Below are 225,530 nucleotides of genomic sequence, written 5' to 3'. Positions count from 1 at the left end.
AACGGCGGCCGTAACTATAACGGTCCTAAGGTAGCGAAATTCCTTGTCGGGTAAGTTCCGACCTGCACGAATGGCGTAATGATGGCCACGCTGTCTCCACCCGAGACTCAGTGAAATTGAAATCGCTGTGAAGATGCAGTGTACCCGCGGCTAGACGGAAAGACCCCGTGAACCTTTACTACAGCTTGGCACTGAACATTGAGCCTACATGTGTAGGATAGGTGGGAGGCTTTGAAGCAGGTACGCCAGTATCTGTGGAGCCGACCTTGAAATACCACCCTTGTATGTTTGATGTTCTAACTTAGCCCCGTTATCCGGGGTGAGGACAGTGCCTGGTGGGTAGTTTGACTGGGGCGGTCTCCTCCCAAAGAGTAACGGAGGAGCACGAAGGTGGGCTAATCACGGTTGGACATCGTGAGGTTAGTGCAATGGCATAAGCCCGCTTGACTGCGAGAATGACAATTCGAGCAGGTGCGAAAGCAGGTCATAGTGATCCGGTGGTTCTGAATGGAAGGGCCATCGCTCAACGGATAAAAGGTACTCCGGGGATAACAGGCTGATACCGCCCAAGAGTTCATATCGACGGCGGTGTTTGGCACCTCGATGTCGGCTCATCACATCCTGGGGCTGAAGTCGGTCCCAAGGGTATGGCTGTTCGCCATTTAAAGTGGTACGCGAGCTGGGTTTAGAACGTCGTGAGACAGTTCGGTCCCTATCTGCCGTGGGCGTTGGAAGATTGAAGGGGGCTGCTCCTAGTACGAGAGGACCGGAGTGGACGAACCTCTGGTGTTCGGGTTGTGATGCCAATCGCATTGCCCGGTAGCTAAGTTCGGAATCGATAACCGCTGAAAGCATCTAAGCGGGAAGCGAGCCCTGAGATGAGTCTTCCCTGGCACTTTAAGTGCCCTTAAGGGTTGTTCGAGACTAGAACGTTGATAGGCAGGGTGTGTAAGCGCTGTGAGGCGTTGAGCTAACCTGTACTAATTGCCCGTGAGGCTTAACCATACAACACCCAAAGGGTTTTGATGGACTCAATGAAAGAACATTGAATGTGTAAAAGAGACGAGTGACTAGTTCCTAGTCGCTAGAAACGATAAACGCAGCTTTCCGAATTATTAAGTTCTAGGAACTAGGGTCTAGGCACTAGGAACTAGCTTCTAGGAACTTAAACAAAATTTGCTTGGCGACCATAGCGATTTGGACCCACCTGATTCCATGCCGAACTCAGAAGTGAAACGAATTAGCGCCGATGGTAGTGTGGGGCTTCCCCATGTGAGAGTAGGACATCGCCAGGCTTTGAACATTATCTATTTGAAGCTCGATTGAGATAAGACTTTAAATAGACCACTGCGGAGTGGTAGTTCAGTTGGTTAGAATACCGGCCTGTCACGCCGGGGGTCGCGGGTTCGAGTCCCGTCCACTCCGCCACTTATTAGAAAGCCTAGTCGAAAGACTGGGCTTTTTTACGTTTAATGCTCCTGAAAGTGTTGTGCATTTTCTCGCGGGCCGGAATGCCAGACCACGGAATGCCGGACCATCTACTCTCCCCTGCTCAGCCAGCAACTCGTATCCAGCTGTACTACTACAGGTAGAAAAGTAGGCTTCTTCGCATCAAAGCAATACAAATTGCCATCAACTCAGCGTTTTCAGCAGAGTCGAAGTCTCTAGTTTGTATGGGTCAGCTCCCGCTTTCTGAATGTCACCTTTGTACAGACAGTATAGATGTGAGAAGCCCTGCTATAGGCAGGGCTTCTCAACAAATGGTTGCGGTCACTGGGCAACAACCACTTGGTTTCGTCCACCATTTTTGGCTTCATAGAGGGCAACATCGGCATTGGAGAGTAGGTCATCCATCGAGTCACTGCGCTTGAGTTCTGCGACGCCAAAGCTCATGGTGCAATCAAGATGAACGCTACTTACGATAGGGTTCAGCGCCACCTTTTGCCTCAATAGTTCTGCTTGTTGAATCGCTTCTTCCGCTGTGTGCTTGGGTAACAGCAGCATAAACTCATCACCGCCAAAACGTATTGCCAATACCGAATCTGGTAGGGTACGCTGCATAAGCTTGGCGACTTTCTCAATGGTTTTGTCTCCCACCAGATGCCCTAGCTCATCGTTAATCCGTTTGAAGTTATCGATGTCAGTCATGATCACGCTAAGGGGCAGATGCTCCTCTTTCGATTGATGAACTAGAGAAGGCAGTAACGAGTCCATCGCTCGTCGGTTATAGAGTCCTGTCAGTGGATCCTTTTGTGACAACTGATGGATGGAGTCGAGCAATCTTGCATTGATGAGCCATAGCATGCTCAGGCTAATGGCAACCATTAATATGATGCAGAATAGGTAGGTCAGGGCATGAATCAGTCCAGAGCTCATATAACTGCTAATCGTAGGCCCGAGCGCGGTATAGACGAGGCGAAACACCATAAAACTGCCATAGCTGACAAATGGGATCACCATCATGAGAAGTGGAAACTTGGCATCGTCCTTCTCGCCCTTAAGCAGTGCCCAAGCTGCGAAAAAACAGGAGGCGCTGAGGTAGGCGCTTAAGATAAGAATACGGGCATTGATGGATGGCGTTACATAGGTAAAGAAAACAAACAGTAGACCTGCTAGCAGCAATGCTCCCTCTAACCATCGCACTCCTTTACTGTGATAGGCGCGAATCGCGCAGATGCCTTTTACGGTAAAAAGAAAACCCAGCATGATGAGAGTATTGGCGAGCACTATGGTCAGCCACTCTGGCGCGGTTCCTCGAAAACCTAAAAACAGCGGCCCTAAGCCAATCATAAAGATGCCAGCGGCCAGTCGGTTTAGGCCTTGAACTTGTTTCTGCGAGGCTTGATAAAAGAACAAGCCTGAAGAATAGATAAAGGAGAAGACGATAACCGTGAAGTTAAGTGTGCGAATGTCTAAAGAGAGGTTTTCCATAACGTAGCCAAAGATGGGGGCGCCTATCGAAGAGTTATAGTAGACATTTTGCTTGGCGATAGCTGCAATCGGATGTCATTTATCCGATACAGGTAGAAAAATGCCAGCGTATTTTGCTGGCATCTATGCACATTGCTGCGGGCACTAGGCCTGTTTCTCTGCCCTTTTGGCTTTCTCTACCATTGGGGTAATGGTAGAGCCTTGCACTAAGATGGAAAACACCACCACAGAGTAAGTCATAACAAGGATGATCTCTTTAACATCAATCAGCTTATCTTGAATGACCCAAATGCCAGAGGGAATGGAGAGTGCCATGGCCAGCGCTAATCCACCTCTTAGGCCACCCCAGGTAAGGATTTTGACTGACCAAGGGTTGTAGGTTCGATAGCGCTTAAACCCTACGTAAGAGAAAAACACGCTCAGATAACGCGAAAGCAAGACCAAAGGAACGGCGACCGCCATCATGATCCAGTCTTCTTGATGGAATTCAAACAGCAACATCGACATACCGATCAAAAGGAACAAGACGCCGTTAAGGAATTCATCGATCAGCTCCCAGAAATGGTCGAGGTGATCTTCACTCTCTTTTGAAAAGCCGATAAAGCGCGTCCAGTTACCGATCATGATTCCTGAGACCACCATTGCTAACGGGCCCGACACATGCAAAACCTCGGCAAAGGCGTAACCTGCGGTGGGAATGCCGATGGTCAGCAGTAGTTCCATAGAGTGATCGTCGGTCGCGCTGATCAGGTAGTGGAACAACAGCCCTAGGGCAAAGCCATACACAATGCCACCCATCGCTTCTTGTGCGAACAGCAAGGTGACGCTGCCTAGTGTCGGCGTGTCGTGACCAAAAGCGATGGTGTAAAGAGTGACGAAAATGACCAAGCCAAAGCCGTCGTTAAAAAGGGACTCTCCCTCAATTTGGGTTGAGATACGTTTGGGGGCTTTGAGCTTTTTGACGATCGCTAACACGGCAATCGGGTCCGTCGGAGAGATCAGTGCCCCGAAGAGTAAGCAGTACACCAGATCAAACGGAATGTTCAGCCATTGGCAAAAAGCATAAAGACCAAATCCGATGAAGAACGTCGAAAACAGCGTGGCGCCCAAGGCTAAGACAGTGATCTCCCATTTTTGATCTTTAAGGTTGGGCAGTTTGATGCCCAATCCGCCAGCGAAGAGGAGAAAGCCGAGAATCCCCTTCAACAAAAAATCTTCGAAGTTGATGCTGGCGACCGTCTTTGACGCAATTTCTGTCAGTTGGAACCAATCGTTTTGGCCTGCAACCAAAATGAGTAACGACAGCACCATTGAGCCCGCAGTGATGGCGATGGTGGTCTGCATTTTACCTATCTTGCTGTTTACAAAGGCAATCAGCATTGCCGCAGCCGATAAAAAGCAGAGTGTGTAGTAGACTGACATGAGCGTTCCAGTATGTAACAAATTATGAACAAGAATTTTGTTACTGACTTGTTCAAATAGCAAATGATTTTTACCCGTGGTGTGAGACGTATTTTTACCGTTTAGACGTCTAGACTCCTTTTTGATCTGTGATAGGATGGGGAAATAACGAAAGGAATGAGGCAGTACTGTGGGAAGTAATGTAAGGCAGCAAATCGAAGCGCAATTGCAACAACGGATACTTTTGATCGATGGTGGCATGGGCACCATGATCCAAGGTTACAAGCTCGAAGAGCAAGACTATCGTGGTACGCGTTTCGCCGATTGGCATTGTGATTTAAAAGGGAACAACGATCTGTTGGTGTTGACTCAGCCTGCATTGATCAAAGAGATCCACAGCGCCTATTTAGAAGCCGGTGCGGATATTCTCGAAACCAATACCTTTAATGCCACCACGATTGCGATGGCCGACTACGACATGCAGAGTTTAAGCGAAGAGATTAACTTCGCAGCGGCCCAACTTGCACGTGAGGCGGCCGATGAATGGACGGCAAAAACGCCGGACAAACCTCGCTATGTCGCGGGCGTGTTGGGCCCAACCAACCGCACCTGTTCCATCTCTCCTGATGTGAACGACCCAGGTTATCGCAATGTCAGCTTTGATCAGTTGGTCGAGGCGTACTCTGAGTCAACGCGCGCCCTAATCAAAGGCGGCAGCGATCTGATTCTTATCGAAACCATTTTTGACACCCTCAACGCCAAAGCGTGTGCGTTTGCCGTTGACAGCGTATTTGAAGAGCTCGGCATTAGCCTGCCTGTGATGATCTCAGGGACGATTACCGATGCCTCTGGACGTACGCTCTCTGGCCAGACTACCGAAGCTTTTTACAACTCACTGCGTCACGTTAGACCGTTGTCGTTTGGCTTGAACTGTGCACTTGGCCCTGATGAATTGCGTCCCTACGTCGATGAACTCTCGCGTATTTCAGAGTCTTTTGTCTCGGCGCACCCAAACGCCGGTTTGCCGAATGCGTTTGGTGAGTATGACTTGTCGCCACAAGAGATGGCGCAACATGTTGAGGAGTGGGCGAAAAGCGGCTTTCTTAACTTAATTGGTGGCTGTTGTGGTACCACACCAGAGCATATTCGTGAAATGGCTCGTGTGGTCGATGGTGTAACACCGCGCGCGCTGCCAGAGCTCCCCGTCGCGTGCCGTTTGTCAGGGTTAGAGCCGCTCACTATTGAGAAAGAGACGCTATTTATTAACGTCGGCGAGCGAACTAACGTCACGGGCTCGGCACGATTCAAGCGTCTTATTAAAGAAGAGCAGTATGATGAAGCGCTAGAAGTGGCACGTCAGCAAGTGGAAAACGGCGCGCAAATCATCGATATCAATATGGACGAGGGCATGCTTGATGCGCAGGCTTGCATGGTGCGCTTCCTTAACTTGTGCGCCTCTGAGCCTGAAATCTCCCGCGTGCCGATTATGGTTGACTCGTCGAAGTGGGAGGTGATTGAAGCGGGTCTGAAATGCATCCAAGGCAAAGGCATCGTTAACTCGATCTCGCTCAAAGAAGGCAAAGAGAAATTCATTGAGCAGGCCAAGCTGATCCGACGCTACGGCGCCGCTGTGATTGTGATGGCGTTTGATGAAGTGGGTCAGGCGGAGACGCGTGAACGCAAACTCCAAATCTGTACGAACGCGTATCGTATTTTGGTTGACGAAGTGGGCTTCCCGCCGGAAGACATCATTTTTGACCCGAATATCTTCGCGGTGGCCACCGGTATTGAAGAGCACAACAACTACGCTGTTGATTTCATTGAAGCCGTGGCAGACATCAAACGCGATCTGCCGTATGCGATGATTTCAGGTGGCGTGTCCAACGTATCGTTCTCGTTTCGCGGTAATAACTATGTACGCGAAGCGATTCATGCGGTGTTCCTCTACCACTGTTTCAAGAACGGCATGGACATGGGCATCGTCAACGCCGGGCAGTTAGAAATCTACGACAACGTCCCAGACAAGCTGCGTGAAGCGGTAGAGGATGTGGTGCTTAACCGCCGCTCTGATGCCACCGAGCGCTTATTGGATATTGCCGGCGAATACGCCGAAAAAGGGGTCGGCAAAGAAGAGGATGCCTCAGCACTGGAATGGCGCACATGGCCTGTTGAAAAGCGTTTAGAACATGCGCTAGTGAAAGGCATCACCGAGTTTATTGTCGATGATACGGAAGAGGCGCGAGTCAATGCGAGCAAGCCTCTTGAGGTCATCGAAGGGCCACTGATGGATGGCATGAACGTGGTTGGAGACCTGTTTGGTGAAGGGAAAATGTTCCTTCCTCAAGTGGTGAAATCCGCGCGTGTGATGAAGCAAGCTGTGGCTCACCTAGAGCCGTACATTAATGCAGAGAAACAAGCCGGCTCGACCAACGGTAAGATTCTGCTGGCGACCGTAAAAGGCGATGTTCACGACATAGGTAAAAACATCGTTGGTGTGGTGCTGCAGTGTAATAACTACGAAATTATCGACTTAGGTGTGATGGTGCCGTGCGAGCAAATCCTAAAAGTCGCAAAAGAAGAGAAGGTAGACATCATTGGTTTGTCTGGCCTGATCACCCCATCGTTGGACGAAATGGTGCATGTCGCCAAAGAAATGGAGCGCCTCAACTTCGATTTGCCACTCTTGATTGGCGGCGCGACCACATCGAAAGCGCATACCGCAGTGAAAATTGAGCAAAATTACTCACAACCTGTGGTGTATGTGAATAATGCCTCACGAGCGGTCGGGGTCTGTTCCTCGCTGTTGTCTGAGACGTTAAAGCCAGCGTTTGTTGAAAAGCTGCAAGCGGACTATGACGTGGTGCGCGATCAACATAACCGTAAGAAACCCCGCACTAAGCCGGTAAGCTTAGAGCAAGCGCAAAGCAATAAAGTGGCAATTGATTGGCAAAGCTATACGCCCCCGGTTCCTGCGAAACCCGGCGTGCATGTGTTTGATGATTTTGATATTGCAACGCTGCGCCAATACATCGATTGGACGCCATTCTTTATGACGTGGTCCTTGGTCGGTAAATACCCGGCAATCTTCGACCATGAAGAGGTCGGTGAAGAGGCGAAACGCTTGTTCGAAGATGCCAACGCTCTGTTGGATCGCGTTGAAAAAGAGGGCTTGATGCAAGCCCGCGGCATGTGTGCTTTGTTCCCTGCGGCCAGCGTTGGCGATGACATTGAAGTGTACACCGATGAGTCGCGTACCGAGGTGGCTAAAGTGTTGCACAACTTACGTCAACAGACGGAAAAACCTAAAGGTTACAACTACTGTTTGTCGGATTACATCGCACCGAAATCATCCGGTAAGGCCGATTGGATTGGCGCGTTTGCGGTGACAGGTGGCATCAATGAGCGTGAGTTGGCTGATGAATACAAAGCGCAAGGGGATGATTACAACGCCATTATGATTCAGGCGGTGGCAGACCGTTTGGCCGAAGCCTTCGCAGAATACTTGCATGAGCGGGTACGCAAAGAGATTTGGGGCTACGCGGCCGATGAGAACTTATCCAACGAGGAGTTGATTCGCGAGAAATACCAAGGCATTCGTCCTGCACCGGGCTATCCTGCGTGTCCTGAGCACACAGAGAAGGGCGCAATTTGGGAGCTGATGGACGTTGAAAACACCATAGGCATGACGCTGACGTCGAGCTATGCGATGTTCCCTGGCGCTTCTGTCTCAGGTTGGTACTTCTCTCACCCTGACTCGCGCTACTTTGCCGTTGCTCAAATCCAGCAAGATCAGGTGGAGAGCTATGCACAGCGCAAAGGTTGGGACATGTTGGAAGCGGAGAAGTGGCTTGGTCCCAATATCAATGGGTAGTCTACTCTCTTAGCGCTTGCGCTGAGTGTCACTAACAAAAAGCGCGGCCCTTGGGTCGCGCTTTGTCTTTTTGAAATATCTGTTGAATATCTGGTGGCGGCTGAGTTAAACAAACAGCGTCGCTAAGCCTAAAAAGACCGACAGACCGATGACGTCGGTGACAGTAGTGAGCGCCATGCCGCCTGCCAATGCAGGGTCGATGTTCATTTTTTTCAGCAGCACAGGAATCATCACGCCAGCAACACCGGCAACAAACAGGTTGGTGAGCATGGCGGCAGAGATAATGCCTCCAAGCATCCAGTCGCCTTTCCAAGCAATTACGATCCCGCCGATGATCAATGCCCACAAAATGCCGTTAAGCAGACCGATGGCGGCTTCTTTCATTAATAGTTCTCGTTTGTTGGCATCACCGATATGGCCCAATGCCAAGCCACGGATGACGAGCGCGACCGTCTGGTTGCCTGCTACGCCGCCCATCGAAGGCACTATGGTCATCAAGACGGCAATCGCGGCCATCTGCTCGAGTGTGGCTTCAAACATGTTCGAGACCGAGGCCGCTGCGAGCGCCGCCAACACATTGGCCCCAAGCCAAATGCTGCGTTTTCGGGCTGATTTGACCACGGGCGCAAAGGTATCTTCGTCGTCATCCATACCGGCCATACTCATCATGGAGTGCTCGGCATCTTCTCGGATGACATCGACCACATCATCGATGGTAATACGCCCAACCAGATGTTTGTTCTCATCGATAACCGGCGCTGAGACCCAATTACGGCGCTCAAACAAGCTGGCGACGTCGGAGTCACTCATGGTCACTTCGATAGCCTCATCCGCATCTTCCATCACTTCGGCAACTTTGATGTCGGGCTGAGTCGTAATGAGCGTGGTAATGGGCAGTTCACCAATAAGGTGGTTCTCTTCATCAATGACATACAAGGCATCGGTCGCTTCAGGCAGCTCGCCTTTCATGCGCAGATAACGCAGCACGACATCCACATCGACATCACCACGAATGGTGATGACGTCGGTATTCATTAGACCACCGGCTGAGTCCTCTGGGTAAGAGAGCGCGGTTTCAATGCGCAGACGCTCTGTCGAATCCATTTGTGACAGAACTTCTCTAGAGAGATCATCCGGTAGGCTTCGCAGTACGTAAGCGACATCGTCGGTGTCCATCCCTTCGGTGGCTTCGGCGAGCTTTTCTGGTGCCATTTTGGACACCAAGTCGTCTTTGACGTCTTCGTTGAGCTCGTCGAGGATTTCACCGTAATCTTCTGGATCGGTGAGTTGCCAAAGGACTTCACGGCTTTTACGAGGTGAGGCTTCTAGGAGATGGGCGATATCTTCGGGTTCCATGTCCTGCAATTGGCGACGGACATGGACGAAGCGGCCGTTTTCGAGCGCTTCAGATACTTCTTGCAGGGCTTGGTGAGCTTGATCGAATTCAATTTGCTCGGCCATGGATTCCCCCTGACTCTAATGGTTCACAATGGATTGAATAGTAACTTAAATCTTACGTTAAGTAACCTCATGATACGACTTTGCCGAGGAGAAAAGTGCGCCCATGTGATGAATGGAAGGCGAGTGGCGTTCTGAGGGGGAAACTAAAAGGTGGCGTGTGCCAGTGAGGGCCGAATCGGCGCTATTCCTCTTCGTCGAACTTGTCTTCAATCAGCGAGCAGACCGCTTCTAAGGCGGGTGAGGCATCGCTGCCTTCTGCGCTGATCGTCACGTGTTCACCTTGAGCGGACTCAAGCATCAGTAGACCCATCACACTGTCTGCGGTGGCTTCTTTGCCTTCAGGATTTTGGATGGTGAGCACGGCATCAAAGGATTGAGCAAGCTCGACCAATTTGACAGCAGCACGAGCATGAAGGCCAAGTCGATTTTGAATGAGGACGGTTCTGCTCTCTTGCTGCATACGGCTATTCCTTATGATGTTTCTCTAAAGAGGTATGACGAATTTGGACCTGATGGCCCAACTGGGCAAAGTACTCGCCAATCTGCTGAGTGAGGTAGACCGAGCGATGTTTCCCGCCGGTGCAACCTATGGCTACGGTGAGGTAGCTGCGATTATTTTTTTCAAGCAGTGGCAACCACTGCTCAATAAATCCTTGGATTTGTCGTTTTAACTCCAGCACCTCTTGATGCTGCTCTAAAAACGATTTGATTGGCGTATCGAGGCCAGTCAACGGCCGCAGCGACGGATCCCAATGTGGGTTAGGTAAAAAGCGCACATCGAATACGTAGTCGGCATCAGAAGGCAGGCCATATTTAAAACCAAACGACTGAAACACCATCACCAAATCTTTGCGTTCACGGCCTTCCACGCGCATGCGCACGGTTTCGCTCAGCTCATGCAATGACTGGCTGCTGCTGTCGATGATCAAGTCGGCTTGCTCTTTGAGCGGGGCGAGGAGGCATTTCTCTTTTTCGATCGCTTGCTCAAGGGAGGTGTTGTGCTGGGTTAATGTCAGCGGGTGAATGCGGCGCGTTTCACTGTAGCGTTTGAGTAACGTTTCTTTGTTGGCATCGAGAAACAACACGCTGGCATCCGACGATTGCTTAAGTTTGGTCAGGATGTCTTCCAGTAGTGTCGGCTCTGAGGGTAGGTTGCGGATATCAATACTGACCGCCACGCTCTGTTTGCTGGTTTGCACGGTCTGGATAAACACATCCAACAGATCCACCGGTAGATTGTCGACGCAATAGTATCCGAGGTCTTCTAAGACACGCAGTGCCACGCTTTTCCCGGCACCCGATTGACCGCTGACCACAATTAAGCGCATTACTGATTTACCATGATGTCGTAAAGTTCTTGATCAGACTGAGCTTTGCGCAGCTGTTTGAGGACCTGTTTGTCGTTGAGGCGTTCTGCCATACTCGAGAGGGTTTTCAAGTGCTCTTTGCACTGCTCGTCAGGGACCAGAAGCGCAAACATCAGATCGACAGGGCGATTGTCGATGGAATCAAATTCGACCGGCGATTCGCATTGCAGTAGAACGGCAATCGCTTTGTCGCTCGATTGCATACGAGCATGGGGAATGGCAATTCCATTTCCTATGCCAGTACTGCCCATTTTTTCGCGGCTGAGCATACATTCGAATAATTCAGTGGAACTTTGGCCTGTTTTATCAGCCACAATTTCACTGATCATTTCTAGGGCTCGTTTTTTGCTGGTGCACTGAACTGCACTTTTCGTGCAGTCCAGTGTAAGGATTTCGCGTAGTTGCATGGTTATGGACTTAGTGGGTATTTAGCTTTTCTTTGTGCTTGTTCAATTGACGCACGAGTTTATCGACCAACGAATCGATCGCCGCGTACATGTTTTCTTCGTCTGAAGAGGCGTGAATGTCGCCTTGGTTTACGTGAAGGGTAGCTTCAGCGATCTGACGCACTTTTTCAACTCGAAGTACCACATGGACGTTGTTGATGTGATCGAAGAACCGCTCTAGCTTTTGAAACTTTTCGTTTACGTAGTCTTGCATTGCATCGGTGAGCTCGACGTGATGACCGGTAATATTAATTTGCATAGACTTTCCTTCTCGGTTGTTGGCCTTATAGCAGGCGTTTACGCTGACTCGACGGGGCGATCCCTAGAGATTCACGGTACTTAGCTATTGTCCGCCTTGCGACCTGAATTCCTTGGTCAGCGAGTAGTGCTGCAATCTTACTGTCACTAAGAGGTTTAGCGCTGTTTTCGGCAGCGACCAGCTTCTTAATAAGTGCTCGGATTGCAGTGGATGAGCACTCTCCGCCATTGTCGGTACTGACATGGCTAGAGAAGAAATATTTCAACTCAAAAATGCCACGAGGGGTGTGCATATACTTTTGTGTCGTAACCCGTGAGATGGTGGACTCGTGCATATCAACCGCTAATGCGACGTCGTTCAATACCATCGGCTTCATGGCTTCTTCGCCATACTCAAAGAAATCGTGTTGATGTTCAACAATACATTTTGCAACTTTGAGTAGCGTCTCATTTCTACTTTCTAAGCTTTTGATCAGCCATTTCGCCTCTTGCAAATTGGTGCGAATGTACTGGCTATCGGCACTATTGCCTTTACCGAGCGCCGCGTACTGTTGGTTGACTTTCAAGCGTGGCACAGAGTCGGGGTTGATGGTCACCACCCATTTGCCATGATCTTTGTACACCGACACATCCGGGATAACGTACTCGGCGTGATCTTCAGCGATCCGGCTGCCAGGGCGAGGATCCAACTGTTGAATCAGTGTTAAGGTCTCTTTGAGCTCGGCTTCTTTGAGCTTAGTCTCTTTAATGATCAGTTTGTAGTCGCGGTTACCTAATTGATCAATATGATCGGTCAGCACCTTTTTCGCTTCCGCAAGCCAGGGGGTCTCTTCAGGGAAGGTCGCCAGTTGCAGCAGCAAGCAATCTTGCAAGTTCACAGAGCCGACGCCGAGTGGGTCAAATTGCTGGATGCGTTTACGCACCGCTTCAATCTCTTCGATTTCGATCTCTTCATTGTCGAAGCTGTCGAGAATATCTTGCGGTGAAACGGTAAGGTAGCCGTAGTCATCAATGGCATCAATGAGCGCGAGTGCTATGGTGCGATCAGTGTCGCTAAACGGGGTCAGATCCAGTTGCCACACCAAGTAATCTTGGAGAGATTGGGTGGTTTCACCCTGATAAACCGGCATGTCATCATCAACGGCTAACCCGGTGCTGCCGGTGTTGGCGCTGTAGACATCATCCCATGTAGTATCGATTTCAAGCTCATTACTGATCTCCGACTTTTCAATCATTTCGGAGCTGTCTTGGGTCTCGATCTCGGAAAATTCAGGTTCTGCAGAATCCGAGTCTGACGCCTCATTGCGACTCTCTTTTTCCTCAGTACGGTTTTTTTCTTCAACGTTTACCTCGTCATTGGTCTCTTCCACTTCGAGTAGTGGGTTGGAGTCCAATGCTTCCTGAATTTCTTGTTGAAGATCCAAGGTCGACAACTGCAATAAGCGAATCGCTTGTTGCAATTGTGGCGTCATGGCTAACTGCTGTCCTAGCTTGAGTTGTAATGAGGGTTTCATTCAGTAATGCTTGCCTTAATGCTGGAGAACTTTCTTGTTCATCCTATTATTATCTCTGTTACTTACTGTAATCATAGACGGAATTGTTCACCAAGATAAACTTGTTTCACCTGCTCGTTGTTCAACACTTCGCTCGGTGTGCCCTCTGCAATCAGATGGCCTTGGCTAACGATGTAAGCCTTTTCACACACATCCAATGTTTCACGAACGTTGTGGTCAGTGATCAAGACACCGAGACCTCTATCCCTGAGGTGTTCAATGATTTTCTTGATGTCGATAACGGAAATGGGGTCGACCCCAGCAAAGGGTTCATCCAACAAAATGAACTGTGGATTGGCCGCTAATGCTCGCGCGATTTCAACTCGGCGACGTTCTCCCCCTGATAATGCCATACCCGCACTGTGTCGAATGTGCTGAATGTGGAATTCTTCAAGTAAATCTTCTAGGCGGTCTTGGCGCTGCTCACGGGTCAACTCTTCACGTGTTTCGAGTACCGCCATGATGTTGTCCTCGACCGACAACTTACGAAAAATCGACGCTTCTTGAGGCAAGTAACCAATGCCCATGCGAGAGCGGCTGTGCATCGGCAAAATACTGATGTCGTTGCCATCAATGCTGATGGAGCCTTCGTCACGAGCCACTAACCCCACGATCATGTAGAAGGAGGTGGTTTTACCCGCGCCGTTCGGGCCGAGCAACCCGACGATTTGGCCCGATTCGACTTGCAGGCTGACGTCTGTCACGACGGTTCGATTGCCGTAGGTTTTCGCTAAGTTTTGCGCTTTTAATATCGCCATAATTTTTTGTGTCGCTATGGTTTCGTATCGCTGTAGTTACGTACCGACATAGTTACGTATCGATATAGCTACGTTTCGCTTTAGTGATGTTTTCGCGAGTGATCGCGACGTTTTAGCTCGTTACTCTTGTACCGCTTGTGGCTGTAGAACCGTCGACACGCGATCGCCTTTCTCTTTGCCGTCTGCAATCAACTTCTGTGAAGAAATTTTATAGCGAATTTGGTTGCCGCGAATCACGCTGTCGTCTTGAGATAGCATCGCTTGGTCAATCATCGTCAGCTGATCATCGACCATCTTGTAATAGAGTTCTTTCGCTTCACCGTAAAGGGTTTTGCCATCGTCGGTCAACTGGGAAAAGGTCGCCAAATTCCCATACCCTTCAATTTCTTGAATGGAACCATCAGCAGGATCTCGAGTCACTACCACTTTATCGGCGTTGATATTGATGCTGCCTTGCTTGAGCTTCACATCGCCGAGGAAAGTGACTTGGTTACTCTGCATGTCCAGCTGTTGGCTGTCAGAGTCAATGTATACGGGCTGATCTCGGTCGGTTGAGAGGGCCATGGCGTTGCTTGTCAGTAACAAGCAGGAAATCAGACTAAGGTGTGAGAGTTTCATATCTACCTTGTACGTGTTTGTAGAGGGTTGCGTTGTTATCTGCAAAGTTGCCTTTCATGGCTTGCCCTACTGTTTCAAACTGTGGGCCGACTAAAGTGACTTGGTTGTCAGCCCAAAAATCTCGGTTGTCCAATTGAATACTCATGGTGTCAGTGGACAGAGTGTCAAAGCCAGAATCTGGCAATAAGTTGGTGGTCAGAACGTCTTCATACAGAGTCAAAACATGATCTTTGGTGAGGACACCACGTTTTGCGGTGATTTCCCACTCTTGCACTGTGCCGTCTCGATAGACTTTTAGCACAGGGCTTTGAAAAACGGTATCGCCGCTTTGCGCGAAGTGATCCAAATGAGCAGACGTGATCACATAGCTGCGAATCCCTTGTTCATTGTATGAGGTATTTTCTAAGCCTTGACCACTGAACATGGGCAGTTCTGTGTCCGGATCAACTTGAATATCATAACTTTGCTGCTTGTTGATCAGAGTGTAAGCACTGATGGCGACAACAAGTAGCAAGAGTAGATAGCCAATACGGGTTAGTGTCATATACTCAAACCTTTGTGAGTATCCAGTTCATCTCGTGCTTGAAGGATCAGGTCGCACACCTCACGCACGGCGCCATGTCCGCCACGAATAGCCGTGACATAATTGGCGCGCTGAGCCAACAATGGGTGACCATCCGCCACGCACACTTTGAGCGCGACTTTATCCATAACTGGCCAATCAATCAAATCATCACCAATGTAGCCAGTATGCTCAGGTGCAATGTTGAGCTTGTCGCAAATGTCTTGGTATGCCTTAAGTTTGTCATCTTGGCCCTGATAGATTAGCGTAATTCCCAGCGCTTTCATGCGATTTTCGACAATCGCAGAGCGGCGCCCAGTAATAATGGCAATCTCAATGCCTGCATTCATCAAGGACTTGACGCCATAGCCATCGCGAGTGTGAAAGGTTTTGAGTTCTTCGCCCTGATTACCCATGTAAATCAGGCCGTCAGAAAACACCCCATCGACATCGCAAATAAGCAGTTTAATCTGTTTGGCAATCGCAAACAGATTCGGTTCCACGGGTTGGTAAAGAGTGTCAATCATCGCAGACATTACATCACTCCCGCTTTCAATAAATCGTGCATATTCAGTGCGCCCACGACGCGTTGTTCTTGACATAAAATCAGGCCATTGATGCTTTTGTTTTGCATCAAAGCCAGACCTTCTGCGGCCAGAATGTCCGGGCTGGCCGTCGTTGGGTGCGTCGTCATGACATCACCGATTAACGCGGTGTGGATATCAATACGTTTATCGAGAATACGACGTAAATCACCATCGGTGAAAATACCGACCAGTTTTTGCGCTTCATCGACCACGGCCGTCATGCCCAGCCCTTTCTCGCTGATGACCAAGAGTGCATCGCGAATCACTGTAGTTGGCGTCACCAAAGGCAGTTGTTCACCGGTGTGCATGATGTCTGACAGCTTCAGCAGTAGCTTACGGCCTAAAGCGCCGCCTGGGTGGGAGAGCGCAAAATCTTCGGCGGTAAAGCCGCGTGCTTGGAGCATGGCAACCGCCAGTGCATCACCCATCACCAGCGTTGCCGTGGTGCTTGAGGTAGGCGCCAGGCCTAGTGGGCAGGCTTCTTTTGGCACCGTGATTTGCAAATGCAAATCAGACAGCTTAGCCATGTTGGATTCTGGCTTGCCGGTCATGCTGATGATTTTGATATTTAGGCGCTTAAGCACAGGGAAAAGGCCCAAGATTTCTGAAGATTCGCCGGAATTTGAAATAGCCAGCACGATATCATTGGGATCAATCATGCCGAGATCGCCATGCGCGGCTTCGCCTGGGTGGACGAAAAACGCCGATGTGCCTGTGCTCGCCAGCGTGGCGGCAATTTTATTGCCAATATGGCCAGATTTGCCAATCCCCATTACGACCACTTTGCCATCACGGTTGTTCAAAATGAGATCGCACGCCTTGGCAAAATCGTCATTGAAGTATTGGTCGAGTTGCTTGAGTGCATCAATTTCAGTGTTCAGCACCTCGAGCGCGGCGCTGCGGTAGTCGTACATACAAAACTCCAAAAGGTTAAGCGGCCATGTTCATCACGAGATAGGTTTGGTAGGCGATAAAGCAGAAAAACAGCACGCCACCTTCCAATCGATTGATGCTGCGTGATTTACCCAGCGCCATCGCGACCAATAAGAGTGATACGCCGAGCATGACCCAAAAATCACGTCCCATCGCATACTCGCTGAGCATGGATGGGTTAAGAATGCCAGGGATGCCCATGACAGCAAGAATATTGAATACGTTTGAGCCGATGATGTTACCGACCGCCATGTCATCTTCCCCTTTCATGACGCCAGCCAGTGAGGCGGCGAGCTCAGGAAGACTGGTGCCGACAGCAATGATGGTCAGGCCGATGACCAGATCGCTCATGCCAAAGTATTGGGCGATGACCACCGCGTTATCGACCAAAGTGTCGGCCGCGATAGGCAGCAAAATTAAACCGACCACGACCCAAATGCCTGCTTTGAGGTTATTCACCCCTTCAGGCACTTCAGACTCTTGTTCTTCTAGTAGTGCGTCGCCTTTTTGCTTTTCGCTGCGGCTTATTTGCAACATCGCCACAATAAAGGCAGCAAACAGCACAAACAGTAGCGCGCCTTCATAAAAGCCTAAGTGGTTATCCCAGAGTAGGACACCCGCTAGGACGGTAACGCCCACCATCAGTGGTAACTCACGTCGAATGACGGCTGAGCTGATGGAGAGAGGTTTAATGAGCGCTGTGATGCCGAGAATCAGTGCGATGTTGGCGATATTCGAGCCTAGTACGTTGCCCACCGCGGTATCGGTTTTACCTTCAAGGGCGGCGGTTGCCGAGACCATCATTTCCGGTGCTGAGGAGCCCATCGCCAAGATTGTCATACCGATAACCAACGGAGAAATACCGAAGTTTCGAGCCAGCGCGGCGGAGCCAAACACCAGTTTGTCCGCACTCCAAACAAGCAACACTAACCCGACGATGAGAAACGCAATCGCTTCAAGCATGATAATCCCTAAACAGTAGACAACGTGAGAATTTAACCGTCAATTTTGACGCTTTGCCGTTTAAAAGGGAAGCGGTAAAAGGAGAATTTTCATGTTCATTTTGTTGTGAAATTCGTAATTTAATTATTTTTGTCGTTAAATTAATAAAGAAAGAGTCACTCACAATTCACGCTGTGTGGCTTTAAATTCGTCATTAATCTGCTTATGATTGCGCATCAATAGGGATATCAACGGGTTCGTTATGCCAGAAGAAGATTTGGTTACTATCCAGAAGCTTACCTTCTCTCGAGGGACGCGCAAGATCTTCGACAATGTCGATCTCAGCGTGCCGAAAGGCAAGGTCACAGCCATTATGGGCCCATCAGGGATTGGTAAAACGACCTTACTCAGGTTGATCGGCGGTCAACTCTACCCAGACAGCGGTGAGGTCTGGTTTGACGGTCACAATATTCCTACCCTCAGTCGCAACAAGCTCTATCGAGAGCGTAAAAAAATGAGCATGCTGTTTCAATCGGGCGCACTGTTCACCGACTTAACCGTGTTTGACAACGTGGCATTTCCGCTGCGTGAACATACCGAACTCGACGAAGCCATGATTCGCACTTTGGTGCTGCTTAAGCTAGAGGCCGTTGGTCTGCGCGGGGCCGCCGAGTTAATGCCAAGCGAGCTCTCCGGTGGGATGGCACGCCGCGCTGCGTTGGCTCGCGCTATTGCGCTAGACCCAGAGCTCATCATGTTCGATGAGCCTTTCGTTGGCCAAGATCCGATCACCATGGGCGTGCTGGTGGAGCTGATTCGCAGTCTTAACCACGCACTTGGGATCACCGCTATTGTGGTCTCACACGATGTCCCTGAGGTGATGAGCATTGCTGATAAGGTGTACTTAATGGCCAATGGGCAAGTGATTGCGTCAGGCTCGCCGCAGCAACTGCGTGATAATCCGGATCCACAAGTGCAGCAGTTTCTGCTTGGTCAGGCCGATGGCCCTGTGCCGTTTCGTTATCCCTCTCAACCCATCGCAAAGGAGCTCTTCTCCTAATGTCGGATTTGGTCAATGTCATCGCTCATATCGGGCAACGCAGCTTAGCTATCGCGAGTGCCTTTGGTCGCTCGAGTTTGATGTTGGCGGGCGCGATCATCGCTCGCCCTCAGCCCGTCAAACACTTGCCGTTATTGGTTAAGCAGCTTTATAGCGTCGGTGTGCAATCGCTGATCATTATTGTCTTGTCGGGGCTATTTATCGGTATGGTACTGAGTTTGCAAGGCTACGTTATCTTGGTGGATTTTGGCGCGGAGGGCGCACTCGGCCAGATGGTGGCGTTGTCGCTACTGCGAGAGCTTGGCCCCGTGGTGACGGCGCTGCTGTTTGCTGGGCGAGCAGGCTCAGCATTGACCGCAGAGATTGGTTTGATGAAAGCCACCGAGCAATTATCGAGCATGGAAATGATGGCGGTCGATCCGCTGAAACGAGTGATTGCGCCACGCTTTTGGGCTGGGGTGATCTCTATGCCGCTGCTGACGATGATATTTATGGCGGTCGGCATCTGGGGCGGGCAACTGGTCGGCGTTGATTGGAAAGGAATTGATCACGGCAGCTTTTGGTCAGCGATGCAGGCGTCGGTTGAGTTAGGTCAAGACATAGGTAACAGCTTCATTAAAAGTTTTGTATTCGCTATCACAGTGACCTGGATAGCGCTGTTTAATGGCTATGATGCCGTGCCGACTTCGGCCGGGATCAGCCAGGCGACGACACGCACCGTCGTGCACTCTTCACTCGCGGTACTGGGGCTAGACTTCGTACTCACCGCCTTGATGTTTGGGAATTAATCATGCAACAAACACGAAAGACAGAATTATGGGTCGGCAGCTTTGTCCTTGCCGGAATTTGCGCAATCTTAGTGATGATTTTTCAAGTCGCTGACGTTAAAGGACTCGGTTCTGGTGACACTTACACGCTCAAAGCCGAGTTTGACAACATCGGCAGCTTGAAGGTGCGTTCGCCGGTGAAAGTGGGCGGGGTAGTGATTGGACGCGTGGCGAAAATTGAGCTTAACCCTGAGTCACTGCTGCCGGTGGTCACCTTGTCGATTAGCCGCCAATTCGACCAGTTTCCGGAGACATCGAGCCTTAAAATTCTCACCTCAGGTTTGATTGGCGAACAGTATATTGGTTTGACGCCTGGATTTGTCTTTGATGATGAGCAGATGCTGGTGGACGGCGACTATATTGAAGACACCAAGTCAGCCTTGGTATTGGAAGATTTGATTGGCCAAGTGCTATATAGCTTTGGCAGTGACTCTGACAAACAGGCAGAGTAAGGAGAAAAGGATGTTTAGAAAGTTAGTGCTTACTCTCGCATTGGTTATTTCCAGTGTTTCGGTTGGAGCAAAAGAGGTCAACAGGCAAGACCCGTATCAAATGATGGTTCAGGTGTCGGATCAAACCTTTGCGCGTCTCAAAGCGGAGCAGGCGCAAATTCAGCAAGAGCCAGAAAGATTGAAGCTCATCGTCGAACAAGAGTTGATGCCGTATGTGGATGAAAAATACGCGGCGCTCAAGCTACTCGGGCCAAATTTAAAAGGGGCGAAGCGTGAGGACGTGTTGGTGTTTATCGACGCTTTTCGCGCTTATATTGTCGCCTCTTACGCGCAAGTGCTGACCCAATACACCGACCAGACGATTGAATTTGAACCTGAAGGTCGTGTGGATGACAACCGCACCATTACTGGCGTGAAGCTCGACATCATTGATTCGCCAAGACCGAACATCAAGCTTGAGTTCAAATTGCGTAAAGACAAATCGAGTGGCGAGTGGAGTGCCTTTGACATGATTGCAGAAGGCATCAGCATGCTGTCGAGCAAGCAATCGGAGTGGAGTGGCAAGCTGCGCCAAGAAGGGATTCTTGCGGTCGCACAGGAGCTGCAAACACTGGCGAAAACGCCGATTCGCTACGAGAACAAGTCGTAATGAGCGGGGCGACATGGCAGTCGTTGTCCGCCGAATGCTGTGAACTGTCTGGCCATTTGGATAGAGACAGCGTACCTGCACTTTGGCGCACATTGCAGCAGTGGCAACCTCAAGCGCAGAACGTAGAATGGTCATTAAAAGCGGTTAATCGTATCGATTCTGCCGGAATGGTGATGTTAATTCACCTAATTGAGCATGCAAAAAAACAAAACTGTCATATAATGCTCAGCTTCGTACCAGTGGAACTCAATACCCTTTTTCAATTGAGTAATATCCGCAAGGAGCTGGCTGGACACATTAAAAATTAATACCGGGGTGGATCGTGGATAGCGCACAAGTACAACAGATTTTAAATAACGCACTAAACCTGGAAGAAATACACGTCAAAGGAGAGGGCAGTCACTATGAAGTGGTGGCCGTTGATGCGTGTTTTGATGGCATGAGCCGCGTTAAAAAACAGCAGCTAATTTATGCTCCTCTCATGGAATACATCCAAAGAAATGACATTCACGCTGTTTCTATCAAAGCCTTTACGCCGCAAGAGTGGGCTCGTGATAAGAAGTTGATGTCACTATAAGGTTTAGTCATGGAAAAGTTTCGAGTAACGGGGTCTAAGCAACCTCTCGTTGGTGAAGTCACCATTTCAGGCGCCAAAAACGCGGCTTTGCCGATTTTGTTTGCCTCTATTTTGGCCGAGGAGCCTGTTGAAGTATCGAATGTTCCCAAGTTACGTGACATCGATACTACTATGGAGCTGCTTAAGCGCCTTGGCGCTAAGGTTGAGCGCAATGGCAGTGTCCATGTCGACCCAAGCTGCATCACAGAGTACTGCGCGCCGTATGACTTGGTGAAAACCATGCGCGCATCGATTTGGGCGCTTGGCCCGCTGGTGGCACGTTTTGGTCAAGGCCAAGTTTCGCTGCCTGGTGGCTGTGCAATTGGTGCTCGTCCTGTGGATTTGCATATCCACGGTTTAGAACAACTAGGCGCAACGATCACTCTAGAAGACGGTTACGTGAAAGCGCACGTCGATGGTCGCCTTAAAGGCGCGCATATCGTGATGGATAAAGTGAGCGTAGGCGCAACCATCACCATCATGTGTGCTGCGACCTTGGCGGATGGCAAAACCGTATTGGATAATGCCGCGCGTGAACCAGAGATTGTTGATACGGCTGAGTTTTTGAATAAGCTGGGCGCAAAAATTTCTGGTGCAGGTACGGACACCATTACGATTGAAGGGGTTGAGCGCTTAGGTGGCGGTCAACACTCTGTGGTGGCCGATCGCATTGAAACGGGGACCTTCCTTGTGGCTGCCGCCGTATCGGGCGGTAAAGTGGTGTGTCGCAACACCAATGCGCACCTGCTTGAAGCGGTACTGGCGAAACTGGAAGAGGCAGGGGCTTTGGTTGAAACGGGAGACGATTGGATTTCCGTGGATATGACTGGGCGCGAGCTTAAAGCCGTGTCGATTCGCACTGCACCACATCCAGGATTCCCAACCGACATGCAGGCGCAGTTCACTTTGCTGAACATGATGGCGAAGGGTGGTGGTGTGATCACGGAAACCATCTTTGAAAATCGCTTTATGCATGTGCCTGAATTGATGCGTATGGGCGCGAAAGCCGAAATCGAAGGCAATACCGTTATTTGCGGTGATGTGACCTCGCTGAGCGGCGCTCAAGTGATGGCGACGGATCTGCGTGCTTCTGCCAGTCTGGTGATCGCCGGCTGCATTGCCCAAGGCGAAACCATCGTTGACCGTATTTACCACATCGATCGTGGTTACGACAAAATCGAAGACAAGTTGACAGAGCTAGGCGCCAAGATTGAGCGCTTTCGCGATTAACGTCTTGTCATAGTCTCTTGCCGACAATAAGCCGAAACGGGAGTTTCGGCTTTTTTATAAGGGTGAGATCAGTTAGAGTCGAGCTAGTTTTTAGTTCATAGTGTTCTTGGAGAACCACAATGATTGCACTACTTCGTGTATTGGCTGTTGCGCTTTTTGCAATTGTTATGTTTATTTTTGGTTGCGGCTATTGCTTGTTAAGCCCTCGCAACCCTAAACATGTTTTCACCTTCGGTCGCCTGTTTGGCAAAATGTCGAGTGTGTTTGGTATCAAGCTAGAACTGCGCATTCCAGACGATGCCTACCAACGCGGTCAACATATCTACATTGCCAACCACCAGAACAACTGGGATTTGTTCACTGTCTCTTCGGCGGTGACACCAAAAGTGGTCACTGTGGGTAAGAAGAGCCTCGCGTGGATGCCACTGTTTGGTCAGCTGTACTGGTTGACCGGTAATATCCTGATTGACCGTGCGAACCGCTCGAAAGCGAAAGGTACCATTGATCAAGTGGTCGATAGCATGAACAGCAGCGATGTCTCTGTATGGATGTTCCCTGAAGGAACGCGCTCACGTGGCCGTGGCTTACTGCCATTTAAAACTGGTGCCTTTCACGCCGCTGTGGGAGCGAAATTACCGATCATTCCTATTGTGTGCAGCTCAACCAGTGGCTTGAAGCTCAATCGTTGGAACAACGGTCATGTCATTGTAGAAATGCTGCCACCGGTGTCTACCGAAGGGTATGGCAAAGAGAATGTGCGTGAATTGGCAACGCTATGCCGCGAGCAGATGGCGAAAAAGCTAGAAGAGCTCGATAATGAAGTGGCGATGCTGAATCAGCAAGAGGGCGTGAAAGCCTAATTCAACCCACGACCGCGAAATCGAATATGAGCAGTGACCTAGAGTCGCTGCTTTTTTGTCAATTGATAGAGACACAAAAAAAGCCAAGTCTTTCGACTTGGCTTTAAAAGTGGCTCCTCCTGCTGGGCTCGAACCAGCGACCTGCGGATTAACAGTCCGTCGCTCTACCAACTGAGCTAAGGAGGAATTATCTTTTTACGTTTCTTTATGAACAGAGCTCTAATAAAGAAATGGTGCCGACTACCGGAATCGAACTGGTGACCTACTGATTACAAGTCAGTTGCTCTACCTACTGAGCTAAGTCGGCGCCGGATTAACAAGCTGCGCTCGTTAATGATATTGGCTCCTCCTGCTGGGCTCGAACCAGCGACCTGCGGATTAACAGTCCGTCGCTCTACCAACTGAGCTAAGGAGGAATTATCTCGTTTGCAATAAAGAATAAATGGTGCCGACTACCGGAATCGAACTGGTGACCTACTGATTACAAGTCAGTTGCTCTACCTACTGAGCTAAGTCGGCACACTGTATTCTTTGCGCTTTGCTGATGTTTAATTGTCTTAGACACCAACAATCAAATTGTGGTGCCCGGAGGCGGAATCGAACCACCGACACGAGGATTTTCAATCCTCTGCTCTACCGACTGAGCTATCCGGGCGACGGGGTGTATTAAAAGACTTTTCGTGTTTGAGGTCAACATCAAATTGCAAAAAAAATATCGTTTGTTGCTTTTCTATACTTAGTGGGCTGTTTTTGCCCATTTTGCTGATTTGAACCATAACGCTTGGCGTATAAAGCCAGGTGGAAAAGAACAAAGAGTGATAACAGAGAGGAAAAAGCACGCGTTAAAGCGTGCTTTTTGTTACTTATCGTATGGATTAGTGTTTAACGTTAAACTTGCTTACCCAAGTTTCAAGCTCATTGGCCAGTTTACTTAGGCTTTGCGTACTGTTGTGGCTTTGTGTGACGACATCCGCCAATTGGTTGCCGCTGTGTTCGATCATATTAATGCGCTTGGAAATATCGTCGCTGACTTGAGTTTGCTCCGCCGCCGCTGTCGCGATTTGGTGGCTCATCTGAGTAATCGACTCCAACGCCACAACAATTTGCTCGAGCGCCTGAGAGGCATTTTGCGACTCAACCACCGTACTTTCACTCGTCGCGGCGCAGACATCCATAGTTTGAATCGCGTTGCGTGACCCTTGCTGCAAGTTGCTGATCATGTGTTGAATTTCTTTGGTGCTCGCTTGCGTGCGTCCGGCAAGGTTGCGTACTTCATCCGCAACGACCGCAAATCCACGGCCCTGTTCGCCCGCTCGTGCCGCTTCAATCGCGGCATTGAGCGCCAGTAAGTTAGTCTGCTCGGCGATATCACCAATCACATCCAACACTTTTACGATGTTGTTGACATCATTATCCAGATCGGCGACCGCTTGGCTGGCAGTGGCAAGTTGATTGGCCAGTCCTTGGATGTTATCCACGGTATTGTGAATGAGCTGCTGGGTGTGCTGGCTTTGCTGATCCGCTTGATGGGTGTTTTCTGCGGTGTCACTGGCGGAATCGGCCACATTGTTCGCGGAGGAGGCCATTTCGGTCATTGCGGTCGCGATCATTGCGGTGGATTGCTGCTGCGTATCGGTCAATTGAGCGATGCTGGCTGAGCGCTCTTCGACTTGCGCCAGTTCACCACGGAGCGCTAGCATGGACTGCTCCATATTGGCGACCATCTTCGCTAACGACAAGCTCATATGTTGTACTGCGTGGTAGATGCTGCCTTGTGGCGCTGGATTGGCAAATGAGGTTTGAATCTCGCCATTGGCGACCGCTTGTACCGCTCGTTTCACTTCTTGCGGCTCACCACCGAGCAGCGACAGCATAGCGCGAATTGCCCAGAGTAAAGTCGCTGCAATCAGCGCTGCGATGATAAGACAGAGCGCCAGTTGCCATTGAGCGGTTGACCAAAAACGGTCGTTCACTTCATCAAAGCCGATCCCGGTACCAACAACCCAACCCCAACGCGGCGTTTTTTGCGCGATGGAGAGTTTATTTTCGATGGTGCCATCTACTGAGGTTCCACTCCATTCGTACTCGGCGATACCACGAGGATTTTGCGCGATCGCTCGAAGTAAGATATCGCCAACACTCTTGCCGTGACCATCTTTAAAGTCATGGAAACTGGTGCCGTGCAGTTGAGGATCGAGCGGTGTCGCGACAAACATCATCTTCTCGTCTGCCACATAGACATACTCATTGTCTTTGTAGATGTTATTGCGCAGTAGCCGAGTGGCGAGGGCTTTGGCTTGCTCTTCTTCAAGCGTGCCGTCGGCCGCCATCTTTTCCACTTGGGTTAATATGCTGTAGGCACTGCGAAACAGTTCGGTGACTCGAGCTTTATTGTCGAGATTGCTGGCGACTCTTAGTGTCCAAAGTCCGGTGGCACTTAGCGCCAGTAGGGCAATGAGGATAATTCCCGATAATAAATAAGCTTGTGTTTTTAATTTCATAGAAGGGTGTTCTCAACAGTGTTGCGCTGGATTGTCGTCAGTCGACGGCTGGGGTTGTCACATTAGTGTCATATTAATCGAGGGTAAAGAGACAAGATATTGTCGGATTTTCAAACTGAGAGGAGGATTAAATTTTCGATTAAAAATAAGTGGGCGGGTAACAAAAAAGCCCCAGTCTTTCGACTGAGGCTCTGATGTGGCTCCTCCTGCTGGGCTCGAACCAGCGACCTGCGGATTAACAGTCCGTCGCTCTACCAACTGAGCTAAGGAGGAATTATTCGTGTATCGCGTATAAACATGACACCAAATAATGGTGCCTCGAGGCGGAATCGAACCACCGACACGAGGATTTTCAATCCTCTGCTCTACCGACTGAGCTATCGAGGCAAAAGAATGGTGCCGACTACCGGAATCGAACTGGTGACCTACTGATTACAAGTCAGTTGCTCTACCTACTGAGCTAAGTCGGCACACTGTATTCTTTGTGCTTTGCTTGTGTATTAATATTTTATTAAGACACCAACAATCAAATTGTGGTGCCCGGAGATGGAATCGAACGCGGACGGCTAGTTCACCGACACATAATTGCAGAGCAATTATCTTTGCATTCGTCTTACTTCAAACACCTTAAATATGGTGCCCGGAGGCGGAATCGAACCACCGACACGAGGATTTTCAATCCTCTGCTCTACCGACTGAGCTATCCGGGCGACGGAGCGCTATTAAACGGATTTTCCGTCTTCGCGTCAACTTGTTTTTGGAAAAAAAAACAAAAAAGTGGTTAAGTGCCGACAATTTAGCCGTTTTGGCACATTAGGTTCTCCCCGAGTTAAAGGCTTTTTTGAAATTTGTTACTTTCTCTAGGTAACGACGCGCTTCTGCGTTGGGATGCTTTTTCGTCAGCGCCCAGTAGACTTGATTTGGCTGTAGGGCATTGAGGTCACGCATCGCCCGTTTCCTGTCGTTGCGATCAAAAGTGTTGAGTACGCCCCCGGTGCCACCGTTGTAGGCAGAAATCATGCTGTATTCGAGCGATGTCGGATGGCGAACGTCTTTCAAGTAGCGATTTTTGAGAATGTAGAAGTAGGCGGTACCCGTATCTATGTTGTTCTCAGGATTAAACAGATACTCCGGCGTCGGTTGGCCGGATTTCTTTTTCACCAGTTGAAACACATCGCGCCCTGCAGTTTTCGGCACGACCTGCATCAGGCCATACGCGTTGGCCCAACTCACCGCATAAGGATTAAAGCTACTTTCGGTTTTAATGATGGCGTAGATAAGATCTTCTGGAATGTCATATTTTTTCGATGCGCGTCGGACAATATCGGCGTACTGATAGCTGCGGATCTCGATTTGCTCTTCCACCATTGGAATTTCAACGTAGTAAGCTTTTTTGAAGTCGACATCTTTCACTTTTAGGTGATTGGCAATGAGGTAATCGGCGAAGCGATTCGCGCGCCATGACCACTGAATAGCTTTGTTGTCTTGGTCGACCACTTGGCGATATAGAAACGGCTGACCTTCGAGTTTGATCCCTTTAGAGGAGAAGAGATCGACGTTCGCGGGGTCATCGGGCGTGAGCAGTGTGGTGACGATGGCGTTTTTTAAGTGTCCTTTAGGATCGGTTGGAGAGACGGTTTCAACCGTGATCAGTCCTTTATCGAAGTTCACTTCTGAACGACTTAGATAGTTGTCGATGTATTTGACGTAGTTACTTTTACCGGCGAATTTGACTTCCGCGCGGCCCCAGCGTTTTTCGATGTTGCCAGAGAAACTGGATATGAGCGACTCCAGTGCGGCGGTGTCTTTCTCAAATTGACCAGGCAACTCAGCCAGATTTTTGGCGAAACGGTTGGTGGGCTCGTAGTTGACGTCATAAAGGCTTTCAACAAATTCGCGGCTACAACCCGTTAAGATTACGGCTAGGCTCAAGGATATAACTGGGCCAAAGTAAGCTAACTTCTTCATATCTCTCTCAAAAAAAAGACACCCGCTCTTAATGGGGTGTCTTTAAAGGCTGCGGTTATTCGCTCGGTGGCGTGTATCCCTCGATATGGACCTCTTTGCCTTCAAACAGGAAGTTGACCATCTCGGTTTCGATCAATTTACGGTGCTCAGGATCCATCATGTTGAGCTTCTTTTCATTGATCAGCATGGTTTGTTTGTGTTGCCACTGCGCCCATGCCTCTTTTGAGATGTTGTCAAAAATACGTTTACCTAGTTCGCCTGGGTAGAGCTGGAAATCCAGTCCATCGGCTTCTTTTTGTAGTCGAGCACAAAATACCGTGCGGCTCATAACGACTCCTTTGATCGAATGCTGCGTAGTTCTGACGGTAAGCTCTCCAGCAATTGCTTCACGGGAGCAGCCAAACCGACTTCTACAGGTTGGGATAAGTTATACCAAAGACCTTTGTTGCCTTCCATTATCCTATCGGGTTGCTTTGATACGTCTACCAAAATTGGCGTGATATCGAGGTGATAGTGACTGAAGGTGTGGCGAAACGCGATCAGTGGTTGTTGGTCGACAATGCTGCTTGGCAGCACGCCTCGGGTGTCGAGTGATGGTTCGATAGCAGCGTTGTGGTGTTCAGGAAAACAGTACAAACCGCCCCAAATGCCCGACTGTGGGCGCTGCTCGAGCCACACCTGTTGGTTGTGATGCAAGATCACAAACCAGGTCTCTTTGACCGGTTTCTCTTTCTTCGGCTTTTTGCCCGGGTAATCCAGCGGATTGCCCTGTTTGTAGGCCGCGCAGAAGGTGGAGACAGGGCAGAGTGAACATTTTGGCTTGCTGCGCGTGCAGACCATCGCGCCCATGTCCATCATGGCTTGGTTGTACTTGTCGACGTCGCGGCTTGGTGTGTGTTCACAGGCAAAGGACCAGAGCTGATTTTCGACCCGTTTTTGTCCCGGCCAACCTTCTACGGCAAAACAGCGTGCGAGGGTGCGTTTGACGTTGCCATCTAAGATCGCATGTGGCTGTTTGTACACAGAGGACAAAATCGCCGCCGCAGTGGAGCGGCCAATGCCGGGTAGGGCGTTGAGTTGTTCAATCTGTTGTGGAAACTCGCCTTGGTACTGGTCACGAACGATTTGAGCGGCTTTGTGCAAATTGCGCGCTCTGGCGTAATAGCCGAGCCCGGTCCATAGATGCAGTACTTCGTCTTGCGGCGCATCAGCAAGCGCGGTCACCGTCGGAAAGCGAGCTAAAAAACGCTGGTAATAAGGGATAACCGTAGCGACTTGGGTCTGCTGGAGCATGATCTCCGACAGCCAAACACTGTAGGCGGTTTTATTCTGTTGCCATGGAAGGTTTTTGCGACCATAGGCGTCATACCACTCTAAGATGGCGGTTGCATAAGGCGTCACGACTTGCTCTGTGTTCTATGATTTATGGAGCAAAATTGCACCACAGAACACGCCTTGAGTGCAACCGACAATCTGTAGGGATATGTTGAGTTCATGGTTGAGCTTAGAGTTGTGTTGAGGCGCTTGAGCAATTGTCGCTTTGTGCGCGTAAAACACTTGCACCAGTGGCGATTCTTTGGATAATCACAATCCCTTTGAGGCGAGACCAATTTTTAGACAGGCAGAATCATGAGTGAAGTGACCACCAACGAGTACAACGAAGACGGTAAACTGATACGCAAAGTAAGAAGCTTTGTTCGTCGCGAAGGTCGTTTGACCAAAGGTCAAGAGAATGCGATGAAAGAGTGCTGGCCGACCATGGGCATCGATTACAAAGCGGAGCGACTCAATTGGCGTGAGGTGTTCGGCAATGATAACCCTGTCGTGCTAGAAATTGGTTTTGGCATGGGCGCCTCTTTGGTCGAAATGGCCAAGAATGCCCCTGAAAAGAACTTTATCGGTATTGAAGTACACAGCCCAGGTGTGGGTGCGTGTCTATCGGATGCGCGTGACGCAGGCATCAGCAACCTTCGCGTCATGTGTCATGATGCGGTTGAAGTGTTTGAGCACATGATCCCAGACAGCAGTCTGGCGACGTTGCAACTCTTTTTCCCAGACCCATGGCATAAGAAGCGTCACCATAAGCGCCGTATCGTTCAGCTTGAGTTTGCTGAGATGGTGCGCAAAAAGCTAATTGAAGGCGAAGGCATCTTCCATATGGCGACAGATTGGGAAAACTACGCGCAGCACATGATTGAGGTGATGAATCAAGCGCCGGGCTATGAGAATATCGCCACAGAGGGCGATTTTGTTCCTCGTCCTGACGAGCGTCCCCTCACCAAATTTGAAGCCCGAGGCCATCGTTTAGGCCACGGCGTTTGGGACATCAAATATAAGCGCGTTGGCTAATCTAAGCGCCACGTAGAGTCACAAAAGCCGACATGATTCATGTTGGCTTTTTTCGTTGAACTGATTGAGGTTTTGCAATGACACCGACCAATGACATGCTAGCGAGCATTCTCGATGAGGTGCGCCCACTGATTGGCAAGGGCAAGGTCGCTAACTACATTCCCGCGCTGGCGAGAGTGCCTGCAGACAAACTGGGCATGGCCGTTTTCACTAACCAAGGTGAGGTGTTTAAAGCGGGGGATGTCGATGAGCCCTTTTCGATTCAATCGATTTCGAAAGCGCTCAGCTTAACGTTAGCCATGTGTCTCTATCAGCCAGAAGAGATCTGGCGCCGTGTGGGGAAAGAGCCGTCTGGTCAGGCATTCAACTCTTTGATTCAGCTTGAAATGGAGCAGGGCATTCCACGTAACCCGTTTATTAACGCTGGCGCTATTGTGGTGGCGGATCTGCTCAGTTCGCGCCTTTCAGCGCCTAGGCAGAGGCTGCTGGAGTTTGTGCGTCAGTTATCCGGTGATACTCATATTTGCTATGACAAAGTGGTGGCCGCATCAGAGATGATGCACAGTGACCGCAATGCGGCGATCGCATATTTGATGCGCTCATTTGGCAACTTTGAAAACGAGGTCATCCCGGTGCTGAACAACTATTTTCACGCTTGTGCGTTGAAAATGAGTTGCGTCGACTTGGCGAAAACCTTCAGTTACCTCGCCAACAAAGGCACCTCGGTGCAAACACAAAAGCCGGTTATCACGCCGACACAAACCAAGCAGCTCAATGCGCTACTGGCGACGTGTGGTTTATATGATGGTGCGGGCGAGTTTGCCTATAGAGTGGGGATGCCGGGTAAATCGGGGGTCGGCGGTGGCATTGTCGCGGTGATTCCTGGTGAGATGACCATCGCAGTGTGGTCACCAGAACTGGACGCCTCTGGCAACTCATTAGCGGGCACTCGCGCCCTTGAGCTGTTTTCTCAGCGTATCGGGCGCTCTATTTTTTAGTGCTTGCTTTCTCTGGTGCTTATTAGGGCGCAGGTTGGCCTGTCGCGCGCCCTTATTCACTCTCATCCATAAACGCTGCGAGCAGGTCATTGAGAAACAATTTGCCTTTCTCGGTGACTTGCCAACTTGTTACGCTCTCATCGATATAGCCTTTTTCAACCGCCCAGTTCATGCTTGGCGCGATCACGTCCAGCGCTAAGCCAGTGGTGTCGATGAAGTCTTGCTTCGGACACGCTTCAAGCAAGCGAAAACGGTTCATAAAGAACTCAAAAGGGCGCTCTTTATGCTCGACTTGATGCTCATCAGATAGGTAGGGCTTGGTGAGGTTCTGATACGCCGCCAAGTACCCTTTGGGGTGTTTGATTTTCGTGGTCCGCACAATACGACCATCGGCAAAGCTTATCTTCCCGGCGCTGCCACAACCAATGCCTAGGTAATCGCCAAAGCGCCAGTAGTTGAGGTTGTGCTGACACTGATAGCCCGGCTTACTGTAGCCAGAGATTTCATACTGCACGTAGCCTGCTTGAGTGAGCTTTTGATGGCCCAGCTCGAAAATATCCCACAGCGCATCGTCATCCGGTAGTACGGGTGGTTTGGAGTAGAATAGGGTGTTGGGCTCAATCGTCAGCTGATACCAAGAGAGGTGCGGAGGATTGAGTTCGATGGCTTGTTCAAGATCGGACAACGCCTCTTGAACTGACTGATCCGGCAAGCCGTGCATCAAATCGAGATTAAAGCTGTTTAAACCTATGGTATGCGCAAGTTTCGCTGCGTTGACGGCTTCTTGCTCGCCGTGAATGCGGCCCAATCGCTGGAGTTTCTCTGCCGCAAAACTTTGCACGCCAATCGAGATGCGGGTCACTCCTGCAACTTGGTATCCGCCAAAGCGCTCAGCCTCTATCGTGCCAGGGTTGGCTTCCATGGTGATTTCAATGTCATCTTTAAACGCAATGCGCGTACGAATACCAGAGAGCAGGCGCTCAATGCCCTGAGGCGAAATCAAGCTTGGCGTGCCGCCACCGATGAAAATCGAGTGCAGGGGCCGCGGATTGGCATTGAGCTGGTAGCGCTCAATATCGCTGTCGAGATCCTCAAGCAGGGCATCAATGTATTGCGCTTCAGGAATCGTATCCTTGAGTGCATGGGAGTTAAAATCGCAGTACGGGCACTTTTGTACACACCAAGGGATGTGGACATAGAGACTGAGATTCGGAGGCGTCAGCTTGGTGATGAACGTGGACATGAGCGGTTACAGCGGCTGTTGTGATAGCTGAGCAAAGAGCTGCTTGAGCGCTTTACCTCGGTGCGATAGCTGCTTTTTGCGTGCGGGTTCAAGCTGTGCGCTGGCGCACTGATCTTCTGGAACAAAGAAAATCGGATCGTAGCCAAAGCCATGTTCACCTTGAGGCTCAGTCAAAATGCGCCCTTCCCACACGCCATGACAGACGATCGGAGTAGGATCTTGGTGATGACGCATCAAGACCAAAACACAATGAAAGCGCGCCGTGCGCTGCGCTTCTGGGACATTCTCCATCGCCGCGAGCAGCTTTTCTAAGTTCTGCTGATCGCTGGCACCTTCTCCGGCATAACGCGCAGAATAAATGCCCGGCGCGCCTTGTAGGTAATCGACTTCAAGGCCAGAGTCATCGGCAATGGCGGCCAGCCCCGTCTCTTTCGCGGCGTGGCGCGCCTTGATGATGGCGTTTTCGATAAAGGTGGTGCCTGTCTCGGCCACTTCTGATACCGCATAGTCACTTTGTGCGACCACATCAAAGCCAAATTCAGACAACAGATCCGCCATTTCGCGGACTTTACCTTGATTGCCCGTGGCTAATACGATTTTCTTCATACTTCTCTCGCTCTCTCTATCGTCTTACTCTTCGACATAAAATTTTTGGCTGAACTTTACTGGTCCTGTGCCTTTAATGCCAGCATTAACATCAATCGTGAACGACAAGGTTTCTTCATTGCTGATTGGAAACTCGGCGATATAGTAAATCGCTTCGCCTTCTACTATTTCGCGGAACGCCAATGTTTTGCTTTGGCCAATCAGGTTTTTGGCCTGACCGCTGACCACTGCCTTGATAGCAGGTTTGCCGGCAGCTGAGTTGTCGAGCGCACTGATATTGAGGATAGCCGAGTAGCCGTTGCGTTTGAGCTGGTAGCTGCGTGCTACCGCTGGGGTCAAAAAGGTCGAATTGAAGGCGGAGTAGTGCACTTCGATGTCTTTGATGGTTTTGAACTGCTCGGCGGCGCTAGGGAGTGACAGCAGAGCGAGTAGAAATAGGCAAAAGCGAGCTTTCATGAGCATTCCTTTCAATGATTGTTTTTCATGCCTGGTAGACATAATCTCCTTACATGACTAGACAGCATGAGGCTTGAGCGTAAAAGTAAGCCACCCTAGAGGATGGCTTGGATAACTGGCGGTATCTGCTTGGCATCGGCGATGCGCACTTGTTTGTGGCGGCCCAATTCGCCTTTTTCTATCGCCACCATGCCCTTGGCCACTTTGCATTGCTTGGCAAGATATTTGGTGAGATGCGCATTGGCTTTACCGTCTACAGGAGGGGCGGTAATGGCGACTTTTAATTCATCACCATGCAGCCCAACGAGACTATCGCGGCTCGCTTTAGGTTGGATATAGAGGCGCAACACCAGATCGCTGCCCTCTAGCCAAGCCGCGAGTGCCATTAGAGCTGATACCAAATGGGGCCAATGATGTCGCCCATCAGAAAGTTAGCAAACTGCAACACGATAAACAGCACCAGTACGCTCAAATCAAAGCCGCCCATGGCTGGAAGAATGCGGCGAATCGGCGCCAACATAGGTTCAGTCAACTGATGGAACACGTACTCAATTGGGCTGCGGCCTTGGCTGACCCAGCTCAAAATCGCGCGGATCAGGAGAACCCAGAACAGTAAGCTGCCCGCGGCTTTGAGCAAAGAGAGCAAGCCAAGGAACAGGAAGTCGGCACTGAAGGTGACTGAGCCGCCTGAGGCAATCAAAATCAAGGCGACAAACTTCAAGACGCACAACACGTAAGCAAATAGCACGGTGGCGAGATCAATGCTGCCTACCGATGGGATCACGCGGCGCAGCGGCGCAACGACCGGTTGTGTCGCTTTAACGATAAATTGCGAGAAGGGGTTATAGAAATCGGCGCGCGCCGCTTGTAACCAGATCCGCAAAATGACGACCATAATGTAGAGGTCGAACAGTGTGGAAATCAAAAAACTCATTGAATTCATAGGGTAACCTTACTTCGTCGACCCAAGGGTCGGGCTGTTAAAACAGAACTTTAAAACAGTGTTTCCATCTCTTGCGCACGGCTGACCGCAGCTTGCATTGCTTTGGCTACTATAGCGGAAAGTTGGTGTTCGTTGAATGTACGCAGCGCTTCTGCGGTAGTACCCCCTTTGGAGGTCACCTGCTCGCGCAGTGTCGACAGTTCAATATCTGGGTTGGCGACCACCATCTCAGCCGCGCCCAATGCCGATTGCTGGACGAGCAATCTGGCGGTCTCTTTGTCAAATCCTTGAGCCATCGCCTCTTGCTGCATCGCTTCCATAAATAGGAAGAAGTATGCCGGCGCGCTGCCTGCGGCGGCAATGATGTTGTTGATGCCGGACTCTTGCTCTACCCAGCAGCAGCGGCCCACTGCGCTCATCAGCTGCTCAGCAAAGGCTTTGTCGCTATCACTGACGCTCTCTGGCGCGTAGAGACCGCTCATCCCTTTGCCGAGTTGCGATGGTGTGTTTGGCATAACACGCACCAGTGGCGCCTTTGTGGCGAGCATCTCTTGTAGGCGTTGGCAATGAATGCCTGCGGCAATAGAAATGACCAGTTTGTTGGAAAAGTTGATGCCCTGCAGTGGCTGGCAGACCGCTTCCATCATTTGTGGCTTGACTGAAAGAACCACCACATCCGCATCGTTCGCTGCTTGAATATTGTCGCTGGTGGTGTGAATGCCATAGGCCTCTTCCAGTGGCAAGCGGCGCGTGGTTGACGGCGCCGTCGCGGTAATCAGTGAGGCTGGGTAACCATCGGCGACAAGACCAGCAACGATAGCGCGAACCATATTTCCTGCGCCAATAAAGGCAATCTTCTTCTGTTCCATGGCGGAGTGAATCCTTATCTGTGTTATTTGGCCCAAGTGTCGGCCCGTAATAGTTGGGGATGGCGCTTAACTACGGGCGCCAAAAATCGCGCTACCGATACGCACCATAGTGCTGCCTGCTTCAATTGCGGCGTCCATATCCCCGCTCATGCCCATCGATAATGTATCTAAGGTGACGTCGGGCAAACGTTGCGCCAACGACCTCTGCAACTCAGCCAGTTTAGTGAAAGCACCTAGCTGAGCCGCGTAATCGGGTGTACTGGCCGGAATGGACATCAATCCTCTTAAAGTGAGGTTGGGCAGCGTAGAAATCAACTCTGCGAGTGCGAAGATTTCTTCGCGACTGGCGCCGGATTTTGAGGCTTCGCCACTGGTGTTGACTTGAATGAGCACTTGCAGCGGCGCTAGGCCTGCTGGTCGCTGGTCATTAAGGCGCTGCGCTATTTTGGCGCGGTCAACAGTATGTACCCAGGCGAAATTCTCCGCCACGATACGGGTTTTGTTCGATTGAATCGGGCCGATGAAGTGCCACTCCAACGCTAACTCTGGGTGATTTTGGCGAAAGTAATCGACTTTATCCGCCCCTTCTTGGACGTAATTTTCGCCAAACGCACGTTGCCCAACCTGCGCTGCTGCAAAAATATCGGCAACAGGTTTGGTTTTACTTACCGCGAGAAGTTGCACTGAGTCTCGAGGGCGTCCACACTTTTGTAAGGACGCATCAATCTGTGAGGTGATCTGTTCGATGTTTTGTTGAATACTACTCATAGCTAACTTTATTAAGGAATTGAAATGGATATCGCTGAGTTACTGGATTTTAGTGTAAAGCATAATGCCTCAGATCTACATCTTTCTGCTGGGGTTTCTCCAATGATTCGTATTGATGGTGATGTCAGAAAGCTGGGCGTTCCTGCTTTGTCGCACTCTGAGGTGCATCGCTTAGTGTTCGACATCATGAATGATGCTCAGCGCAGCGAATTTGAAGAGCGCCTTGAGGTCGATTTCTCCTTTGAACTCTCCGATGTTGGCCGTTTTAGGGTCAACGCCTTCAATCAAAGCCGTGGCTGTGCGGCGGTCTTTCGTACTATCCCGACTGAGATCCCAAGCCTAGAACAGTTAGAGGCGCCAAAGATTTTCTCCGACATTGCCAATATGGAAAAAGGCTTAGTGCTAGTGACTGGGCCCACTGGCTCGGGTAAATCCACCACATTAGCTGCCATGGTGGATCACATTAATCGCCATCACAATAAGCATATCCTCACCATTGAAGATCCGATTGAATTTGTGCACAGCAACAATAAGTGTTTGATTAACCAACGTGAAGTGCACCGTGATACCCACAGCTTCAACAACGCGTTGCGCAGTGCGTTACGTGAAGACCCGGATGTGATTTTGGTTGGTGAGCTGCGTGACCAAGAGACAATCAGCCTTGCTCTCACCGCTGCAGAAACCGGTCACCTGGTGTTTGGTACGCTGCACACCAGTAGCGCCGCGAAAACCATTGACCGGATTATTGATGTGTTTCCGGGAAGCGACAAAGACATGGTGCGATCTATGCTGTCTGAATCCTTGCGCAGCGTTATCGCCCAAAAACTGCTCAAGCGCCTTGGCGGGGGACGGGTGGCGTGTCATGAAATCATGATGGCGACGCCGGCGGTTCGTAACCTTATCCGCGAAGATAAAGTGGCGCAGATGTACTCAGTTATTCAAACGGGCGCGGCGCACGGCATGCAAACCATGGAACAAAATGCCAAGCAGTTGATCATGCAAGGCTTGGTGGATGCCGACGAAGTGGCGAAGAAAATTGAAGTGCAAAGCACGCCATTTTAAGAGGTGACGGATGGACATTACAGCCTGTTTAGAAGAGATGGTGGCGCGAAAAGCGTCGGATCTCTATATCACGGTAGGCGCGCCGTTGTTGTATCGCGTCGATGGTCAGCTTAAAGCGCACGGTGAAACGCTGACTCAACCTGATGTGGATGCGCTCTTGGTCGGCATGATGGATGAAAAACGCCAAGCGGAGTTTGCCGAGACGCACGAAGCCAATTTCGCCATTGTGCGAGAGGTGGGGCGCTTTCGTGTCTCGGCGTTTCACCAGCGCGAGTTACCCGGCGCGGTCATTCGTCGCATTGAAACCAAAATCCCAACGTTTGAGCAGTTAAAGCTGCCCGAGGTGCTGCAAGACCTGGCGATTGCGAAACGGGGCTTGGTGCTGGTGGTGGGCGCGACGGGCTCGGGTAAATCGACCACGATGGCCGCGATGACGGGTTATCGCAACCAGCATCGCAGCGGGCACATTTTGACGGTCGAAGACCCGATAGAGTTTGTTCATGAACACCAGCGCTGCATCGTGACTCAGCGCGAAGTGGGGCTAGATACCGAGAGCTACGAGGTGGCGCTGAAAAACTCATTGCGCCAAGCACCGGATATGATTTTGATTGGTGAGATCCGCAGTCGTGAGACGATGGAGTACGCCATGACCTTCGCTGAAACGGGCCATTTGTGTATGGCCACACTGCACGCCAACAACGCCAACCAAGCGTTAGAGCGGATCTTACATCTGGTGCCGAAAGAGCAAAAAGAGCAGTTCTTGTTTGACCTGTCGATGAACCTGCGCGGCGTGATCGCTCAGCAGTTGATTCGCGATAAAAACGGCCAAGGACGTCACGGCGTGTTTGAAATTCTACTCAACAGCCCACGTGTCTCGGATCTGATTCGTCGCGGCGATTTGCATGAGCTGAAAAGTACCATGGCCAAATCCAACCAAGTGGGTATGCAGACCTTTGACCAAGCACTGTATCAACTGGTGGTGGAAGACAAGATCAACGAAGAGGATGCCTTGCACAGTGCTGATTCTGCCAATGATTTGCGTATCATGCTGAAAACCAATCGCCAACAAGGCTTTGGCGGTGGGGCGTTGGATAACGTTAAGATTGATATGGATTAGAGTGGCGAGTTCCTAGTTCCTAGAAGGAGGGAATTTGATAGAACTCGCTTTAGGAATTAGGGTTATTGGTATTGGGCTTCAAACCAGCTTTCTAGAATGATCACGGCGGATTGGCAATCAACGTTGCCTTTGGTGAGCGCTTTGTAGCCGCCCATCGAGAACAGCTCGGAACGGGCTTCGGTGGTCGAGAGGCGTTCATCGTGCAGCTCTACCGGTAGGCCAAATCGGCCATGTAGGCGGTTGGCGAATTTTTTGGCTCGCGGCGTGATGCTTTCGAGATCTTTGCCGTGCAGGTCTGTGGGTAGTCCTACCACCAACAGATTCGGTTGCCACTCAGCAATCTGCTTTTCTATCTCATCCCAATTGGGAATGCCGTCTTTGGCTTTAAACGCTTTGAGCGGTGAGGCGGTGCCAGTAATTTCTTGGCCAATGGCGCTGCCAATGCTTTTGGTGCCGTAGTCGAAGGCCATGATGGTTTTAGACATAAGGGTTCTGCTTAGTGAAATTAGATTCGTGAAATTAGAGTGAATCAGCGGCGAGGGGTTATCGCCGCTTATCGTTTTAGCGCAACACGGAATGGTCAGGCATGGCCAACGTCGTTGGACAGCTGTGCGACGTCAATGCCGAGCATCTGCACCGCTTTTTGCCAGCGATCGGCAATCGGGGTATCAAAGATGACCGACGGGTCGGCTTCAATGGTGAGCCATGAATTCTCTGAGAGCTCCGACTCCAGCTGACCCGCCTCCCAACCGGAATACCCCAGTGCGACCAAGTAGCGATTGGGCTCTGCTTCGGTGCCGAGCACACTCAAAATGTCTTTTGAGGTGGTGACACTGATTTCACTGGTCATCTGAATGCTGGATTCATACGTGTCTTTAGGGCGATGGAGAATAAAACCTCGGTCTTCAGACACTGGCCCGCCATTAAGGACCGGCTTTTCCAGACTGTCTGTGTTGAGCTGCGGATGAACGGGCTGCACATCGACGCGTTCGAGCATTTTTCCAATGGTGATATCAATAGGCGCATTGATCATGAGACCCATAGCGCCCTCTTCGTTGTGTTCACACACATAGATGACACTGCGCTTAAAGTAGGGATCTTTCATCCCCGGCATGGCAACGAGAAAATGGTTGGTTAAATTCATCATGACTCCACCTTAAATTGAGCGGCACCCACAGCGCGAATGCCGATCAAGAGCTGGGTTATCCCATCACCGATAGATTATTTCTGCTCAATGCGACGTTCAATCGCATCCATCAGCTTGCCGGTAATGGAGATATCAAATGCGGCTTCGATTTCACGAATACACGTTGGGCTGGTAACGTTAATCTCAGTCAGTTTGTCGCCGATGACGTCAAGGCCAACAAAAATGAGCCCCTTTTCTTTAAGTGTAGGCGCTACAGCGAGAGCGATCTGTTTATCTGTCTCACTCAGTGGCCTTGCTTCGCCACGTCCGCCTGCAGCTAGGTTACCGCGAGTCTCTCCTTTGGCTGGAATACGCGCTAAGCAGTAGGGCATCGGTTCGCCATCCACCACCAAAATACGCTTGTCACCATTGCTGATATCTGGGACGAAAGTTTGCGCCATCGCGTAGTGTTGACCATGGTTGGTCAAGGTTTCGATGATCACGGAAACGTTAGGATCGTTCTCTTTTACACGGAAGATCGACGCGCCGCCCATGCCATCCAATGGTTTTAAAATCACGTCGCCATGTTGCTCACGGAAGGCTTTGATCTTGTCTGCGCTGCGAGTCACTAAAGTGGTTGGCGTTAGCTCTGGGAACCACGCGGTAAACAGTTTTTCATTGCAGTCGCGCAAGCTTTGCGGCTTGTTGACGATCAAGGTGCCTTTTTCTTCGGCGCGCTCAAGGATGTATGTCGCGTAGATGTATTCGGTATCAAATGGGGGATCTTTACGCATCAATACCGCATCAAGCTCTGACAGCTCAATGGTCTGCTCAGACTTAAACTGATACCAGCCGCTTGGATCTTCTTTTAGCTCCACCACTTTGGTGTCCGCAATCGCGACGCCCTGTTCTAGGTGAAGATCCTTCATCTCCATGTAGTGAATTTCGTAGCCGCGGCGCTGCGCTTCCAGCATCATGGCAAAGCTAGAGTCTTTTTTGATGTTGATGGACGAGATCGGGTCCATCACGATGCCGAGTTTGATCATGGATAGTGTTCTCCGTTTAGCCAAGATCGCCAAAGCGAACTTGTAGGGCGGTAATAGCGGTAAGGGCTGCGGTTTCGGTACGTAGCACGCGAGGACCGAGCAGCGTCTCTTCAAATTGGTATTGCTGCGTCATATCGATTTCATCGCTAGAAAGGCCGCCTTCAGGGCCAATCAACAAACGCACTTTTTCTACCGGAGTCGGTAGCGTGTTGATTGAGTATTTGGCGCGCGGATGCAAATTGAGCTTCAAGCCATCGAATTGCTCTTGGCACCACGCTTCGAGCGACATAATCGGGCGAATGGTAGGAACGGTATTCCGGCCGCACTGTTCACAGGCGCTGATAGCAATTTTTTGCCATTGAGCGAGCTTTTTCTCAAAACGTTTGGGGTCGAGTTTGACGCCACAGCGCTCAGAGATAAGGGGCGTAATGGTATTGACGCCAAGCTCCACGGATTTTTGAATCGTGAACTCCATTTTATCTCCGCGTGAGATCACTTGACCTAAGTGCAGATCCAGCGGTGACTCGCAGCTTTGCTCAACGCGCTCTAATACCTCGACGTCGACGTTTTTCTTTCCTACAGCGGTAATGGTGGCAGGGAATTGTGCGCCGCTGCCATCAAACAACAGCACCTGTTGACCCTCTTTCATGCGCAGCACTCGGCCGACGTGGCCGGCGGCATCGTCACTGAGGGCGAGAGGCCCAAGCTGGTGGATGGTCTCTGGGTGATAGAGTCGTGGCATGCGCATTGCGTTGGTTTCCTGCAAATCCAAAAGTTATCCCACTAACATGGATGCCTTTGAGCGAAAAAACAAGGGGCTAGCGTGAGATAAAGCGTGCTGAGAAGTCGAGTGCCTAGTTCTTAGTTTCTAGTTCCCAGAGCTAGGTGGTTATGGGGTTGCTTGGCATGCCTCAACCACAAACGGGTTGTGATTGCCTTGCACTTTAGCGATGCGTTTGTCACGTTCACACTCCCAGGCGTCGGCGGGGTAGGTTTTATTCCATGCATTCATTAGCTTGGTTTGCTTGTTTGAGAGTTTAAATCCGTACTCTTTACTCATGTAGAGATAGGTGCGAGCAATGGAGCCACGGGCTCGATCGGGTGGCATCACTTCACGCTGTTTGAAGTTGACCTGCATCTCACAGCGCCCATAGCTCACCCCTTGAACCCCATTCCACTGGCTAAAGTTGTAATTTGAACGATCGCCGTTGACCTCACCAATCGCTGGGGTCAGGTTATGCAAATCGGCTTCCATTGAGCGAAATTGCTGATCGTTTTTCGTGCAGTATTTACGCCCACCTTGTTGCCAGCATTGGCGCTGATGACCAAATTGCCAAGCAGGCACCACATGCTCCCACTCAATGCGAGAGGCTCGGCGCTCTTGCTTACGCACCTGATAGCCGCATGAGTTAAGATCCGGCGTGCCTTTGCGCCCTTGCCACTCAATATTACAGCCACAGTAAAAGCTGGTGGGGTGATCGGCGTAGATCTTGACCGCTTCCTTCTTTGCTTTGGAAAAAGAGGACGGCGGCGCTGCGTGCGCGAAAGAGAAAGCAGAAGAGAGCGTCAGCGAACTCATCACAGTAAACCAAAAGGGCAGTCGAGACATAATGAAACCTGAGTGAGCGTTAAAGCATGAAAAGAGTATTATTTTTCACAGTCTAGCACGCAAAAAGGTAGTATTTTAGTGATGATGTTATTTGTTACGCTGAACGAGATCGCGCCATAGGGTGTGTTTTAGTGGTGATAGATAGCTGGCAGGGATGGAGTGCGGGTGATTACGACAACTGTTTGCCAGAAAATACCAGTGTCTGCTGACACTGTTGGCAGCGATAGCTTGCTTGGTTGCGCTGCACTTTATTGTGGCGTCGAATAGAGAGCGGGTAGTCACGACACGCACAGTGGTATTCAAAGGTTTTACCTTGAACAGAGTTGACAGCAAAGCTGTGGGTGGTGTTGGCTTTGACACCGAACACTGATTCCATGACCCCTTGCCACTCTTTGCCGTGCGGGCGAACGCGACCATAGACTTGATAGGTGACAAGGTGGGCCACTTCATGGGGGATCACTTCTTGGAGAAACGCCGCTTGATTCTCCGCAAACAGCACCGGATTGAGGCGGATTTCATTGAGTTGCAGGTACGCTTTTCCTGCCGCTTTGCCGCGCAGCTTAAACGAGAGCGTTGGCATAGGAAACGGCCGGCCGAACGCTTGGCGGGCTTGCTCGATGCATTGCGCGATCACTCGCTGAGTTGAATAGGTGAGGGTCAGATCCACAGGTGACTCATCTTCGCTGGCAGAGATACAGGATAAAAAACGCCCCGAGAGAGCTCGGGGCGTTCACTATACCTCAAATCGGCCACATGTTAAGGGTGATGGCGTTTCTTAATCACCTCATGATACGCGTGCCAAGTGGCGTAGCCGAGTATCGGCATCGTAAAGAGCATCCCGATACCATAAGTGGCAAAGCCAATTAAGATCCCGCCACAAATGATCGCAGCCCAGACGATCATGGCACCAATATTGGATTTGACGGCGTTAAAGCTACTGAATACGCCGGTCATCATATCCACGCGTCGCTCCATCATCAGCGGAATGGCGAACGCTGAGATACTGAACACAACACACGCCAGCACTAAGCCCACTAAGGAGCCGATGATCAAGAAGGGGAGAAAGTCGCTCAACGGCGCCCCTTGTACCGACGGGTAGAGTGCGTGCAGCAGCGCCGCGATACGCATCCAAAAAATCATACACACCGCAAGCAGCACGGCAAACGCCCATTGTGAAGTGGAGTTACGTCCGATGGCTTTCATCGAGTGAAGCAAACTCGGTTTATGACCGCGCTCTCGCTCCCAGCTTGCGTCATATAAACCGAGCGCTAAAAAAGGCCCAATGAGCATATAGACGACCAGACTGGGCATCACCACAAGGTGGGTACCTTGCCACTGGACGAGGAGAACAATGCCGATGGCCGCCGCCATAAAGCACAAGCCGTAGAAAGCGCTAATCAGCGGCATGCGAACAAAGTCGTGCAAGCCGAGCGCGAGCCAATGAAATGGGGCAGAGATACTGACCTGATTACACGGTATGGTGCGCGCGTATTCGTGGTCGCTGACTTCCTTATGTTTTTGCTCTTTGAAGTCATGTGGGTTAACCGTACGAGGCATAACTCCTCCTTGATCAATCTCGATTCTCATCCTCTTCTTTGCCTTTTGAGTGGTGGCCGAGAAAAGGGGTTGTTACGTATTTGTAAACAAAAGACGTTTTTAAACGCAAGCCGTTCGCAAACACGAGAGAGTGCTGACCCGATTCGCTGATGTGCTCCTAGACGCTGACGTTAAAGGGTGTGAACTCTCAGTTTCATGTTGATGCCGTGATCTGAACACCAGCTTTGCGCGTGTTACTCGGCGCAGAGGGGATGGCAGTCACGTCTGGTTTTATACGTAAAGACGTCATCCTTGGATGCGTTCATTTAACATATTGTTAACTATTGACCTCAATGGCGTAAATTACAACCTGGGAGGTTAAATTTTGTTCAATGATGGGTGGGGATGCGAGGTCGGGGTGAGCAAAGCGAGCGAGGAGGCTAGATGGCAGGCAAAAGAAAGGGCTTTTGGCGAACCAAAAGCCCTGAAATAGTGTGGCTCAGTGATTACTTGAGACCAGCGAAGTCACGCAGTTCTGCGGCTTTATCCGTCGCTTCCCAAGGGAACTCTTCACGACCAAAGTGGCCGTAAGCGGCGGTCTTCTTGTAGATTGGCTGAAGTAGGTTCAGCATCTCTTGCAGGCCGTATGGGCGTAGATCGAAGAACTGACGTACCGCCTCAATGATGATGTCGTGCGAGACTTTTTCAGTACCGAACGTTTCCACCATGATAGACGTTGGATCCGCAACACCGATTGCGTAAGACAATTGGATTTCACAGCGATCAGCCATACCCGCCGCGACGATGTTTTTCGCCACGTAACGTGCTGCGTAAGCGGCACTACGGTCTACTTTCGATGGATCTTTACCAGAGAATGCACCACCACCGTGACGCGCTGCGCCGCCGTAGGTATCAACGATGATCTTACGACCTGTCAAACCACAGTCGCCCATTGGGCCACCGATAACAAAACGACCGGTTGGGTTGATGAAGAAGTTAGTGTCTTTGTTGAGCCACTCAGCCGGTAGAACAGGCTTGATGATCTCTTCCATTACCGCTTCGCGCAGATCCGGCGTTGAGATAGAGTCACAGTGCTGAGTTGACAGTACGACCGCATCGATACCAACGATCTTACCCTCGTTGTACTGGAACGTAACCTGAGATTTTGCATCTGGACGCAACCATGGCAGCGTGCCGTTCTTACGCACTTCCGCTTGCTTTTGCACTAGGCGGTGTGAGTAAGTGATAGGCGCAGGCATGAGGACTTCAGTTTCGTTACACGCGTAACCAAACATGATGCCTTGGTCACCGGCACCTTGCTCTTTTGGATCCGCTTTGTCGACACCTTGGTTGATGTCTGGAGACTGTTTACCGATGGTGTTTAGCACTGCACACGAATCCGCGTCAAAGCCCATGTCAGAGTGAACGTAGCCAATTTCACGTACGGTTTGGCGTGTTAACTCTTCGATGTCTACCCATGCAGAAGTGGTGATTTCACCGCCGACCATGACCATACCGGTCTTGACGTAGGTTTCACACGCTACGCGAGCTTTTGGATCTTGCTCGAGGATCGCATCGAGAACCGCATCTGAGATTTGGTCTGCAATTTTATCTGGATGGCCTTCTGATACGGATTCAGAAGTAAACAGGTGCTTAGCCATGAGAGCTCCATTTAATCTGTTGGATGGGCGTCATTGCTCGCCCAGCACAAAAATAATGTTAAATTATGTAGGTGTATCTACATCTAGACGTCTATTCTAGTTTTGCGTGCTCGAATTACAAGTTATTTTTGTGATTTAAGTAGAGTAAAAACGCGTATTTTTCTCAATCCGCCGCGTGAGGTAAAGAGCAATCGTTTGCATCAAACAGTAACGAAAACCGGCGGTCTTCGAGAAATTTGCAATAAATATCGTAGATCTGGCGTTGATTAGACAGTAATCGATTGCACCCGCGCAGATGCTCTGCGAGAATTATCGCCCACCTTAGTTATCAATTCGCTTAATGCATTCAGGAGCAGACATGTCTTCTCGTAAACACTTGGCCAATGCAATTCGTGCACTTAGCATGGATGGTGTTCAACAAGCTAATTCCGGTCACCCAGGCGCACCGATGGGGATGGCGGATATCGCCGAAGTTCTTTGGCGTTCACACTTAAACCACAACCCAGCGAACCCAGAATGGGCAAACCGCGACCGTTTTGTGCTATCAAACGGCCACGGCTCAATGCTGATTTACTCTTTGCTGCACCTAAGTGGTTACGAGCTGTCTATTGACGATCTGAAAAACTTCCGTCAGCTTCATTCAAAAACGCCGGGCCACCCAGAATATGGTTATGCACCGGGCGTAGAAACCACCACAGGTCCTCTTGGTCAAGGTATCACTAACGCAGTGGGCATGGCGCTGGCAGAGAAAGCATTAGCGGCGCAGTTCAATAAAGAAGGCCATGACATCATCGACCACTTCACCTACGTATTCATGGGTGATGGCTGTTTGATGGAAGGGATCTCTCACGAAGCATGTTCACTAGCGGGCACTCTGGGCCTTGGCAAGCTGATCGCTTTTTGGGATGACAATGGCATCTCGATTGATGGTGAAGTGGAAGGTTGGTTCTCTGACGATACACCAAAACGCTTTGAAGCTTACGGTTGGCACGTTATTCCAGCTGTCGATGGTCATGATGCTGAGGCGATCAACGCCGCCATCACTGCCGCGAAAGCGGACCCTCGCCCTACTCTAATTTGTACTAAGACCATCATTGGTTTTGGTTCACCAAACAAAGCGGGCTCTCACGATTGTCACGGCGCGCCACTAGGTGCAGACGAAATCAAAGCTGCGCGTGAGTTCCTAGGTTGGGAGCACCCAGCGTTTGAGATTCCAGCTGATGTATACGAGCAGTGGGATGCGAAAACCGCAGGCGCAGCATCTGAAGCGGCGTGGAACGCTCAGTTTGAGGCTTACGCAGCAGCGTACCCATCTGAAGCGGCAGAGCTAAAACGTCGTCTCAACGGTGAGCTTCCTGCGCAATGGGAAGAGAAAGCGAATCAAATCATTGCTGATCTGCAAGCCAACCCAGCGAACATTGCCTCGCGCAAAGCGTCTCAAAATGCGCTTGAAGCGTTCGGTAAAATGCTGCCTGAGTTTATGGGCGGTTCGGCGGACCTTGCGCCATCCAACTTGACCATGTGGTCGGGCTCAAAATCACTGGAAGCAGACGATTTCTCAGGTAACTATATTCACTACGGTGTGCGTGAGTTCGGTATGACGGCCATCATGAATGGTATTGCGCTGCATGGCGGTTTTGTCCCTTACGGTGCGACCTTCTTGATGTTTATGGAGTACGCTCGTAACGCGATGCGTATGGCCGCGCTGATGAAAATTCAGAACATCCAAGTGTACACGCATGACTCGATTGGTCTGGGTGAAGATGGCCCAACGCACCAACCCGTTGAGCAAATGGCGTCACTTCGCCTAACGCCAAACATGAGCACATGGCGTCCATGTGACCAAGTGGAATCTGCGGTCGCTTGGAAATTGGCGATTGAGCGTAAAGATGGCCCAACGTCTCTGATTTTCTCTCGTCAAAACCTCGCGCAGCAAGCGCGTGACGCTGAGCAAGTGGCTAACATCGCTAAGGGTGGTTACATCCTAAAAGATTGCGCGGGCAAGCCAGAGCTTATCCTTATCGCCACCGGTTCTGAAGTGGAACTGGCTGTTGAAGCGGCGGCGCAGCTAACCGCTGAAGGCAAGCAAGTACGCGTGGTGTCTATGCCATCGACGGATGCGTTCGATAAGCAAGACGCAGCGTACCGTGAATCCGTACTGCCAGCAGACGTAACAGCTCGTATCGCTATCGAAGCGGGTATTGCGGACTTCTGGTACAAGTATGTCGGCTTTGGCGGCAAGATCATCGGTATGACGACCTTCGGTGAATCAGCGCCTGCTGGAGAGCTGTTCAAGCTGTTTGGCTTCACGACAGAAAACGTTGTGAACACAGCGAAGGAACTGCTTGCTTAATCGTGGCGATGTAGTTTGAAGGAAACCGAGTCGTGAGTGGCTCGGTTTTTTTTATTTAGTTCCTAGTGCCTAGAAATATGCGGTTTTGGGGATTGGAACTCGCATCTGGGCACGGGCTCAGTTACTATCTGTGACACGAAAATCAGGTGGGGTGAAGAAAGGATGCTTAAAATTGCGATCAATGGATTTGGACGTATCGGTCGTAATGTGTTGCGCGCGGTTTACGAGAGCGGCAAACATCAGCAGATCAAAGTGGTCGCGGTCAACGAGTTGGCACAGCCTGATGCGATGGCGCACTTACTGCAATACGATACGAGCCACGGTCGTTTTGGCAAAAAAATCACGCATGACCAAGAGCATATCTATATTCATCACGGCGTCGTGGAGAGTGGCGACTTTGATTCGATTCGGATTTTGCACCTAAACGACATAGAGTTACTGCCTTGGCGCGATCTTGAGGTCGATATGGTGCTCGACTGCACCGGTGTCTATGGCTCGCAAGCCGATGGCCAAGCGCACATCAAGGCCGGCGCTAAAAAAGTGCTGTTCTCCCACCCAGGCGCCAATGATCTCGACCACACCATCATCTATGGCGTGAACCATGAAACATTAACCGCAGAGCATCGCGTCGTTTCTAACGGTTCGTGTACGACTAACTGCATTGTCCCTATCATCAAAGCGTTGGATGATGCTTTTGGTATCGATTCTGGCACGATCACCACCATTCACTCCTCAATGAATGATCAGCAGGTGATTGATGCGTATCACAGCGATTTGCGTCGTACTCGAGCAGCCAGCCAATCCATCATTCCAGTTGATACGAAATTGCACAAAGGGATTGAAAGAATCTTCCCGAAATTTTCCAACAAATTTGAAGCCATATCCGTGCGCGTTCCCACGGTAAACGTCACTGCGATGGATTTAAGTGTCACAATTAATACGAATGTGAAAGTTAATGACGTAAATCAAACCATTGTTAACGCATCTCAGTGTACATTACACGGCATTGTTGACTATACTGAAGCGCCGCTCGTATCGATTGACTTTAATCACGATCCCCACAGTGCCATTGTTGATGGTTCCCAGACTCGCGTGAGTAATGGGCACCTGGTCAAAATGTTGGTTTGGTGTGATAACGAATGGGGCTTTGCGAACCGCATGCTGGATACTGCGCTCGCAATGCAGGCCGCTTCAGAACAAGCTGGGTAGTGCCGTTTAGCGGTCATTTTCACCCAGATTGGAAGCGCCGAAAGGCGGTGGAGTAATATTTATTTTTACCCTTGAAATAAATATTGATAATCTCCATATCAAAACCAGTTTGAAGAATTAATAGGCTTGGCAGGGTTGCCGAGTGACTGAAAACTTTATTTTTTGAATAGTTGAGAGGACAAACCATGTCTGTAATCAAGATGACTGACCTGGATCTAGCAGGTAAACGTGTATTCATCCGTGCTGACCTAAACGTGCCAGTAAAAGATGGCAAAGTAACTTCTGATGCGCGTATCCTCGCGTCTCTACCAACAATCAAGCACTGCCTAGAAGCAGGCGCGAAAGTGATGGTTACTTCTCACCTAGGTCGCCCAACTGAGGGTGAATACGCGGAAGAGTTCTCTCTACAACCTGTCGTAAACTACCTAAACGATGCACTTGACTGCGAAGTGAAGCTAGCGAAAGACTACCTAAACGGTCTAGAGCTGAACGCGGGCGAGCTTGTTGTTCTAGAAAACGTTCGTTTCAACGCTGGTGAGAAGAAAAACGACGAAGCACTGTCTAAGCAGTACGCTGCACTCTGTGACATCTTCGTAATGGACGCATTCGGTACGGCTCACCGTGCACAAGCATCAACTCACGGTGTGGGTATGCACGCTGACGTTGCGTGTGCCGGTCCTCTACTAGCGAACGAGCTAGAAGCGCTAGGTAAAGCAATGGACAAGCCTGCGCGTCCAATGGTTGCTATCGTTGGTGGTTCAAAAGTGTCGACTAAGCTGACTGTGCTTGAGTCTCTATCTAAAATCGCTGACCAACTGGTTGTCGGTGGCGGTATTGCTAACACCTTCATCGCAGCGGCTGGCCACAACGTAGGTAAATCGCTATACGAAGCAGACCTAGTCGACACAGCGAAAAAGCTAATGGAAGAGTGCGCGATTCCAGTGGCGACTGACGTTGCTTGTGCGAAAGCATTTGATGAGAACGCAGAAGCGGAAATCAAAGACGTATCTGAAGTTCAAGACGACGACATGATTTTCGACCTAGGTCCAAACTCTACTGCGCAATTGGCTGAGATTCTGAAGAACGCGAAAACCATCCTTTGGAACGGCCCTGTGGGCGTATTCGAATTCAAGAACTTCGAAGCGGGCACAAAAGGTATCTCTGAAGCGATCGCAGCGTCTGAAGGTTTCTCTGTTGCAGGCGGTGGTGACACGCTAGCGGCGATCGACAAGTTCGGTATCAAAGCGGATGTGTCTTACATCTCAACGGGCGGCGGTGCGTTCCTTGAGTTTGTAGAAGGCAAGGTCCTTCCAGCGGTTGAAATGCTAGAAGCACGCGCTAAGTAATTGATAGAAAGCGGGGGAGTCTCTCTCCCGCTTTCTTGTTTGCGGCACATCACATTTTTGCTAGAATAGCGCAAGTTGTGAGCAAACGTTTGCAAGAATTTAAACTGAAAAGTTTTATTTTTATAACGACCATTTTTAAAAATGACAGCTAATAGGATTAAATCCATGTCTAAGATCTTCGATTTCGTAAAACCAGGTGTTATCTCTGGCGATGACGTTCAGAAAGTGTTTGAAGTTGCAAAGGAAAACAACTTCGCTCTACCAGCAGTGAACGTAGTAAACACAGACTCAATCAACGGCGTTCTAGAAGCAGCAGCAAAAGTAAAAGCGCCTGTTGTGGTTCAGTTCTCTAACGGCGGTGCCGGTTTCTTTGCGGGTAAAGGTCTAGAACTTGAAGGTCAAGACGCACAAGTGCTTGGCGCAGTTGCTGGCGCGAAATACGTTCACGCTGTTGCAGAATCTTACGGTGTGCCTGTTATTCTTCACACTGACCACGCAGCGAAAAAACTGCTTCCTTGGATCGACGGTCTACTAGATGCGGGTGAAGAGTTCTTCGCTCAAACTGGCAAGCCACTTTTCTCTTCTCACATGATTGACCTTTCTGAAGAGTCTCTAGAAGAGAACATCGAGATCTCTGCAAAATACCTAGCTCGCATGGCGAAAATGGGTATGACGCTAGAAATCGAACTAGGCTGTACTGGTGGTGAAGAAGACGGCGTTGATAACTCACACATGGACGCATCTGAGCTGTACACTTCTCCAGAAGACGTGGCTTACGCTTACGAGAAATTGGTGGCAATCAGCCCTCGTTTCACTATCGCAGCGTCTTTCGGTAACGTACACGGCGTTTACAAGCCAGGTAACGTTGTACTGACTCCAACTATCCTACGTGACTCTCAAGCGTACTGTGCTGAGAAGTTTGGTATTGCACCTAACGCACTAAACTTCGTATTCCACGGTGGTTCTGGTTCAACTGAAGCAGAAATCCAAGAGTCAATCAGCTACGGTGTCATCAAAATGAACATCGATACTGATACTCAGTGGGCAACATGGGACGGTATTCGTAAGTACGAAGCGGAAAACCACGATTACCTACAAGGTCAAATCGGTAACCCAACTGGCGAAGATGCGCCAAACAAGAAGTACTACGATCCACGCGTATGGCTACGTGCTGGTCAAGCTTCAATGGTTGCTCGTCTAGAGAAAGCATTTGCTGACCTAAACGCGGTTGATGTATTGTAATTCAGCCCGTCACTTTGATTGATAAGAAGCCGCTCATCGAGCGGCTTTTTTTGTGTCCGCTTTTTAATACAAATGAATATAAATTGTTATAAACTCTGGCGAAATACCATGGCTTTGCGTAATCTGTAAGCTACAACTATTCAACTAAGTCACTTTAATAGAGGAAAGAGAGTATGGCAGAAGAATCAACAGGGATTGAAACGCCAATCATCGACAGCTTGTCTCACGCCGAATCTTGGCTAAATAACAATTCAGATTTACTGATTCAGTATGGTGTGAACATCATTTCTGCGGTCGCTATACTGTTTATTGGTAACATCATTGTTAAAAGCATTGCTAACAGCATATCTAAAGTTCTAGAGAAGAAGCAGATGGATAAAGCGGTCGTCGACTTTATTCACGGTCTGGTTCGCTACCTACTCTTTGTGATTGTGTTGATTGCCGCGCTCGGCCGAATTGGTGTTCAAACGGCGTCTGTGGTTGCGGTTATCGGTGCGGCCGGTCTTGCGGTTGGTTTAGCGTTGCAAGGCTCGCTGTCTAACTTCGCAGCGGGTGTGTTGATTGTCGCGTTTCGTCCTTTCAAATCCGGTGATTATGTTGAGATTGCCGGTGTGGCAGGCAGCGTTGATTCCATCCAAATTTTCCAAACGGTGCTGAAAACGCCTGACAACAAAATGGTCGTGGTGCCAAACGCGGGCGTTATCGGCGGTGCGATCACTAACTACTCTCGTCATGAAACGCGACGTGTTGATCTGGTGATTGGCGTTTCGTACAAATCCGATCTTAAGCAGACCAAGCAAGTGATCCGTGAAACGTTGGAAAAAGATCCGCGTATCTTGAAAAATCCAGATATCACGATTGGCGTTCTCGCTCTGGCGGACTCCTCGGTGAACTTTGTGGTTCGTCCTTGGGTGAAAACGGCGGATTACTGGGGGGTTTACTTCGACTCGATGCAAAACATTAAAGAAGCGTTGGATGCGGCGGGTATTGAGATTCCATTCCCACAAATGGACGTGCATCTCAACAAAGTCGACTAATACGATTGAACGATTTAATGCGAAAAGCGAGGCCCTTGAGCCTCGCTTTGTTTTATCCACTCATCCCCAGCCTTGCAGCAAGTGCTTGGCGAGCATGCCAGCGATGACCCACATCATGGTACCGACCAGCAAATCAATCACTTGTTTTACTCTAGGTTTGGATAAGGTGGGCGCCAATTTAGCGGCGCCAATCGAGAGACCGTAAAACCACACAAAAGACGCCAAGATAGTACCGATGGCGAAAGAGAGTCGCTCCTGACCTTCGAATTGGCCGCCGATGGAGCCCAAAATAACCACGGTATCGAGATAAAGGTGCGGATTGAATACGGTGACGGCGAGCGCGCCTAAAATGACCGCTTTACGACCGCGCGATAGCTCACTACTTTGCAGCCCTTCGCTGTGGGAGGCCAGCGCACTTTTCAGAGAAAGGAATCCATAGTAGCCGAGAAACAGAATGCCGCCGATGGTCACTAAGGTCAGCAAGGTTTCATTTTGTGACAGAATCGCCCCGCCGCCAAAAATACCGACAGAGATAAACAGCATGTCGAGAAAGCTGCAAATCGTCGCCGTAGTCAGATGGTGTTGACGTTTGATGCCTTGATTCAGTACGTAAGCATTTTGCGCGCCAATGGGGATAATCATACTGGCTCCTAAGCCAAACCCTTGCAGCATTAACCAGAAACTCACGATAACCTCTCTTTTTGTTCATGATAGGCGCCCACAATAATCAGAATTAAGATATAAATACAATTAATGATTCTAATTGATTATTAGTAATACTTATGAGGATGGTGCAATGAAAGGGCTGGATTATCGTTGGATTGAAGCGCTTGATAGTGTGGTCAAAACCGGTGGCTTTGATAAAGCGGCCAATACGCTGTATGTCACCCAGTCTGCGGTGTCACAGCGCATCAAACAACTTGAGCGATTCGTGGCGCAGCCCGTCTTGGTTCGTGACCAGCCACCAAGGCCTACTCCCCTTGGTCAAAAGCTGCTCGGCTTCTATCAGCGTATTCAATTGCTGGAACAAGAGTTGATTCCGGAAATTAGCAATCAGCAGCCTTTGCAAATCCGTCAGATCTCGATTGCGACCAACGCCGATAGTTTGGCCACCTGGCTACTACCGGCGTTGAGCTCGGTACTGAAAAAGCACCCGCTCGAGATGAGGTTTGAAGTCGATAGAGAGGGCCGTACACTTAATAAACTCAAGCAAGGTGAGGTGGTGGGGGCGATCAGTATGGCAAGCCAAGCCCTCAGTGGTTGCGTGGCCCGCTATTTAGGGCGGATGGATTACATTTGCGTGGCCACGCCCCAGTTTCGCGAGCGTTTTTTTCCAAAAGGATTGACCAAAGAGGCGCTATCGATAGCCCCTGCGGTCTCGTTTGATCAACACGATCCATTGCATCGAGATTTTCTCAAACAGCATGACATTGATATTGATCGAGGGATCAACCACTGGGTCTCGAGCTCTGAGGCGTTCGTCAATATGGCGCTTAACCATTGCGCTTACTGTTTGATTCCCACCATACAGATCGAAAAGGAGCTTGAGCAGGGCACTTTGGTCGATTTGCTTCCTGGGTTTTGTCTCTCCTTTGAGATGTATTGGCACCACTGGCAACTCGAAACAGGCCTGCTGAAAGAAGTCAGCGAAGCGATTCTCAGTTATGCGCAGCAGCATCTGATCCAACCGAGTCGTTAATTCTTTGTCAGTTTTCTCTTGTCTCACTTGGTGAAGAAATCAACGTTTTCTATTATGTATGAAATACCTAACATACGGATCGCTTTATGACCAACCCAACTCGAATGTCTGCTGTGCGTGTTCAATGTAGCTGGCTCGCTTTGCTGGCCTGTGTGACCAGCGCGCCGAGCTTTGCCGAGATAGACTTTCCCCACCTTAGCACCACAGGCTATGGTGAGGTCACCGCTGAGCCTGATATGGCGAAATTTACCGTGACCGTGGTCGAATCTATGCTCACCGCAGAGCAGGCTAAACAAGCCGTCGACCAAGTGGTGAGTGACTTTCTCAAAGCGTTAGGGCGGGAAGAAGTCCCGAGCGAGCAGATTCAAAGCTCTAATCTCTATCTCTCACCTCAATATCAGTATCCTAAGAATGGGTCTCCTGAGTTGGTCGGCTATCGTGCGACTCGTACCATTCAAGTCACGGTCAATGAACTGGAAAAGCTCAATGATTATCTTGATCTGGCGCTGAGTGTGGGCATCAACCAAGTGAGCAATATTGAGTTGAAAGTAAAAGACGCCGCACGTTATCAAGATCAAGCCCGTCAAGCGGCGATCCGTGATGCCAATCAGAAAGCGCAGGCGTTGTCTGAAGGGTTTGGTAAAACGATCGAAGGCGTGTGGCGGATCGATTATCGTAGTCAGCAAAACCAACCGGTATTGATGCGTACCATGAGCATGGACGCGAAAATCGAGTCATCTGGCTACCAAGACTCATCGATCATCATTCGTGATAGCGTGGATGTCATTTATCAGATTGATTAATTTCTTACTAAAAGCCTTTATTTTTTAAAGGGAAAAATAGCGAGTTGTCGAATGTGTCATCGCTCGCTCTTTAATCGACTTTCGTATTAATGCTATACTTCCTCCTCATTTTTTTGAGAGCATAGCTAGTGATGAAAAGCCGCAGTAACTTTTGGTATCTAATGCTAGTTATGTTAGTGCTCATTACGATAGTGACGACTTACTATCATAGCCGATACCAAGAAGTAAAAACGGCAGCAATGAACACCATCATCACTCAAGCTTCACATCAATTGACCTACAGCGAACGCGAGTATCTGAATGTTCGCAATCAGTTTGTTTCTGTCGTCAATTTGTTATCGCACAGTCGTAATCTTTATGACTATATTGCCGAGCCAACGGACGAGCATAAAACCATTGTCGAGCAGTCTTGGGTCTCGGTGACCGACAGCCAGTTGTGGTATACCCAAGTCCGCTATCTGGATCGTCAAGGCAAAGAGCAGATCCGCGTGAACTTCCGCGATGGCAAAAGTGTGGTCGTGAGTGAGGAGAACCTGCAAAATAAATCGCAGCGCGACTACTTTGATTACGCTCAAACTCTGGCAAAAAATGAGATAGGGACTTGGGGCGTCGATTTGGAAATCGAGCGTGGTGAGGTGGTTTATCCCTATCGTCCTAGCCTGCGTTTGTTGACCCCGATATACATCGATGAGGTGAAGACGGGTTACCTTATTCTTAATGTCGATGTGGAAGCGTTGGCATCGAGACTCAACTATGCCCCCGATGGCCTACTGCGGCCAAAACTCGCTAATGACGGCGGTTATTTCTTAGTGAGCGACAATCAACAAGAGCGTTTTGGCCATGTGATTGAAGAGCGTAAGCACTTCAGTTTGCCTCAACTCTTTCCTCAAGCTTGGGCCAAGATGCAGGTCAAAGAGTCCGGCTCAGTGATGGAGAACGGTGAACTACTCGTGTTTGAGAAGTTGTTCCTTTCCCCTCGCCATGAGATGTACTTGGTGATCCATTTAAGTCAGCCTCAACTCAATGATCTCACGGGTCGAGAATTGTTGGATCTACTCCAAGAGGCGCTGCTCGCGACGCTACTGGTGATCGCAGTGATCGTGCCTGGTGGCGTATTGATCTTCTATTATCGTAAACGCAGTATTGAGAGCCAACTGGCGAGAGCGGCGCTCAGTGGGATGTCGGCGGTGATCATCACCGACCGCTGGTATCGAGCAATTTTAGTCAATGATGAGTTCAATAAGCTTACGGGACTAAGCCAAAAAGAGGTGGTGAATCGGAATGTGTTCAAGATCTTGCTGGGGGAAAAGCAGATCGAAGCCTCAATGCACATTTTTGAACAACTGTCTAAGCATCAGTTTTGGGAAGGAGAGGTGAGACTCAACAGTTCGCCGCTCGATTATGACGTCACTTTGATTGCACGTGTTCAGAGCGTATTATCGAAAACAGGCAGCGTCAGTTATTACATCACCTCTCTCGTGGATATTTCTGATCGTGTTGCCCTTGAAGAGCGCCTCAGGGTGCTGAGCGAAATTGATGAGCTAACCCAGCTTTGGAATCGACGTAAGTTTGATGCAGAGCTAAGAAAGAGCGCCAAGCTAGTGGAGCGCTACGGAGAGAGTAACACCACCTGCCTTGCCTTGATCGATATTGATTACTTTAAGCGAATCAATGATGAGCAAGGGCATGACCAGGGGGATCGCGTGATTCAGCGAGTAGGAAATCTGATCAAAGAGCGCTTACGCGATACCGATTTTGTGGCGCGAATTGGCGGCGAGGAGTTTGCAGTGATCATGCCTCACACGCCGCTTGAAGAAGCAGAACGTGCGCTCGATAGGTTGCGGGTAGCAACGGCGAATCAGCTGGATATTCCGGTCACGATCAGTGTTGGCGTCACGGATATGACGAACGATTACACTCGCTGTTATAAATGCGCGGATATCGCGCTGTATGAATCAAAAACCTTAGGGCGCAACCGCGTCTCTACTTGTCGCAGTAGCGACGACATCGCATAACGAACTCTTTTGTCTTTAAGCATGCCTCGTCTTCAAGTACGTCTTGTCTTCATTGAGCACGTCAGTGCCTAAGTTAGTCCCCGCAATCTTCTTGCTAATCTCACTCTCTTTGTTAACTGCTCTATGCGTATCCGTGATTGCAGGCAAAAGAAAAGGGAGCCGAAGCTCCCTTGATTCATGTTACTGAGTTCAACGATTATAGAACGTGAACTGACGCTGTGTTGGTTGTGCCAGAAGCAACAAGTGCACCTGATACCATTACAACGATGTCGCCTTTGTTACCAAGGCCAGACTCAAGTGCCAACTCTTTACCTTTGATGTAGAAAGAGTCAGTGCTGTCGATTGAGTCAACCAATACTGGGCGAACGCCTTTAGTCAGAACAAGTTGAGCAGCTGTCTTCTTGTTAGTCGTTAGCGCTAGGATGTTTGCTGTTGGGAAGTACTTACGTACTGAACGAGCAGACTTACCGCCTTCTGTTGCAACAACGATAAGAGGAGCCGCTAGCTTCTCAGCAGTGTCTACCGCGCCTTTACATACCGCTTCAGTGATGCGTAGACGTGGGCTGTCTAGACGTGAACCTAGTTCCGCTTTTAGTGCAGAATCCGTGCGGTTAGCGATTTGAGCCATGATAGTTACCGCTTCTACAGGGTACTTACCTTTCGCTGTTTCGCCAGAAAGCATCACTGCATCTGTACCGTCCATGATAGCGTTCGCTACGTCACCCGCTTCTGCGCGTGTTGGACGAGGGTTCTTGATCATAGAATCCAGCATTTGAGTCGCTGTGATAACCACTTTACGTGCACGGTTACATTTCTCGATCATCATCTTCTGAGCGAAGATCACTTCTTCTGCTGGGATTTCAACACCTAGGTCACCACGAGCAACCATGATACCGTCAGAAAGCTCTAGGATCTCGTCGAAGTTATCCACACCTTCTTGGTTTTCGATCTTAGAGATGATGTGGATGTTTTCGCCGCCGTTGGCGTCTAGAAGTTCACGGATTTCTTTCACGTCTGCTGCTTTACGAATGAAAGAAGCGGCAACGAAATCAACGCCTTGCTCACAACCAAATTTAAGGTCGTTTTTGTCTTTTTCAGATAGAGCTGGAAGTTGAACAGAAACACCAGGAAGGTTAACACCTTTGTTTTCACCCAGTGCGCCGTTGTTTAGAACTTTACACTTCACTTCAGTTTCTGTTGTTGCGATCACTTCCATCTCGATAAGACCATCATCGACTAGGATAGTGTTGCCAACGTTTAGGTCAGCAGCGAAACCTGCGTAAGTGACCGCAACAGTGTTTTTGTTACCAACAACAGAAGTGTCTGTTGTGAACGTGAATTCTTGACCCGCTTCTAGATCAACGTCATCGCCGTTTTCTAGTTTGATCGTACGGATTTCAGGACCTTTAGTATCCAGAAGAATCGCAAGCTGTTTACCAGTGTTTGCCATGACTTCACGGAAGTTCGTGATACGAGTGCCGTGTTCTGCGTAGTCACCGTGAGAGAAGTTAAGACGCATTACGTTCATGCCTGCGTTTACAAGCTCAGTCAGTTTCTCTACAGATTCAGTTTTAGGGCCAATCGTACATACGATTTTGGTCTTTTTCATGGAAGATACTCTCCGGTCAATAATAGTTACAATTTGAAAGTCATGGATCATGTCGAAGTCGAGCGTTTTCTCGGGCTAAATGAGACGTTGCTCATAGAGATAAACGTACTTTCAAGGTCAACTTCGCTACTGAAAGTCTTTCATCAAATTTAGTCATTTTATGACTAAATTGATGGGGAAATTCGCCGCAAATTTGTGACTAACCTAGGATATCAGCGGTTAGTTGCAAAAAAATAACGGTCAATTCTGTAATTTTTTTTCTTTTCGGTGGCGAATTCTACCACTGATTGACTCAAGGATCACTGTTTAAGAATTGTCTTAGGACAAGGTTTTGCCGCAATTTTTTTATTTTTTGGTTCAAAATAAATGGACGTAAATGTTTCGTTTTGATTATAATTTGTTTTGATTTGAAACTTTGATTTTTGGTAATCATGTCGAAACGAAACACTCAATTAAGAAGACACTCTATTTCCCATCTCGTTAACGAGAAAGGAGAGGTCAGTGTTGAAGAGCTTTCTCAGCGCTTTGAGACCTCTGAAGTCACGATTAGAAAGGATCTGGCTTCTTTAGAGAAAAATGGTCAGTTGCTTCGCCGTTACGGTGGGGCGATCGCGCTACCGAAAGAAGTGGTCAGCGATGAATTGAGTGAAAATGTTTCGGTTCGCAAGAATGAGCTAGCGAAAGCTGCCGCCACCTTAATCCGTGAACACAACCGCATTGTCATCGACAGTGGCAGCACGACGGGCGCATTGATTCGTCAACTGGATGGCATGCGTGGTTTGGTGGTGATGACAAACTCGCTCAATGTCGCCAATGCGCTTAACGAATTAGAGAGTGAACCCACTTTACTAATGACGGGCGGCACTTGGGATGCACATTCCGAGTCGTTTCAAGGACAGGTGGCAGAGTCGGTACTGCGTTCCTACGACTTTGACCAGCTTTTTATCGGTGCTGACGGCGTCGATTTGGCGCGTGGCACTACCACGTTCAATGAGCTTGTGGGCCTTAGCAAGGTGATGGCGGAGGTCTCACGCGAAGTGATTGTGATGGTCGAGTCCGAGAAAATTGGCCGTAAAATCCCAAACTTAGAGCTCGCTTGGGACTGTATTGACGTATTGATTACCAACAGCGATTTACCGCCGGAGTACCAACAACAGATTGAGTCTCACGGCGTCACCGTAATTTGTGCCTAAACTTAAGTGTGAGTCTAGGCATCTCGTTTTAACCATATTATCGGCGCACGAACCGAATTGGCCACTTGGCGATATACGCCAGTGTTTTTTGCTTGCTGCTTATTCGGCTGACGCCTAAATCAAACAACCCTAGCAAAAGGGAAGGGAGTAGAACCTATGTGTGGAATCGTTGGTGCAGTGGCACAGCGTGATGTAGCGGAAATTTTAGTGGAAGGTCTCCGTCGTCTTGAATACCGCGGCTATGACTCAGCCGGTGTGGCGGTGGTCGACAGTGACAATAACCTCACTCGCGTACGTCGCCTTGGTAAAGTGCAAGAATTGGCCGACGCCGTCGAGCAAGCGAACGTGCTTGGTGGCACTGGCATCGCACACACACGCTGGGCAACGCACGGTGAGCCGTCAGAAGTGAACGCGCACCCACACATGTCTGGCGATATCGCCGTCGTCCACAACGGGATCATCGAAAACCACGAAGCGTTGCGCGAGCTGCTTCAATCTCGTGGTTACGTGTTTGAATCACAAACTGACACCGAAGTGATTGCCCACTTGGTTGAGTGGGAACGTCGCACCTCAGACACATTACTTGAAGCGCTGCAAAAAACCGCCAAGCAACTGGAAGGCGCTTACGGCACGGTAGCCGTGGATCGCAAAGATCCCTCTCGCATTGTGGTTGCCCGTTCGGGTAGCCCAATTGTGATTGGTTTTGGCGTCGGTGAAAACTTCCTTGCGTCTGACCAACTTGCGCTGCTGAGCGTGACGCGCCGCTTTATGTACCTAGAAGAGGGCGATGTTGCTGAGGTGACTCGTCGCTCAGTAACTGTCTTTGATGCCAACGGCGAAGCGGTTGAGCGTGAAGTGATTGAGTCCAACGCTGAGCACGATGCTGGCGATAAAGGCAAGTACCGTCACTTTATGCAAAAAGAGATTTTTGAGCAGCCGACGGCGCTGATCAACACAATGGAAGGTCGTATTTCCGACAAGGCTGTCATCACCAATGCGATTGGCGTGAATGCCGAAGAGATCCTTAGCAAAGTCGAGCACGTGCAGATTATCGCGTGTGGTACCTCTTACAACTCAGGCATGGCGGCACGTTATTGGTTTGAATCCATTGCTGGCGTTAGCTGTGATGTGGAAATCGCGTCTGAGTTCCGTTACCGCGATTTCGTGGTTCGTCCAAACAGTTTGTTGGTGACGTTATCTCAATCTGGTGAAACGGCGGATACCCTAGCCGCGCTGCGTTTGGCTAAAGAGAAAGGCTACATGGCGGCGATGACCATCTGTAACGTCGCAGGCTCCTCACTGGTGCGTGAGTCTGACTTTGCCTTTATGACGCGCGCAGGCACAGAGATCGGTGTGGCCTCGACCAAAGCGTTTACGACCCAGCTTGCTGCGATGCTGATGATGGTGGTGTCTATTGGTCGCTTGCAAGGCCGCGTTAATGAAACGCGCGAAGCGGAGATTGTAAAAGCGCTCCATGAGCTACCAAGTGCGATTGAAAAAGCACTCGCCTTTGACAAAGAGATCGAAGCGTTGGCTCCAGATTTTGCCGATAAGCACCACACCTTGTTCCTTGGCCGCGGCGAGTACTACCCAATCGCGATGGAAGCGTCGCTCAAGCTCAAAGAGATCTCTTACATTCACGCAGAAGCCTACGCCGCGGGTGAACTGAAACATGGCCCTCTAGCATTGATTGATGCGGACATGCCTGTTGTCGTGATCGCGCCGAGCAACGATCTGCTTGAGAAGCTGAAGTCTAACGTTGAAGAAGTGCGCGCTCGTGGCGGCCTGCTGTACGTCTTCGCCGATGCTGACGCTGGGTTTGAAGGCGATGAGAACATGAAGATCATCAAGATGCCGCACGTCAACGAAGTGACTGCACCTATCTTCTACACCGTTCCAATGCAGCTGCTGTCTTACCACGTTGCGCTGATCAAAGGCACCGACGTCGACCAACCTCGCAACCTAGCGAAAGCGGTAACGGTGGAATAACAGCCAAAAAAAGGCCTAGCATCTCGCTAGGCCTTTTAGTATCTGCTTGATTACCAGCGGTAATTGGCGTTTAGCACCACTGAACGTGATTGGCCGTAGTAGCACCAGTAATCACAACCAGACACATACTCTTTGTCTAGGATATTGTTGACGTTGAGTTGAGCTTGCCATTGCGACGTGATGTCGTAGGAGATAGACGCATCCCACAAGGTTACAGATGGGACTGTCAGATCTGACCATTTCGGGTTGTCTTTTGATTCACCGACGTAACGGACACCAGAACCAATATTTAGCCCAGGGATCCATGCTTGAGCGCGGTAGTCCAACCAAGCAGAGGCTTGATGCTCAGGAATCAGTGCGGCTCTCTTGGTTCCTTGTCCGCTTGTTTCCTCTGTTTTTGCATTGGTATAGGTGTAGTTTGCCGAGAGTTTGAGATCATCCGTTAGCTGAGCAACGGTTTCAATTTCGATACCGTTTGATGTCGCTTCACCCGTTTGTGTAACTTGATAGGTATCAGGGTTGGTGACCAAAGCGTTTTTCTCACTGATGTCAAACCAAGCGACATTGATGTACCCATCCAAGAATTCTGGCTGGTACTTTACACCGACTTCCACTTGCTCACCTTCGAGAGGCTTATACAGCTCTCCTGTACCACTATCAATCGTGCTCAAGACTTCAAAGGATTGTGAGTAACTCGCGTAGGGTGACAATCCAATGTCCGACAAATACATGATACCTGCATTTAACGATAACTGGCCATCATCTCGTGATTTCTTGTCTGAGCTGCTAGCCGTTTGGCCAACGTTCTCAGTGTTAACCCAGTCGTAGCGAGCGCCCACGCTGCCGACCCATCCTTGGTTAAGTTTTATTTGATACTGAGAGTAAACACTGGCTTGTGACTTGGTGATTTCACGATGTGTATTGTTCGCCATGTCGAGCGGGGTGTAATTACCGTACACAGGATTCCAAGGGTTGATGGTACCAAATGCGTAGCTGTCCTGCTCTTCACCTTCAGTTTCATGACGTTGAAGATCAAAACCGACAAGCACAGATTGCTCTGCGTTTGAGGTATACCAAGTACCCACAGCGTTGTTATCGAAAGTGAAGCTCTGGTTTTTCCCATCTCGATAAACCACCCCTTGTCCTAGCTCTTCAACACTCGAGTCATTGTTGAAAAAGGCATAGGAACTTCTAAGGTACAGCTCATTAGATGCGTAATTGAGATTTTGGGACCAAGTCCAACTGTCATTGATATCGTGTTGAAGTAGGTAGCCTAGAGAAAACTGTGTTCTTTCATACTTGTCGTAATCAGGTTGGCCTAGATTCGTACTTGGATCGATACTACCGAAATTGGAACCGATCAAAGTGCCCGCTGCCGGGAAGAATGGGTTGGTTGGTACACCGTCGTCTTCAAGGTAGGTAGCCAGAAGAGTCAGAGTTGTGCGATCTGAAATGTCGATCTCAAGGCTAGGAGCTAAGTAGAATCGATCATTCTCAGTCTCGTTTAGCTCTCCTTCACTGCTTTTCATCGCTCCAACCAGTCGATATCTCACAGTGCCATCTTCATTGGCAAGATCGGAAACGTCGAATGCGATCGATTGATGATTGTTCGTACCTACCTCCACTTTTAATTCACCTTGTGGCGTGAAGGTTGGTTTTTTCTGAACAGCGTTGACCACACCGCCAGGTGATGACTCACCAAATAAAATGGCGGATGGGCCTTTGATGACTTCGATACTTTCCAGTCCGTAAGGTTCGACTAGCCAAGTGTAGTAGCCATCACGAAATAGACGGTTGCCGTCTAGGTAGGTTGTCGCATTGAACCCGCGAACTTTAAACCAATCCGTATCATTATCCGCACCATAAGGCTGAGCCGTTACACCTGACGTATAACGCAGCGCTTCATCAAGCTTTTGTGGGGCGCGAGTGCGTAGGTCATCTTCGGTGACAATCGACACACTGCGAGGCGTTTCTTGGGCAGGGGTGTCGACTTTAAGTGCTTGGGCTGTGACTGTGATGGTTTCCAGTTCCGTGGTGCTCTCTTGTGCAAAGACAGCGCTTGAACATACCACTGCAGCAGGCGCCAATCCCAACCAGATCGCTTTACGAACTGCGACTGAAAGAGGAGTTTGGTTATGCATGTCCTTTTCCTATAAATGAAAGTTAAATTAGTAATGATATTTATTATTATTCGTATTGGTTTTTTATTTTACTGACTTTTTCATCAAAAGATAGTAAAACGTGCCCGACCCGAAACCCGAAACCCGAAACCCGAAACCCGAAACCCGAAACCCGAAACCCGAAACCCGAAAGTAGGAAGCATGTTCAATTGGTTTGAAAAATTAACGCAAGCGTTTCCCGAGCAAGAGCCGCAAATGCCGCCGAAGCATTTACTCGGCTTTTGTCGTCACTACACCCGAGGCTTTGAAGTGCCATTACTCTTGATGGCGATACTCAGTGCGTTGATTGCCTGGACGGAAGTGACGCTGCTCAGTTACATGGGAGAACTGGTCGATATTCTCAGCACCCAAGATCGCGCGACGTTTTGGCAAGACCAAGGCGATCGGATGTGGACTATGGTGCTGCTGGTTGTGGTGGTGATGCCCGCGCTGGGGATTACCCACTCGATGATCATGCATCAAACCTTGCTAGGTAATTATCCGATGTCGATTCGTTGGCTGATTCACCGCTATTTGCTCAAGCAAGCGGTCGGCTTTTTCCAGCGAGATTTTGCTGGCCGAGTGGCAACCAAGGTGATGCAAAGCGCCCTGGCTGTACGTGAAACCGTGATGAAGCTGGTTGATGTACTGGTGTACATCTCGGTCTATTTCGTGGCGATGATCTGGATGATGGGCGAATCGGATCTGCTATTGATGCTGCCGATTGCGATTTGGTTGGTGATGTACATTCTTATCCAGCTGTTTTTTATCCCACGTTTGAAAAAGGTGGCGACTGACCAAGCCGATGCACGCTCAGTGATGACGGGCCGAATTGTCGATACCTACACCAATATTTCAACCGTTAAGCTTTTCTCCCACTCCAAGCGTGAATTGGAGTATGCCAAAGGCAGCATGAAGCAGTTTTTGCTGACGGTGTACCGCCAAATGCGCATGGTCACTTGCCTGCTATTGAGTGTTGATGCGATTAACTATCTGCTGCTCATCTCTATTGCCGCTTTGTCGGTCATGTTATGGCTAGAGGCGAGTGTCACCATCGGTGTAATTGCGGTGGCGATCAGCATTGCGCTGCGCGTACAAGGCATGTCGAAATGGATCATGTGGGAAGTGAGCGCGCTGTTTGAAAATATTGGTACCGTGGTCGATGGCATGAACACCATCTCCAATGATGTTGAAGTGCAAGATAAACCTAATGCACCCGCGTTGACGGTGACAAAAGGCGCAATCGAGTTCGACGCGGTAGACTTTGACTACACCGATGAGAAACCGGTGTTTGAGCAGCTTAACCTAGCCATTAAACCGGGTGAAAAAGTCGGGATTGTTGGCCGCTCCGGTGCCGGTAAGTCGAGCTTGGTTAACTTGCTGCTGCGTTTTTACGATTTGAAAGGCGGCGATATTCGCATTGATGGTCAAAACATCGCAGACGTAAGCCAAGAGTCTCTGCGCCAGCAGATCGGTATGATCACGCAAGACACCTCACTGCTGCATCGTTCGATCAAAGAGAACATCCTCTACGGTGACCCAGATGCCGATGACGCGGCTCTGATTGAGGCGGCGAAAAAAGCCCATGCGCACGACTTTATCTGTGGCCTCAAAGATGAGCAGGGGCATAGCGGCTATGATGTCGAAGTGGGCGAGCGCGGGGTGAAATTATCCGGTGGGCAACGTCAACGTATTGCCATAGCGCGTGTGTTACTTAAAAATGCGCCGATCTTGATTATGGATGAAGCGACGTCCGCGCTCGATTCCGAAGTGGAGTCGGCCATTCAAGAAAACTTGCAAGTGCTGATGGAAGGGAAAACCGTGATCGCGATTGCGCACCGTTTATCGACTATTGCTGCTATGGATCGCTTGATCGTGATGGATCAAGGCCGTGTGGTTGAGCAAGGCAGTCACCAAGAGCTCCTCGTTCAAGAAGGCATCTACGCCCAACTTTGGAAGCACCAAACCGGCGGCTTCTTAGGTTAATCTTTCCAACCTCCATCACTCAAAAAGGTTCAACGATAGCGCGCTATGGTTGAACCTTTTTTTAATTACTCATATTATAAGGAAATAAAATTGATAATTGTTATCATTTTGTTTTCTTCGCTTTAAGAAAGAGTAATGCTAGACCCCCATCAACACAGTGCACGTCTCGCGGCTTCGTCCCTGGTCGTCGGTTACGATACACCGATCGTCAACAACATCAGTCTTGAGATTCAACCCGGTAAACTGACGATTTTGGTCGGTTCGAATGGGTGTGGAAAATCGACGCTGCTTAAATGCTTAGCACGAGTGCTGCCACCGATGTCTGGTCAGGTGTTGCTCAATGATGAGCCCATTCATCAATTGGGGGCGAAAGCGGTAGCAAAAACCTTAGCGCTTTTGCCACAAGGCCCGATTGCACCGGAAGGTCTCACTGTACGTGAGCTCGTCGCTCAGGGGCGCTATCCGCATCAAACCTTTTTCCAGCAGTGGAGTGAGCATGACGAGCAAATGGTGGATGAGGCAATGGCGATGGCCAACGTCACAGAGCTCGCCGATCGCGCGGTGACCGACCTGTCGGGTGGTCAGCGTCAACGTTGTTGGATTGCCATGGTGCTGGCGCAAGAAACCGACATTATTTTGCTGGATGAGCCGACCACCTATTTAGATCTCAAAGTTCAGGTCGATTTGCTGAGCTTATTGAGCCAATTGGCGCATCAACACCATCGCACCCTTGTTGTGGTGCTACATGAACTGAATCTTGCCGCTGCGTATGCCGATGAGCTCATCATGATGAAATCGGGCACCATCTACGCCGCGGGTCACCCCGAGCAGGTCTTTACCGCCGACAACCTCAAGCAGGTGTTTGGTTTAAATGCCAATGTGATTCGCGATCCGCACACACAAACCTTGCAATGCGTACCCACAGAGACCGGCAGTGTTGCCCATGGGCAGACAAAGTCGGTGATGTCGGCGGTGATATGAGACGCTGTGCTTGGTTAAGTGGCGCAGGTCTTGGCGTGATGGCGATGATACTGCTGGTTTTTTTACTTTGGCATTTATCGCTAGGGGCGCAGCCTGTCGCGCTGACGGAGGTATGGTCCGCGTTGGTGGCGTACGATGACAATCAGTTCTCCCATTTGGTGGTGCGAGAGTTGCGCTTACCACGCGCCATCGTTGCCGCGTCAGTGGGTGCGAGTCTGGCTGTGGCGGGCGCCTTAATGCAAGGTGTAACGAGAAATCCGCTCGCCGACCCGAGCTTACTCGGCATGATGACGGGCGGCGCGTTGGCGGTGGTCTATTGGATGAGTTTTGCGCCTGTCGAGGGCATCGTATGGTTGCCATTGGTGGCGGCCGTGGGCTCGCTGATTGCCGCTGCGGTAGTCTGGACGATTGCCGCGCGAACGCCGAGCGGAGTGACGCCGCTGACGTTGACGCTGACCGGCTCGGCGTTTAGCGCGTTTACCGCCGCGCTCTTGTCGATTCATCATTTGATCGACCAGAAAACGTTTGAAACCTTGCGCGGCTGGCTGGTGGGCTCTCTACTGGGGAGTCAATTGGAGACATACTGGTGGTGCCTGCCTTGGATTTTGTTTGGCTTAGTGGCTGCGATACTGCTGGCCCCTGCGGTGACGGCGATGTCGATGGGCGATCAGGTCGCGACAGGCCTTGGCATTGATATTCAAAAGCGCAAATGGCAGTTGCTGCTGTGCGTGGTGTCCTTGACGGCGGCCTCGGTCGCCCTGGCAGGTCCGTTGGGTTTTGTCGGTTTGGTGATTCCGCATGTGGTCAAGCTGCTGGTGGGCAGTGATTATCGCTGGGTCGTGCCGTATTCGCTGCTGCTTGGCGGCGCCTACTTGCTGTTTGTTGACAGTTTGGCGCGCTGGTTGATTGCCCCGCAAGAGGTGGCGACTGGCCTGATGACGATTTTGCTCGGCGCACCGCTGTTTGTGTGGCTGGTCAAAACGAGGATTCGTTAACATGGTGGCGCTAAGGTGGCTCGGCGGTCGAGTCTCATTTCGGGTTCGGCCCAAAACGCTCGGCGTCATGGTGTTGATGGCTCTTTTGATGGCGTTGCTGTGGTTGCTCAGTATTGGCATCGGCAGTTATGCGCTCTCGATGCAGGCGCTATTGGATGAGGTGATGAGTGCGCTCGGCATGCAAGGCCCCATCGCCGATAGCCAGGCGGCGTTGGTGATGTGGGAGCTACGCTTGCCGCGCAGTCTAGCGGCGTTGCTGGCGGGGGGCTTGTTTGCGCTTTCAGGAGCGCTGCTGCAAAACCTGACCCGCAACCCTCTCGCCGATCCCAGTTTGGTCGGCATCAGTCAAGGCGCGGCGTTTGCCGTGGTGTGTTTGACGATGCTGTTTCCGGAGGCGATCGACGCTTGGCGTGAAGTGAGCGCGTTTACCGGGGCGATGGTGGTCGCCGCGGGCGTGCAGAGCTTGAGTGGCTCTGGGCATCCGCTGAAATTTATCTTAATGGGTATCGGGGTGGCGGCGTTTTTCAGTGCCTTGACCTCAAGCTTGCTCACTTACGGTGATATTGATGCTGCGATCTCTGCACTGGCGTGGCTATCGGGCAGCGTGCATGCGGTGACTTGGTCTGAAGTCGGATTGCTCTCCATCGCGCTGCTGACCACCTTGGGGTTGGCGATCGGCCAAGCACGTAACATGGCGGCATTGTCGTTTGGTGTTGATATGGCAGTCGGTCTGGGCGTGAACAGTGTTTGGGCGAGCCGTGTTCAGTTGATGCTGAGTGTGTGCGCGGCGGCGCTGGCGACCGCCATTGTTGGGCCGATCGGTTTTGTCGGTTTGCTTGCACCGCACATGGCGCGAAAGATGACCATCGCAGGTCCTAATAGCCACTTAATATTGACTACATTGGTCGGCGCAAGCTTAGTGCTGTTCGCCGATACCTTAGGGCGCACCCTGTTTGCGCCGACGCAATTGGCCGCAGGCTTAGTGACCGCGCTTATCGGCGCGCCTTTGTTTGCGCTGCTCTTAATGCGAAAACAACAAGGCTAGAAAAAGAGAAGGGATACATCATGATAAGAGAAGTCACTCGGCTAGGCGCGCTGCTATTGGCCAGTGTCGTGAGTGTGTTGGCGCAGGCCTATCCGCTGACGATTGAACACAAATACGGTCAGATTGAGCTTAGCGAACAGCCGCAGCGCGTGGTCTCTGTCGGCGTCACGGATCATGATGATATTCTGGCGCTCGGCGTTATCCCACTAGCCGTACGCGATTGGTATGGTGACCAACCTTACGGCGTGTGGCCATGGGCGCAAGATGAATTGGGTGATGCCAAGCCGGTATTACTTAAAGGGCAAACGGTCGATTTTGAGGCCATCGCGCAGTTGAAACCGGATCTGATCATCGGCGTATCTTCCGGGATGGATAAGAAAACCTACGACAAGCTCAGCACGATTGCGCCCACGCTCGCACAATCTGGTGCTTATACCGATTGGGCGATGCCGTGGGATGAGCGTCATCTTATGATAGGTAAAGCGCTGGGTTATGAAGAAAAATCGCAAGCCATAGTGCAAGATATAAAGCAGCAGATTGCTAAGCTGCGGGCAAAGCACCCTGAGTTTGAAGGCAAATCGGCGGCGGTGGCGTTTTACTACAACAAACAGCCTGGCGCCTATGCGAGCAAAGACTTACGTTCACAATTTCTGATTGCGCTGGGCTTTCATATTCCAGAGTCCATTGATGCGCTCGCCAAGGAGGCGTTTTACACCTCGTTCAGCGAGGAACGTATGGACTTGCTAGACAACGACCTGGTCATCTGGCTGACCACGGAAGAGCAGCTTGAGCAGTCTAGCAACGCTATTTTTCGTAAACGCATGCCGTTTTACAAAGAGAAACGCGAATACTTCACTGGCGATATCATCGGTGGCGCGTTCTCCTTTTTTAGCCCATTGTCGATTCAATATTTGATTGATGAAATGGTGCCAGCGATGGCGAACATTCTTGAAGAGAAATCATCCTAACCCAAGCGCAGAGATTAACGTCAAAGAGAACGGATCAAAGAGAAGAGTATGACACACAATCGTTTACCCCATTTGTTGCTGGCAGGTTGGATGCTGACCGCCTCCTCTGCTGCAATGGCAACGGGGGCAGAGTTGAAACAGTCGCAACGTCTTGAAACAGAGATCACCACCGCAAATGCCAACACGCAAAGCCGCGTGTCGGCCAGCAGCGACAAAGCGCTCGATCTTGAAGCGCAAATTGAGCAGCGCCAAGCTGAGGTGGAAGGGCTAGAAGTGTATCGAGATCACCTTCGCGGAATGCTCGACAGCCAACAGAAAGAAATCGCCAGCTTTGATGAACAGTTGTCAGAGATTGAGCGCACGCGTGAAAGCATCGTGCCGTTGATGTACAGCATGCTTGATGGGCTAGAGGCATGGGTAGAGAGCGATCGCCCACTTCGCCAAGAGGTGCGCCGCGAACGCGTTGCCAAGTTGCGTGAAATGATGACTCAGTCTGACGTCAGTGATGCTGAAAAGTACCGCCGCATTCTAGAGGCGTATCAAATCGAGTTGGATTACGGCACTAAGCTTGGTGCTTATTCTGCGCCGATCGAGGTAGATGGCAAATCACTTGTCACCGAGCAGCTCTATCTCGGCCGAATCAGTTTGGTGGCGCGCAGCGTTGATCGCGCGCACTACTGGGCGTGGAATGCGTCTAACGAACAATGGCAAGCGCTCGACAGCAAAGCCGGTTTAGAGATTGATAAAGCGTTTGATGTGGCGAATAAACAAGCCGCCCCGACGTTATTGCATTTACCGGTGTCGGTTAAGGAGAGTCAGCAATGAGAGGGATGACTTGGCTAGCGGCGAGCGTGATCGCCGTTTCACTGTCTACGGTCTCGCTGTCCGTTGTTGCTTCGGATGCTGCCTTACTGAAAGAGACGCAACAAGCGAAAGTTGAACAAGCGAAGCACAATCAAGCGCGCGAAGGGGAGTTTAAGCAGCGTGAACAGGCGTTGCAGGCCGAGCTTGATAAGCTCAACACGCAGCTTGCCTCTCTCAAGCAAGAAAACGAACAGCTGTCAGAGACCTTTCAGCAAAACGAAGCCGTACTGGCCGAAAAAGAGCAAGCCTTACATCTGGCGACGGGCAGCTTAGGTGAGCTGTTTGGCGTGGTGCGCCAAGCAGCAAAAGATCTCGACCTTGAACAAGCCGGCTCTGTCGCGACCCTAGGTCACGCTGATCACCGAGCGGTGGTAGAAGAGATTGTGGCTGCAAGACAGCTGCCAGCGAAGAGGCAGCTCTACGGCCTGTGGCAGGCGTTTACACAGCAAATCCAGGCCAGTGCTGAGGCGCAAACGCTCAACGTTGATGTCATCAACGGACAAGGTGAAACCGAGACAAAATCGGTGCTGCGTTTGGGTAGTTTTGCCTTAGCGGGTGAACAAGGTTACTTAGATTGGAGTGGTCAGCGCCAGCGCGCTACCGTGTACGCTCAGCAGCCACAGGGTGCACTGACTCTAAGCTCTGATGTCACAAGAGGGCTACCGATCGTTGCACTGGATGCCTCACGTGGCGCGCTGCTCGAACAGCTGGGAATGGCGCCGACTTTGCTCGATCGCATTGAGCACGGCGGTATCGTTGGCAAAGTGATCATCGCGCTACTGCTGGTGGGCATGGCGATTGGTCTGGTTCGCGGCGCAGCGTTACTGAGCGCGAAAGCAAAAATTGCCAAGCAGCTTAAACACACCGACTCGCCGCAAGATGACAATGCACTTGGGCGTATTTTGAATGTTTATCGTCAAGATAGCAGCCCGAATGTTGAGGCGTTGGAGCTGCGCTTGCTCGAAGCAGTGATGGACGAACAGCAGCACCTAGAACGCGGTTTATCGATGATCAAACTGCTGGCGGCGCTCGCTCCAATGCTTGGCTTGTTGGGTACGGTGACCGGGATGATTGATACTTTCCAAACCATTACTCAATTTGGCAACGCCGATCCGCGTGTCATGGCTGGCGGGATCTCAATGGCACTGATCACCACCGTATTAGGTCTGATTGCTGCGATGCCTCTGCTCCTGATTCACAATATCCTCGCCTCGAAAGCGGAAGCGATTCGCACCATTATCGAGAAGCAGGGTATTGGCTTGGTGGCTGAGCGCGCCGAGCAAGCAACCCGCCTTGTGAAGGATGCCGCGTAATGGAATGGCTGTCTCTACTCGATCTCGGGGGGAGCACGCTTGGCAGCACCATCAACGAGTTTATGTATCGTGGTGGTCCACTGCTTTGGTGGTTAGCGGGCGTGTTGGCGCTGTTTTGGTTACTGGCGATTGAGCGATTGGTGTACCTTTTTTGGCTGTTCCCCAAAGCACAACATCACTGGGTCGCCAAGTGGCAACTGCGTGACGATCGCCACTCTTGGTATGCGCTCGCTCAGCGCAGCGCTTGGTTGGCCGAAGCGAAGTTGGCGCTTGAACAACACTTGTCGTTGATGAAAGTGCTGGTGGCGCTTTTCCCTATGCTGGGGCTACTCGGCACGGTGACGGGAATGATCTCCGTGTTTGATGTGATGGCCGGGCAGGGCAGTGCGCAGCCGCGCTTGATGGCTGCGGGGATCTCGATGGCGACGTTGCCAACGATGGCGGGCATGGTCGCCGCATTAGTCGGCATGTTTGCCCACGCACGCCTCGCTAAGTGGAGCGAAACGCGTCACCTTCACCTCGAACGCTTAATGCGTATGACTAAATAGGAATGACCATGAGACTAGGTCGATACAAAAAACCGTCAGACGATGCCCAAGTGGACATGACCTCGATGCTCGACATCGTGTTTATCATGCTGATCTTCTTTATCGTCACCAGCTCGTTTGTGCGAGAGTCGGGCGTGGAAGTGAACCGCCCAACGGCGGCGAATGCCACTAGCCAAAAAGACGCGGGCATTTTTATTGCCATTACCGCCAACAACGAGGTCTACATCGATAAGCGATTGGTCGATGTAGAGCGAGTGCAAGCGACACTCGAAAATGTGCTGCTTGAACAACCGGATGCCTCCTTGGTCATTCAAGCCGATGCCTTTGCGTTCAATGGCACCGTGGTGCAAGTGATGGATGGCGCCAAAGGGGCGGGCATTGAGAAGATCGCATTGGCCACCGAGCAGAAATAGCCGGAAGAAGGAAGGGTATCCGTATGCTAGGACGTAAATCACGATGCTAAAACGATGGCTGATTGCCACCCCATTGGCCCTATTAGTGACGCTCTCTCTCTTTGCGTTTATGGCGTGGCTGGTGGACGCGGGAAAATCGCCGATGCCAGAGCCGCAGTCGGCGCTGCGCTTTGATGTCGTGCAAGTGGAAAACGAGCGTGCGGCGGCGCGCAGAGCAAGACAATTACCTGAGCCACCCAAAGCGCCGACCTTAGCCCCGCAAGTGGAGCGCTTGACGACCCAAATGGCCGCGCAGCAAATTCAGACCACGGCGCTACCCAATTTGCCTAACGTCAATCTGAGTACGTCAGTAACGGGAATGGCAATGGCAACGCCAGGGCCGATTCAACTTGCGCAAAACCAACAGCTCATGCCACTGCATCGTATTGAACCACGTTACCCCTCGCGGGCATTGAAACGAAAAATTGAAGGCTATGTAGTGATGCGATTTGCCATTGATGAAACCGGTCGGCCCGATGCGATTGAGGTGGTGGAAGGTTCGCCTCGCGGCGTATTTGATCGTGAAGCGATGCGCGCATTGCGTCAGTGGAAGTATCAACCTTTGATCGTCGCAGGCAAAGCGACCAGACAGGAAGGGCAAACCGTGAAATTAGAGTTTAGGTTGCAATAATGACAAAGGTTACAGCATGGATACGCCGTCTTTTGGCATGGTCAGTGTTGATGGGCTTGATGAGCGTCCCGCAGGCGCAGGCGCAAGAGCTATCACGCAGCGTTGCGATGCGAGTCCATCAAGCGTTTGAGTTGTCTCAGCAAGAAAAAACAGCTGAGGCGGTGACCATCTTAGAAGGTATCGACGCCGTAAAAGCATACGATCAAGCCTACGTGGCGCGTATGTTGGGTATTTTGTATTGGCAACAAGCGCAACCTCAGCGATCGCAAGTTGCGCTGGAAAATGCGTTGTCCACTGGTGCTTTGCCGATTGAACAGGCGATTGAAACCGAGCGCATGCTGGCCGATATTTTGTTATCGACTGGGGAGCCGGCAAAAGCACTCAGACACTATCAAAGTGTGCTGGATAAACAATCCGATGTGAGTCGCTCGCAAGCTGAAAAAATGTATACCACGGAATTTGTCACTCAACTGTGGCTGCGGGTCGCTCAGTCCAATTACCAGCTGCAAGATTGGCAAGCGGTACTGTCGAGTATCAAGCATTATCAAGCGCTAGATAAAAAGGCGGATGTCTCTTTGCTGAGCATGAAGCTCGGTGCTCAAGTGGCGCTGAGTCACTGGAAAGGAGCGGTGAGTACCACAGAGCAACTGCGCGCTTTGGAGTCCGATAACGAACTGTGGTGGAAGCAATTGACCAGCTTGCATCTTCGTTTGAAACACTACCCTGAGGCGTTGGCGACGCTCAAACAGAGAGAGCGAAAAGGCTTTGCTTTATCCTCCAGTGAGTATCAAACCTTAGCAGGGCTTTACGCCTCACAAGGCGCTCCAGAACTTGCTGCGAAGGTTTACGCCGAGCATCTGCTTGAACAAGAAGATGCAGAGAGCTACGCCACCTTAGCCCGCTACTGGCAAGTCGCGAAGGAGTGGCAATACGCACTAGAGGCCTGGCAACACGCCTCGCGCCTCAGTGCAGATCATCATTGGTCGTATGCGCAATTGCTGATGCAGCAGAAGCAGTATCAAGCGGCGCTGAATGTACTGGCCAGCATGCCGAGCAGTCAGCGTGTGGAATTGGCCAAGACGCAAGCCTTCTACCGATTGGATGAGCATGAAAAAGCCCTAGAAAGTGCGCAAAAGGCTCATCAACTGAAGGCCGATGAAACAACGCTGACCTGGGTACGATTCTTGACTCAGTCGCTTAACAAGGCGTCGTCGTAGGGATCAACGCGATCACCTCAGTTAAAGAATCGACCAGTGCCACTTTCTCGATAAGTGGTGGTTCTGGTGGCAGCAAATCGGGCACCATGATGACTGAACAACCGGCTGCCAAGGCCGATTTCACGCCGTTATTGGAGTCTTCTAACGCTAGACATTGTGACGGTTTGAGGTTGAGTTGCTGGCACGCCATTAAGTAGCCATCTGGCGCGGGCTTGCCTTGACTCACTTCATCAGAGGTGATCAGGCACTCAAACTGTTCGAGGACCTCGCGGCCAGCAAAATTTCTTAGCACCTCTTTTCGACCGGATGAGGTCACGATCGCTGCTCTCACACCGTTCTGTTTAAGGTGGCGCATCAGCGTCTCAAAGCCTTTTTTGTAGTCAATGCCTAGTGCGCTGCGCTCAGCAAAGTCCTGATCTCGGCAGCGTATAAATCGCTGGAGATCAAACTCAGCACCAAAATGGTGCTGCAAGCGACGCTCACACTCGCCATCTTGTACGCCGATGAACCCCTGATAAAACTCGTCACACAAATCGAAACCTTGTTCTTCTGCCGCCCGTTGCCAACTTTTCTTATAGAGCGACTCTGTATCAAAGATCAGCCCATCCATATCAAACAATACCGCTTTCATTGTCTTTTCTCCGTCACTTCTCTTCGTCATCAATTCTCTTGGCCATTGTGCGTCACCATCCTAACCAATTTTACGATGAAATTTTGATGAATCTTATTTTGTAATTTAATTACACATTCACACCTCTTATCGATATTTGATGAATAATTGAACCAAAGTCGCGCAGAGAGTGAACTAAAGTAGTGCTTAAAAATCGGGTAAATAATCAAAATGAGATCTTTGTCACTAACTATTTTGAGTGTGTGGATTGTATTTTTGTGATCTAAATCTCTAGTTATTGATAATCATTATCGAAAAAATGGCTTTGTAATTTACTGACAGTGATTAAATGTGATTTAGGTCACTACAAAAAAGATATGTTAATGCTTTGTGTGTGATTTGGGTCACTAAATTGTGGGTGGGAGTGCCTTTTGGAAATGTTGTGATACATTTTAATCGACTTTTGAATAAACATTTTGGGCCATTTGGCCAACCAATACAAACTGAGGTCTCCCTATGTTATCACCAGAAGCTAAGATCAAAGTCCAAAACTTTGGTCGTTTTCTATCCAACATGGTAATGCCAAACATCGGTGCATTTATTGCCTGGGGTTTCATTACTGCACTTTTCATTCCAACCGGTTGGTTGCCAAACGAAACATTGGCATCACTGGTTGGCCCAATGATCAAATTCCTATTGCCACTGCTGATCGGTTACACCGGCGGTAAAATGGTGGGCGGCGACCGCGGTGCGGTTGTGGGTGCCATCACGACAATGGGTGTGATTGTCGGTACTGATATTCCTATGTTCATGGGCGCGATGATTGTCGGTCCACTTGGTGGCTACGCTATCAAGAAATTCGATGAGTCGGTTCACGGTAAAGTGAAAAGCGGCTTTGAAATGCTAGTGAACAACTTCTCTGCCGGTATCATCGGTATGATCCTCGCTATCCTAGCATTCTTCATCATTGGCCCTGCGGTAAAAGTTCTGTCTAGCGCATTGGCAGCGGGCGTAAACGTGATGGTAGAAACAGGCGCATTGCCACTCGCTTCTATCTTCGTTGAGCCAGCGAAAATCCTCTTCCTTAACAACGCGATTAACCACGGTATCTTCTCGCCACTGGGTATCCAGCAGTCTGAAGAACTTGGCCGCTCAATCTTCTTCCTAATTGAAGCGAACCCAGGTCCTGGTCTAGGTCTTCTATTGGCTTACATGGCGTTTGGTAAAGGTAACGCGAAGCAGTCGGCAGCGGGTGCGTCAATCATCCACTTCCTAGGCGGTATCCACGAAATCTACTTCCCATACGTGTTGATGAACCCTCGTCTTATCCTTGCGGTTATTGCCGGTGGTATGACAGGCGTATTCACTAACGTGATGTTCGATTCTGGTCTTATTTCTCCAGCGTCTCCTGGTTCAATCTTTGCGGTACTACTGATGACGCCTAAAGGCTCATACGTGGGTGTGGTTCTATCTGTGATTGCATCCGCCGCTGTGTCGTTCCTTGTGGCTTCTATCCTAATGAAAACTTCAAAAGCGACCGACGAAGACGAGTCTCTAGAGAAAGCTTCTGCCGCTATGCACGACATGAAAGCAGCATCTAAAGGTCAAACCGCTGCAGTTTCTGTGGACCCAGCAGCAGTGAAAGCGATTTACGTTGCCTGTGATGCGGGTATGGGCTCAAGTGCGATGGGCGCCGGTCTTCTACGTAAGAAAGTGCAAGCGGCTGGTCTGGATATTGAAGTCTCGAACTTGGCTATCAACAACCTGCCGAGTGACTCGCAAATTGTGGTGACCCACAAAGATTTGACAGACCGTGCTCGTACTCACGCTACTGGCGCAATGCACATCTCTCTAAGTAACTTCTTAGATGGCACTGTGTACGACAACCTTGTTGCTCAGCTAGTTGAAGCAAGGAGTGGCGCTGTAAAAAAGCCTGAGGCGCCTGCAGCGACCGAGGAAAAGGAACAGACGTTGACGCTCACTAGCGACAGTGTATTCCTCGGATTAAAAGCCAACTCTAAGGAAGAGGCGATTAAGTTTGCAGGTGAGCAACTGGTCAAGTTAGGCAACGTTGCACCTGAATATGTTGATGGCATGTTTGCCCGCGAAGAACTCGTGTCTACCTACCTAGGTGAGTCAATTGCGGTGCCACACGGAACCATTGAAGCGAAACAGTACGTCAAGAAAACCGGCATTGTGTTCTGCCAATACCCTGAAGGCATTCAGTGGGGTGAAGATGAGGATGACATCGCCAAGATGGTCATCGGCATCGCTGCCCAAGGTGATGAGCACAACATGGTTCTCATGGCTATTACCAATTCACTTGATGACGAAGAGGCCGTTGAGCGTTTACAGAACACAACCAACCCAGAAGATGTTCTGAATATTCTCAATGCATAGCAGTACTTTGTCTAGCTCCTAAGTGAACGAGGCCAGTTCTCCCCCGCTCTGGCCTCCTTTTTAGTCTAGATAGCTGAAGGCTTAGTCGTGTGCTGTTAAGCCGTTAGCTATACAGATTCAACATTTGAAAGGTTAGTGATTATGAAAGCGTTACATTTTGGTGCAGGAAATATCGGTCGTGGTTTCATCGGTAAATTACTCTCAGACGCAGGCATGGAAGTCACATTTGCAGACGTCAACGAAACGGTCGTCTCTGAGTTGCAAAGACGCAACGAATACCCAGTGAAAGTCGTCGGTGAAGAGTGTGTCGTAGAAGTGGTGAAAAACGTCACGGCAGTCAACTCCGCCACCGATGAGGTGATTGGCTGTATCGCCAACGCCGATCTCATCACCACAGCGGTGGGCCCAACCGTACTCAAGATCATTTCTGGCTCGATTGCTAAAGGCATTGAGCAGCGTTTTGCTGCGGGCAACACGTCGCCACTGAACGTTATCGCGGCAGAAAACATGGTGCGTGGTACCACTCAGCTTAAAGAAGCTGTGTATGCGCATCTTAGTGATGAACTCAAAGCGTTCAGTGATGCGCACATTGGTTTTGTCGACTCTGCGGTTGACCGCATCGTGCCGCCAGCAGAAGAGGGCGAAACTGATCCACTGGCCGTCACGGTGGAAACCTTCAGTGAGTGGATTGTGGATCAAACTCAGTTCAACGGACCAATCCCAACCATCCCGGGAATGGAGTGCACAGACAACTTGATGGCGTTTGTCGAACGTAAGCTGTTTACGCTCAACACTGGTCACTTGATCACGGCTTACCTAGGTGTACTGGCGGGTCATGAGACCATCAAAGACTCGATTGAAGATCCCGCGATTCGCCAAGAAGTGAAAGCGGCGATGGAAGAAAGCGGGGCAGTACTGATTCAGCGCTACGGTTTTGATCCTAAAGCCCACGCAGCCTACATTGAGAAAATCTTAGGTCGTTTCGCCAACCCGTACTTGCGTGATGAAGTGGACCGCGTCGGTCGCCAGCCTATTCGTAAGCTCAGCCCGCAAGATCGTTTGATCAAGCCACTCAATGGCACCTTGGAGTATGGGTTGCCAAACGCGCATTTGATCAAAGGGATTGCTGCGGCCTTCCATTACAAGAATGACGATGACCCACAAGCGGTTGAATTGCAGAGCATGTTCGCAGAAAAAGGATTTGCCGAGACGCTAGCCCACTATTCAGAGCTGAATATTGACTCAGAAGTTGTTAAACTAGCCGAACAAGCGTATAACGCAATCAATGAATGATGGAACACCAAAGTGCCACTGATGTGGCACTTTCTCCTTTTGAAGAAGCCATGCCAATACACTCGAGTCATGAAGTTGAACTCTTAGAAGAGCTAGCAGAATCAGCCAATGCCGCTGAGTGTCTGCTATGTGCTTATGATGTATTGGAAGACATGCTCGATGCCTTGTTAAAAAGTATTTTCCACAAAGACGATTACGCAGTGAAATTCGTCGTCGACCCATTACTGACCAGTGATGGGCCATTAGGGGAAATACTGGTGCGCATCAAGTTACTGCTCGGGCTTGGGGTGATCAGTAAACAAACCTATGACGACATCGAAGTGTTTGTCACCCTAAAAGAGTGGGTTAAGGTTCAAGAGGGGAAAGTGGACTTCTGGGACCAAGATATCGTGTTTGAGCTCAACCGAGTGAACGCGATACAGAAAATCATGCCTATCGATTATTCACCTGAGTTGGTCGAGGGATTAAATGACGAAATGAAAGCCATGTTTTTAGACCGTCATTTCCAAAAAGTGCGTTCCACCATAGTGTTGGCCGTGAACGACATCCATCAGCAGCTCGCAAGAGAAAACGCGCTGACCTCCTAGTGATTTTCTTTATCAGTTCTATTGACGCTATCTTTAGATAGCGTTTTTCGTCATCTATGTTAGATAGTCATTCTAGACCATTATTTTAGGCAATTTCCTTAGCCAACTATATCAGACAATAAAAAAGCCACCGAAGTGGCTTTTTTATTTCGTGCTAGCGAAAACGTCTCACAGACCTTTGATGTTTTCCGCTTCCAGTTCAGAGAAGTATTTCACTGTCTTCACTTTAAGCTCTTGCTGCGCAGGCTCATCCGCAACGATGATTGCTTTGCGGTGCATTTGCAGTGCAGTGACTGTCCACATGTGGTTTACGCTGCCTTCAATCGCCATTTGCAGTGCCAAGGCTTTGTTGTGACCAAGCGAGAGAATCATCACTTCTTCGGCGTCCAGTAGCGTCGCGACACCAATCGTTAACGCAAATTTTGGCACTTGGTTGATGTCGTTATCAAAGAAACGAGAGTTTGCGATACGCGTGTCTTCGGTCAATGTTTTGATACGAGTACGTGATGAGAGTGATGAGCCTGGCTCGTTAAACGCGATGTGACCATCAATGCCAACGCCACCCATGAATAGGTTGATCTTGCCGTAAGAGCGGATCTTGTCTTCGTAAGCCGCGCAGTGTGCATCGATGTCGTCCGCTAGGCCATCAAGCAGGTTGATGTTCTCTTCCTGAATATCAACATGGTTGAAGAAGTTGTTGTACATGAAAGAGCGGTATGACTCTGGGTGATTTGGGTCGATGCCCACGTACTCATCCATGTTGAACGTGACGACGTGTTTAAAGCTGACTTCACCGGCTTGGTATAGCTCGATCAGTGCTTTGTATGTCGACAGTGGCGTACCGCCAGTGGGTAGACCTAAAACAAATGGGCGTTCTGCCGTCGGTTTGAAGGCGTTGATTTTCTTCGCGATATGACGTGCAGCCCATTTGCCGACTTGTTCTGCATTTTTTAGGGGAATCAGTCTCATTGGTCTTTATCCTGTTTCAAGTGCTCGATTGGATTTCTTAATTTGCATTGTAAAATAAGGCGTGAGATTTCGCCACTATTTTTGTGGAATAAATGATCTTTCGTCACGAATTAGGCCATCAATGGCTTCTATGACTCTATTCTCTACATCAATAGTGACAGTTTTTTTATAAAGCGAGAAAAGGAGTGTGAAGGAATGATGGAGTTGATCATCGAGCGACTAAAAACGCCGCCCGAAGGCGGCGATAGTGATTGAAGACGTCACTTTGAAAGCAATGCTTTTTGACAGCCATATTTTTTGACAGGAATAACCGTACAGCGCTTAAGGCGTCGTCTCAAGATAGGCTTTGGTCGAGATGTCGGTCCAAGCGCGCACTTTAGTGAGGTACTCGCGTTGTGATGTGATGATCTCTTGTGCCAATGCGTCTTTTTCTGCTTGCTCTTGCAGCAAGGCTTCTGTGGCGCTATGCAGCGCTGACAATACTTGCGGCGGGAAGTCACGTACTTTGATGTCTGGGAACTCTTGGCTCATGCTTGCCCAACTGTTGGCATTAGCGTCAATCGCTTGGGTATACATATCAAAAGCGGCCACTCTAAAGGCGGTTTCTAAGATCACTTGCAGATCCTTTGGCAAGCTGTCCCACACCTTCTTGTTGACTAAGAACTGCGTCTCGGAACCTGGCTCGTGCCACGCGGTGTAGTAATACGGCGCGATTTTTTGAAAGCCCATGCGCAAATCAAAAGCAGGGCCGACCCATTCGAGTGCGTCAATTGTGCCTCTCTCTAGTGAGGTGTAGAGTTCTCCAGGTGCGATGTTGGTTGGAGCGGCGCCGACGCGCGCCATGACTTCACCGGCAAAGCCCGGAATGCGGATTTTCAGCCCTTGCAGATCATCAATGGTGTTGATCTCTTTTTTGAACCAGCCACCCATCTGAATATCGGAGTTACCACCGGGGAAAGAGAGCAAATTGTGCGGCGCGTAGACTTTCTCCATCAACTCCATACCGCCACCGCGATAAAACCACGCGTATTGCTCGGTCGCCATCATGCCAAAAGGCATCGAGGAGAAAAATAGCGTATTGGGTACCTTGCCTTTCCAGTAGTAAGAACTGGAATGGCCTAAATCGTATTGACCGGATTTGACCATATCAAAAATACCCAAAGGCGCTTTGTGCTTATTGGCAGAGTCAATACGGATCTGCAAACGACCATTGGACATCTCTTCAGCTAGTTTGGCCATGTTCTTACTGGCATCACCTAGGATAGGGGTATTGGGCCCCCAAGTTTCGGCAAGTTTAAGTCGGTAGACTTTATCGTCAGCGTGGCTGACGCTAGCAAGCAGAGCGCATACGCTCGCGAGCAACGTGGTCGTCACGCGTTTCATGTTTTTGAGTGAGCGGGGAGTGGATGGCAGCATGTTGAGTTCACGTCCTTTTGTGTTGTTATTAGAATATTGCAATGATTTTTGTCTATTGCTTCAAATTCGCTGTTAGCTTCGAATCTGCGCTATTTTTCGTCAACCATTTTATTGGTGGCATCAAGTAATTGGGCGAGAAGATATTCGGATAGAGAATGAATAAACAGTGAGAAACGAGCTTAGCTGAGCGGCAAGAAGTCAAATTGTCCTAAAACCAGCTGAGCTTTTAGAGTAATGATGCGATCCATAGAAAATGCCATGTGAATCACATGGCATTGAGTTTTTGCTCGATAGGGATCAATCCGCTTGCGGGTGATGATGGTCAAGGTACTGGCTTGCGGCGTCTTGACCCATATAGCGGGCAAGGGTTTTGGTGCCAACGCGGGTTAAATCCACCATGATCAATCCATCCAAAGCGTTGTTGAAATCAGGATCGACATTGAATGAGACCAGCTTGCCATTGAGGTTCAAATATTGGCGCAGCAGAACAGGGACTCCCTTGCCTTCATCAATACGATCAATCACGCGAGAGAGCAGCTGTAAATCCGCCAGCGCGGTTAACATACTGGTGTTCCAGTGGGTGTCTTGTTTCGGCAGCGGGTTGGACGGTGAAACGTACTCAGCCGCTTTCGTGTCGTAGTGGTGAAGTGTCATAGTTTCTGCGAGCAGTTGTCTTGCCTGCTCGCTGTAATCACTACTGATGCTGACGGGGCCAAACAGGTGCGTATAGTGAGGATGGCGAGAAACAAACGTTGCTATGCCCTTCCAGAGCAAGAGTAAAGCGCCCATGCTTTTTTGATACGGCTTATCGATCACTGAGCGGCCCATTTCAATGGCGCAGCCCATCGTATTAATAAAGCGCTCATCATATTCAAACAAAGTACGAGAATAGAGTGCATCAACCCCTTGTTGCTCAATCAGTTTATCGACCAAACCGAGTCGGTAGGCGCCGACCAGGCGTCGTTGTTCCCTGTCCCAAATAAACAGATGTTGGTAGTGACCATCAAACTGATCGATGTCGAGGGCCAAGCCCGTCCCTTCTCCCACCGCGCGAAAGTTCTTTTCACGCAGGCGGCCGATTTCATACAACACAGAGGGAATGTAGTCAGCGCTGGTACAGTAGACGTCGAATTCACCGCTCGATAATAGATGATGTTCGCGCGGCAATTGGTTGAGATCCACTTCAAGATCGCTCGCAGGGAGAGGGCTCGCGATAGGACCGCTGAGATCAATGCCAGGCGCTTTATTGGAGCGAAGCTGAGTGTTTGCCGCTAGCAAATAGGTATTGAGACGCAGATAGTTGACAATTTGAGTATCATTGAGCGAGTGGAGCTCTTTGTACTTGATGGCCGAGCCGATGGAGAGTCGAATCGGGGTGTGTGATTTGTTGAGTAACTCTCGACCCAGCATTAATGTTCGCAGCAGTGGATGTACTTTTCCCGCAAGGTAAAAGCGTTTTGAGTTTTGGCCGTCAATAAAGACGGGCACCGTGGTGGCTTTGGATCTTCGCACTAAGCTAGCGACCGAGCGGCTCCACTCTTTATCTTCTAATTTCTGAGTTTTGCTATCGACCAGCTGTGATACTTCGCCGGCGGGAAAGATCAATAAGATCCCGCCTTGCTCTAGGTGTTGGTGAGCGAGTCTCAGCGCTTTTAAATTGGCTTTGTGCGCCTGTTTGCCTTCAAACACATCCACACCAATAAATAGACGATCCAACTCTGGGACAGTTTTGAGGTACTGATTGGCTAAGATCTGCACGTCTTGGCGGATATGCAGTAGCAACTCTGCGAGGATCACACCTTCGACGCAGCCCAGCGGATGATTAGCGACAACAACCGTCGCGCCGCTGCGCGGAATAGGATCGAGCGAGCCTTTTGCAATCTGGTAGTCGATACCTAGGATAGTTAAGGTGTAGCGAAGAAACTGTTCTGTTGTGGCGTTAGCCGGACGCTTGGCGTAAAACTTATCCAAACGACTGAGGCCCGTGGCCCATTCAGTGAGGTTCTCACCAAGGCCAAATGGCGTTTTGCGCGGCAATCGGAAAGGGCTAGATACGTCCATATCAATCTCGTCTAAACAGGAGTTGATGATGAGCGTAGGTCATTTAGATGTCACTGAAAGGACAGTTTAGTGAGAGTTCGGTGACTGAGCGATGACGGTTTGATGACGAACGATAGGATGGCCATCAGGTAGTGAGCAGGCAGTGAATGCTGCCTGACAAGGAGAGGACGATTTCGCTGTTTAAGCGCTGCGATGCACCGCCATATGAGCAAGTGTTACCAATGCTTCTTTATAAGGCGAGTCAGGCACAAGGGCAAGCTGAGCGATGGCTTTATCGGCTTCTTGATAAGCCAGTTGACGCGTGTACTCCAAAGAGCCGGTTTCATCCATCGCGGCCAGAATCTCGTTGAGCTTCTCCATTCCGTTCGCTTGTTCAATGGCTTCGCGAATCATTGCCGCTTGTTCTGGGTTGCCATTACGCATTGCATAAAGAAGAGGGAGGGTCGGTTTGCCCTCGGCCAGATCGTCACCCACGTTCTTACCCATCTCCTCGCCGTCAGAGGTGTAATCCATCACATCATCAATCAACTGGAATGCGGTGCCGAGATATTTGCCGTAGTTTTGCATCGCGAGCTCAAGTTCGGCGTCAGCGTCGGTAAGAATCGCGCCGATTTGCGTTGCCGCTTCGAATAGGCGTGCCGTCTTCGAATAGATGACCTGCATGTAGCTCTCTTCGGTGGTATCGGGATCGTTACAGTTGATCAACTGCTGCACTTCACCTTCGGAAATCACATTCACCGCGTCACTCATTAGCTCGAGGATCTTTAATGATCCGAGTGCCGTCATCATTTGGAATGAACGGGTATAGATGTAATCACCAACTAAAACGCTGGCGGCATTGCCAAACGCGGCATTCGCGGTGGCTTTACCACGGCGCATGTCAGATTCATCCACGACATCATCGTGCAACAGGGTCGCGGTATGAATAAATTCAATGAAAGCGGCGGCGGTGGTGTGATCCTGACCTTGGTAGCCCAGTGCCCGGGCAGACAACACCGCAAGCAGCGGCCGGATTCGTTTACCGCCACCACTGACGATATAAAACCCGAGTTGGTTGATTAAAGAGACGTCAGAGTTGAGTTGGGCATGAATTGTTTCATTCACTTTTGCCATGTCATCGGCAGTGAGCGCTTGGATAGCTTTAAAATCCATTATACATCCGGCTGAAGGTTAGAACTGGTAAGGTATTCTTATCTGTATTTGTTGGCCAATAATACACTAAAAAACGTTGATTAATACATGCTTAACGGGCATGATTGGCGCACTTTTCATTGGCGATTAGCTTTTCGCCAATTTTTTAAAAATATGGCTTGTCATAGGTGCGAGCTTTCTGTAGAATCTGCGCCCTATTGATGATTAGTTTAGCGCACACCCAAATTGCCCAAAGTGCATAAGGCTGTGCGGAAAAAGCGGAGTAAGATATGTACGCTGTTTTCCAATCTGGTGGTAAACAACACCGTGTAAGCGAAGGTCAAACTCTTCGTTTAGAGAAATTAGACGTTGAAACTGGTGCAACTGTTGAATTTGATAAAGTTCTTCTTGTTGCTAACGGTGAAGACATTAAAGTTGGTGCTCCTCTAGTAGAGGGCGGTAAAGTTGTAGCAGAAGTTGTACAACACGGTCGTGGCGATAAAGTTAAAATCGTTAAGTTCCGTCGTCGTAAGCACTCTCGTAAGCAACAAGGTCACCGTCAGTGGTTCACGGAAGTGAAGATCACTGGTATCAACGCTTAATCGATTAGGAGAGTTTAACAATGGCACACAAAAAAGCTGGTGGTTCTACTCGTAACGGCCGCGATTCAGAAAGCAAACGTCTAGGTGTTAAGCGTTTCGGTGGTGAATCTGTTCTTGCAGGTAACATCATCGTTCGTCAACGTGGTACTAAGTTCCACGCTGGCACCAACGTTGGTATCGGTAAAGACCACACTCTTTTCGCTCTTACTGAAGGTAAAGTGAAATTTGAAGTGAAAGGTCCTAAGAACCGTAAATTTGTAAGCATCGAAGCTGAATAATTTACCTTCTGACTGAATTCAAAAGCCCTGCCGATTCGGCGGGGTTTTTTATTTATGAACCAATACTCAGGCACTCTGTATAAGAGTCCCTCATTATTGGTTCCCCACGGGCGATGTCCTGCTCAGCTGATGAGATCAAGCTGAAGGTGGAATCTGCTAGAATTTATATCATTCAACCTGAGCGGTTGAGATGATGTTGCAACGCAGCGGCGCACTCAGCGAGGTGCGCGGTAAGAGAGCGGAGTAAGAGATGAAATTCGTTGATGAAGCGGTCGTTAAAGTTCAAGCCGGCGACGGCGGTAGTGGTGTCGTCAGTTTTTGGCGCGAAAAATTCGTAACCAAAGGTGGCCCTGATGGTGGTGATGGTGGTGACGGTGGTGATGTTTACATCCTGGCGGACGAGAACCTCAACACCCTAATTGATTACCGTTTTCAGCGCTTCTATGAAGCTGAGCGTGGCGAGAATGGTCGCGGCGGTAACTGTACGGGTAAACGCGGAAAAGACAAAGTGTTGCGCGTGCCTGTTGGTACACGTGCGGTGGATATCCACACCAATGAGATCGTGGCTGAAGTGGCCGAGCATGGCAAAAAAGTCATGGTCGCAAAAGGCGGTTGGCACGGTTTAGGTAACACGCGTTTTAAATCCTCGGTGAACCGTGCGCCACGTCAAAAGACGTTGGGTACGAAAGGTGAAATCCGTGAGCTGCGTTTAGAGCTATTGCTATTGGCCGATGTGGGTATGCTTGGTCTTCCTAACGCAGGTAAATCGACCTTTATTCGCGCCGTTTCTGCGGCGAAGCCGAAAGTGGCGGACTACCCATTCACGACCTTGATCCCAAGCTTGGGTGTGGTCAGTGTTGTCCCAGAGAAAAGCTTTGTTGTCGCCGACATCCCTGGCCTTATCGAAGGCGCGGCTGACGGTGCCGGTCTTGGTATTCGATTCTTGAAGCACCTTGAGCGTTGTCGCGTGTTGCTGCATATGATCGATATCATGCCGATTGATCAATCGGATCCAGTGCAAAATGCGCTGACGATCATTGATGAGCTTGAGCAGTACAGCGAGAAGCTTGCGGATAAGCCTCGCTGGTTGGTCTTCAATAAAGTGGATCTGATGCCAGAAGAAGAAGCCAATGAAGTGATTCAAGCCATCCTTGATGCACTGGGTTGGGAAGACGAGTACTTCAAAATCTCTGCCATCAACCGACAAGGTACTAAGGAACTGTGCTACAAGCTGGCTGACTTTATGGAATCTCTACCACGCGAAGAGGAAGAGATCTCTGAAGAAGAGAAGGTCAACTTCATGTGGGATGATTACCACAAAGATGCCATGTCAGGTAAAGACGTCATCACTGAAGATGAAGACGACTGGGATGATTGGGACGACGAAGAAGACGACGGTCACGTGGTCTACGTCCGCGATTAATTAAACCTTTATAAACAGCCGCAATCACATATTGCGGCTGTTTTTTTATCTACATCAATACGTATAGTGTGTGTGAGTTGCACAATAGGGCACTTTTTTGATCAATATTTCTTGATCAATATACGCAGCCTTTGGCTGTGACTTCTCTCTAATGGAATAGGACATCGGTAATATGGCATCGAAGCAGCGAGCGGTCTCTCGCTTGATTGCCCAAGCAGGGCAAATGCTCTTGGCCCACGGCGCGGAAAGCACGTTGGTGGGCGATTTGATGCGCCGCTTTGGGCGCGCCTCTGGAATGGATGAGGTGGAAATCTCGCTATCATCAAGTTCACTCGTCGTGACGACCTTATATCAGCAGCACTGCATCACCACCACTCGCAGTTGCCCCGACCGCGGCATTAATATGCGTGCCGTCACTCAAATCCAACGTATCTGCATTATGCTTGAGCGCGGCGTGATTGACTATGAGATGGCGCAGCGCAAGCTCAACGCCATCAGCCCCGAGCGATATAACCGTTGGTTGGTAGTCGGGATGATTGGCTTATCTTGCGCCGCCTTTAGCCGCTTAGCAGGAGGCGACTGGATGGTGTTTATGATGACGTTTCTCGCCTCATCCGGTGGCATGATCGTGCGCCAAGAGATAGGCCATCGTCACTTTAATCCGCTGATGAACTTTGCAGTAACGGCGTTTGTCACCACAGTGATTTCGGCCCAAGCCGTGATTTATGACCTGGGTAATGCGCCATCGATTGTGATGGCGTCTTCTGTACTGATGCTCGTACCGGGCTTTCCGTTGATCAATGCGGTGGCTGATATGCTCAAAGGCTACACCAACATGGGCATCGCTCGATTCGTGATGGCAAGTTTACTGACGTTGGCGACCTGTTTGGGGATTGTCGCTGCGATGAGTGTGGTTGGCGTTCGTGGATGGGTGGTGTGATGATGGATGTCGGAATGGAACTGTTGTTAGGTCTACTCAATGATATGTTGTTCGCCGCCATACCCGCGGTGGGCTTTGCTCTGGTGTTCAATGTACCGCAAAAAGCCCTGCTGTATTGTGCGCTAGGTGGCGCGATTGGTCATGGCTCGCGCTATTTGATGATGAAATTTGGCGTGCCGATTGAGTGGGCGACGTTTTTTGCGGCCATGATCGTTAGCATGGTGGGGATTGTTTGGTCACGCCGATTTTTGGCGCATCCGAAAGTGTTTACTGTCGCGGCGTTGATCCCTATGGTGCCGGGCGTGTTTGCTTTTAAAGCCATGATTGCATTAGTGGAGCTCAACCATGTGGGTTACAGCCCGGAGTTGGTGGCCATGCTGCTCGAGAACTTTCTCAAGGCGATGTTTATTATTGCCGGATTAGCGGTTGGCTTAGCGATGCCTGGGTTGCTATTCTATCGCCGCAAACCCATTGTATAGCGTTGATATTGCGCAGTCTTGATTAGGAGTAGAGTATGATCATCAGTATGATCGCGGCGATGGCCCAGGATCGTGTCATTGGAAAAGATAACCAAATGCCGTGGCATCTGCCCGCCGACTTTGCGTGGTTCAAGCGCTGTACGATGGGCAAGCCTGTGGTGATGGGGCGCAAAACGTATCAGTCGATTGGTCGTCCTTTACCGGGACGAACCAATATTGTCATCAGTCGAGACAGCAGTTTGTCTATTGAAGGAGTGACGGTGGTGGCGTCGATTGAGCAGGCGCTTGCCGCGGCTGGCGACGTCGAGGAAGTGATGATCATCGGTGGCGGCTCCATCTATCAACACTGTCTGGCGCAAGCAGATAAGTTGTACCTGACCTTTATTGATGCCAAGGTAGAGGGCGATACCCAGTTCCCAGACTGGGGCGATGCGTATCAAGAAACCTACCGCGAAGCCTACGCTGCGGATGAGAAAAATCGCTACGATATGCAGTTTGTGGTGTTAGAAAAGTAGGGCAGTACTCTGGCGCGGACCATTCCCGTTCGCGCTCTTTTTACCTAATAGCGTTACCCAATAGCGCTTGCACTCGCCCACCCTGTCCCTAAGCTCCATCACCCATCACCCATCACCCATCACCCCAAACCTCTACTATTTCTTCCCCGCTGCGACACTGTGGTAACGCTGCTTTTCCCAATGGAGTAAGGTCAGTTTTCCGCCCCACACACAGCCAGTGTCTAAGCCAATCACTTCCTTGCTCTGGTAGCCTTCTAAGGCCGCCCAATGACCAAACAGCACGGGCTTTTCCAGTGCGATGCGACTGGGCAGTTTAAACCAAGGCATCAATTCACCATCGCTCACTTGCTTTGGTGGCAGTTTGCAGGCCATGTCTAGCCGCCCATCGGCAAAACAAAATCGCATCCGCGTGAAGGCATTGATGGTGTAGCGATAGCGCTCTAATCCGCTCAGTGCGTTGTGCCATTTGTCTGGTTGGTTGGCATACATGTTTTCAATCAGCCAAGGCCAATCGTCACTTTTTAAAATCGCTTCTACTTCGGCGGCGCACGCTCTGGCCTCTGCGAGATCCCAGTCAGGTGAGATGCCCGCATGGCACATCACGAACTCGTCATGTTCAGCCAATAACGGCTGTTGTCTCAGCCAGTCAAGCAGCGCCTGTTTATCGGGCGCATCAAAAATCGGCGCCGTTTTGTCTTTGTCTTTTTTCTTATGGATACCCAGCGCAACAGCCAGCAGGTGTAAATCGTGGTTACCGAGCACCACTTTGGCGCTCTCGCCGAGGCTTTGGACAAAGCGCAGGGTTTCCAGTGATTTGGGCCCGCGTGCGACCAAATCGCCGGCGAACCAGAGGGTATCTTTTTTGGGTTTGAATTTGATGTTGCTGAGGAGTTGCTGCAATTCGTCAAAGCAGCCTTGAATATCACCGACAATATAGGTAGCCAAACCGTTGTCCTAATTTAGTTAAGAATATTGGGCAGTGCGAGGCGAAAAGGCTCAATCTCGGCATGGAACTCACGACCTTGCTCATCGTGCATTATGTATTGGCCTTGCATAACACCGACTGGTGTTTCGAGTGCGGTACCACTGCTGTACGTGTATTCATCACCGGCAGCGATAAATGGCTGCTGGCCGACGACGCCATCGCCTTCAACCGTCATCTGCTTGCCATTGGCATCGGTAATCAGCCAGCGTCGGCTGATCAATTGCACTGTTTGATTGCTGAGGTTTTTTATGGTGACCATGTAGGCGAAAATATAGCGCTTCGCGTGTGGTTGAGACTGCTCAGGGATATAGCGAGTATTGACCTGAACTTTGATGCAAGGGTCGACATCCATTTCACACCTCCAAAAAAGAAAAAGGGCGACAATGCTTGGCACTGTCCCCCTTATACTAGATGATTTTATTGATGTTTTGCATCCAGCCAGTTGGCGAGGGAGACAAATTGCTGCAAGGTGAGGTTCTCTGGTCGCATGCTTGGGTTAATACCTAGCGCTTCAAGCGATTCTGCATCAATAAGTGACTTGTAGCAGTTGCGCACGGTTTTACGGCGCTGGTTGAAGCCTTCACGGCAAACGCGATCAAGCCAATTCAAGCTGGTGGCTGGGTAAGGCAGCGTCTCGTAAGGCACCAAGCGAACCACGGCTGAGTCCACTTTCGGTGGCGGAACAAACGCAGTCGGCGGCACTTCAAGGACCGGCACCACTTTGCAGTAGTATTGTGCCATCACCGTCAAGCGGCCGTATGCCTTAGTACCAGGGCCAGCAGCGAGGCGGTTCACCACTTCTTTTTGCAACATAAAGTGCATGTCTTGTACGTCTTTATGGTACTCAAAAAGGTGGAACATCAACGGCGTTGAGATGTTGTATGGCAGGTTGCCGAAGATGCGTAGCTTATTGTTCGGCTTAACGAGTTGTGAGAAGTCGAAACGCATCGCATCGCCTTCATGAATGGTCAGCTTATCTGCCAGTTCAGGGTGATTACGTAAGCGCTCTGCCAGATCGCGGTCAAGCTCAATCACGGTGAATTTATCCACTTCACGACCGACTGGCTCAGTGATGGCGCCAAGGCCTGGGCCGATCTCAACCAAATTCTGCCCAGGTAGTGGGTTGATGGCCGAGACGATACCGTCAATGATGTATGGGTCGTTTAAAAAGTTCTGACCAAAGCGTTTACGTGCTTTGTGTCCTAAGTGGACATCGTTTCTCATAATGATCTCAAGTTAACTGGGTTTCTTTTCCACTAGCTCAATCGCATGAGCAAGTGCAGTTCTAAAGCTTCCTGTGTCCGCATCGCCTGTTCCTGCAAGATCTAATGCGGTGCCGTGATCAACGGAGGTCCTAATAAAGGGCAAGCCCAAAGTAATGTTCACTGAGCGCCCAAATCCTTTGTATTTTAGTACAGGAAGTACCTGATCGTGGTACATCCCTAATACGGCGTCCGCCTCTTCAAGGTATTTTTCGTTGAAGATGGTGTCAGCGGGTAACGGCCCGATGAGGTCGATGCCATCACGCTCGCGTAAGCGCTCTAATGTTGGCGTTATCGTCTCTATCTCTTCTCGGCCTAAGCAACCGTCCTCACCTGCGTGCGGGTTTAAGCCACACACGTAAATTTTCGGTGATGGGATCGCAAATTTCTCGACCAAATCTTGGTGAAGAATATGGATGATGGCTTCCAAGCGTTCTTTGGTGACCGCTTTGGACACATACGCTAAAGGAATGTGTGTGGTGACAAGCGCGACGCGCAAGCCTTGTGTCGCCAACATCATGACCACCAGTGGCGTATTCGACTTTTCAGCGAAAAACTCAGTATGGCCACTGAATGCCACACCGGCACGGTTGATGACCCCTTTGTGCACAGGGCCGGTGACAATAGCATCAAATTCACGATTCATACAGCCCAAAGCGGCTCTTTCGAGCGTTTTTAGTACGTAGTGACCGTTCGCTTCATTGAGTTCGCCCGCCATGCAGGGGGCATCCATCGCAATATGATCGACAATCAGCGTGCCTTGACGTTGTGGGCTCGGATCGCTGCCTTGCTCATAATCCAGCAGTTCAACCTCAATACCGAGTTGAGCTGCGCGCTTGGCGAGTAAGGATTTGTCGGCGCACACCACTATCTGATGAGTCCAACTCTCTTTGGAGAGCGCAAGAACTAAGTCTGGGCCAATACCGGCAGGTTCACCGGCGGTGACTACGATACGTCTAATTGTCATCTTGCTCATCCTCAACCATTTCGACAAAGGCGCTGGCGCGGATCTCTTGAATCCATGTGCTGGCTTCTTCATTAAATTTGCGGTTGAACAATATGCGATACGCGCGGTTTTTCAGCGCGGAGTCCGTGCGGTCCACCTCGCGGCGATCGAGGACTTCGACAATGTGCCAACCATGAACGGTTTTAAATGGCGCACTGATCTCTCCAGCCGGTAAGGTGTCCACTTGGTGTTTGAATTCAGGGACGTAAAGATCTGAGGTTTGATAGCCGAGCTCACCGTCACGTGCGGCTGAACCTGGATCTTGGCTGTATTGCTGCGCCATCTCACCAAAGGTCGCCTCGCCATTGTTGATGCGCTCAATGATGTCGTTCAGCTCTTTTTGCACCCCTTCATCACTGAGGATTACCGTCGGCTTAATCAGGATATGACGCGCGTTTACCTCGGTCACCGCCACGGTTTCTAGCCCTTTGACATCGTCGATTTTGAGGATGTGGAAACCGACACCACTGCGAAATGGACCAATGATGGTGCCTTTGTTTTGCAAGCTAATTTGGTCGGCGAAGATAGTTGGCATCTCTTCTTTACGCATCCAGCCCCAATCACCACCTTCAAGGGCTTTCGGGCCTTTTGAATAGGTGTAGGCCATGGTGCTAAAATCTTCACCTTGATTGAGGCGTTCAACGAGCGCCTTGGCCTCTTTTTCTACCGCGGCTTTGTCTTCACCGTCGTCGACACGTAACTGAATATGGCTGATTTTGTACTGCACGGTGGCGTTAGTCTCTTGCGCGAGAATATCCGCTAGGTTATCGACCTCAGCCGGCAGAATGTTGATGCGGCGACGAACCAGTGCATTGCGTGCTTCGCTCGCCGCGATTTCTTTGCGGATTTGTTCACGAAATTCAGGATAACTCAAACCTTCACTGACAATAGCGTTGCTCAGTTCTTCGATGGTCTGGTTGTTGTTTTCGGCAATCTCAGCGATGGCTTGGTTAAGACGGTTGTCATCAATACGCACACCCAATCGTTCGGCTTCTTGCTGTTGAATGGTATCAACGATAAGTTTTTCCGTGACTTGTTCACGCAGCGTCGCTTCATCGGGTAACGCTTGGTTGTTTTTACGCGCGTTGGCTTTCAATGTTTTCAGTGATGCGTTGATGTCACTGTGTAAAATCACCCCATCATTGACGATGACAGAAACGCCATCCAGCTCAACCGGCTGCGCGTGAACGATGGCAATTTGGCTCGCGGCAACGAGCGCGAGTAGGGTGTGTTTCAATGGTTTCATTAACATCCTATCCATTATTAGGCTCCTGCCGCTGCGCAGCAGGAGAGAGATTTAATTGTTTAAGAAGAATGGGCGACCGTAGCCGAGGGAGTTATCAGAACTATCCATATCCGATCCAATTTTCGTCCCGAAGCCAATAATGCCAAAGTTGATACTCAGGTTATTTTCATACTCAGGAGAAGACTGGGGATAGTCAACAAACCCATCGCCACTCCAAGAGCGTAATCTGTTGCTATAAGTCAGACCAAAGTACCAGCAATCAGACGTATATTTTAATCTTGCTAACCATTCCAACGCCTCATTCGTCGTGAGATCGTGGAAGTACTGAGCGCCTGTGCTCCAACGCCTTGAGATCTGGTAGCTCGCGAGGATGCCGGCCTGAGAAATACCATCTTCAGTAATGGTATCTAGGTCATCTTCCAGACTATCACCGAGCGTTTGCTCAATGTAGTTTCGAGTGACATAACGATAGTTAGCCTGAACGTAACCTTGGTTAAATCGATATTCAAGCGTGCTGTTGGCTAACTGGACTTCATTGGAGTCAATATCGTATTGAATGCCGCCGTGGTAAAACAAGTAGTCGTCATAATTAAAATCCATTTCGACGGCCCAAGCAGAGTAGTTAGAGAGCTTTTCCTCATCAACCTCTGAGAGCGTTTGGCCCTTAATATCTTTGTCTAAATAAAAGATTTGCCCGAAGGATATATTCAAACGCTCTTTATAACGATCGTCATAGAATCGAGTTGACGCTCCGTAACTGAACTGGTTGGCGTGAGCAATTTGGTCTACGCCACTAAACTTTCGGCTGCGGAAAAGACCGTAATAATCCGTTTGAAGTAAAGTCGTGTCGTATTTTGCAATATTGCTTTGATCCTCTTTCGGGACGTAGAGATACTGGACTTGAGGCTCAAGAGTTTGCGTGTAGTTGTCAAATACCACGGTATCACGCTCCAAAATCAACCCGGCGTGGGTTCTTAATTCTGGAATAACGCGAGTGACGCTCTCTTCATAGCTCGTTGAGGTGACACCATCGAGATCCTGTTGATAATACGTACCTAACAGTCTCGCCTCTGTTGTCCATGTTCCCCAAGTTGTGCCTAGGGGGATTTTGAGACCGGGTTCCACATGCATACGCGTGGCGCTCGGTTTGCCTTCCGCGTCGGTTTCGAAACGGGAAATATGACTCACGAGGTCAAAATCCAAGTAGCGCATCAGTTCCGGTGCATAGTAGTTGAAGCCTACCTGAGGAACGACACGATAAGGGAGGTTATCGCTGGTCGTTAAAACTTGAAAGTCACGGGTGAGAAGAGACATATCCCATGATTGATTTCGGTACGAGACTTGAGCCTCTTGAGTGAGTTGCCCGTCTTCGCGGCTACCAATACCAGAATCTATATCAGAGAAGTAGTAGATATCACTGACTTTGGAATAGTCGATATCGAACTTCCAGTTATCTTTGTACAGACCAGAGTGCGTCAGCTGCGCTGCCCATCGATCATCATATTCATCATATTTACGGTCATCGGGAAGGTACTCAGATTTGATGGTGCTGAGGCCAAAGTTGGACAAGTAACGGAATTCACTATTGAGTTGCGTTCCACGGTTTTGCATGTACTTTAGCGTGGTTTCGAGGTCGTAGTTGGGGGCCAAGTTCCAGTAAAACGGCACCTCCATTTCAAAACCATCGCTTGACCCATAAGAAACCGTTGGATAGAGAAAGCCAGTTTTCCTTGCGTCGCCCATCGGCAATGTTAAATAGGGCAAATAGAACACAGGGACATTGGCTACTTCAAAACGTGGGTTGTAAAACGTCGCCTCTTCTTCGTCTTGGTCGACCTCTATCGCGGATGCTTTTAGACGCCAAGAGTTGTCTCCCTCGGGACATGAAGTGAGCGTGCCGTCTTCCACTTCATACATCGCCTTACCCGTTTTGGCCACGTAGACCGCTTCACCGCGCCCCGGCTCACACAAGAATTGATACTGGGTGTTCTCCAATGTCATTTCTTCTGTGTTGAGGTTGTTGGTGGCTTTCTCTGATATACTTTTCAGCTCACCGTCGCTGAACATCACGTTCCCTTCCGCAACCACGATGTTTTCTTGCTGGTGGAGGGTGACGTTGTCGGCACGCATCTGCTTCTTGCCTTGAACGACCACAACGTTACCGCTGTAGGTGGCTTTATCGCCGTTGATCGCCTCTAAGCTGTCGGCTTCGACATTGATGGGATCTTGATTCGGGTTATCAGACTCAGGTTCGTTGATTAAGCATTGATCAATAGAGGGCAGTTCCTGCACACTATCGTCTACGATTGCTTCAGATAAGGCCTGAGGGACATAGAGCGCAGCGCCGATCGATGCGGCCAGTAAGGTGCGGGGGAAAAATGACATCGAGTTTTACTATCCTGTTGAACTTGATATATCCGGTGAATAGGTAACCGAATCTAAGATAAAACGGTCTTTATAATAAAGTAAATTGTGGCGTACGGCACTATCAGACCGCGTTGAGAAGAAAAAATTCAGAGGTTGAGAGCATATAATGCACATTTTCGGCAAAATCCTTGGCACTTTTTTTGGTTTTCTGTTTGGAGGACCATTTGGTGCGTTATTCGGTCTTTTTCTAGGCCATCAGTTTGATAAAGCACGCCGTTTAAGGCAGGCGGGTTTCAATAGCGGCTTTGGTGAAGGACCAAGCCAAGCGCAGCGCCAAGAAGAGTTTTTTAAAGCGGCGTTCTCGGTGATGGGGCACGTTGCGAAATCAAAAGGGCAGGTCACTCGGGAGGAGATCCAGCTTGCCTCAACCATGATGGAGCGCATGAACCTGCATGGTGAGCAGAAATTAGCAGCGCAAGAAGCCTTCAGAGAAGGGAAAAGCGCAGATTTCCCATTGGAGAGAGTCTTAGAGCGTGTCAGCATCTCAACCGGAGGCCGTTTTGATTTGCTGCAGTTTTTCCTCGAGTTACAAATCTCTGCAGCGTTTGCGGATGGCGAGATTCACCCGGCAGAGCGCAATGTGCTGCACAAAATTGCACAAGGTTTGGGGTTTTCATCAGAACAGCTTGAGCAACGCCTTCGCATGCAAGAAGCGGCGTTTCGTTTTCAACGCGGAGGTTTTGGTGGCAGCAACGGTGGGCACTCTCATCAATCTGGCGGGCAGTGGCAGCAAGCGAGTACCGCAGATCAACTTAGCGATGCCTACAAATTACTGGGGATTGATAGCAGCGCTGATGCTAAAGCTATCAAGCGCGCCTACCGTAAACTGATGAATGAGCATCATCCAGATAAGTTGATGGCGAAGGGGCTCCCCCCTGAGATGATGAATGTCGCGAAAGAAAAAGCGCAGGAAATTCAAAACGCTTACGACTTGATTAAGAAAAGCAAAGGCTTTTAATGAAATCATGTGCCCGACGCTGGTCGGGCACATACCCTTATCAATCTTTGACCAGTTGCGTCACCGTATCTGCAACGTTTCGCGCCCCTTGTCGAATCTCGTCAATTAGGGCTTGTGTCTCCTGCAACTGCTGGTTGCATTCGACGACTCTCGCTTGAATCTGCGCCATGGTTTCCTCAGATTCTGAAGTCAACTCACTGTTGCGCTTAACAATATTCCCTATCTCATCGGTTGCTTTCGTTGTATTCGCTGCGAGGTTTCGCACCTCGTCAGCAACAACCGCAAATCCGCGGCCAAACTCCCCTGCTCGTGCGGCCTCTATGGCGGCATTCAGTGCGAGTAAGTTGGTTTGATCGGCAATGTTGGAGATGGTGGTGACAATGTGGGTAATTTGTTGCGATTGCTCGGTCAGTTTCCCCATTAGAGTGGAAGCTGTACTGACTGATACGTCAATTTGATTGGCGACATCGGTCGCGGTACCCAGCGTGCGAGCGCCATCATTGGCAATGTCTAAAGTGTGAAGCGAGGTCTGCTGAGCCACTTTAGAGGCATCTCGTATAGCCTGCTGATGAAGAATTCGGTCAGTGATATCACTGGCAAATTTCACCACGCGCACCACCTTGCCATGACGATCAAAAACAGGGTTGTAGGTCGCTTCTAACCACAGTATCTCACCGTGTTTGTTACGTCTTTCAAAGAGGCCGCCTTTGAACTCGCCTTTGGCTAGTGAGGGCCAAAAATTTGGATTGTTGTGGATGAAATCTTCGCTACAAAAAATGTGGTGATGCTGACCTCTAATCTCAGAAAGCTTGTAGCCAACACAGGCGCAGAAGTTATCGTTGGCATTGATGATTTCCCCTTTGGGGGTAAATTCAATATAGGCCATGGATTTTTTAAGCGATTCAAAAATGGCTTCTTGATTGTCTAGGCGGTGCTTTTTCTCAGTGACATCGCTGGCGACTTTGATCACTTTGACTACTTTATTGTTGTCATCTTTCACGGGAACGTAGGTCGCTTCAATCCAAATCTCTTCGCCCCCCTTACGAAGACGCCTGAAGGTGCCTGTCTGAGGCTGTCCATTGGCTAGATCTCGCCAAAATTGTTGATAATCGGAAGAAGAGGTCAGGATCGAATCACAAAAAAGGCGATGATGTTTACCCTGAACGTCACTCAATTGGTAGCCGAGTGCGTCGAGAAATAAGTGATTTGCGGTGATGACATGACCGTCAGGCTGAAACTCAATGTAGGCAACGCTGGATTTGATGGCGCTGAACACTTGCGCAGAGGTACGCATTGCATTGAGTTCAAGATCAGTGTAAGCAGAGTCTTTACGGCTGCGAAAAAATAGCATAAATGGCCTCATTGGCACCAACAGGGTGCGTTAGGTCGATGAAATATAAAAAGGAGTGCTACTTTCTAATGAGTGCTTGTTATCAACCTAGCCGAAAAAGCTGACGCCCACTTATACTAACTTAGTTTATATGTGGCACAGGTTCAAAAAATGTCTCGTTTTTAAGAGTTTGAAAAATTAGTGTTTACTAATGTGTGAATCGAACGATAGGAGTTCATAAAGCTACTTTTTCTGTAGCCCTGTGCTCAGTATAGTATTTTGTGCCTCGAGGTTTACCATTAAAGAAGCTCACTCATTTCTGGCATGCTGTCGGCTTGTTCTAGCAAGTATTCACACTCTGTTTGGATGAGTGACACACATAGCTCTATATGTTCATGCTCTCCATCATCGATTCCTTGTGCGTCGGTAAGGTCAACTGCTTCCTTCAGGGCATTTTTTATAGCACCAACGGTTTCTACCATTATGGAAGCCATTTTGGTGCCTGAATAACCCAGCAGAGCGCCGAATTCAGCTAAATCATAGCTGGTGATAGGGCGTTTGAAGTTACCTTTCGGCGGATTTTGAAAGTCTTCACTTTCCCAATCTCCAATCGACATTGCAAAATATTGAGGGATACTGGCGGCACGCCCCTCATCAGCAGACAACTTACCGCTTCGTGAGTTGAGTTTTGCTCCCTCTTGAGCAATTGCTTCTATGTTTACTAAATCATAAAAAGGAGCCAGTTCCAGGCCTTTAGGGGTGACGAAGAAGCTAATATTTTTACCATGGGCATCGTAGTTTAGCGTTACTAGATTGAAGAGCATCCATTGGGTGAGCTTTAGGTTAGTGATGACCGTGTCTACGGTTTTGACGCTCAGTAGGCGTCGGAAAGAAACACCATCACGCATATATACGCCATCGCCTTCATCCCCATTCTGACGCTCGTATTTGTAACCTGGAGGTAAGTCAGTCGCCTGACAGCCATCAATCACATGTCTTCGTTGAACGACATCACGAGCTTCAATATAGGCACGATCGAACCGCTCTATGATCAGTGTCCTAGTATTCCCAATGCGAGTTAACTCAACATGAGCGACGTCCAAACCTGCTAGCTTGGCTAATGTCATGCAAAAGAACTCATTAACAGCAATACACGGTGCTCTACCGCTTTCAAACTTCAGAATGTAGTTCGAACTTAATTTGCCTTCGCCAAACCCCCACTCATCACCACGCTTAAGTAAGTTTAATTTGTTTTGCACACCTGCAACCGAAAGGCGAACCTTACCGTCCCAATATACTAATGGCGCTAGATTTCGCTCTAGTCGTTCTATTAGTTCATCATCAGGTACAGGTCTAAAACTAGTCTCTTGAGGTTCTGATTCTGGAACTCGAAAAGATAATGCGCCAGATGTTTCCGCACCAAGCTTACGAATCAGCCCGAACGTGTTGCTTTTGGAGATAGTGGTGTTTTGTATCATCTCCTCAAAGGCTTCTCCTTCAGGAAGGAGATTTCTGAGGTAGTTCTCAATACTACGTGGCGAAGCCTGATCATCGAAAGGGATGTGTGGCGAAATTGGGAAACCAGTGTGTTTCCATTCATCTTCATAGATGAATGAAAACGCTGTTTCTGTTCCGACAGGAAGAATCAAACGACCAATTTTGGTATTCGTACCGATAAACACGTCTAACTGTTGTAACTTACTCATACCAACCGTCCTCATTGCTTCTCACGCTGTTTTCAGCTTGGGAGGTTATTTGGCTATGTGGACGAACAAATAGGTTTAAATCGATAAGGCGTAACGATAGCCCTAAGATGTCCATGAGGACGAGTACATTGGCAAAGGTGACACTGGTATCGCCTTTTTCTACTTTCATGACTGTTCTACGAGATAAGTTGGCTTTTGAAGCGAGATCATCAATACGCCAGCCTCTATCTGTGCGCTTTGAGCGAATGGCGCTCCCCAGCGTTTCCATACTGAACTCGGTATTCAAATCAGGCATAGGTTGTGCCTTTACCATCTTACCTTTTTTCATAAGTGCCTTTTAATGTACTTTTGTCACTATTGGGTTCGTCTTAATATATAAGTTCACTATAAATCACTTTTGTAGTGGCTGTATAAGAAATTATCTATAAGTGTAATTTAAGTTACTTATGGTTGGTTTGCGAGTTCAATCCCTCTCTTTGTTCTCTATGAGAGAGTTTTATCAGCCTGAAGGACACATTTGGCAACAGCGTAGTATTCGGATTAGTATTGGAAGGAGACAGAGAAGAGTGCGTGATCGGGGCTTACCTGACCCAAAATCGTCAGGTACAAAAAAAGGTTAGTAAACACTACGCTTACTAACCTTCTAGAATTTGGTGGCCCCTCCCAGACTTGAACTGGGGACCAATCGATTATGAGTCGACTGCTCTAACCACTGAGCTAAGGGGCCGTAGGGCATCGATTATAGGGGAAGCCCCCGAAGCTGTCTAGCCGCAAGCATGGCTAAATGCGCTTAGTTTTTATTCACTTAAGTCTGCTAATAATAAAAAAGGTGAGCGCTTGCTCACCTTTTCATCAATCATGCGTCTTAGCGTGAATTACTCATCCAAGAAGCTGCGCAGAGTTTCTGAGCGGCTAGGGTGGCGCAATTTACGTAGCGCTTTTGCTTCGATCTGGCGAATACGCTCACGCGTTACGTCGAACTGCTTACCGACTTCTTCCAGAGTGTGGTCTGTGTTCATGTCGATACCAAAGCGCATACGCAGTACTTTTGCTTCACGAGGTGTGAGCCCGGCCAGTACGTCTTTGGTGGCCACTTTCAAGCTGGTGGCGGTGGCAGAATCGAGAGGCAACTCAAGCGTGGTGTCCTCGATAAAATCACCTAGATGTGAATCTTCATCATCACCGATCGGTGTTTCCATTGAGATTGGCTCTTTGGCGATCTTCAGCACTTTACGGATCTTATCTTCTGGCATCTGCATGCGCTCAGCCAACTCTTCCGGTAGGGGCTCACGACCCATCTCTTGCAACATTTGACGAGAGATACGGTTGAGTTTGTTGATCGTTTCGATCATGTGTACCGGAATACGGATCGTACGTGCTTGGTCTGCAATCGAGCGAGTGATTGCCTGACGAATCCACCATGTTGCGTAGGTCGAGAATTTGTAACCACGACGGTATTCAAATTTGTCGACCGCTTTCATCAAGCCGATGTTACCTTCTTGGATAAGATCCAAGAACTGTAGACCACGGTTGGTGTATTTCTTCGCAATCGAGATAACCAGACGTAAGTTCGCTTCCACCATCTCTTTCTTCGCACGGCGAGCTTTCGCTTCACCGATCGACATACGGCGGCTGATCTCTTTGATGTTTTGCACCGTCAAAGAGGTCTCTTCTTCGATCGCTTTTAGCTTCATGATCGAGCGGCGGATGTCGTCTTCGCTGCGACGAACTTTCTCTGCATACGGCTTGTCAGAAGCAAGGATCTCATCAAGCCAAGCGTCGCTAGATTCATTGCCGGTAAAGAGCGTAATGAACGATTTCTTCGGCATCTTGCCGTATTCAACGGCCGCTTTCATGATCAGACGCTCTTGAGTACGAACGCGCTCCATCGAGGTGCGAAGTTCATCGACCAAGTAGTCAAACTGCTTCGGCGTCAGACGGAACTCTTTGAATACGTCGAGAACGAGTTCATGAGCGATTTGCGCTTTTGGACTCTCTTTGCCGTACTCGTTACAGGCGAGCTGGAAGTTCTGGAAGGTATTACGTAGCGACGTGAACTTTTCTAGTGCAAGTTCAGGGTCGATGCCGGTATCTTCTTCAGAGTCATCGTCATCTGAATCGTCTTCATCATCATCGACATCTTCTTCGTCTTCATCTTTCAGATCAGACTCTGCGAGTTCAGAACCGATGTGCGTCGCCGTCGGTGCTGTGGTCTCTTCTGCATCTGGATCAACAAAGCCAGTGATGAGATCGGTAAGACGAAGCTCTTCCGCTTGTACTTTGTCGAACTGCTCAAGAATGTATGGGATAGTCCCTGGGTATTCGGCGACAGCGTGTTGAACTTGGTTAATACCGTCTTCAATACGCTTAGCGATGTCGATTTCGCCCTCTCGAGTCAGAAGTTCAACCGTACCCATTTCACGCATGTACATGCGAACTGGGTCAGTTGTGCGGCCAATTTCGTTCTCTACGCTAGAAAGCGCCGCAGCCGCAGCTTCTGCTGCGTCTTCATCGGTAATGGTGTCATCATCGTTCAGTGCAAGATCATCGGCATCAGGCGCTGTTTCGACGACTCGAATGCCCATGTCGTTGATCATCTGAATGATATCTTCAACCTGCTCGGAATCGACGATTTCTGCTGGCAGGTGGTCGTTTACTTCTGCGTAGGTCAGATAGCCTTGTTCCTTGCCTTTAATGACAAGTTGTTTCAGCTGTGACTGCGGATTTTGATCCATAGACGGTATCCAACTTAGTATCTGGTGAAGGAATTAGTATGCGAGTTGCAAACCACACATAATAACAAATTAATTGATTGCTGACTAATTAAACAGGGTTACGCTTTCAAATCTAGCATCAACGCTAGCAGCTCCCTTCTTTCTTCGGCTGATAAACCGACACTTCTTTCTTTGGCCTGCAGGTTTTCAATTTGTTTTTCGACGCACTGGGCCAGTATTCTGTCCAATGAATCTAAAAATATATCTTGCTCGTTATCTTCATCGAGCGGGATTTCCCAGCTCGCTAAACGAGACAGTAGCGCTTCATGGCTCGTATTTCGCCAGGTCTCTAACAACTGGCCTGTGTTGATATTGGGGTGCTGATGACAATATTCAAGCACCTGGGCAAATAAACTTAAACCGGGTACGGGTAACTCTCTAACGCTCGATAAATCCGGTACCATTTGAGCATAGCTCGGATTTTGGATAAGCAAAGCGATCACCTCACGCATGGGGGTGCGTTTGATCTCTTTGTGTGGCTGAGGTCGAGTTTCGCTTTGCTTTTTGCGCGGCTGTCTAAGTTGATTATCAAATCCGGTTCGCTCATCGAGCAATTTTTCTAGCAGTTCTTGAAAATACGGGTCTGGAATCTTATCGATCAGGCTACTGGCGTGCGCGCGCAGTGCCGACTTGCCCTCGTTCGAACCTAAATTGAGGTTGTGAATCTCAATCAGATTATCAAACAAGTAGCTGGAGAGCGGCGTGGCCTGCTCCATTTGTTGCTCAAACGCTTCTTTACCGTATTTACGTACGTAACTGTCTGGATCTTCTCCGTCCGGCAGGAAGAGAAACTTCAGCGTGTTGCCTGTTTTTAGGTACTGAAGGGCATTCTCTAGAGCGCGCCATGCGGCTTCTTTACCTGCTCGGTCACCGTCATAACAACAGACCACCGTATGGGTTTGTCGAAACAAAAGCTGGATATGATCACCAGTCGTTGAGGTGCCAAGTGACGCTACGGAATAATCAATACCATATTGCGCGAGAGCAACCACGTCCATATAGCCTTCAACCACGAGGATTTGCTTGGGCTCTCGATACGCCTGCATGACTTCATACAAGCCATAGAGCTCTTTACCTTTGTGGAAAATCGGCGTCTCTGGCGAGTTGAGGTACTTGGGCGTACCTTCGTCAATAATTCGGCCACCAAAGCCAATCACCCGCCCGCGTCGGTCACGAATCGGGAACATAATACGCCCGCGAAAACGGTCGTAGCGATTGCCTTTGTCGTTCTCAATCAACATGCCGCCACTGACCAGCATGTCTTGGGTCGCTTTATGCTGACCAAAGTTCTTGCGCACTAAATCCCATTCGTCGGCGACATAGCCAATGCCAAATTTCTGCACGATTTCGCCAGAGAGGCCGCGCTGCTTAAGGTATTCAATCGCAGGCTTGCTACTAGAGAGCTTAAGCTGGTCACGATAAAACTGCGCGATGGTGCCCATCAAATCGTAGAGGTTGCGCTTTTGTTCGCTGCTGGCTTGCGGTTGATTGCTTCGGTTGAAACGACCATCTTGGCGCTGCTCTCTAGGGACATCTAAACCTAGGAATGAGGCAAGCTCTTCAATGGCTTCGACAAATTCTAGGCGCTCATACTCCATCATAAAGTCGATGGCGTTGCCATGCACACCACAGCCAAAACAGTGGTAAAACTGCTTCTCTTGCGACACGCTGAATGATGGGGTTTTTTCGTTATGGAAAGGGCAGCACGCGCTGTAGTTTTTGCCTTTTTTCTTAAGTTTTACTCGTGCGTCTATGATGTCGACGATATCCAGTCGAGCAAGCAGATCATCAATAAAACTACGAGGAATGTGTCCTGCCATAAAACCTTAGAAAAATGCACTAACTAAACAATTGGGGGATAGATACAAACAAGCCGCGCATTCCGAAGGATAGCACGGCTTGTTGTAATAGGCTTGGGTGTGTTAAGCCAGTTTAGCGCGAACTAAACCGCTCACTTTACCCATGTCTGCACGCCCTTGAATCTGTGGTTTTAGAACGCCCATTACTTTACCCATGTCTTGCATGCCCCCTGCGCCTGATTCAGTAACTGCATTGTCAATCAATGCGGCAACTTCGTCGTCGGTCAGTGGTTGAGGCATAAAATCCTCAAGTACCGTAATTTCGGCTTTTTCTGCATCCGCAAGGTCTTGGCGACCCGCTGATTCATATTGAGCGACAGAATCGCGACGCTGTTTAACCATTTTCGTCAACACAGCAAGAATGTCGTCGTCGTTAAGAGTGATCTGTTCGTCGACTTCACGTTGCTTAATTGCTGACAAAGCTAAACGGATAGTGCCAAGGCGCAATTTGTCCTTGGCTTTCATCGCTAATTTTTGCTCTTCTTTGAGTTGGTCAATCAGAGCCATAACTAGAATCCTTTAGGACTTAGCTATTAGTACAGGCGAACGCGACGAGCGTTTTCGCGAGCTAGCTTCTTAGCGTGACGCTTTTGAGCTGCTGCTTTAGCGCGTTTGCGAACTGTAGTTGGTTTTTCGTAGTGCTCACGACGACGCACTTCAGAAAGGATACCTGCTTTTTCGCAAGAGCGTTTGAAACGACGTAGTGCAACGTCGAACGGTTCGTTTTCACGTACTTTAACTACTGGCATATGCCTTTCACCTCAGGGGTTAATTCGTTAATGCTGACTTCACAGTACCTGCTCAGTTGCAAGGCCTACAATCAGCTTGATCAAAAATGGTGCGGAATTTTAATCCGATCACATTAGCTTTGTAAAGCCTTTTATTGTTTATACACTGTACAAAATTTGTTTGCAGCGCGAAGGCAAGGTAAGATTGCGCCAATTTTGAAATTGAGACAGAGGCATCCAGGGTAAACCATGCGCATTATTGGTATTGAAACCTCGTGTGATGAGACAGGCATAGCCATTTACGATGATGAGAAAGGGCTGCTTTCCCATCAGCTCTACAGCCAAGTAAAGCTTCATGCTGACTACGGCGGTGTTGTGCCTGAGTTGGCCTCTCGCGATCACGTTAAAAAGACCATTCCGTTAATTAAAGCGGCGATGAAAGAAGCGGGCGTCACGCCAAAAGAGATTGATGGTATTGCTTACACCGCAGGCCCAGGACTTGTGGGTGCGCTGCTGGTAGGGGCGACCATTGGTCGCAGTCTCGCGTACGCTTGGGGTGTGCCGGCCGTGCCAGTGCATCATATGGAAGGGCACTTGCTCGCGCCGATGCTGGAAGAGAACCCGCCGCCATTTCCTTTTGTCGCGGTGTTGGTCTCAGGTGGCCACTCGATGATGGTCGAAGTAAAAGGGATTGGTGAATACAAAATCTTAGGTGAGTCGATTGATGACGCCGCGGGTGAAGCCTTTGATAAAACCGCAAAACTGATGGGGCTCGATTACCCAGGTGGTCCGCTGCTGTCGAAACTGGCCGAGAAAGGCACGCCGGGCCGATTTAAGTTTCCGCGCCCTATGACGGATCGTCCGGGCCTTGATATGAGCTTTTCTGGCTTGAAAACGTTCACAGCCAACACGATTGCCGCCAATGGCGATGATGAACAAACCCGAGCGGATATTGCCCTAGCGTTTGAAGAGGCCGTGTGCGCGACGTTAACCATCAAATGTAAGCGAGCGTTGGAACAAACTGGCTTTAAGCGTATCGTTATTGCCGGTGGCGTGAGTGCTAATAAGCGTTTGCGGGCTGATTTGGCGGCGCTGGCGAAAAAAATTGGTGGGGAAGTCTATTATCCGCGCACGGAATTTTGTACCGATAACGGTGCGATGATCGCATTTGCGGGCATGCAGCGCCTTAAAAATGGCGAAGTAGCGGATTTGGCGGTTCAAGCGACGCCGCGATGGCCCATCGATACTCTGCAACCACTGCGCGGCGCAGAATAATCGCGGCATTCTTGGTTCGGTTCAATGGAATACATCGTGTTTAAAGGCTTCTTGGTTGAAGCCTTTTTTATGCCTGCTTCTTTTCGCCCACTTTGGGCTCGGTGCCAGCAAACAGGCGTTTAATGTTTTGATGATGACGCAAGACAATCAGACAACACAGCATGGCGACTGGCAAGGTGTATTGCGGCTTGACCATCCATGTATAAAACGGGGCTAGCAGTACGGTAACAATCGCCGCTAACGAAGAGTAGCGAAAGATCAGCGCAACGCTGAGCCAAGTGGCGATGATCATGCCTGTTAAATCCAAACCGATAGGGGCTATCGCACCCAATGCGGTGGCCACGCCTTTCCCACCTTTAAAGTGAAAGAAGATAGGGTACATGTGACCCAAGCAGGCAGCAATTGCAACAACACCAAGAATGATTGGATCAATGTGCAAAAAGTACCCACCCCACACTGGAATAGTGCCCTTGAGCATGTCGCACAGTAACACTGCGATAGCGGCTTTTTTGCCCCCAATACGCAACACATTAGTGGCGCCGGGGTTGTGTGAGCCTTGCTTTCTGGGGTCGGGGAGTTTGAGGAGACGACAAATCAGCACCGCACTTGAGATTGAGCCTAATAAATAGGCGCAAATGATCAAGATGAGGGCAAGTGGTGTCATTCGAATTCACTCATAGTCAGCAAGGGTGAGGTAAACCAGTCATTGATATTCTGTTGCGTTTAACTGGTATCATATCGCGGCTTCGCGACTTAAACTACTGACACTGAGCGCCAGAGCAGTAAAATAGTACGACTTTTTATGAGAAATGGGTATCCGACCTCTCCTCGGATCAAACAGGACAGCAGTGACCATGGATAAAGTATTTATTGAGCAGTTAGAAGTCATCACTACCATTGGCGTGTACGACTGGGAACAACAAATCAAACAAAAATTGGTGTTGGACATTGAAATGGCGCACGACAACCGCCCCGCAGGTAAAAGCGATGATGTGGTGGACGCCTTAGATTACGCCAAGGTGAGTGAAGCGGTGTTGAACCACATTGAGCAAGGCCGTTTTTTATTGGTTGAGCGTGTGGCGGAAGAGGTCGCGGAGTTAGTCATGACCACCTTTAATGTACCCTGGATTCGCATTCGGCTAGCCAAACCGGGCGCGGTGGCACAGGCCAAAGCGGTGGGTGTGGTGATTGAGCGAGGTAAGGCATGATCACCGCATACATTGGCGTCGGTTCCAATGTGGAGAGAAAAAAGCACATCAAGGCGGCGATTGATGAGTTGCGCCATTTAGGCCAAGGATTAAGGCTGTCGACCATTTATGAGTGCCCGTCGGTCGGATTTGACGGAGATCGCTTCTATAACCTGGTCGTTGAATTGCAAACGACTGAAAATCTGACAGAATTTTCACGCTATCTGCGAGATATTGAGCTTAAATGGGGCCGCTGTGAACACGCAGAAAAATTTCAGCCTCGCACTATCGATCTGGACATTCTGCTGTTTGGTGATGAAGTTTCTGCGCAATCGCCCCAGATTCCGCGCAAAGACATTTATCACTACGCGTTTGTTCTCAAACCATTGGCGGAGCTTTGCCCCGATAGGGTCATTCCCGGTGATGGCCGACAAGTGCAAGAACTCCAGCAACAACTGAATTTAACCACGCCATTGACCGCCGTTCCGCTGTGGTTCGATGACACCACCCAATGAGATACCCATGAGTTATTTTGAAGCCTTTATTTTGGCCTTGATCCAAGGTCTGACCGAGTTTTTGCCCATCTCCAGCTCTGCGCACTTAATTTTGCCTTCCGCCATTTTAGGCTGGGATGACCAAGGCTTAGCGTTTGATGTCGCGGTACACGTGGGTACGTTAGCGGCGGTCATTATCTATTTCCGCCAAGAAGTGGTGACACTGCTCTCGTCCTTTTTTGCGTCCATTTTTAGAGCAGAGCGCAGCAAAGAAGCCAAATTGGCGTGGATGATTCTATTAGCCACGATTCCGGCCTGTATCTTCGGGCTACTGATGAAAGACATCATTGAGATCTACTTGCGCAGTGCCTGGGTGATTGCCACCACTACCATAGTGTTTGGTTTGTTGCTCTGGTGGGTGGATAAAACCGCCACGCTCGCCGATGATGAATACCAAGCGGGTTGGAAAAAGGCGCTCTTTATTGGTCTTGCGCAAGCGATGGCGATGATTCCGGGTACCTCACGTTCTGGCGCAACGATGACGGCAGCGCTCTATCTAGGCTTTACTCGCGAAGCCGCGGCGCGTTTTTCGTTTTTGATGTCTATCCCTATCATTCTTCTTGCTGGCGGTTACTTAGGTCTTAAGTTGGTGATCAGCGGTGAGCCAATCCACACTGGTTTCCTATTAACGGGCATTGTCACGTCATTTGTCAGCGCTTACCTCTGCATTCACTTCTTCTTGAAGCTGATATCAAAAATGGGTATGACGCCGTTTGTGATTTACCGTTTGCTTTTGGGTGTAGGTTTGTTTGCATTTCTGCTGACTCGCTAATCCCACTCTTCTCAGACCACATAGACAATCCGTACCTCGCTTGAGGGGCAACATTGTGATATATATGTGGTCTTTCTTTATCTCTCATCTTTGATTGACAGTATGCGTGTTTTTGCTCTGACTCTATTGCTGATTTTAGGCTGGCTACAATATGAGTTGTGGCTGGGTAAGAATGGCGTGGCCGATTACCAAGCGGTCAGTGCAGAAATCGACGTTCAACATCAAGTCAATGCGAGCCTCCAATCTCGCAACAATGAAATGTTCGCCGAAATTGACGACTTACGCCAAGGACTCGATGCCATCGAAGAGCGTGCTCGACATGAGCTTGGCATGGTGAAAGAAGGGGAAACCTTCTATCGCATCATTGGAGAGGACAATTAAATGTCAGACAGCCATTTTGCTGGCAAAATTACTGCGATTGTCCCCGCGGCCGGCGTGGGCAAACGCATGCAGGCGGATCGTCCCAAGCAGTATCTAGAGATCTTGGGTAAAACCGTTCTTGAGCACACCCTCTCGCGTCTACTTTCTCACCCAGATATTGAACATGTTGTCGTCGCGATTAGCGATGGCGACCCTTATTTTGAACAGCTACCCATTGCGACTCACCCCAAGGTGATTCGTGTCAGTGGTGGTAGTGAGCGCGCCGATTCTGTGCTGCGTGGGCTCGAGTATGTTTCTCAGCATCAGATGTCACCTTGGGTGTTAGTGCATGATGCGGCCAGACCTTGTGTGAGATTGAGAGATATTTCTCATCTGATTGAGCGCTGCTTAGCTGAGCAAGTCGGAGGCATCCTAGCCATGCCGGTACGAGATACTATGAAACGTGCAGCTCATCCCAACGCAGTCAGCAATACGGTGGATCACACTGTCGATAGAGAGGGGCTGTGGCATGCCCTGACACCGCAGATGTACCCGACTCACACCTTGACCCAAGCGCTGAGCAAGGCGTTGCAAGCTCAGGCCGTCATTACGGACGAAGCCTCCGCGATTGAGTGGAGTGGCGGAGCGTCACTGCTAGTACCTGGGAGCGGCGACAATATTAAAATCACCCAACCAGAGGATCTGGCTCTGGCAGAGTTTTATTTGCAGAGGGAACAGCCCCTTTGTCTTGAATGAAAGGACATAACACGATGATTCGAATCGGTCACGGTTTTGACGTGCACAAATTTGGCGGAGAAGGCCCAGTCATCATTGGCGGTGTTGCCATTCCTTACGAGCAAGGTTTGATTGCTCACTCCGATGGCGATGTGGCGCTGCACGCACTGTGCGATGCACTGTTGGGCGCGATTGCTGCCGGTGATATTGGTCGCCATTTCCCTGATACCGATGACGAGTGGAAAGGCGCGGACAGTCGTTTTCTTCTGCGCGATGTGTACCAACGAGTACAAGCGCAGGGGTATGTGCTGGGTAATGCTGACATCACCATCATTGCCCAAGCACCGAAAATGGCGCCATATATCGAATCGATGTGCCAAACCATCGCACAAGATTTGGACACCGACGTCACCAACATTAATGTCAAAGCGACCACCACAGAGCGTCTCGGCTTTACTGGGCGCAAAGAAGGCATTGCCAGCGAAGCAGTTGTGCTGCTGGTTAAAGCGTAATTTCTAGCTATTTTTCAACAGCGGACGGTCACAAGCCCATCCTCTGTCTAAACGGAACTCTATTCATGTCTGATTTACTTTCTTCTTTGGCGTACCTCAATGGTCAGCCTGTCGCCACCGGCGTACTCAAAGCGCAACCCGAGCACTTTCAAGTACGCGAAAACTTAGGGTTCTCATTTAGTGGTACGGGTGAGCACCTAATGGTGCGTATTCGTAAAACCGGCGAGAACACCAGCTTTGTGGCCAACGAACTGGCCAAAGCGTGCGGGGTGAAATCGAAAGACGTCAGTTGGGCAGGGCTTAAGGATCGTCATGCAGTCACAGAGCAGTGGCTGAGTGTGCATCTACCTAAAGGCGAGACGCCAGACTTTAGCGCCTTTCTTGCGGCGTACCCGAGTATCGAAATTCTTGCCACAGACCGACACCATAAAAAGCTGCGTCCCGGTGACTTAATCGGTAATGACTTTCGCTTAACGTTAACCCAAGTCTCCGACATGCCATCGGTGCTGTCTCGATTGGAGAAGGTACAAGCGAAAGGGGTTCCCAACTATTTTGGCAGTCAGCGTTTTGGTCACGATGGCAATAACCTTACTGAAGCGAGACGTTGGGGGAGAGACAATGTCCGTACTCGCAACCAAAACAAACGCAGTCTCTACCTCTCTGCCGCTCGCTCTTGGGTGTTTAACACTATCGTCTCCGCGCGGATTGAACAAGCGCTATTGAACACCTGTATTGCGGGCGATATTGTCTATCAAGGCAATGAAACGCGCCTTGTCACGCCTGAAGAGTGCGAGGCGTTCAATGCGCAGTTACAGCGTGGTGAGGTGACATTAACCGCTGCGCTCGCGGGTGACAATGCCTTACCCACTCAGCACGAGGCGCTCGCACTTGAACAACCGCTGCTTGATAATGAGCCAGATCTCATGGCGCTGATCCGTGGTAATCGCATGCGTCACGACCGCCGAGAGGTGTTATTGAAGCCTGAGAATCTGACTTGGTCCGTCGATGGTGACAGCTTAACGCTCGACTTCTCATTGGATGCAGGCAGCTTTGCGACTGCTATTTTGCGAGAGCTGCTCATTGCGACGGAGAAAGAACGCCATTACGCTAATGACAGCAAGGCCAATGACAGCCAGGACAATGACAGTCAGTAGCCGGTAGGGCCATATGCCCTCTTTCAACAGGAAGTGACAGGATTTATGACAGCCAACACACTGAGAGTATTGATCAGTAACGATGATGGCGTGCATGCGAAGGGCATACACGCGCTCGCGCAGGCACTGAGTGAGATCGCCGAAGTGACGATCGTCGCGCCAGATAGAAACCGCTCAGGCGCATCCAACTCGTTAACCCTAGAGCAGCCTTTGAGGGTGACTCGCATCGCCGAGCGTACTTATTCGGTACAAGGAACGCCGACCGACTGTGTTCACTTTGCGCTTAACGAGCTGATGAAAGACGATCTTCCGGACCTGGTGCTAGCGGGCATTAACCATGGTGCAAATCTTGGGGATGATGTGCTCTACTCTGGCACGGTAGCGGCGGCGATGGAAGGGCACTTTCTCGGTGTTCAGGCGATCGCCTTTTCACTGGTGGGGCAGCGCCATTTTGACACGGCTGCGCACATTGCCAAACAGCTGGTGTTGCAGCACGGACGGCGCCCTATTCCCACTAACCGACTGTTAAACGTCAATATTCCCGACGTTGAGCTCTCCGCGCTAAAAGGCTCAAAAGTAACCCGTTTAGGTGCGCGCCATCACGCGGAAGCAATGATAAAACAGCAAGATCCTCGTGGTCATGATATTTATTGGTTAGGCCCACCAGGAAAAGAGCAGGATGCGGGTGAAGGAACCGACTTTTATGCTATCGAACATGGCTTTGTCTCCATTACACCGCTGCAAGTAGATTTGACCGCTCATGAATCGCTGATGAGCATGGATAATTGGTTAAAGGACAAGTAACAATGGTAAACCCACATGCCGACAGATTAATCGACTTTCTTGTCGCGAGTGGCATTCAAGATCAACGCGTATTAGATGCCATCTATCGATTGCCTCGTGAGCAGTTCGTGTCACAGGCGATGATGCATCAAGCATACGATAATAATGCGCTGCCTATTGGCGCTGGGCAGACCATCTCTCAGCCCTATATCGTGGCGAAAATGACCGAACTGTTGGCTCTGAATCGAGACAGCAAAGTGCTGGAAGTTGGCACTGGGTCTGGTTACCAAACCGCAGTACTAGCTCAACTGGTCGATCACGTCTTCTCCATTGAGCGGATTAAGGCGTTGCAATGGGAAGCTAAACGACGTTTAAAGCAGCTCGACATTTATAACATCTCCACCAAGCACGGTGATGGTTGGCAAGGTTGGCCAGCGAAAGGCCCATTTGATGCCATTATTGTCACAGCGGCAGCGGAGTCTGTGCCACAGGCACTGCTCTCACAACTCAGTGAGGGCGGCACCATGGTCATTCCTGTTGGTGTCGAGCAGCAGCAACTGTACAAAATCACCCGACAGGGTGAGGCGTTCTCCACAGAGCCCATAGAGATGGTGCGTTTTGTTCCTTTAGTCGCAGGTGAATTGGCGTAGGCATGAGCTTGAGAAGGTGTGTGTGGCTGATACTGGTATTCAGTGCGCTGTATGGCTGCGCTGCACACTCGCCTGCTCCTGTGTCTGGGTTAAACAAAGATTATGGGTCTGTCACTCGTGGCAGTTATCGCGGCAGCTATTACGAAGTAGAAAAAGGCGATACGCTATACTTTATAGCCTACGTCACAGATAAAGATGTAAACGATATTATTCGTTACAACGGCTTGACTGAGCCCTACACCATTTACCCCGGTCAAAAACTCAACTTATGGCGTAGTGCCTACAAAGCGCCCGCCTTTGGTGGGACGGGTGCTGGTACGGTATCTGCGCCTGTCGCTGTGGTTGCCGCTACCCCATCCACTCCGAATTCAAGTAAAAACTCTAATCAATCAGTTACATCGCAAAACAGCAGCGGTCAGAAAAACGTCACCCAAACGCCACCTAAAAAGAGTATTGATCAATCAAAATCAAAGGAGTATGTTGAACCTAAGAAGCAACAAAGTGTTAACAAAAACGCCAACACTGCCTCTAGCAGCAAAGCGAGTAACACGGCTTCTAATCAAAAGGTTTCCAAATGGTTATGGCCAACAAAAGGGAGGGTAATCAAAAACTTTTCTGCTGGCGATCAGGGAAATAAAGGCATTGATATCGCAGGACAGCGTGGTCAATCCATCGTATCGACAGCAAGTGGCACTGTCGTCTATTCAGGCAACGCACTGCGCGGCTACGGTAATCTGGTGATTATCAAACATAACGATAACTATCTAAGTGCGTATGCACACAACGACAAGTTGCTAGTACATGAAGGACAAAGTGTTAAGGCTGGTCAAAAAATAGCAACAATGGGCAGCTCCGGAACGAACAGCGTTCGTTTGCATTTTGAAATTCGCTATCAAGGTAAGTCGGTCGATCCGAAACGATACTTGCCTTAAATTTACTTTACTGACCGGGTAAATTAGCGACATTAGAGGTAGTAATGTCTTGCTAGCTCGCCAAGGGGAGGCGCCATGAGTATCAGCAATACAGCAACGAAAGTCGAAGAGTTTGATATTGAGCAGGAAGCACAACTAGATACGCTTCAAGGCAGCAATGAACTCACCTCATCCAAATCTGAGAGTGTCAAAGAGGAGTTTGACGCTTCATCGAAAAGCCTAGATGCCACACAGCTTTACCTTGGCGAAATCGGCTTCTCACCCCTATTAACCGCAGAGGAAGAAGTCCTCTACGCAAGACGTGCATTACGTGGCGATGAAGCAGCGCGTAAACGTATGATCGAAAGTAACTTGCGTTTGGTGGTGAAAATCTCCCGTCGTTATAGCAACCGTGGCCTTGCTCTCTTGGATCTTATTGAAGAAGGGAACTTGGGATTGATTCGCGCGGTAGAAAAATTCGACCCAGAACGCGGATTCCGTTTCTCGACTTACGCGACGTGGTGGATACGTCAAACCATTGAACGTGCGCTCATGAACCAAACTCGTACCATTCGTCTACCTATTCATGTGGTGAAAGAGCTCAACATCTATCTACGTACTGCGCGTGAGTTGTCGCAAAAACTCGACCATGAGCCGACTGCTGAAGAAATTGCTCAGCAACTGGATAAGCCAGTTGATGACGTGAGTAAAATGCTGCGTCTTAATGAACGCATTAGCTCAGTGGATACGCCTATTGGTGGCGACGGTGAGAAAGCGCTGTTGGACATCATCCCAGATGCCAACAACTCAGACCCAGAAATTTCCACTCAAGACGATGACATCAAAAATTCATTGATCCATTGGCTGGACGAGCTCAATCCGAAACAAAAAGAAGTGTTAGCACGCCGCTTTGGTCTACTTGGCTACGAGCCTTCAACACTTGAAGAAGTCGGACGTGAGATCAACCTCACCCGTGAGCGGGTGCGCCAAATCCAAGTGGAAGGTCTGCGTCGTTTACGTGAGCTGCTGGTTAAACAAGGTCTCAACATGGAGAACTTGTTTGGTGTGACCGAAGAGTAACGACAGACGTATAATGGAAGAGATATAACGATAGACACATAATCCATAATCAGAGATATAGATAGAGTGTCTTAATCAGAAAAAAGCCTTGGGGGAACCAAGGCTTTTTTGATCGTGTGGCGAAATGCCGTTGTTCAATCAGTGATGAAAAACGGCAAAGGTTAACCGTGCTTTTTCCCTTTGCTGCGCGGGAAGACTTTCACGGTCTTGATACGATTCTCTTCTAGCTCGACTATTTCCATCGGGTGACCAGAGACATGAACGCTTAGATGGCTTTCAGGGATCTCTTCAAGGTGCTCGAGAATCAAACCGTTTAGGGTTCTTGGTCCATCGGTAGGGAAGTCCCACTTGAGACCTTTATTGATATCGCGGATGTTGGCGCTGCCCTCAATCAAGAAGCTGCCATCACGTTGCGGAGTAATCTCATCCGACAAACTTGGCGTGATAGAAGTGGTGAACTCACCGACGATCTCTTCCAAAATATCTTCCAACGTAATGAGACCTATGATGTCGCCATACTCATCAACAATCAGACCAATCCGCTCTTTGTTGCGCTGGAACTTAAGCAGTTGGACGTTGAGTGGCGTGCCTTCAGGAATAAAATAGACTTCATCGGCAGCGCGTAGCAGGGTCTCTTTGGTCGACTCGTTTTTCTCTAGCATCAAGCGATAAGACTCACGCAAACGCAGCATGCCCACCACTTCGTCAATTTGACCGCGATACAGCACCACGCGCCCGTGCGGTGAGTGAGACAATTGACGCACAATCGATTTCCAATCGTCGTTGATATCAATGCCGGTGATTTCGTTTCTCGGCACCATGATGTCATTCACCGTCACATGCTCTAAATCGAGAATGGAGATCAACATATCTTGGTGGCGTCTTGGGATCAGGCTACCCGCTTCGTTCACCACGGTGCGCAGTTCTTCCGAGCTCAGGTGATCTTCGCCATTGTGGTCGACTTTAATCCCAAGTAAGCGGATAAAACCATTAGTGATGAGGTTAACGAACAGCACCAGCGGCGAGAGCAACTTCATTAAAATGCCAAGCAAGATACTGCTGGTGTAAGAGACTTTTTCTGGGTAGAGCGCCGCGAGTGTTTTCGGCGTAACTTCGGCAAAAACCAGCACCACCAGCGTGAGCGCACCGGTGGCGATGGCCACTCCTAAGTCTCCGTATAGGCGCATACCAATGATGGTGGCGATGGCGGAGGCAAGAATATTGACTAAGTTGTTACCAATCAGAATCAAACCGATCAAACGATCGGGCCTGTCGAGCAGCTTTTCTACGCGCTTAGCGCCTTTATGGCCATTGTTCGCGAGGTGCTTTAAGCGGTATCGGTTGAGAGACATCATCCCTGTTTCTGAACCGGAGAAATATCCTGAAATTACAATCAGACACGCGAGTAGCGCAAATAAGATACCCGTTGATATGTCGTCCAAAGCTTAATGATTCCTTGTTATGTTTGATTAATTTATCGCCCAGTGTTGCGGCTAAGTCAATATCACTTCACGAACGAAGCGACTGCCAAAATAGGCGAGCGTCAGCAAGGTTGCACCGGCAACGGCGAACCATGTGACTTTGCGTCCGCGCCAACCTTTATGGAAGTGGCCCCATAACAGCACGCTGTACACAATCCAAGCGATGAAAGAGAGAATCGCTTTATGAGCTTTTCCTTGGGCGAACATGTCCTGAACAAAGACAAATCCAGTGATTAATGTTCCGGTGAGGAGTAAGGTGCCCACCATGATGATGTTGAAAAGCTGACGTTCCACCATCATTAAAGGAGGAAGGTTTGGGTTAATCGCCAGCGCTTTCTTCGCTTTGAGCTTGTGATCCAACCAAGCCAGTTGTAGAGCGTACAGAGCGCCGATACTGAGAGTCGAGTAGGAAAACAGCGCAAGAGAGATGTGGATCAGCAGTTTAGGGTCTTGCTCTAAATGAGTAATGAAAGTGCTAGGGAGAAACGCCGCAGCGCTTAAGTTGATGGCGGAAAAGCTATACACGACAGGCAACAAAAACCACAGTCGTGTTTTGAGCATTGACGCGCTCATTACCAAAGAAATAATGAAGCTGATGAGAGAGGCGACATTGAGAATGCTTAAGTTTTGCCCCGAGGCTTCAATGATCAGATCGCTTAATAGCCACGCGTGAAAAACCAGTGCCACAGACGCACTGATCAACACGGTTTTTGAGCGGATACCGGTTTGGTGAACCAGTCCCGGAACGATAGTCGCAATTGCAAGCAGATATAGCACTGCAGCGGCTACGGCAATTAAGTTGTCCATTCTTCTCTTGGTGGTGGTGGATTTTTAACAAATTATACCCTGCATCAACGGCTTGAGCCATGACTTATCTCTGTCATTTATTCGAGTTGAGAGAACAAATCATCACGCAACCGTGCAAAGCGTCACTTGGCTAAGGTATACTCTTAGTAATTGTCGCTCAATTTTAGGTAGTGGCGTCGTCTACGTAAGCCACTCAGTGTAAAGAGACTAAGATGTTTGAGAATTTAACGGATCGTTTATCCAGAACGCTGAAGAACATCAGCGGTAAAGGTCGTCTGACCGAAGACAACATAAAAGAAACGCTGCGTGAAGTCCGCATGGCGTTGCTCGAGGCTGACGTTGCACTGCCTGTCGTTCGCGATTTTATCAAGCGAGTGAAAGAAGCGGCAGTGGGCGTAGAAGTCTCCAAATCGCTCACGCCAGGGCAAGAGTTCATCAAAATTGTTCAAGGTGAACTGGAAGCCGTCATGGGCGAGTCTAATGAGGCACTAAACCTCGCGGCTCAGCCACCTGCGGTGATTTTGATGGCCGGTCTGCAAGGTGCGGGTAAAACCACCTCGGTGGGTAAGCTGTCTAAATTCCTCAAGGAAAAAGACAAGAAGAAAGTCTTGGTCGTGTCTGCTGACGTGTATCGCCCAGCGGCGATCAAACAGCTAGAAACCCTAGCGCAAGACATCGGCGTTGACTTTTTCCCATCGAGCGCTGATCAAAAGCCGATTGATATTGCCAATGCCGCCATCGATCACGCGAAGAAGAAATTCTACGATGTGTTAGTGGTCGATACCGCGGGTCGTTTGGCGATTGACGAGCAAATGATGGGCGAAATCCAGCAGCTTCATAGTGCGATCAATCCTGTGGAAACGCTGTTTGTTGTTGACGCGATGACAGGTCAAGATGCGGCGAATACCGCGAAAGCCTTTGGTGAAGCGCTACCGCTGACCGGGGTTATCTTGACCAAAGTGGATGGTGATGCTCGTGGTGGTGCTGCGCTGTCGGTGCGTCACATTACGGGTAAACCGATCAAGTTCTTGGGTGTGGGTGAGAAAACCGACGCGCTAGAGCCGTTCCACCCCGATCGCGTCGCCTCGCGTATTTTGGGAATGGGTGATGTTCTCTCTCTGATTGAAGACTTGCAGCGCAATGTCGACCATGAGAAAGCCGAGAAACTGGCGAAGAAATTCAAAGAGAAGAAAGGCTTCGATTTGGAAGACTTCCGTGAGCAGCTCGGTCAGATGCAAAACATGGGCGGCATGATGGGGATGCTAGACAAGCTGCCTGGCATGTCTCAACTTCCTTCTGACGTGAAAGACAAAGTCGACGACAAGATGTTTAAGCAGATGGAAGCGATCATCAGCTCAATGACCATGAAAGAGCGTCAACGCCCTGAAATCATCAAAGGTTCGCGTAAGAAGCGCATTGCTGCCGGTTCTGGTGTGCAAGTGCAAGATGTGAACCGCTTGCTCAAGCAGTTTACCCAAATGCAGAAGATGATGAAGAAAATGCAAAAGGGTGGCATGAAAGGCATGATGCGCAACATGCAAGGCATGATGGGCGGAATGGGTGGTGGAGGCGGCGGCTTCAACCCGTTTGGTCGTTAACTGAAACACCGAGTCTGTTTCACTCGATAAAAGGCTTAGCCGTGGTGCTAAGCCTTTCGGTTTTTTATTTTCAAGGTGTTAGCTAAGTCACAATCTTAAATCCGGTTTTATGGTGGTGAAAAAATAGCTAAAGACCTTGCAATGCGTCGGAATAAGAGTAAAATTCCGGAGCTTTATTTTGGCACGAGCCCCCAAACTGTTTAGTAATAGACCACAACGGTTTACTGATAGATAGTTTCTGGGGTTAATTTTATTTTTGAGAAAGCAAAGAGGACGACATGGTAACCATTCGTTTGGCACGTCACGGCGCTAAGAAGCGTCCATTTTATCAAATCGTAGTAGCGGACAGCCGCAATGCTGCAACTGGCCGTTTCATCGAGAAAGTAGGTTTCTTTAACCCTACTGCTCAAGGTCAAGAAGAAGGTCTACGTCTAGACCTAGACCGCGTTAACCACTGGGTTGGTCAAGGCGCGTCTCTATCTGACCGCGTAGCGAAGCTAGTTAAAGACGCTCAAAAAGCGGCTTAATTCTTACTCTATAAGTAGTAATTAGCTTATGTCGATGAAAGGTAAAGAAACGATGAGCAATGACAAGATTGTTGTAGGCAAGTTTGGTGCTACTTACGGCATTCGTGGTTGGCTTAAAGTTTTTTCCTACACAGACGAGGCTGAAAGCTTATTTGATTACAACCCTTGGTTTGTTAACCATAAAGGGGAGTGGGTCGAGTACAAAGTGGAAACGTGGAAGCGCCATAATAAAGGTATGGTGGTGAAGCTGGAAGGTCTGGATGTTCGCGAAGACGCGCATCTGTTGACTAACTTTGAAATTGCTATTGACCCTGCAGTATTACCAGAATTGTCAGAAGATGAATTCTACTGGCGTGAATTGTTTGGCATGCAAGTCGTGACGACAAAAGGTTATGACCTTGGTGTGGTGACGGACATGCTCGAAACCGGCTCAAACGATGTTTTGGTAGTCAAAGCAAATCTAAAAGATGCTTTTGGCCAAAAGGAACGATTAATTCCGTTCCTTGAAGAGCAAGTGATCATTCAAGTTGATCGCACTGCTCAACGGATCGAAGTTGACTGGGATCCTGGATTCTAACTCCCAAGTAATGAGGCTTTAGGGCATGTGGGTTGGCGTAATTAGCCTGTTTCCTGAAATGTTCCGCAGCGTTACTGAGTTCGGAGTAACAGGTCAAGCGGTTAAAAAAGGGTTGTTGTCGGTTGAGACATGGAATCCTCGAGATTTCACTCACGACAAGCATCGCACTGTCGATGATCGGCCCTACGGTGGTGGTCCGGGTATGTTAATGATGGTGCAGCCATTGCGCGATGCCATTCATGCAGCCAAACAGGCCTCACCGGGTAAGACGAAGGTGATTTACCTCTCTCCTCAAGGTCGAAAACTCGATCAGCAGGGAGTCGAAGAGCTGGCTAGCAATGAGAACTTGCTTCTTATTTGTGGTCGCTACGAAGGGGTAGATGAGCGCATCATTGAGTCTGAAGTTGACGAAGAATGGTCAATCGGTGACTTTGTGATGACAGGGGGAGAGATCCCAGCCATGACCTTAATTGACTCTGTCTCTCGGTTTGTACCGGGGGTACTGGGCGATTTTGCGTCAGCAGAAGAAGACTCTTTTGCCAATGGCTTGTTGGATTGCCCTCATTACACCCGTCCTGAAGTGTTGGAAGGAAAAGAAGTACCCGCGGTACTGAAATCTGGCAACCACAAGGACATTCGTCGTTGGCGACTGAAACAGTCGCTCGGCCGCACCTGGATTAGAAGACCAGAGCTCCTGGAAAACCTAGCTCTGACTGACGAACAGGAACTACTACTAGCTGAGTTCATTAAAGAGCATCATGCTAAGTAACCTATTAAATTTAGTATCAGTTTATTCTAGGAATATTGAAAATGAGTAACATCATCAAAGCTCTTGAAGAAGAGCAAATGAAAAAAGACCTACCTAACTTCGCACCTGGTGACACAGTTGTTGTTCAAGTTAAGGTAAAAGAAGGTGACCGTGAGCGTCTACAGGCTTTTGAAGGCGTTGTAATCGGTATCCGTAACCGTGGTCTACACTCTGCATTCACTGTACGTAAGATTTCTAACGGTGAAGGTGTTGAGCGTACGTTCCAAACTCACTCTCCAATGGTTGATAGCATTGAAGTTAAACGCCGCGGTGCAGTACGTCGTGCCAAACTGTACTACCTACGTGAGCGTTCTGGTAAGTCAGCTCGTATCAAAGAGAAACTTGCTAAGAAGTAATGCTATAACTAGCGTTCTCATAGTATTAGCGGAGGCCAATTGGCCTCCGCTTTTTTATGCTTAATCATCCCAAGAGAATTGAACCGCTTTAATACTGATCTTCCGACCATCCATCACTGTCGGACATATCGGGGGCACCGGCAATGGTGTTTTCTTCATCGGCCCACTCGCCGAAATCGATCATTTGACACTGCTTACTGCAAAACGGGCGATGGGGGCTTTTTTCGCTCCACTCGACGTTTTGGCCGCACTGTGGGCATGGAACCACGGTAATCTTAGACATCATGCTTTCCTATTTCTTCGGAGTTTAGCCGCAGTATACCGAACTTAGCGCCGCGCTTCATTAAGCAGCGGGATGTCGATGGCAAAGGGTGAGCGATGCCGATGGCAAAGAGTGAGATTAGCAGCAGACGGCCAATTTAAATGGAATGCTCGAGGCGCTCGCTTGGCCAGATTCAAAATCGATGAACTTGATGGCGAAACGGTTTTTATGCCCGGATATCATCGGGTAAACGCCCGTTTCTAGAGGGATTTCAAGACGCAGAATGTTGGCCTCTGTCGCATCACTTTGGTAGAAGCCGTTGTTGGCAAGGCGCTCTCGCAGTTGACCGGTTTCACGCGTAAGGCGCAGCCACAGTTTCAATGCTTGTGTCAGTGGGGCTAGGTTGGTGGACCACTTTTGCGCATCCGCTTGTTTTTTCTCAAGTGGAAGGTGGAGCCAGTGGTGCAGTGCCGGCAAGTCGAAACAGCATGAGCCGCCGGGCAGGTTAAAGCGTTGGCGAATGGCGCTTAAGAAGCGGTCTTCTTTCAAGCTCTGGCCAAAACGCTCCGCCGCCATCAGTTCGCTGTGCACGCCATCAATTTCATCCAATACCGCGCGCAGCATTTCCAGATTAACGCCATCGATATTGAGATAGGCTCGATAGCTAAGGCGCTGCTTTTCGATGTCTTTGGCTAACTCGCTTTTGAGCTGAATCTGCTCAAAGATTTCCAGCAGATCAAACAGCGAGCGGAAGAAGATCAGATGCTGCATTTCGTCACCAAACTGCGCCGCTTTATCCATCTGCGTCAGCAAGGCTTCAACGCGAAGATAAATGCGAGTTTTCTCATTGAGTGGGTGTTCGAAATAGTGCGTGGTCATTGATCAATGGCTCTGGGTTGTACTGCCTTTATTCTCACAGATTTTCCCTACAGATTTCTAGGAACTTTTGATGCAATTCTGTGATTTGAGGCAAAAGTTTCTCGTTTGTTGCATCATTTTTAATCACATCATCGGCAATCGCCAAACGTTCCTCTCGGCTTGCTTGCGCACTGAGAATCGCACGGGCTTGTTTTTCGTCGACATTGTCACGGGCCATCGTTCGCTCAATCTGAATTTCTGGCGCCACATCGACCACAAGGACGCGCTGAGCCAGTGCTTGGAGATTGTTTTCCACCATTAGAGGGATCACAAGCAGCGCATAGGGTGAGGTGACCTGCTCAAGCTCGGCGAGCATCTTTTGACGAATCATCGGATGGAGCAGGTTATCCAACCAGGTTTTCTCTTTGGGATCGGAAAAGATGGCCTCGCGCAGTGCGGCTCGATTCAAGCTGCCATCGGCTTGCAACATCGATGCGCCGTAGCGCGCGGCGATGGCTTTTAAACCCTCACTGCCCGGTTCCACCACTTCGCGCGCCACGACATCGGCATCGACAATATCGATGGCAAAGTGTTGCTGAAATAGGTTTGCGACAGTGGTTTTGCCACTGGCAATGCCGCCTGTTAATCCCACGATCAACGCCATATTAGATTCCTACCATCTCCGTCAGATACCAGTGAAGTAGACCATCGCCCCACATCATGCTGATAAAGCCAGCGATCGCGAGATAAGGGCCAAAGGGAAAGGCTTTGTCGATACCTTGCTGCTTGAGCCTGAGTTGAATCAAGCCAAACATCAGCCCAACCACAGATGAAAGTAAGATGATCATCGGAAGTGCTTGCCAGCCGAGCCATGCGCCAAGGGCGGCGAGCAGTTTAAAATCGCCATAGCCCATGCCCTCTTTGCCAGTGACTAACTTAAACAGCCAATAGACGCTCCATAGGGCCAAGTAACCGGCCATCGCGCCAATGACGGCATCCTTAAGTGAGACGGGGCTGATATTCAATAGCGCCAGTGCCAACCCCGCCCACACCAGTGGTAACGTCAACTGATCGGGCAGTAGCATGGTATCGAGGTCGATAAAGGTTGCGCAGATAAGAACAAAGGTGAACAGTAGCAGGGCGAGGCTCATCACTGAGAAGCCAAATTGCCAGGCGACCAGTACAGATAGGCCGGCCGACAGCAGTTCAATTAAGGGGTAACGCGCACTGATCGGGGCTTGGCAATGAGCACATTGACCCCGCAGCATTAGCCAGCTGACCACCGGAATATTATCGATAAGACGCAGTGGCGAGTCGCATTTTGGGCATGTCGAACGGGGAATGCTGAGATTATAGGTACCTTCAGGGGGCGCTATTTTGTACTCAGGGAAGCTCTCGGCGCACTCGCTACGCCACTCTCGCTCCATAATGATGGGTAGGCGGTGGATCACCACGTTAAGAAAGCTGCCAATAATTAAGCCAAACACGCCTGCCAGCGTAGGAAAAAGCCAAGGGTAATACTCAAACAGCGCAATCAAGAGAAGTGCCTTATCCAATCAATAGAGTGCTCATCTTATCCTAATACACTCATTAAGTTAAAGATGGGCAGGTACATAGCCACGACCAATCCTCCCACCACCACACCAAGGAAAATAATGATCAGTGGTTCGAGGATATTGCCCAAGTTATCGACCGTGTTATCGACTTCAAACTCATAGATGGTGGCGATTTTATTAAGCATATCATCAAGTCGCCCCGACTCTTCGCCGATCATTACCATTTGCAGCACCATCTCGGGGAACGATTGCGTATTTCTCATCGCAATGTACATCGGCATTCCGGCGGCGGTATCGTCATACACCTTATCAATCGCGGTTTGGTAGTGCAGGTTGTTGGCGGTTTTCGCGGAGGTTTTGAGACTTGAGAGAATCGGAATGCCCGCGCTAAAGCTGGTGGCAAGTGTGCGGCTAAATTTGGCAATAGAGGCTTTGGTCAATACGCCGCCAATCACAGGCATTTTCAATCCTATCCGGCTCGATATCAGTTTGATTCGGGCCGATTTTTGTTTGGCGATTTTTAGCACAATGGCTGAAATACCCAAGCCGATCGCCGCAGGTAAGCTGTAGGTTTGGGTAAGATGAGAGAGGTGGAGTACCTGTTGCGTAAACCAAGGCAGCTCGGCGCCAAACCCCTGAAACATGCTTTCAAACTCAGGAATGACCATAGTGAGCATCAAGTAGGAGACCCCTAACGCGGTGAACACCACCATCGCAGGGTAGATCAGTGCCTTGATGACTTTCGCGCGCAGCTGTTCCGATTTTTCACGATAGAGTGCCAGGCGTTCAAACACTTGTGGCAAGTTGCCCGCTTGCTCTCCGGTGGCGACCATATCGATGTACAAGGTATCAAAGTGGTTAGAGGCGTTGCGCATCGCTTTTGAAATCGGCGTACCGGCTTCAATGCTTTTGCCGATTTGCGCCAGTACTGATTTCATTTCGGCTTTCTTGTGATTATCGCCCACCAACTTGATCGCCTGAATGATCGGAATGCCCGTGGCGAGCATGGTTGAGAGCTGACGGGTGAGGATGGTGATGTCTTTGCCCTTGATGCGCTGCGTTGCGCGGGTAATGGCGGAGACACTGCGTTTTTTGATCTTTTTAACTTGAATATGCTGCGCTTTCAGTTTGTCACGCACCTCGCTCTCGGTTAAAGCGAGATATTGACCGGAGACTTTCTTCCCTGAACTATTGAGGCCTTTCCAGCGGTAGTTTTTCAGTTGTGCTTGTTTTTGGATGGGCATCAAGAACTCCTATAGGGTATCGAAATAAACAAGGGATTAAAGGTAGAGCACGCGTTGCAGCTCTTGATAACTGGTGATGCCACTGAGCATTTTCTCTATGCCGGACTCTTTGAGCGTTTGCATGCCTTGTGATCGCGCCAGTTGCTCGATACCAGCGATAGTCGCCCCGTCGGCGATGGCACTCGCCAGCGCTTCATTCACGTTCATCACTTCGTATAGACCCACTCGGCCTGAGTAGCCGGCGTTGCACTCTGGGCAGCCATCGAGGTTCGCGGTAAAAAGTGGCGCAACTGAGATACCAAGCTGCTGACAGTAGTGCTGAGCACGCGGCTCGGGCTGTTTGCAGTGAGGACACAGACGACGCGCCAATCGCTGGGCAATAATCAAGCTCAGTGACGAGGCGACATTAAAAGGCGCTATGCCCATGCTGCTAAGGCGCACAACGCTCTCGGCGGCGGAATTAGTGTGTAGGGTCGAGAGCACCAAGTGGCCGGTTTGCGCCGCTTTGACAGCAATCTCGGCGGTATCAAGATCACGGATTTCGCCGACCATCACGATGTCGGGATCTTGGCGGAGAAAGGCGCGCAGCGCACTGGCGAAATCGAGCCCAATTTGCGGTTGCACCTGAACCTGATTGATCCCAGGTAAGTTGATCTCCACTGGATCTTCAGCGGTGGCTATGTTGACTTGCGAGGTGTTGAGAATTTTTAGCCCAGTATAGAGGGAGACCGTTTTACCGCTCCCTGTTGGGCCAGTCATTAAAATCAGCCCCTGAGGCTTTTTTAGCGCATTGAGGTAGAGCGCTTTTTGCTGCTCGTTATAACCGAGCATATCGATGTTTAGATTCGCTTCGCTGCTGTCGAGAAGGCGCAATACAATTTTTTCGCCCCACAAGGTTGGCAACGTCGAGACGCGCATATCGATCGCGGTCTCTTGGCTGAGCCTTAGCTTGATGCGTCCATCTTGTGGCAGGCGGCGCTCGGCAATATCCAATTTAGCGAGGATTTTAATACGCGCCGATAAACGGCGACTGAGGTGATGGGCGGGCTGCTGAGTTTCAATCAAGATGCCATCACAGCGTAGCCGAACGCGAAAGGTCTCTTCATAGGGCTCAAAATGGATATCTGAGGCGCCCTTGCGCACCGCATCGAGCAGAATCTGGTTAATGTAACGACTGACGGGCGCATCATCTTGACTCAGATCTTCAATGCTACCCACTTCGTCATCACTGACATCCACAAGGTTGGCCAGCTCTTGCTCGTTGATCTCTTTGTTGCTGTTTTGCTCGCCAGCGATCGCGCGCCCATACAAACGGCGAATCGCCCCTTGCAGCGCCTTAGCATCGGCCAGCACCAGCTCGACTTGCAGGCCGGTGGCAAAACGAAACTCTTCTTCGACATCAAGGTGGGTTGGGTCTGATACTGCAACACTGAGTGAACAAGCCGTTTTGCCAACGGGAAGCGCTTGCAAGCGAGTGATAAGCTCACGTAAGCCAAGGGTTTGGCACAGCTCAGCGTAGGGCGTTTGCGACAGGTCGATAACGTTGAGACCAAACAGCTGGCTGAGGTGCTCAGTCAATTGGGTATGGTTAATAATGGCCAGATCGTGCAAAGCGTCAGGGACGGAGCCCCCTGACGCTTGCACATGCTCCAGCACTTGTCTCTCTTGCGCTGCGTCAAGCAACTTGGCTTGACGCAGGATTGAGGGGAGGTTGGTGAGCATTATGGGCAGTAGTCTGTTTGTACTGTTGCTAACCCTGCATCTTTGTAGCAACTCTTTGTCCACACTAAACCACTTGTTTGGTATTCGGCGTGCATGACATATGTTTCTCCAGAAGCTATTGGGCCTTTCGCTGCTGCCGCTGTAGCTATAACATTGACCCCACCTGAAGCGGCTTGTTGAGCATCTATATCGATACTGTTTAGTGCTGCACTAGGTACATTTCCAGCGGAAGTGATACAGTCATCTTCGAATGAACTAGCATCGGATGCAATCTCATGTGAACACAATTCGACTGCCAACTTTATCGCAGCAGCGGCTTTGGGAAACTCTGATAATGTCGCTTTTTTTGTATAGTTTTGATAAGCAGGTACGGCAAAAGCTGACAAAATCCCAATAATCGCCACTACGATCATCAATTCAATTAAAGTAAAACCAGCTTGCTGGCGACGTGGTTTGGTTTGCATAGAACTCTCCATTTGGGTGCTTGAGGCACCGCGGTGTTTGTTGATGGGGAGAGCATAGAAGGGCTATGAAACTTGTGGAAATGGTGGCGCAGCGCTTTCCGAGTCAATTAGGAAAAAACGCGACTTTATTTCATTTACACAGCAAATTACTTCGAGCGAGGACAAAACTTTGTGAGAGTGAAGAGGCTTTAGTGTGAGAGAAAAACAAAAAATGGAGAACCGAGGTCTCCATTTACTGATTGAAAAATAAGATCTTTCTTCCATGGTTAAGTCAATGGGGCGCTTTGCTGAAAACACAGCCAAGCGGTAGCGCGAAAACGCTGCTTCAAAGCGCTGTTTCAAAACACTGCTTTAAAACGCCTCTTTAAAACGCATAGAGAGATCGAGCGCTTTAAGGTGTTTGGTCAAAGCGCCGACGGAGATGTAATCCACACCTGTTTCTGCAAACTCGCGGATGGTCTCAAGCGTGACGTTGCCTGAGTTCTCAAGTGCAGCGCGCCCCGCATTGATTCTCACCGCTTCACGCATCATCTCTGTGGTGAAGTTGTCGAGCATGATGATGTCTGCGCCAGCATCGATCGCTTCTTGCAGCTCTTGCAAGCTTTCGGTTTCCACTTCTACAGATTTGCCTGGGTTCAGTTGCTTGGCCATCTTAATGGTTGGCGTGATGCCGCCGTTGGCAATGATGTGGTTTTCCTTGATGAGGTAGGCATCAAACACACCGATGCGGTGGTTAAAGCCGCCACCGCACGCCACGGCGTATTTCAGTGCACTGCGAAGGCCAGGAATGGTTTTGCGCGTATCCAGCAAGCGACAGTCAGTGCCTTGCAGCTGTTTGGCGTATTGCGCCACGGTACTCGCGCAGCCAGACAGCGTTTGGATAAAGTTCATCGCGTTACGCTCGCCGGTCAGCAGCATGCGTGATGAACCCGTTAAGGTGCACAGCACTTGGTTGGGTTCCACGGTGTCACCATCGTCGACGTTCCATTCAATCGTCACTGGGCTGCCACCGGGCTGTTCGGCAAGCTGTTTGAAAACTTCTTCTGCCCACGCTTTACCGCAGAACACTCCGTGTTCGCGGGTGATTAAGGTAGCTTGGTTCTGTGCATCTGCAGGTATCAGAGCCGCGGTAATGTCGGCTGCGGGATCCAAAGTGCCACCGAGATCTTCTTTCAGCGCGTCGGCCACCGCTCGCGTGATCTCCAGCGGAAGTTGCTGCTTCAAATATTCAAGACGTTCTTGGCTATTGTGTGTGTTTTTCATCGCAAATCTAATACGCAGTTGAACAGAGTGGGGCATGATACGCTGACTGAGCATGAAATTCAGCCATTATTCTCGCATTTTATCTCAGGCGAGATAGACTCTAGCCAGGCTATGTTTGAGTTCCGAGTCGTATAACAACATGATAGATAACCAAGGGTGGTATCAAGCGGCGCGTCATGTGCCCTCACCGTTTTTTGATCAAAGACCACAAGGTGAGACGATCTCTTTGCTGGTGGTGCATAACATCAGTTTGCCACCGGGCCAATTTGGTGGCCCCTATATCGAGCAGTTTTTTTGCGGAACGCTCGATCCCAATGCGCATCCATTTTTTGCAGTCATCCATAAAATGGGCGTCTCGGCGCATTGCTTGATTCGCCGTGATGGTGAGGTAGTGCAATTTGTATCGTTTGATGATCGTGCTTGGCATGCGGGCGCGTCGAGTTTTGCAGGTCGCAGCCGCTGCAACGATTACTCGATTGGTATCGAACTGGAAGGCACAGACACCATCGCCTATACGCCAAAGCAGTACCAAGCGCTGGCCAGATTAAGTCTAGAGTTAATGAGCGCCTACCCGCAGATCAATGTCTCTCGGGTGACTGGGCATCAGTACATCGCGCCGCTGCGCAAAACCGACCCAGGCTTGGTGTTTGATTGGCCGCGTTTTCGACGCTTAATAACGCCGGTGAATCGCGTCGGCGAAGAGTGAGCGAACGCAGAAAGTGCGTTCGTCTTAGAGTGACTCTTGGTACTCAGTAAGCACTTGTTCCACCCAGGTCGCAATGCGCTCATCGCTCAGTTCGTATTGAGAATCTTCATCGAGCGCAAGACCGACAAAGAACTGGCCATCTTCGGTGAGCGCTTTCGAGGCTTCAAATTCGTACTGCTCATCATTGGGCCAGTAACCAATCAGGTTGGCGCCGGTCTTGACGATTTCATCGTGCAGTAAGCCCATCGCGTCGAGGTACCACTCGCCATAGCCTTCTTGGTCACCAAGGCCAAACAGCGCCACGGTTTTGCCGCGGAGATCCACCGTTGGTACTTGTTGCCAAATCGCGTTCCAGTCTTCTTGAATCTCGCCAAAATCCCAAGTGGAAATGCCTAAAATCAGTAAATCGTAGTCGGCCATCTGCGAGAGGTCGGACTCTTTGACATTGTGGATGTCGAGTAAGTCTTCCCCGATGATCGCGCGCATTTTCTCTGCTGCCATCTCTGTGTAACACGTCGTAGAACCGTAAAACAGGCCGATTTTCATCATTGGTTTCCATCTTGATTGGTGTGCATACCGCGAATTCTAACCACAAAATGGCGAGCTTTGCAGCGAATATCCTCCTCAACGGTGATTTTTTATGGCTTTCTTCTAGCGAGGCACTTACATTGAAAGCCATTAAGCATCAACGTGAGAGAGTAAGTGTGTCGCAGGTGTTGACTCCGGACCAAGGAATCATTGAGCAGTTTTTAGATACCATGTGGATGGAGCGCGGGTTATCGGAAAATACTTTGGCCTCGTATCGCAATGATCTGTTTAAACTGCTGAGCTGGATGAGTGAGCACAACTATCGGCTCAGTTTTATTAGCCTCTCAGGGTTGCAGGATTATCAAAGTTGGTTGATGGACCAAGGCTATAAGCAGACGTCGCGTGCGCGCATGCTGTCGGCCATCCGTCGCTTGTTTCAGTACCTGCACCGTGAAAAGATACGGGCTGACGATCCGAGTGCCTTGCTGCTAAGCCCTAAATTACCTAAACGCTTACCGAAAGATCTCTCTGAGGCGCAGGTCGATGCGCTGCTCGATGCGCCGGACGTCAATGACGCGATGGAGCTTCGAGATAAAGCGATGCTAGAGCTGTTGTACGCCACCGGACTTCGTGTAACGGAATTGGTGAGCTTAACGATGGAAAACATCAGCTTGCGCCAAGGCGTGGTGCGGGTGATCGGTAAAGGCGGCAAAGAGCGTTTGGTGCCGATGGGCGAAAATGCCGTCGACTGGACGGAAACTTTTCTCAAACAAGGCCGGTCTGAATTATTGGGGGACACCACCTCTGATGTGGTTTTTCCGAGCAAAAGGGCGAGGCAAATGACGCGTCAAACCTTTTGGCATCGTATCAAACATTATGCGGTGAGAGCGGGCATCGACACCGAGCAGTTGTCGCCGCATGTATTGCGTCATGCGTTTGCAACGCACCTATTAAACTACGGCGCGGATTTGCGCGTGGTGCAGATGCTCCTCGGGCACAGTGATTTATCCACCACCCAAATCTATACCCACGTTGCGACCGAACGATTGAAACAGCTCCACAGTGAGCATCATCCAAGAGCCTGATTAGGCACTTTGAACCACAAGACAAGAAAGGTGAATTGAATGAGCGTATTACGCCGTATCACTCTACTGACACTGCCACTACTGTTGACGGCGCAAGCCAGTGCTGCAACAGAGCCGGCTTTCGATAAAGCGCATATTGAAGCGCGTTTTAATCAGCTTGGGCTGGAAGTGCAAGATGTTGTTCCTGCCGAGATTGATGGCTTGTTAGAAGTGCAAACCAATGGCGGCATCTTGTTTGCGACGCCTGATGGTGAGTACTTTATGGCGGGCACCTTGTACAAGTTAGACAGCAATGGTCAATATGAAGATGTACTGGCTAAGCGACAGGCTCCGATTAATGCGGCAAAAATCGACGCTTTCAAACAGACCATGATTCCGTTCAAAGCCGACAACGAACAGTATGTGGTGACCGTCTTTACCGACATTACCTGTGGTTACTGTGTGCGTCTGCACAGCCAAATGCAAGACTATAACAAGCTGGGCATCACCGTGCGCTACATGGCTTTTCCAAGACAGGGCGCAACTGGGGGCACCGCCGATCAGATGGCGGCCATTTGGGGCGCAAGTGATCCTCAGCAAGCCATGTCTGACGGGAAAACCCGACGCAAGATCCCTGAGCCAGGGGAAGACTTTGCAAAATATCAGCAGATCATTAGCCAGCATTATGCTCTTGGGCGCGAGCTAGGCATTCGTGGCACACCAGCGATCTTTCTGCCTAATGGCGACATGGTGGGGGGATACCTGCCACCCCGCGATTTGCTCGAGCGTTTAGAGCAAATCCAATAATGAGCAGGAATGAGCGATGATAGAGATTCAACGTCGTCCTGAGGCAGACATTACCCTGTTGCCTGAGAGCATCGATCCGCTGCTGCGCCGCATCTACATCAACCGGGGTATTCAAAGTGTTGAGCAGTTAGAGACAACCGCAAGAGCGCTGCATTCTTACCAGAAATTGCATGGTATTGAGGCCGCGGTGAGTTTGTTGTTTGAGGCAATTCGCCTCAATCAGCGCATCATAGTGGTGGGCGATTTTGATGCCGATGGCGCGACCAGCTCTGCGTTGTCTGTACTGGCACTGCGGATGTTAGGATCGAGCAATGTTGACTATTTGGTGCCGAATCGATTTGAAGACGGCTACGGCCTTAGCCCGGAAGTGGTCGATCAAGCGATCGAACTGGGCGCGCAAGTGATCATGACCGTCGATAATGGCGTGTCATCGATTGAGGGCGTGCGCTATGCCAAGCAGCAAGGGCTTACAGTGTTGGTCACGGATCATCACCTACCTGGGCATGAATTGCCTGAGGTCGATGCGATGGTCAATCCAAATCTCGACGAGTGCGCGTTTCCGTCTAAGGCGCTGGCCGGTGTCGGTGTCGCTTTTTATTTGATGATGGCGCTGTGCGTCCATATGCGAAAAGCGGGATGGTTTGCTGAACAAGGCATGGCGGAGCCTAAATTGATGGAGCTGATAGACCTTGTGGCGCTGGGCACGGTCGCAGACGTGGTGCCGCTAGATGAGAACAACCGCATTTTGGTGCATCAAGGACTGCAACGTATCCGTGCGGGCAAAGCAAGGCCAGGTATTCAAGCGTTGATTGAAGTGGCGAAGCGCGATGCAAAGCGTCTCGTCGCCGCAGATTTTGGGTTTGCCTTGGGGCCAAGAATCAACGCCGCCGGTCGACTGGACGATATGTCGTTTGGGGTTGAACTGCTGATGAGCAACAACATTCACGCCGCAAGACGCATGGCTTCTGAGCTTGATGGGCTGAATCAAACGCGCAAAGAGATTGAAGAGGGCATGAAGCAAGAGGCGATGGCGTTTTGTGAGCGGTTGCAGTTTGGTGAAGGGAGCCAGCTTCCTTATGGACTGGTGCTGTTTCAACGCGATTGGCACCAAGGGGTGATCGGGATTCTGGCCTCGCGCATCAAAGAGCAATTTCACCGCCCTGTCATTGCGTTTGCCGATGGCGGTGATGGTGCGATTAAAGGCTCTTGTCGCTCGATACCGGGTTTACACATGCGCGATGCGCTCGATCGTATCGATACGCAACATCCGGGGCTAATTAAAAAATTTGGCGGCCATGCGATGGCGGCCGGTTTAACCATCATGGAAAAAGATTTTGAACGCTTTGCGACTTTGTTTAACCAAACGGTGGAACAAGAGTTGGATGAAGCGGCGCTCAAAGGGGTGATCTTGTCCGATGGCGAGCTGCGCCCAGAAGAGTTTTCCATGCATACCGCGCACGTCCTTCGTTCTGGTGGGCCTTGGGGGCAAGCGTTCCCAGAGCCTATTTTTGACGGCGAGTTTATGGTGCTGCACCAAAAGCTGGTGGCCGAGAAGCACTTAAAGCTGATGTTAGAGCCACTCTATCGTGGCCACCCAACCGGGCTGACGATGGATGCGATCGCGTTTAATGTCGACTTGAGACGTTGGCCGGATGCGAGCGCCAAGACCGTCCATCTGGCTTATCGCCTCGATATTAATGAGTTTCGGGGCAATCAGTCTTTACAGCTGATGGTCGATTATATTGAAGCGAGATGAACGCTCCCGACATCTAAGAGGTTCCCTCATTGATACCGCGCCAAGCAGAAATGCTTGGCGTTTTTTTGTTTCGTTTTTTGAGAAGAGAGTTTAGAGACGAGAGTTTTGAGGTGAGAGTTTTCAGGTCTGACCAGGGAATGCGATCGGGATCCGTTACCCTGTTTTCAGAAAAATCGCTGTTGAATTCAGAAAAATGTCATCTCACCAGGGTATCGACGGTGGATAGACTATGCTTTGATGTTATTCGCTTCGTTTCATTTGTATGATGACTCAACCAAGTAAAGTGTGATGCGTGGCACGTTTTTGCCCCATCTGTTTCTCTTTTGTAATTGGTCATACCAATTTGATTGATGTTTTAATTATGAGCTGTTATCAAACTGTGACCGCATGAGTCGTTCTATGATTTGAATCAAATTTTGGCTGGAAGTTGCGTTTTAATTATGTTAATTTCCTCGCCAACATAAAATTGGTATTACCAATTGACTGCAAAGAGAAAGAAGAATAACAACTATGGCTTATCAAAGGATTCGTCAGCCAAAACTCTCCGATGTGATTGAGCAAGAGTTAGAAAGGTTGATTGTGGAAGGCACACTCTCGCCGGGGCAACAACTGCCACCCGAGCGCGAACTGGCGAAGCAGTTCGATGTGTCTCGTCCGTCTATCCGTGAAGCCATCCAGCGCTTAGAAGCGAAACGTCTTTTGACCCGCAAACAAGGGGGAGGGACGTTTGTCAGTGAAACGATTTGGACCAGTTTTTCGGATCCTTTACTCAATCTCCTATCGAGTCATTCTGAGACTCAATTGGACTTGCTGGAAACGCGTCACGCGATGGAAGGGATTGCCGCTTATTTTGCAGCTCTACGTGGTACCGAAGAAGATTTTGCTCGCATTCAGGCTTGCTTAGAGATCATCTCGCAAGCTCAGTCCACAAAAGAAGTGGACGCGGAAGCCGCGGCGGTGGTGCAGTTTTTGATTGCCCTAACCGAAGCCGCGCACAATGTGGTGTTGCTGCACATTATTCGCAGCCTTGCGCCTTTGCTTGAGCAGAACGTATTACAGAATTTAAAACTATTACACCGCCGCGATGAAGTGGTGGAGAAAGTAAGTAGACACAGGGCTAATATCGTGGATGCGATTGTTTCAGGCCAACCTGAAAAAGCGCGTGAGATGTCCCATTCGCATTTAGCTTATATCGAAGAAACATTGTTGGATTTGACTCGTGAAGAGTCGCGCAGAGAACGCTCTTTGCGTCGAATTCAGCAAGGTAACGATGCTAACTAAAACCGTTACTTAAATAAGTAGATCCAACCAACAGAAGGATAGATCGCCATGTCTGACATGAAGCATGACGTAGACGCACTTGAAACTCAAGAATGGTTACAAGCTCTTGAGTCAGTAGTTCGTGAAGAAGGTGTAGAACGTGCACAGTACCTACTAGAGCAAGTTCTAGACAAAGCTCGCCTAGACGGCGTTGATATGCCAACAGGCATCACAACCAACTACATCAACACGATTCCTGCGAACCAAGAACCAGCTTACCCTGGTGATACAACGCTTGAGCGTCGTATCCGTTCCATCATCCGTTGGAACGCAATCATGATCGTTCTACGTGCTTCTAAGAAAGACCTAGAGCTAGGCGGCCACATGGCGTCTTTCCAGTCTTCTGCTGCATTTTACGAAACCTGTTTTAACCACTTCTTCCGTGCACCAAACGAGAAGGATGGTGGCGATTTGGTTTACTACCAAGGTCACATTTCACCAGGAATCTACGCACGTGCATTCGTTGAAGGTCGTCTAACTGAAGAGCAGCTAGACAACTTCCGTCAAGAAGTAGACGGCAAAGGTATCCCTTCATACCCGCACCCGAAATTGATGCCTGAATTCTGGCAGTTCCCAACAGTATCGATGGGCCTAGGTCCAATCGCTTCTATCTACCAAGCTCGTTTCCTTAAGTACCTTGAAGGCCGTGGTCTAAAAGATACGTCAGAGCAGCGCGTATACGCCTTCCTAGGTGACGGTGAGATGGATGAGCCAGAATCACGTGGTGCTATCTCTTTCGCTGCGCGTGAGAAACTAGACAACCTATGTTTCCTAATCAACTGTAACCTACAGCGTCTAGATGGCCCTGTCATGGGCAACGGTAAGATCATTCAAGAACTTGAAGGTCTGTTCAAAGGTGCTGGCTGGAACGTCGTGAAAGTCATCTGGGGTAACAACTGGGATTCTCTACTGGCGAAAGATACGACGGGTAAGCTTCTTCAACTGATGAACGAAACCATCGATGGCGACTACCAAACGTTCAAAGCGAAAGATGGCGCTTACGTACGTGAGCACTTCTTTGGTAAGTACCCTGAAACTGCAGCGCTAGTTGCAGACATGACTGATGATGAAATCTTCGCTCTTAAGCGTGGTGGTCATGACTCGTCTAAGCTGTACGCTGCTTACAAAAACGCAGAGCAAACCAAAGGCAAACCTACGGTTATCCTAGCGAAGACGGTGAAAGGTTACGGCATGGGTGAAGCGGCGGAAGGTAAGAACATCGCTCACCAAGTTAAGAAGATGGATATGACGCACGTACTGCACCTACGTGATCGTCTAGGTCTACAAGACATCCTTACTGACGAAGCAGTGAAAGAGCTTCCGTACTTGAAACTTGAAGAAGGTTCAAAAGAGTACGAATACCTGCACGCTCGTCGTAAAGCGCTACACGGCTACACGCCACAGCGTCTACCAAACTTCACTCAAGAACTCATCGTTCCTGAGCTAGAAGAATTCAAGCCGCTACTTGAAGAACAGAAGCGTGATATCTCGTCTACGATGGCGTTCGTACGTGCACTGAACGTTCTACTTAAGAACAAGAACATTGGTCAGAACATCGTGCCTATCATCGCTGATGAAGCGCGTACTTTCGGTATGGAAGGTCTGTTCCGTCAAATTGGTATTTACAACCCGCACGGCCAGAACTACACACCACAAGACCGTGACATCGTCTCTTACTACAAAGAAGCGACGTCAGGTCAGGTTCTACAAGAAGGTATCAACGAGCTCGGTGCGATGTCGTCATGGGTTGCTGCTGCAACGTCATACTCGACCAACGATCTTCCAATGATCCCGTTCTACATCTACTACTCAATGTTCGGCTTCCAACGTGTGGGCGACATGGCGTGGATGGCTGGTGACCAACAAGCACGTGGTTTCCTACTGGGCGCAACGGCAGGTCGTACAACGTTGAACGGTGAAGGTCTACAGCACGAAGACGGTCACTCGCACATCATGGCGGGTACGGTTCCTAACTGTATCTCTTACGACCCAACCTTCGCGTACGAAGTCGCGGTCATCATGCAAGACGGTATCCGTCGCATGTACGGTCCAGAACAAGAGAACGTGTTCTACTACCTAACGCTAATGAACGAGAACTACGCAATGCCAGCAATGCCAGAAGGCGCTGAAGAAGGCATCCGTAAAGGTATCTACAAGCTAGAGACTTACACGGGCGATAAAGCGAAAGTTCAGCTGATGAGCTCAGGTACTATCATGAACGAAGTACGTAAAGCGGCTCAGATCCTAAGCGATGAGTACGGTATTGCTTCTGACGTTTACTCAGTGACGTCATTCAACGAAGTGACTCGTGACGGTCAAGCAGCAGAGCGTTTCAACATGCTTCACCCAGAAGCCGAAGCGCAAGTGCCTTACATTGCACAAGTGATGGGTACAGAGCCTGCAATCGCAGCCACTGATTACATGAAGAACTACGCAGAGCAGGTTCGTGCATTCATTCCTGCTGAGTCTTTCAAAGTGCTAGGTACTGATGGTTTCGGTCGCTCAGACAGCCGTGAAAACCTACGTCGTCACTTCGAAGTGAACGCAGGTTACGTCGTAGTTGCAGCGCTAACTGAACTAGCTAAACGTGGTGATGTTGAGAAATCTGTGATTGCAGAAGCAATTAAGAAGTTCGACATCGACACTGAGAAAACTAACCCGCTATACGCTTAATTAAGAAGGTAGATAAGAAATGGCAATCGAAATTAATGTACCAGACATCGGTGCGGATGAGGTTGAAGTTACTGAGATTCTTGTAAGCGTTGGCGACAAGGTTGAAGAAGAGCAGTCTCTGATCACAGTTGAAGGCGATAAAGCTTCTATGGAAGTGCCTGCATCGACAGCGGGTATCGTTAAAGAAATCAAAATCGCAGAAGGCGACAAGGTTTCTACTGGTTCTCTAATCATGATTTTCGAAGATGCGGCGGGCGCAACTGCGTCTGCTCCAGCGGCAGAAGCGGCGCCTGCTCCGGCAGCACCAGCAGCAGCGGCTGAGCTTAAAGAAGTTCACGTGCCAGACATCGGTGGTGATGAAGTTGAAGTGACTGAAATCATGGTTGCCGTTGGCGACAGCATCGAAGAAGAGCAATCTCTTCTCACTGTTGAAGGCGACAAAGCGTCTATGGAAGTGCCAGCACCATTCGCGGGTACGCTAAAAGAGATCAAAGTTGCAGCTGGCGATAAAGTCACGACTGGCTCACTTATCATGGTCTTTGAAACGGCAGGTTCAGGCGCTCCAGCCGCTCCTGCGGCAGTTGAAGCTCCAGTAGCAGCAGCGCCGACAGCCTCTGCGGTAAAAGAAGTAAACGTTCCTGATATCGGTGGCGACGAAGTTGAAGTCACTGAAATCATGGTTTCCGTTGGCGATACAGTGGAAGAAGAGCAATCTCTGATCACTGTAGAGGGTGACAAAGCTTCAATGGAAGTACCTGCACCATTCGCTGGAACAGTGAAAGAAATCAAGATTGCGGCTGGCGACAAAGTGTCTACTGGCTCACTAATCATGATTTTCTCTACAACGGAAGGCGAAGTAGCGGGCGCAGCACCTGCTCCTGCAGCAGCTCCAGCTCAAGCTCAATCGGCAGCACCTGCAGCTCCAGCTCCTAAAGCAGAAGCTCCAGCGGCAGCAGCTCCAGCAGCGACTGGCGATTTCAAAGAAAACGATGAGTACGCTCACGCGTCTCCAGTTGTTCGTCGTCTAGCGCGTGAATTTGGCGTTAATCTTTCTAAGGTTAAAGGTTCTGGTCGTAAGAGCCGTATCCTGAAGGAAGACGTTCAGAACTACGTGAAAGAAGCGCTTAAGCGTCTTGAGTCTGGCGCAGGTGCAGCCGCATCTGGTAAAGGCGACGGCGCGGCTCTTGGTCTACTCCCATGGCCAAAAGTGGACTTCAGCAAGTTCGGTGAGACGGAAACTCAGCCGCTATCTCGCATTAAGAAGATCTCAGGTGCAAACCTACACCGCAACTGGGTGATGATCCCGCACGTGACCCAATGGGACAACGCAGACATCACTGAGTTAGAAGCGTTCCGTAAAGAGCAGAACGCCATCGAAGCGAAGAAAGACACGGGCATGAAGATCACGCCACTTGTGTTCATCATGAAAGCGGTAGCGAAAGCACTTGAAGCGTTCCCTGCGTTCAACTCTTCTCTATCTGATGACGGTGAGAGCCTGATTCTGAAGAAATACGTCAACGTAGGTATTGCGGTAGATACGCCAAACGGCCTAGTTGTTCCTGTATTTAAAGATGTGAACAAGAAGGGCATTTACGAGCTGTCTGAAGAGCTGATGGTCGTGTCTAAGAAAGCACGTGCTGGCAAGCTCACAGCGGCTGACATGCAAGGTGGCTGTTTCACTATCTCAAGTCTTGGCGGTATCGGTGGTACAGCGTTTACGCCAATCGTTAATGCTCCGGAAGTCGGTATCCTTGGCGTGTCTAAGTCTGAAATGAAGCCAGTGTGGAACGGTAAAGAGTTTGAACCGCGTCTACAGCTTCCACTGTCTCTCTCCTACGATCACCGTGTGATTGATGGTGCAGAAGGTGCACGTTTCATTACTTACTTAAACGCGTGTCTGTCTGACATTCGTCGTCTAGTATTGTAATTCATGACTCCCCTTTACCCTCGGTGTAAAGGGGAGTCACTTTTTCTATATTCAGCAGTTCATTCGTGAATTGTTGTCTAGCTCACAGGCTAAATGGATTTACTTTTCACACCATTAACATCTCTGTAAACTGTTGGCGGTCTGAAAATAATATTGAAAAACAAACCATTCGTTGAACGATAGATTCCATACTCACTCAGCCTGTTAGGGATAATGACTACAAGAGGTCAAAATGAGCAAAGAAATTAAAGCCCAGGTGGTAGTACTTGGTGCCGGTCCTGCTGGTTACTCCGCTGCATTCCGTTGTGCAGACTTAGGTCTGGACACTGTTCTTATCGAGCGTTACAGCACCCTAGGTGGTGTTTGTTTGAACGTGGGTTGTATCCCATCAAAAGCGCTTCTACACGTGGCAAAAGTGATCGAAGAAGCGAAAGCTTTGGCTGAGCACGGTATCGTGTTCGGTGAGCCACAAACAGACATTGATAAAATTCGTCTGTGGAAAGAGAAAGTGATCAACCAATTGACTGGCGGTCTTGGCGGTATGGCTAAGATGCGTAAAGTGAACGTGGTGAACGGCTTTGGTAAGTTCACGGGTCCTAACTCGATTGAAGTGGAAGGTGAAGACGGTAAAACGGTCGTTAACTTTGATAACGCTATCGTTGCTGCGGGCTCTCGACCTATCAAACTTCCATTCATTCCGCATGAAGACCCACGTATTTGGGATTCAACGGATGCACTTGAGCTGAAAGAAGTACCAGGAAAGCTGCTGATCATGGGCGGTGGTATCATCGGTCTAGAAATGGGTACGGTTTACCACTCTCTGGGTTCTCAAATTGACGTGGTTGAAATGTTCGACCAAGTTATCCCAGCGGCAGACAAAGACATCGTTAAAGTTTACACCAAACGTATTAAGAACAAGTTCAACTTGATGCTTGAAACTAAGGTGACCGCTGTTGAAGCGAAAGAAGACGGTATCTACGTATCAATGGAAGGCAAGAAAGCACCAGCGGAGCCAGAGCGCTACGATGCGGTTCTGGTGGCTATCGGTCGTGTGCCAAACGGTAAGCTTATCGATGGTGAGAAAGCTGGGATTGAAATCGACGAGCGCGGCTTCATCAACGTTGACAAGCAAATGCGTACCAACATCCCACACATCTTCGCGATCGGCGATATCGTTGGTCAGCCAATGCTAGCGCACAAAGGTGTGCATGAAGGTCACGTTGCAGCAGAAGTGATTTCTGGTAAGAAACACTACTTTGACCCGAAAGTTATTCCTTCAATTGCCTACACTGAGCCAGAAGTGGCGTGGGTTGGTAAGACTGAGAAAGAAGCGAAAGCAGAAGGCATCAACTACGAAACGGCTACCTTCCCGTGGGCGGCGTCTGGTCGTGCTATCGCATCTGACTGTGCAGACGGTATGACGAAGCTTATTTTCGATAAAGATACCCATCGCGTTATCGGTGGTGCGATTGTCGGTACTAACGGTGGTGAACTGTTGGGTGAAATCGGCCTAGCTATCGAAATGGGTTGTGATGCAGAAGACATCGCACTGACTATCCATGCTCACCCAACTCTGCATGAGTCTGTAGGTCTAGCCGCGGAAGTGTTTGAAGGCACCATTACTGACCTTCCAAACCCGAAAGCGAAGAAGAAGTAATCCTTCTTAGACTGAAATAGAGAAAAACCGCTGATAAGTCAGCGGTTTTTTTATGCCTGTTCACTTATGCCTATTCACTGTGCTCGCTCCTGTACGTTAAAGATCAGGCATAGCGAATAGGCGTAGCTGACGAGCGTATTACTGATCGCGCTTGTAAATACAGAGCATGTTTAAGTGGCTGTTGGTCAGTTTCTCCATCGCTTCAGTATCTTGAATACGATTGGCTTGAATGAACAGCGAGTAGAACATGCCGTGGAACAGGGTCGCGAGATCGACAGGATCGTGTTTGTCACACACTTCATCGCGCTCGATGGCTTTCACAAACATATTTTGCACCAGCAGTTGGTTGGTGCTGTTGGTGGAGACAAACAGCGGCCAGACTTCATCACGAGTCGAGGCGCTCCATTCGAACCACACTTTGAGCCAGTGACAATCATTGAGCACCAACTCAACCATCGCAGAGGTCAGATTGTGCAGGTTCTCTCTCGCGTGGAGGTCTAGGTCAATATTGTCGGTGAGGAAGTTGGAGAACTGTCTGACGACATAGTTTAGAACGTCATCGACGAGATCTTCTCGGGTTGGAAAGTAGTTAAACACCGTCGCCACAGAGACTTGTGCGATCTCTGCTATGTCCGCGTGGCCACCACGTCCAATTCCGCGGCGAGCAAACACTTCCAAGGCGATTTCCATCAACTGCTGTTTGCGTTTTTGTGGAGAAAGACGTGTACGGGGTCGTTTCGCTATAGAATCCATAGTTCATTTCCTTGCCAATTGAGTTGTCGTTGTGGGCTGAGCCCTATTTAGTATTTTATTATTTGCCGTAGCATTGATGAGTGTAATGGTGCATATACTTTGGGTCAACGTTTTGAGGTGATTTAATAATCAATTTTGTTAGTTACTAATATTTCATTTTTATCAGTCCCTGGGTTTTCATCCAAGCAAACGTTTAAGAGTGAGCGCTCAAGTGTTAGACTACGCGCTTGATCATTTAGCAGTACCGGCGAGTCAAACGGCTCGGAACGGGCACATAGGCGCGAATACGCTATCCTTCAGGTACTGGCAAAACGAAAGACGAGATGGGTATGAAACATACAGTAGAAGTGATGATTTCTGAGCAAGATGTTCAGGCGCGAGTAAATGAGCTGGGCAAGCAGATCACCGAGCACTACCAAGGAAGTGAAGACTTGGTGTTGGTTGGATTGCTGCGTGGTTCGTTTGTCTTTATGGCCGATTTAGCGCGCCAAATAGACCTGACGCATCAAGTAGATTTCATGACAGCTTCTAGCTACGGCAATACCATGGAAAGTTCACGCGATGTTCGCATCTTGAAAGATCTCGATGACGACATTAAAGGCAAGGATGTGCTGATTATTGAAGACATTATCGATACAGGCAACACACTCAACAAAATCAAAGAAATTTTGTCGCTGCGTGAACCTAAATCGATCGCCATCTGTACGCTGCTTGATAAGCCTTCGCGTCGCGAAGTCGAGGTGCCTGTGGATTGGATTGGTTTCTCAATCCCGGATGAGTTTGTCGTTGGTGTTGGTATTGACTACGCGCAAAAGTATCGCCATCTTCCATACATCGGTAAAGTGGTGCCACAGGAATAAAGTGGTCACTCATAAACTGACAACACGACATTGAACAATGCCCGCGATTGCGGGCATTGTTGTTATTAGGCTATGTGTGTCAATGAACTTAGCGACACAAGAGTTTTTGTTCTGGGTTGAGGATCGCTTCCATGGCTTTCTGATAAGAGTCATCGACCGATTCTCTTGAGCTTGAACGCACGCCCAAATACTCCAGTTTACCGTCGCCAATCCCATACACAACACCGTGGATTTCCACATCCTGACCGCGCTCCCACGCATTTTGCATAATGGTCGAGTTGCCCAAATTGTACACTTGCTCCGCAACGTTGATTTCACCCAGCTTGTCCGCTTGATCCTCTAACGGCATGCCATCAAGGTAGTGACGATGCTTAAAGTAGAGATCGCGAATATGCAGTAGCCAGTTGTTAATCAGGCCAAGTTGCGGATTGTCGATCGCCGCTTTCACCCCGCCGCAGCCATAGTGACCACACACGATAATGTGCTTCACCTTCAACACATCCACCGCGTATTGCACCACAGACAAACAGTTGAGGTCGGTGTGAATGACTTGGTTTGCCACATTTCGATGAACGAAGAGCTCACCAGAGTACAACCCGGTTAGGCGCTCTGCTGGAACACGGCTGTCTGAACAGCCAATCCACAAGAAGCCTGGGCTCTGTCCTTGTTCCAATTGAGTAAAATATTCAGGTCGCTCGGCTTTGATCGACTCTGACCACTTAGAGTTATTGTCAAATAACTGTTTAATCTCTGGCATCTTACTTATCAATCCTAAAAAAATGTTTCATCACTATACATAATGTTACAAATTCACACCCGTAAAAAATCAGTAAAAAGGCACTCATCTGACGAGTTTAGGGATGAAAATACATAAACTTAGTCGAGATCCTAACAAACAGTTATAAAGTAGTCGGAATGTGATACCAATTACTGTTACTGCTGAGGGGTAACATTTGTTAGAGTGATGTTTTTGCGGCATTTCGCCTCAATAATCTGATTTTTCACGTCAGATAGTAGCATAAATTTTATGGTTATTGGTTTTCCACTTGGTATTCACGTGCTGAAGCTAAGTGGTGAAAGATGTTGTTAAGCATGGAGCAAGGTTGTGCTTGGAAATCGATTTGAAGATATCAATATTAAAGGCGATCTGTTTGGCGGTGTGACCACAGCGATCATTTCTCTGCCACTCGCACTGGCGTTTGGTGTGGCGTCAGGCGCTGGGGCTGAGGCGGGTTTATGGGGGGCGATCATGGTCGGTCTGTTCGCTGCCCTGTTCGGTGGTTCGAATACTTTGATCTCAGAGCCGACGGGTCCAATGACAGTGATCATGACCGCCGTTCTCACCAGCATGATGGCCAAATACCCTGAAACGGGTATGGCGATGACCTTCACTGTGGTGATGATGGCGGGCGCATTCCAGATCTTGATTGGAACATTAAAGCTCGGGAAATACGTCACTTTGATGCCATATAGCGTGATCTCCGGGTTTATGTCGGGTATTGGCGTGATCTTGATTATCCTTCAGCTCTCGCCGTTATTGGGGTATGCCGCCCCTGCTGGTGGTGTGGTTGGCACGCTTTCCGCTTTGCCTGACACCTTGGCCAACATGAAATTCAGTGAGCTGCTTCTTGGCGCGTTGACCTTGGCCATTTTGTTCTTTTTCCCTAAACAGTATCGCAAATATGTCCCTGCGCAGTTGGTTGCGCTTGTGGCGGTGACCTTGCTCTCCGTCGTGCTGTTTGAGCCTGACGCGATTCGTCGGATTGGTGAGATTCCTGCGGGTCTGCCTTCTCTGGTGATGCCGCATATCGATCCCTCGATGCTGGTGGAAATGGTGATCGATGCCTTGGTACTGGGCACGCTGGGCTGTATTGATACCCTGCTGACTGCGGTTATCGGTGACTCGCTCACGCGTAAAGAGCACGACTCCGACAAAGAGCTCCGTGGTCAGGGCCTTGCCAACATGGTCTCAGGTCTGTTTGGTGCTCTGCCGGGGGCGGGCGCAACCATGGGCACGGTGACCAACATTCAAGTGGGGGCGCGTTCTCCGCTCTCAGGCGTGATTCGAGCACTGATTTTGGCCTTAGTGGTGCTGGTGGCCAGTGGCTTAACCGAACCTATTCCGATGGCGGTGTTGGCTGGTATTGCGGTGTATGTCGGATTTAACATTCTTGACTGGAGTTTTATCCAGCGTGCGCACAAGGTTAGCTTTCCGGGCATGGCCGTCATGTATGGTGTGATGCTGTTGACGGTGTTTGTGGATTTGATTGTCGCTGTGGGGCTAGGGGTGTTTATCTCCAACATTATCATTATTGAGCGCCTTAGCCGCGAGCAAGCGAGGCAGGTTAAAGCAATCAGTGATGCGGACCAAGACGATGTACCACTGACTGACAGCGAGCGCGCCTTACTCGATAAAGCCAACGGTAAAGTGCTGTTCTTCTATCTCTCCGGCCCGATGATTTTCAGTGTCTCTAAAGCGATTTCGCGTCAACACAGCAGTATCTCTGACTATCAAGCGATGATCTTGGATTTGACCGATGTGCCTATGATTGATGTCACCGTCGGGCTAGCGTTGGAAAACGCCATCAAAGACGCATTGGACGCCAAATGTCAGGTTTACTTGCTCTGCCCGAACGAAAATACCCGTCAGCAACTTGAGAAGTTCCACGTGATTGATCTCGTGCCAAGTGACAACACCTTTAAGTTCCGTTACGAAGCACTGAAAGCCGCGTTGAAACATGTCGATGAGACACCGGAAATCGGTGACTCAATCTAATTGAAATTCGGTGTACGCTCCCCATTCGCCTTACACAGTGGGGAGCGTATCTGGTGCGAATCCAGTCTTCCTATCACGTTCCCTTTTCACGCTCTATTTTTCACCCTATATGTTTTCGCTATAACTTCTGATTTCTATATTTCCAAAAAAGTCGAAAGGTTTAATTGTAATCAACCGCGTTCGTCGATACACTGATTACCATTCATCGCCCCAATTCTGAGGCGATAAGCAAGACCAACAGGTACAGACAACCATTATGTATGCACTAGAAATAGACCAGCTACGTAAAACGTACGCCGGTGGCTTTGAAGCGCTCAAAGGAATCAGCTTACAGGTAAAAAAAGGGGATTTTTACGCCTTGCTTGGGCCCAATGGTGCGGGTAAATCCACCACTATTGGCGTCATCTCGTCATTGGTTAACAAGACTTCGGGCACAGTGAAAGTGTTCGGATATGACATTGATACCGATCTTGAGCTCGCCAAACAAAACTTAGGCTTGGTCCCGCAAGAGTTTAACTTTAACCAGTTTGAAACCGTTGAGCAGATCGTATTGCAGCAGGCCGGGTATTACGGTGTGCCAAAGTCATTAGCCAAAGAGCGGGCGAAAACGTATCTCACTAAGCTCGATTTGTGGGAAAAACGCGCCGAGCGAGCGCGCAATCTGTCGGGTGGCATGAAGCGCCGTTTGATGATCGCCCGTGCGCTGATGCACGAGCCACAGCTTTTGATTCTCGACGAGCCGACCGCCGGCGTTGATATCGAGCTGCGTCGTTCGATGTGGCAGTTTTTAAAAGAGATCAACCAAGAGCAGGGTATCACCATTATTCTGACCACGCACTACCTCGAAGAAGCGGAAATGTTGTGTCGCAATATTGGCATCATCAGTAAAGGTGAGTTGATTGAAAACACCACCATGAAATCCTTGCTGAGTAAGCTGACGGTGGAAACCTTTATCCTGGATCTGCAAGAGGGTGTCGAGGTCGCGCCATTAGAGGGCGTGATTCGTCAGCAGCTCACGGCGGGCTCTTTGGAGATTGAGATCGACAAGTCGCAAGGTTTGAACGACATCTTCAGCCAATTGAGTGAGCAAGGTGTTACGGTTCAGTCAATGCGCAACAAAGCGAACCGTTTGGAAGAGCTGTTCGTGACCATCGTTAGAGAGGGGGCGAAGTAATGCTTCAGTTGTATTGGACGGCGTTTTGCAGTCTGTTAACCAAAGAGATCAACCGCTTTACCCGTATCTGGGTGCAAACCTTAGTGCCGCCAGCGATCACCATGACGCTCTATTTCATTATCTTTGGTAGCTTGATTGGGTCGCGTATTGGGGAAATGAACGGCTTTAGCTACATGGAGTACATTGTACCGGGTTTGATTATGATGTCGGTCATCACTAACTCTTACTCGAATGTCGCCTCGTCGTTTTTCAGTGCCAAATTTCAGCGCAATATTGAAGAGCTGTTGGTCGCGCCAGTGCCTAACTATGTGATCATTCTAGGCTTTGTGATGGGCGGCGTGGTGCGTGGGCTATTGGTTGGCACTATCGTCACCTTTGTGTCACTGCTGTTTGTTGATCTGCAAGTGGAGCACTGGGGGATCATCATCGCGACAGTATTCATGACCTCGGTGGTGTTCGCTTTAGGGGGATTGATCAATGCCGTCTACGCGAAAACCTTTGATGACATCTCTATCATCCCGACGTTTGTTTTGACGCCGTTAACCTACTTGGGTGGCGTGTTCTATTCGATCAGCTTGTTGCCTGAGTTTTGGCAAGGGGTATCGAAGATAAACCCCATCGTCTACATGGTAAACGCTTTCCGTTACGGATTCTTGGGTGTGTCTGATGTGGGTATTGTCACCTCTTTTGGGGTCTTGAGTGTGTTTGTGCTGGCCTTGTATGGCGTGGCACACTACCTCGTCACTAAAGGCATCGGATTGCGTTCTTAAACCGAGATGACTCTTTTAGTGGAACAAAAAAGAGCGGAATAAAAAAGGTTGGCGAAATGCCAACCTTTTTACGTTCTGCGATTTACGTACCGGCAATTATGCTTTGCTCGACTCGGCGCTCTCGCTGGTCGCTTCATCTTCGTTGCCACTGGCTTCCGATGAGGAGTTTAACTCGACCACTTGGTTGTCGATAAGGCGAGCCTTGCCCAAAAAGGCCGACATCAAGATCACCGCTTGGGTGGTCTCTGTGGTGATTGCTTGCAGGGTGCGTGCATCTCGAATGAAGATCTCATCCGGTTGCAGGCCTGCGGCGCGGAGCTGATCGCTCGCATCTTCAATGATCGATGCGTAGTCATCGCGCCCACCACGCATGGCACTGCTGATCCAGCGCATCGTGCGTGCTAATACCGGGGCGAGTTGACGCTCTTCAAGCGTCAGCAAGCCGTTACGTGAACTCATGGCTAATCCATCCATCTCACGCACGGTCGGTACACCAATGATCTCAATATCCATCGCTAGATCGAGCGTCATCTTACGAATGACCGCTAACTGTTGGAAATCTTTTTCACCAAAGCAGGCAACGTCAGGCTGAACGATGTTGAACAGCTTAGTCACCACGGTCGCCACCCCTTTAAAGTGTCCAGGACGTGAAGCACCTTCAAGAATGGTGGATAAACCTGGGACATCGACCGATGTCTGTTTATCGAGCCCTTCAGGGTAGATGGTCTCGGGTGTCGGCGTAAAGACTACCTCGACGGCTTCACCGCTGAGTTTGGCTAAATCGTCGTCGAGTGTGCGCGGATAGTTATTGAGATCATCCGCTCTATCAAACTGCATGGGGTTGACGAAAATACTCACTACCACCACATCGGCGTTTTCACGCGCTTTGCGCACCAGCGTCAGGTGACCTTCGTGTAAATTGCCCATAGTGGGAACAAAAGCAACCCGACGGCCATCACGCTTATACTGTTTGATTTGCTCTCTGAGAGCGGCAATATCAGCAAAAGTTTGCATGGGTTTGATCCTTAAGCAATCGTGTGAGCGTCATCTGGGAACGCTCCACTCTCTACATCCTCTTTGTATTTCGCTACAGCTTTACGCATGTCGCCCGTTTCGGCAAGGAAGTTTTTCGAGAACTTAGGCATGTAATTGGCTGAAATACCGAACATATCGTGCATAACGAGGATCTGACCATCGGTCACATTGCCCGCACCAATACCAATCACTGGCACATCACACACTTCGGTAATGCGTCTTGCCAGCTCGGCAGGAACACACTCTAGCAAGATGATTTGTGCGCCCGCTTCTTGAAGCGCAAGCGCATCACGCACCATGCGATCGGCTTTGTCTTGCTCACGACCTTGCACTTTGAATCCGCCAAAAATATTGACAGATTGCGGCGTCAAGCCAAGGTGCGCACACACAGGTACGGCGCGCTCAGTCAGCATTTTTACGGTTTCAACTAACCAGTCGCCACCTTCGATTTTGACCATGTTTGCCCCGGCACGCATCAGCGTTGCGGCGTTTTCACACGCTTGTTCCGGTGTGGCATAGCTCATGAAAGGCATGTCCGCCATCAGTAGGCAGTTTGGGCTGCCCGCACGTACGCAGCGAGTATGGTAAGCCACTTCATCAACTGTGACCGGCAGTGTGCTGGTCGTGCCTTGCAATACCATACCAAGGGAATCACCCACCAAAAGAACAGGCATTTCCTGACTTTCAAATAACTGCGCAAAGCTGGCATCGTACGCCGTCGAGGTGGCGAACTTACGGCCTTCTTGCTTCCATTTCATCAAGTCATTAATCGAGATTTTTTTCATTTTTCTTTCCTTACCATGAGGGTGGCAGGCGCAATCATTGAGACGACTGCCATTGACGCAGGCCGTTTCTGTCTACTTGCTTGAGCAGTTCAGAGAGCCTGGCCCCATCTGGGAGCGTTAAATTTGGTGCGATTTCGGCGAGCGGGTAGAGAACGAATTCTCTCTCTTTCATTCCATAGTGAGGAAGCGTTAATCGCTCGGAATCCATCACCTCATTGCCGTAAAGAATGATATCGAGATCTAAGGTTCTTGGGCCCCAGCGTTCATCTTTACGGACACGCCCTTGAGATTGTTCAATCGCTTGGGTGCAATCGAGCAGTTCAATGGGCGTTAATCCTGTTTCAATCGCCACCACGGCATTGATGTAATCCGGCTGATCTTGTGGCCCCATAGGGCTACTGCTGTAGAGCGCGGAGGTGGCGATAAAGCGCGATTTTGGCAGCGATTTGAGCGCTTCAATTGCCTCATTCGCTTGGGTCACAGGATCAGACAAATTGCTGCCGACAGCAATGTATGCGGTGATCATGATGACGCCTTGCTGCGCTTTTTACGGTTGGTTCTGCGGCGACGTGTTTTTGGCTCGCCGGTCTCATTGGCATCGAGGTCAGCGACCATAGCTTGACGCATATTGCGCCCGGCGTTTTGGAAGGTCTCCCACCATTTGGCCAGCGCTAGGGTCTCCCCTTGCTCGACTTCACCGCGCATCTCTAGGAAATCAAAGCCAGCGCGGAACTTGTTAAGCTCAAGCAGGCGGAACGCACGCTTGCCATTGCGGCGCGGCATACGCAGTTGCAATTGCCAGATCTCACGAATGGTTGCAGTGTGACGACGAGGAATCGCGATGGTGCGCACTTGCTCATCGAGCACTAGGTTGCTCGCTTCCATAATCGCGTCATACTCAGAGAGCTTTTGCTTTTCCATCAACTGAGCGGCTTTTTCTTGCAACGGATACCACAGCATCGCCGCGAACATAAAGGCAGGGTTGATGCGCTTGCCTTCCTCAATGCGCTGATCGGTAGAGTCGAGTACCAGATCCAGCATCTGCTCGGTTGGAGACGAGTAATCTTCGGTAAAGTACTGCGCAATGGTCGGGAAGAGTTGCTGGAACAGGTTGTACTCACGCATCAAGTGATACGTCTCTAAGCCATAGCCCGATTGCAGCATTTTGAGTGACTCTTCATACAAGCGCGCAGCAGGGATGTCTTGAAGAAGGTGTGCCAGCTCTTCAATTGGGGCTGCGGTCTCTTCTTCGATATCAAAGTCCAGCTTCACCGCAAAGCGAATCGCGCGCAACATGCGCACAGGATCTTCGCGATAGCGTGTGTCGGGATCGCCAATCAAGCGAATCAGCTTATCTTCGAGGTCTTCCATGCCGCCCGCGTAGTCGTGAATCGAGTAGTCGCTGATGTTGTAGTACATCGCGTTCACGGTGAAATCGCGGCGCTCAGCGTCTTCATCGACAGTGCCGTAGACGTTATCGCGCAGCAACATCCCTTCTTTCGATTGTTGAGAGACGTTTTTGCTTGGCTCTTGGTGATGGCCGCGGAACGTCGCCACCTCGATGATGTCTCGACCAAACATGATATGCGCGAGACGAAAACGTCGACCGATTAAGCGACAGTTTTTAAACTGTTGGCGGATTTGTTCCGGGGTCGCATTGGTCGCGATATCAAAGTCTTTGGGGGATTGATTAAGCAGCAGATCGCGAACACCTCCTCCTACGAGGTAGGCGTCATAGCCTGCACCATGAAGACGGTATAGCACCTTCAATGCATTATCGCTGATCTGTTTGCGTGAGATATTATGCTCTTGGCGAGTAATAATATTTAACGAAAGCTGCGGATAAACTTGAGTTTCGTTGGGTGTATCGTCGTTTTTATTCATGTGCTTCTAGCTGTTATTCGGTGTTTGCCTAGTCAGGTTGATGTTCCAATCCGTATGCAGATTGCGTGCTGAGCCTTGGTTTTCCTTAGGCGTTGCGGTCATGTTCAGCCCAATTCGGCGCGAATTTGCGGCTAATGATAGCCTACGGGGAGCGGTTTGAGAATATGGGTGTGATCTCGATCGGCTGAGGGAGTGCCTCAATCGACCAATTCTCCACGCCCCAAGCGATGATCTCTTCCACGCTCCCAGAGAAGAGTTCTGGCGTCATTGGTAAACCCAAAAAGCGCATCGCATCGAGCAGCGCGGGTATCGGGTCTTGTAGGTCAATCGCCGGCGCATGGTTCTGCTTCGATAGCTTTTGCCCGTTATCACCGATGGCGAGCGGCAAGTGCAAATAGCTCACCGGTGTTTGTCCGAGTAATTTATACAGGCTGATTTGTCTGCCTGTTGGCTCAATCAAATCGGCGCCGCGCACCACTTGAGTCACGCCTTGCTCGATATCATCCAATACTACCGCAAGGTTATAGGCAAAATAGCCATCGCGACGTTTGATAATAAAATCTTCATCTGCGAGCGCACGTGGGATGTCAATGGTGCCATGTTTGAGGTCGTCAAACTGATACGTTGGCTGGGACATGGTGAGCCTGACTGCGCACGATGTGGTGTCGCTCAGCGCTTTGTCACGGCAAATGCCCGAGTAAAAGCCGCCCGTCGCTTTGATTTGTTTGCGCGTGCACTGACACAAATAGGCATCGCCGCTGCGTCGCCACTGGTCAATTTGCGCTTGATAAGCGTCTAAACGCTGGCTTTGGTAAAGGATCTGACCATCCCAATGCAGGCCATACGCTTCTATGGTTCTTAGGATGAGATCGGCTGCCCCTGGCACCTCTCGTGGAGGGTCAAGGTCTTCTATGCGTACCAGCCACTGCCCTTGCTGCGCTTTGGCTTGAAAGTAACTGCCGAGGGCGGCAACCAATGAGCCAAAATGGAGCGGGCCTGAGGGGGAGGGAGCAAAACGGCCAATCATATTCGTCATAGATAAAAACCAAAAAGGGAGCCAATGCTCCCTCAATGTATACCCTAAGTGACTAGGATACAGCGGGTGATGCAGGATTAACCTTGCATCTGCTTCTCTTTGATCTCTGCAAGTGTTTTACAGTCAATACAAAGGTCAGCGGTAGGACGAGCTTCTAGACGACGGATGCCAATCTCGATGCCACAAGATTCGCAGAAGCCAAAATCATCTTCTTCGATCTTGTTTAGCGTTTTCTCAATCTTCTTGATCAAGCGACGCTCACGGTCACGGTTGCGAAGTTCTAGGCTAAATTCTTCTTCTTGTGAGGCGCGGTCAACGGGATCAGGGAAATTGGCGGCTTCGTCCTGCATGTGGTGCACAGTGCGATCAACTTCTTCCCTGAGCTGGTTACGCCAAGCTGTCAAAATTTTTGTAAAATGAGCCATTTGCTCAGGTGACATGTACTCTTCACCTGCTTTTTCTTGGTATGGCTCAACCCCTGCAATGGCTAGGATGCCTAGCGCTTTTTTCTTTGATTCTGGCATGCAGCATCTCCTACTAACACCTAGTCAACTGCGCTCTGCAGTTAATTTTAAGGCGGGTATCTATAGCAAAAAGAATCAACCGAGGCAAATACTAGAGATGAAACTTACAATCAATGTGAAGGCGACATCATTTTTTGCCCCTAGCACCGAAAATTGAGCGGCTCTACTAGTGCAATCTCATCCTCGTTGAGCGTGGCCTTGTAGCACAAGACTTCCACCCCGTTTTCTATTGCTGTTTTGAGTAATTGTGAATAATCGGCGTCTATATGGTGGGCAGGAGAGACTTTTTCAATACCTGAATGTAAAACGGTGAATAAAAGTACCGCTCTGCTTCCACTTTGTGCCATCTCGGTCAGTTCTCTTAGGTGTTTTTGACCACGTGTTGTTACGGCGTCAGGAAAGTAACCTTGTCCCTTTTGCTGATTCTGCGCTTCATCCAACAGGGTGACACTTTTCACTTCTATATAGCAGTTTGGTTTGGATTGTGCAGAGAGCAAGATATCAATCCGACTATTTTCACTGCCATACTTTTGCTCAGTTTGAAGTCGCTCATAGCCTTGCAGTTCTTTGATGGTGCCATTTTCAATCGCTTCGACAGCCAATGCGTTGGCGCGCGCGGTGTTAATACAGATGCGATGCTGCTGCGCGGTTTGAGTTAGCTCCCAACTGTTGGGGTACTTGCGTTTTGGGTTGTCTGAGGTCGAATACCACACCGGATTACCCGGCGTGGCGCAACCTGTCATTGCTCCTGTGTTGGCGCAGTGAATGGTCCGCTCACTGCCATCGGGCAGGGTGACGTCGGCGAGAAAGCGTTTATAGCGCTGGATGAGTGTGGCGCGTTGCAAAGAGGGGGAAAACTTCATAACTAAGACTTAACAGAGTGAGAGAGTTAGGATCAGTACTGTTTTTATGTACAATTGAGCTCTCAATTAGAGCATAAGGTTTCTCCATTGTCACAACTGCCGATTCAAGACGTGATGCCCGAGCTTCTCGCAGGCGTCGCGCATCACGCTCAACTGATCCTCAAAGCGGCGCCGGGTGCCGGTAAATCGACCTACTTTCCACTGCAACTGCTCAACGCAGGTATTGTGCAGGGAAAAATCATCATGCTTGAGCCTAGGCGCTTAGCGGTGAGAAATATCGCGCACTATTTGGCGAAGCAGCATGGGGAGCGGGTTGGACAAACCGTCGGCTATCGGATGCGCGGTGAGAGTAAAGTCAGCCAAGCGACACAGCTTGAAATCGTCACCGAGGGCATCTTAACGCGTATGATTCAGTCCGATCCTGAGCTGAGCGGCGTTGATATGATCATCTTTGATGAGTTTCACGAACGCAGCTTGCACGCCGACACCGCGTTGACGTTCTGTCTTGAGATTCAGCAAGCGCTGCGCGACGATTTAAAGCTGGTGGTGATGTCGGCGACGCTCGACCAGCGAGCGTTGCAAACCATCATGCCTGACGCGGCGTATGTGGAATCGCACGGGCGAAGCTACCCGATTGAGTATCGCTACCAGCCCCTTAAGCCGAATCAAGGGCTAGAAGAGGCGATGGCGAAGCAGATCCGCCACTTGATGGCGACCGAGTCTGGTTCGTTGCTGGCGTTTCTCCCTGGTGTTGCTGCTATCCGGCGCGTGGCGCAGCGTCTTGAAGATTTGGGCGAGAGTATCCTCGTCTGCCCTTTATATGGTCAGCTCAGTTTTAACGATCAGCAAGCGGCGATCGCACCGGCGCCGCAACGCAAGGTGGTACTGGCGACCAACATTGCTGAAACCTCACTGACCATTGAAGGCATTCGTCTAGTCGTCGACAGCGGCGTCGAGCGCATTGCCAAGTGTGATAGCCGCACAGGCATTACCAAATTGGAGCAAGTCAGGATTGCCAAATCCTCCGCCGAGCAGCGCGCGGGTCGCGCAGGGCGCATCGAGCCCGGACTGTGCGTACGCCTGTATAGTGAAAGTCAACTGAGTCAGCAGCCAGATGTGCCCGCGCCAGAGATGCAGCATGCCGATCTCTCCGCTCTTGCGATGGAGCTGGCGCAGTGGGGAACACAAGACAGCGATGAGCTGACCTGGCTGACCCCGCCACCCAAAGTCGCGTTGGCGCAGGCGCGTCAATTGCTACGATCACTCGGTCTGCTCAACGAGCAGGCATTATTAACCGCGCAAGGTCAGCGCGCCTGTGCACTTGGATTGGAGCCGAGACTGGCGGCGATGTTACTCCATAGCGACGAGCAGAGCTGGCAGCAAAGCGCCGTATGGGTAGCGGCGTTACTGGAAGAGCCAGAGCGTCATACGCTCGATTTTCGCACCAGCGTTTGGCGTTTACGCCAAGGCCAACACAGCAAGCAAAAAGTGGTCAGTGCGCGCGCGGCGGCGCTAGCGAAGATGCTCGCCATCACAGCGCCATTGGCGGCGTTAGATGATGCCCTTGTCCCGGTCGCCCTAGCCTGTGCCTATCCTGACCGCATTGCGCAGCAACGCAGCAGCGGCGCCGGTACCTTCTTGCTCGCCAATGGTCATGGCGCACAGCTCGATGACAGCGAACCGCTCGCCGATGCGCCGTATCTAGTGGTGATTGACTTACTACGCAGTCAATCGGACGCGTCACGTATTCACCTTGCGCAAGCCTGTGATGTCTTGGTGCTTGAGCAGCATTGTCCGTCGTTATTTACTGACCATGACTGGGTTGATTGGGATGAGAAAAAAGGCCGCTTAGTCGCCGAGAAACAGAAGAAGCTCGGCGCGCTCGTGGTGTCTCGAACCGCAATGGCAACGCCAGATAAAGAAAAAATGACACAAGCTTTACTGCGCTATGTACGTCGTAAAGGCTTGTCTGTATTAGAGTGGTCTGATCGCGCGCGTGACACGTTAGAGCGCATTCGCTGCGCTGCGCAGTGGTTGCCAGAGCACGATTGGCCAGATTGCTCTGACGATGGCTTATTGGCGGCTCTAGAGCACTGGCTAGAGCCGTATATGAATCAGGTCACGTCGGTCAAGCAATTGGCATCGATATCGATAGAGCAAGCGCTGCTGGCCTATTTGGGCTGGCCGTTAAATCAGCAGTTGGACGAGTGGCTGCCTACGCACTACACCCTACCAACGGGCACACGAGCGCGGATTCGTTATCAAGATGGACAAGAGCCCGTGCTGTCGATTCGGATTCAAGAAGTGTATGGCGAGCAGACGTCGCCACGCATTGCCGACGGTCGCAAAACCTTAGTATTGGAGCTGCTCTCTCCGGCGCGCAGACCGTTGCAGATCACCCGAGATCTCGCAGGGTTCTGGGCAGGCAGCTACGTGGAAGTACAAAAAGAGATGAAGGGGCGCTACCCCAAACACGTTTGGCCGGATGATCCTGCCAATCATGTGGCAACGACAAAGACCAAACGGCACTTTAACTGACAGGGCTACTTAACGGTCAGGGCGCGTTACCGGAACTGGGATGGCGTCTGATGGGTAAAGCGCTTGAATTTAGTGCTGAAATAGTTGCTGTCTTTGTAGCCGACTTGAAAGGCAATGTCGGTGATCGACAGGTCAGAGTAATGGAGCAGATCAATGGCTTTATTGACTCGAACACGGTGGACATAGTTGTTGAACGTGAGGTTAGTGACTTGCTTGATCTTACGGCTCAGAGTGCGTGACGAGATGTTAAACCGCTCGGAAATGTCGTTGACGCATATCTCTTCACTGTAGTTATTCTGTAACCAGTCGATCACTTGCAAAATGGTGTTGTCGTCGGCGTTGCTATTTTGGGAAGTTAACCGTCCGCGTGACAGCTCAACGATCAACTGCTGAAACAGCGCTTCAGCCATAATGCGAGAATCGACCGAGTTCTGCATCGCTTCTTTTTCGAGTTGCACCATCAGTTGCTCGGTGCGTTTCAACGTGGCGGTGGAAATCAGCCAACTTTTCTCTTCGGACTCTTCCCTCGGTAGTAGATTTTTCAGCAATGGTGAGTAGGCCAGTCGACTCTTTTTAAACAAGATATTGGTTAGATGGAGGTCATCTACCTGTTCGTACAAGTGACGGTCATTGGGTGAAATAAAGCAAATATGATTCTTTGCGAGATTGGTCGGGATGTCATTGAGAATGTGTTGTCCCGTGCCTTTGGTGACAATGATCAACTCGTGAAAATCATGCGAATGTTCTGGGTAGTTGGGTTGAGGAGCACGGACTTCGGCACACACGGCGGAGTCTGAAGTATGAAAAAAGTCGTCACCGTTTAATTGAAACATTGTTTTACTCCTCTTTGGTTGGTTTTTTGTACTCCTTCCATGTTGGAGCAGCAACTCTGGGATAGACAGAATGTGATCTTTAGTGCGCCATGGAAGTCAGAGTGTGATCCTTTTCACTTCTCCAGTTTTTACTCTAATTTCGGAGAAAAAACACAGAAAAGCCGAGAAGTTGAGCACTTCTCGGCTATTTGCATCTGTGGCAGCGACGCCGTACTGACTTAGAGGTTAAAGGTCTCTTTCAGCGCTTGCATATCTTCAGGGCTGACGCCTTGTGGGATGAATCCGCTGGCTAAGCACATCAAATAGAGTTTGGCGCCTTTGTTGGCGACATCGACAAAATCGAACGCGGTCAGTGCGTCTTTGCCGGTGGCGACAGCGCCATGTTTTTCCCAAATAGCGACGTCGTGTATCAGCAGCTTATCGCGGGTTCCTTGGGCCATAGTTTGGCTACCCGGCATGCAGTAAGGCACTATGCCAATCCCTCTAGGTACGAAAGCGCGCACTTCTGGCAGCATTTGCCAACAAGCCATGGTGTACGCATCATCGTTTTGCGCAAAATCTGGATGATGGGAGAGTGCGATCAGCTCAATCGGATGCGTGTGAACCACGCATCGGCTATCTCGCCCAGCCTGCTGTTGCGAGATAATGATCTCCACATGAGAGATAAATTCGCTGGTGGGGGCGAAATCTGGATTATTTCGCCCACCCCAAAGCAGATGGTATCCCTGTGCGCTGTCGTCAATGCGCAAAATGCAGCCTGCTGCTTCTGGGTCACGTAACTCACGAATCCGCTCTCCCGTTCCTTTAACGAAAAAGAGATGACCCGCCGCAGCGCTTGGAAAGGCATCACCACCAATCATAGAAAGCTTTTTATGCGGAAAAGCACTGAGGTCGGGTGGGAGGTCGCCAAAAATATCGGTAATGTCGACAGAGATATTACCGCCGTTGCGCTCTGCCCACTCTCGTTGCCACAGATACTGCGCGACTTCGCTCACTTTGGCGATTTCGTCTTGGACTGCTTGGTTTATGGTCACCGTTTGCATTTGAATTCCTTAGTTTATAGTCGTGGTTACGCGAGATAGAAGACCGATTGCAGTGGCACTGAGCGAGGCGAATTATCCTCGTTGGTGTCCATGATGTCGGTCATGTATCGCCACCACTTTTGGCAGATGTCAGTGTCTGCGATGGCTTGCCATTTCTCTTCACTTCGTACATTGAGGCAGGCAAACAATTGCTCGGTCTTCGGGTGAAGAAAAATGGAATAGTGCTCGGCACCGTGTGCTTTTAGCGCACGTTCCAGTTCAGGCCACAGTTCATCATGGCGACGCTGGTACTCTCGGGCTTGGCCGGGTTTAAGCTGCATGACCGTGGCGATTCTGATTGAATTGGGCGTCATGGGCTCTCTCACTCTGCATCACGGCGCAGCAGTACGGTTTCCTCGTACTCTTTGATATCGCGTAGCCAATCCAAACCGACAGGAACCTGATTCATCAAGCAGTAATAATCCCAGACCGCTGCCCATGGTGTGCTGCGGGTCTCTTCTAACAGAGCCAGTCGTGTGGTGTAGTCACCGCTGTTTTCCGCAAGGCGCAGTTGCGTTTCAGGTTCGAGCATCGCTTTGAGCAGCGCTTTGCGCGTATTGCGTGTGCCAATCACCCAAGCGGCAACGCGGTTGATGGACGCATCAAAGAAATCGAGTCCCACATTGACGCGATCAAAGAGCTTGTTGCGAACAATTTCGTTGGCGATGGCTTGTGTTTCATCATCCAGCAGCACGACGTGGTCGCTGTCCCAGCGAATAGGGCGGGTGACATGAAGCAAGAACTCTTTCACATAAAGTGAGCAAGCTGAAATCTTGTCACTGATTACTTCTGTCGGGTGGAAGTGCCCCGCGTCGAGACACAGCAAAATGTCGCGTGTGGCGGCATAGCCCATATAGAACTCGTTGCTGCCTACTGTGTAGGCTTCAGCGCCAATGCCAAAAAGCTTGCTTTCGACGGCGTCTTTGTGAAAAGCGCTATCAATCGGCTCGGCGATGATTTCATCCAATGAGGCCATTAAGCGCTGTCTAGGGGCTAAGCGATCGATGGGCACATCTTTCATGCCATCCGGGACCCAAATGTTCATTACTGATGGAGTACCAAGCTCTTTACCAAAGTACTCAGAGATCTTTCGGCTCGCCTTGCAGTGGTCAATCCAGAACTGACGAATCTCAGCGTCGGGGTGAGAGAGGGTAAAGCCATCCTCACTGAGTGGGTGTGAGAAGCATGAAGGGTTAAAGTCTAGTCCTAACTCATTCCGTTTGGCCCATTCGACCCAATTCTTAAAATGCTCAGGTTTGATCTGGTCGCGCGGAACGGGTTGGTCCGATTCTAAGTAGATGGCGTGCAAGTTGAGTCGCTTAGCCCCCGGAATCAAACTGAATGCTTTATCGAGATCTTGACGCAGTTCTGCGGGGGTACGCGCTCGGCCCGGGTAGTTCCCTGTTGCTTGGATGCCACCACTGAGTGCTTGCTCTGGGTTTTCAAACCCACGCACGTCGTCCCCTTGCCAGCAATGGATGGAGATGGGAATCTGATTGACTGCTTTTATGACGTTGTCGGTATCAATGCCCATATCGGCAAATTGTTGTTTCGCCAGTTGGTAGGCGGAGTGAATCTGTTGTTGAGTTGGCATCAAAGTATCCTTATTGAGTCAAGGCGTCGAAGCGCGCTTGCAGCGCGTCGAGTTGTGAAATCGGTGTCGGTGAAAATTGGGTGAGTTCGAAAGAGTGCGCGATGATCTCGCGCCCATGCTCAATCGAGTCCACCGCGCCAGTGGCAATCAATTGACCCATCATATTGCCCAGTGCCGAAGCTTCAGTCGGATTAGCCAAGACGGGCACTTGACAGGTATTGGCGCACAACTGGTTGAGAAAATGATTGTTGGCTCCGCCGCCCACCACGTGAATGGCGGTCAGAGGTTTGGGCGCTAGATGGTTAAGTTGAGCAAACACTTGTGCATAGCGCAGGGCCAGACTGTCGAAAATGCAGCGCGCAATCTGTTCCAATGTTTGTGGGGTTCCTTGCCCTGTTCGTTGGCAAAAATCGACGATCGCGTGCTCCATGTTGTCAGGGTTGAGGAAGCAGGCGGCGTCCGGGTCAATCAAAAACTCGAACGCGGGGCTTTGCTGAGCCATCTCCACTAACTGAGCGAAGTGATATTCGCTGTGCAGTTTTCGGATGGATTGAATCAGCCACAGTCCCATGATGTTTTTCAAGGTGCGATAGGTGCCACCCGCACCGCCTTCATTGGTCACGTTGGAGATTAGGGCTTCGTCATTCAATGTGGGATGATCGGACTCGTATCCCATGAGCGACCAGGTTCCTGAACATAAATAGGCGCACGTGTCGGATTGGAGTGGCGTGCCTAATACCGCTGACGCCGTGTCATGGCTGGCAATGGACGCGACTGGAACAGTTTTGTACTCACCAATGATCTGGTTAGGCGCTTTCGGCTCCAGAAACCAATCACTTGGAATACCAATGCGATCAAGCAAAGCTTGGCTCCACTGTTTGGTGCGACAGTCAAGCAGTTGGGTGGTGGACGCGTTGGTGTACTCGCAATGCTTGACGCCAGTCAGGCGATAGTTGAGGTAGTCAGGAATCAGCAATAGGGTCGCCACATCGCTGAGTGATTCTTTAGGCAGTGCGCACAATTGGTAAAGCGTATTAAAGGGCAAAAATTGGATGCCCGTGGTTTGGTAAAGGGCTTTTCGGTCGAGTGTGTCGGCCAGCAGTTGCTCCATGACACCTTGAGTGCGCGTGTCTCGATAGGAGACCGCAGGGCTGTGCCTTTGACCTTGTTTATCCAGCAGTACAAAGTCGACACCCCAAGTGTCAATACCGATGCTCGCAGGGTGAATCCCACTTTCGAGCACGACGTCGATACCGATACACACTTGTTCAAACAGTGCATCAATATCCCAGCAGTCTTGACCTTGGATTGAAACCAATTGGTTGGTAAATCGATGTTGCTCATCAAGGTAGAGGCGCTGACCATCAAACGTTCCTAGCATGACTCTGCCGCTAGAGGCGCCAATATCAATCGCAATTACGTGTTGCTGCATTATGGATGTCCGTTGTTCTTAATGTGAGAAATTATCGGTAAATCTCTTCTTGAGAGACTTAAAAAAAATGCAGGGGTTGGCGATAAGGTGTCAGGTTTTTCAATATCGATTTGCGTTAGATCACAAAAGTTCACACCTCTGTTTTTGGCGCACAATAGGTGAAAAAAAGCCCTGCATGAGCAGGGCAAACATCGCGTTTCGAGGACACGTTAGGTGTTTATAAATAGGTACGTAAATACTCAGAGAGACAAAGGATCGCCATAGCCTGACCATAAGGCATGGAGGTCAATGGGATGTTGCGGTAGTAATCGAGGTCATCGCCCATGGCGGTGCCAAAAGAGACATTGATCAGTTCACCGGATTCGCTGATGTAGTCCTTGATGAGCACATCGACGGCTTTGTTCGCCATTGGGGCGTAGTCGGCAGAAATGTATCGCTTGCGTACGGCTTTTAATATGCCATAAGCAAAACCCGCCGTGGCTGATGCTTCCACATAAGAGTGATCGTCATCGAGCAGGGTGCACCACAAGCCACTCTCTTGTTGAGTGCGAGCGAGCATCGCCACCTGACGTTCAAGAATGTGCACCAAGTGACGACGATAAGCGTCATGCTCTGGCAAGTCGAGCAACTCAAGGAAATCAGGGATCACAATCGTGACCCAGCTGTTGCCGCGTGCCCAACGTGCATTGGCAAAGTTATGGTTGCCATCAAAGGTCCAGCCATGGAACCAAGCGCCGGTCTCGCGATCCATAAGGTATTGAATGTGGGTCAGGAACTGATATTTCGCTTCTTCCACATACTCTGGTCTGTCAAGCAGTAGGCCAATCTTGGTGAGCGGCATGACGCTCATCATAAGTGTGTCATCCCACATCTGTTCATTGTTTTCACTGTTGTAAACAATGTGCTGAATGCCACCGCTTTGCGTTTTGGGCATCTGGTACATCACATACTCTGCCCAAGTTTCCAGATATGGGATCAAGGATTGATCTTGCGTCTCTTCATAGCGATAGGCCAAGGTCAAAAATGGGCACACCGTATTGACGTTTTTCGTGGCTTGCTCTTCGGAAAATCGGTCTTCAAACCACTCATCAATAATGTTGAGCACGGTTTGATCATTGGTTTGTTGGTAATACTTGTACATGCCATACAGACCAATACCGTGCGTCCATTCCCAGCCGGCCCAGCCTTTGGTATCTATGGTGCGACCGTCATCAAGATGAAGCAAAAACTCGCCGGTTTCATCTTGAATGTTGATTAAGTTGTTGATCAAAGATTGGATCTTATCGACCACCACTTTTTTCGGGTGTTCACGTTCGATACGGCGAAGGAGTGGGCTTTGTTTTACAGGAAACACTTTCATTTTCATTCCTTAATTCGATTACATAACACCAAGCAGTCTTGGTAAGAATAGAGTGAGTTCAGGGACATAGGTAATCAGCATCAGCATCGCAATAATGGCGATGTAGAATGGGATCAGCGGCTTGATTACCTCTTCGACTTTAACTTGGCCGACGCTTGCCCCGACATACAGGCCACTGCCTACCGGAGGCGTGATGGTACCGATGGCAAGGTTGAAAACCATCAAGATGCCAAAGTGGACGGGGTCAACGCCAATCTTTTGCACAATTGGCAGTAAGATAGGAGTGAATATCAGGATCGCAGGTCCGATATCCATAAAGGCGCCGACAATCAAAATAAACAGGGTGATGACCAGCATGATAATCGCCGGGTTATCTGAGATGCCAAGGATCAACTTACTCAGCGCACCAGGGATCCCGGTCATCGACATCGCAAAAGACATCGCCGAAGACGTGGCGAGCAAGAACATGATCACGCCCGTCATGACGAAGGTCTGGATCAAAATCTTCGGCAGATCTTTAAGGGTTAAGGTTCGGTACATCACTAAGGTTAAAAACGCGGTGTACACAACAGCGATCGCTGAGGCTTCGATGGCGGTGAAGATCCCTTGAACGATCCCGCCAACAATGATGACCACCAGCAGCAAGCTTGGGATCGCTTCTCGTGTCACGATCCACGCCGCGCCTTTTTGTAGGGTAAAGAAGTTTGTGTAGTTGTTTCTCTTCGCCACCACATAGGTGATGAGAATACACCCCAGCCCCCAAAGACTGCCCGCAATCAGACCGCCCGCAAACAGCGCTGCAATTGATGTACCGCCACTGGCCAACGCATAAAGAATAAACGCCGTGGTAGGAGGGATGAGCATCCCTGTCGGCGCTGACGCGATATTGACCGCAGAGGCAAAATTACGGTTGTAGCCCTCTTTGGCGCTCATTGGAATCATCACACCACCAATTGAGGTGGAAGCCGCAATGGCCGATCCAGACACGGCACCAAACATCATATTGCCCGCGATGTTGGTGTAGGACAAAGAGCCGGGGATGCGCCCCGTAAACAGCTTGGCAAAGTTGACTAATCGGGTCGCGATGCCGCCGTTATTCATGATAACGCCCGAAAGAATGAAGAAGGGAACGGCCAGCAGCGCAAAGCTATCTAGGCTAGAAAACATCTTCTGTGCGGTGGTGAACATCGCAATATCGAACGGAAGAACGAGCATCACGGTCGCGCAGGAGGCAATCACGATGCACAAACCAATCGGCGTACCTAAAACTAGCAGCAAGACAAAAACGCCGATCAATAGGCTCGCTGCGATGATGGGATCGGTCATGCGGTTTTCCTTGTTGCGCGATCGTTGATAGGGTTCTCTTTGCAAGGAAGAGCGCGAATTTCTTTATGAATATCAAGGATGTTGAGCAGGCTATAAATGATGATCAGCACGCCAGAGAGCGGTAGAGCATAGTAGACCTTACCCATCGACAGTTGCAGCACTGGCGAGATCTGCATCATGGCGTTGCTAGAGACTTTCCAACCGCCGATGATCATGATGTAGACCGAAAAGGCAATGAACACCATTTGGATGACGATGTTCCAGTAACCCGCAATTCGGGCAGGGTAGCGATCAAGAAACAGCGTTAGGCTAATGTGTTCTCGTTTTCCGGCCACATAGGCAAGCCCAATCACCGAGAGCCAAACCAAAGAGAAGCGCAGCATTTCTTCAGAGAAGGTGCTGGGCGTATTAAATAGGTAGCGACTGATCACTTGCCAGCAAGCGACAAAGACCATCACGGTCATCAGTGAGCAACCAAACCATTCGATGGCTTTATCGAGCCACTTTCTTAGCGTATTCATATCAACCTCGTAGGGCAGGAGATAGAAGACTGGCTTCTATCTCCTCGGTTTTAGTTTTGTTCTACTTGTTCGATTTTCTGATAGAGCGAGTAAAGCTCTGGTTTTTTCTTGAGGTTTTCATAGATGGGCTGCACTGCTTGTTTAAAGGGGGCTTGGTCTATTTCGAAGAACTCGACGCCAAAATCTTTGCGCGCAGATTCGGTCGTTTTCGCCATCTCTTCTTGCCATAACTCTTGCTGAAGTGTGATGGATTCATCAATCGCTTCTTGTAGGGCCGCAAGTTGATCTGGGGTCAGCTTTTGTTTGGTGATGTTACTCATGACCACCACGTCAGGGATTCGAGTGTGCATGTCGTAGCTGTAGAATTTGGCCACTTCGCCATGACGGGCGATGGTTAGGGCAAACTCGTTGTTTTCTGCGCCATCAAGAATGCCTTGCTGTAATGAGGTGTACACTTCAGCTTGGCTCATGGCGATAGGTGCGGCGCCGAGGAGCTTCATTGTCTCGATGGACGTTTCACTCTGCATCACGCGGATCTTTTTACCTTTGAGGTCGTCGAGCGTTTTCACCGGTGCTTTGCTCATGTAGAAGCTGCGCGCTCCTGAGTCATACCAACCGACACCGGAGAAGCCTTGCGCTTCTGTTGAACGGTAGACCGTGCTCATGACATCCTCGTCTTCCATCACGCGGTAAAAGCCCTCTTTGCTGTCAAAAAGGTAAGGCAATGAAAAAACGCCGTAGAGAGGGGAGAAGCTTTCGAGAAGGCCAGATGAGACTTTAGTGATATCAATGGCACCGACTTGAGCCATTTCAACCAGTTCACGTTCGCCGCCGAGCTGGCTGTCTGGGAAGTATTGAATCGTGACTTCGCCGTTGGTTTTTTCAGCCACAGCATCACCAATGTACTGTAAGGCGTCTTTCACGGGTTGGCTGTTTTCAGCGTAGGCAAGCTTGAGCACGGTGTTTGCGTAAGCGCCTTGCGCAGCCAGCATCAGTGCGGATGCTAAAACGGCTTTGTTGAAGGGGGTGTAGAGTCGGGACATAGTATCCTCCATACATAATGGCTTTTGATTATGTTATTGGTTGGTTGGGTTTATCGTTATTGATTTACGCAGTGTATAGTTGCAGGGCGGCGCGATGTTCACCTTTAAAAATGAGCCAGCTTTATCTGGCCATCGTCAATTTTGCGAGATCGATAGCGCAGCGAGTCACATTTTTACTTTTTGTCTCCCCACGGAGAATGCGCTTGAACGCTGGGCTTTTTTACGCCGAACTGACTTACTGCTGTTTAGGCATACAGCAAAGCGCGATATAGTAAGCGCCAATGCTCAGCAATCCGAATTTAGCTCATGACCAGCAATAAGAAGCCGCGTTCGAAAGGGACAGCCACGAAAAAACGTACGCCAGCGCGAACCGCCTCGAAAAAGCCCTCTTCGCCTAATAAAACACCATTAAAAGCCAGTGTGTTACGAACCCTATGGGGCCTAACATGGAAGCTCGCCTTGGCTGGGTTTGCCTTACTACTGGTGGTGGGCATCTATCTTGATAGCTTGGTCAAACAGAAATTTGAAGGTCAGCTGTTCTCTTTGCCTACGGTGGTGTATGCGCGTATTTTGCATCTCGTGCCGGGTGACAACATTTCGATTCAAGAAGTACGTAATGAGCTGGATGTGCTCAATTATCGCAAAGTGCGTCACCCTCAATACCCGGGTGAGTACTCCTCTTCTTCGAGTAAGATTGAGCTGATTCGTCGGCCTTTTGAGTTCTCCGATGGCCCAGAGCCTGACCGCCATGTCATGCTGCATTTTGATTCGTCAAGCCTGCAACGGATCCAATCGTTAGAAAAGCAGGGAGATTTAGGCTATTTGCGCATTGAGCCGAAAATGCTGGGTATGCTTGAAAAAAATCAAGATGAGCAACGGCTGTTTATCAAGCGGGTTGATTTTCCGGAAGTGATGATTGACGCGCTGCTCGCAACAGAAGACAGGCAGTTTTATCAGCATGATGGCGTGTCACCATTGGCGATCGCACGTGCTTTGGTGGCCAACGTGAAAGCGGGGCGGACCGTGCAAGGCGGCAGTACTCTGACGCAGCAGTTAGCCAAAAACCTCTTTTTATCGAGCGATCGCACCTTATGGCGCAAAATGAGAGAGGCTTACATCGCCCTGATTCTCGATTACCGCTACAGCAAAGACCGCATTTTGGAAGCGTACCTCAATGAGGTCTATTTAGGACAAAGTCGCGGCGAAGCGATTCATGGCTTTGGTTTGGCGTCGCGTTTTTATTTCGGCCAACCGATTCAAGAGCTAAGAATTGATCAACTGGCGTTGTTGGTCGGCATGGTGAAAGGCCCGTCGTATTACAACCCGCAACGCTACCCAGAGCGGGCGAAAGAGCGTCGAGATCTGGTGCTGCGCTTAATGATGCAACAAGGCACGTTGACGGCGAGCGAGTTTGATGCCGCTGCCAGCCGCCCACTGGATTTACAAGCAACGCCACAAATTGCTAGTCGTCAGCCCGCTTATTTTCAGCAAGTGAGCATTGAGCTCAAAGAGAAGCTTGGAGAGCGATTCCAGGGCGATAGCGGCCTGCGCGTGTTTACCTCACTTGACCCTGTCTCACAGCATCAATTGGAACGCGCCGTGGCCTCTAAGGTAACGCAACTGGCAACCGTGGCGGGCGATGAATTAGAGGGCGCAGCGGTGGCGGTGGATCGACACACCGGCGAAATTCGCGCGATTGTCGGTGGCAAACGCACCGGCTTTGATGGCTTTAACCGAGCCTTGAACGCGAAGCGGCAAATTGGCTCATTGGCAAAACCTGCGGTCTATTTGGCGGCGCTCAATCAGCCGGAAAAATACACCTTAGCCACCACGCTGCACGACAAGCCGATTACGCTCAAGGGCAGTCAAGGCAATGTCTGGTCGCCGCGTAATTATGACCGAGAATATCGCGGTGATGTGCCGCTCTATCTGGCGCTGGCCAAATCACTCAATGTGCCGACGGTGGAGCTGGGTATGCAAGTGGGCATAGAGAAGGTCATCAACACCTTTGAGCAGCTTGGCGTGCCACGTGAAGAGATTCGCCCGGTACCTTCGATGTTCTTAGGCTCATTCAGTCTTACCCCGTTTCAGGTGGCGCAGATGTACCAAACCTTAACCAACTCGGGCCGATACGCGAAGCTCTCTGCGCTGCGTTCGGTGTTAAACCTTGAAGGGCAGGTGCTGTATGAGTCCCTGCCTAGCGCGTCACAGCGCGTCGATCAACAAGCGGCCTGGCTGACCACTTATGCGATGAAAATCGGCGTTACTGAAGGTACTGGCCGCTATCTCAATAGTCAGTTTTCTCAAGCGGCGCTGGCAGGGAAAACAGGTACCAGTAATGATACGCGTGACAGTTGGTTTGTCGGTGTTGATGGGCGAGAGGTGACCACGATTTGGCTTGGCCGAGACGACAATACACCGACCAAACTGACGGGGTCGAGCGGCGCATTACGTGTCTATGCCGATTACTTATCGCAGCGTATTCCGCAGCCATTGAGCCTGCCATGGCCCCAAGGCATCACGACACTAGGTTTTGCTGGGCGAGAGTCGGGCAGCTTGGCGCTGGATTGTCGTAACGACTTTAGGTTGCCCGTATGGGATAACACAGGTCAGCTCAAACAACAGTGTGATAAAGCGTCGGCATCCTGGATCAATCGACTCTTTGACTGGTAAGGTCAGATGGGTTTGTGTATATAATCCGAAATCATTGGTTTTGAAAGGAATTCAAACGTGAAAAAAACGCTTCGCTCCTTGCGCGGTTTTAGCTATCTATGCGCTTTTTTAGGCGGGTGGCCACTCATGGCGACAGCACAGTCAGGACCATCACTGCTTGATACCGATGTGCCAGTCGTTGAGCGCCCTAAAATTGCTGTGGTGCTGGCAGGTGGCGGCGCCAAAGGTGCGGCGCACATTGGGGTGTTGAAAGCGCTTGAAGAGCTGAAAATTCCGGTCGACTACATTACCGGCACCAGTATGGGCGCCTATGTCGGCGGCCTTTATGCAACAGGGATGAGCGCTGATGAAATCGAGAGTTTTCTTTATAGCGTCAATTGGAACTCTGGCTTTGTTGATAAAGTGCCGCGCAGTGAGCGTCGTGTGCGAGATAAAGAGTACGAAGATCGCTACCAACTGACGACCGATTTTGGCCTAGGGATTGGCGAGCTCAAAGCCGCCAAAGGGGTTGTGCAAGGGCAGAGTATGCTGCGTATCTTGCGCGAAACCACAGGCAATCTTCCTCCTTTTACCAGCTTTGATGAGCTGGCGATCCCCTATCGTTCGGTAGCGACCGACATCATTCAATTAGAACCTGTCATCTTAAGCAGTGGCTATTTGACCGATGCCATGATGGCGAGCATGTCTGTCCCTGGTGCGCTGCCACCGTATGAAGTGGATGGCAAAATGTTGGTCGATGGCGGGGTGACCAACAATATGCCGGTCGAACTCGCGCGGGCACTGGGCGCGGACATCATTATCGCGGTGGATATCAGCTCGGATTATCGCGCCGAAGAGGAATTCACCAACTTATTTACCGTCGCTTCGCAGTTGTCTAATTATCTTGTCCAGCGCAGTACCCGAGAGCAGACGAGCTTTCTTGCTGAGGGCGATGTCCTTCTGAAACCTGAGGTGGGTCGCTACGGCACCACCGATTTCTCCATCATGCCTGAAGCGTATGTCAAAGGTTATGAGGTCGCCCATGCAGCAAAGGAGCAATTGCAGGCGTTGTCGGTTTCTTCGGCTGAGTACCAACACTATGTGGAGAAAAAACAGCAAGCACGAGCCAAACTCACTTATGTCGATGAGGTGGTGATTGACCGATTGAAGGTGAGCAATAACAGCCCATTCTCCGATGAGGTGATAGCGCAGCGATTGAATCTTGAAAGCGGCGAGCAGTATTCGACGGAAACGTTGGAGCAGAGCATACGCGATCTCTATGTGTTGGATCGGTTTGAGTTGGTGACCTACCAGTTTGATCAGCAAGATGATGACAACGTGCTGCGCGTGAACATCAAAGAGAAATCCTGGGGGCCGAATTTTGTCGACTTTCGTTTCTTCCTTGAAGATGACTTTCAGACCAAAAGCCAGTACTCGATTGGTGTCTCCACCAACTTCACCGGCTTGACGGAGCAAGGAGCCGAGCTAAGAACCAATGTCGAACTGGGCACAGACAAGCTGTTGGAGTTTGATCTCTATTCACCGATCCTCTCCTCTCAAACACTGTTTGGTAACGCGATTGTCAGTTACAAGGAACAGACGCGCAACCTGCCGTTTGATGCCGATGGTGAGTTCGAATTCATTACCGATCCTACTTTAGAGACAACCGAGAATTACCTGCCGGTGAACTATGCTCAGTGGATTGGGGAGCTGGCGATGGGTTATCAGAGCAACTTATGGAGCCAATTTAAGGTGGGCGGGCGCTATACCCACGGTGAAGTGGAAGCGTCGACCTTCTCCTTGTTTGGCACTGGCCGCTATGAGCGCCTGGGTCTGTTTGCCAACTACCGCATCGATACTTTGGACAACTTTGCCCTACCAAACAAGGGGGTTTACCTCGATCTAGGATTCCTAGTTTCTGATGATAGCTCGCAAGACAGTTTGTCGGACATCGATGATACCGTGTACGAAACCACCTTACGTTGGATAGGTGCGCACAGCTTTGGCCGTCATACTTTAGTGGGTAACTTTGATGGCGCGCTGGTGGAGAGCAAAAAGTCCCAGTTGCTGGTGGATCCTAAACAGTTAGGCGGCTTTCTAAACCTCTCCGGCATCCCGAAAAACAGTCTGGTTGGGCAAAATAAACTCTATGGTAATGCTACTTATCGCTACCGTTGGTTTGATAACGATTTTGGCCTCTTCAGCTCGCCCTTCTACGTCGGCGCGTCATTGGAATATGGCGGTGTGTGGTCAGATCCGGATACAGAAATCAGCCAAGCGCCGATGTATCAAGCAGCCTCGGTTTTTGCGGGGATTGACTCGCCAGTCGGACCGGTGATGTTTGGTTATGGCCGTACTGAACAAAACTACGACTCGTTTTATCTTATCATCGGCAGTTCGTTTAAATAGTGGGATCGAGTCGATATAAATTGTTGTACGGTTTATAGGGAAAATGTGCTTATACTGCATGAAAAAGCATAGAACTTTAGTCTCAAGTTGCTATGTTGGTCAAAATGATGAGATTTTAATTTAACGTTAAATTTGCTATTCTACCGCCCACAGTTTGGCCTCTTTGGCATGATTATTCGATGTTCGGTATCGCACCCAATTGAATAACAATATGGCATGGAGCGCCAAGTTTCCAAGGATGTTCACTCCCTTCTTTTCTGAATAAATAGCAATAAAGGGGAGGAACCGCAATGAGAGGAAAAAGTCGTGCTTGAAGCCTACCGTAAACACGTCGAAGAGCGTGCTGCTGAAGGAGTTGTACCTAAACCATTGGATGCCGAGCAAGTTGCCGGCCTAGTGGAACTTCTGAAAAATCCCCCTCAAGGTGAAGAAGCGTTTATTCTTGACCTTCTGGAAAACCGTATCCCACCGGGTGTTGATGAAGCGGCTTACGTCAAAGCTGGTTTCCTAACGGCTGTGGCGAAAGGCGAGGTCTCTTCTCCGCTGGTTAGCCGCGAAAAAGCCGCGCAGCTCCTTGGTACTATGCAAGGTGGCTACAACATCGCGCCACTGGTTGAGTTCCTTGATGATGAGACTCTAGCCCCCATCGCGGTCAAAGCCCTGTCTCATACACTACTGATGTTTGATGCGTTCTACGACGTGGAAGAAAAAGCCAAAGCCGGCAACAGCTTTGCTCAGCAAGTGATGCAATCATGGGCGGATGCAGAGTGGTTTACTGCCAAGAAGAAAGTCGCAGAAAAGATCACGGTGAAAGTGTTTAAAGTGACCGGTGAGACGAACACCGATGACTTATCCCCAGCTCCAGATGCTTGGTCGCGCCCTGATATTCCTGTTCACGCGAAAGCGATGCTGAAAATGGAGCGTGAAGGCATCAACCCAGATCAACCTGGTAGTGTTGGCCCTATCACGCAACTCGAAGAGTTGAAAAAAGACGGCATCCCACTCGCTTACGTGGGTGATGTTGTGGGCACCGGTTCTTCGCGTAAATCCGCGACCAACTCAGTGCTGTGGTTTATGGGCGAAGATATCCCATACGTACCTAATAAGCGCACCGGCGGTATCTGCTTGGGTGGCAAAATTGCCCCTATCTTCTACAACACCATGGAAGATTCAGGCGCGCTACCGATTGAATTGAACGTACAACAGATGAATATGGGCGATGTGATCGACATCTTCCCGTACGAAGGTGTGGTACGTAAAGATGGCGAAGAGATTTCTCGTTTCGAGCTGAGCAAAGTGCTGCTTGATGAAGTGCGAGCGGGTGGCCGTATTCCTCTTATTATCGGTCGTGGTTTAACCAGCCGCGCGCGCGCATCGCTCGGTCTTGAAGAGACCGATCTCTTTGCAAAACCCGTTGACCCATCATCGTCAACCAAGGGCTTTACTCTGGCTCAGAAAATGGTCGGTAAAGCGTGTGGCGTTGAAGGTGTTCGCGCGGGTCAATACTGTGAACCTAAGATGACCACGGTCGGCTCGCAAGATACGACGGGCCCAATGACGCGTGATGAATTGAAAGACTTGGCGTGTCTTGGTTTCTCTGCAGACCTTGTCATGCAGTCGTTCTGTCATACCTCTGCGTATCCAAAACCGGTGGATGTGAATACTCACCATACCTTGCCAGACTTCATTATGAACCGTGGCGGTGTCTCTTTGCGCCCTGGTGATGGTGTTATCCACTCATGGCTAAACCGCATGTTGCTGCCTGATACCGTAGGTACAGGTGGTGACTCGCATACTCGTTTCCCTCTTGGTATCTCGTTCCCAGCCGGTTCTGGCTTGGTGGCGTTTGCCGCTGCGACGGGTGTGATGCCATTGGATATGCCTGAGTCTATCTTGGTGCGCTTCAAAGGCGAGATGCAGCCGGGTATCACCTTGCGTGATTTGGTGCATGCGATCCCTTACTATGCGATTCAACAAGGTCTATTGACGGTTGAAAAATCAGGTAAGATCAATGAGTTCTCAGGTCGCGTACTTGAGATTGAAGGGGTGGAGCACTTAACGGTTGAGCAAGCGTTTGAGCTCTCTGATGCCTCAGCAGAGCGCAGTGCAGCAGGCTGTACTGTCAAGCTCTCTCAAGCGTCAATTGAAGAGTACCTCAACTCAAACATCACCATGTTGAAGTGGATGATCTCTGAAGGTTACGGCGATCGCCGCACCATCGAGCGTCGCATTACTGCGATGCAAGAGTGGTTGGCTAACCCAGAACTTATGGAAGCCGATGCGGACGCGGAATACGCGCACGTGATTGAGATTGATCTTGCCGAGATCAACGAACCTATCTTGTGTGCACCAAACGATCCGGATGATGCGCGCCTACTTTCTCAAGTGCAAGGCACTGAGATTGACGAAGTCTTCATTGGCTCGTGCATGACCAACATTGGTCACTTCCGTGCAGCAGGTAAATTGCTTGAGCAATATGGTGGCACCTTGAATACACGTCTCTGGGTAGCGCCGCCAACCAAGATGGACCGCGATCAATTGACCGAAGAAGGCTATTACGGCATCTACGGCCGTGCGGGTGTGCGTATTGAAACCCCAGGGTGTTCACTCTGTATGGGTAACCAAGCGCGCGTAGCGGATAAAGCGACGGTCATGTCGACCTCAACGCGTAACTTCCCGAACCGTTTAGGTACCGGCGCGAATGTGTTCCTCTCTTCCGCTGAGCTCGCGGCAGTGGGCGCTATCATAGGCCGCATCCCTACTAAAGAAGAGTATCTTGAGTACGCGGCGAAGATCGATGCGACCGCGGCGGATACCTATCGCTACTTGAACTTCCACAAGATGGAACAGTACACCAAGAAAGCGGATACCGTGATCTTCCAAGAACCAGCGTAATCACGCTCTAGCGAATATGACAGATCAGCGTCTGCTTCGGCAGGCGCTTTTTTTATCTCTGTTTTTTAGGCTCACGGTGTCGATTTTTAGAGTGTCTGAGGCCGATTTTAGGTATAGTGCGCGCCTTTTCTTCACGACTTTTTCTGGGTAGGTGGTTCAATTATGGAATTTGAATTTATTAAGAATACCTTACTGGGTGACGTCTACGTAAGATCCAGTATGGGGCATGAGGTCTTTGGTCGCTGGCTTCAGGAAGAAATTGGTCAAGACCCCGTCAAACTCGAGAGCATTGATCAGTTGCTAGCCAGTGCGAAAGCTGCGCCTCAGCAAGAGTTCATTTTAGAAGGCCGAGAAATTTCTCTGACAGTTCAAGGTGATGAAGTGTTAGTGGAAGAGAACAGCTTAAAGCATGACTTTGACCTTGGCGCGGAAAGTGAGTTCGAGTTGTATGAGAGCGAGAGCCGTGCAAGCTGCGGTTTGGAAGATTTCGAACAACTGCTCGACCAGTGGAAATCCTTTCTTCGTACAATGTAATGCACCCTATTGGTGAATGAATTCACTGATGCTCTGTTTTTGGGAAGTGCGCGCACCTTTATGGTGCGCGTTTTTCGTTCTACAGGATGGAAAATTAATGTAATTTCATATTTATCAATGGTTTAAAAACTTGGCACGCACCTTGGATTATAGAAAAGCAAAAGGATGACTGCTTCAGAGAGGATGCGATGAAACTTATTAATGCGATTATCAAACCGTTCAAATTAGATGATGTTCGAGAGGCGTTAGCCGATGTGGGCATCGAGGGGATGACTGTATCAGAGGTGAAAGGCTTTGGTCGCCAAAAAGGCCATACAGAACTTTACCGTGGTGCAGAATATCAAGTCGATTTTCTACCCAAAGTAAAACTAGAGATCGCCACTCAGGCTGAAAACGTTGACCGCGTTATCGAAGCCATCACGAAAGCGGCGCACACCGGAAAAATTGGTGACGGTAAGATTTTTGTCTACGACCTAAGTCAAGCAGTGCGTATTCGTACTGGTGAGACGGATGTTGAGGCACTTTAAGAATTCAAAGGACTGGAGATAAACACGATGGAATTATCAACAACAGTAACAGAGTTACGTTACGCACTAGACACCTTTTTCTTCCTCATTTCAGGTGCGTTAGTTATGTGGATGGCAGCGGGTTTTGCGATGCTGGAAGCGGGTCTAGTACGTTCAAAGAACACCACTGAAATCCTAACCAAAAACTTCTGCCTATACGCTATCGCTTGTACCATGTACTTGGTGGTTGGCTACAACATTATGTACGTCGACAACGGCGAAGGCGGTTGGCTACCATCAATCGGTGCGCTGATTGGTACGCAAGGTGAAGGTGCAGACCACTCCCTTGAGTCTGACTTCTTCTTCCAAGTTGTGTTCGTGGCGACGGCGATGTCGGTTGTCTCTGGCGCAGTGGCTGAGCGTATGAAGCTATGGGCTTTCTTGATTTTCGCTGTCGTACTTACAGCCTTCATCTACCCAGTCGAAGGTTACTGGACTTGGGGCGGTGGCTTCCTATCTGAAGCGGGCTTTAGCGACTTTGCAGGCTCTGGTATTGTTCACATGGCAGGCGCAGCAGCAGCATTGGCAGGCGTACTTCTTCTTGGTGCACGTAAAGGTAAATACGGCAAAAACGGTGAAATCTACCCAATTCCTGGTTCAAACATGCCATTGGCAACGTTGGGTACCTTCATCCTATGGTTCGGTTGGTTCGGCTTCAACGGTGGTTCACAGTTGATGGTATCAGATTTCGAGAACGCAACAGCGGTTGGTCAAATCTTCCTAAACACCAATGCCGCAGCCGCAGCAGGTGCCATTGCAGCGCTGTTTGTTTGTAAAACCACTTGGGGTAAAGCAGACCTGACTATGATTCTTAACGGTGCGTTGGCGGGCTTGGTAGCTATCACTGCTGACCCACTGTCACCATCACCACTTTACTCTGTGGCTATCGGTGCGGTATCAGGTGCATTGGTTGTGTTTAGCATCATCGGTCTAGATAAACTTAAGATTGACGATCCAGTGGGTGCTATCTCTGTTCACGGTGTGTGTGGCTTCTTCGGCCTGATGGTTGTGCCACTAAGCAACGGTGACGCTTCATTCGGTGCACAGCTTCTTGGTGCTGCAGTGATCTTCGCTTGGGTATTCGGTGCAAGCCTAGTGGTCTGGGGTATCTTGAAAGCAACAATGGGTATCCGAGTCTCTGAAGACGAAGAGATGGAAGGTATGGACATGCACGACTGTGGTGTTGGTGCTTACCCAGAGTTCGTGACTGTGAAATAAATCACTTTTTAATACAAAGTATGAAGCCCACACTCAGTGTGGGCTTTTTTTGATCTATGCTTCAGGGGCTGAGTAAAAGCACCATAGATACGCTCTGGCTTTTGAGACTGAGTTGATACAAAATTAATCAATATTTGGTTAGGTGTGATACAAGTTGTTACAAATAAAGGGGTTTAAAATCAGCCGTTAACCCGCCTGTTTTGCTTATTGATGGATTGTTTTCTAAAGTTTGTTGAATATAATAAACGCATTGATAAACATTATCATTATTATATAAATCTAAAGGATTGACTCGATGAAAAAACTGCTGACTCTTTCTGCATTAGCCTGTGCAACTGTTGCCCCAACCGCGTCTCTCGCTGCAGAAGAAGTAAATGTCTACTCTTACCGCCAGCCTTTCCTTGTTGAGCCGATGTTCAACGAATTTACCAAAGAAACCGGTATCAAAGTAAACGTCAAGTTTGCGAAAACAGGGATCGCAGAAAAGCTCGCTCAGGAAGGAGAGTACAGCCCAGCAGACGTCGTGCTCACTGTTGACATCAGCCGCTTAGCTGAGCTTACCGACAAAGGTCTGGTGCAAGCGGTAAACAGTGACGTGCTTGAGAGCAACATTCCTGCTCAATACCAAGATGAAAATAACGAATGGTTTGCTCTGACGACACGTACTCGCAGCGTTTACTCTTCGCGCGACCGCGTAGGCAAATTGGGTGAAGACTTCACTTACGCCGATTTAGCCAAGCCAGAGTTCAAAGGCAAAATCTGTACACGTAGCGGTAAGCACCCATACAACGTATCACTGATCTCCTCTATGATTGCTCATGAAGGCGAAGCGGCGACCAAAGCTTGGTTGGAAGGGGTGAAAGCGAACCTAGCACGTAAACCGCAAGGTAATGACCGTGCACAAGTGAAAGCCATTAAAGAAGGTTTGTGTGACGTGTCGCTAGGTAACAGCTACTACCTAGGCGCAATGGTTAACGATCCAGAGCAGAAAGCGTGGGCTGACGCGGTGTACATCAACTTCCCGAACCAAAGCACCACAGGTACACACGTGAATATCTCAGGTATGGCGATGGCGAAATACGCGCCTAACAAAGAGAACGCAGTGAAGCTGATGGAATTCCTTGCGGATGACGTCGCGCAAGAGATGTACGCAGAAGTGAACTACGAATACCCAGTCAAAGCGGGTGTAAAACGTTCAGAGCTCGTGGCTTCTTGGGGTGACTTTAAAGCCGATACTCTCTCGCTAGATGAGATCGCCGATCACCACGAAGCAGCAGTGAAACTGCTTGATGAAGTGAAATTTGATCTGTAATTCTGCTCACACAGACCATTAATTAAAGACAACCTCAAGTCTCGCTTTTCTTTGCCGAGCTTGAGGTTGTTTGCTTATAAGGGTATAAATACACCTATACGGTTAAAGGATATGAGATGTATTTGCAACTGCATCTATCCCTCATACAGCCTGATGATAAATAGGCAATGAAAGAAAAATATTATTCATGGAAAACCAGCAGTGGAGCGCTTGCTTTGTTGCTGGTTTTACCGATCTTAGCGATATTCTACACCGCCATCGGCGAGACAGATGACCTCTTTGGCCATCTGATGTCGACGGTTCTCCCAACTTACACTTACAACACAGTGTTGCTAGCACTTGGAACCATGGCATTTTCTCTGCTTTTTGGTGTGCCGAGCGCGTGGCTGATGGCGATGTGTCGCTTGCCCAGTGAGCGAGTATTACAGTGGGCATTGGTCTTACCGCTGGCTATGCCTGCCTATATTGTTGGATACATCTTTACCGATTGGTTTGATTTTGCTGGCCCGGTGCAGGTGTGGCTACGTGGCGTCACTGGCTGGGGACCGGGTGAGTACTGGTTTCCGGATATTCGTACCCTAAGCGGTGCGGTGGTGGTGCTGTCGTTGGTACTCTACCCCTACGTGTATCTGCTGTGCCGCGCCGCGTTTATGGAACAGAATGTGTCGCTGTTGCAATCGGCGCGCTTATTGAAGTGCTCCCCTTGGGAGAGCTTTCGCCGAATTTCATTGCCACTGGCACGCCCGGCAATGGCGGTAGGGTTGTCGCTGGTTGCGATGGAGACCATCGGTGATTTTGGTACGGTCAGCTATTTCGCGGTCAATACGTTGACCACCGCGGTGTATGACACTTGGTTAGGCTACTCAAGCTTAACGGCCGCAGCAAAAATTTCCGCCATCATGTTGTTGATTGTGATCTTGCTGCTTAGCGCGGAACGCTACAGCCGACGCAAACAAAAGCTCTTTCAGCAGCAGTTTAATAGCCGTGAAGATTTTCGTTATGTGCTAACGGGTTGGAAGAAGTGGCTAGCCCTGATTTGGTGTTGGGGTTTGGTTTGTATCGCTTTTCTTTTCCCGTTGGGTCAACTGCTGATGTATGCCTACACCTACTTCTCACAAAGCTGGACCGCAGAGTTTCGCCAATTTGCGCTCAATAGTCTCTATGTCTCTATTTCCGCTGCGTTGATTGGTGTGGCGATCGCTTTGGTACTCAACTTCTGTCAGCGTATTACACCGAGTAAGACCAGCGTCAGTTTTATGCGCCTCTCTTCACTGGGCTATGCGGTGCCGGGCACAGTATTGGCAATTGGTATCATGGTGCCTGTACTCAGTCTCGATCATTTGGTTAATGATGTCGCTAAATGGATGGAGTGGGGACGCCCAGGGTTGATTTTCTCTGGTTCTATGTTTGCAGTTATCTTCGCCATGGTGGTGCGTTTTTCAGCGGTGGCGATTGGCAGCATTGAAAGCAGTTTGAGCAAAGTGTCGCCCTCACTGGATATGGCATCGCGCACCATGGGGTGCAGCGTCAATCAGATGGTGTGGCGAGTTCATTTCCCACTGGTGCGTCGCGGCGCTTTGATTGCGGGCCTGCTAGTGTTTATTGAGTCGATGAAAGAGCTCAACGCCGCCCTTTTACTCCGCCCATTCAACTTCGAAACCTTAGCGACTTACGTCTATAACTTTGCCTCCGATGAGAAATTGGAGCTGGCGGCGTTACCTGCCGTATTGTTGGTTCTCGTTGGCCTTATTCCTTTAGTTCTGATCAACCGTTCACTGGAGCACACACACTGATGAGTTGCGCGCTATCTATTGAAAACCTCACTTGTAAATATGACGACCAGACCACGGTACTCGAGTCGTTATCTTTGCGGGTCGAGCATGGTGAAATTGTCTGTCTACTTGGCGCCAGTGGTTGTGGGAAAACGACGTTGCTCAAAGCGATTGCTGGTTTGCTTCCGCTCAGTTCAGGCACCATGAGTCTCAATTGCAACGTGATTGATAATGGCGAGCACTGGTTGCCGCCTGAGCAGCGCAACATTGGTATGATTTTCCAAGATTACGCGCTGTTTCCCCATCTGACGGTAGAACAAAACATTGCCTTTGGTTTGACCGCTCTCTCAGCGCAAGACAAACATCAGCGCGTGGAAGAGATGCTGGAATTGGTGCATCTCAGTGGTTATGGCGATCGCTACCCGCATCAGCTGTCGGGTGGTCAACAGCAACGCGTGGCCATTGCTCGCTCTTTGGCGTACAAGCCGGACTTGCTCTTGCTTGATGAGCCGTTCTCTAACATCGATACCCAAGTGCGCCATGAGCTGATTGGTGAAATTCGCAAGATTTTCAAAAAGCAGGGCGTCACGGCGATATTCGTCACCCATAGCCGCGAAGAGGCCTTTGCCTTTGCAGACAAAATGGCGGTGATGAACCACGGCGTCATTGAGCAATACGGGACGGCAGGCGAGCTTTACTACCAACCGTCGAGTAAATTTGTGGCGGATTTCTTGGGCGGCGGCAGTTACATCAAAGCCAAGCGCATCTCATCGTCTGAGTTCGAAACCGAACTCGGTGTGATTGAAGCGACTGCGCAACATGAGATTTCTCAAGGCGGCGAATGTGAATTGTTACTTCGTCCACAACATGTCCAGATCAGTGCGACTCAAGAGAGCAGTATCTCGGTGTTAGAGCAGCAGTTTATGGGCGATCACTGCCGTTATGTCATCAATGCGGGTGGCAATCTCTTGCTCGCCAGCTCCCCTGAGCCGTTGATGATTGGCCAACATGTGTCTGTCAAAGTGGATACCCAAGGCGTATTGGCCTTCTAGTCTAGAGCGGACATTCCGACAAAAAAATGCCCGGTATAGTACCGGGCAAATCTTCTTCACCTATAGGGTGGACCCAAGATGGATCGCGATGAAGCCTAGAGTTTGAGGAAGGTTTTCATTTGCAGCACCACTTTTTCAGCCGTGGCTTGGTCTGCCATCTCAGCAAAAATTCGTAGTAGCGGTTCAGTCCCAGAGAAACGTGCGATGACCCATCCACCATTTTTAAACACCACTTTCGCGCCATCTTCGTAGCTGACTTTGTCGATGTCATACTCAAATTCAGGCAGTTGCTTCTCGACGTAGAGGCGATCATACAGTGCCTGTTTTTGCGCCGCTTTAAACGTACAATCCCCTTCCGCGGTATAGGCGTAGCCGTAGCGTGAATAGATTTCACCAAGCAGTTCGGAGAGTTTTTTCCCAGTGACGGAGATCATCTCCACCAATAAGCTGGATGCAAATACCCCATCTTTGCCCTTAATGTGACCGCGAATGGTCAAGCCGCCTGAGCTCTCTCCGCCGATCAGTGCATCGTGCGCTTCCATCTTGGAGCTGATGTGTTTAAAGCCAACCGGGACTTCATAACACGCTTCACCATGATCGGCGGCGATTTTATCGAGCAGGTGAGTGGTCGCGATGTTACGCACCACCGCACCTTTCCAGCCCTTGTACTCAAGTAGGTAGTAATAGAGCAGCATCAGTACTTCGTTGGGGTGAATAAAATGTCCTTTTTCATCAATGATGCCTAAACGGTCGGCATCCCCATCGGTACCAATACCAATGTCGTAGCCCTCTGCTGCCACCAGATGTTTGAGGCGATATAAGGTTGCAGCGCTAGGTGAGGGCATCAGTCCGCCAAAATCGGGGTTCTTGCCATCGTGAATCACATCCACATCGCAGCGGCCGTTAATCAAAACGGTTTGCAAAGCGTTCTTCGCGACCCCAAACATCGGGTCGATGAGAACGCGTAAGTTGGCTTTTTTAATAGCTTCAATGTCGATGAAATCGATGATGGAATCGACAAACTCGTTCATTGGATTAATGAGCTTAATACGCTGGCTATCAAGTGCCTGCTCAAATTCCATGCTCAACACATCGTTTTGGCTGAGAGTTTCAATTTGCGCTTCGATTTTTTGTGTGATCACTTCATCGGCGTCGCGGCCACCTTCGATGAACACCTTGATACCGTTGTAATCCGCTGGGTTGTGCGAGGCGGTGATGCATGCCGAGTAGGCGCAATTCATCTGCTTGGCCTTGAACATCACGATAGGGGTGGGCACGAATTTGTCGATAAAACTCACGCAGATCCCGTTCGCTGCGAGCACTTCAGCAAACCAGCGGCCCGCTTTATCGGAGAGAAAGCGGCGGTCATAACCAATCACGAATCCGCGGTCGCTGACCTGTTCGTGATTGATGATATTGGCCAGCGCTTGGGCAACAAGGCGCACGTTGTCTTTTGTGAACGCTTCACCAATAAACGCACGCCAACCGCCGGTGCCAAATTTAATTGCTGAACTCATAGTTGTTTTCCTTTCTATCAAGCCCAGAGCGGCGCAAGGACGCTCTGGGCTGACTCGTTATCCCAATACCACAACCACTTGGTTGACAGAGCCTTGAGGCTGAACCGGAACCACACCTTCGACGGCTTGGCCGTTCACCGTGATGGATTGAACCCCTTTGCTCACCGAATTCGGATTGTCGACTTTGATGTGATAAGTGGCACCTAGCCACTCACGCGTAACCTCAAAGCCCGGCCAATCGGTCGGAATACACGGGTCGATGGTTAGGCCATCAAATCCACTGCGCACACCCAAAATAAAGTTGGTGACCGCAAAGTAAGCCCAGCCTGAGGTGCCGGTTAGCCAAGGGTGGTTGGCGCGGCCATGATCTTGATGATCGCGCCCCATAATAAATTGCACGTAGGAATAAGGTTCAGCGACACGTTTCTCGATGATGTCGTTTTGGTTGTATGGGTTGAGCGCATCGTAGAACTTCATCGCACGATCGCCGCGGCCCAGTTTGGCCTCTGCGACCCAAGCCCAAGGGTTAGGGTGTGAGAAGATGGCGCCGTTTTCTTTCACGCCCTGGTAGACGCGAGTAACAAAGCCGATGTCGTCATTAGGGGTCGCAAATGAGGGCGAGTTGAGATGCAAGCCGTATTCGGAGAATAGGTGTTCATCAACTGCGTCCATGGCTCGCTCGCCACGCTGCTGCGAGACCGCACCAGAGAGGACGGCGAGGGTGTTCGACTCCAGATGGACACGGCCTTCTTTTTGCTGCGCAGTACCAATCTTGTCGCCATTTTTGGTCAAGCCGCGAATGTACCAACCGCCTTCGTCGTCCCAGAGGTGAGTTTCACACGCTTCACGGACATTAGCCGCCATTTGGCTGTATTTCTCCACATCCTCCTCTTTACCAAGGAACTTGGCCAAGTCGATGAACTCTTGCAGTGCCCAGAAATGGAGGAAAGAGACCATCGATGACTCACCGCCACCAAGGTTGAGACAGTCATTCCAGTCAGCGCGCAGGCCTTTACAGATGCCGGTTTGACCGACGTACTCAGCCGAGAAGTCGAGCGCGGCTTTCATGTGCTCATAGACACTGGCTTCGCCGCCATCGGCATACGGAATGGTCTCATCAAAAAATCCGTGCTCGCCCGTTTCCATCACGTATTTACAGATGGTCGGCACCAACCAAAGGTGATCGTCAGAGCAGGTATCTTCAATGCCGTGAATCTTATCTTCATCGGAAGGGGTTGGAACCACGGTTGGTGATTTGGAGGGTTTCACATCCGCTTTTTCAGGATCGAACCAGTCAGGATCAAACAAGTGCAGACCGTACCCCGCTTTGACCTGACCGCGAAGCAGATCGACAATGCGCTTGCGCGTCATTTTCGGGTTGGCGTGTGGGACGGAAATCGCATCCTGAGCCGTGTCACGATAGCCCAGCCCGGTGCGTCCACCTACTTCAATAAAGGAAGCGAAACGTGACCAGACAACACAGGTCTCGGCTTGGTACAGCGTCCAAGTGTTGATCATGGTATCCAGCCCTTCGTTCGGCGAGTGGACTTGGAACTTGTTGCAGCGCTCGTCCCAGTGCGCTTTGATGCCGGCAAAGGCGCGATCGATTTCATTCACATCTTGGTATTTGGCGCGCAAACGCTCGCCATTGCCTTTTCCGATACCGAGTAAGTAGGCGAAACGCACTTCTTCACCCGGTGCAAGCGTGAACTGTTTGTGTAGTGAGCCACAGTGGTTGTAACAAGTTTGCGCGCTGTTCGAGCAGCGTCCTTGCTCGACGGCAATCGGATTGGCTTCGTCACGATAGAGACCAAGGAAACGATCGCGTTGACCATCATACGAGTCTGGATCGAAGGTGGAGGCGAGGTAATAGAAGCCTTCAAAATCGTTGGTGTTGTAGTAGAGATCATACTCAATCACGCCGTCACGGTATTCGGTGCCCGCAGAGTAAAGTGACATCTGGTGGTTTTGATTGTCCGATTGAATATGGCTAAATGAGAATTCGACGAACGAAAACGCGCTGATCGTGCGTGGCGTATCTGAGGTGTTTTTGATCACCACATCCCAAATTTCAACGTCTTCGCCTTTCGGTACAAATAAGGTTTTGGTCGCGCTAATGCCACTGTACTCACATTTGAATTTGGAGTAAGAGAGGCCGTGGCGCACTTCATAGGTCGCTTCGTCTAAACTCTTCGCAACCGGCTGCCATGAGATAGACCAGTAATCACCGCTGACATCATCGCGCAGATAGACGTAATGCCCAGGGCGATCAAAGCTGGCATTGGGGCGGAATTTGGTGACGCGATTGTACTCAGGGGAGTTGTAGAAAGAGTAGCCGCCCGCATTGTGCGAAATGACGGTACAGAACTTTTCTGTGCCTAAGTAGTTAGTCCATGGTGCAGGGACGTCTGGTCGAGTGATGACGTATTCACGATGTTCGTTATCGAAATAGCCGTATTTCATGTGTCTTTCCTTTTTACAAGTTACCAATCAGTAACCAAATCTAAGCTAGTGAAAACTGTAAGTAGTGATTCAATGGGTTAAGTTTATCGTCAGGATTGCAGGTCTCTCACCAGCGCTATCCGACGCTCATTTTTTTGTCTCGTCACCTCGTTGTTTGGGTGCTTGAGGTTTGGCGCCAGTGCTTGCAGCTGTTCGCCAAGGTGCTCTATAGGCCACACCTTGTTTGTCGAGCAGCGGTAAGTGGGCGTTGAGTCGCGCAAGGTAGTCCAACCAATCGCGCTGGTGTTTTTCACTCCAGCCCGCTTCGGCAAGCGCGGTTAGGCGCGGGAAAATCATGTAGTCCATGCGTTCAGGCTCGGTGACAATTTCGCTCCATAGCGCACATTGAATGCCTAAAATGCGACGTCGAATTGGGTCGTTGTCGGCGATGTCTGCCAGTGGCTCGTAGCGATACGCCTTTTCAAGCGGGATCACGCTGGCCCAATCGACGCCCGGCTCTTCAGGGGCGTAATCTTGGCTCATATCGAGATAGGTGCTTTGACCAGGCTGTAAGATGACGTCAAAGCCTTGTTTGGCGCAGTGCAATGCAGCGTCCTCACTGAGCCAAGAGTAGATCACGGTATCTTTGCTCACTTTGTCACCATGTTGCGCTTCTTCCCAACCGACCATTCGTTTACCTAAGCTGCGTAACTTGCGTTCGGCGTAACGCAGCAGATGACCCTGTAGCTCTTTGCTGCTCTTGTAGCCGTGCTCTTTCATTAACGCGATGCACGCTGGACTCTCTAGCCACACTCCTTGCGGCACTTCGTCGGCGCCGATATGAACCCAAGGGGACGGGAAAAGCGCCGCCACTTCCTCAAGTACCGCGTCGAGAAACGCATAGGTACCAGGCAGAGCGGGGGACAACACGTTGTCGCTGTAATGCTGGATACTGCGGTAGTTTGAGCGATCACTGGCGTCATACAGCCATTCCGGTAGGGATTGGAGCGCCGCTCGGCAGTGGCCTGGAATATCAATTTCAGGGATCACTGTGATGCCTCGCTCTGCGGCATAGTCGATCACGGCGGCGATCTCTTCTTGGCGGTAGTATCCACCGTAGCGCTGCCCTAGATGACTAAATTGCGCTTGTAACGCCAAATCTGGACCGCGAAACGCCCCAATCTCAGTTAATTGAGGCAAGGATTTGATTTCAATACGCCACCCTTCGTCATCGGTAAGGTGCCAATGGAAGGTGTTGAATTTGTAGTGCGCCAGCTGGTTGATGAGGCGTTTGATCTGCGCCACCGAGTAAAAATGGCGCGCGCAATCTAGCATCATGCCGCGATAGCCAAAACGGGGTTTATCGCTGATGGTGACTAGCGGTACGGCGAGCCCATTGCCTTGTTTCGCGGGTCTGATGAGCTGCAGCAAGGTGGCGCTGGCATGGATAAAACCGACGTCCGAGCCGGATTCAAGCTGCACACCATGATGAGTCACGGTTAAGTGGTATTCCCCCTCATCAAGTGTTGGGTTCGAGCGAAAGAGGATGTCACTTTGCCCAATCGTGTGCACCTCAAAATCATGCAGTGTGGCTAGCTCTTGTTGCAGCCAAGTAGCGCCGCGTTCTGCCAATGCGGTTTGCAAGGTGATTTGGCTGTGTTCAGAGAGACGATATTCGTCCTCTTTGAGTGCTAGAGCATTGGGCTTTGGAATCAGAGCCAAGGGCGCTGACGGCAGCTCTGAGCGGGCTGGGATCTCGGCGCGCTCGCGGTAGGGCGAGGCGAGCGCGATCGGCGAGACATGCACCGCGTGTGTTTGATGTTGCTCAAGGTCGATCAGCAGCGCATCTTTTAGTCCATCAGTATAAAAACGTAGCGGCGCGGTTCTGATGCTAAATTCGCAATAAAAGTGTTGGTTAGCGGTTAACGTGTCGACATCTGGCGTTAAAGTGCAAAAACTCCCAATCTGCACAATCTGCCCGTGGCTGACACTGCTTGGCTGAATGTAGCGATCAAGAATGAACTGTAACTGCCAAGCGGGCAGGTCTTGATCGGTTAAGTTGTGCAAGGTGAGGCCAAATCGGCAACCTTCTTTGCTCTCATTGAGCACCGCAAAATCCACTCGATAACTCATTGTGCACCTTCGTGTTGAATGTCGCTCAGTCTATAAAGGTTGTGCTCAGGTTTACCCGCAAACATCAGTGCCCCTTCGATGGCGTCGAACTTAGCAGGCACAATCAGACTTCTCATCGGTGGCGATAGCCACGCTTGCATGCGCTCCGCGACACCGCCCATCAAACAAATGCGCGTCGCGCCTCGGCGGCGTAACGCTTGCAGCCACATTTCGATATCGTCACGGGTTTGCTGTAAGAGTGCTTGTGCCAACGGGCATCCTTCATCGGCGAATTGAAATATCTGAGGCGAAAACTGACCATAATCGCGCGGCAGCGCTTGCTTTGACCAGGCAACAATCGCATCGACGTCATGGTGAAAGTGTGTCATCACGTAATGGTAGAGCGGTGTTTTGGGCTCAATGTCATCATAGGCGAGCAGCACTTTTTGGATCAGCCTTAGCCCCATCATCGCGCCACTGCCTTGATCGGAGATGGGAAACTCACGGCCACCGACCACTTGCTGCTCACCACCGTTGATCAATAGGCCGCATGAGCCTGTACCAGCAATCAGAATGGCACCATCTTGGCCGTCATGCGCGCCAAGACAAGCGCCATAGGCATCCGTATTGAGGACGATGGAGGCGAATGGGTGAGGCTGCTCCATCATCGCAAACCATGCAGACTTTTGCTCCGCGCCCGCGAGGGCAAGGCCAAGGTGCATGCGTGTGAAATCAGCGCTCGTCAACTCGGCCTGCGTGCCTGCTGTCGTGACGGCATCGACAATGGATGTCAGAGCAGGTTCGATGCCGAGTAAAATGTTAGCGCTGCCGCTTTTTCCCTCGCCAAGTAAGCGTCCCTGCGCATCTCGAATCCGTGCTCGGCACGAGGTGCCGCCGCCATCAATGCCGACATATAAATGGGTCATTGCGCTTGCTCCTTTGAGAACGGGTGAGTTTGAGAGAAGCGACGCGCCTGGTGACAAATGGCGAGCAGATACCACGCCGCATGAGGAATCCACTGTTCGCCCCAACGCCAGTTTTGCAGCATGTCATCACATTGAGGGGACGGATTGAAGGCGATGTCTCGTTCATCATCAAATCCGCTGGTAATGCCGTTACAAATCCCCCCTTTGGCGTTAAAAAAGCCCAGCTCAGGCAGGTAGTCTGGGTTGTTGTGACCTGCGCCACCAAGCATGCAGAGATCAAATGGGTTCAAGCCTAAAATCCAGCTCAAACAGTCTTCTGCAAAGCTATCCAATTGCTGACACAGTGCCGGGTTATCAAGGTGGCGCTGAGCGATATGGGCCATGCTCGCTAGAGAGCCGAGCCGCGCGTTTTCGCCCTGCCACCAGTAGCCGGTTTCATTGTCATGGGGAACGAAAAAGCGCGCACTTTTCTCCTCTGACAGAGGCTTGGTGTATTGGCGAGGGTAACCAAAGGGGTTGTGCACCGCTTGCGTGATGGAGAGTTCAAACCGCACCGCTTGTTCAATCACGCGCTGGACGCTGTCTCGCTGCGCCGCATCGGTTTCAATATCCAGATAGCGACACAAGCTGATCACTGGTAATCCTGCGTCACTGGCATGAAAGTAGGGGCGTGAGCCATCGTGATTCGCGGACCAGAAATGGCGCTGATCGTCATCGCTGCATTGACGCGCCATCAGTTTGTTGGCCCACTCTTGGCTTTGTTGCAAATAGCGTATCTGTTTTGTGGCGCGATAGAGCTCACAACAGGCCAGTAGTGCGCAGTACTCATCGATGATGTTTTCAACGCCATCGTCTAAGTACTCGCGGTTGTGTGAGATAAGGTGCCAATAGCCTTTTTCCGCCGCCGCCAAGTAGTCGTCGGGTCGATATTCTCCGCCTTGTTCGCGCTGTGCGGCGGCAGCGAGCGCAGCAATCGCGATGCCGCCGCCTTGACGAAATCCAGCTTGAAAGTCCGAGGACTTATGGCCCAATTGTGTCGCATAAGCGCATATATGGCGTTTGCTGGTCTCTTTTGACCACTGGTCAAACACCGTCATGTAAAAGTAGCCATCGGGATGTTGCATTCGCACTAAAAAATCGGCGCCGTGCAATGCTTCTTCTGCCATTCTCAGGCGAGTAAACGCGGGGACGGAATCGAGCGTTTGCAGCTGCTCTAAGCCATTGAATAGGTTCCACACGACCATGGGGATCTGCTGTGGATTGAAGTAATTGGCATAAGATAGATGGCTGAGGTATTTGCTGACATCGCCGGAGGCGTCATACCAGCCGCCGTGGACATCCGCGTACGCATCATGGCCGTAAAGGGGCACGTGGCGATCTTGCTGATCAAACACGCCCGTACAACGCTGAGACTTAAAGTAGTGCAGCACATCGGACAGTGTGGCGCTGAGCAAGTGTTGATGGCGAATCTCGAAAGTGTGGGAGCGGACTGAGTCGTCATTGCTCAACTCGTTTTCTCTCGAGGTATCGTTTTCTAACGTATCTTTGTTCAACCTATCAATGGCCAAGTAGAACTGGCCGATTTGGTCAAAATTGGAAAACGGAATGCGAAAAAAATGCCCTTGGTGCCAATGGTCGACGGTGCCACCGGGCTCGGTTTGATAGGTGGCGAGCGTGTGATGACTCTTCGCGCACACGAGACGAGCAGTGGGGAGCGTCTCTAGTGCGTGGTTTGTCATCAGTACCGCCTGTTTTGGACCAAGGGCTTCATAACCAAGATGGTTAGTCAGTAGCAGCATTCTGTTCTCCGAACGTGGTATGTCTTATACCGCGCAAGCGCGGGTATTCAAGGTGTTCATCACAGCCAAGGAGCGCCCTTGGCTGCATTTTTGGTGCGATGGCTGTTTAAGCGCGATTAGTGTTCAAACAGATAACAACGCACAAAGTGGTTTTCAGACAGTTGAGTTACCTCAGGTAATTGCTCACGGCAGCGCTCAGTAGCGTGCTCACAGCGCCCTGCAAATGGACAGCCGGTTGAAACTGGCGTCCAAAGCGGAATTTCCCCTTTGTTGCCTTTGAGCTTCTCGTGAATCGATTTACTCGGATCGGGCACCGCAGAAACCAGCAGCTGCGTGTAGGGGTGTTGAGGTTTATGGATGATCTCTTCGGTATCGCCCCACTCGACCATGTGACCCACGTACATCACCGCCAGATCTTCGGCGATGTAGCGAGCCGTGGCGATGTCGTGCGTGATGTAGAGCAGTGACATCTGTTTGTCGAACTTCATCTCTTCCATCAGGTTCAATACCCCGGCACGAATCGACACATCGAGCATCGAGGTCGGTTCATCGGCAAGTACAACCTCAGCGCCAACGGCAATATTACGCGCCAAGTTGACCCGTTGGCGCTGACCACCGGAGAGTTGATGCGGGTATTTTTCTGCGGTCTCTTTCGGCGGAATAAGGCCCACTTGTTCCAGCAGATCGTACACTCGCTCTTGCAGTTCTTTTTTGTTGCCCGGCGTGACTTTTTTATGGATCAGCAAGGGACGGGCAATGTGGTGGAAAATATTGTGTGTTGGGTTGAGCGAGCCAAATGGGTCTTGCCAGACCATTTGTACCCCTTCGCGATAACTCATTAAGTCCGATTTTGACTTGATGGTTTGAATGTCACGGCCTTTGTAAATGATGTCGCCTGAGGTTGGCGCATACATTTTGGCGATCATTTTCGCGGTCGTGGATTTACCCGAGCCGGATTCGCCCACCACCGACAAACCGCGGCTTTTGTACATTTTGAATGACACGTCGTTGATCGCGCGCATCATAGGTTGTTGCAGTGCATTGCTGTTGATCGGGAAATCTTTGACTAGATTTTTTCCCTCAATCAACAAGTCGCCATATTCTGTGCTCATAATGGTCTCCAATGAAATTCTTCAGTTTCTCAATTCGTTACAACTTTGCTTGCGCAATGGGCTCACCGTATAGGTGGCAGTTTGAGAAACGACTTGGCTCGATTTCTCGCAGTGAGGTCGCTTTGCGGGTGCAGGTGTCATGGACACGATCACAGCGCGCTTGGAAGCGACAACCTTGCGGGATCTCCAACAAGTTGAGTGGGTTACCAGGAATGCCCGTCAATTTGGTTTTCGGCCCGGTTAACGGAGGGAAAGAGCTACCCAACCCCTTGGTGTAAGGGTGGTATGGACTTTCAAGAATTTGTTTTGAAGGTGCGACTTCAATCAGTTCACCGGAATACATGATGCCGATACGGTCAGAGAACTCGACCATCAGGGACAAATCATGAGTAATGAACAAAATAGAGAAACCGAATTCCTCTTTCAGTGCGTAGATCTTTTGCAAGATTTCGCGTTGCACTACCACATCAAGCGCTGTGGTAGGCTCATCCATGATGATCATTTTTGGATTCAACGCGAGAGCGATCGCAATAACCAGACGCTGACGCATGCCACCAGAGAACTGGTGAGGGTAGTCGGTCAGGCGACTTGGGTGAATATCGACGATCTCCAACAAGCCTTCGGCGCGGCGTCTGGCTTGTTCACGCGTCATATTGGTGTGGCGCATGATCACATCGCAAAACTGCTCTTCCATGGTCAACACGGGGTTGAGTGCGTTCATGGCGCTTTGGAAGACCATCGACATCTCGCTCCAGCGGAACGACTGCATTCTGTCATCGCTGTATTTGAGGATGTTTTCACCGTTGAAGATCACCTCGCCACCGGTAATAAACGCGGGCGGCTTGTGCAGGCGCATGAGCGAGAAAGCGACAGTGGATTTACCACAGCCCGATTCGCCGGCGAGACCGAAGACCTCGCCCGGAGCAATATCGAAGCTGACATCATTACAGGCGCGCACGTCACCGGCGGCTGTGATGTAATCAACGCATAAGTTGCGGATAGAAATGAGAGGTGCTGTCATGATTATTTGTCTCCGCTCCAGATTGCAGGTTGAGGTTCGAGCTCAGGTTTACGCTCTTTCTTGTCTTGCTCGGCTAGTTTCTTCCAGCGCTTCATACCTTTGTGGGAACGAAGTTGCGGGTTAGCAATTTCATCAACAGCAAAGTTAAGCAGGGCAAGGCCAGTCACAAGCAGTACAAGCGCCGCACACGGAGCCAGCAGTTCCCACCAAGCGCCAATCAGCATCGAGGAGGAAGTCTGGACGTTGTAGAGCATGATGCCCCAGCTGACCGTGTTCGGGTCACCAAGACCCAGGAAGGAGATGGTCGCTTCCATCATGATGGCGTACATCACTGAGCCAATGAAGCTAGCGCCAACAATGGGGATAAGGTTTGGCAAAATCTCGACGAAAATGATGCGCCAAGAGGACTCACCCAACACTTCCGCTGCTTTGACGAACTCTTTCTCACGCAATGCTAAGGTTTGCGAGCGTATCACCCTCGCGCCCCACGCCCAGGCGGTAAAGCCGATAATGAGCGCAATCGTTAGCGGGCCTGCTTCACCGATGAAGGCGGCAAGAACAAACAGCAATGGGTATTGTGGGATAACCAGCATGATGTTCATTGCGGCAGTGAGGAAGTCATCAATGCGCCCACCAAAGTAGCCTGCAGAGATACCGATGATGGTGGCAAGAAAGCAGACGGTGATCCCTGCGCCAAAGCCAACCGCCAGTGAAACGCGAGCGCCGTGGACAAACTGAGACCAAACATCGCGGCCCATACGTGTGGTGCCCATGACATGATCCGCCTTTTTCGACATGATCAGCGTGCGGCGATCCGTGGCGAGGTTTTCAGCCACCCAACCTTCAGGGTTGCTCTGCGCAGCTTTAACCACAAAAGAGGGGTACTCATGCGGGTTGCCCGAACGTTTGTCTGGCGCATGCTTGGTCAGCATGGGCGCGGCGAGGGCGATAAATAGGAACAGGCTCAAAATAATGCAGCCAACGAGCGCAATCGGGTTGCCAACGATCAGTTTAAAGAAACCTTTCATGATTATTTCCCTCCCTTACGTAGGCGAGGATCGAGCACGACATACAGCATGTCGGCAAGAAGGTTAAAGAACAGCATAAACAACGTCATGATCAGGAGCTGACCTTGCAGCACTTGGTAGTCACGCGCTTTGATGGCGTTAAATAGCACAGAGCCAAGACCGGGGTAGTTGAAGATGATTTCGATGATCAACTGACCACCGATAGCCATACCCAATGCCATCGAAAGTGCGGTAACACTTGGCAAGAGCGCATTACGTGCCGCGTAGTTGAAGACCACTCGGTTCTCGCTCAGCCCTTTTCCTTTCGCCATGGTGATGTAATCTTCGGCGAGTAGGTTGATCATGTTGTTACGCATGTTGACCAAGAAACCACCGATCTGAACGATAGAGGCACAAAATAGGGGGAGAACCGCGTGATAGGCGACATCTTTAATAAAGGCCCAGCTGGTCCAGTCGGGAATGGTGCCTGCGGTATAGGCATAGCTTGTCGGGAACCATTTCAAGCCGATGGCGAAGACAAACATGGCGATCATGGCGATGACCACTTGGGGCACCGCTTGGATGATCAGCATGCCTGGCGTGACAAACGCATCGTATTTGCTACCTCGTTTCCAGGCGGCGAAAATGCCCAAGATAGAACCGAGTGAGAACGAAATCACCACCGCGGTACCCGCGAGAAACAGTGACCAACCGAACGCACTGCCCAACAGCTTGTTCACCGATAGTGGGTAGAACTGAATCGAAGTACCGAGCTCCCAGCTCAGAATGTTTTTCATGTACGCGTAGTACTGAGCGAGATAGCCGCCTTCGACAAAGCCGAGTAGCTCTTTCATAGCAGCGATACGCTCAGGCGTCACTTGAACCGATGCATTGGCAAACATCATGGTGACGGGATCGCCTGGCATGGCGCGCGGAATAATAAAGTTTAACGTCGCAGCAACGAGCAAAGCGACAAAATAAAAGGACAAACGTCTTAAAAAGTAACCCATAACTCACACCTTACTTATCCAGATTTTTCCTGTTTCTGGTTTCAGGTCGCTCAAGCAAACCGTAAAATTTTGAGCGAAAAATCCCCTGACGACGGGCGCCATAGCTTTAACAACTTAAAGTTTTGGGGATTAAGCGGCGTACGGATGCACGCCGCAAAGACAAAGCAAACTCACTTATTTCACTGGTTTTAGGTCCAGTACGTGAAGTAGACGCTCTGGGATACCAGCCCAAATGTTTGGACGGCCTTTTGGATTCTCTTCGTTCCACCAGCCAGTGAAGCGAGTGGTGTTGTATTGGTACATGTAAGCACCAGACATCACAGGAATCGTCACTTGGTCAGCGGCAATGATTTGCTGGATACCGTGAGCGATCTCTAGCTGCTCATTTTTGTCCGCTGTTTTGTAGAAGCTATTGAGTAGTCCATCTAGCTTGTCGTTTTTGTAGAAGTGCATCGCGAAGCGCGGCATACCTTCACCCGATTGCAGTGCTGAGTTGTACGCACTGTTCCAGTAAGTGTATGGGTCTGCACCGTGGAAGTAGTTGGTGTACGCCACATCGTATGTCCCTTCAAGCATGGCTTGGTTGTAGACAGAGAAGTCTGGAGTACGTGCACGGGCTTTGATGCCCACTTCTGCGAGTTGTTCAACCGCAAGCTGTACCGTGTTGTTAAAGTCGGTCCAGCCGTTTGGTGATTGAATCAATAGCTCAAACGATTTGCCTGATGGCGTGTCGACAAAGCCATCTTTGTTGACGTCTTTAAAGCCCGCTTTCTTCAGAAGTTCTTTCGCACCTTCCACATTGTACGTGTTGTAGCCTTTGTACTTGTTGTGAGTGCTCTCATCAGACCAAGCTTCAAACGCGTAACCTAGACCAGAGGCAAAGTCATTCACTGTACCGCCGCCGTAGAACGCGATGTCGATGATGGTTTGACGATCCAGTGCCATTGAGAACGCACGACGGAAATCAACATTCGTCAACGCTTCGTTTTTGGCAGGATCTGGGTTTTTGTAGTTGACGACAAACGCTTGTGTGCCCGCTGGCGGGTACCAGTATTGGTGATTCGGACTTGCTGCTGCGTACGTGCGATCGATGTCTGGAATGAAGGATGATGTCCAGTCCATCTCACCGTTCACGACTTTACCTAGGAATTGGTCGTTATTCGCGATTTGTGGAACGCGTAGACAGTCAACCTCTAGGTTGTCGGCATCCCAGTAGTTAGGGTTTGCACACTGAATGTAGAGCTGAGCGGTGAAGGTGTCGATTTCAGTAAATGGACCTGAACCTACTGGGTTTTCGTTAGTAAATGTCGCAGGATCTTTGACGTCTTTCCACACGTGCTCAGGGACGACAGGCACTTTCGCAATTTCGTAAGGAACGTTTGAGTTCGCTTCCGTTAGGCGGAATTTCACTTGGTAGTCGTTGATTTTCTCAACGCCAGTAACCCAAGAGTTGATACCGCTTTGGTCCAGTTCAGGTTTGTTTTTCACTAGGTTGAAAGAGAACACGACGTCGTTCGCGTCAAATGTTTCGCCATCAGACCATTTCACGCCTTTACGAATGTCAAAAGTGACGCTCATTAGGTCGTCAGACATCTTGTACGCTTCTGCCAAACGGAACACAGGTGTGTTGCCGTGCATCTCATTGAAGACAACGAGTGGCTCGTACATGAAGTCTGTTGTGGTGTGAAGGTTGGTCGCACCTAGGTACGGGTTGAAGTTACGAACAAAGGTCGTGAACTCTTTAGGGTGGACGGTTAGCTCACTGCGCTCTGCCGCTGTTGCTACTGATGCAAAACCTGTAGTTGCAGTTGCGATAATCGCGGTTGCTAGTGCTGTTTTCTTAATGTTGGCAAGCATAGCTGTTCCTTACTATTTGCTTTCATTTCACAATGGTTGGAATGTCATCAATTGATAAACACTCACTAAGGCCTACCTCAGATTGGTGCTGACCAAGACGGAGGACCCAGTCAGCCAGAGTGGCCTGTAGGCCTTAGGCACAGTAAGAAAACACCGGAAGCGGAAAACGTGCAATCCTCTTTCCCGTTAAAAACGTTAAAACGAATCAATGACTCGTTAAAACCGTTAAAAAACACGGCAATTGTTTTAATTTTAATCAATTTATTGCTTTGAAGTTTATCGCATAAAAGCGCCAGGCTTGGTTTGTTTGTAAGTGCGTACTATCGCTCTATCTATTCTAATAAAGGCTTGTTGACGGAGCTGGATTTGATTGAGATCTTGGTCACTTGCCCTAATTTGGGTTAATTTACCTCGTTAATTATAATCTGCCGTTCTGTTGTGATTGGCTTCGCAAACTGCCGTAAAAATTCCTTCTTGCCAGTATTTGAACGTGTTAATCGTCGATATTTTGCCGCATCACACGAGAGAAATAACCTAGCTATCATGGTTTTTTTACGTCGTGTAGTAACTGTTTGAGGCGTGAGAAAGGGTGTTTTTCAGGGCAGAAAAAAGCCCGCTAGGCAGCGGGCTCAATCAAGCTTAGTTGGTCAATAAGTGATGCAATTTATCGCGCAATTCTTCGATATGTTCGCGCTGTGGACTGCGTTCCTGGCAGTGCTCCAAGATGTAATCGAGCGAGCTTAATACCGTGCGCCAGCGTGGCGTCTTAGGCAGTGTTTCAACTCGCAGGTACTTGTCCAACGTACGAGTTTGCAGTGTGCTGCGGTCTAAGTAGACGCGCCACAACCCACTTTGTTCAGCAAAGGCGAATTTCGTCTGACCGGTCACGCTCTCCCAATAGTCTAACGCTTGAGTCATGGCATCGACCAAGACTTCGCGCATCAGATCTTGCTTGGATTTATTGTCACCGCTGACGCGCTCGGCTAAGCGAGTAAATTCGCCACCGAGCTCTTTGAGTTCTTGCAGTTTGGCCTTGTCGCCTTCAAAGGCAAAGGTAGAGAGTGCCTCAATGGCCGTCTCTAGGTTGTGGATACGAGTGGCATTGACACTGCCACCCACATTGAAGATGTACATGGCGCGCAGGTCGGAGCCCTCAGGCATACGCAGGATGTCGGCGGAGATATGCTGACGAACATCTTCTACATAGACATCGATAGTGCCGCAGTAGTGATCTTGTTTGACACTAAGGTATTTTGGCGCAATAAGCTCGTCTGCGTTTGAGCGTTTGAGCTGCTCCGCAGAGCGGCGGAAGAGGCGTGAAGCCGCTTCATTGGCAAAGCGCACTTTGCCATCTTCACGCACACAAATGATGGCTTCAGGGGCCGATTCAAGTTGCTCGAGCAGTCGTCCTTGCGTTTCCAGTAAGCTGGCTTCGACCGCTGCCCGTCGTTTTAACTCGATTTGCAGCTGCTGGTTCTCTTGTCGACGCAGCTCCGCTTTACTGGCGGTCAAGTGGGCTTGAATGCGTGCCGCCAACTCTTGCTTGTTGAAAGGTTTGGATAGGTAGTCATTCGCGCCCGCATTGAAGCCTTTGACGCGATCGTCGCTTTGGTTAAGCGCCGTCAACATGATCACCGGCAGCGCGGCGTGATCGTACTGTTGACGTACTTTTTCACACACCTGATAGCCGTTCATGCCTGGCATCATGATGTCGAGCAGCAACAGTTGTGGTGGCTCTGCATCCAAGGCTTCCAACGCTTCTTGGCCATCTTTCGCGCAGCGTACACGATAGCCTTCAAGGCGCAGGAAGCTATCAAGCACCCGCAAGTTGACCGGTTCATCATCGACCACCAGTAGTAACGGCCCGTCTGGATTTTCTGGCAAGCTCGAGACTTCAGGCAGCTCAATCTCAGTATTATCAGGCGCTTTAAAGTGAGGCAGTACGGTGTGATTGGCTTGGGCAATTTGTTCTTCACTTGCCATTGGGAGCGTAAAGCTGAAGGTCGTCCCCACCATGGGCTGGCTGCTGACGTACAGATTGCCGTGCATTAAATCGATCAATTGACGACTGATAGACAGCCCAAGCCCCGCCCCTTGGCGGTATCGATGGGCGTCACTGCCTGCCTGAATGAGCGGCTCAAAAATGTGTTCCAGTTGATCGGCGGGAATACCTTGACCGGTATCTACCACCTGCACGCGTATTTGATCATCCACCACGCTGGCTGAGATAACGATCTTCCCTTCGCTGGTGTATTTGATGGCATTGCCAATTAGGTTATAGAGCACCTGTTCGAGGCGCTGCGGATCGGCACTGACCCAAACTGGCTCAACTGGGACCTGATTGATGATTCGAATCGGTTTGTTGCCCAGCAGGTGCGATGAGAGCTCAAGCACTAAGCGAGTGGCTGAAGAGAGATCCACTGCGCTGGTTTCAATATCGAGATTGCCATAGCGCATCTTGTGGTAATCGAGCAGATCGTCGACCAAGGTCGCGAGACGCTGGCCGCTGCTGATAATGATCTCTAGCTGGTATTTATGATCTGAGGTGATCGGGCCATTGGCGCCCGAGATCAGCGCTTCGGCGATGCCAACCATACCATGCAGCGGCGTTCTGAGTTCATGAGAGGTGGTGGCTAAAAACTCATCTTTGAGTTTATTGGCGAGCTGTAACTCTTCATTTTGCTTTTTGATCAGTTTTAGATGGCTTTCGAGCTCTTCATTTTGCTCTTTAATTAACTGAATTTTCTCTCGAATGGAGCGCTGCATGCGCTCGAAACTGACCGCAAGTCGGCCAATCTCATCTTTACGGTTGGTGTTGTTAATATCCGCTTCTAAGTCGCCCGCCGAGACTTTTTCCGCCGACCAGGTCAGTTGCAGCAGCGGCGAAGTGATGAAGTTGGACAGGTAATGCGAGGCGACAACGACTAAGACGATGGCACCTAACATGGCGAGAATAAACAGGGTTTCTAACTGATTGACGCGAGCAAAGGCGACCTTCATCGGCACTTCAACCACCATAGCCCAATGAATGCCGTTGACTTCAATCGGTGTGTACGCGGCAAACATCGACTCGTTATTGGCATTGGTGTAGGTGCCAACGGCACTTTCCCCGCTTAGGGCCAAATTGACCACCTCAAGGCTTTTTTCGACCTCGCTCTCATCGTAAGAGAGGGTGCGCGAGCGGTGATCTTGGCCGACCAATAAGGTTTTGATTGCCACCTGATTGCTTTTGTCCGCGATGAGTTTGGTGATGCCATTATTGGGGAGGCGAAACATCGCATAGCTGTGCAGGTAGCCTTGTTGAACGATAGGTGCACCAAACCACGCTACCATGCGACCTTGTTCGAGCGAAAAGTCAGAGATAATCACCGGGGTGTAATCTTCGTTGGTTTTGCGTCGTTCGGTCACTTGCTTGCGCAGGGCTTGAAAGGTTTTACCGAGATTTTGATCTTTGTAGCGGCCGCTGAGCAGGTTAGTGCCATAGTTATCGTACTTGTAAATGGAGTAGGTGACATTACCTTCGCGGTCGACCAACAGAATGTCGTCAAAGTCGGAGCGTTTGAGCAGCTCTAGGTACGCCCAATGATAGCGTTTGTGTAGCAGGCGATAGCGCTCAGTGCCGGTGTAGACACTCGATTGAGGCAAAATGGAGGTTTTGATTTGATCACCGGAGCCAGGAATATAGCGTTTTTGTGCGTACTCGCGTGCTTGTTCAATATCCAAGCCCAAGCTTTGAAAGGCGTTGACTAAGCCGTAAAAGCGCCCGCCACTTGCGTAGGCCAGTTCAGAGCGAACAAAGCCCATTACTTCCGACTCTTTGGCGTAGAGGTAATCCTCAACCTGCTGCTGTTTGGTATCGCGCACTGAGGTGAGGTGGTAGGTGCTTTGCTCTTGCAGATCTTTGGTATGAGATTGGAGAAAAAAGATGGCCATTAAAGTCAACGGCGTGATGCTCAGTACCAAAAACGCCAACATTAACGTGTTTTGAAGACGCTTAAATCTTTGCTTTTTATACAACTTAAACATGTCGTGGGGGCTTATGGCTAAAAACGTTAATTTCTTAAACTGACAAATTTAACGAGTTTTTTTACTTTGACAAGTAAGTTGCCCGCAAAGCGTGGTTAGCGGCGCATTTTCAACGAAAAGAGGACAAAATAGCCCAACTTCTGAGCGAGGTTGGGCGAGATAGGCTAGCGTTTGGCGTGATAAATAGCGAACTTGTTGGTCTTATTTAGTGTCTCGCATTTACCGAAAGCGGCGTCGATGATCGGCGGGTACTTGAGAAAGCTATTGGCGACAATAAACAGCGCCCCTTGGCGATTAAGGTGAGTGGGTGCTTGCTCAAGTAAGGTTTCGGTAGCACTGTAACTGGTATCAAGGCCTGAGTGGAACGGTGGGTTGCTGATGATAAATTGATAGTCATCATCGGTATCAGAGTAGATATCGGATGCAAACACACGCCCGGTTAAACCATTGGCGGCTAAGGTCGCTTGGCTTGATGCCACGGCCAGGGCGCTGATGTCACACATCTCTAGCTCTATACCAGGGTTGAGTGCAGCCATCACGCTGCCAATCACGCCCGCGCCACAACCAAAGTCGAGTACTTTTCCGCTGAGTGGCGGCAGGGTATCAAGCAGCAGTTGGCTGCCAATATCAAACTCACCGTGACTGAATACCCCAGGCAAACTGTGGATCGTCAGGCGCGTCTCTTGGTAGCTCACTTCATAGCGCTTAAACCAAGCGTCCAATTGAAACGCTGGGGGAGTTTGCGTGCATTGACCCCAATAGAAGGAGCAGCGGCGCGCTGAGTCATATTTGCGGATTGTGCCGTAGGGCTTGAACATTTTTTCGATGCTTTTAATGCCTGAGCGATTTTCCCCAACAACGACGATTTCGCACCCTTCACCCAATTGGGCCATCAACATTGCCAGTAGGTATTCTGCTTCCGCTTTGGCTTTTGGCCAGTACAGCAGCACTAAATCCGCTGGCGCTTTATTCTCGTCTTTGGGTTCGTATTGCACGCCAAACTGACAATCTATGGCGGTATGCGCATTCAACTGGCGATAGTAGCCATAGTGGGTGGTGAATACGGTGACCGATTGGCAGTGGTTGGCTAACTCAATGGGAAAGAGATCTTCGGATTCTCCTGCCACTAAGACGTGTTTACCTTCAAAGTAAGCGAGTTGACGTTGGGCAATTTGGCTAGGCGCGATGTAAGCAGACATAATGAGCTCTGACGGAAAAAGACGGGGGATTTTCGCACAATCCCCCGATGATACCAAGCACCCAGTCATACTAAGCGTTGGGCCGGAGGTCAGTTTTGATCTTGGCGATCGAGAAAGTCTTGAAACTCTTCCTCATAGATGTTGAACAGCACCATAGTCACCGCAAAGATCAGCGGACCGTAGATTAAGCCAATCAAACCAAATAGATGGATGCCGCCAAGCAGGGAGAAAAAGATCATGAGCGTGTTCATCCCCGCGCTGCCTTGCATCAGCAAAGGTCTGAGTAAGTTATCGATGGAGCCCACCACCGCAACGCTCCACACCGTGAGGAAAATCGCCCAAGTGGTATCGCCACTTAAAAATAGGTAGCTCACGGCAGGAATCCAAATCAGCGCAGTACCGACGACGGGGATAAACGATGCAAACCCCATCATGGTGCCCCAGAACAAACCCGGGAATCCCGCCAACCACATGCCGATGCCGCCTGCTACCCCTTGCGCAATAGCGGTTAAAAACGACCCCATTACGGCGGATTTGGATACTTGTTCTATCTCATCAAGCAATTTGTCTTCTTGGCTGCGTGAAAGCGGCAGGATATGACGAATGGCGCCAATGATCTTCTCGCGATCGCGCAGTAAGAAAAACAGCACAAACAGCATGAGGAAGAAATCCATCAAAAAGGTTGTGGCATCACCTAAAATTTTCGCGCTGATGCCGACCAAGTTGGAGCCAAAACGGGTGGCAAACTGGCCCACTTTTTGGGCGATTTGCGAGGGCTCAATCGCATCAAAGGGGAGGTAGTTATTGACGATAGATAAGCCTTTGACAACCCAAGGATGCTCAAACAGCGCTTGAATCCCACCTTGCGTGACCCATTGATAGACGTTTTGTGAAAAGGCCGAGCCTTGCTGCACAATCGCAGCAAACACAAACAGCAGAGGGACGACGATAATGAAGGTCAAAATCACGCAGGAGAGCAGGGCGACGACATTGTTGTGCTTGGGCATTTTACGCTCAAGAGCCTGATGAATCGGCAACATGAGGATGGAGATGATAAACGCCATGACGATGGAGTTGACGTAGGGTTCGACTAACAGATAGCACGCAAATCCGGCCGCTAACAAGGCGAGGATCAATACCCAATGACTCGAAGTGATGGTAACTTTGTTTGACACGATGACGTCCATTTATGCAACAAGGTAGTCGTATAATGGCGTTAAACCCTTCAAGCTTCAATCACTAACGTGCACGGGCGCCGGTTAAGGCTGCGATGTAAGGAGAAAAATGATGGGCTGTTGTAATAATGAGAACGGTGATTGCCCTACGCGCGCAAAGCGTCGTGGACTCTCTTGGTTTGGTCTGTTGATACTCGCGCTGGTGGTCACCGTGCTCTTCTTTTGGCGATGATTCTACGGGCATAAAAAAGGCTGCGCGATGCAGCCTTTCTCTTTGCCTTTCATTAGGGGCGCAACGCCGCCTAGATGCGATTAGGCTTCTTGCGCAAGCTGAGCGAAACAGCGATCCGCCGCTTCAAGCGTTGCTTCGATCTCTTTGCTGCCGTGAGCGAGGGAGGTGAAGCTCGCTTCGAACGCCGATGGGGCAAGGTAGACGCCGTGTTCTAACATCAAGTGGAAGAAGCGCTTAAATCGCTCGATGTCACAGCGTGTCACATCTTCGTAGCAGGTGATGCGTTCTTGATCGGTAAAGAAGAAACCGAACATGCCGCCGACTTGATTGACCAGCAGCGGAATGCCGTGCTCGGCAGCCAACGCTTTAAAGCCGTCAGCCAGTTGCTTAGTTTTTGCTGCTAGGCGTTTTTCATTGCCCTCTTCACGCAGAACCGACAAACAGGCGTAACCCGCTGCCATCGCGACTGGGTTGCCAGACAGTGTGCCCGCTTGGTAAACCGGCCCTGTTGGCGCAATGTATTGCATGACGTCTTTGCGGCCACCAAAGGCGCCCACAGGCATACCGCCACCGATCACTTTACCCAGTGTGGTGAGGTCTGGTTTGATGTTGTAGTGGCCTTGTGCGCCGCCAAGGGCAACGCGGAAACCTGTCATGACCTCATCAAAAATCAGTAAGGCACCTTCTTGATCACAAATCTCACGCAGCCCTTCATGGAAGCCATCAACAGGTGGAATACAGTTCATGTTGCCTGCCACAGGCTCAACGATAATACAGGCGATCTCACCTGGGTTGGCTGCAAACAGTTCGCGTACAGAATCAAGGTCGTTAAACGTTGCTGTTAGGGTGTGCTTGGCAAAATCGGCCGGAACGCCAGGCGAGCTTGGTTGACCGAGTGTCAGCGCACCAGAGCCGGCTTTGACCAGCAAGCTGTCGGCATGACCGTGGTAGCAACCTTCAAACTTGATGATTTTGTCTCGGCCAGTGAAGCCACGCGCAAGACGAATCGCACTCATGGTTGCTTCAGTACCAGAGCTGACCATGCGCACTTGTTCCATTGATGGCACCAACTCGCTGACCAATTCCGCCATGGTGATTTCCATTTCCGTCGGCGCACCAAAGCTGAGACCGCGCTGCGCTGCGGTGATCACGGCATCACGAATCGCCACATGGTTGTGACCAAGAATCATTGGACCCCAAGAGCCAACGTAGTCGATGTACGCTTTGCCATCCGCATCAAAAATCAAAGGGCCATCGGCTCGCTCGATAAAAATCGGTGCTCCGCCCACGCCATTAAACGCACGAACGGGAGAGTTCACGCCGCCTGGGATTGTTTGCTGTGCCTTTTGATACAGTTCGGCTGATTTGGTCATTGGGATATCCTCTTCTGATTGCTCGGACCAATTTGCCTCGCATTGTACCTGCCCCACTGATGCGATTAAAACGCTTTCCACCACAGAACGGGGAGTTTTTCATCACGAAGCGGCGAAATTGTTAAAAATACTCGGGCAAAGATGGTGAATACTTGAACGCTTCACTCAGGTATTAGATAATCGTGGCTATTATATAAAGATGAACCATCCAGCGCGAAAGCTGTTGGGTTGACACGAGTGAGAGAGGTCATCGTGAGCGAAGTAAATATCCCACTAACATTTTCTGATGCCGCAGCGAAGCGAGTTGGTGCTCTGATTGCAGAAGAAGAAAACCCAAACCTAAAACTGCGCGTCTACATCACCGGGGGCGGCTGTAGCGGCTTCCAATACGGTTTCACTTTTGATGAGAGTGTTAACGAAGGCGACACCACCATTGTGAATAGCGGCGTGACCTTAGTGGTGGATCCGATGAGTTTGCAATACTTGGTCGGTGGTCAAGTTGACTATACAGAAGGGTTGGAAGGCTCGCGCTTTTTCGTTAATAACCCGAATGCGACTACGACCTGCGGTTGTGGTGCGTCTTTTAGCGTGTAACCCCATACTCCTTTTCCTACCGACAAAGGCTGCCGATTGAGCAGCCTTTGTTTTTTTAGCATGGTTTTATGAGAATGCTTTTGCCTGTTTGATTTTAACGCTGACAATCCCGTAAAACGGGGCGTTTTCCTGAAACTGAGATCTCAGCTAAATATCCTTGTCACACTGTTTTCTTTTTATGTGGTTAATTTATATCCTAAATTAACACGACAAAATAAAACTCAAAGGACTGTCATGGCTAGATTCTCTCTGTTGCGGTTTTTCGCGGTCAGACCCTACTTGGTGTCACTGATGATTGTGATCGGATTATCGGTGTGGTTAGGCATGGGGGCGACCAATGCGGACGAAGCCGAAACAGCCAGTGCGGCGCCGCCCATTCCTCTTGCTAAGGTTTCTTATCAGACATTCGAGGCGCAAAATACCCACAAAACCATTGAATTGTATGGACGCACTGCACCGAACAAGCAAGCACGTTTAGGGGCTGAGATTGCCGGTAAAATCGTCTCACTTCAGGTTGAGAAAGGTCAGTCAGTCACCCAAGGTCAGGTGATTGGTCTGATTGATAAGGCCGATCTCGGTATTCAACTCGAACGAGCGCAGGCAATGTTGCAAGTGAGAGAGAAAGAGTACAAAGCTGCGCAATCGCTCAAAGACAGAGGGCTGCAAGGGGAAGTGGCGTTTACCACTGCTCAAGCGGCGCTGGTGGAAGCTAAGGCAATGGTCAGCAATGTCAAAACCTCGCTGGCGAACACATCCGTGCGCGCGCCGTTCAATGGCATTGTGGATCACCTCTTTATTGAACAGGGGGATTTTGTTGGTATTGGCGACCCCGTGGCGACCTTGATTGATCTTGAGCGATTGGTCATCGAAGCGGATGTGAGCGAGCGGCATATTCGCGATCTGTCTCTCGATCAAGAAGCGCAAGTGAGCTTAATTCATGGCGATCAGTTGGTTGGCAAGATTCGCTATATCTCCCGTGTCTCTTCCGCCTCTACCAATACGTTTCCAATTGAAATCGAGCTAGAGAATCCCAAGCAAGCGATCCCTGCGGGGGTGAGCGCAGAAGTGACCTTGAATCTTACAGAGCAGTTGGCCGTCAAAGTGACGCCGGCCATGTTGGCACTCGACGAAGCTGGCAATTTGGGTGTGAAGACCTTGCAGGGCAAGCGGGTGAAGTTTGTCCCGATTCAACTGGTTAAGGCAGAGCAAGATGGCGTATGGCTCACGGGCCTAGGTGAGCGGGTTGACATCATTACTGTTGGGCAAGGGTTTGTGCGTGACGGTGATGAAGTGAATGCGGTGGCGCGATCGTCCTCTTCAGACTCTTCCACCACACAGCAATAGGGGCGCACTATGTTATCCGTGATTGATGCGGCGCTGTCGCGTACGCGTACCATGTTGGTGTTATTGCTGTTTATTTTGGTCGCTGGTGTGATGACGTATGTCACCATCCCAAAAGAGTCGAGCCCTGACATCACTATTCCTATTATCTATGTGTCCGTCGGTCACCAAGGCATTTCGCCCACCGATGCGGAGCGCTTGTTAGTGCGCCCAATAGAGCAAGAGCTGCGCGCCATTGAAGGGGTCAAAGAGATGACCTCAACCGCATCAGAAGGGCATGCGTCAGTGATGCTGGAGTTCAGTGTCGGCGTGGATTTAAACAAAGCAATGGCGGACGTACGTGAAGCGGTGGATTTGGCTAAACCTAAATTGCCCGCAGACAGTGATGAGCCTACGGTCAACGAAGTGACATTGGCCTCTGAAGAGCCCGCGTTGACCGTGGTGCTGTATGGCACCGTACCTGAGCGAACCATTGTTCAAATCGCCCGTCAGTTACGAGATAAGCTAGAGAGCTATCGACAGATTCTGGAGGTCGACATTGCCGGGGATCGCGAAGACATCGTCGAGATCATTGTCGATCCCTTATTGATGGAAAGCTACGGGCTGGATCAAGCGGATATTTATAACCTGATAGCGCTGAATAACCGCGTGGTCGCTGCCGGTTTTGTTGATACCGGCTATGGCCGCTTTTCGGTCAAGGTGCCGTCGGTGTTCGACTCGTTAAAGGATGTGCTTGAGCTGCCGGTCAAAGTCGATGGCAAGCAAGTGATTACCTTTGGCGATGTGGCAACGGTGCGCCGCGCATTTCGTGACCCAGAGAGTTACGCGCGGTTAGATGGCAAATCTGCCATTGTGTTGGATGTGAAAAAGCGTGCTGGGGAGAACATCATCGATACCGTGGCACTGGTCAAAGCCGTGATGAGCGAAGCGCAGCAACGCGATGAGTGGCCAAGTAATCTGCTGGTCAAATACACCTACGACCAGTCTGATGATGTCAAAATGATGCTCAATGATCTGCAAAACAACATCATGTCGGCGATCATTTTGGTGGTGATAGTGATCATCGCCATTCTTGGCGTGCGTACCGCCTTGCTGGTGGGGGTGTCGATACCGGGCTCGTTTCTAACCGGTTTGTTGGTGCTATCAGTGTTTGGCCTCACGGTTAACATTGTGGTGCTGTTTTCACTGATTATGGCAGTCGGTATGTTGGTCGACGGGGCCATTGTGGTCACCGAGTTCGCTGACAGACGGATGCAGGAAGGGACGCCAAAGCGCGATGCATATCGTGATGCGGCCAAGCGCATGGCGTGGCCCATCACAGCGTCGACAGCGACCACCTTAGCGGCGTTTGCACCGCTGCTGTTTTGGCCAGACATTACCGGTGAGTTTATGAAGTATCTGCCTTTGACCTTGATCGCTACCTTAGCGGCTTCTTTGGCAATGGCACTGCTGTTTGTCCCTGTGCTCGGCAGTTTGATTGGACGTCCACAAAATGTGACGAAAGCGCAGCGAGAGAAGATGGTTGCGCTGCACGAGGGTGATTTTAGCCAAGCGACCGGTATTACTAAGCTTTACTATCACACGCTGGATATTGCTCTAAAACATCCGTTGAAAATTCTGCTCAGCGCCATTTTACTCTCGGTGGGGGTGGGCTTTGCGTACTCAAAAGCGGGCTTAGGGGCGGAGTTCTTCCCTGAGGTTGATCCGCCATTTTTCACGGTGAAAGTACGCTCTTATGGCGATCTCTCGTTGGATGAGAAAGACGTCATTATGCGTGATATCGAAGCGGTGATGCTCGGTCATGATGAGTTTGAAAGCGTCTATACCAAAACCGGTGGCGATGATGAAATTGGACAGATCCAAATCACACCGGTGGACTGGCAATACCGTCGTAAAGTCAAAACCATTATTGAAGAGTTGAAAGCGCAAACCGATCACTACGCCGGCGTTGAGATTGAGTACAAATTTCCCGATGCGGGCCCGCCAGTTGAGCACGATTTGGTGATCGAAATGTCCGCGCGAATCCCGACCGAACTCGACTCGGCGGCCAAAGTGGTCCGTCACTGGGCCGATGGCTACGAGGCTTTCACTAACGTCAGTGATACCTCCAGTAAAGAGGGGATTGATTGGCAAATTGATATCCGCCGTGATGATGCGTCACGTTTTCTTGCGGACGCTACGCTGGTCGGCAATACGGTGCAGTTTGTTACCAATGGTCTCAAGTTGGGTGATTACTTGCCCGATGATGCGAACGAAGAGGTCGATATCTTAGTGCGCTACCCAGCAGAGAAGCGCGATATTGGCCGCTTTGACCAATTGAAAGTCAAAACCGCGGCAGGCATGGTGCCGATCACTAACTTTGCCAGCATTATCCCGAATCATAAGCAAGATACGATTCGCCGTATTGATGGCCACCGAGTGATCAACATCTTTGCCGATATCCGTGAAGGCTACAACTTGGCGCTGGAACTGCCTAAAGTGAATCAAGCATTAGCCAGCTTGGATTTACCTTCTGGTGTTGAGTTTAAAATTCGCGGGCAGAACGAAGAGCAAGAAAACTCATCGGCCTTCCTTCAGCAAGCTTTTATGGTGGCGCTGGTGGTGATGGCGCTGATTTTGATCACCCAGTTCAATAGCTTCTACCAAGCGTTTTTGATCCTCAGTGCGGTTCTTTTCTCCACGGTAGGCGTGTTTGCCGGGTTGATCGTGTTCCAAAAACCGTTTGGCGTCATTATGTCGGGCATTGGTGTGATAGCGTTGGCGGGTATAGTGGTGAACAACAACATTGTTTTGATTGATACCTTCAATCAGCTGCGCAAACGCGGTTTGGAAAAACGCGAAGCGATCTTGCGCACCGGCGTGCAAAGGCTGCGTCCAGTAATGTTGACCACAGTCACGACCATTCTTGGTTTGCTGCCGATGGTGCTGGAAATGAACATTGATCTGCTCAATCAGAAGGTTGAGTTTGGCGCGCCGAGTACGCAGTGGTGGTCACAACTCGCGACGGCGGTAGCCGGAGGTCTGGCCTTCGCAACGGTATTAACCTTGGTGCTGACGCCGTGTTTGTTGATGCTCGGCCGCGAGCACAAAATCGAAGAGTAACGCCATACAAGCGTAACGCTATACATGGTAGCGATAACAAAAACGGGCTGCATCGCTTTCGGATTTTCCTAAAGCGATGCAGCCCGTTTTTCTTGTTCACTTAACGAGTGGCTAACAGCTCACCATAGCGTTCGAGTTTATCTAAGCGAATCTTGGCGTTGGCAATAAAGGTGGTTTTCTCTTTACCCGTTAACGACTTTGATTGCGGCAGTTTGACTGTTCTTGGGTTTTTGTGCACGCCATTGACCAAAAACTCATAATGCAAGTGCGGTCCAGTTACACGCCCAGTGCCACCGAGCGTCCCCACGGTTTGCCCCTGTTTTACCCGCTGACCGGTTTTGACTTTGCGTTTTTGCAGGTGCAGGTACTTAGTAATGTAGGTGTTGCTGTGCTTGATAAAGACGTAGTTACCATTGAACTGGTTATAGCTGGATTTAATCACTACACCATCACCAGCGGCCCATATCGGCGTGCCGACAGGCGCGGCGTAATCGGTGCCGCGGTGAGCACGTACCTGTCCGGTGACCGGATGGCGACGCGTTGGGTTAAAGTTAGAAGAGACGCGGCGAAAATCGAGCGGTGAGCGCAAAAAGGCTTTTTTCATCGCGCGGCCATTTTCATCGTAGTAGTTGCCCGTGTGGTCATCTAAAATCGCCGTGAAGTTATCACCTTGGTTGGTAAATAGCGCAGCGATGATTTTACCTCGTCCGACAATTTCCCCTTCGACCACTTTCTCTTGGTAAAGAATCTTAAAGCCGTCGCCTTGGCGGATATCGAGGGCAAAGTCGATGTCCCAACCAAAAATCCCAGCCAGCTCCATGATTTGGTTGGCGGTTAAACCGGCGCTGACCCCTGCATTCCAAAAGTTAGAGGTAATGGTCGCTTCGGCGTAGTTGTATTGATAAAAGACTTCTTTGACATCAAGACTTGAACGAAAGCCGTCTTCAGAGCGGGTGATCAGAAATGATTCGTACGGGCTCAGCTCGCGTTTGATTTGCACCAGTTGGTTGTTTTCATCAAAGCCAAATAGAAACGCATCGCCGGGGCGTACTCTTGTCAGTTGTTGCTCTATCTCTTTATTGGTGGAGGTGAGTTCATACAGCAATCGAGAAGAGAGGCCAGCACGCTGAAAGAGCAGTGCCATGCTGTCGCCAGAGCCAATGGTGTGTTTGTCCCAACGAAGAATCGATGGCGGACCGATCACAGTGTCGATCTCTAACGCGGTGGCATCAATCGCGATAGGGTAAGGCGTACCTATTTGGTAGCGCTTGTCATCCTGACGCAAATCCTGAGGTGTGGGAAGAAACAAGGCAACCACAATTAGCGCGCTAAACAAAGCGATAAAAGCTCGGTGAAACCAAGGAAGTCGAGCGAAAAGAGACAACATCGTTTGTCCGTTCTAAAAAATTCGAGAAAAAGCCTAGCTGTTTAGTCTAACTGGTTTCAAAAAGCATCGCTATTCAAGTAAGATGGGAAATTATCAAATTTTTGCCAAATCTGTGGGAGTGAACAAGAATGGCGAGCATTGAAGCTGCACTAGCGGAGATTAAGCGCGGTGTTGAAGAGCTAATTCCAGAAGAAGAACTGATTGCTAAGTTAAAAGAAGGGCGTCCACTACGCATTAAGTTGGGCGCTGATCCCACGGCTCCCGACATTCACTTAGGCCATACGGTTATCCTAAACAAGCTGCGTGCGTTCCAAGAGCTAGGCCATGATGTGACCTTTTTGATTGGTGATTTTACCGGCATGGTGGGTGATCCAACCGGGAAGAACACCACACGTCCACCACTGACTCGTGAAGACGTACTGCGCAATGCAGAGACCTACAAAGAGCAAGTATTCAAGATCCTCGATCCTGCCAAGACCAAGATTCAGTTCAACTCTGAGTGGTTATCTGAGCTGGGCGCTGAAGGTATGATCCGTCTTGCCGCGCAGCAAACTGTGGCGCGTATGCTTGAGCGTGATGATTTTAAAAAGCGCTACACAGGCGGTCAGCCAATCGCGATTCACGAGTTCATGTACCCACTACTGCAAGGTTACGACTCGGTGGCGATGGAGACCGATGTTGAGCTAGGTGGTACGGACCAAAAGTTTAACCTGCTGATGGGACGTGAGCTGCAAAAAGCGCACGGACAAAAACCGCAAGTTGTGCTGACCATGCCACTGCTGGTGGGCTTAGATGGTGAGAAGAAGATGTCTAAGTCGGCGCACAACTATATTGGTGTCAGCGAAGCGCCAAGTGAGATGTTTGGTAAGATCATGTCTATCTCTGATGATCTGATGTGGAGCTACTACGAGTTGTTGTCGTTCCGTCCTCTTGAGGAGATCGCGCAATTTAAAGCCGACATTGCTGCGGGCAAAAACCCACGTGATGTCAAAGTCTTGTTGGCGAAAGAGATCATCGCCCGCTTCCATAGTGAAGCTGATGCGGATGCCGCTGAGCAAGAGTTTGTTAACCGCTTTGCTAAAAATCAGATCCCAGATGAGATGCCAGAGTTTACCTTTGACGTTGGTACGCCTGTTGCCAACCTGCTTAAAGACGCCGGTTTATGCGCTTCTACTTCAGACGCGATGCGCATGGTGAAACAGGGTGCAGCGAAAATAGAGGGTGAGAAGGTCGCGGACGCGAAATTCGTACCTGAAGCGGGCACTTACGTATTCCAAGTGGGTAAGCGTAAGTTCGCACGTATCACGATTGAGTGATGGGTTTTAGTTCCTAGCGACTAGTGACAGAGGGTAAAACGAGTGGAAAAAGCGTCGATATTCGGCGCTTTTTTATTGCCTGTAATGATGGGTTGGTGTCAGCTATAGGGCAAATCTATCGGGCTTTTTAACACGATTTTGACTGATTTTTTCTGCCTGTTTTGCTACACTCTCGCCGCTGCCAATTTGGTGGTTTTTTTGGAGATTTTTATGAACACTACCGACCATCCCCCTAGTATCAAAGGGGAAAAATAATCCGCTGTCGGTATGGCCTCCATTTGCTCTACCTCGGTGGTAGAGTCCTGTTTCCTTTCTCGCGTTTTTCTCCTCACAGCATTTTCGCTTATTCATACTAGTTACGCATTTCTCATGCGTGATGGTCGTTACCTTTTTGCCAATCGGGAGATTCGCCATGACGGTAATGAGCAAACCTTTTGTAGACACACAATCACACTTTTCTCGTGAAGAGATTGGTGCCGCTCGCAGCGCGTTTTTGCAATACGAGCAAAGTCATCAGCTTCATCTGTTGACGGTAATGCCGATTGAAGAGGCGGTGGCCATTTTACACCACTGCACCATCGGTTACGTTCAGACCTTGATTTCAAAACTCGAGCTTCAAGGGCATGACAAACTGGCGCGTCATTATGCGCACCAACTGGGTCTTATCCACTCGGAAGTAGAAACCGGGGATAGCTATCTGAGTACGTCGGTGCTTGCGCACGTGAAGCAACGCATCGGTTGGATCATCGCGCTGGCCCTACTCGGGATCGTCTCTGGGTTGATCATCGCCCAATATGAAGACACTTTAAGCCAACTGGTGCTACTGGCGGTGTATATGCCTGTCATCGCGGCAGCAGGGGGCAATACCGGCACCCAAGCGGCGACCTTGGTGATTCGAGCGTTGGCGACGGGAGAGCTGCGTAAGCGGCAATGGCTGTTAGTGCTGTGGAAAGAGAGCCGCGTGGCACTGTGCCTTGCGTTGGCGATTGCTCTAGTAATGGTTGGCCGCATTTTGTTGTTTAGCGACAGCGCCTCAGCAGGCGGGTTTGACATTGACCTAATTGCGCTCGCCATTGCGGTGGCTTTGTTTATCCAAGTCACCCTATCAACGACGTTAGGCGGTGTACTCCCCATTGTCGCACGGGCTTTCAAGTTGGATCCGGCGGTACTTGTCAGCCCGGTGTTGGCGTCGATTGTTGATATTTCGGGGATGTGGATCTATTTCACTGTGGTTAACGCGTTCTTAGGGATTGCCTGACTGAAATTGACCACGTCTTGATAAAACAACGCTTCAAACTGGGTAATAGCCGCGGGGCCTCTTGGGGCGTTGCGGCTCTCCTCTCCCGGGTGGTAATCGGCCACAAACTGAATAAATAGCGTGGTCGGTGTACCATGCTCATCAAGCCCAAAGCCTGCCATATTCATGCTGCCGTAAATCGAGCCACTTTTCGCCACCAATGCGCCCTTGATGGGCGATTGACGCATACTGCGTCGATATTGCAGCGTGCCATTTTCACCTGATTTTGGCATGGCAGCGATCAGATTTAAGTCTTCATCGTGTTGCCAGATGTAGCGAAGCACCTTCGCCATCATGGCTGTCGTGATGCGATTGTTGCGTGACAATCCTGAGCCATCGGTCATGGGGACATCGGTTAAATCAATGCCGGTATGGGCGAAGATAATCTGCTTAATCGCCTTGGTACCATTACTGAAACTGCCCGGTTGAATGTAGAACTTCGCGCCCAATGTTTTGGTCAGGTTATCTGCAATCAAGTTGTCGGATTTGGTCAACATGGTGGTAATCAAATCGGATAGCGGCGCAGAGCGGTGAGTGGCGATACGCTGAGTCTCGGCCGCTGGCGGTTGGCCAATACGAACTTGCCCTTTCAGCGTAATGCCGAGTGCGCGCAGTTGCTGGCTTACCATACGTTGAGTGTAAAGCTCTGGGTCTTGCACCGCGAATTTGAGCGGCAGCGGTTTCTCACGCTGGGTTAAGCACCCCTGAAGCTGGTAGTGGTTGTCGGGGGAAGAGAGCAGCTCCAAATCACACTGTGTGGCTTGTTGCTCGGTTTGACTGACCGACTTAGCGCTTGATGTGACGTAAATCGGGTACTGCTCAGGCACATAGACACGTGTTTTGCCATCGTCTTGGGTATAAATCGACGCGTAGACACAGTTTTCATCAAGTGAAATGGCACTGGCTGGCGCGCTGTAGCACACACCTAAGCTATCCCAGGGCCAGCCGACGGCTCGGTCATAGCCGGTAAACGCGCGGTTATCGAGCCAAAGATCCCCATTAATCTCAGTACGACCATCGCGTTTGGCGAGAGCGAGCAGATTGTTGAGATCTTGGCTCATTAGAGTTGGGTCACCACTAAACTGAATCACCCAATCTTGACCGGCTGTCGCAAGATGAGTTTCAAAGCGGAAATTGTCGTCAAGCTCTAGCTTGGCCGCGAGCGCCGTGAGCAGTTTCAGTGTACTGGCCGGGGGGAAATACTGGTCTTGGTTGTCGGTGACGAGCGCGGTGTCTCTCTCCACTAAGTTTTCTATTCTAAGCGCACTACGACTGCCAACGGGCAGATGAGAGAGCGGGGGGTAAGGCTGCGCAGTAGGCGCTGAACTCGGGGCCATGTTGGCGTGTGTGCTAGTGGCCACTAACACACACAGCGACAGAGAGACAAGGGAGCGAAGAAGAGAAGTCATACCAAAGCACCGATTAAGAAACGAGTGTCAGTATAACGAGAAAAAAAAACGCCTGCTAGCAAGCAGGCGTCTTAGATTGTTGACAAAGGGTCAGCAAATTAGAAGTCGTAACGTAGACCTAGAGCTAGCTCGTCTTCAGCGTCTTTCTTCTTATCAACATCGCTTTCTGACAACAGGTTGAAGTTGTAAGAGATGTAGGTACGGAAGTTTGGCTTGAAGTAGTAAGTCGCATCGATTGCTAGGTTGTCTGCTTCGTCAGCTTTAACGCCGCCTGATTTTGACTCTAGGTAGTTGTACGTTAGAGTGAACGCTGTTTTGTCCATCTTGTACGCTGCTGCAAGCTCGTAACCAGTTAGGTCAGTTTTTGTTTTCGCAACAGAGTTCGCTTTCTTCTCGCCGTCAACAAATGTACCTGCAAAGTAGAAATCGCTTACTGCGTAAGAAGCCGCTAGCATGTACTGGCTTTCTGAACCGTAGTTACCCACGTTCGCATCTGCGTAACCAGCACCTAGGTTAACACCAGTGTCAGCGATTGTGTAAATACCTGAAAGTGAGTAGCCATCAGCTTTGTTGTCGCCGTATGAAGTATCAGCGTTTTCAACGCGGTCAGCAAAGCGGTAGCTTGCTTTTACCGCTAGGTCGTCAAATTGACCTTTGTAAGACATCATGTTGTCAGTACGGTCTGCAACTGTGATCTTGTATGCTGCAGAGTTACCGTGGTAAGACATGATATCTGTGAAGTCTGTGATTACGCCAAGTGCGCCGTCGTTTTTACCGTAAGTGATCTCGCCGAACTCACCGCCGATACCCGCGTACGTGTAACGGTTTGTGATGTCACTGCTGTTTGAGTCTGTAGCACCACCTTCGTCAGCAGTAGTAAATTCACCTTCGTAAAAACCAACACCGTATAGACCGTCAGTGATTTCAGTTTTACCTAGGAAGTTTAGACGTACGCGTGTTTTGTCAGATGCTTTACCGTCTTGTAGAGATAGGCGAGCTTCAGCACGGCCGCCGATTTCTAGTGAGTTGCCGTTTGAGCTGTATACAGAAGTACCTTCGATACCACCAGCTTGGATGCCGTCTGCTGCGGTTGCGCCAGTTGCCACTGCCGCTGCAGATACTGCTAGAGCGATTAGAGTCTTGTTCATCTTATTTAGTCCTAATTTACTGTCCATAAATTTTATATGCGAGTGATGTCACTTGCGTGTTTATCCTCGTACGCATTCCCTGAAGACTCAATGTTCATACTTAAGAAAAGGCGGATAAATATGAAATACTGATTTGAGTCGCCAGAGTAATTCGTGCTCATGTTGTACCGTCAAAGTTCCCCTGAGCGGTAGTAAAACGATATAAAAACACTTTTTGAACACTGTTTTATTGAGGGTAAAAAAATATCAAGTGTTTGATTTATTGTGATTTTTACCTTTTTGTTTGGGTGTCGAAAAAAACGGAAAATTTATCATTTTTTATCTTGATTGTCGGATTTTTGACCGCTGCGAAAATCTGGTTCTGGTGTTGGTTTGGTTGCATATGTGTGCATTAAGAGTGTGATCTCTCATGTACGATGAATTAAGATGATTTCGTTGCCAAGTTTGTTTACACTAGAACAAACCGATTGATTGAATCCCTACCTAGTCCCCGTGATTAGGTAGTTTTGTTTTGTCCAAAGAATGCTTTGGAATGAGGTAATAATGGAAAAAGTCCCAATGACACTGCGTGGCGAAAAGCAGCTACGTGAAGAACTCGACCGACTCTTGAAACTTCGCCCACAAATTTCTGAAGCGATTGCTGAAGCTCGTGAGCTTGGCGACCTGAAAGAAAACGCTGAGTACCACGCGGCTCGTGAAGAGCAAGGTATTTGTGAAGCGCAGATCCGTGATATCGAATACAAACTGTCGGTCGCTCAAGTTATCGATGTCACTAAGATGGAAAACACAGGCAAAGTGATTTTCGGCTCAACGGTCACATTGATCGATTGCGACACTGAAGAAGAAAAAACCTACCAAATCGTCGGTGATGACGAGGCCAACATCAAAGCGGGTCGCATTTCTGTCAGCTCTCCGATTGCTCGTGGCTTGATTGGTAAGATGGAAGGCGATGAAGTCGTGATTGCAACCCCTGGTGGTGAGCGCGATTTCGAAATTGATCGTGTTGAGTACCTTTAGTTGAGTGTCTCTAAGTTAGTTGAGAGAATATAAGTAATTAGGATGCTCGCTGAGCAACGACTTGAGCCAACCGCTCATCGGTGTGTTCAGAAAAGGTTTCAAGCAACAAAAAAGGTCGCAGCGCGACCTTTTTTGTTGGATTCAATACTCTACATTGCAATGAGTACAGCGGGTGTACCTAAACAGTGTGCCTACTTAAGTGCGTTTACCTAAGTTTTATCTACCTAAGCTTGTTTACCTAAGTAATAGGGAGCGCGAATCTTGGTGTGGCAAGTGACTTGTCCGCCGTCATGAAGTGCCCACCGTCTCGGACGAGATTACTTGCGTGGAAGTTCGATTTTACGATCTTCAGATTGACGGAACAGAACAAGCGTTTTGCCAATCACTTGGACTTTCTCTGCTTCTGTTTCACGCACGATGGCGTCGACAATCAGGTTTTTGGTGTCACGATCTTCAGAGGCGATTTTCACCTTGATCAGCTCGTGGTAGTTGAGAGCAATGTCGATTTCCGCTAGAACAGCTTCCGTGAGTCCGTTCGCGCCGAGGAGCACAACTGGTTTTAAGCTGTGTGCTAGGCCCTTAAGATGCTGCTTTTGTTTGGTGCTTAGGTTCATTACGCGGCCAATTTTCTTTAATATTAGGGTTGAAAAGCCCTATTTTAACGCCATCTATGGTGGAAGACTATCATTTATTGAGCGATGGTTAATTATCAAGCGGGCGGGAATGATCGAAAGATGAGTTTCCTTGCTCCAGAGTGAGCCGCAATAGGGTTTCCCTATTACAGCAATAGCTCCTATTTACGTCTTATTAGGATTAGAATGAGTAAACAAAAGCATTCGGCCAGTTCTGGTCGATGGTTGAAAGAACACTTCGACGACAAATATGCCAACGAAGCGAGAAAAAAAGGCTATCGCTCTCGCGCTTATTTTAAGATGGAAGAGATCCAAAGCAAAGATAAGCTACTAAAACCAGGCATGACTGTGGTGGATTTGGGCGCTGCGCCCGGTGGTTGGTCTCAATATGCTGCTAAAATAGTGGGGGACAGCGGGCAAATCATCGCGTGTGATTTGTTGCCGATGGATCCGATCGCTGGGGTGAGCTTTCTGCAAGGGGATTTTAGAGACGATGCCGTGCTCGAAGCCCTGCTAGAGCGAATCCAACCGTCTATGGTCGATGTGGTGATGTCCGATATGGCGCCGAACATCGCTGGTAATAACTCAGTGGACCAGCCAAGAGCGATGTACTTGGTTGAGCTCGCGTTAGATATGTGTCGACAAGTTCTAGCACCCAATGGTAGCTTTGTCGTCAAGGTTTTTCAGGGCGAAGGCTTCGATCAATACGTGAAAGAAGTCCGAGATTTGTTTAAAACCGTAAAAGTAAGAAAACCAGACTCATCGCGAGCACGCTCACGTGAAGTCTTCATCGTGGCTACTGGCTACAAAGGCTAATCAAGCTGGCCGCTAGTTACAAAGGTTAACTATTTGCTCTTTTTCGCAGCGGTTAACACTGTAGCTACAGTTTTCAAACTGTAGTACCCTACCTTTAATTACAATTAGTTATCGAGAGGCTGACACCTTGAGTGACATGGCAAAAAATTTAATTCTGTGGCTAGTGATCGCCGTAGTCTTGATGTCGGTATTCCAAAGCTTTGGGCCGGGAGAGAGTAACGGACGAGCAGTAGATTACACCACGTTCGTACAGGAAGTTGGCCAAGGCCAGATTCAGGAAGCAACATTTAAAGACGGCGAAATTACCTTCGTTCGTCGTGGCGGTGGCTCTCGTTATGTGACTTACATGCCCGTCTACGATCAAAAACTCCTCGATGACTTGATCAATCAAAACGTGAAGGTGCAAGGTACGCCGCCGGAAGAGCAAAGCTTGCTCGGCACGATCTTCATCTCATGGTTCCCAATGATCTTACTGATTGGTGTATGGATATTCTTCATGCGTCAAATGCAAGGCGGTGGCGGCAAAGGCGCGATGTCCTTCGGTAAGAGCAAAGCTCGTATGATGAGCGAAGAGCAAATTAAAACCACCTTTGGCGATGTGGCCGGCTGTGATGAAGCGAAAGAAGACGTCAAAGAGCTGGTGGATTACCTGCGTGACCCGAGTCGCTTCCAAAAGCTGGGCGGTAAGATCCCAACGGGTGTGTTGATGGTCGGTCCTCCGGGTACGGGTAAAACCTTGCTGGCGAAAGCGATTGCCGGTGAAGCCAAAGTACCGTTCTTTACCATCTCTGGTTCTGACTTTGTCGAAATGTTCGTTGGTGTCGGTGCCTCGCGTGTTCGTGACATGTTCGAGCAAGCTAAGAAAGCAGCTCCTTGTATCATCTTTATCGATGAGATTGATGCGGTAGGTCGTCAACGTGGCGCAGGTGTGGGCGGTGGTCACGATGAACGTGAGCAAACCCTGAACCAAATGCTGGTTGAAATGGACGGTTTTGAAGGCAACGAAGGCATTATTGTTATCGCTGCGACAAACCGACCAGATGTACTGGACCCAGCCTTGTTACGACCAGGTCGTTTTGACCGTCAAGTTGTCGTGGGCTTGCCAGATGTACGTGGCCGTGAGCAAATTTTGAAAGTTCACATGCGTAAAGTACCGTTGGCGGGTGATGTAGAACCTTCATTGATTGCGCGTGGTACACCGGGCTTCTCGGGTGCTGATCTTGCTAACCTCGTTAACGAAGCGGCGCTATTTGCAGCGCGCGGTAACAAGCGCAATGTCTCTATGGTGGAGTTCGAGCTGGCAAAAGACAAAATCATGATGGGGGCAGAACGCCGCTCTATGGTGATGTCTGAGGAGACCAAAGCGTCTACCGCTTATCACGAGGCCGGTCACGCTATCGTTGGCCGTCTTGTCCCTGAGCATGATCCAGTATACAAAGTGTCGATCATTCCACGTGGCCGTGCGCTTGGTGTGACCATGTATCTGCCAGAGCAAGACCGAGTCAGTATGTCTCGTCAGCACCTTGAGTCGATGATTTCGAGCCTGTACGGTGGTCGATTGGCGGAAGAGCTGATTTATGGCCCTGATAAAGTCTCGACAGGCGCATCGAATGACATTGAACGTGCGACTGACATTGCGCGTAAGATGGTGACGCAATGGGGCTTCTCGGAGAAGCTAGGGCCATTGTTGTACGCTGAAGATGAAGGTGAAGTGTTCCTAGGACGCAGCGTAACGCAAACCAAGCATGTGTCTGATGATACCGCCAAGCTGATTGACGATGAAGTGCGCAAGATTATTGACCGCAACTATGACCGTGCGAAGAAAATCTTGGAAGACAACATGGACATCATGCATGCGATGAAAGATGCGCTGATGAAATACGAAACCATCGATGCGGGTCAAATCGATGACCTGATGGAGCGTAAGAGCGACATTCGTGAGCCTGCAGGATGGGGAGACAATGCCTCAAACAAGAGTGCAGCCGAGCCTGTCGAAGCCGATGAAACGGTGGAAAACAGCAGCAGCGAATCAGCAGAAAAAGCGCAACCTGCTGAAGAAGGCACTGAGAAAAAAGACTCAGAATAATTTCTGTTAATGACCAAACCCCGAGGCAACTCGGGGTTTTTCTGTTTATGATGATTCTAAAAGCAAACAATAAAACCCTCGAACTCTCCACGCCTCAGGTGATGGGGATCCTTAATGTTACGCCCGATTCGTTTTCTGATGGCGGCCAGTTTAACTCCTTAGAGCGCGCCCTAGAGCAAGCGCAGCGTATGATAGACGCCGGTGTGACCATCATCGATATCGGTGGTGAATCCACGCGTCCAGGTGCGCCGGACGTGAGTTTGGACGAAGAACTTACGCGCGTGGTGCCTATCATCCAAGCGATTCGCGCCCGCTCTGATGTGTGGATCTCTATTGACACCAGCAAAGCGCAAGTCATGGCGCAAGCGATAGCGGCGGGAGCGGATATCATCAATGATGTCCGAGCGCTGCAAGAGCCAGGGGCGCTAGAGGTGGCGGCTCAATCTGGGCTTCCGATTTGTTTGATGCACATGAAAGGCCAGCCGCGCACCATGCAAGCAAACCCAAGCTATGATGATCTCTTAGTGGAAGTGGGCGAGTTTTTGCAAGAGCGCATGCAAGCTTGTCAGGCGGCAGGGATTGATAAAGCGCAGTTGATCCTCGATCCTGGATTTGGCTTTGGCAAAACCCTTGAACACAACTATCATATGCTCGCGCATCTTGAGCAGTTCCACCGTTTTGGTTTGCCTCTCTTGGCGGGCATGTCACGTAAATCGATGTTATTTAAACTGCTCGACAAAGCGCCGGCTGAATGCATGGCGGCGAGTGTCAGCTGCGCGACAATCGCAGCGATGAAAGGGGCGCAAATTATTCGTGTGCACGACTACGAACAAACGCTTGATGCCATGAAGGTGGTTGAGATGGTCAAAGCGAACCATTCACCTTCTGCGGCGATAAAATAAAAAGATAAGGACTCACCATGTCTGATAAAAGACGTTATTTTGGAACCGATGGGGTACGCGGCAAAGTTGGCCAATACCCCATCACCCCTGATTTTGTATTGAAACTCGGTTGGGCGGCTGGCCAAGTATTGGCAAAGCAAGGCACGAAAAAAGTCATCATTGGCAAAGACACGCGTATTTCTGGTTACATGCTAGAGTCAGCGCTTGAAGCTGGCCTTGCTGCCGCAGGTTTGAAAGCGACCTTTACCGGCCCAATGCCTACGCCAGCGGTGGCTTATCTGACACAAACTTTCCGTGCTGAGGCAGGGATTGTTATCTCTGCGTCGCACAACCCATATTACGACAACGGGATTAAATTCTTCTCATCAGAAGGCACCAAGTTGCCTGATGAGGTGGAGCTCGCGATCGAAGCGGAGCTCGATAAAGAGATTGAGTGCGTGGAATCAGCCATGCTAGGTAAAGCGAGCCGTTTGAATGACGCAGCAGGGCGCTACATTGAGTTTTGTAAAAGTACCTTCCCGTCGTCATTGAGCTTAGCTGGGCTCAAAATTGTCGTCGATTGTGCTAACGGCGCGACTTACCATATTGCGCCAGCGGTCTTTAGCGAACTCGGTGCTGAAGTGATCGCGATGGGTGTGGAGCCGAATGGCACCAACATCAACCATGAAGTTGGTGCGACCGATGTGCGTGCGCTGCAAAAACGTGTCGTTGAAGAGCAAGCCGCGCTGGGTCTCGCCTTTGATGGTGATGGCGATCGCATCATTATGGTGGATCATCTGGGCAACAAAATTGATGGTGACCAAATTGCCTACATCATTGCGCGAGATGCGTTGCGTCGTGGTGAGTTAAAAGGCGGCGTGGTTGGCACTTTGATGACCAACTTAGGCATGGAAAATGGCCTCAAGGCGTTGGGGATTCCTTTCGTTCGTGCAGCTGTCGGTGACCGCTACGTGATGGAGCAGTTGATCGAAAAAGGCTGGCGTATTGGTGCGGAAAACTCAGGCCACGTTATCTTGCTCGATAAGGTGACCACCGGTGATGCGATTGTCGCAGCGCTGCAAGTATTGGCATCAGTGGTGGGCAGTAAACTCACTTTGCACGAGTTGTCGCAAGGTATGACACTGTACCCGCAAGTGTTGGAAAACGTGCGTTTCTCGGGCGACTCTAACCCGCTAGAAGCGAAAGCCGTACAAGAGAGTGTGGCACAAGTTGAAGCCGAACTGGGTGATAAAGGCCGCGTGCTACTGCGTAAGTCGGGCACTGAGCCTTTGATTCGCGTTATGGTGGAAGGCGAAGATGCTGAACTGGTTCAAGCGAGCGCCCTCAAAATTGCCAATGCGGTGAAAGCGAGCTTTTAATCGCTCTCGCGTGTGCAGATTTTCCCGACCAAGTGGCTAGTTTCACTTGGTCGTGAAAACCAAACAAGGCTTTTTCTGCGCATTAGTCCGTTTTGATTAACCGATTCTCATCACCCCCGTTTTCTCATGAAGCCGTTTGTCATGAATAAAGGATAACCAACCGATATGTCTTTGTTAAACACTGGCTATCTCCATGAGATGGGCATTGATACCTACCAACTTGAGCATCCCTCCCGTCTTCAAGGCGTAGAGCTTAGCCCTATTACACTGGATGATGACTGCCGTTTGTTGTTGGTATCACCTGTACTGCCTCAAGGCAGCGACGCCCTATTTTTGCAAAAGGTGTTACAAGCGATGTCATTGACCCTTGAACATGTGCGCCACGTTTATCCTCATCAGGTGATGGCCGTTAATAGAGAAGCGTTGACATGGGTTTGGTATGCCGGTTGTGATGCTCACCAATTTGAGGGCGTGAAAACCTTGGTGTCGCCAGAGTTAGCTGCGATTGATGGTAATCAAGCGGAACGCCGCGCGTTGTGGCAGCAAATCCAAACGGCTCTCAAAGGAGAATAACATGGCACTGGTTCCATTAGCGCCAACGCACCTTGATGAGGTGTATCGCATTGAGTGTGCCGCGCATTCACATCCTTGGTCTGCCAGCTTGATTAACGCCATTGAGAGCCGCGGTGCGTGCCATCATGTGCTTGAGGTGAGTGGCGAGGTCGTGGGCTATTTTTACGCGCAGAATATTGTCGATGAGGTGACGTTACTCAACATTGCCGTTGATCCTGCCAAGCAAGGGCAGGGCTTTGGTCGAGTGCTCATTGAAGGCTTCTTATCGATGTGTGAGGCCGCGGGCGCTGATAGCGCTTGGCTTGAAGTACGAGAAAGTAACCAGGTGGCGTTAACTCTCTACCAAGAAGTTGGCTTCAATGAGATTGACCGTCGCGTCAACTATTACCCAACGAGCAAGGGTAAAGAAGACGCGATCATCATGAGTTATCTGTTTTTCTAAGCTTTTTTGCTTCAGCTGATGACTTTATTAACGCTGCGCGAACTTTGCGTCTTCCGGTAATTCTAGCGGGTAGTAGTTGGCCTCAAAGCGGCTTTTCAGCTCACTCGCTGGCAGAGGCTTATCGAAAATGTAACCTTGGAACTGTTCGCAACCCAATTTTTTCAGCGTCTCCAACTCGTACACATCTTCCACCCCCTCTGCGATGACTTCCAAGTTCAAACGATGCGCTGTCATGATGATGGTATCGACAATCGCTTGGTCACTTTCGTCTAAATGCAGTTGGGTGACAAATGAGCGGTCAATCTTAAGTACGTCTACCGATAAATGCTTTAAGTAGCGCAACGACGAGTAGCCGGTGCCAAAGTCATCAATCGAGGTTTTGAGATTAAACTCTTTGAGTTTAACCATCTTTTGAATCGCGCCTTCCACATTCTCGAGCAGCAAGTTTTCAGTGATTTCCAGTTCGATGCACTCTCCACTGATCCCTGCTTGCGCTAAGGCTTCATTGATGTGATCAACGAAGGACTCTTGCGCGAACTGAAGCGGACTGATATTGATCGCCAAGCGGCGGAAAGTGTCTGGCAAGATGCCCTGTTTTTTCCACTTGGCATACTGGTAGCACGCTTCCTCAATAATCCAATTACCGATTTGAAGGATCTGGCCGGTCTCTTCCGCGACCGGCATAAACACGCCCGGAGGCAATAGCCCTTTTTCGGGGTGGTTCCAGCGAATTAAGGCTTCAACCCCGATAATTTGATGTTTATCACTGACCTGAGGTTGATAATAGAGTTCAAGCTGTCCTTTATTGATTGCCTCATGCAACCCTTTTTCAATCTCTAGGAAGGATTCGACTTGCGCCTGCATTTCAGGCTCGTAGAAGGTGTACTTGTTCTTACCCGCCACCTTGGCGCGGTACAAGGCGGTATCCGCTTGGCGCAGCACGTCAATGTTGGTACAGGCGACCGAAGGAAAGGTCGCGATACCCACACTGACGGTACAGTAGAGTTGGTGATCATCAATCGAATAGGGGTTTGAGATCAGTGCAAGCAGCTGCTGAGCTAAACTTTTGGTTTGCTCTGGGCCCACGTTGGGCAGCAAGATCGCAAACTCATCGCCGCCGATCCTCGCCGCGGTGTAGCCTTTTTGCTGCCACGAGACAATACGCTTGGCGATCGCTTTGAGCAGCTGATCCCCTATGGTGTGACCGAGCGAGTCATTGATGGTTTTAAAACGGTCTAAATCCAAGTAAAACAGCGCGCCGGTTTGATTGTTGTGTACCGCTTGGTCAATAGACTTGCCTAGGGTTTGCATCAATAAGCTTCGATTGGCCAACCCAGTGAGCGAGTCGTAGTACGCGAGCTGATTGAGCTTCGCTTGCGCGACTTCACGGTCTTGCCATAGGGAATGGAAGGTCTTGGCAAGGTGACCGAGCTCATCGTTGCCTTGAAGCGGAGGAGGCGTGGTCGCACTGTGCTGATCATTGAGCGAACGCACCCAATTAAGTAGAGTAATCAGTGGTTTAGAGAGCTTTCTGTAGAAAAAAATCAGTAAGATGGTGGTCAGCAAAATATTGCGCAGCAAATCAAACAGTAAGATTTTGCTGGTTTTGGCGATAAACTCGCGCGCAATGCTGATGCCGTTCACGGAGAAGCTGAGTGAGCCTACCACAACATGAGAGTTTGGCTGATGGAGATCGGTCTGATAGACCGGCGATGTCGGCGTGAGATAAGTGGCCACCAGTTCAGCAAAATCCCCTTGGCGTGTCACGCTGCGCTCATTACGGGTCAGGGTATCGCCAAAGTCATCGATGATTTCCACACGGTAGATGGCGTTATCCATCATCAGCGTTGAGGCCACTTGCTCGGCCAACAACTGGTTAAGATGATAGGCCGCTTGACTCGCATTAGAGTAATTTTGCAGCAACTTGAACTGATAGTGATCTTCGATACGTTGTTGCTCTTTCGATACGTCAACAAAAATCTGATACAAGCTGAAGCAGACGCCCAGCAGGACAGACACCAAAAACACCGTTTTTGCTTGGCGGATGGCTAACGAATTGATCTTTATAGTCTCGGACATAGCTTCTACTTGTGAGATGTACTTCTTAAGTTATAGCTCATATTTATTGATAATCTAATCTATCGACGAAAAGCGTGACTTTTCAATTCATCTTTTTGTATGAAGTTGCTGATTGCATCAATATAAGCGAGAATACCGCGCAAAATAGAATCGAACCCAGAGTGGTTTAGGCTCGGTATGACCGAGAAAAACGGCTTACAGATAGTTAAGAAGACCTGTTCATGTCAAATACCCCATTTCTAAGCGAAGTGTCTAAACGTAGAACATTCGCGATCATCTCGCACCCCGATGCGGGTAAAACCACCATTACTGAAAAAGTGTTGTTGTTCGGACGCGCCATTCAGACCGCCGGTACGGTGAAAGGACGCGGCTCCGCTCAGCATGCCAAATCAGACTGGATGGAGATGGAAAAAGAGCGTGGCATCTCCGTGACCACCTCTGTGATGCAGTTCCCGTACAACGAATGCTTGGTCAACCTTCTCGATACCCCAGGGCACGAAGATTTCTCGGAAGATACCTACCGTACGCTGACCGCTGTTGACTCATGTCTGATGGTGATTGATGCCGCGAAAGGTGTCGAAGATCGTACCCGCAAGCTGATGGAAGTGACCCGTTTACGTGATACCCCAATCGTGACCTTCATGAACAAGCTTGACCGTGATATCCGTGATCCTATGGAGTTGCTGGATGAGGTCGAAAGCGAACTGAATATGGCGTGCGCACCAATCTCATGGCCGATTGGCTGTGGTAAAGAGTTTAAGGGTGTTTACCATATTCACCGTGACGAAACGATTCTTTACGCAACAGGCCA

199 protein-coding genes, 11 tRNA genes, 2 rRNA genes and 1 pseudogene (1 of these 213 only partly in view) are annotated in these 225,530 nt (G+C 50.0%); 99 read left to right on the top strand and 114 right to left on the bottom strand.

The annotated features are described in order from the left end of the window. From AC6R10_RS11820 to AC6R10_RS11810, 3 genes are all read left to right on the top strand, one after another. Positions 1-1,005, top strand: a 23S ribosomal RNA gene (locus AC6R10_RS11820); the annotation flags it as partial. 174 nt (positions 1,006-1,179) lie between these two features. Further along, positions 1,180-1,295, top strand: a 5S ribosomal RNA gene (gene rrf / locus AC6R10_RS11815). Between the two features lie 56 nt (positions 1,296-1,351). Further along, positions 1,352-1,428, top strand: a tRNA-Asp gene (locus AC6R10_RS11810). Between the two features lie 342 nt (positions 1,429-1,770). Here the strand turns inward: AC6R10_RS11810 and AC6R10_RS11805 are convergent. Together AC6R10_RS11805 and AC6R10_RS11800 are read right to left on the bottom strand one after the other, a co-directional pair. After that, entirely contained in the window at positions 1,771-2,931 is a 1,161-nt protein-coding gene (locus AC6R10_RS11805; protein ID WP_500672321.1) for a GGDEF domain-containing protein, read from the bottom strand. 144 nt (positions 2,932-3,075) lie between these two features. Further along, the gene (locus tag AC6R10_RS11800) at positions 3,076-4,353 is read right to left on the bottom strand and encodes a cation:proton antiporter (RefSeq protein ID WP_500672320.1); all 1,278 of its coding nucleotides are present in this window, start codon (positions 4,351-4,353) and stop codon (positions 3,076-3,078) included. A gap of 169 nt (positions 4,354-4,522) precedes the next feature. On the opposite strand from AC6R10_RS11800, the gene metH reads away from it, so the two are divergent. Further along, positions 4,523-8,203 (top strand): methionine synthase, encoded by a 3,681-nt coding sequence (gene metH / locus AC6R10_RS11795; protein ID WP_500672319.1) that lies wholly within the window; start codon positions 4,523-4,525, stop codon positions 8,201-8,203. 105 nt (positions 8,204-8,308) lie between these two features. On the opposite strand, the gene mgtE is transcribed toward metH, so the two are convergent. From mgtE to AC6R10_RS11735, 12 genes are all read right to left on the bottom strand, one after another. Continuing rightward, positions 8,309-9,664: a magnesium transporter gene (gene mgtE / locus AC6R10_RS11790; protein WP_334553454.1), complete on the bottom strand. Its 1,356-nt coding sequence runs from the start codon at positions 9,662-9,664 to the stop codon at positions 8,309-8,311. A 181-nt stretch (positions 9,665-9,845) separates the two neighbouring features. Continuing rightward, the gene (locus tag AC6R10_RS11785; protein ID WP_334553456.1) at positions 9,846-10,124 is read right to left on the bottom strand and encodes an HPr family phosphocarrier protein; all 279 of its coding nucleotides are present in this window, start codon (positions 10,122-10,124) and stop codon (positions 9,846-9,848) included. 4 nt (positions 10,125-10,128) lie between these two features. Then, the gene (rapZ, locus tag AC6R10_RS11780) at positions 10,129-10,992 is read right to left on the bottom strand and encodes an RNase adapter RapZ (protein ID WP_500672318.1); all 864 of its coding nucleotides are present in this window, start codon (positions 10,990-10,992) and stop codon (positions 10,129-10,131) included. Then, positions 10,992-11,438 carry a PTS IIA-like nitrogen regulatory protein PtsN gene (ptsN, locus tag AC6R10_RS11775; protein WP_334553460.1) on the bottom strand — a complete coding sequence of 149 codons (447 nt, stop codon included), beginning with the start codon at positions 11,436-11,438 and terminating at the stop codon, positions 10,992-10,994. The genes rapZ and ptsN overlap by 1 nt, the downstream gene beginning before the upstream one ends. A 10-nt stretch (positions 11,439-11,448) precedes the next feature. Beyond that, positions 11,449-11,736, bottom strand: coding sequence for a ribosome hibernation promoting factor (hpf, locus tag AC6R10_RS11770; protein WP_334553461.1), 288 nt, complete (start codon positions 11,734-11,736; stop codon positions 11,449-11,451). Between the two features lie 25 nt (positions 11,737-11,761). Beyond that, complete coding sequence (locus AC6R10_RS11765) at positions 11,762-13,249, bottom strand: RNA polymerase factor sigma-54 (RefSeq protein ID WP_500672317.1); 1,488 nt, start codon at positions 13,247-13,249, stop codon at positions 11,762-11,764. Between the two features lie 71 nt (positions 13,250-13,320). Further along, positions 13,321-14,046, bottom strand: a complete 726-nt coding sequence (lptB, locus tag AC6R10_RS11760; RefSeq protein WP_500627773.1) for an LPS export ABC transporter ATP-binding protein — start codon at positions 14,044-14,046, stop codon at positions 13,321-13,323. Between the two features lie 120 nt (positions 14,047-14,166). Beyond that, complete coding sequence (lptA, locus tag AC6R10_RS11755; protein WP_334553465.1) at positions 14,167-14,664, bottom strand: lipopolysaccharide transport periplasmic protein LptA; 498 nt, start codon at positions 14,662-14,664, stop codon at positions 14,167-14,169. Continuing rightward, positions 14,645-15,208 carry an LPS export ABC transporter periplasmic protein LptC gene (lptC, locus tag AC6R10_RS11750; protein WP_500657165.1) on the bottom strand — a complete coding sequence of 188 codons (564 nt, stop codon included), beginning with the start codon at positions 15,206-15,208 and terminating at the stop codon, positions 14,645-14,647. The genes lptA and lptC overlap by 20 nt, the downstream gene beginning before the upstream one ends. After that, positions 15,205-15,762 (bottom strand): 3-deoxy-manno-octulosonate-8-phosphatase KdsC, encoded by a 558-nt coding sequence (gene kdsC, locus AC6R10_RS11745; RefSeq protein WP_500627770.1) that lies wholly within the window; start codon positions 15,760-15,762, stop codon positions 15,205-15,207. Before kdsC ends, lptC begins: the two co-directional genes overlap by 4 nt. Next, positions 15,762-16,727, bottom strand: a complete 966-nt coding sequence (locus tag AC6R10_RS11740; protein WP_500631418.1) for a KpsF/GutQ family sugar-phosphate isomerase — start codon at positions 16,725-16,727, stop codon at positions 15,762-15,764. Before AC6R10_RS11740 ends, kdsC begins: the two co-directional genes overlap by 1 nt. A gap of 16 nt (positions 16,728-16,743) precedes the next feature. Then, positions 16,744-17,709, bottom strand: coding sequence for a calcium/sodium antiporter (locus tag AC6R10_RS11735; RefSeq protein ID WP_500672316.1), 966 nt, complete (start codon positions 17,707-17,709; stop codon positions 16,744-16,746). Positions 17,710-17,950: 241 nt separating this feature from the next. On the opposite strand from AC6R10_RS11735, the gene mlaF reads away from it, so the two are divergent. From mlaF to AC6R10_RS11695, 8 genes are all read left to right on the top strand, one after another. Next, positions 17,951-18,748, top strand: coding sequence for a phospholipid ABC transporter ATP-binding protein MlaF (gene mlaF, locus AC6R10_RS11730; protein WP_334553473.1), 798 nt, complete (start codon positions 17,951-17,953; stop codon positions 18,746-18,748). Beyond that, the gene (gene mlaE / locus AC6R10_RS11725; protein ID WP_334553475.1) at positions 18,748-19,536 is read left to right on the top strand and encodes a lipid asymmetry maintenance ABC transporter permease subunit MlaE; all 789 of its coding nucleotides are present in this window, start codon (positions 18,748-18,750) and stop codon (positions 19,534-19,536) included. The genes mlaF and mlaE overlap by 1 nt, the downstream gene beginning before the upstream one ends. 2 nt (positions 19,537-19,538) lie before the next feature. Continuing rightward, positions 19,539-20,027: an outer membrane lipid asymmetry maintenance protein MlaD gene (gene mlaD, locus AC6R10_RS11720; RefSeq protein WP_334553477.1), complete on the top strand. Its 489-nt coding sequence runs from the start codon at positions 19,539-19,541 to the stop codon at positions 20,025-20,027. 10 nt (positions 20,028-20,037) lie between these two features. Further along, complete coding sequence (locus tag AC6R10_RS11715) at positions 20,038-20,676, top strand: ABC transporter substrate-binding protein (RefSeq protein ID WP_500672315.1); 639 nt, start codon at positions 20,038-20,040, stop codon at positions 20,674-20,676. Then, entirely contained in the window at positions 20,676-20,984 is a 309-nt protein-coding gene (locus AC6R10_RS11710) for an STAS domain-containing protein (protein ID WP_500629344.1), read from the top strand. Before AC6R10_RS11715 ends, AC6R10_RS11710 begins: the two co-directional genes overlap by 1 nt. A 14-nt stretch (positions 20,985-20,998) precedes the next feature. Next, the gene (ibaG, locus tag AC6R10_RS11705) at positions 20,999-21,253 is read left to right on the top strand and encodes a BolA family iron metabolism protein IbaG (RefSeq protein WP_487903523.1); all 255 of its coding nucleotides are present in this window, start codon (positions 20,999-21,001) and stop codon (positions 21,251-21,253) included. Positions 21,254-21,262: 9 nt separating this feature from the next. Beyond that, complete coding sequence (murA, locus tag AC6R10_RS11700; RefSeq protein WP_500672314.1) at positions 21,263-22,522, top strand: UDP-N-acetylglucosamine 1-carboxyvinyltransferase; 1,260 nt, start codon at positions 21,263-21,265, stop codon at positions 22,520-22,522. A 119-nt stretch (positions 22,523-22,641) separates the two neighbouring features. Further along, positions 22,642-23,382 (top strand): 1-acylglycerol-3-phosphate O-acyltransferase, encoded by a 741-nt coding sequence (locus AC6R10_RS11695; RefSeq protein WP_487903521.1) that lies wholly within the window; start codon positions 22,642-22,644, stop codon positions 23,380-23,382. A 110-nt stretch (positions 23,383-23,492) separates the two neighbouring features. On the opposite strand, the gene AC6R10_RS11690 is transcribed toward AC6R10_RS11695, so the two are convergent. The 13 genes from AC6R10_RS11690 to mutY all read right to left on the bottom strand — a co-directional run bounded on the left by AC6R10_RS11690 (position 23,493) and on the right by mutY (position 29,252). Then, positions 23,493-23,568: transfer RNA gene (locus tag AC6R10_RS11690), tRNA-Asn, on the bottom strand. 45 nt (positions 23,569-23,613) lie between these two features. Continuing rightward, positions 23,614-23,689 (bottom strand) — tRNA-Thr (locus AC6R10_RS11685). Between the two features lie 33 nt (positions 23,690-23,722). Then, positions 23,723-23,798, bottom strand: a tRNA-Asn gene (locus tag AC6R10_RS11680). 27 nt (positions 23,799-23,825) lie between these two features. Then, positions 23,826-23,901: transfer RNA gene (locus tag AC6R10_RS11675), tRNA-Thr, on the bottom strand. A gap of 60 nt (positions 23,902-23,961) precedes the next feature. After that, positions 23,962-24,037: transfer RNA gene (locus AC6R10_RS11670), tRNA-Phe, on the bottom strand. Between the two features lie 220 nt (positions 24,038-24,257). Continuing rightward, positions 24,258-25,883: a methyl-accepting chemotaxis protein gene (locus tag AC6R10_RS11665; protein WP_500672313.1), complete on the bottom strand. Its 1,626-nt coding sequence runs from the start codon at positions 25,881-25,883 to the stop codon at positions 24,258-24,260. 197 nt (positions 25,884-26,080) lie between these two features. Next, a tRNA-Asn gene (locus AC6R10_RS11660) sits at positions 26,081-26,156 on the bottom strand. Positions 26,157-26,194: 38 nt separating this feature from the next. Next, positions 26,195-26,270, bottom strand: a tRNA-Phe gene (locus AC6R10_RS11655). Between the two features lie 7 nt (positions 26,271-26,277). Then, positions 26,278-26,353 (bottom strand) — tRNA-Thr (locus AC6R10_RS11650). 164 nt (positions 26,354-26,517) lie between these two features. Further along, positions 26,518-26,593: transfer RNA gene (locus AC6R10_RS11645), tRNA-Phe, on the bottom strand. Between the two features lie 103 nt (positions 26,594-26,696). Continuing rightward, positions 26,697-27,851, bottom strand: coding sequence for a membrane-bound lytic murein transglycosylase MltC (mltC, locus tag AC6R10_RS11640; protein ID WP_334553489.1), 1,155 nt, complete (start codon positions 27,849-27,851; stop codon positions 26,697-26,699). Between the two features lie 55 nt (positions 27,852-27,906). Continuing rightward, positions 27,907-28,179, bottom strand: a complete 273-nt coding sequence (locus AC6R10_RS11635) for an oxidative damage protection protein (RefSeq protein ID WP_138971437.1) — start codon at positions 28,177-28,179, stop codon at positions 27,907-27,909. After that, a complete protein-coding gene (mutY, locus tag AC6R10_RS11630) occupies positions 28,176-29,252 on the bottom strand; it encodes an A/G-specific adenine glycosylase (protein ID WP_500672312.1) in 1,077 nt (358 codons plus the stop codon). The genes AC6R10_RS11635 and mutY overlap by 4 nt, the downstream gene beginning before the upstream one ends. A 228-nt stretch (positions 29,253-29,480) precedes the next feature. Between mutY and trmB the strand changes: the two genes are divergently transcribed. Both trmB and glsB read left to right on the top strand, forming a co-directional pair. After that, the gene (trmB, locus tag AC6R10_RS11625; RefSeq protein WP_334568334.1) at positions 29,481-30,200 is read left to right on the top strand and encodes a tRNA (guanosine(46)-N7)-methyltransferase TrmB; all 720 of its coding nucleotides are present in this window, start codon (positions 29,481-29,483) and stop codon (positions 30,198-30,200) included. Positions 30,201-30,277: 77 nt separating this feature from the next. Further along, positions 30,278-31,198 (top strand): glutaminase B, encoded by a 921-nt coding sequence (gene glsB, locus AC6R10_RS11620; protein WP_334568335.1) that lies wholly within the window; start codon positions 30,278-30,280, stop codon positions 31,196-31,198. A 52-nt stretch (positions 31,199-31,250) separates the two neighbouring features. On the opposite strand, the gene hemW is transcribed toward glsB, so the two are convergent. The 7 genes from hemW to AC6R10_RS11585 all read right to left on the bottom strand — a co-directional run bounded on the left by hemW (position 31,251) and on the right by AC6R10_RS11585 (position 36,083). Next, entirely contained in the window at positions 31,251-32,441 is a 1,191-nt protein-coding gene (gene hemW, locus AC6R10_RS11615) for a radical SAM family heme chaperone HemW (protein ID WP_500672311.1), read from the bottom strand. A 6-nt stretch (positions 32,442-32,447) separates the two neighbouring features. Further along, positions 32,448-33,047 (bottom strand): XTP/dITP diphosphatase, encoded by a 600-nt coding sequence (locus AC6R10_RS11610; protein WP_334568337.1) that lies wholly within the window; start codon positions 33,045-33,047, stop codon positions 32,448-32,450. A 24-nt stretch (positions 33,048-33,071) separates the two neighbouring features. Further along, positions 33,072-33,503: a DUF4426 domain-containing protein gene (locus AC6R10_RS11605; protein WP_500672310.1), complete on the bottom strand. Its 432-nt coding sequence runs from the start codon at positions 33,501-33,503 to the stop codon at positions 33,072-33,074. A gap of 95 nt (positions 33,504-33,598) precedes the next feature. Then, a complete protein-coding gene (yggU, locus tag AC6R10_RS11600; RefSeq protein ID WP_500637062.1) occupies positions 33,599-33,889 on the bottom strand; it encodes a DUF167 family protein YggU in 291 nt (96 codons plus the stop codon). Further along, on the bottom strand, positions 33,889-34,446 hold the full coding sequence (locus tag AC6R10_RS11595) for a YggT family protein (protein ID WP_334568339.1): 558 nt from the start codon (positions 34,444-34,446) through the stop codon (positions 33,889-33,891). Before AC6R10_RS11595 ends, yggU begins: the two co-directional genes overlap by 1 nt. Before the next feature lie 50 nt (positions 34,447-34,496). Next, a complete protein-coding gene (gene proC / locus AC6R10_RS11590; RefSeq protein WP_500672309.1) occupies positions 34,497-35,315 on the bottom strand; it encodes a pyrroline-5-carboxylate reductase in 819 nt (272 codons plus the stop codon). Between the two features lie 66 nt (positions 35,316-35,381). Further along, positions 35,382-36,083 carry a YggS family pyridoxal phosphate-dependent enzyme gene (locus AC6R10_RS11585; protein ID WP_500672308.1) on the bottom strand — a complete coding sequence of 234 codons (702 nt, stop codon included), beginning with the start codon at positions 36,081-36,083 and terminating at the stop codon, positions 35,382-35,384. A gap of 24 nt (positions 36,084-36,107) precedes the next feature. Between AC6R10_RS11585 and AC6R10_RS11580 the strand changes: the two genes are divergently transcribed. Both AC6R10_RS11580 and AC6R10_RS11575 read left to right on the top strand, forming a co-directional pair. Further along, on the top strand, positions 36,108-37,145 hold the full coding sequence (locus AC6R10_RS11580; protein ID WP_500672307.1) for a type IV pilus twitching motility protein PilT: 1,038 nt from the start codon (positions 36,108-36,110) through the stop codon (positions 37,143-37,145). A gap of 10 nt (positions 37,146-37,155) precedes the next feature. Then, positions 37,156-38,262 carry a PilT/PilU family type 4a pilus ATPase gene (locus AC6R10_RS11575; RefSeq protein WP_500672306.1) on the top strand — a complete coding sequence of 369 codons (1,107 nt, stop codon included), beginning with the start codon at positions 37,156-37,158 and terminating at the stop codon, positions 38,260-38,262. A 62-nt stretch (positions 38,263-38,324) separates the two neighbouring features. Here AC6R10_RS11575 and ruvX read toward each other — a convergent pair whose 3' ends face one another. The 8 genes from ruvX to metK form a co-directional block, all read right to left on the bottom strand. After that, the gene (gene ruvX / locus AC6R10_RS11570; protein ID WP_500672305.1) at positions 38,325-38,747 is read right to left on the bottom strand and encodes a Holliday junction resolvase RuvX; all 423 of its coding nucleotides are present in this window, start codon (positions 38,745-38,747) and stop codon (positions 38,325-38,327) included. A 95-nt stretch (positions 38,748-38,842) separates the two neighbouring features. Further along, positions 38,843-39,406 carry a YqgE/AlgH family protein gene (locus tag AC6R10_RS11565; protein WP_334554101.1) on the bottom strand — a complete coding sequence of 188 codons (564 nt, stop codon included), beginning with the start codon at positions 39,404-39,406 and terminating at the stop codon, positions 38,843-38,845. Between the two features lie 77 nt (positions 39,407-39,483). Beyond that, the gene (gene gshB / locus AC6R10_RS11560; protein WP_487903653.1) at positions 39,484-40,434 is read right to left on the bottom strand and encodes a glutathione synthase; all 951 of its coding nucleotides are present in this window, start codon (positions 40,432-40,434) and stop codon (positions 39,484-39,486) included. Positions 40,435-40,450: 16 nt separating this feature from the next. After that, complete coding sequence (gene rsmE, locus AC6R10_RS11555; protein ID WP_334553516.1) at positions 40,451-41,182, bottom strand: 16S rRNA (uracil(1498)-N(3))-methyltransferase; 732 nt, start codon at positions 41,180-41,182, stop codon at positions 40,451-40,453. A 141-nt stretch (positions 41,183-41,323) separates the two neighbouring features. Then, complete coding sequence (locus tag AC6R10_RS11550; protein ID WP_500672331.1) at positions 41,324-42,013, bottom strand: endonuclease; 690 nt, start codon at positions 42,011-42,013, stop codon at positions 41,324-41,326. A 199-nt stretch (positions 42,014-42,212) separates the two neighbouring features. Further along, complete coding sequence (locus AC6R10_RS11545; RefSeq protein ID WP_500672304.1) at positions 42,213-42,710, bottom strand: SprT family zinc-dependent metalloprotease; 498 nt, start codon at positions 42,708-42,710, stop codon at positions 42,213-42,215. A gap of 89 nt (positions 42,711-42,799) precedes the next feature. Next, on the bottom strand, positions 42,800-43,600 hold the full coding sequence (locus tag AC6R10_RS11540) for a DUF2189 domain-containing protein (RefSeq protein ID WP_334568345.1): 801 nt from the start codon (positions 43,598-43,600) through the stop codon (positions 42,800-42,802). Positions 43,601-44,085: 485 nt separating this feature from the next. Continuing rightward, positions 44,086-45,240: a methionine adenosyltransferase gene (gene metK, locus AC6R10_RS11535; RefSeq protein WP_334553521.1), complete on the bottom strand. Its 1,155-nt coding sequence runs from the start codon at positions 45,238-45,240 to the stop codon at positions 44,086-44,088. Positions 45,241-45,598: 358 nt separating this feature from the next. Here metK and tkt point away from each other — a divergent pair, with 358 nt between their 5' ends. The 5 genes from tkt to mscS all read left to right on the top strand — a co-directional run bounded on the left by tkt (position 45,599) and on the right by mscS (position 52,427). Then, the gene (tkt, locus tag AC6R10_RS11530) at positions 45,599-47,593 is read left to right on the top strand and encodes a transketolase (protein ID WP_500672303.1); all 1,995 of its coding nucleotides are present in this window, start codon (positions 45,599-45,601) and stop codon (positions 47,591-47,593) included. A 162-nt stretch (positions 47,594-47,755) separates the two neighbouring features. Beyond that, positions 47,756-48,802, top strand: coding sequence for an erythrose-4-phosphate dehydrogenase (gene epd, locus AC6R10_RS11525; RefSeq protein WP_500672302.1), 1,047 nt, complete (start codon positions 47,756-47,758; stop codon positions 48,800-48,802). Between the two features lie 185 nt (positions 48,803-48,987). Continuing rightward, complete coding sequence (locus tag AC6R10_RS11520; RefSeq protein ID WP_334568348.1) at positions 48,988-50,148, top strand: phosphoglycerate kinase; 1,161 nt, start codon at positions 48,988-48,990, stop codon at positions 50,146-50,148. A 165-nt stretch (positions 50,149-50,313) separates the two neighbouring features. After that, complete coding sequence (fbaA, locus tag AC6R10_RS11515) at positions 50,314-51,390, top strand: class II fructose-bisphosphate aldolase (protein ID WP_500672301.1); 1,077 nt, start codon at positions 50,314-50,316, stop codon at positions 51,388-51,390. A 173-nt stretch (positions 51,391-51,563) separates the two neighbouring features. Then, on the top strand, positions 51,564-52,427 hold the full coding sequence (gene mscS, locus AC6R10_RS11510) for a small-conductance mechanosensitive channel MscS (protein ID WP_500672300.1): 864 nt from the start codon (positions 51,564-51,566) through the stop codon (positions 52,425-52,427). Between the two features lie 60 nt (positions 52,428-52,487). Here the strand turns inward: mscS and AC6R10_RS11505 are convergent, their stop codons facing one another. Continuing rightward, positions 52,488-53,114: a LysE/ArgO family amino acid transporter gene (locus AC6R10_RS11505; RefSeq protein WP_334553533.1), complete on the bottom strand. Its 627-nt coding sequence runs from the start codon at positions 53,112-53,114 to the stop codon at positions 52,488-52,490. A 109-nt stretch (positions 53,115-53,223) separates the two neighbouring features. Between AC6R10_RS11505 and AC6R10_RS11500 the strand changes: the two genes are divergently transcribed. From AC6R10_RS11500 to AC6R10_RS11490, 3 genes are all read left to right on the top strand, one after another. Beyond that, positions 53,224-54,126, top strand: coding sequence for a LysR family transcriptional regulator ArgP (locus AC6R10_RS11500; protein WP_500672299.1), 903 nt, complete (start codon positions 53,224-53,226; stop codon positions 54,124-54,126). Between the two features lie 86 nt (positions 54,127-54,212). Then, entirely contained in the window at positions 54,213-54,929 is a 717-nt protein-coding gene (locus tag AC6R10_RS11495; RefSeq protein WP_500672298.1) for an oxidative stress defense protein, read from the top strand. A gap of 161 nt (positions 54,930-55,090) precedes the next feature. Beyond that, positions 55,091-56,944 carry a GGDEF domain-containing protein gene (locus AC6R10_RS11490; RefSeq protein ID WP_500672297.1) on the top strand — a complete coding sequence of 618 codons (1,854 nt, stop codon included), beginning with the start codon at positions 55,091-55,093 and terminating at the stop codon, positions 56,942-56,944. Between the two features lie 196 nt (positions 56,945-57,140). On the opposite strand, the gene pykF is transcribed toward AC6R10_RS11490, so the two are convergent. Continuing rightward, the gene (pykF, locus tag AC6R10_RS11485) at positions 57,141-58,553 is read right to left on the bottom strand and encodes a pyruvate kinase PykF (protein WP_334553540.1); all 1,413 of its coding nucleotides are present in this window, start codon (positions 58,551-58,553) and stop codon (positions 57,141-57,143) included. Positions 58,554-58,984: 431 nt separating this feature from the next. Here pykF and AC6R10_RS11480 point away from each other — a divergent pair, with 431 nt between their 5' ends. Beyond that, positions 58,985-59,746 carry a DeoR/GlpR family DNA-binding transcription regulator gene (locus tag AC6R10_RS11480; protein WP_487903578.1) on the top strand — a complete coding sequence of 254 codons (762 nt, stop codon included), beginning with the start codon at positions 58,985-58,987 and terminating at the stop codon, positions 59,744-59,746. Between the two features lie 156 nt (positions 59,747-59,902). After that, on the top strand, positions 59,903-61,735 hold the full coding sequence (glmS, locus tag AC6R10_RS11475) for a glutamine--fructose-6-phosphate transaminase (isomerizing) (RefSeq protein ID WP_334553543.1): 1,833 nt from the start codon (positions 59,903-59,905) through the stop codon (positions 61,733-61,735). Positions 61,736-61,785: 50 nt separating this feature from the next. Here the strand turns inward: glmS and AC6R10_RS11470 are convergent, their stop codons facing one another. After that, positions 61,786-63,876: a TonB-dependent siderophore receptor gene (locus AC6R10_RS11470; RefSeq protein ID WP_500672296.1), complete on the bottom strand. Its 2,091-nt coding sequence runs from the start codon at positions 63,874-63,876 to the stop codon at positions 61,786-61,788. Positions 63,877-64,056: 180 nt separating this feature from the next. On the opposite strand from AC6R10_RS11470, the gene AC6R10_RS11465 reads away from it, so the two are divergent. From AC6R10_RS11465 to AC6R10_RS11415, 11 genes are all read left to right on the top strand, one after another. Beyond that, entirely contained in the window at positions 64,057-65,880 is a 1,824-nt protein-coding gene (locus AC6R10_RS11465; RefSeq protein ID WP_500672295.1) for an ABC transporter ATP-binding protein, read from the top strand. Between the two features lie 135 nt (positions 65,881-66,015). After that, positions 66,016-66,861 carry an ABC transporter ATP-binding protein gene (locus AC6R10_RS11460; RefSeq protein ID WP_500672294.1) on the top strand — a complete coding sequence of 282 codons (846 nt, stop codon included), beginning with the start codon at positions 66,016-66,018 and terminating at the stop codon, positions 66,859-66,861. After that, positions 66,792-67,856 carry a FecCD family ABC transporter permease gene (locus tag AC6R10_RS11455; protein WP_500672293.1) on the top strand — a complete coding sequence of 355 codons (1,065 nt, stop codon included), beginning with the start codon at positions 66,792-66,794 and terminating at the stop codon, positions 67,854-67,856. Before AC6R10_RS11460 ends, AC6R10_RS11455 begins: the two co-directional genes overlap by 70 nt. A gap of 1 nt (position 67,857) precedes the next feature. Next, complete coding sequence (locus AC6R10_RS11450; protein WP_500672292.1) at positions 67,858-68,901, top strand: FecCD family ABC transporter permease; 1,044 nt, start codon at positions 67,858-67,860, stop codon at positions 68,899-68,901. Positions 68,902-68,921: 20 nt separating this feature from the next. Continuing rightward, positions 68,922-69,869: an iron-siderophore ABC transporter substrate-binding protein gene (locus AC6R10_RS11445; protein WP_500672291.1), complete on the top strand. Its 948-nt coding sequence runs from the start codon at positions 68,922-68,924 to the stop codon at positions 69,867-69,869. Between the two features lie 48 nt (positions 69,870-69,917). Then, positions 69,918-70,694: a DUF3450 domain-containing protein gene (locus AC6R10_RS11440; RefSeq protein ID WP_500626407.1), complete on the top strand. Its 777-nt coding sequence runs from the start codon at positions 69,918-69,920 to the stop codon at positions 70,692-70,694. A gap of 5 nt (positions 70,695-70,699) precedes the next feature. Beyond that, complete coding sequence (locus tag AC6R10_RS11435; RefSeq protein ID WP_500672330.1) at positions 70,700-72,046, top strand: MotA/TolQ/ExbB proton channel family protein; 1,347 nt, start codon at positions 70,700-70,702, stop codon at positions 72,044-72,046. Then, positions 72,046-72,594 carry a MotA/TolQ/ExbB proton channel family protein gene (locus AC6R10_RS11430; protein ID WP_500672290.1) on the top strand — a complete coding sequence of 183 codons (549 nt, stop codon included), beginning with the start codon at positions 72,046-72,048 and terminating at the stop codon, positions 72,592-72,594. Before AC6R10_RS11435 ends, AC6R10_RS11430 begins: the two co-directional genes overlap by 1 nt. Before the next feature lie 8 nt (positions 72,595-72,602). Continuing rightward, positions 72,603-73,007, top strand: coding sequence for an ExbD/TolR family protein (locus AC6R10_RS11425; protein WP_334553579.1), 405 nt, complete (start codon positions 72,603-72,605; stop codon positions 73,005-73,007). Positions 73,008-73,050: 43 nt separating this feature from the next. Beyond that, on the top strand, positions 73,051-73,677 hold the full coding sequence (locus tag AC6R10_RS11420) for an energy transducer TonB (protein ID WP_334553580.1): 627 nt from the start codon (positions 73,051-73,053) through the stop codon (positions 73,675-73,677). Continuing rightward, a complete protein-coding gene (locus AC6R10_RS11415) occupies positions 73,677-74,894 on the top strand; it encodes a tetratricopeptide repeat protein (RefSeq protein WP_500672289.1) in 1,218 nt (405 codons plus the stop codon). The genes AC6R10_RS11420 and AC6R10_RS11415 overlap by 1 nt, the downstream gene beginning before the upstream one ends. Here the strand turns inward: AC6R10_RS11415 and AC6R10_RS11410 are convergent. Then, positions 74,875-75,555: an HAD family hydrolase gene (locus AC6R10_RS11410; protein ID WP_500672288.1), complete on the bottom strand. Its 681-nt coding sequence runs from the start codon at positions 75,553-75,555 to the stop codon at positions 74,875-74,877. The two genes, AC6R10_RS11415 and AC6R10_RS11410, sit on opposite strands and share 20 nt — an antisense overlap. Positions 75,556-76,020: 465 nt before the next feature. Here AC6R10_RS11410 and AC6R10_RS11405 point away from each other — a divergent pair, with 465 nt between their 5' ends. The 3 genes from AC6R10_RS11405 to AC6R10_RS11395 all read left to right on the top strand — a co-directional run bounded on the left by AC6R10_RS11405 (position 76,021) and on the right by AC6R10_RS11395 (position 79,784). Next, a complete protein-coding gene (locus AC6R10_RS11405) occupies positions 76,021-77,904 on the top strand; it encodes a PTS mannitol transporter subunit IICBA (RefSeq protein ID WP_500672287.1) in 1,884 nt (627 codons plus the stop codon). A 141-nt stretch (positions 77,905-78,045) separates the two neighbouring features. Then, positions 78,046-79,197 (top strand): mannitol-1-phosphate 5-dehydrogenase, encoded by a 1,152-nt coding sequence (locus AC6R10_RS11400; RefSeq protein WP_500629574.1) that lies wholly within the window; start codon positions 78,046-78,048, stop codon positions 79,195-79,197. A 50-nt stretch (positions 79,198-79,247) separates the two neighbouring features. Beyond that, positions 79,248-79,784 (top strand): MltR family transcriptional regulator, encoded by a 537-nt coding sequence (locus tag AC6R10_RS11395; RefSeq protein ID WP_487902172.1) that lies wholly within the window; start codon positions 79,248-79,250, stop codon positions 79,782-79,784. 168 nt (positions 79,785-79,952) lie between these two features. Here the strand turns inward: AC6R10_RS11395 and nagB are convergent, their stop codons facing one another. The 4 genes from nagB to ispB all read right to left on the bottom strand — a co-directional run bounded on the left by nagB (position 79,953) and on the right by ispB (position 85,382). Beyond that, on the bottom strand, positions 79,953-80,753 hold the full coding sequence (gene nagB / locus AC6R10_RS11390; protein ID WP_334553589.1) for a glucosamine-6-phosphate deaminase: 801 nt from the start codon (positions 80,751-80,753) through the stop codon (positions 79,953-79,955). 321 nt (positions 80,754-81,074) lie between these two features. Further along, positions 81,075-82,136 (bottom strand): TRAP transporter substrate-binding protein, encoded by a 1,062-nt coding sequence (locus AC6R10_RS11385; RefSeq protein ID WP_334554112.1) that lies wholly within the window; start codon positions 82,134-82,136, stop codon positions 81,075-81,077. 330 nt (positions 82,137-82,466) lie between these two features. Continuing rightward, complete coding sequence (locus AC6R10_RS11380) at positions 82,467-84,230, bottom strand: bifunctional lysophospholipid acyltransferase family protein/GNAT family N-acetyltransferase (protein WP_500672286.1); 1,764 nt, start codon at positions 84,228-84,230, stop codon at positions 82,467-82,469. A 180-nt stretch (positions 84,231-84,410) separates the two neighbouring features. Continuing rightward, positions 84,411-85,382, bottom strand: coding sequence for an octaprenyl diphosphate synthase (ispB, locus tag AC6R10_RS11375; RefSeq protein WP_500672285.1), 972 nt, complete (start codon positions 85,380-85,382; stop codon positions 84,411-84,413). 269 nt (positions 85,383-85,651) lie between these two features. On the opposite strand from ispB, the gene rplU reads away from it, so the two are divergent. The 6 genes from rplU to folA all read left to right on the top strand — a co-directional run bounded on the left by rplU (position 85,652) and on the right by folA (position 89,598). Continuing rightward, a complete protein-coding gene (rplU, locus tag AC6R10_RS11370; protein WP_000271393.1) occupies positions 85,652-85,963 on the top strand; it encodes a 50S ribosomal protein L21 in 312 nt (103 codons plus the stop codon). A gap of 20 nt (positions 85,964-85,983) precedes the next feature. Next, complete coding sequence (gene rpmA, locus AC6R10_RS11365; protein ID WP_004409945.1) at positions 85,984-86,241, top strand: 50S ribosomal protein L27; 258 nt, start codon at positions 85,984-85,986, stop codon at positions 86,239-86,241. Between the two features lie 250 nt (positions 86,242-86,491). Then, a complete protein-coding gene (gene cgtA, locus AC6R10_RS11360; protein WP_500631453.1) occupies positions 86,492-87,664 on the top strand; it encodes an Obg family GTPase CgtA in 1,173 nt (390 codons plus the stop codon). 172 nt (positions 87,665-87,836) lie between these two features. Beyond that, positions 87,837-88,604, top strand: coding sequence for a threonine/serine exporter family protein (locus tag AC6R10_RS11355; RefSeq protein ID WP_500672284.1), 768 nt, complete (start codon positions 87,837-87,839; stop codon positions 88,602-88,604). After that, on the top strand, positions 88,592-89,083 hold the full coding sequence (locus tag AC6R10_RS11350; RefSeq protein ID WP_500672283.1) for a threonine/serine exporter family protein: 492 nt from the start codon (positions 88,592-88,594) through the stop codon (positions 89,081-89,083). Before AC6R10_RS11355 ends, AC6R10_RS11350 begins: the two co-directional genes overlap by 13 nt. Positions 89,084-89,118: 35 nt before the next feature. Next, entirely contained in the window at positions 89,119-89,598 is a 480-nt protein-coding gene (folA, locus tag AC6R10_RS11345; RefSeq protein WP_500631455.1) for a type 3 dihydrofolate reductase, read from the top strand. A 135-nt stretch (positions 89,599-89,733) separates the two neighbouring features. On the opposite strand, the gene apaH is transcribed toward folA, so the two are convergent. The 6 genes from apaH to lptD form a co-directional block, all read right to left on the bottom strand. Then, positions 89,734-90,543, bottom strand: a complete 810-nt coding sequence (apaH, locus tag AC6R10_RS11340; protein ID WP_500672282.1) for a bis(5'-nucleosyl)-tetraphosphatase (symmetrical) ApaH — start codon at positions 90,541-90,543, stop codon at positions 89,734-89,736. 14 nt (positions 90,544-90,557) lie between these two features. Further along, positions 90,558-90,935 (bottom strand): Co2+/Mg2+ efflux facilitator ApaG/CorD, encoded by a 378-nt coding sequence (apaG, locus tag AC6R10_RS11335; RefSeq protein WP_334568374.1) that lies wholly within the window; start codon positions 90,933-90,935, stop codon positions 90,558-90,560. A 65-nt stretch (positions 90,936-91,000) separates the two neighbouring features. Beyond that, positions 91,001-91,807, bottom strand: coding sequence for a 16S rRNA (adenine(1518)-N(6)/adenine(1519)-N(6))-dimethyltransferase RsmA (gene rsmA, locus AC6R10_RS11330; RefSeq protein WP_500672281.1), 807 nt, complete (start codon positions 91,805-91,807; stop codon positions 91,001-91,003). A gap of 12 nt (positions 91,808-91,819) precedes the next feature. Next, positions 91,820-92,821 (bottom strand): 4-hydroxythreonine-4-phosphate dehydrogenase PdxA, encoded by a 1,002-nt coding sequence (pdxA, locus tag AC6R10_RS11325; protein ID WP_500672280.1) that lies wholly within the window; start codon positions 92,819-92,821, stop codon positions 91,820-91,822. Further along, positions 92,802-94,097: a peptidylprolyl isomerase SurA gene (surA, locus tag AC6R10_RS11320; RefSeq protein ID WP_500672329.1), complete on the bottom strand. Its 1,296-nt coding sequence runs from the start codon at positions 94,095-94,097 to the stop codon at positions 92,802-92,804. Before surA ends, pdxA begins: the two co-directional genes overlap by 20 nt. A gap of 51 nt (positions 94,098-94,148) precedes the next feature. Then, complete coding sequence (lptD, locus tag AC6R10_RS11315; RefSeq protein ID WP_500672279.1) at positions 94,149-96,482, bottom strand: LPS assembly protein LptD; 2,334 nt, start codon at positions 96,480-96,482, stop codon at positions 94,149-94,151. A 148-nt stretch (positions 96,483-96,630) separates the two neighbouring features. Between lptD and djlA the strand changes: the two genes are divergently transcribed. Continuing rightward, positions 96,631-97,482, top strand: a complete 852-nt coding sequence (djlA, locus tag AC6R10_RS11310; RefSeq protein WP_487902144.1) for a co-chaperone DjlA — start codon at positions 96,631-96,633, stop codon at positions 97,480-97,482. 40 nt (positions 97,483-97,522) lie between these two features. Here the strand turns inward: djlA and AC6R10_RS11305 are convergent, their stop codons facing one another. The 8 genes from AC6R10_RS11305 to rpsU all read right to left on the bottom strand — a co-directional run bounded on the left by AC6R10_RS11305 (position 97,523) and on the right by rpsU (position 105,900). Next, positions 97,523-98,833, bottom strand: coding sequence for a methyl-accepting chemotaxis protein (locus AC6R10_RS11305; protein ID WP_500672278.1), 1,311 nt, complete (start codon positions 98,831-98,833; stop codon positions 97,523-97,525). Positions 98,834-99,111: 278 nt separating this feature from the next. Then, positions 99,112-100,518 carry a HipA domain-containing protein gene (locus AC6R10_RS11300; RefSeq protein ID WP_500672277.1) on the bottom strand — a complete coding sequence of 469 codons (1,407 nt, stop codon included), beginning with the start codon at positions 100,516-100,518 and terminating at the stop codon, positions 99,112-99,114. Next, a complete protein-coding gene (locus AC6R10_RS11295) occupies positions 100,511-100,846 on the bottom strand; it encodes a helix-turn-helix domain-containing protein (RefSeq protein ID WP_020904247.1) in 336 nt (111 codons plus the stop codon). Before AC6R10_RS11295 ends, AC6R10_RS11300 begins: the two co-directional genes overlap by 8 nt. A 323-nt stretch (positions 100,847-101,169) precedes the next feature. Continuing rightward, positions 101,170-101,245: transfer RNA gene (locus AC6R10_RS11290), tRNA-Ile, on the bottom strand. A gap of 148 nt (positions 101,246-101,393) precedes the next feature. Further along, on the bottom strand, positions 101,394-103,253 hold the full coding sequence (rpoD, locus tag AC6R10_RS11285; RefSeq protein WP_487902143.1) for an RNA polymerase sigma factor RpoD: 1,860 nt from the start codon (positions 103,251-103,253) through the stop codon (positions 101,394-101,396). Between the two features lie 98 nt (positions 103,254-103,351). Then, complete coding sequence (gene dnaG / locus AC6R10_RS11280; RefSeq protein ID WP_500672276.1) at positions 103,352-105,112, bottom strand: DNA primase; 1,761 nt, start codon at positions 105,110-105,112, stop codon at positions 103,352-103,354. A gap of 102 nt (positions 105,113-105,214) precedes the next feature. After that, positions 105,215-105,658 (bottom strand): GatB/YqeY domain-containing protein, encoded by a 444-nt coding sequence (locus AC6R10_RS11275; RefSeq protein ID WP_500672275.1) that lies wholly within the window; start codon positions 105,656-105,658, stop codon positions 105,215-105,217. A gap of 26 nt (positions 105,659-105,684) precedes the next feature. Further along, positions 105,685-105,900 carry a 30S ribosomal protein S21 gene (rpsU, locus tag AC6R10_RS11270; protein WP_001145625.1) on the bottom strand — a complete coding sequence of 72 codons (216 nt, stop codon included), beginning with the start codon at positions 105,898-105,900 and terminating at the stop codon, positions 105,685-105,687. Between the two features lie 228 nt (positions 105,901-106,128). Here rpsU and tsaD point away from each other — a divergent pair, with 228 nt between their 5' ends. Continuing rightward, on the top strand, positions 106,129-107,154 hold the full coding sequence (tsaD, locus tag AC6R10_RS11265) for a tRNA (adenosine(37)-N6)-threonylcarbamoyltransferase complex transferase subunit TsaD (RefSeq protein ID WP_500626383.1): 1,026 nt from the start codon (positions 106,129-106,131) through the stop codon (positions 107,152-107,154). A gap of 67 nt (positions 107,155-107,221) precedes the next feature. Here the strand turns inward: tsaD and plsY are convergent, their stop codons facing one another. After that, complete coding sequence (gene plsY / locus AC6R10_RS11260; RefSeq protein WP_487902140.1) at positions 107,222-107,818, bottom strand: glycerol-3-phosphate 1-O-acyltransferase PlsY; 597 nt, start codon at positions 107,816-107,818, stop codon at positions 107,222-107,224. A 184-nt stretch (positions 107,819-108,002) separates the two neighbouring features. Here plsY and folB point away from each other — a divergent pair, with 184 nt between their 5' ends. From folB to rpoS, 11 genes are all read left to right on the top strand, one after another. Further along, complete coding sequence (gene folB, locus AC6R10_RS11255; RefSeq protein WP_500626382.1) at positions 108,003-108,362, top strand: bifunctional dihydroneopterin aldolase/7,8-dihydroneopterin epimerase; 360 nt, start codon at positions 108,003-108,005, stop codon at positions 108,360-108,362. Beyond that, positions 108,359-108,856: a 2-amino-4-hydroxy-6-hydroxymethyldihydropteridine diphosphokinase gene (folK, locus tag AC6R10_RS11250; protein ID WP_500672274.1), complete on the top strand. Its 498-nt coding sequence runs from the start codon at positions 108,359-108,361 to the stop codon at positions 108,854-108,856. The genes folB and folK (AC6R10_RS11250) overlap by 4 nt, the downstream gene beginning before the upstream one ends. Positions 108,857-108,863: 7 nt before the next feature. Then, the gene (locus AC6R10_RS11245; protein WP_500672273.1) at positions 108,864-109,667 is read left to right on the top strand and encodes an undecaprenyl-diphosphate phosphatase; all 804 of its coding nucleotides are present in this window, start codon (positions 108,864-108,866) and stop codon (positions 109,665-109,667) included. A gap of 102 nt (positions 109,668-109,769) precedes the next feature. After that, entirely contained in the window at positions 109,770-110,048 is a 279-nt protein-coding gene (ftsB, locus tag AC6R10_RS11240) for a cell division protein FtsB (RefSeq protein WP_334553629.1), read from the top strand. Continuing rightward, positions 110,049-110,783, top strand: coding sequence for a 2-C-methyl-D-erythritol 4-phosphate cytidylyltransferase (gene ispD / locus AC6R10_RS11235; RefSeq protein WP_500672272.1), 735 nt, complete (start codon positions 110,049-110,051; stop codon positions 110,781-110,783). 14 nt (positions 110,784-110,797) lie between these two features. Further along, positions 110,798-111,274, top strand: a complete 477-nt coding sequence (ispF, locus tag AC6R10_RS11230) for a 2-C-methyl-D-erythritol 2,4-cyclodiphosphate synthase (protein ID WP_487902134.1) — start codon at positions 110,798-110,800, stop codon at positions 111,272-111,274. Between the two features lie 65 nt (positions 111,275-111,339). Further along, positions 111,340-112,428: a tRNA pseudouridine(13) synthase TruD gene (gene truD / locus AC6R10_RS11225; RefSeq protein ID WP_500629264.1), complete on the top strand. Its 1,089-nt coding sequence runs from the start codon at positions 111,340-111,342 to the stop codon at positions 112,426-112,428. Between the two features lie 45 nt (positions 112,429-112,473). Next, complete coding sequence (gene surE / locus AC6R10_RS11220; protein ID WP_334553637.1) at positions 112,474-113,232, top strand: 5'/3'-nucleotidase SurE; 759 nt, start codon at positions 112,474-112,476, stop codon at positions 113,230-113,232. A 2-nt stretch (positions 113,233-113,234) separates the two neighbouring features. After that, positions 113,235-113,861 (top strand): protein-L-isoaspartate(D-aspartate) O-methyltransferase, encoded by a 627-nt coding sequence (locus AC6R10_RS11215; RefSeq protein ID WP_487902131.1) that lies wholly within the window; start codon positions 113,235-113,237, stop codon positions 113,859-113,861. 2 nt (positions 113,862-113,863) lie between these two features. After that, positions 113,864-114,793: a murein hydrolase activator NlpD gene (nlpD, locus tag AC6R10_RS11210; protein WP_500631470.1), complete on the top strand. Its 930-nt coding sequence runs from the start codon at positions 113,864-113,866 to the stop codon at positions 114,791-114,793. A 75-nt stretch (positions 114,794-114,868) separates the two neighbouring features. After that, the gene (gene rpoS / locus AC6R10_RS11205; protein ID WP_487902129.1) at positions 114,869-115,852 is read left to right on the top strand and encodes an RNA polymerase sigma factor RpoS; all 984 of its coding nucleotides are present in this window, start codon (positions 114,869-114,871) and stop codon (positions 115,850-115,852) included. A 161-nt stretch (positions 115,853-116,013) separates the two neighbouring features. On the opposite strand, the gene AC6R10_RS11200 is transcribed toward rpoS, so the two are convergent. Both AC6R10_RS11200 and AC6R10_RS11195 read right to left on the bottom strand, forming a co-directional pair. Beyond that, the gene (locus tag AC6R10_RS11200; protein ID WP_500631471.1) at positions 116,014-117,294 is read right to left on the bottom strand and encodes an HlyC/CorC family transporter; all 1,281 of its coding nucleotides are present in this window, start codon (positions 117,292-117,294) and stop codon (positions 116,014-116,016) included. A gap of 51 nt (positions 117,295-117,345) precedes the next feature. Continuing rightward, the gene (locus AC6R10_RS11195; RefSeq protein ID WP_334553645.1) at positions 117,346-118,140 is read right to left on the bottom strand and encodes a cytochrome C assembly family protein; all 795 of its coding nucleotides are present in this window, start codon (positions 118,138-118,140) and stop codon (positions 117,346-117,348) included. 212 nt (positions 118,141-118,352) lie between these two features. On the opposite strand from AC6R10_RS11195, the gene ffh reads away from it, so the two are divergent. From ffh to rplS, 5 genes are all read left to right on the top strand, one after another. Continuing rightward, complete coding sequence (gene ffh / locus AC6R10_RS11190) at positions 118,353-119,738, top strand: signal recognition particle protein (protein ID WP_334553647.1); 1,386 nt, start codon at positions 118,353-118,355, stop codon at positions 119,736-119,738. A 278-nt stretch (positions 119,739-120,016) separates the two neighbouring features. Beyond that, positions 120,017-120,265 carry a 30S ribosomal protein S16 gene (gene rpsP, locus AC6R10_RS11185; RefSeq protein WP_004410028.1) on the top strand — a complete coding sequence of 83 codons (249 nt, stop codon included), beginning with the start codon at positions 120,017-120,019 and terminating at the stop codon, positions 120,263-120,265. A gap of 28 nt (positions 120,266-120,293) precedes the next feature. Further along, positions 120,294-120,842: a ribosome maturation factor RimM gene (rimM, locus tag AC6R10_RS11180; protein ID WP_334553869.1), complete on the top strand. Its 549-nt coding sequence runs from the start codon at positions 120,294-120,296 to the stop codon at positions 120,840-120,842. Between the two features lie 25 nt (positions 120,843-120,867). After that, entirely contained in the window at positions 120,868-121,611 is a 744-nt protein-coding gene (gene trmD / locus AC6R10_RS11175) for a tRNA (guanosine(37)-N1)-methyltransferase TrmD (RefSeq protein WP_487902124.1), read from the top strand. A gap of 41 nt (positions 121,612-121,652) precedes the next feature. Next, on the top strand, positions 121,653-122,006 hold the full coding sequence (gene rplS / locus AC6R10_RS11170) for a 50S ribosomal protein L19 (RefSeq protein WP_045977783.1): 354 nt from the start codon (positions 121,653-121,655) through the stop codon (positions 122,004-122,006). 88 nt (positions 122,007-122,094) lie between these two features. On the opposite strand, the gene yacG is transcribed toward rplS, so the two are convergent. The 8 genes from yacG to nadC form a co-directional block, all read right to left on the bottom strand. Continuing rightward, positions 122,095-122,292, bottom strand: coding sequence for a DNA gyrase inhibitor YacG (gene yacG / locus AC6R10_RS11165; RefSeq protein ID WP_334553876.1), 198 nt, complete (start codon positions 122,290-122,292; stop codon positions 122,095-122,097). Positions 122,293-122,406: 114 nt separating this feature from the next. Next, positions 122,407-123,147: a cell division protein ZapD gene (gene zapD, locus AC6R10_RS11160; protein ID WP_500626373.1), complete on the bottom strand. Its 741-nt coding sequence runs from the start codon at positions 123,145-123,147 to the stop codon at positions 122,407-122,409. A 34-nt stretch (positions 123,148-123,181) separates the two neighbouring features. Beyond that, positions 123,182-123,790: a dephospho-CoA kinase gene (coaE, locus tag AC6R10_RS11155; RefSeq protein WP_500626372.1), complete on the bottom strand. Its 609-nt coding sequence runs from the start codon at positions 123,788-123,790 to the stop codon at positions 123,182-123,184. A gap of 1 nt (position 123,791) precedes the next feature. Then, on the bottom strand, positions 123,792-124,661 hold the full coding sequence (locus AC6R10_RS11150; protein ID WP_500672328.1) for a prepilin peptidase: 870 nt from the start codon (positions 124,659-124,661) through the stop codon (positions 123,792-123,794). A gap of 38 nt (positions 124,662-124,699) precedes the next feature. Next, positions 124,700-125,926: a type II secretion system F family protein gene (locus tag AC6R10_RS11145; protein WP_500672271.1), complete on the bottom strand. Its 1,227-nt coding sequence runs from the start codon at positions 125,924-125,926 to the stop codon at positions 124,700-124,702. 36 nt (positions 125,927-125,962) lie between these two features. Continuing rightward, positions 125,963-127,648 carry a type IV-A pilus assembly ATPase PilB gene (gene pilB, locus AC6R10_RS11140; protein ID WP_500672270.1) on the bottom strand — a complete coding sequence of 562 codons (1,686 nt, stop codon included), beginning with the start codon at positions 127,646-127,648 and terminating at the stop codon, positions 125,963-125,965. Then, on the bottom strand, positions 127,648-128,112 hold the full coding sequence (locus tag AC6R10_RS11135) for a pilin (RefSeq protein WP_487902119.1): 465 nt from the start codon (positions 128,110-128,112) through the stop codon (positions 127,648-127,650). Before AC6R10_RS11135 ends, pilB begins: the two co-directional genes overlap by 1 nt. 351 nt (positions 128,113-128,463) lie before the next feature. Further along, positions 128,464-129,375 carry a carboxylating nicotinate-nucleotide diphosphorylase gene (gene nadC / locus AC6R10_RS11130; protein WP_500672269.1) on the bottom strand — a complete coding sequence of 304 codons (912 nt, stop codon included), beginning with the start codon at positions 129,373-129,375 and terminating at the stop codon, positions 128,464-128,466. Positions 129,376-129,514: 139 nt separating this feature from the next. Here nadC and ampD point away from each other — a divergent pair, with 139 nt between their 5' ends. Next, positions 129,515-130,081 (top strand): 1,6-anhydro-N-acetylmuramyl-L-alanine amidase AmpD, encoded by a 567-nt coding sequence (gene ampD / locus AC6R10_RS11125; protein ID WP_500672268.1) that lies wholly within the window; start codon positions 129,515-129,517, stop codon positions 130,079-130,081. Between the two features lie 24 nt (positions 130,082-130,105). Here ampD and fldB read toward each other — a convergent pair whose 3' ends face one another. Further along, the gene (gene fldB / locus AC6R10_RS11120) at positions 130,106-130,627 is read right to left on the bottom strand and encodes a flavodoxin FldB (RefSeq protein ID WP_500672327.1); all 522 of its coding nucleotides are present in this window, start codon (positions 130,625-130,627) and stop codon (positions 130,106-130,108) included. Positions 130,628-130,797: 170 nt separating this feature from the next. Here fldB and xerD point away from each other — a divergent pair, with 170 nt between their 5' ends. The 7 genes from xerD to lpdA all read left to right on the top strand — a co-directional run bounded on the left by xerD (position 130,798) and on the right by lpdA (position 141,813). Then, a complete protein-coding gene (gene xerD / locus AC6R10_RS11115) occupies positions 130,798-131,694 on the top strand; it encodes a site-specific tyrosine recombinase XerD (protein ID WP_420378222.1) in 897 nt (298 codons plus the stop codon). Positions 131,695-131,733: 39 nt separating this feature from the next. Continuing rightward, the gene (locus AC6R10_RS11110; protein ID WP_500672267.1) at positions 131,734-132,480 is read left to right on the top strand and encodes a thioredoxin fold domain-containing protein; all 747 of its coding nucleotides are present in this window, start codon (positions 131,734-131,736) and stop codon (positions 132,478-132,480) included. A gap of 16 nt (positions 132,481-132,496) precedes the next feature. Continuing rightward, positions 132,497-134,236, top strand: a complete 1,740-nt coding sequence (recJ, locus tag AC6R10_RS11105) for a single-stranded-DNA-specific exonuclease RecJ (RefSeq protein ID WP_500629311.1) — start codon at positions 132,497-132,499, stop codon at positions 134,234-134,236. A 510-nt stretch (positions 134,237-134,746) separates the two neighbouring features. Continuing rightward, positions 134,747-135,517, top strand: a complete 771-nt coding sequence (pdhR, locus tag AC6R10_RS11100; RefSeq protein WP_334553897.1) for a pyruvate dehydrogenase complex transcriptional repressor PdhR — start codon at positions 134,747-134,749, stop codon at positions 135,515-135,517. 48 nt (positions 135,518-135,565) lie between these two features. Further along, on the top strand, positions 135,566-138,229 hold the full coding sequence (gene aceE / locus AC6R10_RS11095; RefSeq protein ID WP_500672266.1) for a pyruvate dehydrogenase (acetyl-transferring), homodimeric type: 2,664 nt from the start codon (positions 135,566-135,568) through the stop codon (positions 138,227-138,229). A gap of 19 nt (positions 138,230-138,248) precedes the next feature. Then, positions 138,249-140,156 (top strand): pyruvate dehydrogenase complex dihydrolipoyllysine-residue acetyltransferase, encoded by a 1,908-nt coding sequence (aceF, locus tag AC6R10_RS11090; RefSeq protein WP_500672265.1) that lies wholly within the window; start codon positions 138,249-138,251, stop codon positions 140,154-140,156. Between the two features lie 232 nt (positions 140,157-140,388). Continuing rightward, the gene (gene lpdA, locus AC6R10_RS11085; RefSeq protein WP_334553903.1) at positions 140,389-141,813 is read left to right on the top strand and encodes a dihydrolipoyl dehydrogenase; all 1,425 of its coding nucleotides are present in this window, start codon (positions 140,389-140,391) and stop codon (positions 141,811-141,813) included. 138 nt (positions 141,814-141,951) lie between these two features. Here lpdA and AC6R10_RS11080 read toward each other — a convergent pair whose 3' ends face one another. Then, positions 141,952-142,566: a LuxR/HapR/OpaR family quorum-sensing transcriptional regulator gene (locus AC6R10_RS11080; RefSeq protein WP_487902112.1), complete on the bottom strand. Its 615-nt coding sequence runs from the start codon at positions 142,564-142,566 to the stop codon at positions 141,952-141,954. A gap of 329 nt (positions 142,567-142,895) precedes the next feature. On the opposite strand from AC6R10_RS11080, the gene hpt reads away from it, so the two are divergent. Then, positions 142,896-143,426 (top strand): hypoxanthine phosphoribosyltransferase, encoded by a 531-nt coding sequence (hpt, locus tag AC6R10_RS11075; protein WP_334553906.1) that lies wholly within the window; start codon positions 142,896-142,898, stop codon positions 143,424-143,426. An 88-nt stretch (positions 143,427-143,514) separates the two neighbouring features. On the opposite strand, the gene can is transcribed toward hpt, so the two are convergent. After that, a complete protein-coding gene (gene can / locus AC6R10_RS11070) occupies positions 143,515-144,183 on the bottom strand; it encodes a carbonate dehydratase (protein ID WP_334553908.1) in 669 nt (222 codons plus the stop codon). A 348-nt stretch (positions 144,184-144,531) separates the two neighbouring features. On the opposite strand from can, the gene AC6R10_RS11065 reads away from it, so the two are divergent. From AC6R10_RS11065 to AC6R10_RS11055, 3 genes are all read left to right on the top strand, one after another. Then, a complete protein-coding gene (locus AC6R10_RS11065) occupies positions 144,532-146,202 on the top strand; it encodes a SulP family inorganic anion transporter (RefSeq protein WP_500672264.1) in 1,671 nt (556 codons plus the stop codon). Positions 146,203-146,458: 256 nt separating this feature from the next. Beyond that, a complete protein-coding gene (locus AC6R10_RS11060; RefSeq protein ID WP_334553911.1) occupies positions 146,459-147,376 on the top strand; it encodes an ABC transporter ATP-binding protein in 918 nt (305 codons plus the stop codon). Beyond that, positions 147,376-148,146 (top strand): ABC transporter permease, encoded by a 771-nt coding sequence (locus AC6R10_RS11055; protein ID WP_334553913.1) that lies wholly within the window; start codon positions 147,376-147,378, stop codon positions 148,144-148,146. Before AC6R10_RS11060 ends, AC6R10_RS11055 begins: the two co-directional genes overlap by 1 nt. Before the next feature lie 96 nt (positions 148,147-148,242). Here AC6R10_RS11055 and panC read toward each other — a convergent pair whose 3' ends face one another. The 7 genes from panC to sfsA all read right to left on the bottom strand — a co-directional run bounded on the left by panC (position 148,243) and on the right by sfsA (position 154,273). Beyond that, positions 148,243-149,160: a pantoate--beta-alanine ligase gene (panC, locus tag AC6R10_RS11050; protein ID WP_487902110.1), complete on the bottom strand. Its 918-nt coding sequence runs from the start codon at positions 149,158-149,160 to the stop codon at positions 148,243-148,245. 11 nt (positions 149,161-149,171) lie between these two features. Continuing rightward, on the bottom strand, positions 149,172-149,966 hold the full coding sequence (gene panB / locus AC6R10_RS11045; RefSeq protein WP_334553917.1) for a 3-methyl-2-oxobutanoate hydroxymethyltransferase: 795 nt from the start codon (positions 149,964-149,966) through the stop codon (positions 149,172-149,174). A gap of 34 nt (positions 149,967-150,000) precedes the next feature. Next, the gene (folK, locus tag AC6R10_RS11040) at positions 150,001-150,492 is read right to left on the bottom strand and encodes a 2-amino-4-hydroxy-6-hydroxymethyldihydropteridine diphosphokinase (RefSeq protein WP_487902109.1); all 492 of its coding nucleotides are present in this window, start codon (positions 150,490-150,492) and stop codon (positions 150,001-150,003) included. Beyond that, positions 150,489-151,850: a polynucleotide adenylyltransferase PcnB gene (gene pcnB, locus AC6R10_RS11035; RefSeq protein WP_334553919.1), complete on the bottom strand. Its 1,362-nt coding sequence runs from the start codon at positions 151,848-151,850 to the stop codon at positions 150,489-150,491. Before pcnB ends, folK (AC6R10_RS11040) begins: the two co-directional genes overlap by 4 nt. A 142-nt stretch (positions 151,851-151,992) precedes the next feature. Beyond that, the gene (gluQRS, locus tag AC6R10_RS11030; RefSeq protein ID WP_500672263.1) at positions 151,993-152,886 is read right to left on the bottom strand and encodes a tRNA glutamyl-Q(34) synthetase GluQRS; all 894 of its coding nucleotides are present in this window, start codon (positions 152,884-152,886) and stop codon (positions 151,993-151,995) included. A gap of 77 nt (positions 152,887-152,963) precedes the next feature. After that, positions 152,964-153,410 carry an RNA polymerase-binding protein DksA gene (dksA, locus tag AC6R10_RS11025; protein WP_334553923.1) on the bottom strand — a complete coding sequence of 149 codons (447 nt, stop codon included), beginning with the start codon at positions 153,408-153,410 and terminating at the stop codon, positions 152,964-152,966. 140 nt (positions 153,411-153,550) lie between these two features. Then, on the bottom strand, positions 153,551-154,273 hold the full coding sequence (gene sfsA, locus AC6R10_RS11020) for a DNA/RNA nuclease SfsA (RefSeq protein WP_487902106.1): 723 nt from the start codon (positions 154,271-154,273) through the stop codon (positions 153,551-153,553). 87 nt (positions 154,274-154,360) lie between these two features. Here sfsA and hrpB point away from each other — a divergent pair, with 87 nt between their 5' ends. Further along, positions 154,361-156,811: an ATP-dependent helicase HrpB gene (gene hrpB, locus AC6R10_RS11015; RefSeq protein ID WP_500672262.1), complete on the top strand. Its 2,451-nt coding sequence runs from the start codon at positions 154,361-154,363 to the stop codon at positions 156,809-156,811. A 26-nt stretch (positions 156,812-156,837) separates the two neighbouring features. On the opposite strand, the gene AC6R10_RS11010 is transcribed toward hrpB, so the two are convergent. The 9 genes from AC6R10_RS11010 to AC6R10_RS10970 form a co-directional block, all read right to left on the bottom strand. Then, positions 156,838-157,644 (bottom strand): helix-turn-helix domain-containing protein, encoded by an 807-nt coding sequence (locus AC6R10_RS11010; protein ID WP_500672261.1) that lies wholly within the window; start codon positions 157,642-157,644, stop codon positions 156,838-156,840. Positions 157,645-157,862: 218 nt separating this feature from the next. Then, entirely contained in the window at positions 157,863-158,687 is an 825-nt protein-coding gene (gene rhaD / locus AC6R10_RS11005) for a rhamnulose-1-phosphate aldolase (protein WP_500672260.1), read from the bottom strand. A gap of 26 nt (positions 158,688-158,713) precedes the next feature. Next, a complete protein-coding gene (gene rhaM, locus AC6R10_RS11000) occupies positions 158,714-159,040 on the bottom strand; it encodes an L-rhamnose mutarotase (RefSeq protein WP_500672259.1) in 327 nt (108 codons plus the stop codon). Positions 159,041-159,048: 8 nt separating this feature from the next. Beyond that, the gene (locus AC6R10_RS10995) at positions 159,049-160,320 is read right to left on the bottom strand and encodes an L-rhamnose isomerase (RefSeq protein ID WP_500672258.1); all 1,272 of its coding nucleotides are present in this window, start codon (positions 160,318-160,320) and stop codon (positions 159,049-159,051) included. Positions 160,321-160,330: 10 nt separating this feature from the next. Beyond that, positions 160,331-161,752, bottom strand: a complete 1,422-nt coding sequence (rhaB, locus tag AC6R10_RS10990; protein ID WP_500672257.1) for a rhamnulokinase — start codon at positions 161,750-161,752, stop codon at positions 160,331-160,333. A gap of 217 nt (positions 161,753-161,969) precedes the next feature. Further along, on the bottom strand, positions 161,970-163,112 hold the full coding sequence (bglB, locus tag AC6R10_RS10985) for a beta-galactosidase BglB (protein WP_500672256.1): 1,143 nt from the start codon (positions 163,110-163,112) through the stop codon (positions 161,970-161,972). 18 nt (positions 163,113-163,130) lie between these two features. Next, positions 163,131-164,438, bottom strand: a complete 1,308-nt coding sequence (locus AC6R10_RS10980) for a TRAP transporter large permease (protein ID WP_500672255.1) — start codon at positions 164,436-164,438, stop codon at positions 163,131-163,133. Further along, positions 164,435-164,959, bottom strand: coding sequence for a TRAP transporter small permease (locus tag AC6R10_RS10975; RefSeq protein WP_500672254.1), 525 nt, complete (start codon positions 164,957-164,959; stop codon positions 164,435-164,437). The genes AC6R10_RS10980 and AC6R10_RS10975 overlap by 4 nt, the downstream gene beginning before the upstream one ends. 50 nt (positions 164,960-165,009) lie before the next feature. After that, a complete protein-coding gene (locus tag AC6R10_RS10970; RefSeq protein ID WP_500672253.1) occupies positions 165,010-166,002 on the bottom strand; it encodes a TRAP transporter substrate-binding protein in 993 nt (330 codons plus the stop codon). Between the two features lie 306 nt (positions 166,003-166,308). On the opposite strand from AC6R10_RS10970, the gene mrcB reads away from it, so the two are divergent. From mrcB to AC6R10_RS10925, 9 genes are all read left to right on the top strand, one after another. Next, positions 166,309-168,675, top strand: a complete 2,367-nt coding sequence (gene mrcB / locus AC6R10_RS10965) for a penicillin-binding protein 1B (RefSeq protein ID WP_500672252.1) — start codon at positions 166,309-166,311, stop codon at positions 168,673-168,675. A 126-nt stretch (positions 168,676-168,801) separates the two neighbouring features. Then, positions 168,802-171,063: a patatin-like phospholipase family protein gene (locus tag AC6R10_RS10960; protein WP_500672251.1), complete on the top strand. Its 2,262-nt coding sequence runs from the start codon at positions 168,802-168,804 to the stop codon at positions 171,061-171,063. A gap of 306 nt (positions 171,064-171,369) precedes the next feature. Next, positions 171,370-173,958 (top strand): bifunctional aconitate hydratase 2/2-methylisocitrate dehydratase, encoded by a 2,589-nt coding sequence (gene acnB / locus AC6R10_RS10955; RefSeq protein WP_500672250.1) that lies wholly within the window; start codon positions 171,370-171,372, stop codon positions 173,956-173,958. A 162-nt stretch (positions 173,959-174,120) separates the two neighbouring features. Then, positions 174,121-174,492, top strand: coding sequence for a YacL family protein (locus AC6R10_RS10950; protein WP_487902101.1), 372 nt, complete (start codon positions 174,121-174,123; stop codon positions 174,490-174,492). A gap of 188 nt (positions 174,493-174,680) precedes the next feature. Beyond that, a complete protein-coding gene (gene glnK, locus AC6R10_RS10945) occupies positions 174,681-175,019 on the top strand; it encodes a P-II family nitrogen regulator (protein WP_334553954.1) in 339 nt (112 codons plus the stop codon). Between the two features lie 27 nt (positions 175,020-175,046). Next, on the top strand, positions 175,047-176,276 hold the full coding sequence (locus tag AC6R10_RS10940; protein ID WP_334553955.1) for an ammonium transporter: 1,230 nt from the start codon (positions 175,047-175,049) through the stop codon (positions 176,274-176,276). Positions 176,277-176,571: 295 nt separating this feature from the next. After that, on the top strand, positions 176,572-177,588 hold the full coding sequence (locus AC6R10_RS10935) for a Fe(3+) ABC transporter substrate-binding protein (protein WP_500672249.1): 1,017 nt from the start codon (positions 176,572-176,574) through the stop codon (positions 177,586-177,588). A 167-nt stretch (positions 177,589-177,755) separates the two neighbouring features. Next, entirely contained in the window at positions 177,756-179,381 is a 1,626-nt protein-coding gene (locus AC6R10_RS10930) for an ABC transporter permease (protein ID WP_500629320.1), read from the top strand. After that, on the top strand, positions 179,381-180,412 hold the full coding sequence (locus AC6R10_RS10925) for an ABC transporter ATP-binding protein (protein WP_487902098.1): 1,032 nt from the start codon (positions 179,381-179,383) through the stop codon (positions 180,410-180,412). The genes AC6R10_RS10930 and AC6R10_RS10925 overlap by 1 nt, the downstream gene beginning before the upstream one ends. A 95-nt stretch (positions 180,413-180,507) precedes the next feature. On the opposite strand, the gene AC6R10_RS10920 is transcribed toward AC6R10_RS10925, so the two are convergent. The 14 genes and pseudogenes from AC6R10_RS10920 to hemL all read right to left on the bottom strand — a co-directional run bounded on the left by AC6R10_RS10920 (position 180,508) and on the right by hemL (position 203,220). Continuing rightward, entirely contained in the window at positions 180,508-181,929 is a 1,422-nt protein-coding gene (locus AC6R10_RS10920) for a phosphoglucomutase/phosphomannomutase family protein (protein WP_500672248.1), read from the bottom strand. 57 nt (positions 181,930-181,986) lie between these two features. After that, entirely contained in the window at positions 181,987-184,392 is a 2,406-nt protein-coding gene (locus AC6R10_RS10915) for a glycoside hydrolase family 94 protein (protein WP_500672247.1), read from the bottom strand. A gap of 192 nt (positions 184,393-184,584) precedes the next feature. Further along, positions 184,585-186,504 (bottom strand): annotated as a pseudogene (locus tag AC6R10_RS10910) (beta-N-acetylhexosaminidase); the annotation flags it as partial. Then, on the bottom strand, positions 186,501-187,409 hold the full coding sequence (locus tag AC6R10_RS10905; protein ID WP_500672246.1) for a glucosamine kinase nucleotide-binding domain-containing protein: 909 nt from the start codon (positions 187,407-187,409) through the stop codon (positions 186,501-186,503). The pseudogene AC6R10_RS10910 and the gene AC6R10_RS10905, both read right to left, overlap by 4 nt. Next, the gene (locus AC6R10_RS10900; RefSeq protein WP_500672245.1) at positions 187,406-189,208 is read right to left on the bottom strand and encodes a glycoside hydrolase family 9 protein; all 1,803 of its coding nucleotides are present in this window, start codon (positions 189,206-189,208) and stop codon (positions 187,406-187,408) included. Before AC6R10_RS10900 ends, AC6R10_RS10905 begins: the two co-directional genes overlap by 4 nt. 116 nt (positions 189,209-189,324) lie before the next feature. Continuing rightward, positions 189,325-190,320: an ABC transporter ATP-binding protein gene (locus AC6R10_RS10895; RefSeq protein ID WP_334553970.1), complete on the bottom strand. Its 996-nt coding sequence runs from the start codon at positions 190,318-190,320 to the stop codon at positions 189,325-189,327. A 37-nt stretch (positions 190,321-190,357) separates the two neighbouring features. After that, entirely contained in the window at positions 190,358-191,341 is a 984-nt protein-coding gene (locus AC6R10_RS10890; RefSeq protein WP_334553972.1) for an ABC transporter ATP-binding protein, read from the bottom strand. 2 nt (positions 191,342-191,343) lie between these two features. Next, positions 191,344-192,369 (bottom strand): ABC transporter permease, encoded by a 1,026-nt coding sequence (locus AC6R10_RS10885; RefSeq protein WP_334568393.1) that lies wholly within the window; start codon positions 192,367-192,369, stop codon positions 191,344-191,346. A 2-nt stretch (positions 192,370-192,371) separates the two neighbouring features. After that, positions 192,372-193,358: an ABC transporter permease gene (locus AC6R10_RS10880; RefSeq protein ID WP_334553976.1), complete on the bottom strand. Its 987-nt coding sequence runs from the start codon at positions 193,356-193,358 to the stop codon at positions 192,372-192,374. 174 nt (positions 193,359-193,532) lie between these two features. Further along, the gene (locus tag AC6R10_RS10875) at positions 193,533-195,215 is read right to left on the bottom strand and encodes an ABC transporter substrate-binding protein (protein WP_334568394.1); all 1,683 of its coding nucleotides are present in this window, start codon (positions 195,213-195,215) and stop codon (positions 193,533-193,535) included. Between the two features lie 639 nt (positions 195,216-195,854). Continuing rightward, the gene (locus AC6R10_RS10870) at positions 195,855-199,241 is read right to left on the bottom strand and encodes a response regulator (RefSeq protein WP_500672244.1); all 3,387 of its coding nucleotides are present in this window, start codon (positions 199,239-199,241) and stop codon (positions 195,855-195,857) included. Between the two features lie 164 nt (positions 199,242-199,405). Continuing rightward, positions 199,406-200,440: a 16S rRNA (guanine(1207)-N(2))-methyltransferase RsmC gene (gene rsmC, locus AC6R10_RS10865; protein ID WP_500672243.1), complete on the bottom strand. Its 1,035-nt coding sequence runs from the start codon at positions 200,438-200,440 to the stop codon at positions 199,406-199,408. An 89-nt stretch (positions 200,441-200,529) separates the two neighbouring features. Continuing rightward, positions 200,530-201,615 carry an AI-2E family transporter gene (locus AC6R10_RS10860; RefSeq protein WP_334553983.1) on the bottom strand — a complete coding sequence of 362 codons (1,086 nt, stop codon included), beginning with the start codon at positions 201,613-201,615 and terminating at the stop codon, positions 200,530-200,532. A 312-nt stretch (positions 201,616-201,927) separates the two neighbouring features. Further along, a complete protein-coding gene (gene hemL / locus AC6R10_RS10855) occupies positions 201,928-203,220 on the bottom strand; it encodes a glutamate-1-semialdehyde 2,1-aminomutase (RefSeq protein WP_500632733.1) in 1,293 nt (430 codons plus the stop codon). 252 nt (positions 203,221-203,472) lie between these two features. On the opposite strand from hemL, the gene erpA reads away from it, so the two are divergent. The 3 genes from erpA to AC6R10_RS10840 all read left to right on the top strand — a co-directional run bounded on the left by erpA (position 203,473) and on the right by AC6R10_RS10840 (position 208,257). Continuing rightward, positions 203,473-203,814 carry an iron-sulfur cluster insertion protein ErpA gene (gene erpA, locus AC6R10_RS10850; protein ID WP_038137912.1) on the top strand — a complete coding sequence of 114 codons (342 nt, stop codon included), beginning with the start codon at positions 203,473-203,475 and terminating at the stop codon, positions 203,812-203,814. 234 nt (positions 203,815-204,048) lie between these two features. Next, positions 204,049-205,158 carry an efflux RND transporter periplasmic adaptor subunit gene (locus AC6R10_RS10845; RefSeq protein ID WP_500672242.1) on the top strand — a complete coding sequence of 370 codons (1,110 nt, stop codon included), beginning with the start codon at positions 204,049-204,051 and terminating at the stop codon, positions 205,156-205,158. A 9-nt stretch (positions 205,159-205,167) separates the two neighbouring features. Next, positions 205,168-208,257 carry an efflux RND transporter permease subunit gene (locus AC6R10_RS10840; protein WP_500672241.1) on the top strand — a complete coding sequence of 1,030 codons (3,090 nt, stop codon included), beginning with the start codon at positions 205,168-205,170 and terminating at the stop codon, positions 208,255-208,257. A gap of 100 nt (positions 208,258-208,357) precedes the next feature. On the opposite strand, the gene shyC is transcribed toward AC6R10_RS10840, so the two are convergent. Continuing rightward, positions 208,358-209,644 (bottom strand): peptidoglycan DD-endopeptidase ShyC, encoded by a 1,287-nt coding sequence (gene shyC, locus AC6R10_RS10835; protein ID WP_487901830.1) that lies wholly within the window; start codon positions 209,642-209,644, stop codon positions 208,358-208,360. A gap of 128 nt (positions 209,645-209,772) precedes the next feature. On the opposite strand from shyC, the gene tyrS reads away from it, so the two are divergent. Next, on the top strand, positions 209,773-210,960 hold the full coding sequence (gene tyrS / locus AC6R10_RS10830) for a tyrosine--tRNA ligase (protein ID WP_500672240.1): 1,188 nt from the start codon (positions 209,773-209,775) through the stop codon (positions 210,958-210,960). Positions 210,961-211,062: 102 nt separating this feature from the next. Here the strand turns inward: tyrS and AC6R10_RS10825 are convergent, their stop codons facing one another. Next, positions 211,063-211,311 (bottom strand): hypothetical protein, encoded by a 249-nt coding sequence (locus AC6R10_RS10825; protein WP_500672239.1) that lies wholly within the window; start codon positions 211,309-211,311, stop codon positions 211,063-211,065. 61 nt (positions 211,312-211,372) lie between these two features. Here AC6R10_RS10825 and AC6R10_RS10820 point away from each other — a divergent pair, with 61 nt between their 5' ends. Further along, a complete protein-coding gene (locus AC6R10_RS10820; protein ID WP_500672238.1) occupies positions 211,373-212,218 on the top strand; it encodes a magnesium transporter in 846 nt (281 codons plus the stop codon). Here AC6R10_RS10820 and dacB read toward each other — a convergent pair. Continuing rightward, on the bottom strand, positions 212,179-213,594 hold the full coding sequence (gene dacB, locus AC6R10_RS10815; RefSeq protein WP_500672326.1) for a serine-type D-Ala-D-Ala carboxypeptidase: 1,416 nt from the start codon (positions 213,592-213,594) through the stop codon (positions 212,179-212,181). The two genes, AC6R10_RS10820 and dacB, sit on opposite strands and share 40 nt — an antisense overlap. Before the next feature lie 170 nt (positions 213,595-213,764). Then, a complete protein-coding gene (locus AC6R10_RS10810) occupies positions 213,765-214,814 on the bottom strand; it encodes a porin (protein ID WP_500672237.1) in 1,050 nt (349 codons plus the stop codon). Positions 214,815-215,357: 543 nt separating this feature from the next. On the opposite strand from AC6R10_RS10810, the gene greA reads away from it, so the two are divergent. Then, the gene (gene greA / locus AC6R10_RS10805; protein WP_334554000.1) at positions 215,358-215,831 is read left to right on the top strand and encodes a transcription elongation factor GreA; all 474 of its coding nucleotides are present in this window, start codon (positions 215,358-215,360) and stop codon (positions 215,829-215,831) included. 317 nt (positions 215,832-216,148) lie between these two features. Here the strand turns inward: greA and yhbY are convergent, their stop codons facing one another. After that, a complete protein-coding gene (yhbY, locus tag AC6R10_RS10800; RefSeq protein ID WP_334554002.1) occupies positions 216,149-216,445 on the bottom strand; it encodes a ribosome assembly RNA-binding protein YhbY in 297 nt (98 codons plus the stop codon). A 204-nt stretch (positions 216,446-216,649) separates the two neighbouring features. Here yhbY and rlmE point away from each other — a divergent pair, with 204 nt between their 5' ends. The 6 genes from rlmE (at position 216,650) to rimI (ending at position 222,640) form a co-directional block, all read left to right on the top strand. Next, complete coding sequence (rlmE, locus tag AC6R10_RS10795) at positions 216,650-217,279, top strand: 23S rRNA (uridine(2552)-2'-O)-methyltransferase RlmE (RefSeq protein ID WP_334554004.1); 630 nt, start codon at positions 216,650-216,652, stop codon at positions 217,277-217,279. A gap of 136 nt (positions 217,280-217,415) precedes the next feature. Continuing rightward, on the top strand, positions 217,416-219,365 hold the full coding sequence (gene ftsH, locus AC6R10_RS10790; protein ID WP_487901838.1) for an ATP-dependent zinc metalloprotease FtsH: 1,950 nt from the start codon (positions 217,416-217,418) through the stop codon (positions 219,363-219,365). 50 nt (positions 219,366-219,415) lie between these two features. After that, positions 219,416-220,267 carry a dihydropteroate synthase gene (gene folP / locus AC6R10_RS10785; RefSeq protein ID WP_500672325.1) on the top strand — a complete coding sequence of 284 codons (852 nt, stop codon included), beginning with the start codon at positions 219,416-219,418 and terminating at the stop codon, positions 220,265-220,267. Positions 220,268-220,284: 17 nt separating this feature from the next. Further along, positions 220,285-221,625, top strand: coding sequence for a phosphoglucosamine mutase (gene glmM / locus AC6R10_RS10780; protein WP_500672236.1), 1,341 nt, complete (start codon positions 220,285-220,287; stop codon positions 221,623-221,625). A 165-nt stretch (positions 221,626-221,790) separates the two neighbouring features. Then, entirely contained in the window at positions 221,791-222,198 is a 408-nt protein-coding gene (locus tag AC6R10_RS10775; RefSeq protein ID WP_500672235.1) for a DNA polymerase III subunit psi, read from the top strand. Between the two features lies 1 nt (position 222,199). Further along, a complete protein-coding gene (gene rimI / locus AC6R10_RS10770; RefSeq protein ID WP_500672234.1) occupies positions 222,200-222,640 on the top strand; it encodes a ribosomal protein S18-alanine N-acetyltransferase in 441 nt (146 codons plus the stop codon). Between the two features lie 27 nt (positions 222,641-222,667). Here the strand turns inward: rimI and AC6R10_RS10765 are convergent, their stop codons facing one another. Further along, positions 222,668-224,719, bottom strand: a complete 2,052-nt coding sequence (locus AC6R10_RS10765) for a putative bifunctional diguanylate cyclase/phosphodiesterase (protein WP_500672233.1) — start codon at positions 224,717-224,719, stop codon at positions 222,668-222,670. A gap of 221 nt (positions 224,720-224,940) precedes the next feature. Between AC6R10_RS10765 and prfC the strand changes: the two genes are divergently transcribed. Further along, positions 224,941-225,530 carry the 5' portion of a peptide chain release factor 3 gene (gene prfC / locus AC6R10_RS10760; protein ID WP_500672232.1) on the top strand. Its footprint extends 1,000 nt past the window's final position, so only the first 590 of its 1,590 coding nucleotides appear in the window; it begins with the start codon at positions 224,941-224,943; its stop codon lies beyond the right edge, outside the window.

This window comes from Vibrio sp. R12-SG2-ISO1 (assembly GCF_059834045.1).
The sequence above is the reverse complement of the archived record's forward strand: the minus strand, read 5'-3'. Positions and strand labels throughout refer to the sequence as shown.

Excerpts from the sequence above, each read along its gene's own strand:
- AC6R10_RS11805 (WP_500672321.1), bottom strand. The coding sequence starts at position 2,931 with ATGGAAAACCTCTCTTTAGACATTCGCACACTTAACTTCACGGTTATC.
- AC6R10_RS11800 (WP_500672320.1), bottom strand. The coding sequence starts at position 4,353 with ATGTCAGTCTACTACACACTCTGCTTTTTATCGGCTGCGGCAATGCTG.
- mgtE (WP_334553454.1), bottom strand. The coding sequence starts at position 9,664 with ATGGCCGAGCAAATTGAATTCGATCAAGCTCACCAAGCCCTGCAAGAA.
- AC6R10_RS11785 (WP_334553456.1), bottom strand. The coding sequence starts at position 10,124 with ATGCAGCAAGAGAGCAGAACCGTCCTCATTCAAAATCGACTTGGCCTT.
- rapZ (WP_500672318.1), bottom strand. The coding sequence starts at position 10,992 with ATGCGCTTAATTGTGGTCAGCGGTCAATCGGGTGCCGGGAAAAGCGTG.
- ptsN (WP_334553460.1), bottom strand. The coding sequence starts at position 11,438 with ATGCAACTACGCGAAATCCTTACACTGGACTGCACGAAAAGTGCAGTT.
- hpf (WP_334553461.1), bottom strand. The coding sequence starts at position 11,736 with ATGCAAATTAATATTACCGGTCATCACGTCGAGCTCACCGATGCAATG.
- AC6R10_RS11765 (WP_500672317.1), bottom strand. The coding sequence starts at position 13,249 with ATGAAACCCTCATTACAACTCAAGCTAGGACAGCAGTTAGCCATGACG.
- lptB (WP_500627773.1), bottom strand. The coding sequence starts at position 14,046 with ATGGCGATATTAAAAGCGCAAAACTTAGCGAAAACCTACGGCAATCGA.
- lptA (WP_334553465.1), bottom strand. The coding sequence starts at position 14,664 with ATGAAACTCTCACACCTTAGTCTGATTTCCTGCTTGTTACTGACAAGC.
- lptC (WP_500657165.1), bottom strand. The coding sequence starts at position 15,208 with ATGACACTAACCCGTATTGGCTATCTACTCTTGCTACTTGTTGTCGCC.
- kdsC (WP_500627770.1), bottom strand. The coding sequence starts at position 15,762 with ATGTCTGCGATGATTGACACTCTTTACCAACCCGTGGAACCGAATCTG.
- AC6R10_RS11740 (WP_500631418.1), bottom strand. The coding sequence starts at position 16,727 with ATGTACGACTACCGCAGCGCCGCGCTCGAGGTGCTGAACACTGAAATT.
- AC6R10_RS11735 (WP_500672316.1), bottom strand. The coding sequence starts at position 17,709 with ATGCTTGAAGCGATTGCGTTTCTCATCGTCGGGTTAGTGTTGCTTGTT.
- mlaF (WP_334553473.1), top strand. The coding sequence starts at position 17,951 with ATGCCAGAAGAAGATTTGGTTACTATCCAGAAGCTTACCTTCTCTCGA.
- mlaE (WP_334553475.1), top strand. The coding sequence starts at position 18,748 with ATGTCGGATTTGGTCAATGTCATCGCTCATATCGGGCAACGCAGCTTA.
- mlaD (WP_334553477.1), top strand. The coding sequence starts at position 19,539 with ATGCAACAAACACGAAAGACAGAATTATGGGTCGGCAGCTTTGTCCTT.
- AC6R10_RS11715 (WP_500672315.1), top strand. The coding sequence starts at position 20,038 with ATGTTTAGAAAGTTAGTGCTTACTCTCGCATTGGTTATTTCCAGTGTT.
- AC6R10_RS11710 (WP_500629344.1), top strand. The coding sequence starts at position 20,676 with ATGAGCGGGGCGACATGGCAGTCGTTGTCCGCCGAATGCTGTGAACTG.
- murA (WP_500672314.1), top strand. The coding sequence starts at position 21,263 with ATGGAAAAGTTTCGAGTAACGGGGTCTAAGCAACCTCTCGTTGGTGAA.
- AC6R10_RS11695 (WP_487903521.1), top strand. The coding sequence starts at position 22,642 with ATGATTGCACTACTTCGTGTATTGGCTGTTGCGCTTTTTGCAATTGTT.
- AC6R10_RS11665 (WP_500672313.1), bottom strand. The coding sequence starts at position 25,883 with ATGAAATTAAAAACACAAGCTTATTTATTATCGGGAATTATCCTCATT.
- mltC (WP_334553489.1), bottom strand. The coding sequence starts at position 27,851 with ATGAAGAAGTTAGCTTACTTTGGCCCAGTTATATCCTTGAGCCTAGCC.
- AC6R10_RS11635 (WP_138971437.1), bottom strand. The coding sequence starts at position 28,179 with ATGAGCCGCACGGTATTTTGTGCTCGACTACAAAAAGAAGCCGATGGA.
- trmB (WP_334568334.1), top strand. The coding sequence starts at position 29,481 with ATGAGTGAAGTGACCACCAACGAGTACAACGAAGACGGTAAACTGATA.
- glsB (WP_334568335.1), top strand. The coding sequence starts at position 30,278 with ATGACACCGACCAATGACATGCTAGCGAGCATTCTCGATGAGGTGCGC.
- hemW (WP_500672311.1), bottom strand. The coding sequence starts at position 32,441 with ATGTCCACGTTCATCACCAAGCTGACGCCTCCGAATCTCAGTCTCTAT.
- AC6R10_RS11610 (WP_334568337.1), bottom strand. The coding sequence starts at position 33,047 with ATGAAGAAAATCGTATTAGCCACGGGCAATCAAGGTAAAGTCCGCGAA.
- AC6R10_RS11605 (WP_500672310.1), bottom strand. The coding sequence starts at position 33,503 with ATGAAAGCTCGCTTTTGCCTATTTCTACTCGCTCTGCTGTCACTCCCT.
- yggU (WP_500637062.1), bottom strand. The coding sequence starts at position 33,889 with ATGGCACTCGCGGCTTGGCTAGAGGGCAGCGATCTGGTGTTGCGCCTC.
- AC6R10_RS11595 (WP_334568339.1), bottom strand. The coding sequence starts at position 34,446 with ATGAATTCAATGAGTTTTTTGATTTCCACACTGTTCGACCTCTACATT.
- proC (WP_500672309.1), bottom strand. The coding sequence starts at position 35,315 with ATGGAACAGAAGAAGATTGCCTTTATTGGCGCAGGAAATATGGTTCGC.
- AC6R10_RS11585 (WP_500672308.1), bottom strand. The coding sequence starts at position 36,083 with ATGAGTAGTATTCAACAAAACATCGAACAGATCACCTCACAGATTGAT.
- AC6R10_RS11580 (WP_500672307.1), top strand. The coding sequence starts at position 36,108 with ATGGATATCGCTGAGTTACTGGATTTTAGTGTAAAGCATAATGCCTCA.
- AC6R10_RS11575 (WP_500672306.1), top strand. The coding sequence starts at position 37,156 with ATGGACATTACAGCCTGTTTAGAAGAGATGGTGGCGCGAAAAGCGTCG.
- ruvX (WP_500672305.1), bottom strand. The coding sequence starts at position 38,747 with ATGTCTAAAACCATCATGGCCTTCGACTACGGCACCAAAAGCATTGGC.
- AC6R10_RS11565 (WP_334554101.1), bottom strand. The coding sequence starts at position 39,406 with ATGAATTTAACCAACCATTTTCTCGTTGCCATGCCGGGGATGAAAGAT.
- gshB (WP_487903653.1), bottom strand. The coding sequence starts at position 40,434 with ATGATCAAACTCGGCATCGTGATGGACCCGATCTCGTCCATCAACATC.
- rsmE (WP_334553516.1), bottom strand. The coding sequence starts at position 41,182 with ATGCGCATGCCACGACTCTATCACCCAGAGACCATCCACCAGCTTGGG.
- AC6R10_RS11550 (WP_500672331.1), bottom strand. The coding sequence starts at position 42,013 with ATGAGTTCGCTGACGCTCTCTTCTGCTTTCTCTTTCGCGCACGCAGCG.
- AC6R10_RS11540 (WP_334568345.1), bottom strand. The coding sequence starts at position 43,600 with ATGCCTCGTACGGTTAACCCACATGACTTCAAAGAGCAAAAACATAAG.
- metK (WP_334553521.1), bottom strand. The coding sequence starts at position 45,240 with ATGGCTAAGCACCTGTTTACTTCTGAATCCGTATCAGAAGGCCATCCA.
- tkt (WP_500672303.1), top strand. The coding sequence starts at position 45,599 with ATGTCTTCTCGTAAACACTTGGCCAATGCAATTCGTGCACTTAGCATG.
- epd (WP_500672302.1), top strand. The coding sequence starts at position 47,756 with ATGCTTAAAATTGCGATCAATGGATTTGGACGTATCGGTCGTAATGTG.
- AC6R10_RS11520 (WP_334568348.1), top strand. The coding sequence starts at position 48,988 with ATGTCTGTAATCAAGATGACTGACCTGGATCTAGCAGGTAAACGTGTA.
- fbaA (WP_500672301.1), top strand. The coding sequence starts at position 50,314 with ATGTCTAAGATCTTCGATTTCGTAAAACCAGGTGTTATCTCTGGCGAT.
- mscS (WP_500672300.1), top strand. The coding sequence starts at position 51,564 with ATGGCAGAAGAATCAACAGGGATTGAAACGCCAATCATCGACAGCTTG.
- AC6R10_RS11500 (WP_500672299.1), top strand. The coding sequence starts at position 53,224 with ATGAAAGGGCTGGATTATCGTTGGATTGAAGCGCTTGATAGTGTGGTC.
- AC6R10_RS11495 (WP_500672298.1), top strand. The coding sequence starts at position 54,213 with ATGACCAACCCAACTCGAATGTCTGCTGTGCGTGTTCAATGTAGCTGG.
- AC6R10_RS11490 (WP_500672297.1), top strand. The coding sequence starts at position 55,091 with ATGCTAGTTATGTTAGTGCTCATTACGATAGTGACGACTTACTATCAT.
- pykF (WP_334553540.1), bottom strand. The coding sequence starts at position 58,553 with ATGAAAAAGACCAAAATCGTATGTACGATTGGCCCTAAAACTGAATCT.
- AC6R10_RS11480 (WP_487903578.1), top strand. The coding sequence starts at position 58,985 with ATGTCGAAACGAAACACTCAATTAAGAAGACACTCTATTTCCCATCTC.
- glmS (WP_334553543.1), top strand. The coding sequence starts at position 59,903 with ATGTGTGGAATCGTTGGTGCAGTGGCACAGCGTGATGTAGCGGAAATT.
- AC6R10_RS11470 (WP_500672296.1), bottom strand. The coding sequence starts at position 63,876 with ATGCATAACCAAACTCCTCTTTCAGTCGCAGTTCGTAAAGCGATCTGG.
- AC6R10_RS11465 (WP_500672295.1), top strand. The coding sequence starts at position 64,057 with ATGTTCAATTGGTTTGAAAAATTAACGCAAGCGTTTCCCGAGCAAGAG.
- AC6R10_RS11460 (WP_500672294.1), top strand. The coding sequence starts at position 66,016 with ATGCTAGACCCCCATCAACACAGTGCACGTCTCGCGGCTTCGTCCCTG.
- AC6R10_RS11455 (WP_500672293.1), top strand. The coding sequence starts at position 66,792 with ATGCGTACCCACAGAGACCGGCAGTGTTGCCCATGGGCAGACAAAGTC.
- AC6R10_RS11450 (WP_500672292.1), top strand. The coding sequence starts at position 67,858 with ATGGTGGCGCTAAGGTGGCTCGGCGGTCGAGTCTCATTTCGGGTTCGG.
- AC6R10_RS11445 (WP_500672291.1), top strand. The coding sequence starts at position 68,922 with ATGATAAGAGAAGTCACTCGGCTAGGCGCGCTGCTATTGGCCAGTGTC.
- AC6R10_RS11440 (WP_500626407.1), top strand. The coding sequence starts at position 69,918 with ATGACACACAATCGTTTACCCCATTTGTTGCTGGCAGGTTGGATGCTG.
- AC6R10_RS11435 (WP_500672330.1), top strand. The coding sequence starts at position 70,700 with ATGACTTGGCTAGCGGCGAGCGTGATCGCCGTTTCACTGTCTACGGTC.
- AC6R10_RS11430 (WP_500672290.1), top strand. The coding sequence starts at position 72,046 with ATGGAATGGCTGTCTCTACTCGATCTCGGGGGGAGCACGCTTGGCAGC.
- AC6R10_RS11425 (WP_334553579.1), top strand. The coding sequence starts at position 72,603 with ATGAGACTAGGTCGATACAAAAAACCGTCAGACGATGCCCAAGTGGAC.
- AC6R10_RS11420 (WP_334553580.1), top strand. The coding sequence starts at position 73,051 with ATGCTAAAACGATGGCTGATTGCCACCCCATTGGCCCTATTAGTGACG.
- AC6R10_RS11415 (WP_500672289.1), top strand. The coding sequence starts at position 73,677 with ATGACAAAGGTTACAGCATGGATACGCCGTCTTTTGGCATGGTCAGTG.
- AC6R10_RS11410 (WP_500672288.1), bottom strand. The coding sequence starts at position 75,555 with ATGACGAAGAGAAGTGACGGAGAAAAGACAATGAAAGCGGTATTGTTT.
- AC6R10_RS11405 (WP_500672287.1), top strand. The coding sequence starts at position 76,021 with ATGTTATCACCAGAAGCTAAGATCAAAGTCCAAAACTTTGGTCGTTTT.
- AC6R10_RS11400 (WP_500629574.1), top strand. The coding sequence starts at position 78,046 with ATGAAAGCGTTACATTTTGGTGCAGGAAATATCGGTCGTGGTTTCATC.
- AC6R10_RS11395 (WP_487902172.1), top strand. The coding sequence starts at position 79,248 with ATGCCAATACACTCGAGTCATGAAGTTGAACTCTTAGAAGAGCTAGCA.
- nagB (WP_334553589.1), bottom strand. The coding sequence starts at position 80,753 with ATGAGACTGATTCCCCTAAAAAATGCAGAACAAGTCGGCAAATGGGCT.
- AC6R10_RS11385 (WP_334554112.1), bottom strand. The coding sequence starts at position 82,136 with ATGAAACGCGTGACGACCACGTTGCTCGCGAGCGTATGCGCTCTGCTT.
- AC6R10_RS11380 (WP_500672286.1), bottom strand. The coding sequence starts at position 84,230 with ATGGACGTATCTAGCCCTTTCCGATTGCCGCGCAAAACGCCATTTGGC.
- ispB (WP_500672285.1), bottom strand. The coding sequence starts at position 85,382 with ATGGATTTTAAAGCTATCCAAGCGCTCACTGCCGATGACATGGCAAAA.
- rplU (WP_000271393.1), top strand. The coding sequence starts at position 85,652 with ATGTACGCTGTTTTCCAATCTGGTGGTAAACAACACCGTGTAAGCGAA.
- rpmA (WP_004409945.1), top strand. The coding sequence starts at position 85,984 with ATGGCACACAAAAAAGCTGGTGGTTCTACTCGTAACGGCCGCGATTCA.
- cgtA (WP_500631453.1), top strand. The coding sequence starts at position 86,492 with ATGAAATTCGTTGATGAAGCGGTCGTTAAAGTTCAAGCCGGCGACGGC.
- AC6R10_RS11355 (WP_500672284.1), top strand. The coding sequence starts at position 87,837 with ATGGCATCGAAGCAGCGAGCGGTCTCTCGCTTGATTGCCCAAGCAGGG.
- AC6R10_RS11350 (WP_500672283.1), top strand. The coding sequence starts at position 88,592 with ATGGGTGGTGTGATGATGGATGTCGGAATGGAACTGTTGTTAGGTCTA.
- folA (WP_500631455.1), top strand. The coding sequence starts at position 89,119 with ATGATCATCAGTATGATCGCGGCGATGGCCCAGGATCGTGTCATTGGA.
- apaG (WP_334568374.1), bottom strand. The coding sequence starts at position 90,935 with ATGGATGTCGACCCTTGCATCAAAGTTCAGGTCAATACTCGCTATATC.
- rsmA (WP_500672281.1), bottom strand. The coding sequence starts at position 91,807 with ATGAGAAACGATGTCCACTTAGGACACAAAGCACGTAAACGCTTTGGT.
- pdxA (WP_500672280.1), bottom strand. The coding sequence starts at position 92,821 with ATGAGCAAGATGACAATTAGACGTATCGTAGTCACCGCCGGTGAACCT.
- surA (WP_500672329.1), bottom strand. The coding sequence starts at position 94,097 with ATGAAACCATTGAAACACACCCTACTCGCGCTCGTTGCCGCGAGCCAA.
- lptD (WP_500672279.1), bottom strand. The coding sequence starts at position 96,482 with ATGTCATTTTTCCCCCGCACCTTACTGGCCGCATCGATCGGCGCTGCG.
- djlA (WP_487902144.1), top strand. The coding sequence starts at position 96,631 with ATGCACATTTTCGGCAAAATCCTTGGCACTTTTTTTGGTTTTCTGTTT.
- AC6R10_RS11305 (WP_500672278.1), bottom strand. The coding sequence starts at position 98,833 with ATGCTATTTTTTCGCAGCCGTAAAGACTCTGCTTACACTGATCTTGAA.
- AC6R10_RS11300 (WP_500672277.1), bottom strand. The coding sequence starts at position 100,518 with ATGAGTAAGTTACAACAGTTAGACGTGTTTATCGGTACGAATACCAAA.
- AC6R10_RS11295 (WP_020904247.1), bottom strand. The coding sequence starts at position 100,846 with ATGAAAAAAGGTAAGATGGTAAAGGCACAACCTATGCCTGATTTGAAT.
- rpoD (WP_487902143.1), bottom strand. The coding sequence starts at position 103,253 with ATGGATCAAAATCCGCAGTCACAGCTGAAACAACTTGTCATTAAAGGC.
- dnaG (WP_500672276.1), bottom strand. The coding sequence starts at position 105,112 with ATGGCAGGACACATTCCTCGTAGTTTTATTGATGATCTGCTTGCTCGA.
- AC6R10_RS11275 (WP_500672275.1), bottom strand. The coding sequence starts at position 105,658 with ATGGCTCTGATTGACCAACTCAAAGAAGAGCAAAAATTAGCGATGAAA.
- rpsU (WP_001145625.1), bottom strand. The coding sequence starts at position 105,900 with ATGCCAGTAGTTAAAGTACGTGAAAACGAACCGTTCGACGTTGCACTA.
- tsaD (WP_500626383.1), top strand. The coding sequence starts at position 106,129 with ATGCGCATTATTGGTATTGAAACCTCGTGTGATGAGACAGGCATAGCC.
- plsY (WP_487902140.1), bottom strand. The coding sequence starts at position 107,818 with ATGACACCACTTGCCCTCATCTTGATCATTTGCGCCTATTTATTAGGC.
- folK (WP_500672274.1), top strand. The coding sequence starts at position 108,359 with ATGATCACCGCATACATTGGCGTCGGTTCCAATGTGGAGAGAAAAAAG.
- AC6R10_RS11245 (WP_500672273.1), top strand. The coding sequence starts at position 108,864 with ATGAGTTATTTTGAAGCCTTTATTTTGGCCTTGATCCAAGGTCTGACC.
- ftsB (WP_334553629.1), top strand. The coding sequence starts at position 109,770 with ATGCGTGTTTTTGCTCTGACTCTATTGCTGATTTTAGGCTGGCTACAA.
- ispD (WP_500672272.1), top strand. The coding sequence starts at position 110,049 with ATGTCAGACAGCCATTTTGCTGGCAAAATTACTGCGATTGTCCCCGCG.
- ispF (WP_487902134.1), top strand. The coding sequence starts at position 110,798 with ATGATTCGAATCGGTCACGGTTTTGACGTGCACAAATTTGGCGGAGAA.
- truD (WP_500629264.1), top strand. The coding sequence starts at position 111,340 with ATGTCTGATTTACTTTCTTCTTTGGCGTACCTCAATGGTCAGCCTGTC.
- surE (WP_334553637.1), top strand. The coding sequence starts at position 112,474 with ATGACAGCCAACACACTGAGAGTATTGATCAGTAACGATGATGGCGTG.
- AC6R10_RS11215 (WP_487902131.1), top strand. The coding sequence starts at position 113,235 with ATGGTAAACCCACATGCCGACAGATTAATCGACTTTCTTGTCGCGAGT.
- nlpD (WP_500631470.1), top strand. The coding sequence starts at position 113,864 with ATGAGCTTGAGAAGGTGTGTGTGGCTGATACTGGTATTCAGTGCGCTG.
- rpoS (WP_487902129.1), top strand. The coding sequence starts at position 114,869 with ATGAGTATCAGCAATACAGCAACGAAAGTCGAAGAGTTTGATATTGAG.
- AC6R10_RS11195 (WP_334553645.1), bottom strand. The coding sequence starts at position 118,140 with ATGGACAACTTAATTGCCGTAGCCGCTGCAGTGCTATATCTGCTTGCA.
- ffh (WP_334553647.1), top strand. The coding sequence starts at position 118,353 with ATGTTTGAGAATTTAACGGATCGTTTATCCAGAACGCTGAAGAACATC.
- rpsP (WP_004410028.1), top strand. The coding sequence starts at position 120,017 with ATGGTAACCATTCGTTTGGCACGTCACGGCGCTAAGAAGCGTCCATTT.
- rimM (WP_334553869.1), top strand. The coding sequence starts at position 120,294 with ATGTCGATGAAAGGTAAAGAAACGATGAGCAATGACAAGATTGTTGTA.
- trmD (WP_487902124.1), top strand. The coding sequence starts at position 120,868 with ATGTGGGTTGGCGTAATTAGCCTGTTTCCTGAAATGTTCCGCAGCGTT.
- rplS (WP_045977783.1), top strand. The coding sequence starts at position 121,653 with ATGAGTAACATCATCAAAGCTCTTGAAGAAGAGCAAATGAAAAAAGAC.
- yacG (WP_334553876.1), bottom strand. The coding sequence starts at position 122,292 with ATGATGTCTAAGATTACCGTGGTTCCATGCCCACAGTGCGGCCAAAAC.
- zapD (WP_500626373.1), bottom strand. The coding sequence starts at position 123,147 with ATGACCACGCACTATTTCGAACACCCACTCAATGAGAAAACTCGCATT.
- coaE (WP_500626372.1), bottom strand. The coding sequence starts at position 123,790 with ATGGCGTTGATCGTGGGATTAACAGGCGGCATTGCCAGTGGCAAAACC.
- AC6R10_RS11145 (WP_500672271.1), bottom strand. The coding sequence starts at position 125,926 with ATGCCCATCCAAAAACAAGCACAACTGAAAAACTACCGCTGGAAAGGC.
- pilB (WP_500672270.1), bottom strand. The coding sequence starts at position 127,648 with ATGCTCACCAACCTCCCCTCAATCCTGCGTCAAGCCAAGTTGCTTGAC.
- AC6R10_RS11135 (WP_487902119.1), bottom strand. The coding sequence starts at position 128,112 with ATGCAAACCAAACCACGTCGCCAGCAAGCTGGTTTTACTTTAATTGAA.
- nadC (WP_500672269.1), bottom strand. The coding sequence starts at position 129,375 with ATGAAAAACACACACAATAGCCAAGAACGTCTTGAATATTTGAAGCAG.
- ampD (WP_500672268.1), top strand. The coding sequence starts at position 129,515 with ATGATAGATAACCAAGGGTGGTATCAAGCGGCGCGTCATGTGCCCTCA.
- fldB (WP_500672327.1), bottom strand. The coding sequence starts at position 130,627 with ATGAAAATCGGCCTGTTTTACGGTTCTACGACGTGTTACACAGAGATG.
- AC6R10_RS11110 (WP_500672267.1), top strand. The coding sequence starts at position 131,734 with ATGAGCGTATTACGCCGTATCACTCTACTGACACTGCCACTACTGTTG.
- recJ (WP_500629311.1), top strand. The coding sequence starts at position 132,497 with ATGATAGAGATTCAACGTCGTCCTGAGGCAGACATTACCCTGTTGCCT.
- pdhR (WP_334553897.1), top strand. The coding sequence starts at position 134,747 with ATGGCTTATCAAAGGATTCGTCAGCCAAAACTCTCCGATGTGATTGAG.
- aceE (WP_500672266.1), top strand. The coding sequence starts at position 135,566 with ATGTCTGACATGAAGCATGACGTAGACGCACTTGAAACTCAAGAATGG.
- aceF (WP_500672265.1), top strand. The coding sequence starts at position 138,249 with ATGGCAATCGAAATTAATGTACCAGACATCGGTGCGGATGAGGTTGAA.
- lpdA (WP_334553903.1), top strand. The coding sequence starts at position 140,389 with ATGAGCAAAGAAATTAAAGCCCAGGTGGTAGTACTTGGTGCCGGTCCT.
- AC6R10_RS11080 (WP_487902112.1), bottom strand. The coding sequence starts at position 142,566 with ATGGATTCTATAGCGAAACGACCCCGTACACGTCTTTCTCCACAAAAA.
- hpt (WP_334553906.1), top strand. The coding sequence starts at position 142,896 with ATGAAACATACAGTAGAAGTGATGATTTCTGAGCAAGATGTTCAGGCG.
- can (WP_334553908.1), bottom strand. The coding sequence starts at position 144,183 with ATGCCAGAGATTAAACAGTTATTTGACAATAACTCTAAGTGGTCAGAG.
- AC6R10_RS11060 (WP_334553911.1), top strand. The coding sequence starts at position 146,459 with ATGTATGCACTAGAAATAGACCAGCTACGTAAAACGTACGCCGGTGGC.
- AC6R10_RS11055 (WP_334553913.1), top strand. The coding sequence starts at position 147,376 with ATGCTTCAGTTGTATTGGACGGCGTTTTGCAGTCTGTTAACCAAAGAG.
- panC (WP_487902110.1), bottom strand. The coding sequence starts at position 149,160 with ATGCAAACTTTTGCTGATATTGCCGCTCTCAGAGAGCAAATCAAACAG.
- panB (WP_334553917.1), bottom strand. The coding sequence starts at position 149,966 with ATGAAAAAAATCTCGATTAATGACTTGATGAAATGGAAGCAAGAAGGC.
- folK (WP_487902109.1), bottom strand. The coding sequence starts at position 150,492 with ATGATCACCGCATACATTGCTGTCGGCAGCAATTTGTCTGATCCTGTG.
- pcnB (WP_334553919.1), bottom strand. The coding sequence starts at position 151,850 with ATGAATAAAAACGACGATACACCCAACGAAACTCAAGTTTATCCGCAG.
- gluQRS (WP_500672263.1), bottom strand. The coding sequence starts at position 152,886 with ATGACGAATATGATTGGCCGTTTTGCTCCCTCCCCCTCAGGCCCGCTC.
- dksA (WP_334553923.1), bottom strand. The coding sequence starts at position 153,410 with ATGCCAGAATCAAAGAAAAAAGCGCTAGGCATCCTAGCCATTGCAGGG.
- sfsA (WP_487902106.1), bottom strand. The coding sequence starts at position 154,273 with ATGAAGTTTTCCCCCTCTTTGCAACGCGCCACACTCATCCAGCGCTAT.
- AC6R10_RS11010 (WP_500672261.1), bottom strand. The coding sequence starts at position 157,644 with ATGTTTCAATTAAACGGTGACGACTTTTTTCATACTTCAGACTCCGCC.
- rhaD (WP_500672260.1), bottom strand. The coding sequence starts at position 158,687 with ATGCAAACGGTGACCATAAACCAAGCAGTCCAAGACGAAATCGCCAAA.
- rhaM (WP_500672259.1), bottom strand. The coding sequence starts at position 159,040 with ATGACGCCCAATTCAATCAGAATCGCCACGGTCATGCAGCTTAAACCC.
- AC6R10_RS10995 (WP_500672258.1), bottom strand. The coding sequence starts at position 160,320 with ATGCCAACTCAACAACAGATTCACTCCGCCTACCAACTGGCGAAACAA.
- rhaB (WP_500672257.1), bottom strand. The coding sequence starts at position 161,752 with ATGCAGCAACACGTAATTGCGATTGATATTGGCGCCTCTAGCGGCAGA.
- bglB (WP_500672256.1), bottom strand. The coding sequence starts at position 163,112 with ATGAAAGTGTTTCCTGTAAAACAAAGCCCACTCCTTCGCCGTATCGAA.
- AC6R10_RS10980 (WP_500672255.1), bottom strand. The coding sequence starts at position 164,438 with ATGACCGATCCCATCATCGCAGCGAGCCTATTGATCGGCGTTTTTGTC.
- AC6R10_RS10975 (WP_500672254.1), bottom strand. The coding sequence starts at position 164,959 with ATGAATACGCTAAGAAAGTGGCTCGATAAAGCCATCGAATGGTTTGGT.
- AC6R10_RS10970 (WP_500672253.1), bottom strand. The coding sequence starts at position 166,002 with ATGTCCCGACTCTACACCCCCTTCAACAAAGCCGTTTTAGCATCCGCA.
- mrcB (WP_500672252.1), top strand. The coding sequence starts at position 166,309 with ATGACCAGCAATAAGAAGCCGCGTTCGAAAGGGACAGCCACGAAAAAA.
- AC6R10_RS10960 (WP_500672251.1), top strand. The coding sequence starts at position 168,802 with ATGGCGACAGCACAGTCAGGACCATCACTGCTTGATACCGATGTGCCA.
- AC6R10_RS10950 (WP_487902101.1), top strand. The coding sequence starts at position 174,121 with ATGGAATTTGAATTTATTAAGAATACCTTACTGGGTGACGTCTACGTA.
- glnK (WP_334553954.1), top strand. The coding sequence starts at position 174,681 with ATGAAACTTATTAATGCGATTATCAAACCGTTCAAATTAGATGATGTT.
- AC6R10_RS10940 (WP_334553955.1), top strand. The coding sequence starts at position 175,047 with ATGGAATTATCAACAACAGTAACAGAGTTACGTTACGCACTAGACACC.
- AC6R10_RS10935 (WP_500672249.1), top strand. The coding sequence starts at position 176,572 with ATGAAAAAACTGCTGACTCTTTCTGCATTAGCCTGTGCAACTGTTGCC.
- AC6R10_RS10930 (WP_500629320.1), top strand. The coding sequence starts at position 177,756 with ATGAAAGAAAAATATTATTCATGGAAAACCAGCAGTGGAGCGCTTGCT.
- AC6R10_RS10925 (WP_487902098.1), top strand. The coding sequence starts at position 179,381 with ATGAGTTGCGCGCTATCTATTGAAAACCTCACTTGTAAATATGACGAC.
- AC6R10_RS10920 (WP_500672248.1), bottom strand. The coding sequence starts at position 181,929 with ATGAGTTCAGCAATTAAATTTGGCACCGGCGGTTGGCGTGCGTTTATT.
- AC6R10_RS10915 (WP_500672247.1), bottom strand. The coding sequence starts at position 184,392 with ATGAAATACGGCTATTTCGATAACGAACATCGTGAATACGTCATCACT.
- AC6R10_RS10905 (WP_500672246.1), bottom strand. The coding sequence starts at position 187,409 with ATGACCCATTTATATGTCGGCATTGATGGCGGCGGCACCTCGTGCCGA.
- AC6R10_RS10900 (WP_500672245.1), bottom strand. The coding sequence starts at position 189,208 with ATGCTGCTACTGACTAACCATCTTGGTTATGAAGCCCTTGGTCCAAAA.
- AC6R10_RS10895 (WP_334553970.1), bottom strand. The coding sequence starts at position 190,320 with ATGAGCACAGAATATGGCGACTTGTTGATTGAGGGAAAAAATCTAGTC.
- AC6R10_RS10890 (WP_334553972.1), bottom strand. The coding sequence starts at position 191,341 with ATGACAGCACCTCTCATTTCTATCCGCAACTTATGCGTTGATTACATC.
- AC6R10_RS10885 (WP_334568393.1), bottom strand. The coding sequence starts at position 192,369 with ATGAAAGGTTTCTTTAAACTGATCGTTGGCAACCCGATTGCGCTCGTT.
- AC6R10_RS10880 (WP_334553976.1), bottom strand. The coding sequence starts at position 193,358 with ATGGGTTACTTTTTAAGACGTTTGTCCTTTTATTTTGTCGCTTTGCTC.
- AC6R10_RS10875 (WP_334568394.1), bottom strand. The coding sequence starts at position 195,215 with ATGCTTGCCAACATTAAGAAAACAGCACTAGCAACCGCGATTATCGCA.
- AC6R10_RS10870 (WP_500672244.1), bottom strand. The coding sequence starts at position 199,241 with ATGTTTAAGTTGTATAAAAAGCAAAGATTTAAGCGTCTTCAAAACACG.
- rsmC (WP_500672243.1), bottom strand. The coding sequence starts at position 200,440 with ATGTCTGCTTACATCGCGCCTAGCCAAATTGCCCAACGTCAACTCGCT.
- hemL (WP_500632733.1), bottom strand. The coding sequence starts at position 203,220 with ATGACCAAATCAGCCGAACTGTATCAAAAGGCACAGCAAACAATCCCA.
- AC6R10_RS10845 (WP_500672242.1), top strand. The coding sequence starts at position 204,049 with ATGGCTAGATTCTCTCTGTTGCGGTTTTTCGCGGTCAGACCCTACTTG.
- AC6R10_RS10840 (WP_500672241.1), top strand. The coding sequence starts at position 205,168 with ATGTTATCCGTGATTGATGCGGCGCTGTCGCGTACGCGTACCATGTTG.
- shyC (WP_487901830.1), bottom strand. The coding sequence starts at position 209,644 with ATGTTGTCTCTTTTCGCTCGACTTCCTTGGTTTCACCGAGCTTTTATC.
- tyrS (WP_500672240.1), top strand. The coding sequence starts at position 209,773 with ATGGCGAGCATTGAAGCTGCACTAGCGGAGATTAAGCGCGGTGTTGAA.
- AC6R10_RS10825 (WP_500672239.1), bottom strand. The coding sequence starts at position 211,311 with ATGAATAAGCGAAAATGCTGTGAGGAGAAAAACGCGAGAAAGGAAACA.
- AC6R10_RS10820 (WP_500672238.1), top strand. The coding sequence starts at position 211,373 with ATGACGGTAATGAGCAAACCTTTTGTAGACACACAATCACACTTTTCT.
- dacB (WP_500672326.1), bottom strand. The coding sequence starts at position 213,594 with ATGGCCCCGAGTTCAGCGCCTACTGCGCAGCCTTACCCCCCGCTCTCT.
- AC6R10_RS10810 (WP_500672237.1), bottom strand. The coding sequence starts at position 214,814 with ATGAACAAGACTCTAATCGCTCTAGCAGTATCTGCAGCGGCAGTGGCA.
- greA (WP_334554000.1), top strand. The coding sequence starts at position 215,358 with ATGGAAAAAGTCCCAATGACACTGCGTGGCGAAAAGCAGCTACGTGAA.
- yhbY (WP_334554002.1), bottom strand. The coding sequence starts at position 216,445 with ATGAACCTAAGCACCAAACAAAAGCAGCATCTTAAGGGCCTAGCACAC.
- rlmE (WP_334554004.1), top strand. The coding sequence starts at position 216,650 with ATGAGTAAACAAAAGCATTCGGCCAGTTCTGGTCGATGGTTGAAAGAA.
- ftsH (WP_487901838.1), top strand. The coding sequence starts at position 217,416 with ATGGCAAAAAATTTAATTCTGTGGCTAGTGATCGCCGTAGTCTTGATG.
- folP (WP_500672325.1), top strand. The coding sequence starts at position 219,416 with ATGATTCTAAAAGCAAACAATAAAACCCTCGAACTCTCCACGCCTCAG.
- glmM (WP_500672236.1), top strand. The coding sequence starts at position 220,285 with ATGTCTGATAAAAGACGTTATTTTGGAACCGATGGGGTACGCGGCAAA.
- AC6R10_RS10775 (WP_500672235.1), top strand. The coding sequence starts at position 221,791 with ATGTCTTTGTTAAACACTGGCTATCTCCATGAGATGGGCATTGATACC.
- rimI (WP_500672234.1), top strand. The coding sequence starts at position 222,200 with ATGGCACTGGTTCCATTAGCGCCAACGCACCTTGATGAGGTGTATCGC.
- AC6R10_RS10765 (WP_500672233.1), bottom strand. The coding sequence starts at position 224,719 with ATGTCCGAGACTATAAAGATCAATTCGTTAGCCATCCGCCAAGCAAAA.